The organism is Dryocola clanedunensis subsp. sulfonylureivorans (genome assembly GCF_016756775.1).
Classification (GTDB): Bacteria; Pseudomonadota; Gammaproteobacteria; order Enterobacterales; family Enterobacteriaceae; genus Dryocola; species Dryocola clanedunensis.
This window is the reverse complement of sequence record NZ_JAERMU010000007.1, coordinates 1-229,981: the sequence shown is the minus strand read 5'-3', so window position 1 is coordinate 229,981 and position 229,981 is coordinate 1. Positions and strand designations below refer to the sequence as shown.

Sequence of the window (229,981 nt, the reverse complement as noted above, 5' to 3'; positions counted from 1 at the left end):
CAAAACAAAGTGATTCTGATGCGCCGCCACGAAGAAAAAGCGGCTATACCGTCAGCATCCCAGCCGACTCAGAGCTAAGCAGAAAATTCAGGAGAGAGAAATGAACAGAGATTTTAAACATCAAACCGTGGTTATCACCGGCGCATGTCGGGGAATTGGCGCGGGTATCGCCGAGCGTTTTGCCCGGGATGGCGCAAACGTAGTGATGGTGTCCAACGCCGAGCGCATTCATGAAACGGCAGACGATCTGCGCAAGCGCTATCAGGCCGAGATCCTCTCCCTGCAGGTGGACGTGACGGATGAGGCCCAGGTGCAAAGCCTGTACGAGCAGGCCGCCGCCCGCTTCGGTCGCATTGACGTGTCCATCCAGAACGCGGGGGTTATCACCATTGATTATTTTGACAGCATGCCAAAAATTGACTTCGAAAAGGTGCTGGCCGTGAACACGACGGCCGTCTGGCTGTGCTGCCGTGAAGCCGCCAAATATATGGTCAAACAAAATCAGGGTCGCCTGATCAACACCTCTTCAGGCCAGGGCCGCCAGGGCTTTATTTATACCCCCCACTACGCGGCCAGCAAAATGGGTGTTATCGGTATCACGCAAAGCCTCGCCCACGAACTTGCTCCCTCTAACATCACGGTAAACGCCTTTTGCCCCGGCATTATCGAAAGTGAAATGTGGGAATACAACGACCGGGTATGGGGTGAAATTCTCAGCACTGACGCCAAACGCTACGGCAAAGGTGAGCTGATGGCCGAATGGGTTGAGGGCATCCCACTCAAGCGGGCAGGTAAACCAGAAGATGTTGCAGGACTGGTGGCATTTCTGGCCTCTGACGATGCGCGCTATATCACCGGCCAGACGATTAATGTGGATGGCGGACTGATTATGTCCTGAGGGCAAAGATGCCCCTTCATTTATCAAAGCAGCGGAAAAGGAATACACATGATCGCAAAAGATTTCTCACAGCAGCTTTTCAACCTCCAGGGTCGGGTCGCTTTCGTCACGGGTGCAGGCAGCGGTATTGGACAGATGATTGCCTGCGGCCTGGCGAGTGCCGGCGCAAATATCGTCTGCTTTGATGTCCGCGAAGACCAGGGTCTGAATGAAACGGTGGACGCCGTTCAGGCTATGGGCCAGAAGGCTTGCCTGTTCGTCGGCGACGTACGCAAACTGAGCGATCTGCGTGAAGCCATGGCGCAGGCAAAAAGTCATTTCGGTCGTCTGGACATTGCCGTCAACGCCGCGGGCATTGCTAATGCCAATCCGGCACTGGAAATGGAGGCAGAGCAGTGGCAGCGCGTGATCGACATCAACCTGACGGGCGTATGGAACGCCTGCAAAGCCGAGGCGGAATTGATGCTGGAAAGCGGCGGCGGCTCCATCATTAACATCGCTTCCATGTCGGGAATTATCGTCAATCGAGGTCTGGAACAGGCGCATTACAACAGCTCGAAAGCGGGTGTGATTCACCTCTCCAAAAGCCTGGCGATGGAATGGGTGAGCAAAAATATCCGCGTTAACTCCATCAGTCCGGGTTATACGGCGACACCGATGAATACCAGGCCGGAGATGGTGCACCAGACGAAAGAGTTTGAAAGTCAGACGCCCATTCAGCGCATGGCAAAAGTTGAAGAGATGGCGGGCCCGGCTATCTTCCTGGCCAGCGATGCCGCATCATTTTGTACCGGCGTTGATTTGGTCGTGGATGGCGGGTTTGTTTGCTGGTAAGAAACGACCTGGCAGGATATTCGCGCCTGATGGCAGACATCAGGCGTTGCCCTTGCCATCGTATATTAATGGTGAAGTGGCTGCGGCGATCATCACAAAAATGGGTCATAACAAAACCCTATCACCCGTTTCTCTGCGGATAGTTATACTCAGGAAAAACACTCCCTTACCGAGGCCAGGATGTTCCAGATCGCCGCTGTCCCCCCAACTAATTCTGAGCTAAAACTTCTTGTTTCTGAACTTGATGCTTTTCAGGAGCAGCTCTACCCCACCGAAAGCAATCATTGCGTTGAGCTGACGTCCCTTGCCGAAGATACAGTGCGCTGTTTGCTGGTGCGCGATCAAAAAGGAGAAGCAGTAGGATGTGGCGCGATTATGTTACAGGGCAATGAAGCGGCCGAACTGAAGCGGATTTATATCAAGCCCACCAGCCGCGGCTTTAAACTCGGAGAGCGGATTGTCACGGAACTTGAATCCGTGGCTATGCAGGCCGGATGCTCTACGCTACGTCTGGAAACCGGTATTCATCAGCATCCTGCCATCAAACTCTATCGGAACTGCGGCTATCAGGTTTGCGAGGCGTTCCCCCCTTACTTACCCGATCCGCTAAGCGTCTTTATGGTGAAGCAGCTCTGAGCGATCTTTGACATTTAGCCCCACTGGTTTAGCATCCCTTTAAATTAAGCCGTTTAAGAATCGATGCTAAACCCATGACTATTCCAACCATCTCCCCGGCGGAAGCCAAAGTCCTGCTTGCACAAGGCGCGGCGCTTATCGATATCCGCGAACGGGATGAATACGCGCGGGAGAATATCCCCGAGGCCCATCTGCTTTCTCTTTCGGCTATCGAAAATGGCGATCGCCTTGGCCCTTTTGATCCTTTCGATACGGTGATCTTTTATTGCCAGTCGGGAACGCGTACCGCCCAGAACGCCCAGAAGCTGGCCGCAGCCGTCGAACCGGCAAAAGTATTGCTGCTTGAGGGCGGGCTGAACGGCTGGAAGAAAGAGGGGCAGGAGATTCTGGCAGACAGCACTCAGCCGCTGCCGGTGATGCGCCAGGTGCAGATTGTCGCGGGCTCGCTGATTCTGGCCGGTGTTGTCCTGGGCTACGCCGTGCATCCTGCCTTCTTTTTGCTCTCGGGCTTCGTCGGCGCTGGCCTGCTGTTTGCCGGAATTAGCGGCTTTTGCGGCATGGCTCGCCTGCTGGCGCGGATGCCGTGGAACCGTCGCTAATAACAGACCGCTTTATCGCTTGTGCAAACTGATCTATGGTTAAAGCAGATTCTACCCGAGGAAAAAGAGGCTCTATGTTTAAAGCAGGCGATCTCGTCCAGCCAAAAAAAGGCGGACCAAAAATGGAAGTGATTGATGTTCAAGGTGAAGATGTAACCTGTACGCCAGCGAATATCCTCAGCGGCGAGAAGATCACCCTTAAGGCTTCTGAGCTGGCTTTATATCACGAGGAAGGTGATTTCGGCGTCTGCTGATCTCACCGGCTGGCGGGCAATCCCCCGCCAGCCACAAATAAAATATGCCCTGTCCTTGTCATCGCCAGTTCTCAACAACCGGGCACGGCGGTATATAAGGCGCTGCAATCAATAGCCCTTTTCGTAGCCCGCCAAAAAACACTTAACCGCGACTTCGGTATTCACTTCCCGAAAGAAATCAGCCACTAGCTCTTTATCCAGATTATAACGACGCGTCAGCACGCCCGCTTCCCATGCGGCACGCTGTCTGTTGCCCGTTTGTTCTGAAATGCGGTGCGTAAACCCCAGCACGAAGCCACGCTTATAGTCGGAGCAAAACCGTGTCACCCTCGAGACACTGTCGGCTTCACGGGCTTTTAGCCCCGCCATCAACCCCTTGCCAAAATGGTTATCCACCCGTTTGCTCCTGTTTCGCAAATCGCTATATACGGAATTATACAGCGATAATTTATCGTCAGGAAAGGACAAAAACGGAAAATGTATTAACGCAATGATTTTAATGACCATTTTAAATTACAGAAGAGAAAATCAGGAAAGCGTGAAGGGAAAACGGCTTTTGGCAGATTTTATTGACCAAACAACAATAAATAAAAATTTTACGCTAATTGATGATTTCAACATAGAGATATAATCTACTCACCGGAAATTAATCAATCAATCAAGCTAGTAATCAGCCAGATTGCCGGCATTTACCACCTTTCATGATACGGAATCAGAATAATGTTTTCTCCTGAGTCACGCCTGCGCCATGTAGCAGCAGATACGTTTGCTATGGTGGTTTATTGCTCGGTAGTTAACATGATGATTGAGATCTTCCTCTCAGGCATGAGCTTCGATCAGTCACTCTCTTCCCGCCTTGTCGCCGTGCCGGTTAACATGCTTATTGCCTGGCCTTATGGCCTCTACCGCGATGCCTGGCTGCGAGCAGCCCGGCGTTACAGCACGGCCAGCTGGGTAGGAAATCTGGCCGACGTGCTGGCGTATGTCACCTTCCAGTCCCCTGTTTACATGCTGATCTTATTGAGCGTCGGCGCGGACTGGAGCCAGATTGTCGCCGCGGTAAGTTCGAATATCGTGGTGTCGATGCTGATGGGCGCGGTATACGGCTATTTTCTTGATTATTGTCGCCGCCTGTTCCGCCTGAGCGATGACCAGAATGCTAAAGCTGGCGTCTGAATCACAGACAGCGTGACTGGCAGCAATGCCAGTCTTATGATTAGTGCTCGCCAAATAGTCCTGACAAATAGCGCTCAAGGGCGATGCGGGAGCTAAAGCCGTGCGGAATACCGTAATGCTGGTGAGTGTCGCCGGCAAGGTACAATGGAAATTGCTGGTAGTGAGCGCAGGTTTTGATATCCGTCGCCGGGTCGGCGAGTGACTGGCTGCGCTCTTTCAGCGTCGGGTGGATAATCAGCGCGGTGCGCCCCATGCGGGCTTCGCGATTGACGTAAACATAGTTGTCTCCACGGCGATAGCCGTACGCCTTCGGCGTCACTTCATCCATGGTAAAACCAGCTTTTTCCAGTACGCGGGCCACCTCATCAGGTCTTAAATACATATTTTATCCTCGTCATCTTTTTAGCCAGGCAACCATACATTATCCAGCATTAGCGCGGCTTTCGGATTAGTCCATAAAGACGGTGAAAGTCCGTGACCTGACTCATCACTATAGATTATGGTCTACACTAGATGTCACATCGCAAAAAGGGAGATACCCATGTTTAACCGACCAAACAGAAACGAAGTTGATGAAGGTGTTGATGATATTAACCGCGACGTGAACCAGCTGGCGGATACGCTGGAAGAGGTTCTCAAGTCTTTCGGTAGCGATGTTAAAGAGGAAGGCGAAGCGGCACGTAAAAAGGCTGAATCCCTCCTGAAAGAGACACGAGCTCGCATGCAAGGCCGTGGCCGCGTTAAGCAGGCCGCCTGTGACGCGCTGGGCTGCGCGGATGATTACATTCGTGAAAAACCATGGCAGAGCGTGGGTCTGAGCGCAGCGGTGGGCCTGGTTCTTGGTGCGCTGTTAGCCTCACGCCGCTAAATCACGGAGAGTGAGACGACATGTCTGTTTGACCCCGGCAGCCCAGGCTCCCGGGGTTTTTACGTTATGGCCTGCCGAAGCCTGCGCGCATAGCGCTGAGCCTGCTCCTCAGACACAACGTTGGTAAAACTCATGACAATGCCCCCCGCCCCCTCGGGCGTTATCCGCCAGTCGCTGAGCGCCTGCACGGCAAGCCCTGCAGCCCGAGCTTTTGCTACCCTCTCACGGTCGTCCCCTTGTACCCGCATCACCAGCTGAATTCCTCCCTCCTGCGGCACAACCTCGAACCCTTCTTTTGATAATGCGTTCTCCAGCCAGATTCGTCGTTCGCTGTAGCAGTGGCGCATTTTTTTCAGGTGTCGCCAGAAGTGCCCCTCGCGAAGAAAATCGGCAATCGTCTGCTGGATTAAGACGGGGACCGTACAGGGAAGATGTCTGGTCTGACGCGTAAAGGCGGCTATCTGCTGTTGGGGCACCACCAGCCAGGCGGTGCGCAGCGCCGGAAACATTGATTTGCTGAAAGTGCCGGCGTAAATCACCCGCTCCGGCCCGTCCAGGCTTTTGACCGGCGGCAGCGGTTTGCCGTGGTAGCGGAATTCGCTGTCGTAATCGTCTTCGATAACCCAGCTCTGCCGCGCGGATGCCCACTCCAGCAGCTGATGACGCCGGTTAAGGGAGAGCGCCACGCCCAGCGGGCTTTGGTGCGCGGGCGTTAACAGCGCAAATCGCGCCTGGGGATAATGCTCCAGCCCATAGTCAATCTGCATTCCCTCGCCGTCCACCGGCACCGGATGTAGCGCCATGCCCGCGTCGGCAAATACCGGGCGGACGTAGCGATAGCCGGGATCTTCCAGCCAGATGCCATCACCCGCTTCCGCCAGCGTCCCGACCACCAGCCGCAAGGCGGCCTGAAAGCCCGCGGTAATAAAGATTTGCTCCGGCTGGCAGTCGATGCTGCGCGAAAAGCGCAGGTAGTCCGCAATGGCCTGGCGAAGCGTCGATTCGCCGTTTGCCTCCGGCATCAGCAGATCGTAACGCGTCTGCAGCCGTAACCTTCTGCCCGTTAACCTCGCCCACAGCGCCCTCGGGAAAGCGTCCAGCGCGGGCAGGCCCATCTGAAAAGGCATCGGTGCCCCCTGCGGCTGGCTGGTCGCAATGTTTGCGCCGCTGGCCGTAGGGCTTGCGGAGGGGCTGACAAACGTCCCCGCCTGGCCACGCCTTTCAAGCCAGCCCTGAGCAACCAGCTCTCCATAGGCATTCTCCACCGTCGCCCTGGCCACGCCCAGCTCCAGCGCCATCGTCCGGCTGGACGGCAGGCGGCTTCCGGCGGCCAGCTCACCGTCGCCAATCGCCTGTTTGATTTGGCGGGCTATCTGCTGATAACGGGGAATCGCGTGGTGAGCGTTCACTACCATTGAGACTGGCTTCTTTTTCATGGTCTGCTTTTTTAGTTAGTTTATGGCTCTCTTTTACAGTCCATCATAGTGATAAATTGCCCCCACACCAACATGAGGAGCCACACCATGATCGAATTACGCCAGCCTTACTACGACCTCTCCCCGGCCGTGTTTAAACCTATGCTTCAGGCGCTGAGCGGTCTGGAAGGCAGCTCGCTGGGTTCGACGCTGATTGAGCTGGTTTTCCTGCGCGTGTCGCAGATTAACGGCTGCGCCTACTGCCTGGAGATGCACGCCAAAGCGCTGCGCAAGGACGGCGTAGAGCAGAGCAAGCTGGATGCCCTGGCTGGATGGAAAGTGAGTAATCACTTCAGTGATAAAGAGCGCGCGGCGCTGGCGTGGGCCGAAGCGGTAACGCTGATTACCGAAGGCGGCGCGGACGACGCCGTTTATCGCCCGCTGCTGCAGTTTTTCACCGCTCAGGAGATAAGCGACCTGACCTTCGCTGCCAGCCTGATGAACGCCTTTAACCGTCTGGCAATCAGCATGCGGATGTAGATTTTGTGAATTCCCGGTGGATGACGCTATCGCTTGTCCACCCTACAATTTTCCACCACGCCCTCCTCCGCTCTAAATCCCCTTATCTAAAAATACTATATCTTGTACGGTTGAATATCATTTCAACTACATCTAGTATTCACTCATCAACCAACGAGAGAATACGAATCATGCGCATTACTATTTACACGCGTAACGACTGCGTTCAGTGCCATGCAACCAAACGCGCCATCGAAAGCCGTGGCTTCGCCTTTGAGCTGGTGAATCTCGACCAGCGGCCCGAAGCGGCGGACGATCTGCGGGCCATGGGCTTTCGCCAGCTGCCGGTCGTTGTCACCGACCAGGAGAGCTGGAGCGGTTTTCGTCCGGACATGATCAACCGCCTGCGTATCGTCGCCCACGCATGAGCAGCCTCGTTTACTTTTCAAGCGAGTCGGAAAACACCCGGCGCTTCGTCGAACGCCTTGGGCTACCCGCCCTGCGCATTCCGCTTGAGGTTAAACAGAAGCTGGTCGTGACCGAACCCTATATTTTGATCGTCCCCAGCTACGGCGGCGGCGGGATTGCAGGCGCGGTGCCGGCTCAGGTCATTCGCTTTTTGAACAACCCTGAAAACCGGGCTTTGCTGCGCGGGGTGATCGCCAGCGGCAACCGCAGCTTCGGGGAAGGGTTCTGTCGGGCGGGCGACGTGATAGCCCAAAAATGCCGGGTGCCGTATCTCTACCGTTTTGAGCTGCTGGGCACCGGACAAGACATCGAAAACGTGCGTAAAGGAGTGAGCGAATTTTGGCTACGACAGAATCAATCCGCGTAACCGCGACCGGGAGCGCGGACTATCACGCGCTCAACGCCATGCTGAATCTTTATGATGCCGATGGCCGCATTCAGTTTGCCAAAGACGAGCTGGCGGTCGAAAAGTTTCTTGAGCAGCACGTGCTGCCCCGAACCCGGCAGTTTTCCAGCCAGCATGCCCGGCTCAGCGCGTTGGTTGCCGAAGGCTACTACGATGACGCCGTGCTTAAACGCTACGAGTACGGCTTTGTCGTGGCGCTGTTTGAGAAGGCGCACAACAGCGGCTTCCGCTTCAAAACGTTCCTCGGCGCCTGGAAGTTTTACACCAGCTACACCCTGAAGTCCTACGACGGTAAAGAGTACCTGGAGCATTTCGAGGATCGCGTCTGCATGGTAGCGCTGACGCTGGCACAGGGCAGCGAGAAGCTCGCCTGGCTACTGATGGATGAGATGCTTTCCGGCCGCTTTCAGCCCGCCACGCCAACCTTCCTCAACTGCGGCAAGCAGCAGCGCGGGGAGCTGGTCTCCTGCTTCCTGCTGCGCATCGAAGACAATATGGAGTCGATTGGCCGGGCGGTGAACTCGGCCTTACAGCTTTCAAAGCGCGGCGGCGGCGTGGCATTTCTTCTTTCAAACCTGCGTGAGGCCGGTGCGCCGATTAAGCGCATCGAAAACCAGTCGTCCGGCGTGATCCCCATAATGAAAATGCTCGAAGATGCGTTTTCCTACGCCAACCAGCTCGGCGCACGCCAGGGGGCCGGGGCGGTTTATCTTCATGCCCATCACCCTGATATCCTGCATTTTCTGGATACCAGGCGCGAAAACGCCGACGAAAAAATTCGTATCAAAACGCTTTCCCTCGGCGTGGTCATTCCTGATATCACCTTCCAGTTAGCGAAGGATAATCAGCCGATGGCGCTCTTCTCGCCGTACGACGTGGAACGCCTCTACGGCAAGCCGTTTGGTGATATCGCGGTGAGCGAACGATATGAAGAGATGCTGGCGGACGAGCGCATCCGCAAAACGTTTATCAACGCCCGCGACTTCTTCCAGCGGCTGGCGGAAATCCAGTTTGAGTCCGGCTATCCGTACATCATGTTTGAGGACACGGTTAACCGCGCCAACCCGATTGCCGGGCGCATTAATATGAGCAACCTGTGCTCGGAGATTTTGCAGGTTAACGGCCCGTCCACTTATGACGAAAATCTCGACTACGCGCAGATCGGTAAAGACATCTCCTGCAATCTTGGCTCGCTGAATATCGCTCATACCATGGACTCGCCGAACTTTGGCCGCACGGTAGAGACGGCAATTCGCGGGCTGACGGCGGTCTCGGACATGAGCCATATCCGCTCGGTGCCTTCGATAGATGCCGGGAACGCGGCATCCCACGCGATTGGCCTCGGGCAGATGAACCTCCACGGCTATCTGGCCCGCGAGGGCATTGCCTACGGCTCGCCGGAGGGGCTGGACTTTACCAATATCTATTTCTACACCATCACCTGGCACGCCATCCACGCCTCAAATTTGCTGGCTCGGGAACGTCAACAGCGCTTTGCGGGCTTTGAAAACTCCCGCTACGCCAGCGGCGACTATTTCCGCCAGTATCTGGAAGAGGAGTGGCAGCCGAAAACCCAGAAGGTACGCGAGTTATTTGCCGGGGCGGGGATAGAGATCCCGACGCGGGAACAGTGGCGGCAGCTGCGTGACGACGTGATGAAGCACGGCCTGTACAACCAGAATTTGCAGGCGATTCCGCCAACCGGTTCCATCTCGTATATCAACCATGCGACCTCAAGCATTCACCCGATCGTCTCGCGCATTGAAATTCGCAAAGAGGGCAAAACCGGGCGCGTCTACTACCCCGCCCCGTTTATGTCCAACGATAACCTCGAGTTTTATGAGGATGCCTACGACATCGGCCCGGAGAAGATCATTGATACCTACGCCGAGGCCACGCGCCATGTCGATCAGGGGCTGTCGCTGACGCTGTTTTTCCGGGATACCGCCACCACCCGCGATATCAATAAAGCGCAGATTTACGCCTGGAAGAAGGGCATCAAAACGCTCTATTACATTCGCCTGCGGCAGATGGCGCTGGAAGGCACGGAGGTGCAGGGCTGCGTGTCCTGCGCCCTATAAGGAGAGAATATGACGACGCTTACACAAATCCGCGCCATCAACTGGAACAAGATCGAGGACGAGAAAGACCTCGAGGTATGGAACAGGCTGACCAGCAACTTCTGGCTGCCGGAGAAGGTACCGCTGTCCAACGATATCCCGGCATGGCAGTCGCTGGCCCACGACGAGCAGCAGCTCACTATTCGCGTGTTCACCGGGCTGACGTTGCTGGATACCATTCAGAATAATGTTGGCGCACCGGCGCTGATGGCGGATTCCCTCACCCCGCACGAAGAGGCGGTGCTGTCGAACGTGAGCTTTATGGAGGCGGTTCACGCCCGCTCCTATAGCTCGATTTTCTCGACGCTCTGTCAGACTAAAGACGTGGACGCGGCCTATGCCTGGAGCGAAGAGAACGAACCTTTGCAGCGCAAGGCGCAGATTATCCTCGCCCATTACCACGCGGACGATCCGCTGAAGAAGAAAATCGCCAGCGTGTTTCTGGAGTCTTTCCTCTTCTATTCAGGTTTCTATTTACCGATGTACTGGTCAAGCCGCGGCAAGCTGACCAATACCGCCGATCTTATCCGGCTGATTATCCGCGATGAGGCCGTGCACGGTTATTACATCGGCTACAAATACCAGAGGGCGCTGGCGCAGGAGAGCGCGGAACGGCAGGAGGAGCTACAAAACTTCGCCATTGGCCTGCTGCTGGAGCTGTATGAAAACGAGATGGCCTACAGCGAAGCGCTGTACGGCGGCGTGGGCTGGGTCGAAGAGGTGAGCACGTTCCTGTGCTACAACGCCAACAAGGCGCTGATGAACCTGGGTTATAACGCGCTGTTCCCACCGGAGATGGCGGAGGTTAACCCGGCCATTCTGGCCTCGCTGTCACCCAATGCGGATGAAAACCATGACTTTTTCTCAGGGTCCGGATCGTCATATGTGATGGGAAAGGCGGTTGAGACGGAGGATGAGGACTGGAACTTTTGATATTGCCTGAGGCGTCTTAAGTGTCGGATGGCGCTGGCGTTTATCCGACATACAAAAACTGGTGGGCAACGCTGGCGCTTATCCGACCTAAAAACTGGTGGATAAGCGCAGCGTCATCCGGCTGGTTAACGAACCAGATGCAGGAAGTGCAGGTGTTTCTCGTACTGGTCGAGGATATCGTGAATGATCTGCTCCTGGTTCCAGCCCATCAGGTCGTAATCCTGACCGCCTTCTCTCAGGTGAACTTCACCACGGTAATATTTCTGTTCATCGTCGCGTTCTTCATCGCTTAAGCCTGCCAGAGCAAAGGCGGGCTGAATGTAGGCGCGCAGACGAACCTCGTAGACGAAGTTAAGATCGTCGCCAAAGTCCACTTCGAAACGAATACGATCTTCCGCGGTATCGTCGATAGCGGAGACGGTATTCTGTTTAGCCAGCTCCGCTTCCACCAGCAGCATCGCCGGGTGGACCACCTCACTGACGAAGCGTTTGACCTGCGAACGTTTCGGGAAGTAGGCGATATTGCGTAAACGGCGCTGCCAGGAGATCGGGTTCCGGGCGGCCGTTGGCGCAATGGTCGTCATCTGCTGGCTGTCCTGCTTGTAGGCATCAATGCGTAGCGCCTTCAGCAGACCATAAATAGAGACCAGCAGGATGGCAGAGAATGGCAGCGCACTGGCGATAGTCACCGTTTGCAACGCCCCCAGCCCACCGGCAAGCAGCAGAGCAATGGCGACGGCGCCCATCATGCCAGCCCAGAATATCCGCTGCCAGACTGGCGTCTGGTCGGAACCACCGGATGCCAGGGTATCCACCACCATTGCACCGGAATCCGCAGAAGTGACAAAGAACACCACGACCATTGCCATAGCGATACAGGACAGGACCGTGGAGAACGGGAAGTGCTCGAGGAAGTTGAACAGGGCCAGTGAAACGTCGGTCTGCACGGTAGTTGCCAGATCCTTCGCTCCTTTATTCATGATCAGATTAATAGCCGTATTGCCGAACACCGTCATCCACAGCAGCGTAAAGCCCGCCGGAACAAACAGCACGCCCGTCACAAACTCGCGAATGGTACGACCACGGGAAACGCGGGCAATAAACATGCCGACAAACGGCGACCATGACAACCACCAGCCCCAGTAAAGCAATGTCCAGCCACCCAGCCAGTTGCTGGATTTTGGCTCGTAGGCATAGAGGTTAAAGGTCTTACTGACAATCTCGGACAGGTAGCCGCCGGTATTTTCCACAAAGGATTTCAATATCAGAACGGTTGGCCCGAGGATCATGACCAGCAGCAGCAGCAGCACGGCAAGGCCGAGGTTCAGCTCGGACAGAATTCGGATTCCTTTATCCAGCCCGGAAACCACAGAAAGCGTCGCCAGCCCGGTGATCACGACAATCAGAATCACCTGCATGGTTTCGTTAATAGGCACGCCGAAGAGGTGGTTCAGCCCCGCGTTGACCTGTAAAACCCCATAGCCCAGGGAGGTAGCGACGCCAAAGACCGTGCCGATGACCGCAAAGATGTCCACCGCGTGGCCAATCGGCCCGTAAATCCGGTTACCTATAATAGGATAGAGCGCGGAACGTAACGTCAGCGGCAAACCGTGGCGATAGCTGAAGAAGGCAAGAATCAGCCCGACGATGGCATAAATCGCCCAGGCATGCAGACCCCAATGGAAGAAGGTCAGGCGCATGGCCTGCTTGGCGGCCTCTACGGTTTCTGGCGTCCCTACTGGTGGATTAAGGTAATGCATCACCGGTTCGGAAACGCCGAAGAACATCAGGCCGATACCCATGCCTGCGGAAAACAGCATGGCGAACCAGGAGACATAGCTAAAGTCTGGCTGGGCGTGATCCGGCCCAAGCCTGATGTTGCCGTAACGCGACAGCCCGAGGTAGGTGACGCTCAGAAGTATCAGGGCAACAGCAAGAACATAAAACCAGCTGGCGTTAGTGAAAATCCCCTGCTGCAACGCTTTGAACTTGCGGTCAGCCAGCTCGGGGAAAATAGAAGAAAATGCAACAAGAACAATGATTAACGCGGCAGAGATAAAAAATACCGGGGGATTAATCTTACTGCGGCGACCTACGTTTTCCGTATCGCTTTGACTCATAAAATACCTTTTTGTTAGTCCGTTAAAGAGCGAGATTGACTGTTAAAAACCCTCCAACAAACGAAAAAAATTATCGCCTGAAAAAGCTGAACCGACGAGTTTACCATAAAGAAAATCTTAAAATTCTAAAAAGGATTTTAAGGTAAATTGTGATTAGCATTTTTACTTAACAAGTTCACTGCAACATTTAAAAATTTGCATAAATTTACGTAATAACTACTACATTTAAGCCGCTATTACCCGCAGCATTTGACGAAATTAATATGCATCCTGCTTGACTTATGACCACAAAATTTCGGCTCGCGCACCCTCCAACAGGCAAAAATATCCATTTATTAACAAAAAATATCGTTTGCCATGAATTTGCGCTTAGCCCCTGCTATCACAGACAATTTCACCCACGCATATTTTGTGGGTAATTATCTGCGCAGGCATTGAGGGTTGTCTCAGATTCTGAGTGTGTTAGGGTGTAACCAGGTAAATATTTCCATCAGGAATTGTGTATAGCTAAATTAAATATGGGATTAACTTTATTGCATGGCAATTAAATTAGAAGTAAAAAACTTATATAAAATATTTGGCGAGCATCCACAGCGCGCGTTCAAATATATTGAAAAAGGCCTTTCCAAGGCAGAAATACTGGAAAAGACAGGACTGTCGCTTGGCGTAAAAGACGCCAGTCTGGCAATTGAAGAAGGCGAGATTTTCGTCATCATGGGGTTATCCGGTTCGGGTAAATCGACCATGGTTCGCCTTCTCAATCGCCTGATTGAACCAACCCGCGGGCAGGTACTGATAGACGGCATAGACATTGCTAAAATATCAGACTCTGAACTCCGCGAGGTTCGCAAAAATAAGATATCAATGGTCTTCCAGTCATTCGCTTTAATGCCTCATATGAACGTATTAAATAATACGGCGTTTGGTATGGAATTAGCAGGCATGCCGGTTGCTGAGCGTCATGAAAAAGCGCTCGATGCCTTGCGTCAGGTTGGGCTGGAAAATTATGCCCACGCTTACCCTGATGAACTCTCCGGCGGCATGCGACAGCGCGTGGGATTAGCCCGTGCGCTGGCCATCAATCCAGACATATTATTGATGGATGAAGCATTCTCCGCCCTCGACCCATTAATTCGTACTGAGATGCAGGACGAGTTAGTTAAATTGCAGGCGAAACATCAGCGTACCGTTGTCTTTATTTCCCACGATCTTGATGAAGCCATGCGTATTGGCGACCGTATTGCCATTATGCAGGGCGGTGAAGTGGTACAGGTCGGCACGCCGGATGAAATCCTTAATAATCCGGCCAATGACTATGTGCGCACCTTCTTCCGCGGCGTAGATATCAGCCAGGTCTTTAGCGCAAAAGATATCGCCCGTCGTAGCCCGGCAGGCCTGCTGCGTAAGACTGTAGGTTTTGGTCCTCGCGTCGCGCTGAAGCTGCTTCAGGACGACGATCGTGAATACGGCTATGTCATCGAGCGCGGCCAGAAATTCCTCGGCATTGTCTCCACCGACTCCCTGAAAGCCGCTATGGCCAACGGACTGGGTCTGGATAGCGCATTTCTGGAATCCCCGGCGGCCGTCTCCGCCGAAACGTCACTGAGCGATCTGCTCACCCATGTAGGTCAGGCGCCGTGCGCGGTACCGGTTGTGGGTGAAGACAATCAGTACGTAGGCATCATCTCAAAAGGGGTGCTGCTGCAGGCATTAGACCGTGAGGGGGTGACCAATGAGTAATTCAAATCCGTGGGATACCGGCAGCGCAGCTGCCGACGCAACAACAAATCAGGCCGCAGCCAGTGCAGATGCATGGGGCAGCCAGGCAGCCTCAACGCCTGCCGCCAGCGGCAGCGCTGACTGGTTAAATGCAGCACCGGCCCCGCAGGCAGAACATTTTAATATTCTCGATCCGTTTCATAAGACGCTGATCCCGTTAGACAGCTGGGTCACACACGGCATCGACTGGGTCGTCACCAACTTCCGACCTGTGTTCCAGGGGATCCGTGTGCCGGTGGATTACATCCTCAGCGGCTTCCAGCACTTCCTGCTGGGGATGCCTGCGCCGGTGGCCATTATTATTTTCGCGCTGATTGCCTGGCAGATGTCCAGCCTCGGGATGGGGATTGCAACGCTGGTCTCCCTCGTTGCCATCGGTGCCATCGGAGCCTGGTCTCAGGCGATGATTACTCTGGCGCTGGTCCTGACGGCCCTGCTGTTCTGTATGATCATCGGGCTGCCGCTCGGCATATGGCTTGCGCGTAGCGATCGGGCCGCGAAGTTTATTCGTCCACTGCTGGATGCGATGCAGACAACCCCGGCGTTTGTCTATCTGGTGCCGATCGTCATGCTGTTTGGTATCGGCAACGTGCCGGGCGTAGTGGTGACAATTATCTTCGCCCTGCCGCCTATCGTGCGTCTGACCATCCTTGGTATCAAACAGGTGCCGGAAGATCTGATTGAGGCGGCCCGTTCGTTTGGTGCCAGTCCACACCAGATGCTGTTTAAAGTACAGCTGCCGCTGGCCATGCCGACCATTATGGCGGGCGTAAACCAGACGCTGATGCTTGCCCTGTCGATGGTCGTCATCGCCTCAATGATTGCCGTCGGCGGTCTTGGCCAGATGGTGCTGCGCGGCATTGGCCGCCTCGATATGGGGCTTGCCACCGTCGGCGGTGTGGGGATTGTTATCCTGGCCATTATTCTCGACCGCCTGACGCAGTCTATCGGCCGCGATTCACGAAGCCGTGGTAACCGTCGCTGGTATACCACCGGTCCTCTGGGCCTGCTGATTCGCCCCTTCTGTAAATAAGCCTGGCGGCGGCACTTTTGCCGCCCCCTTGCCCCTCATAACAAATAAGGATTAACGATGCGACACACTGCTATCTTAGCCACAGCCCTTGCCACACTCGTTACCACCAGCACCTTTGCTGCCGACCTGCCGGGTAAAGGCATTACCGTTCAGCCCGTGCAGAGCACCATCTCTGAAGAGACTTTCCAGACGCTGCTGGTCAGCCGCGCGCTGGAGAAAATGGGTTATACCGTTAACAAGCCAAGCGAAGTTGATTACAACGTGGCTTACACCTCGATTGCCGCTGGCGACGCTACTTTTACCGCCACTAACTGGCAACCCCTGCACGATGATATGTTTGCCGCCGCTGGGGGGAAGACCAGGTTTTATCGTGAAGGTAATTATGTCGAAGGTGCCGCCCAGGGTTATCTGATCGATAAAAAAACCGCTGAAAAGTACAAAATCAGCAACATTGCCCAGCTCAAAGACCCTAAGATTGCCAAATTGTTCGATACCAACGGCGACGGTAAAGCAGACCTGACGGGCTGTACGCCTGGCTGGGGATGTGAAGCCGTGATCAACCACCAGATTAAAGCCTTTGGGCTGAGCGACACCGTGGTGCATAACCAGGGTAACTATTCGGCCATGATCGCCGATACCCTGACCCGCTATAAAGAAGGCAAGCCGATTCTGTACTACACCTGGACGCCATACTGGGTAAGCGATGTCGTCGTTCCTGGAAAAGATACCGTCTGGTTGCAGGTGCCGTTCTCATCCATGCCGGGTGAACAGAAAAATATCGATACCAAACTGCCAAACGGCGCGAACTACGGCTTCCCGGTTAACTCCATGCACATTGTGGCAAACAAAGCCTGGGCTGAGAAAAACCCACAGGCGGCAAAACTGTTCAGCCTGATGAAACTGCCGCTGGCCGATATCAATGCTGAAAATGCAATGATGCATGCCGGTCACTCTTCAGAAGCCGACATTAACGGTCACGTTGACGGTTGGATCAAAGCTCACCAGGCACAGTTTGATGGCTGGGTAAAAGAGGCGCTCGCCGCTAAGTAACAATCTTGATACTTCCTGCGTTGGCGGGAAGTATCAGAGTCTTTTAGTCGGTCGGGAAAGCGCCAGCGCCTCCCGACGCCAGCGTAAAGGGTGGATGACGCTACCTGTACGACCGGTCACATAGGTTACAGATCAGACCGGCCACACAGGTAACACATTCCGCCTAATCTATCCGGATGATACTTTGCTTACGTCTGTCGTAGTAAGCAAGGTCCATCCGGTTAAATATAATGACATCCACCCTACAAAATCTTAATATTAACCGCACAATCCGACACCCACCCATCCTGTCTTAACGATCAATTTTCGTTATTATTCGCGGTCTCAATGACAAGCTGAAGATAACAATGAAAAATACTTCTCACGGGCTGACTCCCGCACTGATTGCCCTGATGTCTGTCGCCACCGGCCTTGCCGTGGCAAGCAATTACTACGCGCAGCCGCTGCTGGATACCATCGCTCACGCATTTTCCCTTTCTATCAATCAGGCCGGGTTTATCGTCACCGCAGCCCAGCTGGGCTATGCCGCAGGCTTGCTGCTGCTGGTGCCGCTGGGGGATATGTTTGAACGACGCGGCCTAATTGTCTTTATGACGCTGCTGGCCGCAGGTGGCATGCTGATCACGGCCACCAGCCAGACGCTGCCAATGATGATTCTCGGCACCGCGTTAACCGGTTTATTCTCCGTCGTCGCGCAGATTCTGGTGCCGCTCGCGGCACACCTTGCAGAACCCGCTAAGCGCGGTAAGGTCGTGGGTACCATTATGAGCGGCCTGCTGCTGGGGATCCTGCTGGCGCGTACCGTAGCAGGTTTACTGGCAAGCCTGGGCGGCTGGCGCACGGTTTACTGGGTTGCCAGCGTGCTGATGGTTATTATGGCCATAGCGCTGTGGCGCGGCCTGCCTACGGTGAAGCAGGAAAATCATCTTAACTATCCCCAACTGCTCCGCTCCGTGTTCAGCTTATTTATCAAAGACGGCTTGCTGCGCACCCGTGCCCTGCTCGGCTGCCTGACATTCGCGAACTTCAGCATTCTCTGGACGTCAATGGCGTTCCTGCTCGCCTCACCGCCGTTTAATTTCTCGGAAGGCGTCATCGGCCTGTTCGGCCTGGCGGGTGCAGCTGGCGCATTAGGCGCACGCCCGGCGGGTGGGTTTGCTGATAAGGGCAAAGCGCACCTGACCACGACCGTGGGTCTGGTGCTTCTTCTGCTGTCCTGGATTGCCATCGCACTTGGTCAGTTTTCGGTTATCGCGCTGATTGTTGGCATTCTGGTGCTGGATCTCACCGTGCAGGGCGTGCACATCACCAACCAGACGGTGATTTATCGCATGATGCCTGAGGCCCGCAACCGTCTGACGGCAGGCTATATGACCAGCTATTTTATCGGCGGCGCGGCGGGCTCAATGATTTCAGCGAGCGCCTACCAGCACGCGGGCTGGAATGGCGTTTGTCTGGCGGGTGCCGTGATGGCGCTGCTAAACCTGTTTGTCTGGTGGCGCGGCTACCATCGCCAGCCTGAGTGCCAATAATCCTTTACACCCATGTGGACATTTGGGGGTGTTAAGGCCTGGGGCAGTCTGTTAAGGTTGTCCCTGATTATTAATTCGAGTGACATTCACGCTGGTTATTTATAAAAATTTAATATGGACACTCCCGCGACAGTATCAACCGATAACCATCCTGACGAAGCAACCTGGGTTGAAGGTCTGAAAGATAGCTTACCTATCGTCATCAGCTACCTCCCGGTGGCCTTTGCCTTCGGACTCAACGCCACTAAGCTGGGCTTCACGCCGCTCGAAAGTCTCTTTTTCTCCTGCATTATCTACGCTGGTGCCAGCCAGTTTGTGATAACCGCGCTGCTGGCGGCGGGCAGCTCCCTTTGGGTTGCCGCGCTGACCGTAATGGCGATGGATGTTCGCCACGTGCTATATGGCCCTTCTTTGCGTCAACGTATTACCAGAACGCTCAGCGGACGCAAAACCGCCGTCTGGGCATTCGGTCTGACCGACGAAGTGTTCGCCGCGGCCACCGCGAAGCTGGTGCGAGACAACCGCCGCTGGAGCGAAAAATGGATGATCGGCATCGCCTTCAGCTCATGGTTTTCATGGATCCTGGGAACGGCGCTCGGTGCCTGGTCAGGCAATGGCCTGCTGGATAACTTCCCGGCGGTAGAAGCTGCCCTGGGCTTCATGCTGCCCGCGTTGTTCTTAAGCTTCCTGCTGGCTTCCTTCCAGCGCAAGCAATCCTGGACGGTCACCTCGGCACTGGCGGGCGCGCTGCTGGGCGTAACGCTTGTTTCTATTCCCGTCGCCATTCTGGCTGGCATCGTCTGCGGCTGCCTGGCCGCCGTGATCCAGGCGTTTTATCAGGAGGAGGCCTAATGAGTACGCAAGTCCTGATACTCGGCCTGCTGGTCGGCTTCGCCAATTACTTATTCCGCTATTTGCCCCTGCGTCTGCGGGCAAACGCCACTCGCCCGGCAAAACGTGGCGCAACCGGCGTGCTGCTGGATAGCATCGGCATCGCGTCAATCTGCGCGCTGCTGGTCGTCTCAAGCGCACCGGAAATCATGCAGGACAGCAGGCGTCTGCTGCCGACGCTGGTCGGTTTCGCGGTCCTCGGCATGAGCTTCTATAAGACGCGTAGCATTATCATTCCTACGCTACTCAGTGCTCTGGGTTATGGATTAGCCTGGAAACTTATGATGGTGATATAGACCCGACGGATAAAAATCCCTGAACAATAGATTTACTTTATTTGTCACCATCGTTACTATATCGGCTGCAACTAATGAGGTTATGCCAAAATGGATAGTTCGTTTACGCCCATTGAACAAATGCTAAAATTTCGCGCCAAGCGCCATCAGGATTTCCCGTATCAGGAGATCCTGCTGACCCGTCTGTGTATGCACATGCAGGGTAAGCTGCTGGAAAACCGCAATAAGATGCTGAAAGCTCAGGGGATTAACGAAACGTTGTTTATGGCGTTAATTACGCTTGAGTCCCAGGAAAACCACAGCATTCAGCCATCCGAACTGAGCTGTGCGCTGGGTTCATCCCGTACGAATGCAACGCGCATTGCCGATGAGCTGGAAAAACGCGGCTGGATTGAACGCCGTGAAAGCGATAATGATCGCCGCTGCCTGCACCTGCAGCTGACCGATAAAGGTCATGAATTCCTGCGCCAGGTCCTGCCGCCGCAGCATAGCTGCCTGCACGAGCTGTGGTCGTCTTTGAGCGGCACTGAAAAAGAGCAGCTGGAAGCCATCACCCGCAAATTGCTGACCCGTCTGGACAAAATGGACGTCGATCAGACCATGCTCGAAGCCGTTCGCTGACAGGACGCGTCAGACCCGATTAAGCATCCCGGAAAACAGATAACTATAGAGGCCAGCAACTCCATTGCTGGCCTCTATGCACTAACGGGTCAGCTAAGCTGGCCACAATAATAATAAGTTTGGAGATAAGCATGAGCGCACATGCGGAGACTGAAAACCCGCAGCAACCGGTCAACAATAAGAAGGGCAAACGTAAAACTGCCCTCCTGCTGTTAACCTTGCTCTTCGTCATTATTGCCGTGGCATATGGAATTTACTGGTTCCTGGTATTACGTCATTACGAAAATACGGACGATGCGTACGTCGCCGGTAACCAGGTCCAGATCATGTCCCAGGTTTCAGGCAGCGTCACCAAGGTCTGGGCTGATAATACTGATTTCGTTAAACAAGGCGATGTGCTGGTCACGCTTGACCAGGCCGACGCCCAGCAGGCGTTCGAGAAGGCGCAGACCGTGCTGGCCTCCAGCGTGCGTCAGACGCGCCAGCAGATGATCAACAGCAAGCAGTATCAGGCCAACATTGAGCTGAAAAAGACCGCGCTGGCCCAGGCGCAAAGCGACCTGAACCGTCGTATACCTTTAGGCAGCGCAAACCTGATTGGCCGTGAAGAGCTGCAGCACGCCCGTGACACCGTGGCATCCGCTCAGGCTGCGCTGGACGTTGCCGTTCAGCAGTACAACGCCAACCAGGCAATGATCCTCGGAACGAAACTCGAAGAGCAGCCCAACGTGAAGCAGGCGGCCGCCGAGTTGCGTAACGCATGGATGGCCCTGCAGCGGACCAAAATCGTCAGCCCGATGACCGGCTATGTCTCCCGCCGTGCGGTGCAGGTTGGCGCACAAATCAGCCCAACCACGCCTCTGATGGCCATCGTGCCGGCTAGCGGCCTGTGGGTTGATGCCAACTTTAAAGAAACCCAGCTGGCCCACATGCGTATTGGCCAGTCCGCTACCGTCGTCAGCGATATTTACGGCGACAACGTAGAATACACCGGCAAGGTCGTCGGCCTGGATATGGGGACCGGCAGCGCCTTCTCCTTGCTCCCAGCCCAGAACGCCACCGGTAACTGGATCAAAGTGGTTCAGCGTCTGCCGGTGCGTATCGAGCTGGATGCAAAACAGCTTGAGCAGCATCCGCTGCGTATCGGCCTGTCAACGTTAGTCACCGTGAACACCACGGATCGCGAAGGCAGCATGCTGTCAAGCAAGACCCGTAACTCGCCGGTTTATGAAAGTAACGCCCGAGAGCTGGATCTGGCACCGGTTAACAAGCTGATTAACCAGATTATCCAGGCGAATGCGGGTTAATAAAGCGGAGGTTGTATGGCACAGCTTAAACCGCTAGAAGGAGCCCAGCTGGTCATCATGACCATCGCGCTGTCTCTGGCGACCTTCATGCAGGTGCTGGACTCCACCATCGCCAACGTGGCGATCCCGACCATTGCCGGGAACCTTGGCTCGTCCCTGAGCCAGGGGACATGGGTTATCACCTCCTTCGGGGTGGCAAACGCCATCTCGATCCCGCTCACCGGCTGGCTGGCTAAACGTTTCGGCGAAGTAAAACTGTTCCTGTGGTCGACCATCCTGTTTGTGATCGCCTCGTGGGCGTGCGGCGTCTCGAATAGCCTTGAGATGCTGATCTTCTTCCGCGTGATCCAGGGGATTGTCGCCGGGCCGCTGATCCCTCTGTCGCAAAGTCTTCTGCTGAGCAATTATCCGCCGGCCAAAAGAAGCATTGCGCTGGCGATGTGGTCGATGACGGTTATCGTCGCGCCTATCTTCGGGCCGATCCTCGGCGGCTATATCAGTGATAACTATCACTGGGGCTGGATCTTCTTTATCAACGTGCCTATCGGCGCGGTCGTGGTACTGATGACGCTGCAAACGCTGCGGGGTCGGGAAACGCGCACTGAAAATCGGCGCATTGATGCCATCGGCCTTGCGCTGCTGGTGGTCGGTATTGGCAGCCTGCAGGTGATGCTCGACCGGGGTAAAGAGCTGGACTGGTTTAACTCAACGGAAATCATCGTGCTGACCATCGTCGCGGTGGTGACGATAAGCTTCCTGATTGTCTGGGAGCTGACGGACGATAACCCGATAGTTGACCTGTCGCTGTTTAAGTCGCGAAACTTTACCATCGGCTGCCTGTGTATCAGCCTTGCCTACATGCTCTACTTCGGCGCGATTGTTCTGCTGCCGCAGCTGCTACAGGAGGTATACGGCTACACGGCAACCTGGGCGGGCCTGGCTTCTGCGCCCGTCGGCATTCTGCCGGTACTGCTGTCGCCGATCATCGGGCGCTTTGCGCACAAGCTCGATATGCGGCGGCTGGTGACGTTCAGCTTTATCATGTACGCGGTCTGTTTCTACTGGCGCGCGTATACCTTCGAGCCGGGGATGGACTTTGGCGGATCGGCGTGGCCGCAGTTTATTCAGGGCTTCGCGGTGGCGTGCTTCTTTATGCCGCTGACGACCATTACGCTCTCCGGCCTGCCGCCTGAGCGCCTGGCGGCGGCGTCGAGCCTGTCCAACTTTACCCGTACGCTGGCTGGCTCTATCGGTACGTCGATAACCACCACGCTGTGGACTAACCGCGAGTCTCTGCACCACGCCCAGCTCACGGAGTCGGTGACGCCGTTTAACCAGAATGCCGTGCAGATGTATAACGATCTGCAGAATCTGGGGATGACGACGCAGCAGGCGTCCGGCTATATCGCCCAGCAGATCACAAGCCAGGGGCTGATTATCTCGGCAAACGAGATTTTCTGGTTCTCCGGCGGCGTTTTCATTCTGCTGCTGGGGCTGGTGTGGTTCGCCAAACCGCCATTCGGTGCAGGCGGTGGCGCAGGCGGTGCGCACTAAAAATGTCGGGTGGCGCTCGCTTACTCGAACGACAAAAACAGCCATAGGGTGGTTCGCCTTTGCCCCCTATGGCTGTTTCTCAGCACAGGTTGTCAGTTTTGCGCCAGTAATTTCCCCGGCGAGTTGTCAGGATAAAGCCTGACCCGAGCAAAGGAGACTCCACATGCTGCAAGACCCGTCGCAAAAATACCTTCCGCATCCAACGGTTAATCTGCCGGATCGCCAGTGGCCGAATAAACAGTTAACCCATGCGCCGCGATGGCTTTCCACCGACCTGCGCGACGGCAACCAGGCACTGGCTGAGCCGATGGACAGCGAGCGCAAACTGCGCTTCTGGGAACTGCTGCTCAAATGCGGTTTTAAAGAGATCGAGGTAGCGTTCCCTTCCGCTTCGGAAACGGATTTTCAGTTTGTGCGCCAGCTGATTGAAGAGCGCCGCATCCCCGAAGACGTCACCATCCAGGTGCTGACCCAGGCGCGTAGCGATCTTATCGAGCGCACCTTTGCTGCATTGCAGGATGCCCACCGCGCAACCGTGCATCTTTATAATGCCACCGCCCCGCTCTTCCGCCGCCTGGTGTTCCGCCAGAGCAAAGAGGAGATCGTTCAGCTTGCGGTCAGCGCGACACGCCAGATCCGCGCCCTGTGTGAAGCTCATCCGCAAACGCAGTGGAGTTATGAGTACTCACCGGAAACGTTTTGCTTTACCGAGCCTGACTTCGCCCTGCAAATCTGCGAGGCGGTAGCGGACGTGTGGGAACCCTGCACCGAGCGGCCAATGATTATCAACCTGCCAGCGACGGTAGAGGTCAATACGCCGAACGTCTATGCCGATCAGATTGAATATTTCTGCCGCCACTTCACAAGACGTAACGCTGTGTGCATCAGCGTTCATCCCCATAACGACCGGGGAAGCGGCGTCGCCAGTGCGGAGCTGGCAATCCTGGCGGGAGCCGATCGCGTGGAAGGCTGCTTATTCGGCAACGGCGAGCGTACCGGCAACGTCTGCCTGGTGACGATGGCAATGAACCTCTACAGTCAGGGAATTTCACCGCAGCTGGATTTCAGCGATATCAGGCAGGTCGTCGAAGTGGTCGAACAATGTAATCAGCTGCCCGTCCATCCTCGCCATCCCTACGCCGGAAAGCTGGCCTTTACGGCCTTTTCAGGATCGCACCAGGATGCGATTAAGAAAGGCTTTACTGCACGACAGCATACCTCCTCCCCACGCTGGGAGATGCCCTATTTACCTGTCGATCCTAACGATCTCGGCTGCAGCTACGAAGCGGTGATCCGCGTTAACAGCCAGTCCGGAAAAAGCGGCGCGGCGTGGATGCTGGAGCAGAATCATGGTCTGATGCTGCCGCGCGCTTTGCAGCAGGATTTTAGTCGCCATGTGCAGGCCCGGACCGATCGCGACGGAAACGAGATGACGCTGACCGCCATCTGGCAGCTGTTCCGCGAGCTGTACGGGCCTCACAAGCTCGCCGGACGGCAGCTGCTGGATTACCGCAGCGAAAGTCAGGGAGAGGGCCTGCTGTCGCTACAGGCGCGTATTCAGATGGAAGCTGGCGTCATTACGCTTCAGGGAAAAGGAAATGGTCTGCTGTCCGCCGCCGCCGATGCTCTGAAGAGCCGGTTTAACGTCGCGTTCGCCATTGAGGATTATCATGAACACACGCTTGGCAGACACAGCGAAAGTCGTTCGGCGGCCTACATCCGCTGTACCTTCGCCAAAGGCGAAAGCTGCTGGGGCGTGGGTATCGATAACGACGTGGCGCGGGCTTCGCTTCAGGCGTTGCTTAATGCACTGCCGTCAGACGATCGGTTCTGATGGAAGTATTCGCCGGGGGAAACGCCGAGGGTGCGACGGAACATGGCGCTGAACGCGCTGTGGCTCTCGTAGCCTAAATCCAGCGCTACCCGCAATACGGACTGGCCCTGGGCAAGGCGGCTCAGGGCTTCCATCAGCCTCGCCCGCCGTACCCACTCGCTGAACGCCAGCCCGGTTTGCTGACGGAAATGCCGCAGCAGGGTTCTTTCACTGATATTGAGCAGCCCGGCGGCCAGCGCCGTGCTCCACATTTTGCCGGGTTCATCCTGGATCTGACGACAAAGCGCCAGTAAGGCCGCCGATGCCGGTTCAGGAAGATTAAACGGCAGCACCGTCATCACGCGGATCTCATCGAGGATCAGCTCATAGATCCGCTCTTCCCTGCTCCCGGCCGCGTAACTTTCGGGCAGCGTCAGTGAGCTGATAATAAGCTCACGCAGCAAGTCTGATATTTGCACCACCTGGCAAACCGAAGGCAGGTCCGCCCGCGCAAAGGGGTCGATGAACAACGTTCGGGCGGCGACATGCCCGGTCACCTGAAAACGGTGCTTTGTGCCCGCAGGCAGCCACACGCCCCGGCTTGGCGGCACCACCCAGTATCCCTGCTCCGTTTCAACTCGTACCACGCCGCTGAGCGCGTGCAGAAGCTGCGCGCAATCGTGGCTGTGCCATGGCTCCGTAGCACCGTGAGGATAGTCATGGGCGAACGGCACCAGCGGGCGTGTGGCAAAGTTGAACTGGAGAGTGGTGGACATAATTTTTATTTCTTTGTAAAAAAGGAGCCGTCAGGCTCCTTTTGTCGACAAGCTATGCCGGATGACGCTGCGCTTATCCGACCTACGGCTAAATATGCAGCTCTTTCAGCTTCTCTTTCGGCAGCGCCAGCTCGTCATTGCTGTTGACGCTCACGCCGTGCTCAATGATATGGCGCGCAATGTCCTGAGCTTCCTGCAACGAGTGCATGTGGTAAGTGCCACACTGGTAGACGTTCAGCTCAGGGATCTGGTTCTGCTCTTTGACCTTCAGCACGTCTTCCATTGCCGCTTTCCATGCGTTGGCAACGCGAGATTCCTCAGGCACGCCAATCAGGCTCATGTAAAAGCCGGTGCGGCAGCCCATCGGCGAAATGTCGATGATCTCAACGCCGTTACCGTTCAGGTGATCGCGCATGAAACCTGCAAAAAGGTGCTCAAGCGTATGGATCCCTTTTTCCGGCATCACTTCCTTGTTCGGGACACAAAAGCGCAGGTCGAATACGGTGATGGTATCGCCGCTCGGTGTGTGCATCGTTTTGGCTACACGTACTGCTGGCGCGCCCATGCGGGTGTGGTCGACTGTGAAACTATCCAACAATGGCATCTGGTCACCTCCGATAAGTGATTTTTTTAAAAAATTAATTGAACCATTCTGTTTCAAGGGCGTCTGAGTATATGAAAGACGCGCATTTGTTATCATCATCCCTGTCTTCAGAGATGAATATTTTGGCCACATTGCTTGTGGCCATTTTCTTTTCTACCGCGACTGTTTCTCAAGCCACGACTCAAACGGCTCGCTGTCCCCGGCTTCGATATCACGCTGACGCTGCCATGAAGCATCGTGCTCCTGCTGTAGAACTTCCGTGGTCAAAATCTCCAGCGGTTCACTGATTAACTGCTGACGATACTGCTCCGCAAGCGCAAGCCCCGTACCGCCAATGCCATTCTCAATCATAGACCGCAGAATGCGCGCTGAATATGTCAGTTCCGGATCGTCAAAGCTGGCGACCAGCTCATCACAGACTTTCTGGTATTCATGATTACCCGCAATGCCATCCAGCGTTTGGGCGACACGGCGCAGGTCGGCAAACAGATCTTTACCCACCTGGGACAACGGATGCTGAGCGGTTTCACAACCCATGCCCAACGTCAGTCCGGGCTTGCGTCCTTCCAGGATGACCCGATTCCAGTTTTTACGGGTACACAGCAGTTCGTCACTGCTCATTTCCGGCGCATCAGCCAGCACGCACCAGATCATAAACAGGTCGAGGAAGCGGATCTGCTGCTCGTCCATGCCGATGGCGGAGAACGGGTTGATATCAAGCGAACGCACTTCGATGTATTCAATTCCGCCGCGCAGCAGCGCGTCGGACGGCGATTCGTCTTTCGCGGTGACGCGTTTCGGGCGAATCGGCGCGTAGAGTTCGTTTTCAATCTGCAGCACGTTGGTGTTGATCTGTAGACGCTTACCGTCTTTCTCCAGACCAAGCTGCGCGTACTCTTCCGACGGCGTTTTAATCGCTTGTTTCAGCCCTGCAACATAGGTATTAAGCTCGTTGAAGGTGATACCCAGATTGCTTTGCGATTTGTTGGTGTAGCCCAGATCGCTCAGACGCAACGACGTCGCATACGGCAGGTAGTTCATGCCGCATTCGGTTTTTTCAAACGGCAGCGTGCTCTCCTTCCCTTGCAGGAAAGACGAACAAATCGCCGGCGAGGCGCCGAACAGATACGGAATAACCCAACCAAAACGGTAGTAGTTGCGGATCAGGCGGAAGTAACCGGCGGAGATCTCTTCTTTCCCGCTTTCGGCATCTTTAATACCCAGCCTTGCCTGCCAGAATTCCAGCGGCAGCGAGAAGTTGTAATGTACGCCGGAGATGGTCTGCATCAGCGCGCCGTAGCGATTCTTCAGCCCTTCACGATACAGCGTTTTCAGACGGCCAGTGTTAGACGAGCCATACTGCGCCAGTTCAATGTTCTGTCCATCGTCGATATAGCACGGCATGCTCAGCGGCCACATGCGCTCTTCGCCCAGTTCACGGGCAACATGGCGATGAATATCGCGCATGAAAGTGAGCATATGGTCGATATCGCCATCCACCGGGGTAATAAACTCCAGCAGGGCTTCGGCGAAGTCCGTGGTTATCCATTTGTGTGTCAGCGCTGAGCCGAGGCTTTCCGGGTGACCTGTTGTTGCCAGTTCGCCCGTTGGCGTAACACGCAATGTTTCGCGTTCAAGGCCGCGACAGATGCCCTTTACCGCCTGAGGATGCTTTTCCAGCCAGGCCAACGCCTGTGATACGTCCGGGATCAAATTGACCTCCCGCCTGTCGAATTCATTTTTATTAAGCATAATTGTTTTAGCGGGCGTCGGTTACCCTCACGCCATGCAATTATTGCCACCACGCCATGCCTTGTACCGTTGCAGCCGCGACAACGATGTAGCGTATTGCTTTTCCAAGGCATAAAAAAAAGATTACTGGCCCCCATGCCAGACGTAACCAACCGGCAAGCAGGCACAAAAGGTCGCCAATCAACGGCAACCAACTCAGTAATAAAGCAGCCGGGCCGAATCGGGTCAGCCAGGCGGTCGCTTTTCCCTGCCAGCGAGACTGCGCACGCTGCGGGAAAAAACGCCCCAGAATAACGTTAGTTAGCCCCCCGAGGCTATTACCCATTGTTGCTATTAACACTAGCAACCAGGTAGGGCCAGCCCCCGCGACCAACAACGCAACCAGAACAGCTTCGGAGCTACCCGGCAATAACGTTGCGCTGAGGAAACTGCTGGTAAATAGCGAAGCCAGTGACAGCAGATCGCTCACAGTAAACGAACGTCAACACCCGCCATGCCTGCCGCGCGGGCCGCTTCGAGGCCAAAATCAGCATCTTCAAAGACCACGCACCTGGCGGGTGGCACGCCCATGAGTTCAGCGCACAACAGGAAGGTGTCAGGATGAGGCTTGTGATTTTTGACATGGTCGGCGGCGACGACCGCTGTGAAATATTTGCGCAAGCCAAGATGGTTAAGCAATGCTTCGGCCATATCGCTCTCGCTGCCTGTACCGACCGACATGGGGCGACGACCATGCCAGGCCTTCACCACCTCAATCAGCGGCAAAGGACGCACAGTGTCGAGCAGCATCGCTCTGACGGCCTGAGTTTTTTCTTTTGCTAAATGGTGAGGATCGAGATCGGCCTGATGACTGTCGATGATGGCCTGGGCGATGCGCCAGGTCGGGGAACCGTTTAACGCCACCATTGCCTGCTCGTCAAACTGCATGCCATAGCGGGACAGCGTCTCGTGCCAGGCCTTACGATGTGTAGGTTCGGTATCAAGGATGGTTCCGTCCATATCGAATATCAGCCCGTCGTAACGTTCGTACATATCATCCCTCACATCGCTAAATATCGAGGCATTACTTTAGCGTAAACAAGGATATTTGTCGCTTTTTGTCATGAGGGGAAGATTTGAACGCCGGAACGATGTTGAAAACAATGGGGGAAAGACAAGGAAAGGGTGCATCAGGGAGAATGATTTGCTGAACATCAGGAAGAATATGGTGCATCCGGGAGGATTCGAACCTCCGACCGCTCGGTTCGTAGCCGAGTACTCTATCCAGCTGAGCTACGGATGCATCGGGACTGCTGATTTACTGCGGTGTCTAATCATCAGGGAAGATAATCAGAAATATGGTGCATCCGGGAGGATTACTCGCCGAAGGCTCGCCCTGCGGGCCGTTGCTAAAGCAACGTTATCCTCCCTGGTGCTGGCTGAGAACGTTAAATTCTCTGCCGCTCTCTCATCGCTGAGAATCAGGAGAAATATGGTGCATCCGGGAGGATTCGAACCTCCGACCGCTCGGTTCGTAGCCGAGTACTCTATCCAGCTGAGCTACGGATGCATCGGGACTGCTGATTTACTGCTGACTCAATGTCACTCAACTTGCCGCAACATTGAAGAGATATGGTGCATCCGGGAGGATTACTCACCGAAGGCTCGCCCTACGGGCCGTTGCTTGCTAAAGCAACGTTTTCCTCCCTGGTGCAGGCTGAGAGCACTAAGTTCTCTGGCACACTATCATTGCTGATAGTCAGGAAGAAGATGGTGCATCCGGGAGGATTCGAACCTCCGACCGCTCGGTTCGTAGCCGAGTACTCTATCCAGCTGAGCTACGGATGCAAAATGGCGGTGAGGCGGGGATTCGAACCCCGGATGCAGCTTTTGACCGCATACTCCCTTAGCAGGGGAGCGCCTTCAGCCTCTCGGCCACCTCACCACACGCCTCTTTCGAGTCGTACCGCTGAACTTGTTTCTGCTCATCGGCACTGCGTGGCGCACATATTACTTTCCCGCACTTATAAGTCAAACAATTTTTCCCGACTCGCAATCAATTGCACACTTCCCATGCAATTCGGGCAATTTGAAGGCAAAAAGAGTGTTTTATCAACAGGCAAGATACGGGATAAGGGATAAGAGATGGAGGCGTTTGTTGGAAAAAAAGTGCGGCAAGATACGGTCAGGAAGGTTATCAGGGAGAAAAACGAAGCGCTAAGAAGGAGAAGAGAGGGATAAAAGAGAGCGCCTCGCCGATAGTTAGCGAGACGCAGTAACTTTAGTAACTCGTTTGTTGCGATTTTTCAGCCTGGATACGTTGGTAGATCTCTTCACGGTGTACAGAGACTTCCTTCGGGGCATTAACACCAATACGAACCTGGTTGCCTTTAACCCCTAGTACTGTCACTGTCACCTCATCCCCAATCATGAGGGTCTCACCAACTCGACGAGTCAGAATAAGCATTCTTTGCTCCTTGAAAGATTAAAAGAGTCGGGTCTGTGCGTATCCCGGCATTATCCATCATATAACGCCAAAAAGTAAGCGATGACAAACACATATGTGTAAGCAGTCACGGCATTACATTCTGTTATGACTAAGTTTAGCCGATATACACAACTTCAACCTGACTTTATCATTATTGATAATGTGTAGATGAACGAGCGCCAGCTCACAAAAACCAACAGGCGCCCGCCTCCACTTTTATAGTGACTTAAAGTTTAGCCGTGACCCAGGCTTCTACGCCGGACAGCGCGCCAGGCAAGGCTTGAGCGTCAGTACCACCCGCTTGAGCCATGTCCGGACGACCACCACCTTTGCCTCCGACCTGCTGTGCAACCATCCCCACCAGTTCCCCCGCTTTAACGCGGTCGGTCACATCTTTGGAGACACCAGCAATCAGAGAAACCTTACCTTCTGACACGGTGGCCAGAACGATTACCGCTGAGCCAAGCTGATTTTTCAGGTCATCGACCATCGTACGCAACATCTTAGGTTCGACGTTGCTCAGTTCGCTCACCAGCAGTTTCACGCCCTTCACTTCTGTTGCTTTGCTGGAAAGATTTGCGCTCTCCTGCGAAGCCTGCTGCTCTTTTAACTGCTGCAATTCTTTTTCCAGCTGACGGGTACGCTCCAGCACTGAACGCACTTTCTCGTTCAGGTTCTGGCTGTCACCCTTCAGCAGGTGTGCAATCTCGTGCAGCTGATCGCTCTGCGCATGCAGGCTGTTCAGTGCACCTTCCCCCGTGACCGCTTCAATACGACGAACGCCTGCGGCAGTACCGGATTCTGCAACGATACGGAACAGGCCAATATCACCTGTACGGCTGGCGTGAGTACCGCCACACAGTTCAGTTGAGAAGTCGCCCATGCTCAGCACGCGAACGTGGTCGTCATACTTCTCGCCAAACAGTGCCATCGCACCTTTCGCTTTAGCTGCTTCGAGATCCATAACATTGGTTTCGACAGGCAGGTTACGACGAATCTGGGCGTTTACGATATCTTCGACAGCGCGAACTTCGCTCGGTTTCATCGCTTCAAAATGCGAGAAGTCGAAGCGCAGACCTTTGTCGTTGACCAGAGAACCTTTCTGAGCAACGTGAGTGCCTAACACCTGACGCAGTGCTGCGTGCAGTAAGTGCGTTGCGGAGTGGTTCAGGCGGATACGCGCACGGCGTTCTTCGTCCACTTCAGCCTTGACGCTGTCGCCGACTTTCAGCACGCCGCAGGCGAGCTTGCCGAGGTGACCAGTTGCCTGGCCGTACTTCTGCGTATCATTAACGGTGAAGTCGATGCCGTTGCCTTTGATGGCACCTTTATCGCCCACCTGACCGCCAGATTCGCCGTAGAATGGCGTTTCGTCCAGCACAACCACGGCATCCTGACCCGCCGAAATTTGTTCAACGGCTTTGCCGTCGACAAACAGCGCGGTGACTTTCGCGCTCAGATCGAGGCGATCGTAACCTTTGAACGCAGATGGCGTATCAACACGGATCATGCTGTTGTAGTCCGCACCAAAACCGCTGGATTCGCGCGCACGGCGGCGCTGCTCTTCCATCGCGGCCTCAAAGCCAGCTTCATCTACTTTGAGATTGCGCTCACGGCAAACGTCCGCCGTCAGGTCAACCGGGAAGCCGTAGGTGTCATACAGACGGAAAGCGGTTTCGCCATTCAGCGTATCGCCCTTCAGGTTCGCCAGCTCTTCATCCAGCAGTGCCAGACCACGCTCAAGCGTACGGGCAAACTGCTCTTCTTCGGTTTTCAGCACCTGCTCAACCAGGCCCTGCTGGCGCTTCAGCTCATCGCCCGCAGACCCCATGACGTCAACCAGCGGACCAACCAGCTTGTAGAAGAAGGTCTCTTTCGCGCCCAGCATATTGCCGTGGCGGATAGCGCGACGAATGATGCGACGCAGCACGTAGCCGCGCCCTTCGTTGGATGGCGTCACGCCATCGGCAACCAGGAAGGCACAGGAACGGATGTGGTCGGCAATAACGCGCAGAGATTTGCTGGTCAGGTCAGTCGCGCCAGTGACTTTGGCAACGGACTGGATAAGCTTGCTGAACAGGTCGATTTCATAGTTGGAGTTAACGTGCTGCAGAACAGCGGCAATACGCTCAAGCCCCATACCTGTATCAACCGACGGTTTAGGCAACGGCAGCATGGTGCCATCCTGCTGACGGTTGAACTGCATGAAGACGATATTCCAGATTTCGATATAACGGTCGCCATCTTCTTCAGCGCTGCCCGGAGGGCCGCCCCAGATGTGATCGCCATGATCGAAGAAAATTTCGGTGCACGGGCCGCAGGGACCGGTATCGCCCATCTGCCAGAAGTTGTCAGATGCATAGGCCGCGCCTTTGTTGTCGCCGATGCGGATAATACGCTCGCGAGGCACGCCCACTTCTTTTTCCCAGATCTCAAACGCTTCGTCGTCGGTTTCGTAGACGGTCACCCACAGACGCTCTTTTGGCAGGTTAAACCACTGCTCGCCGGTCAGCAGTTCCCAGGCGAAGTTGATAGCGTCGTGCTTGAAGTAATCACCGAAGCTAAAGTTACCCAGCATTTCGAAGAAAGTATGGTGACGCGCGGTGTAGCCGACGTTTTCCAGATCGTTATGTTTACCACCCGCACGGACGCAACGCTGTGACGTTGTGGCGCGTGAGTAGTTACGCTTATCGACGCCCAGGAATACATCCTTGAACTGGTTCATACCGGCGTTGGTAAACAGCAGAGTCGGGTCGTTATTCGGAACCAGGGAGCTGCTCGCTACAACCTGGTGACCTTTACTATGGAAAAAGTCGAGAAACGCCTGACGGATCTCAGCGGTGCTCTTGCTCATAATTATCCTGAAATCAAGCTAAAGAGGTGTTGCAAACCTGACATCACCCACAGGGATACTGAAGAGACGGCAAGTTTACCTGGAAAAAAGTGGGAATAAGATAAGTTTTCTAACCGGGGAAGTAAAATCCCGTATGACTCTAATCGTTAAAATTTCGGTAGATCGCCTGGATATCTTCCATAAAGAACCCACGATACAACAAGAAACGCTGCACTTTGGCACGCTCTTTCCACTCTGAAGGTAACGGATCGCCAAATTTTTTTTCAGCCATTTCTCGTGCCATCGCCTGCCAGTCAACTTCACAATCCATCATGGCGGCTTCCCCCGTTGCCCTGTCGATCCCTTTTTGCTGCAGCTCCTGTCGAATGCGCTGCGGGCCATAGCCTTTACGGCCGCGGCTGGCGATAAAGCGCGAGGCAAACTGCGCGTCGTCCAGGAAGCGATGGTCATAGCACCAGGCAATGACTTTTTCGATATCTTCAGGAGTAAAGGTTGGTTGCTCTGACGTATTGCTGCCAGGAAAAGTGGGTGCTGCGGTGAGTTTACGCCTCAGTTCATGCTCGCTGTGATCGCGCATAGCAAGAACGCGGGTGGCTTTGTCGAGTAAGCGAGCGTAGCCGCTGCGTTTCGGAGAGGAGGATTCAGACATAGGTTATAAACTGCGGTAATTCAGGGCCAAATGCAACAAGGGCCGCATTAAGCGGCCCCGAGATCGCTGACAAAGAAGGAAAAAGCGTGGTTTTTCCTTCTTTGTGGTTATCAGCCGAAAATCAACGAATTGATTTTCCTTGTTTCTTATCCGGTGGCACATGTGCGCCTTGCGACAGAATGAAGTTTCTCAATTAGTCTGAGGGCCGCATTAAGCGGCCCTGGATAAATCAGAAATCTTCGTTGGTTTCGGCGACATCTTTGTCGTGATCGTCAACGACGAAATCAGGCGTACCGTCCTGGTTATTCAACAGCATTTCACGCAGCTTTTTCTCGATTTCTGCGGACATTGGCTTGTTCTCTTTCAGGAAGTTGCTGGCATTCGCTTTACCCTGGCCGATTTTCTCGCCGTTGTAGCTGTACCATGCGCCCGCTTTTTCAATGAACTTGTGCTTCACGCCCAGGTCAACCAGCTCGCCGTAGAAGTTAATACCTTCGCCGTACATGATCTGGAATTCAGCCTGCTTGAACGGTGCCGCGATTTTGTTCTTCACCACTTTAACGCGGGTTTCACTGCCCACCACGTTGTCGCCATCTTTCACCGCGCCAATACGGCGGATATCCAGACGCACGGAAGCGTAGAATTTCAGGGCGTTACCGCCGGTCGTGGTTTCCGGGTTACCGAACATCACACCAATTTTCATACGAATCTGGTTGATGAAGATAAGCATGGTGTTGGACTGCTTAAGGTTACCGGCCAGCTTACGCATCGCCTGGCTCATCATACGTGCCGCGAGGCCCATGTGAGAGTCGCCGATTTCGCCTTCGATTTCCGCTTTTGGCGTCAGTGCCGCCACGGAGTCAACAACGATAACGTCTACCGCACCAGAACGTGCCAGCGCATCACAGATTTCCAGCGCTTGTTCGCCGGTGTCTGGCTGCGAGCACAGCAGGTTGTCGATATCCACGCCGAGCTTCTTCGCATAGACCGGGTCCAGTGCGTGTTCCGCATCGATAAACGCACAGGTTTTGCCTTCACGTTGTGCGGCGGCGATAACCTGCAGGGTCAGCGTCGTTTTACCAGAAGATTCTGGCCCGTAGATTTCAACGATACGGCCCATTGGCAGGCCACCGGCCCCCAGAGCGATATCCAGTGAAAGTGAACCGGTAGAGATCGTTTCCACGTCCATGGAACGGTCTTCACCCAGGCGCATGATGGAGCCTTTGCCGAATTGTTTTTCAATCTGGCCCAGTGCTGCCGCTAACGCCTTCTGTTTGTTTTCGTCGATAGCCATTTTTACTCCTGTCATGCAGGGTGAGCGCTGGTGCGCTACGCTGCGTTCGAATACATTTTGTTGAAGCAATTATACTGTACAGTCATACAGTATCAAGCTTATTTTTTAGAAATTCTTCCCACAGGGTTTGCAAGGCGTATTCCGTGGACTGACGTCTGACCGCATCCCGGTCGCCGTCGAAAAGCTGATGACGGGCAACGGTGCCATCCTGCTTTGAGGCGAAGCCAAACCACACGGTGCCCACCGGTTTTTCATCGCTACCGCCGTTCGGCCCGGCGATGCCGCTGACGGCAATCGCAAAGTCTGCGCCAGCGGCATAAAGCGCACCCTGCGCCATTTCCCGCACGACGGCGTCACTAACCGCACCATGCGTCTCGAGGGTGCCGCTGTCGACGCCGATCATCTGATGTTTGGCGTCATTACTGTAGGTAACATAGCCGCGTTCAAACCAGGCTGAGCTGCCTGATACATCCGTAATCACTTTGGCTATCCACCCGCCGGTGCAGGATTCTGCGGTCGTTACGGTAGCGCCCAACTGGCCTAAGGCTTCACCGACCTGATGGCTTAACTGACGTAATGTTTTCTCTGACACGTTGGCTCCGATTGTAGTCATGCCCTTGTTACCAGGATAGCACTTTACGGTGTTTTCAGGGGATTACATCTCGAAGCTCGAGGCAAATTCCAGAAATGAAAATGGCCAGCAAAAGCTGGCCGGTGGGATTATTTCATGCTGTCGGCAATCGTTTCAACATTGTGTTTAAAGGCCATCTCGTAGGTGCTCGCCGGGCCATCAGCCGGGGACAGCGCTTCTGGATAAAGCTCCCCGCCGGGCTTCGCATCGCTGGCGGCGGCAATTTGCTTTACCAACCGCGGATCTGTTTGATTCTCAATAAAATAGGTTTTGATGTGCAGGGCTTTAAGCTGCTTAATTAATGCCGCGACGTCGCTGGCGCTGGCCTGCGCCTCCGTAGAGAAACCGACCGGTGAAAGGAACGTCACACCATACGCTTTGCCAAAGTAGCCAAATGCGTCATGGCTGGTCAGCACATGGCGGCGTGCTTTGGGTATTGCTGCGAAACGCGTTTTCGCCCAGCTATCCAGCAGCTTCAGGCGCGTGACATACTCCTCACCCGTCTGACGAATCTCCGGCGCATCCTGAGGATCGGCGGCGATAAATGCTTTCATGATGTTGCTGGCGTAAATCGCCCCGTTTTCAGCGCTGTTCCAGGCGTGCGGATCGGTAATGGCTTTCCCGTCCTCTTCCATGCTACGCGTATCCACCCCCTGAGAGGCAACAATCACTTTGCCTTTATAGCCCGATGCGCTCACCAGCCTGTCCATCCACCCTTCCATCCCCAGCCCACTGACGATCACGACATCGGCATGGCTGAGCGCTACGCTGTCTTTTGGGGAAGGTTCAAAGCTGTGCGGGTCACCATCTGGCCCAACCAGACTCGTCACTTTAACGTGCTCGCCCCCCACCTGCTTCGCCATATCCGCCAGTACGGTAAAACTGGCTACCACATTTAATTCCTTCGCCATTACGGCCTGGCTTGAAACTGCGGCAACTAATGTTAATGCCATCCCAAAACCTTTCATTTACCCCCCCTTGCTGATTGTTAACCCACCCCGGTATAAGCTCCGGATTAGCCCACTACGTGGCCCGAAAAGAAGAGAAAGAACAAATGCACCGCTGGCGGTCAGCACAATGGCTGGCCCCGCGGGAAGTGAGGCGCTGAAGGACCAGGCCAGACCGAGCCACGCACAGCCCAGGCCACAGAGCACGGCGATCATCAGCGAGCCCGCCAGGGTTTTCGCCCAGCAGCGGGCCGCTACGGCAGGAAGCATCATCAGCCCGACGGACATCAACGTGCCGAGTATTTGAAAACCCGCCACCAGGTTCAGTACCAGCAGCGCCAGAAAAATCCCGTGCAGAAAAGGAGGTGCCAGCCGGCTGTTAACCCGCAGAAACGTCCGGTCAAATGTCTCCATGACCAGACCGCGATAAAGCAGCGCCAGCAGGATCAAAGTGACGCTGGCAATAATGCCGACAAAAACTGTCGCCTGGTCGTCAACCGCGAGAATAGAACCAAACAGCAGATGGAGGAGATCGACGCTCGAACCGCGCAGGGATATCAGCGTGACGCCCAAAGCCAGTGACCCGAGGTAGAAACCGGCGAAGCTGGCATCCTCTTTCAGGTTGGTACGAGCACTTACCAGCCCCGAAATCAGCGCGACCACTACGCCCGCGACAAAGCCACCAATACCCATCGCCAGCAGCGACATCCCCGCCAGCAGATAGCCTACGGCCACCCCCGGCAAAATGGCGTGGGAGAGAGCATCCCCCACCAGGCTCATCCGACGTAACAGCAAAAAAATGCCGAGCGGGGCCGTGCTTAATGAGAGCGCCAGTGAGGCCACCAGCGCACGACGCATAAAGCCATAGTCGACAAACGGTTCGATTAAGAAGTGATAAATCATGCGGATGACGCCACATGAAAGGCTGCAGGCTGATAATGAGGCAACACCTGCGCAGTGCGCCCCCAGCATGCGGACTCATGCCCAAGCAGCAGAGTCTCAGGAAAGAAGCGCCCGACGAGTTCGTTATCGTGCAGCACGGTGATGACCGTCTGCCCTGCCTCATGCATCTGCCGGATCAGCAGCATCAGAAAGTTTGTGGTCTGAATATCTACGCCAGTAAAAGGCTCATCGAGCAGCACCAGCGGTGCCTTCTGGATAAGCAGGCGAGCAAAAAGCATGCGCTGGAACTGGCCGCCGGACAGGGTTACGATCGGTTGTCTGCTCATGCCGCTTAGTCCGACTCGCTCAATGGCTTCAGCCACTTGTTGTCTCTTCCGGCGGCCGAGCGCGGAGAATATCCCTGTCGCAGGCCAGCCCCCCATGCTCACGACATCATAAACCGTCGCAGGGAACTGCCGATCCATCTCCGCAAGCTGCGGTAGCCAGGCAACGCGCGGCATGATGCTTCGGGCAAAAATCACGTTTCCCGACACGGGAGGCTGAAGCTTGATCAGCGTTTTCAATAGCGTAGATTTCCCGGTGCCGTTAGCGCCAATCACCGCCGTCATGCTGCCCGCACGGAATTTACCGGTTAATGGCGAGGACACCGCCCTGCCCTGATAGCCCGCGACAACCTCTTGAAGCTCGATCATGGCAGCGCAATAGCCCAAAGAATTGCCAGCCACAGGCAGCCAGCCAGGAGAAGAACGGCGCTGACGCGCAGCAGACCGGAGGCAGAGAAAAGCGTCGTTGGGTGTGACAGGAACATAGGCATCGCTCAAAATGATTTGTTATAACATAACATAATCCATTTTAAAGCGATTGTATATTTTGGACTTAAACTGCGGCTAAACCACGGAAATTAGCGGAGGTCGCGGGAGGCAATGCCGCCCCGGGAAGGGGCGACAACAGAGATTACTGTACGCGCGCCAGGGCTACGGCCTGACCAAGCTGCCAGACAGCCATCGCATAGTGCGTGCTGTGGTTGTAGCGGGTAATGGTGTAGAAATTCGGTAGACCGTACCAGTACTGATAGCGGTCTCCCATATCCAGGCGCAGCAGGCTTGCTTCCTGGTGGTTACCCAGCGAGCCCTGCGGGCTCAGGCCAGACTGCTGCAGCGCAGAAACGGAATATTTCGTTTTAAAACCATCCGCAAGACCAGGCACCTGGCCGTTGGCAGGCACGGCAACCAGATCGCCCTTCACCCAGCCGTGGCCTTTGAAGTAGTTTGCCACGCTGCCAATCGCATCTTCAGGATCCCACAGATTGACGTGACCATCGCCATTGAAATCAACGGCATACTCTTTAAAGGAGGAGGGCATAAACTGGCCATACCCCATGGCGCCTGCGAAGGAACCTTTCAGCGCCAGCGGGTCATCACCTTCGTTCCGCGCCATAATCAGGAATGTTTCCAGTTCGCCAGCAAAGTACTGCGCGCGACGAGGGTAGGCAAACGCCAGCGTCGACAGCGCATCGATGATACGAGTCTTGCCCATCACGCGTCCCCAGCGGGTTTCCACGCCAATAATCCCAACGATAATTTCTGGCGGTACGCCATAGACCTGGAAAGCACGCTTAAGCGCATCGTCATACTGGTTCCAGAACACTACGCCATTTTGTACGTTATCCGGCGTAATGAATTTAGCGCGATAGCGTAACCATGAACCATTAGGCCCCGGAGGCGGCGCGGTCGTTGGTGCTTGTCGATCCATCAGACGCAGCACGTAGTTCAGCTTTTTGGTCTGCGACAGCACTTCCTGCAGCTGCTGACGGTCAAAACCGTGCTCATTCACCATCTTGTCGATAAACTTTTCAGCTTCCGGATTGTAGGCAAAATCCCCGGTTTGCAGGAAAACATCATGCTGCGGCTGGAGCAAGAACCCCCCGGACTTCGCGCCGGATGTCTGCTCGATCTGCGCCTCAGTTTTAGGTTTGCTGCTACAGGCGCTAAGTAAAACAAGTAGGGGAAGAAGTGCTGCTGAATAACGCATGGGCTGAGATATCCGTATGTCTGACCAGTATGGTTCCCCTCATGGTAAAGCAAAAACGCAGCGCGGGTAATAGTGTGTACTCTGTGAAATAACTATTTTCATTTATATCTGGATTGCTCGCGCCAGGGCCTTCGGCTTTCTCTTATCGGGTGAATAAGCCACAGGGCGTGAAACAGTGCTATCAGCGCTGGTAAAAGCGATGAGGCAACGCTGAAATCATTAATGAGGCTCTGAAAAAGCTTCTCTAAGACGGCGCGGTAATGAGGCCTGAAAATAAATATCGCAAACCTTCAAAGAGGGAGCCGCTGAGCGTTTCAGGAGGAGGTATCAGTTCTGGGGGATTCGACTGTTTTCACTAAGCTACGCCATTGTTGTCCCTGCTGCGACAGCCTCAGTTTACTTATTATTCGCTACTTTTACCTGTGACAGCCTATCCATCGCTGGGCTAGTATAGCGGGAAAGAAAGGAATGGATGACTAAGATTAAATCTATGGCTGACAATACAAATTTAGATTCCCATACCCCAATGATGCAGCAGTATCTTCGTCTGAAGGCGCAGCATCCTGATATTCTCCTTTTTTACCGCATGGGAGACTTCTATGAGCTCTTCTATGACGATGCAAAACGCGCCTCTCAGCTGCTGGATATCTCGCTGACCAAACGCGGGGCGTCGGCGGGTGAGCCAATCCCAATGGCGGGTGTGCCGCACCACGCCGTCGAAAACTATCTGGCAAAGCTGGTTACCCTCGGTGAATCCGCCGCTATCTGCGAGCAAATTGGCGATCCGGCCACCAGCAAAGGCCCGGTTGAGCGCAAAGTTGTGCGCATTGTGACGCCCGGCACCATCAGCGACGAAGCGCTGCTCCAGGAGCGCCAGGATAACCTGCTCGCCGCCATCTGGCAGGACAGCAAAGGTTTCGGCTATGCGACACTGGATATCAGCTCCGGCCGCTTCCGCCTGAGCCAGCCGGAAGATGCCGAAACCATGGCCGCCGAGCTACAGCGCACCAATCCTGCTGAACTGCTGTATGCGGAAGATTTTGCGGAGATGCGCCTGATTGAAGGCCGCCGCGGCCTGCGCCGCCGTCCGCTGTGGGAGTTTGAAATTGAAACCGCCCGCCAGCAGCTTAACCTGCAATTCGGTACGCGCGACTTAACCGGTTTTGGTGTCGAAAATGCGCAACATGCCCTGTGCGCCGCGGGCTGCCTGCTGCAATATGTCAAAGATACTCAGCGCACCTCGCTGCCGCATATCCGCTCCGTCACCATGGACAGGCAGCAGGACAGCATCATTATGGATGCCGCTACCCGCCGCAACCTGGAGATCACCCAGAATCTTTCCGGCGGCTTTGAAAATACCCTGGCTTCGGTGCTGGACTGTACCGTCACGCCAATGGGCAGCCGTATGCTCAAGCGCTGGCTTCATATGCCCGTCCGCAACGTGGACGTGCTGAAAAAGCGTCAGAGTACTATTGCCGCATTACAAGACCGCACGGCGGAGATCCAACCGGTGCTGCGCCAGGTTGGCGATCTGGAACGTATTCTTGCTCGTCTGGCTTTGCGCACCGCTCGTCCACGCGACCTGGCCCGCATGCGCTACGCCTTCCAGCAGCTGCCGGAACTGCGTGAAATGCTGGCGGACGTGCCAACGGATTACGTGCAGACTTTGCGCGAAAATATGGGCGAGTTTACTGACCTTCGCGAATTGCTGGAGCGCGCGGTGGTGGAATCCCCGCCAGTGCTGGTTCGGGACGGTGGTGTCATCGCGCCGGGCTATAACGAAGAGCTGGATGAATGGCGTGCGCTGGCAGACGGCGCGACGGATTATCTCGATAAGCTGGAAATTCGCGAGCGTGAAAGGCTGGGCCTGGACACGCTGAAGGTCGGCTATAATGCCGTACACGGCTATTTTATCCAGATCAGCCGCGGGCAAAGCCACCACGCGCCGATCCACTATGTCCGCCGCCAGACGCTGAAAAACGCGGAACGCTACATCATTCCCGAGCTGAAAGAGTACGAGGACAAGGTGCTGACCTCGAAGGGCAAGGCGCTGGCGCTTGAGAAACAGCTCTACGATCGGCTGTTTGATATGCTGCTCCCCCATCTGGAAGCCCTGCAGCAAAGCGCGACTGCGCTGGCGGAACTGGATGTGCTGGCGAATCTGGCCGAACGTGCCTACACCCTTAACTACAGCTGCCCACAGCTGACCGACAAGCCAGGGATCAAAGTGGTTGGCGGTCGTCACCCGGTGGTCGAGAAAGTGCTGAGCGAACCGTTTATCGCGAACCCCCTGAGCCTCTCACCCCACCGCCGCATGCTGATCATTACTGGCCCGAACATGGGCGGTAAAAGTACCTATATGCGCCAGTCGGCGCTGATCGTGCTGCTTGCCTATATCGGCAGCTTTGTGCCGGCCCAGCAGGCGGAGATCGGCCCAATCGACCGTATCTTTACCCGCGTTGGCGCAGCGGACGACCTGGCTTCCGGGCGCTCCACCTTCATGGTAGAGATGACCGAAACGGCAAATATTCTGCATAACGCCACCGAGCATAGCCTGGTGTTAATGGATGAAATTGGCCGCGGTACGTCAACCTACGACGGCCTGTCGCTCGCCTGGGCGTGTGCCGAAAGCCTGGCAAACCGCATCAAGGCGCTGACGCTGTTCGCAACGCACTATTTTGAACTGACCACCCTGCCAGAAAAAATGGAGGGCGTGGCCAACGTCCATCTGGATGCGCTGGAGCACGGCGACACCATCGCCTTCATGCACAGCGTACAGGACGGCGCGGCAAGTAAAAGCTACGGCCTGGCCGTGGCGGCGCTGGCGGGCGTACCGAAAGATGTGATTAAACGCGCGCGTCAGAAACTGCGCGAACTGGAAACGGTGTCCGGCAACACAGCGGCGACCCAGGTAGATGGTACACAGATGTCGTTGCTGTCAGTCGCCCAGGAGACGTCGCCTGCGGTAGAAGCGCTGGAAGCACTCGATCCTGATTCTCTGTCGCCGCGTCAGGCGCTGGAGTGGATTTATCGGCTAAAGAGTCTGGTGTAGGGCAATGCCCGCCAAAGTCATCACTGGCGGGCACTGAAAACAGCTGGCTTAACGCTTGTCAGCCGGCAGTAACGGTGGAATGCTCGGCACCATCGGCGCGTCATCGATATCTTTCTGCGTCATCCTGAACGCTTCCGGATAGTGCTCACGGCTGGTACGGCGTAGCGGTTCCGTATCACGCCAGGTGTACAGGCAGTGCTGGCACTGAAACACCGTCCAGACATCTTTCACCGGTGACGTCGCCATCACTTCAATATCTTCATCGGCACAACGTGGACAAATCATTTGTTTCTCCTTAATGACGAGTGGCCAGCATTGCGGTCAGCTTATCCACCCAGGCTTTCGTTTCAGGCAAATCACAGACCGGCTGGCTGTAGTGGCCCCGGTTATCCGGTGCCACCGGCGTGGTGGCATCAATGATCAACTTGTCCGTGATCCCCGCGGGGCTGGAGCCAGGATCAAGCTCCAGCACAGACATATTCGGTAGCTGCACCAGATCCCCTGCCGGGTTGACTTTCGACGACAGTGCCCACATAACCTGCGGCAGGTTAAACGGATCCACATCCTCATCAACCATGATCACCATCTTCACGTAGCCCAGACCGTGGGGCGTGGTCATCGCCCGCAGACCAACCGCCCGGGCAAAACCACCGTAACGCTTTTTGGTGGAAATGATGGCCAGCAGACCGTGGGTGTACATGGCGTTAACGGCCTGCACCTCGGGGAATTCTGCCTTTAGCTGCTGATAAAGAGGCACGCAGGTTGCCGGCCCCATCAGATAATCAATCTCCGTCCACGGCATCCCGAGATAGAGTGATTCAAAAATGGGCTTCGTACGGTAAGAAACTTTATCAATGCGCACGACCGTCATATTTCGGCCACCGGAATAATGTCCGGTGAATTCACCGAAAGGCCCTTCGATCTCCCGCTTGCGAGCTTCGATCACCCCTTCGATGATCACCTCTGACCCCCACGGCACATCAAAACCTGTCAGCGGCGCGGTGGCAATGGGATAAGGGCTTTCGCGTAATGCACCTGCCATTTCATATTCGGACTGATCGTATTTCAGCGGCGTCGCGCCCATCAGCGTAATGATGGGATCGTTGCCAAGGGTTATCGCAATGGGCAGATCCTGCCCCCGCTCCTCCGCCTTATGCAGATGCAGAGCAATATCGTGCATCGGCACGGGCTGAAGCCCAAGCTTGCGCTTCCCTTTCACCTCCATGCGGTAAATGCCAACGTTTTGCTTACCGAAGTTATCGGGATCGGTAGGGTCGCGTGATACCACGCAGGCTTTATCCAGATAGAAACCGCCATCGCCGTCGTTCAGGCGGAACAGGGGCAAAATATCGAAGAGATTAATGTCATCCCCCTCCACGGTGTTCGCCTGCCATGGCGGACTGGCACGGCGCTCCGGGGCAACAGGGAAACGATCCCAACGACGAATAAATTCATCGATTTGTTTTTTAACGGGGGTGTTGGGCGGCAGACCCAGAGAGATAGCATGGTTCTGCCAGGAACCGATGGTGTTCATGACCACTCGCGCATCGTTGAAACCGCGAATGTTGTCAAACCAGAGGGCGGGCGCGCCCTCTCCAATTCTGCCCGTCGCGTTAGCTGCAGCCCCTAAATCCGGCTCAGCATTCACTTCCTCACTGATTTTCAGCAGTTGTCCCTGCTCGTCCAGCGCCTGCAAAAAGCTACGTAAATCATCAAATGGCATGATTCATACTCCTTGTGAAAAGTTCTGTGCCTGCTGCAACTCGCCAGTCAGGCCAGTCATTAGTTCGCATACGAACGTTATAGGGAATTTATCCCTACCTTTGCTTTCCGACAAGCCCTTTGCATAGCTTGTCGGCACTGAAAGCATAAACCTTGATCATTAATAATTTTGGCCTTAAGCGCTATGATAGACCCAAATGCTTTTTCCGGAGTAAACATGGCATTACGAGACGAGCCATTTCACCTGTTGCGCAAGCTATTTCAACAGCATACCGCACGCTGGCAGTTCGAACTCCCCGAACTGACTAAGCCTCAGTACGCTGTATTGCGGGCGATAGCTGAAAGTCCGGGGGTTGAACAAACCGCATTGACCGACGCGGCCGCCAGCACCAAAGCCACGTTGGCTGAAATGTTGAGCCGCATGGAAAGCCGAAGCCTGGTGAAACGGATGCACGATCCGGCAGATAAACGTCGCCGCCTTGTCTACCTGACCGCTGAAGGCGAAGCATTACTGGACGCGGCACAGCCGTCCGGCAGGAGGGTCGATGATGAATTTTTGGCGCGACTGGATCCTGCGGAGCGTGAGCTGTTTACGCAGTTGGTCAGCAAGATGATGGAGTAGCCAGGGCACAAATAATAAAGGCCAGTCTTACGACTGGCCTTTATTTATGAAAGGTTATTTATTCGCGGAACAGCGCTTCGATATTCAGCCCCTGAGTCTGCAGGATTTCACGCAGACGGCGCAGGCCTTCAACCTGAATCTGGCGAACACGTTCACGAGTCAGGCCGATTTCGCGACCGACATCTTCCAGTGTTGCAGCTTCATAGCCTAACAGACCAAAGCGACGAGCCAGCACTTCACGCTGCTTAGCGTTCAGTTCAAACAGCCACTTAACGATGCTCTGTTTCATATCATCGTCTTGCGTGGTGTCTTCAGGTCCGTTGTCTTTCTCGTCTGCCAGAATGTCTAACAGCGCTTTTTCAGAGTCACCGCCCAGCGGGGTGTCTACTGAGGTAATGCGTTCGTTAAGACGCAGCATACGGCTGACATCATCAACGGGTTTATCCAGCTGCTCGGCAATCTCTTCCGCACTCGGCTCATGGTCGAGCTTGTGGGAGAGTTCGCGAGCGGTACGCAGATAAACGTTCAGCTCTTTCACAATGTGAATGGGCAGGCGAATCGTACGGGTTTGGTTCATGATTGCCCGTTCGATGGTCTGACGAATCCACCAGGTTGCATAGGTTGAGAAACGGAACCCACGTTCAGGGTCGAACTTCTCTACCGCACGAATCAGCCCCAGATTCCCCTCTTCAATCAGATCCAGCAGTGCCAGACCACGATTGCTGTAACGACGGGCAATCTTAACCACCAGTCGCAGGTTACTTTCGATCATGCGACGGCGGGAGGCAACATCACCACGCAGCGCGCGGCGAGCAAAATAAACTTCTTCTTCGGCGGTCAATAATGGGGAATAGCCGATCTCCCCAAGATAAAGCTGAGTCGCATCCAATACACGCTGCGTGGCGCCCTGTGACAACAGCTCTTCTTCGGCAATGTCGTTATCACTGGGCTCCTCTTCTACAAGGGCTTTTTCATCAAAAGCCTCAACTCCGTTCTCATCAAATTCCGCGTCTTCGGTTAACTCATTAACTTTCAGCGTATTCTGACTCATAAGGTGGCTCCTACCCGTGATCCCTGGGCAAAACACTTATGATGGAGTGCTTTGCCGGCTTATCGCTGCGGTAAATAACGCAGCGGATTGACGGATTTCCCCTTGTAACGAATTTCAAAATGCAATCTTGTTGAACTGGTTCCGGTGCTACCCATGGTAGCTATCTTCTGCCCCGCCGTGATTTCTTGTTGTTCCCGGACCAGCATCGTATCGTTATGGGCGTAGGCACTCAGGTAATCATCATTGTGTTTAATGATGATCAGATTACCGTAACCACGCAGCGCGTTACCGGCATAGACAACGCGGCCAGAAGCGGTCGCGATGATTGCCTGTCCTTTACTGCCGGCGATATCGATCCCTTTGTTACCACCTTCAGTGGCAGAAAAGTTCTCGATAACCTTGCCATCAGTCGGCCAACGCCAGGTGGAGATTGGCGCGCTATCGGACGTGCTGCTGGCAGTAGGTGCGGTAGTTGTAGAGCTAACCACAGGTGCCGTAACCGGTGCTGTGACGGTTGTCGCAGGCGGGTTATTATTCGGCAACATTTTGTTAGCACTCTGTTCACCTGAGTCTTCAGAATACGTAATTGTTGGTTTAGAAGCAACCACCGCGCTTGAGTTTTGCGCAGCCGGATTGTTCACACCTTGTGCAGTGGCATCTGCCTGAGTAACAGCATTTCCACCGGTAATTGGCGTGCCCGTTGAGCTACCAACCTGCAGAGTTTGGCCAACCTCCAGACCGTACGGGGCAGCGACGTTATTACGCTGCGCAAGGTCACGGAAATCGTTCCCGGTGATCCACGCGATATAGAAAAGCGTGTCGCCGCGTTTGACCGTATAGGTGCTACCGCCAGCGTAGCTTCCTTTCGGAATATTCCCATACTTGCGGTTATACACAATACGCCCATTTTCCGTCTGAACAGGCGCTGATTGCACAGCCGGTTGGCTCTGCACAGCCTGAGTCTGGACAGGCTGAATCACCGGCTGCTGTACCGGCTGAATTTGAGGGGTCTGAGCCGGTGAAGAGATCTGCGGAGGCTGAGTCACCATTTCGCCGCCAGAAGCGCTGCTTCCTGCGTTACTGCTGCCACCGACCGAGCTGATTGGTGCCTGAGTCGTGTTGTTGCTACACCCGGCCAGCCACAGGCTCACCAGCGATAGCGCCGCAATGCGACGTAGAGTAAAAGTCGGGCTTCCCGCGCTCATATATCCCCCAAAAATGGATCTCTTTCATGCTTATGAAAATACGATAGATTTAAGTCGGCTACGTTACGCCAAAGGCCTGGTAAAAAAACAAGAAATATCCAGGTTATGCCAGTTCGCCCTTCACTAAGGGTACAAAACGAACGGCTTCTACCGTATCAATAATAAATTCGCCACCGTGGCGACGAACGCGTTTTAAAACCTGACGATCTTCACCTACCGGCAGGACAAGAATCCCGCCCTCATCCAGCTGTGATAGCAGAGCTGAAGGGATCTCAGGCGGAGCCGCCGTAACAATGATAGCGTCAAATGGCGCACGCGCGTGCCAGCCTTGCCAGCCGTCGCCGTGGCGAGTGGAAATATTATGCAGATCCAGCTGTTTCAGACGCCGCCGTGCGTGCCATTGCAGCCCTTTGATACGCTCAACGGAACACACGTGATGGACAAGATGGGCAAGGATCGCCGTCTGATATCCTGAGCCAGTTCCGATCTCCAGCACTCTTGAGCCTGCCGTCAGTTCGAGCAGTTCAGTCATGCGCGCAACCATATAAGGCTGCGAAATGGTCTGGCCTGAGCCAATCGGCAGCGCCGTGTTCTCCCAGGCTTTGTGTTCAAACGCTTCGTCGACAAATTTTTCCCGCGGCACCTGCGCAATCGCATCCAGTACTTTCTCGTCCTGAATGCCCTGGGCACGAAGCTGAGTGAGAAGAGCTTGTACGCGTTGGCTCACCATTGCTCGGCAACTCCCGCTTTGGTTAGCCAGCTGCTCACCACGTCATGGGCGCTATGAGCGGTTAAATCGACATGCAAAGGCGTAACCGAGACATAGCCTTCATCAACGGCGGCAAAATCTGTATCCGGGCCTGCGTCAAACTTATCCCCCGGAGGACCAATCCAGTACAGTGTATTACCGCGTGGATCTTCCTGGGGAATCACTTTGTCAGAAGGATGACGGCTGCCGCAGCGCGTCACCCGAATGCCTTTAATCTCGTTGAGCGGCAAATCAGGGACGTTGATATTCAAAATACGGCCGGTACGCAGCGGCTCACGCGATAAGGCACGAAGAATAGAACAGGTGATTGCCGCGGCGGTGTCGTAATGTGTATAGCCATTCAGAGAAACGGCCAGCGCCGGAAAGCCTAAGTGGCGACCTTCCATGGCGGCAGCAACCGTGCCGGAATAGATAACATCGTCGCCCAGGTTCGGCCCGGCGTTGATACCCGCGACCACGACATCAGGACGAGGACGCATTAGCGCGTTCACGCCCAGATAGACGCAGTCTGTCGGCGTGCCCATCTGCACGGAGATATCGCCGTTTGCCAGCGTAAAAGTGCGCAGTGAAGATTCAAGCGTCAGTGAGTTGGATGCGCCACTGCGATTACGGTCCGGGGCCACGACCTGCACCTCGGCAAATTCCCGCAAGGCTTTCGCCAGCGCCTGAATACCCGGCGCATGGATCCCGTCATCGTTACTCAGCAATATTCGCATAGTCACCCGGCGTGTTCATCAGTTCCCTTACAACACTGGTGGCGAAGCTGCCGGCGGGTAGCCAGAAGCTGACCTCAACCGTCACATCATCCCACCAGTTCCAACGTAATTCCTCTGGTTTTACCAGCATGGCACGACGAGCAGCTTCAACTCGCTCGCGAACCAACAGTGACTGTAAATCAGTCTCTTGCTCAACGCACTGCTGCTCAAATGCCAGCGCTGCATTGAGAGAACCCCACGCGCCATCGCCCGGCAGTGGTGCCGTAATCAGCAGTTCGCCACTGTCCACACGTTGTTGTAATACAGGGAGTTCTTCGTCGATCGCCACAAACCAGCTACCGCGTCCTGCCAATTGTAGCGCATCGCCATCAACAACTTGATTAAAGTCTGGTTTTTTCAGTCTAAGGCTAACAATCTGATTAAACAACGCGCTGCGGGCCGCTGACAAATAAAAACTGCGTTTATTGCGATCGCGGATGGGCGCATTGGTTTGCGCCCAGCGGCGGGCCTGATTCAGGTTATTGCCGCCGATGCCAAAACGCTGGCTGCCAAAGTAGTTCGGCACGCCGTCGCGTAAAATGGCGTTCAGACGAGCCTCCAGCTCTTCGCGGTTGCTGACTTCGCGCAGCACGAGGGTGAAACTATTGCCTTTAAGCGCGCCGAGACGCAGCTTGCGGCGGTGGCGTGCGTACTCCAGCACTTCACAGCCTTCCAGCTCAAATGCGCTCATGTCAGGCATCTCTTTGCCCGGCAGACGCACGCAGAACCACTGTTCGGTGACGGCATGCTTATCTTTTTGCCCGGCGAAACTGACTTCGCGGGCATGGACTTTCAGAAACTTTGCCAGCGCGTCGGCGACAAAACGCGTGTTGCAGCCCTTTTTCAGGATGCGCAGCAGCAGGTGTTCGCCATCGCCATCCGGGCCAAAACCCAGATCTTCGATAACCACGAAATCTTCGGGACTGGCTTTGATTAGCCCTGTCCCCTCCGGCTTGCCGTGCAGCCAGGTGAGATTCTGCATATCCATTACGTGCGGGCCTTATGCAGCAGCGCGACCGCTTCACAGGCAATCCCTTCACCACGCCCGGTGAAGCCAAGTTTTTCGGTGGTGGTGGCTTTAACGTTGACATCGTCCATATGGCAGCCAAGATCTTCGGCGATAAATACACGCATCTGCGGGATGTGCGGAGCCATTTTAGGCGCCTGGGCGATGATGGTCACATCGACATTACCGAGTGTGTATCCCTTAGCCTGAATGCGGCGCCAGGCTTCACGCAACAGCTCGCGGCTGTCCGCGCCTTTGTAGGCGGCGTCGGTATCGGGGAACAGCTTGCCGATATCACCCAGCGCTGCTGCGCCAAGCAGCGCATCGGTCAGCGCATGAAGTGCAACATCACCATCGGAATGGGCCAGTAGCCCTTTTTCGAATGGGACGCGCACGCCGCCAATGATAATCGGGCCAACACCTCCAAAAGCGTGTACGTCAAAACCATGTCCGATACGCATTAAATCTTCTCCGTTTGGGTTAACCGCGTGAGGTAAAACTCTGCAAGCGCCAGGTCTTCCGGGCGTGTGACTTTGATATTATCGGCGCGGGCGCTAATTAATTCCGGATGGAAGCCACAATATTCAAGCGCGGAAGCTTCATCGGTGATCGTCGCGCCCTCGTTCAGGGCGCGCAACAGGCAGCTTCGCAACAGTTCAAGGGGAAAAAGTTGCGGCGTCAGCGCGTGCCAGAGGTCTTCGCGCTCGACGGTATGGGCAATCAAAGGTTTGCCAGGCTCACCGCGCTTCATCGTGTCCCGCACCGGTGCGGCAAGAATACCACCAACTTGACTGGTTTCAGTTATGGCCAGCAAACGTGCTAAATCATCCTGATGCAGACAAGGGCGCGCGGCGTCATGCACCAGCACCCACTCAGCCCCATTGGCTGCCTGAAGGCCAGCAAGCACTGAATCGGCGCGCTGCCCTCCTCCGCTCACCACGCTAATACGAGGATCTTTTACCAGCGGCAAAGAGGCGAACCAGGCGTCCGTAGGGCTGATGGCAATGATGACATGGCTGATGCGCGGATGTGCCAGCAGGCTCGCGACAGCATGTTCAAGAATGGTTTTATTACCGATGTGCAGATATTGCTTTGGACATTCCGTTTGCATACGGCTGCCAATTCCGGCGGCCGGCACCACGGCAATTACGTCCCGGGAGGAGTCTGCCATGAGAATCACTTACGCTATTTATCGATTGTTCTGCGCGGCATTGTTGCCGGCGCGCTTAGAGGTGTCCGGCACCAGGCGGTAGAAGGTTTCACCAGGCTTGGTCATACTCAGTTCGTTGCGTGCGCGCTCTTCGATGGCCTCCTGGCCGCCGTTAAGATCGTCAATTTCAGCAAACAGCTGATCGTTACGCGCCTTCAGTTTAGCGTTAGTCGCCTGCTGAGCCGCCACGTCTTCGTTGACTCGCGTATAGTCATGCACGCCGTTTTTTCCGAACCACAGCGAATACTGCAGCCAGACCAGCAAGGCCAGCAGCAGCAGCGTTAGTTTACCCATCCTGCCCCCTGAAAAACGGCACACTCATTCCACAACATCTTATCTGACCACACTTTTCCCCCCAACAGGATCGCGGGTGGAAAGTGAATCGACAAATTTGCGGCAGAATTTATCACAGATCGCGCCGACATGCGCGTTTGCAGGAGGTTTAGCTTAAATCGAGCCATTTTCGTCAGTCAGGCTTAACCCATCAACCACATGAATAAAACACCAAACATCAGCCCCACCGTAACCACCGTAGCAAGGCAGCTATAGAGAAGTTTACCGCGGACCAAAGAGTGCAATGCAATGCCAACCACCACGGCCACCGGCATCAGCGCAAGAAAGAATGGCCAGGTATAAAGGAAGAAAAACAGGGTGTTAGAGCCATAGGCCAGAAATGGTATGCCAAGCGCGAGCAGCCACGACAAAAAGCCGATGAAGGCGCCTGGCAATGACCAGGTCGTTTCATCGGCGGGAGGGCTGGGTTCTGCTTGTGTCATAATCATGTTCGGGCTATTGCGCATAACGAATCCGGTGACCTGGCGGGCCTGGCGCAGTAAGCGGCCTGGCACTGTCTTTAGGATTTGATAATATCGTCCCGACGCAGCAGGTCTAATAATTGCGCAATCAAATTTGTTACCAATTGTTCGCCGTCTAAGTGAATTTCCGGCTGCGTGGGGGATTCATACAATGAATCAATCCCGGTAAAATTGTGCAGTTCCCCGGCCCGGGCTTTCTTGTACAGCCCCTTAGGATCGCGCGCCTCGCAAATCTCCAGCGGGGTATCGACAAACACTTCGATAAACCGTCCCGCGCCGACAAGTTCACGGACCATTTGCCGCTCTGCGCGATGAGGTGAGATGAAGGCGGTCAGCACGACCAGCCCCGCGTCCACCATCAAACTGGCGACCTCTCCTACCCGGCGGATGTTCTCTTTACGGTCAGCGTCGCTGAACCCCAGGTCGCTGCACAACCCGTGGCGCACGTTGTCGCCATCAAGCAAATAGGTGCTGACCCCAAGCTTATGCAGCGCCTCTTCAAGCGCACCGGCTACGGTGGATTTACCGGAGCCGGACAGGCCGGTGAACCACAGCACCGCGCTACGGTGCTGATGAAGCTGCTCACGCTGCTGCCGGGTGACCGGATGGGCATGCCAGACGACGTTATCGTCGTGCTCAGCCATCACTTGCCTCCCAGCAAATCACGCGCGCCCCAGTGCGGGAAGTGGCGACGGACCAGCGCATTCAGTTCCAGTTCGAAAGCGCTGAAAGCGGAAGCGTCCTGATACACATCCTCCTGCGGCTCACGCACCATACCTGCACCAACGGTGACGTTAGTCAGGCGGTCGATAAAGATAAGCCCGCCGGTAACCGGGTTTTCCTGGTACTTATCCAGCACTAAAGGCTCATCGAAAGTTAAGTCAACCAGCCCGATACCGTTAAGCGGCAGGCTGTCCACCACCCGCTGAGTCAGGGAGTTAATTTCAACCTGATAGTGAATATCACCCACGCGGGCGCGGGTCTTTTTGCCGGCGATTTTAATGTCGAAGCTCTGGCCCGGGACCAGCGCCTGTTCTGCCATCCAGACCACATCAACCTTCGCGGTTTGCACGGCGGGCAGTGAGTCGCTGGCGTCAACCAGCAGGTCACCCCGGCTGATGTCGATCTCATCTTTCAGCACCAGAGTGATCGCTTCCCCCGCAGCAGCTTGTTGCAAATCCCCATCAAACGTTACGATTCGCGCAATGGAAGACTCAACGCCTGACGGTAAAACCTTCACGCGCTGTCCCACGGTCACCACGCCGGAAGCGAGAGTACCGGCATAGCCACGGAAATCCAGATTAGGGCGATTCACATACTGAACAGGGAAGCGCATTGGCTGCTGATCCACGACGCGCTTAACCTCTACGGTTTCCAGCAGTTCAAGAAGCGTAGGCCCGGTGTACCACGGCATATTTGCGCTTTGCGTCGCAACGTTGTCGCCTTCCAGCGCGGACAGCGGCACGAAACGGATATCCAGGTCAGACGGCAGCTGTTCGGCAAACGTCAGGTAGTCCTGCTTGATCTGCTCGAACGTCTCTTCGCTAAACTCAACCAGATCCATTTTGTTTACGGCTACGACCAGATGCTTGATCCCCAACAGCGTGGAGATAAAGCTATGGCGGCGAGTTTGATCCAACACGCTTTTGCGCGCGTCGATCAACAGGATCGCCAACTCACAGGTTGAAGCGCCGGTTGCCATATTGCGGGTGTACTGCTCGTGCCCCGGCGTGTCGGCGATGATAAATTTGCGCTTTTCGGTGGAGAAGTAGCGGTAAGCCACATCGATAGTGATGCCCTGCTCGCGCTCCGCCTGCAAACCATCTACCAGCAGCGCCAGATCGAGTTTCTCGCCTTGGGTGCCGTGGCGCTTGCTGTCGGTTTGCAGCGAGGAGAGCTGATCTTCGTAGATCTGACGCGTGTCGTGCAGCAGGCGTCCAATCAGCGTGCTTTTGCCGTCATCCACGCTGCCGCAGGTCAGGAAGCGCAGCAGGCTCTTGTGTTGCTGAGCGTGAAGATAGGCTTCTACGCCGCCCTCTTCGGCAATTTGTTGTGCAATGGTGCTGTTCATCTGGCGGCTCCTTAGAAATAACCCTGGCGTTTCTTCAGCTCCATGGAGCCGGCCTGGTCGCGGTCAATCATGCGGCCCTGGCGTTCACTGGTGGTGGAAACCAGCATCTCTTCGATGATCTCCGGCAGCGTCTGAGCGCTGGACTCAACCGCGCCGGTGAGCGGCCAGCAGCCGAGGGTACGGAAGCGCACCATTTTCTGCTCGATGACTTCACCCGGCTGCAGGTCGATACGGCCATCGTCAATCATCATCAGCATGCCGTCACGCTCCAGTACGGAACGCGGCGCTGCCAGGTAGAGCGGAACAATGTCGATATTTTCCAGGTAGATGTACTGCCAGATATCCAGCTCCGTCCAGTTGGAGAGCGGGAACACGCGAATGCTTTCGCCTTTGTTTATCTGCCCGTTGTAGTTGTGCCACAGTTCCGGACGCTGGTTTTTCGGGTCCCAGCGGTGGAAACGGTCGCGGAACGAGTAGATACGCTCTTTGGCGCGGGATTTCTCTTCGTCGCGACGCGCGCCGCCAAAGGCCGCATCGAAACCGTATTTATTCAGCGCCTGCTTAAGCCCTTCAGTTTTCATGATATCGGTGTGCTTCGCGCTACCGTGTACGAATGGGTTAATCCCCATCGCCACGCCTTCAGGATTTTTATGCACCAGCAGTTCGCAGCCGTAGGCCTTCGCGGTACGGTCACGGAACTCGTACATCTCACGGAATTTCCAGCCGGTATCCACGTGCAGCAGCGGGAAAGGCAGCGTGCCCGGATAAAAGGCCTTACGCGCCAGATGCAACATCACCGACGAATCTTTGCCGATTGAATACATCATTACCGGATTGGAAAATTCGGCGGCGACCTCGCGGATAATATGGATGCTTTCAGCCTCCAGTTGCCGCAGGTGAGTGAGTCGTTTTTGGTCCATAACCTTCCCTTAAAGCTGCGATTAGCACGACGGGTCATAGCCCGACCGTTTGCATGAAATTACAGGGACTATAAGACGCGGGGTTATTTGATATGAAATTACCAATTGGAATGAGTAGTTCCACAAAGGAATAACGCTGTGAAAATCAAAATCACAAAATGTGCTTAACGGGAGATTTAACGGGGCTTTAGGATGATTTCGAATTGTTTAAGATGAGGCGCAGTTTCATACTAACCGGGCAAAAATTTAAGCAGAAAGAAAAGGACGAACTATGTTTGCCGCGCGGCGCTTATGGACTGTTTCTCTTGCGCTGGGGATAGGTATCTCTCTACCAGCCGAAGCCACCACGACACATTCAGGTAAAACAGCTGAGGTGCAGACTCGCCATATCGCCACCGTTTTTCCAGGGCGTATGACCGGCAGCCCTGCCGAAATGCTCGCCGCAGATTATCTGCAGGAACAGTTCATACAATACGGCTACCAGAGCGATATCCGCCGGTTTAACACCCGTTATCGCTATACCACTAAAGATGGCCATCAGAACTGGCATAACGTCAGCGCAAGCCAGGTGATTGCGGCACGAGAGGGAAAAGAGCCGCAGCAGGTCATCATTATCGCGCATCTGGATACCTTCACCCCTTTAAGCGACGCTGACACCAATAATAATCTCGGCGGCCTGACGTTACAGGGCGTGGACGACAACGCCTCCGGGCTGGGCGTGATGCTGGAACTGGCACAAAGCATGGCGAAAGTCCCGACGCGCTACGGCATTCGCTTCATCGCCACCAGCGGAGAAGAAATGGGTGGGCTGGGTGCTGAAAATATTCTCAGCCGCATGAGCGACCAGGAAAAGAAAAACACCCTGCTGGTGATTAACCTCGACAGTCTCGTCACCGGTGACCGGATCTATTTTAATAGCGGGCTAAAAACGCCGGCTGCGGTACGCAAACTAACGCGCGATCGCGCGCTACAGCTGGCGCGACAGCTGGGCATTCAGGCCGCAACAAATCCGGGACAAAACAAACAGTATCCGAAAGGAACCGGCTGCTGTAACGACGCCGCCCCTTTCGACAAAGTTGGTATTCCCGTACTGTCCGTTGAAGCCACCAACTGGTCGCTGGGCAAAAAGGATGGCTATCAGCAGCGGGCGAAAAGCAAAGCATTCCCGGACGGCACAACCTGGCACAATGCGCAGCTTGATAACCAGCAGTATCTGGACAAATGGTTATCAGGACGCATAGCGAAGCGTAGCCACGACGTTGTACGCGTCATGCTGCCGCTGGTGAAGGAGCTGACGAAGGCGGGGAAATAGGACTGCCGGTGCAGGTAAGAAAGGATGCCAGCCGCAAGCAGGATTTTTGAGCAAAAAATCACCTTGCCAGTTTGTCACATATAAGTGACAATTATTTCAAACTCACGGAATGAGGGTAATGTTATGCCTTATACGGCTAAGCGATACCGGGACAATAATGGAAAAGAACCCTATACGGAGTGGATGAAAAAACTCCGTAAGAAAGATGTTCGAGCGGCAGCCAAAATAGACATCCGGGTCGCCAGAGCCGAAACCGGTAATTTTGGAGACCACAAATTTGAAAGAGACGGCGTCTGGGAACTGCGGGTGGATTATGGCCCCGGCTATCGGGTTTACTATTCTGTCGTCCAGGGAGAGATCGTTCTCTTACTAATTGGTGGGGATAAGTCTTCTCAACATAAGGATTTAGAAAAAGCCGCCGCGAACCTGCAGGATTATTATTCGAGACTGAAATCATGAAGCTGAAAACCAATCCGGAACCCGCCGTTGACCACAATATAGCGATGATCGAAGAGTTGCGTGCCGATCCAGCCTACGCTGAAATTTATCTGCAAACCGCACTTGATGAGATCTATGAAGAGGGCGGCGTCGCGGCTTTTCTTATTGCTTTACGTCGCGTAATCGAAGCTCGCGGTGGTGTGGGGGAGATATCCAGAAAGTCAGGTATCGCGCGCCAGCATATTTATAAAGCGCTGTCGGAAAATGGTAACCCAACGCTAATCACATTAACTGAGTTAACCCGCGCGGCAGGCGTTCGCCTTACACCGGCACAGCACCAGCAATAATAAAATAAGGTGGGTCAGCGCCCACCTTACTATCTCTGAATCAGCCTTCGTGCAGCCCGCACTCGCGCTTCAGGCCAAAGAAACGTGTTTCTTCTTCTGCCATGCCCGGCTCCCACTTGCGGGTTGTGTGGGTATCGCCAACTGACAGATAGCCCTGATCCCACAGAGGATGGTATTTCAGGCCGTGCGCGGTGAGGTACTGGTAAACCGTGCGGTTGTCCCAGTCGATAATTGGCAGGATTTTGAAAACGCCGCGCTGTATCGCCAGCACCGGCAGATTTGCCCGGCTGCCGGATTGTTCACGACGCAGGCCAGCAAACCAGGTTTGACCACCCAGCTCCTGCAAGGCGCGGTTCATCGGCTCGACTTTGTTGATCTCATTGTATTTCTCAATGCCCTCAACGCCCTGCTCCCACAGCTTGCCGTAGCGTGCCTCCTGCCATGCCGCACTTTCTTTTGCGCTAAACACCTTCAGGTTCAGCTTCAGCTTGTCCGTCAGCTCGTCGATAAACTGGTAGGTTTCCGGGAACAGATAGCCGGTATCGGTGAGGATCACCGGAATATCCGGGCGCAGCTGGGTAACCAGATGCAGGCTCACCGCCGCCTGAATACCAAAGCTTGAGGACAACACGAACTCGCCGGGCAGGTTTTCCAGCGCCCAGCCGACGCGCTGCTCCGCGGTCAGCTTTTCGAGCTGGGTGTTCACCTCGGCCATCGCCATAACGCGTTCGACTTTTGGCAGTTCGTTGAGTGCTTTTAGATCGAGTGCGGACATACGTGCCTCGCTTATTGGCAAAAATCATTGTGGATGACGCTGCCGCTTATCCACCCTACAAAAATCAGGGCAGCGTCGCCCGCCGATGAATGTTAATCCCACAAATCCCGGGCAGGATCGAGCACCGGACGGATAATCCCGGCGCGGATGGTGAAGTCACCGAAGCCTTCATCCCCTTCACGCTCTTTCGCCCAGCGCCCCACCAGCTCATCAATGGAAGCCAGAATTTCCGTCTCGGTGATGTTCTCGCGGTACATGCGCGGGATGCGCGTGCCGATGCGGTTACCGCCGATGTGCAGGTTGTAGCGGCCAGGCGCTTTACCCACCAGACCGATTTCCGCCAGCATTGCGCGGCCACAGCCGTTCGGGCAGCCCGTCACGCGCAAAACGATGTTCTCTTCGCCGACGTGGTGCTTCTCCATCACATCTTCAACTTTAGTCACAAACTGCGGCAGGAAGCGCTCTGCTTCGGCCATCGCCAGCGGACAGGTTGGGAAAGCAACGCAGGCCATGGAGTTTTCGCGCTGCGGTTTCACCGCGTGCATCAGGCCATGGTCTTTCGCCAGCTTCTCGATTTTCGCCTTTTCGCTTTCCGGCACGCCAGCCACGATCAGGTTCTGGTTAGCCGTCAGGCGGAAATCACCTTTGTGGATCTTCGCGATCTCCAGCAGGCCAGTTTTCAGCGGTCGATCCGGGTAGTCCAGAATACGACCGTTTTCGATAAACAGCGTCAGGTGCCACTTATCGTCGATGCCTTTTACCCAGCCGATGCGGTCGCCGCGGCCGGTGAATTCGTATGGACGAATCGGCTCGAAGGTAATGCCCGCACGGCGTTCAACTTCAGCTGTAAACACGTCAACGCCGACGCGCTCAAGGGTATATTTGGTTTTCGCATTTTTACGGTCTGTGCGGTTTCCCCAGTCGCGCTGGGTAGTCACCACCGCTTCCGCAACGGCAAGCGTGTGCTCCAGCGGGATATAGCCGAATTCACTCGCGGTGCGGGCGTAGGTGGCTTTGTTGCCATGCTCAATGGACAGCCCGCCACCTACCAACAGGTTGAAGCCCACCAGCTTGCCGTCTTTGGCGATGGCGATGAAGTTCATGTCGTTCGCATGCAGATCCACATCGTTCTGCGGCGGCACCACAACCGTGGTTTTAAACTTACGCGGCAGATAGGTCGCGCCCAGAATCGGCTCTTCGTCGGTGGTCGCGACTTTCTCTTTGTCCCACCAGATTTCCGCATAAGCGCGGGTGCGCGGCAGCAGGTGCTCAGAGAGTTTTTTCGCCCACTCGTAGGCTTCCTGATGCAGTTCGGACTCAATCGGGTTCGAGGTGCAAAGCACGTTACGGTTAACGTCGTTGGCGGTCGCCAGCGCGTCCAGCCCGACTTCGTGGAGCATCTCGTGCGCGGGCTTCACGTTCTTTTTCAGAATGCCGTGAAACTGGAACGTCTGGCGGTTAGTCAGACGGATGCTGCCGTAGATAGTTTTATCTTCGGCGAACTTATCAATGGCGCGCCACTGCTGGGTGGTGATAATGCCGCCCGGCAGACGGCAGCGCAGCATCATGGCGTGACGCGGCTCCAGCTTCTGCTCGGCGCGTTCGGCACGGATGTCACGGTCGTCCTGCTGGTACATGCCGTGGAAGCGGATCAGCAGGAAGTTGTCGCCCTTAAAGCCGCCGGTCAGGCCATCCTGCAAATCTTCTTTGATGGTGCCGCGCAGGAAATTGCTTTCCAGCTTCAGGCGCTCGGCGTCAGCCAGTTTTCCTTCGACCACTAACGGTCCCGGGTGTTTATCGCTCATTAGTAGACATCTCGCTGATAACGGCGCTCAACGCGCAGCTCACTTAAAAATTCATCGGCCGTCTCGGTGTCCATGCCACCAAACTCGGCTACCACTTCCAGTAAAACCTGCTCAACGTCTTTCGCCATGCGATTGGCATCGCCGCAGACGTAAATGTGGGCGCCTTCCTGAATCCAGCTCCACAGCTCCGCGCCTTTCTCGCGCACTTTATCTTGTACGTATATTTTGTGTTCCTGGTCGCGGGACCAGGCGAGGTCGATGTTGGTCAGCAGGCCGTCTTTGACGTAGCGCTGCCACTCCACCTGATAGAGGAAGTCATCGGTGAAGTGCGGGTTGCCGAAGAACAGCCAGTTTTTACCGCTCGCCCCGTCGTTTTCACGCTGCTGCATGAAGGCGCGGAACGGCGCAATGCCGGTGCCGGGGCCGATCATGATCACCGGCGTTTCCGGGTTGGCCGGCAGGCGGAAGTTATCGTTATGTTCGATAAACACGCGCACTTCACCGTCTTCTTCCAGACGGTCGGCCAGGAAGCCAGATGCGCCGCCAGTTCGGGCACGACCTTCAATGTCGTAGCGCACCACGCCAACGGTAATGTGAACTTCGCTCTCTGCCTCAGCCTGTGAAGAGGCAATAGAGTACAGGCGCGGCGTCAGCGGACGCAGAAGTTCAACCAGCTGATCTGCGGTCAACTCTGACGGAGCATAACGCACCATATCGACAATCGGCGTGCTCTGGGCAAAATGCTGCAGCTTAGTTTTGTCGCCGACCAGGTCGAGCAACGCGGCGTTGCGGGTAAGCTGCGCGTACTTCTCAACGATGTTCGCGGTGTTAACGGTCAGCTCAAAGTGCCACTCCAGCGCCTCGCTAAGCGGCAGGGTTTTGCCCTCAACGGTGACGGTTTCATCGCCATTCAGCCACAGTAGCTCAACAAGCTCTTTCACCAGGGCCGCATCGTTCTGATACCAGACGCCGAGCGCGTCGCCGGGCTGGTAGCGAAGGTCAGAATCACCAAGATCGATTTCGAGATGGCGCACGTCTTTGCCAGAGTCACGCCCGGTGATTTTCTGGTTCACCGCAAGCGTTGCGGTCAGCGGCGCTTCTTTGGTGTACGGGCTGGTGAAGACTTCGTTGACCACGCCGGTTGCCGTGGCAGCGGCCTGCGCAGGCGTTTCAGCCGGGACGCGGGATTTCAGTATATCGACGATTTTTGCACGCCATTCCTGAGCGGCGGGCTGGAACTCAACGTCGGTGTCCACACGGTCCAGCAGCCGCTGGCCGCCCAGCTCCGCAAGCTTCGAATCAAAGTCTTTCCCGGACTGGCAGAAGAATTCATAGGAGGTGTCGCCCAGGCTGAATACGGCAAAGGCCGTATCGGTCAGCTTCGGCGCTTTTTTGGAGAACAGGTACTTATGCAGCGCCACAGCTTCTTCCGGCGGCTCCCCTTCCCCTTGCGTGGAGGTCACGACAACCAGCAGTTTTTCCTGGGCGATTTGTTTGAATTTATAGTCGCCAGCATTCACCAGGTTGACGTTCAGCTTTGCGGCCAGCAGGTCGTCGCGCAGCTGTTCGCTGACGCGGCGCGCGTTGCCGGTCTGGGAGGCGGAAATCAAAGTGATAACCGGCACTTCCGCAGCAGGTGCCGCCGGAGCCGCAACCGTGCCCGGCTGTTGGTTAATCATCCCCCAGAAATAGCCTGATAACCAGGCCAGCTGCGTCTGCGAGAAGTCTGTTGTTGCCGCCTGGAGGCGAGCCAGTTGCTCCGGGGTGAGCGGCAGCAAAGCGGTCGGTGGGGCCTGAGTTGTCATGCTTGATTGGGTTCCAGTAGCAAAAGGTCCGTTTATAACCATCAACGGTAAATAGCATTCATGAGGGTAAGGGTAACCAGCCGGATAATAACAATTAAAGAAGGGATGGAAATAACAAATAACCAAAATGACTAACCGCTTTTTCGGGTAATCCATAACATTAAAAACGATTAATTAACTCATTGATATTTAATAAATAACTTCTAAGGCAACGCGAGAGAAAGGCGGCAAAAAGAAGATGAGGCTTTTAGTTAATGCGCAAAAATGTCAATTCCGGTACTATGCGGCGGTTTTTCGCTCGACTTCACTGCGCTAACTGAGACTCAATAATGGCAACCACCCTGTTTAAAGATTTTACCTTCGAAGCCGCCCACCGCCTGCCGCACGTACCGGAAGGCCACAAGTGCGGTCGCCTGCACGGCCACTCTTTCATGGTGCGCCTGGAAATCACCGGCGAGGTCGATCCGTATACGGGCTGGATTATGGATTTCTCCGAGCTGAAGGCGGCGTTTAAGCCAACCTACGACAGCCTCGATCATTACTATCTGAACGATATTCCAGGCCTTGAGAACCCAACCAGCGAAGTGCTGGCGAAGTGGATCTGGGACAAAATGAAGCCCATCGTTCCGCTGCTGAGCGCGGTGATGGTGAAAGAGACCTGTACTGCCGGATGCGTCTATAAAGGCTAAGGTTTTGGTGGATGGCGCTGGCGCTTATCCACCCTACAGACCAGAAAGGCACCCTTGGGTGCCTTTCTGCGTTAAGCGATATTCAAATACTTATGCGTCTGCATGGAAAGCCGCCAGTTGCGGGCGATGCAGATTTCGATGCACAGCCGCGTAGCGTCTTCTTTCTGGCTGATGGGCTGCAGGGCAATCACACGGCTTTTCTCGTCGTGCAGCGTTGCCAGCAGTTCGTCCAGCGCTTCAATATCACGCATGCGTCCTACCGGGTGTTTAATCTCGTCTGCTCGTTCCAGCGCCTGCGCGAGAATGTCGTAGCCACCGCGCATATTCACCTTCGGCGAAACTGTTACCCAGGTCCCCGGCGTACAGCGCACTTCATGCGTGCCGCTGGTTTCAATCTGGCAGCTAAAACCATGGTGTTCCAGCAGCGAAGTGAGCGACATCAGGTCGTGAATGCACGGCTCGCCGCCAGTAATCACCACGTGGCGTGCGGTATAGCCCTGACGCTGAATGATATTCAGCAGCTCTTCCGCACTGGCCCCGCCCCACTTATCGCTCTCTTTGGTTTTTGCCAGAATGCTGAACAGAGAGACTTCACGATCCGCGAGCTTATCCCAGGTGTGTTTGGTATCGCACCACGCACAGCCGACCGGGCAGCCTTGCAGGCGAATGAAGATGGCGGGCACACCAGTAAAATAGCCCTCCCCTTGCAGGGTCTGGAACATCTCGTTAATCGGGTACTGCATAATCATCTCTGTTATCTTCGCAAAAAGTAATTATCGCAGAACTAACGGTTGAGATCATGCGCAGCGGTGAAAACAGCCCAATTCGCTACGAACCGGGCTGGCCTGACTGGCGATTAGCCTTCTGAATACATCGCGCTGGCGAAACGGCGGGTAATTTGCTGCGGACGGGTAATCGCCCCGCCCACCACCACCGCATGCGCTCCCAGCTCAAGGCAATGTGCCGCCATCTCCGGCGTTTCAACGTTGCCTTCCGCAATCACCGGGACGTGAACGGCCGCCACAACTTCACGCAGAAACTGGCAGTCGTTAGTGGCTAGTATCTGCCCCTGAGTCTCCGCCGTGTAGCCGTGCAGCGTGGTTCCGACGCAATCAAAACCGATTTCTGCGGCGAAACGCGCTTCTTCAACGGTGGCGATATCTGCCATCAGCAGCAGCTCCGGGTAACGTTCACGCACCGCAGCCACCAGCCCACGCAGATCTAAATCACCGGGGCGTTTATGCCCGGTAGCATCCATTGCAATCATCTGCGGGTTGGCCTGCATCAGCTCATCCACTTCTTTAAGCGTGGGCGTGATGTAGACGTCGCTGCCCGGATAGTCGCGTTTGATGATGGCGATAACCGGGAGATCCACCAGCTCCATGATGGCTTTTACATCGACAAGACTGTTTGCACGAATAGCCGATGCGCCCCCCTGAGCGGCCGCCAGCGCCATGCGCGACATGATAAATGGACTGTGCAGTGGCTCATCGTCCAGCGCCTGGCAGGAGACAATTAGCTTCCCGCGGATCTGCGACAGCATGGAATTTTTCATAGGGCGAGAATCTCCTCAACTTCATTTTTGATAATGGTGACGTGCGGGCCGTAGATAACCTGTACGCCGTTGCCACGGCGGATGACCGCACGTGCCCCCGTCTCTTTCAGCAGCGCTTCGTCCAGCAGCTCACCGTCGCGCAGCGTGACGCGCAGGCGAGTGGCGCAGCAGTCCAGCTCGACAATATTCTCTTTGCCGCCGAGGGCGACGATGACCTGAGCGGGGCGTTCCCCTGCCGTCATCCCCGAGTCCACGACGGACACATCTTCACGACCGGGCGTTTTGAAATTAAAGCGGGTGATAACAAAGCGGAAAGTGAAGTAGTAGAGGAAGAACCACGGGATGCCCACCAGCGGCACGTAGAGCCAGTTGGTTTTCGCCTCGCCCTGCAGAACGCCAAACAGGATGAAATCGATAAACCCGCCGGAAAACGTCTGTCCGATGGTGATGTGCAGCATGTGCGCCAGCATAAAGGCCAGCCCGTCGAACATGGCATGGATGACGTAAAGCACGGGGGCGATGAACAGGAACGAGAACTCAATCGGCTCGGTGATGCCGGTCAGGAAAGAGGTCAGCGCCGCAGAAATCAGCAGGCCCGCTACCCGCTTGCGGTTCTCGGGTTTAGCCGTATGGTACATAGCAAGACAGGCGCCAATCAGGCCGAACATCATGGTAATGAAGCGCCCGGACATAAAGCGCGAGGTGCCGACGTAAAACTGCTGGGTGTTCGGATCGGCAAGCTGCGCGAAGAAGATACGCTGTGTGCCCTCCACGAGCTGGCCATTGATCATTTCGCTGCCGCCCAGGGCCGTGGTCCAGAACGGCAGATAGAAGATATGGTGCAGGCCGAACGGGCCGAGCATGCGCAGCACGAAGCCGTAAATAAAGGTGCCGAAGTAGCCCGTCGCGTCCACCAGCCCGCCCATGCCGAAAATCAGCTTCTGGAAGTGGGGCCACACGAGGGTCATTGCCGCGCCGACCAGAATCGCCGCCATCGAGCTGACGATGGGAATAAAGCGCGACCCGCCAAAGAAGCCGAGGAACTGCGGCAGGGCGATTTTGTTATAGCGGTTATGCAGCATGGCGGTCACCAGGCCAATAACCACCCCGCCAAACACGCCGGTTTCCAGCGTCTGGATGCCCAGCGCCATTCCCTGCCCTGCCGCACCGGGATTTGTTGCCGCCAGCTTGCCGCTCAGGATCAGCAGCGCGTTTATCGTCGCGTTCATGACCAGATACGCCAGCAGCGAGGCGAGTCCGGCGGTGCCCTTATCCCCCTTCGCCAGCCCGACCGCGACCCCGACCGCAAACAGCACGGCCAGGTTGGCAAACACGATAGATCCCGCGCTCGCCATGATGGTGAAGATGCCCTGTAGCCAGGCGACGTCAAGGAAAGGATAGGCCGTAATGGTGTTGGGATTCGACAGCGCGCCGCCGATCCCCAGCAGCAGGCCAGCCGCCGGCAGCACCGCCACCGGCAGCATAAAGGATTTACCGAACCGCTGGGCCTTCTCGAACCAGCCTCCTGAAGAGGCTCCGCTGAACATTGACATAAATTTTCCCCCTGGCCTAAGTTTATGGTGAAAATTTTTATCACAATACATCCTTATGATTGAAAATTTCCACCATCATTACGATCCGCGTCACACTTAATCGAATGTGCTGGCAAAACCAGGGGGCTTTCCGCCACACTGTAGCCGGTTTGAAATGGCATGCTTTTGAAGAGATGGTGAGATGAGTTCGATGACCGACAATGAAAATATTCTGCTGCACCTGCGCCAGAGCCTGCCGGGCTACAGCCCAACGCTGCAAAAATTGGGTGAGTTCATTCTGGCCGAGCCTCAGAAGGTGCTGTATCTGACCATTACCGAACTGGCTCGCGAGAGCGAAACCAGCGAAGCGAGCGTCACCCGCCTGTGCCGTCATTCAGGCTGCAAAGGCTACAGCGAATTCAAAATGGCGCTGGCGATGGATATTCAGCAGAGCCAGCCCCCCGCCGTTGCCAGCGAAGACAGCATTGATGAGCTGGTGGAAGAGTCTGTGCAGGCGCTGCGCGATACGGGCAAGTTGATTAACCGTGAAGTGCTGACCCAGGCGGGAACAGCCCTGCATGAAGCCGCATCCGTGCAGATTTACGGCGTGGCCGCGAGCGCCATCATGGGCGACTATCTGCACTACAAGCTGCTGCGCCTGGGTAAATCTGCCCAGCTTTTCAGTGATATGCACCGCGCCGCCATGAACGCCGCCACTCTAGGGGAGCGCGATCTGGTGGTGGCGATCTCCAGTTCAGGATCGACCAAAGATCTGCTGCACGTGGTTAAGCTTGCTAAAAAAAGAGGGTCGCGGGTTTTGCTGCTGAGCAACACGATGCGCAGCCCGCTTGCGGATCTGGCGGATCTTTTACTGGTTGCCGCGAAGCCGGAAGGCCCGCTAAGTGCAGGTTCACTGAACGCCAAGGTTGGGGCGATGCTGCTGGTGGAGGTGCTGGTTGGGGAGCTGATAACCCACGACGGGCGCTATGCGATGGCGAGCCAGCAAACTGCCAGCGCCACGCTGCCGCTGCTGCTGTAGACCTGCCGGAGATAGAAAAAAGGCCGGGGAATCCCGGCCTGTCGCTGGTTACTTGTGCGTTCTGAAATCAATCACCATGCGGCCTTTGATTTTGCCGCTCTCCATTTCCTCGAAAATGGCGTTGATGTCCTTCAGCGGGCGCAGCGCAACCTTCGGCGTGACTTTGCCTTCCGCAGCAAACTGGAACGCCTCAGCCAGATCCTGACGGGTGCCAACCAGCGAACCGACAACCTCTATGCCATCCAGTACCAGACGCGGGATATTGAGGCTCATAGACTCTGACGGCAGGCCAACGGCCACGACACGTCCGCCAGCACGCACCGCATCCACGGCAGAATTGAACGCAGCTTTCGCAACAGCCGTCACTACCGCCGCATGCGCGCCCCCGGTTTTCTCCTGGATGACCTTTCCGGCATCTTCATTGCGGGAGTTAATCACCATATCGGCGCCGCTCTCTTTGGCAAAATCGAGCTGCGCGTCGTTCACATCCACCGCGATGACTTTGGCGTTAAACACGTTCTTCGCGTATTGCAGCGCAAGGTTGCCGAGGCCGCCCAGGCCGTAAATCGCAATCCACTGCCCAGGCTTGATGTTAGAAACCTTCACTGCTTTGTAAGTGGTCACACCCGCGCAGGTAATACTGCTGGCAGCGGCAGACTCCAGGCCGTCCGGCACTTTCACCGCGTAGTCCGCCACGACAATACACTCTTCTGCCATGCCGCCGTCTGCGGTGTAACCTGCGTTAGTCACGCTGCGACACAGCGTTTCATTGCCGCTGTTGCAGTACTCGCAGTGGCCGCAGCCGCGGAAGAACCACGCGACGCTTGCCCGGTCCCCCACCTTTAAAGAGGTGACGCCTGGCCCGACTGATTTAACAATACCTATTCCTTCATGTCCGAGCGTGGTGCCCGTCACATCACCAAAATCACCATTCTTGACGTGCAAATCGGTGTGGCACACACCGCAGCATTCCATCGTCAGCAAAGCTTCACCGTGCTTAAGTTCACGCACTGGTTTATCAACGATATCAACGGAATGATCTTTCGTAACAACAGCTGCTTTCATGGCGGTCTCCTGACCTGGGGTAAATGATTTAACCAGACTGGCTCAGCATTCGCCGGAGCGCAACCTGCCTGCAGGAATTCCGCACCATAAGTCCATGCCGGCAAATTTCAGGCGAAAAAAAACCCGCCGAAGCGGGTTTTCTCAGAACTTAAAGCGACAGTAAGAGATTACTGACCTTTAACTTCTTTCAGACCGTTGAACGGTGCTGCATCACCCAGCGCTTCTTCGATACGAATCAGCTGGTTGTATTTAGCAACACGGTCAGAACGGCTCATAGAACCAGTTTTGATCTGGCCTGCAGCGGTGCCCACAGCCAGGTCAGCGATGGTAGCGTCTTCAGTTTCGCCTGAACGGTGAGAGATAACGGCAGTGTAGCCAGCGTCTTTCGCCATTTTGATCGCAGCCAGAGTTTCGGTCAGAGAACCGATCTGGTTGAATTTGATCAGGATGGAGTTAGCGATGCCTTTGTCGATACCTTCTTTCAGGATCTTGGTGTTGGTTACGAACAGATCGTCACCAACCAGCTGGATTTTGTCGCCCAGTACTTTAGTCTGGTATGCGAAGCCAGCCCAGTCAGACTCGTCCAGACCGTCTTCGATAGAAACGATTGGGTACTGTTTAGTCAGATCTTCCAGGAAGTGGGTGAACTCTTCGGAGGTGAAAGCTTTGTTGCCTTCGCCAGCCAGAACGTATTTACCGTCTTTGTAGAATTCAGATGCAGCACAGTCCATAGCCAGAGTCACGTCTTTACCCAGCTCGTAACCCGCAGCTTTAACCGCTTCAGCGATAACAGCCAGTGCTTCTGCGTTAGAACCCAGGTTAGGCGCGTAGCCACCTTCGTCACCAACAGCAGTGCTCATGCCTTTAGATTTCAGCACTTTAGCCAGGTTGTGGAACACTTCAGAACCGATACGGATCGCTTCTTTCAGCGTTTTAGCGCCAACTGGCTGAATCATGAACTCTTGAATATCAACGTTGTTGTCAGCGTGCTCGCCACCGTTGATGATGTTCATCATAGGCAGAGGCATAGAGTATTTGCCCGGGGTGCCGTTCAGTTCAGCGATGTGTGCGTACAGCGGCAGGCCTTTGGAGGCAGCAGCAGCTTTAGCAGCAGCAAGAGAAACAGCCAGGATGGCGTTAGCACCGAAGTTAGATTTGTTTTCAGTACCATCAAGATCGATCATGATCTTGTCGATGTTAGCCTGGTCTTTCGCATCTTTACCCATAACCGCCTGAGCGATTGGGCCGTTAACAGCGGCAACGGCTTTAGTTACGCCTTTACCCATGTAACGAGACTTGTCGCCATCGCGCAGTTCCAGCGCTTCACGGGAACCAGTTGAAGCACCTGATGGTGCAGCAGCCATACCTACGAAACCGCCTTCCAGATGAACTTCGGCTTCAACAGTCGGGTTACCACGGGAGTCGATGATTTCACGACCGATGACTTTCACAATTTTGGACATATAGGTTTTCCTCAAGTCACAACGTTAAACTAAAACTCCAGACAAACAACGCGCGAAATGTCGCGCGTTGCCGTTCTAACTCTGCTTACTTCGCCAGACGCTTCTGGTACTCACCGGCAGCTTTCACAAAGCCTGCAAACAGTGGGTGTCCATCACGCGGCGTTGAAGTAAATTCCGGGTGGAACTGGCAGGCAACAAACCAGGGGTGGTTTGGCACCTCGATGATTTCTACCAGTTGATCATCGCCGGAGCGGCCCGCAACTTTCAGGCCCGCTGCTTCAATCTGCTTCAACAACATGTTGTTGACTTCGTAGCGGTGACGATGGCGTTCAACGATTTGCGGCTCGCCGTACATCTGGCGTACCAGCGTACCGTCGGTCAGCTGACACTGTTGGCCACCCAGACGCATAGTGCCACCCAGATCGCTCTTTTCAGTACGCACTTCAACGTTGCCTTCTTCGTCACGCCATTCGGTGATTAATGCCACCACCGGGTATTTACAGTCTGGCACAAATTCCGTGGAGTTGGCGTCAGCCATCCCTGCAACGTTACGCGCGAATTCGATCAGCGCAACCTGCATACCTAAGCAGATGCCCAGGTAAGGAATCTTGTTTTCACGGGCATAGCGGGCGGTAGCAATTTTGCCTTCCACGCCGCGATAGCCGAAACCGCCAGGGATAAGAATAGCATCCAGACCCTTAAGTAGCTCTTCGCCACGTGTTTCAACATCTTGCGAATCAATCAGCTTGATGTTGACGGTCAGACGGTTCTTCAGGCCACCGTGTTTCAGCGCTTCAATCACCGATTTGTAGGCATCCGGCAGTTCAATGTACTTGCCGACCATACCGATGGTGATCTCACCCGTTGGGTTCGCTTCTTCGTAGATTACCTGTTCCCACTCGCCCAGATTAGCTTCTGGTGCGTTAATGCTGAATCGTTTACAAATATAATCGTCCAGCCCCTGTGATTTCAACAGGCCCGGGATCTTATAAATCGAATCGACATCTTTCAGGGAGATAACCGCTTTCTCCGGCACGTTACAGAACAGCGCGATTTTCGCACGTTCGTTCGCCGGAACCACGCGGTCAGAACGGCAGATCAGCACGTCTGGCTGAATACCGATGGAAAGCAGTTCTTTTACGGAGTGCTGCGTTGGTTTGGTTTTCACCTCACCGGCTGCGGCCATGTACGGCACCAGAGTCAGGTGCATATACAGCGTGTGCTCACGGCCCACTTCAACGGCCATCTGGCGAATCGCTTCGAGGAACGGCAGGGATTCGATATCCCCGACGGTACCGCCGATTTCGACCAGCACGACGTCATAGCCTTCGCCACCTTCAAGGATGCGTTCTTTGATAGCGTTGGTGATGTGGGGGATAACCTGTACGGTTGCGCCCAGATAGTCGCCACGGCGTTCTTTACGCAGAACTTCTGAGTAGATACGGCCAGTGGTAAAGTTGTTACGACGCGTCATTTTGTTACGGATGAAGCGCTCGTAGTGACCCAAATCCAGGTCGGTTTCAGCGCCGTCTTCGGTAACGAACACTTCCCCATGTTGAATAGGGCTCATGGTACCCGGATCGACGTTGATATACGGATCGAGTTTCATGATGGATACGTTGAGGCCACGGGCTTCGAGAATGGCTGCGAGGGAGGCTGCGGCAATGCCTTTACCCAGAGAGGAAACGACCCCGCCGGTCACAAAAATATAGTTCGTTGTCATGCTGAACCTGAGAAGTTAGGTTTAAAGACGATGGAATAACCAGGACGGGAAAGCAGTATACCCGAACACTCAGGGTGCCACAAACTTTCATTCTTTAACCCGCCAACCTGACCTCGCGCTTTGTCAGGGTTGAGAAAATAGCGGGTCTGGTATAAATGTTTTTGACGCAAATCAAGCGCTTGTTAAATGGGAGTGCCAGGAAATAGCGCTTGATCGCAAAAACGCGTTAGATTTCAGTTTCCTGGCGTTTAACCTGCTGCCAGGCATTTTCCATTTGATCGAGGGTCGCATCGGTCATCTGCAGGCCCTGCGCGGCGATAATCCGCTCCACTTCCCGGAAACGACGCTCGAACTTTCTGTTAGCTTTTTGTAAAGCGACTTCGGCTTTGGTGCCTAAATGACGAGCCAGATTGACCGTGGCGAACAGCAAGTCCCCAACTTCTTCTTCGAGTTTCGCTTCATCCACAACGACCTGCTGAGCTTCGTGCATCACCTCGTCGATCTCTTCATGCACTTTTTCCAGCACCGGGCCAAGAGAGGTCCAGTCGAAGCCCACGGATGAGCAGCGCTTCTGAATTTTATGCGCGCGCATCAGGGCAGGAAATGCTTCGGGGATATCATCCAGCGCGGAGTGCTGGGCTTTCTCCGCACGCTCGGCGGTTTTGATTTGTTCCCACTTCGCCAGCACTTCGGTACTGGTACCCGCTTCACCGTCGGCAAAGATATGCGGATGGCGGCGCTCCAGCTTGTCGCTAATGGATGAGCAGATATCATCGAAGTTAAACCGCCCTTCTTCCTGCGCCATCTGCGCGTAGAACACCACCTGGAAAAGCAGATCGCCCAGCTCGCCGCGCAGATCGTCAAAATCTTCACGGTTGATGGCGTCCAGCACTTCATAAGTTTCTTCCAGAGTGTAAGGCGCGATGGTCGCGAAGGTCTGCTCGCGGTCCCATGGACAGCCGTTTTCCGGGTCGCGCAGGCGCTTCATGATGCCAAGGAGGCGGTTAATTTCAGTCAAAGTCGATCCTTAAGAAAACGTAGGGCAGATAAGCAAAGCGCCATCTGCCGTGTATCGAACGATTTGGTGGATGACGCTTCGCTTATCCACCCTACCAGGCCAGGAGTGCCGGGTCAGCCGTGCAGCCGCTTCGCATCGATGATATCCGGCACCTGGTTCAGCTTGCCGAGCACGCGCCCCAGCACCTGCAGGTTATAGATTTCAATGTTCATGTCGATGGTCGCCAGCTGCTGTCTGGTGTCGCTGCGGCTCGCCACGCCCAGCACGTTCACCTTCTCGTTTGCCAGAATAGTGGTGATATCTCGCAGCAGGCCGCTGCGGTCATTCGCCGTCACCCGTACCACCAGTGAATAGCCGCTGGAGTAGCTTTCGCCCCAGACGGCATCCACGATGCGTTCCGGCGCGTGGGATTGCAGATCGGTGAGCTGATCGCAGTCCGCACGGTGGATGGAGATACCGCGCCCCTGGGTGATGAAGCCGATAATTTCGTCGCCGGGGATTGGCTGGCAGCAGCGCGCAATGTGATGCATCAGATTGCCTACGCCTTCCACCACCACACGCCCATTGTCCTTACTGCGGGAGTGATGCTGGCTGGACGATTTTTTCTCCAGCTGGCGAAGCGCCTGCTCGTCCTGTTCGGCAGCGGTCGGCTTGTTAAACTGCGCCTGCAGGAAGTTACTCATCTGATTAAGACGAATATCGCCGCCGCCAATCGCCGCCAGCAGCTCTTCAATTTCGTTGAAGTTGTAGCGCGGCAGCAGGTGTTTTTCCGCCTCTTTCAGGCTGATGCCCAGCCGCTCGATCTCATCGTCGAGGATCTGCCGTCCGGCCAGAATGTTCTTGTCGCGATCCTGCTTGCGGAACCAGTTGTGGATCTTGGCGCGCCCACGGCTGGTGGTGACGTAGCCCAGGTTCGGGTTCAGCCAGTCGCGGCTTGGGTTCGGCTGCTTCTGGGTGATAATGTCAACCTGATCGCCCATCTGCAGCTGATAGGTGAACGGTACGATGCGCCCGCCAATTTTCGCGCCGATGCAGCGGTGCCCCACGTCGCTGTGGATGTGGTAGGCAAAGTCGAGCGGCGTAGAACCGGCTGGCAGGTCGACCACATCCCCTTTTGGCGTAAATACGTATACCCGGTCGTCGAAGACCTGACTGCGCACTTCGTCGAGCATTTCGCCGGAGTCTGCCATCTCTTCCTGCCACGCAATCAGCTTACGCAGCCAGGCGATACGGTCCTCGTGCCCGGTGCTGCCGCTGCGTGCGTTGCCCTCTTTGTATTTCCAGTGGGCAGCGACGCCCAGCTCCGACTCTTCATGCATCTGTTTGGTGCGGATCTGGATTTCGATGGTTTTGCCGTTCGGCCCCAGCACCACCGTATGGATGGACTGGTAGCCGTTTGGTTTCGGGTTGGCCACGTAGTCGTCGAACTCGTCCGGCAGATGACGGAAATGCGTGTGCACGATACCCAGCGCGGCGTAACAGTCTTGCAGACGCTCTGCCACGATGCGAACCGCACGCACGTCGAACAGCTCATCGAAGGCCAGCGCCTTCTTCTGCATTTTGCGCCAGATGCTGTAGATGTGTTTCGGGCGGCCATACACTTCGGCTTTCACGCCCTCTTCTTTCATCGATTTACGCAGCGACCCGACAAAATCATCAATGTAGTGCTCACGGTCGATACGACGCTCGTGCAGCAGCTTAGCGATGCGCTTGTATTCCGCCGGATGGAGGTAGCGGAAGCAGTAATCCTCCAGCTCCCATTTCAGCTGGCCGATGCCGAGGCGGTTGGCAAGCGGGGCATAAATATTGGTACATTCTTTCGCCGCCAGCACGCGTTCATCTTCCGGTGCATCTTTCACTTCACGCAGGTGGGCGATACGTTCGGCAAGTTTAATAACGACGCAGCGGAAGTCATCCACCATAGCCAACAGCATGCGGCGAACGTTGTCGACCTGTTCAGCAGAGACAGAATCGGTATGGGCGGCTTTCAGCTGACGAATAGCAGCCATGTCGCGCACGCCGTGGATTAGCGTCACAACCTGGTTATCAATGCTCTCCCTCATCACGTCTTCGGTAACGACGTTGGCATCCGCAAGCGGGAACAGCAGCGACGCTCGCAGCGTGTCGTTATCCATACTGAGCATGGAGAGGATTTCTACCATCTCGACGCCGCGCCACAGCAGCAGCTCCGCGTCGGGATGGCCCTTTGTCTGTTGTTCGCAATAACGCCAGGTTTCGGCTAAGCGCTCACATGACTGCTGGTTAGTGATCCCGAGACTCGCAATCCATTTATCGGGCGCAAATTCGCCAGCTTTGTTGAGATGTGCACTTCTTACCGCAACCATTGTCCTCTCCTGTCGGTTACATGCCTCAGGCCCCCAGGCCCGATCAACCGTTTAAATGCGCTCGAAAAGCGCCATTGACTCCAGGTGCCCCGTGTGGGGAAACATGTCGAGCATTGCCAGCCGCTGAATCTGATAACCCGCCGCCAGCAGTGCTTCGCTGTCTCGGGCTAGCGTGGTGGGGTTACATGACACATACACCACCTTCTCAGGGGCAAGATTAATGACATGCTGCATCACGCCTGGCGCGCCGGCCCGGGCAGGATCAAGTAAGATTTTATCGAATCCTTGTGCCGCCCAGACATGACGTGTCACATCCTCCTCCAGATTTTCATGAAAGAATGTGACATTTTTCAGCGAATTATTTTGTGCATTATATTCGCCTTTCGCCACCAGCGCAGCAACGCCTTCCACCCCCACCACGCTCGCCGCTCGTTTTGCCAGCGGCAGGGTAAAATTGCCCATGCCGCAGAACAGATCCAGCACCCGATCCGTTGGCTGTACGTCCAGCCAGTCGATAGCCCGGGCGACCATCTGCTGATTCACCCCGTCGTTCACCTGGATAAAATCACGCGGGCTGAAACTTAATCGTAGACCGTCTGATTCATACCAGGGTGCTTCGCTCCCGGTCGCCTCAAGCGTTTCACTGTCGGGTGCTAAAAATAGCGCAAGCCCAGCAGAATGCGAGAATTGTTCCAGTTTTTGTCGATCGGCGGGTTCCAGCCCGATGAGATGACGCAAAACCATCAGCGGGCCGCTATCTGCCAGCACCAGTTCAACATGCCCTAATTTACGCATGGCTTTTAGTTCTGACAGACATTTACGCAAAGGTTTGATCAATGCCTCAAGCTGGGGCACCAGCACGGGGCACTGCTGAATATCCACCAGCTCTTTGTCGCTCGCTTTGCGAAATCCCATCTGCAAAGTTTGCGACTTCAGATGGAAATTCAGGCTCAGGCGCGCGCGACGGCGATAGCCCCATGGCTCGCCAGAAATAATCTCATTCACTTCACGCGGGGCATCACGCGTTCCCATCATACGGGCCAGCGCCCGCGATTTTGCCTGCTGCTGAAGTGAAACGCTGGCATGCTGCTGCTGGCAACCACCACAGACGCCAAAATGCGGACAGCGTGGCGCAACGCGCTCCGGGCTGTCACTTAAACGACGCTTGACCACCGCCTGAGAAAAATTGCGTTTATCGTCAGTGAGGGTGACTTCTGCCTGCTCACCCGGCAGCGCACCGGTGATAAACAGCGCTTTTCCGTTGTGACGCGCGACCCCCTGCCCAAAAGGGTCGAGGTCATTAACCGTCACAGTTATGATCTGACGAGTCGTAACACGTCGCTTTGCAGAGTAGAATTGCGCCATAGATAGAGATGAGCTCTTAAATTTAAACTGTTGTCTCAATTGTCCCATATCGGAACCCCATGACCAACTACAGCCTGCGGGCACGCATGATGATCCTGATTCTGGCGCCTACGCTAATGATCGGCTTGCTGCTCAGTACTTTCTTCGTTGTCCATCGTTACAACGACCTACAGCGTCAGCTTGAAGATGCCGGCACCAATATCATTGAGCCGCTTGCCGTATCGAGTGAATACGGTATGAACTTCCACAACCGGGAGTCTATTCATGAGCTGATCAGCGTCCTGCATCGGCGCCACTCGGATATTGTCCGCGGGATTTCAGTTTTTGATGAGAACAACAGGCTGTTTGTCACCTCAAATTTCAAACTTAACTCGTCAGTTCTGCAACTGCCCGCCGGGGAGAAAATCCCCAGAAGTTTAAGCGTGACCCGTGGGGGCGATGTCATCATCCTGCGCACGCCTATCATTTCTGAAAGCTACTCGCCCGATGAGTCCGAAGCTGTCGACGCCAAGCAGAACGGTAATACTCTGGGTTATGTCGCCATGGAACTGGATTTGAAGTCGGTGCGCTTGCAGCAGTACCGGGAAATTTTTGTTTCCACCATGATGATGCTGTTCTGCGTCGGCATCGCAATGCTCTTTGCCTACCGTCTGATGCGAGATGTGACAAGCCCCATCCGCAACATGGTGAACACGGTTGACCGTATCAGAAGAGGCCAGCTGGATAGCCGCGTCGAAGGTTTTATGCTCGGCGAGCTGGATATGCTGAAGAACGGCATTAACTCGATGGCGATGTCCCTGACCGCCTATCACGAGGAGATGCAGCACAATATCGACCAGGCCACTTCCGATCTGCGTGAAACCCTGGAGCAGATGGAAATCCAGAACGTTGAGCTGGATCTTGCGAAGAAGCGCGCCCAGGAAGCGGCCCGCATCAAGTCTGAGTTCCTCGCCAATATGTCCCACGAACTGCGTACGCCGCTTAATGGCGTGATTGGCTTTACCCGCCTGACGCTAAAAACCGATCTCAACGCGACACAGCGAGACCATCTGCACACGATTGAACGCTCGGCAAATAACCTGCTGACCATCATCAATGACGTTCTCGACTTCTCTAAACTTGAGGCCGGCAAGCTCATTCTCGAAAGTATTCCTTTCCCTCTGCGTAATACCCTTGATGAGGTGGTGACGCTGCTTGCGCATGCAGCCCACGATAAAGGGCTGGAGCTGACGCTCAATATCAAAAACGACGTGCCGGATAACGTGATTGGTGACCCGCTGCGTATGCAACAGGTGATTACCAACCTGGTCGGTAACGCGATTAAGTTTACCGAAAGCGGCAATATCGATTTGCTGGTGGAGAAACGATCGCTTGGCAACAACAAAGTTCAGATTGAAATGCAGATCCACGATACCGGCATCGGCATTCCTGAACGTGAGCAGTCGCGGCTGTTCCAGGCCTTCCGCCAGGCGGATGCCAGCATCTCTCGTCGCCATGGCGGCACCGGTCTGGGACTGGTCATCACCCAGAAGCTGGTCAATGAGATGGGGGGGGATATCTCCTTCCACAGCCAGCCGAACAGAGGGTCAACCTTCTGGTTCCATATCAATCTGGATTTAAATCCCAATGCCGCGATCGATGGTTATTCCACCGACCACCTGGCAGGAAAGCGTATTGCTTATGTCGAGCAAAATACCGCGGCGGCGCAGAGTACGATGAACCTTCTCGCCGACACGCCGCTCTCCGTCGTCTACAGCCCGTTATTCAGTACGCTCCCGGAGGAGCATTACGATATTCTGCTCATCGGCGTACCCATTACGTTTAAAGATACTTTGACGATGGACGATCCGAAGTTGCAGCAGGCGACAACCATGACGGATTGTCTGATCCTGGCTCTGCCGTGTCATGCCCAGGTCAGCGCAGAGGAGCTGAAAAGCCGCGGGGTGGCCGCCTGCCTGCTGAAACCGATAACCTCCACTCGCCTGTTGCCAATACTGGCTGACCGCGCATTCAGTAAGCCACCGGCGCTGGCCGATGGGGCTGCCTCAGGCAAGCTGCCTATGACGGTCATGGCCGTGGACGATAATCTGGCGAATCTGAAATTGATTGGCGCACTGCTTGAAGATCAGGTGCAAAACGTTGTGCTGTGTGAAAGCGGCCTGCAGGCCATTGGCCAGGCTAAACAGATGCAGATTGACATCATACTGATGGATATTCAGATGCCAGAAATGGACGGCATCCGCGCCTGCGAGCTGATCCGGCAAATCCCACATCACCAGCAAACGCCAGTGATAGCCGTCACTGCCCATGCTATGGCAGGCCAGAAAGAAAAATTACTCAGTGCCGGAATGAATGACTATCTCGCTAAACCCATTGAGGAATCGAAGTTGCTCAATTTGCTGATGCGCTATCAGCCCGGCAGCATCGTGATATCCCAGCCTGCGCTGCTGCCGGATCTGACGCAGCAAAACAACACGGCTAACCAGACCCTGGACTGGACGCTTGCGATGCGGCAGGCAGCCAACAAACCAGACCTCGCTCGTGAGATGCTGCAAATGCTGCTGGCCTTCCTGCCTGAGGTACGGAACACCGTTGAGGAACAGCTGGTGGGCGAAAATCCTGAGGGGCTGGTCGATATGATTCACAAGCTACACGGGAGTTGCAGCTACAGCGGTGTTCCTAAGCTCAAGAAAATTTGTCTGACGCTGGAACATGAAATGCGCAGCGGCGTGGCCCCGCAAGATCTGGAGCCGGAGCTGCTGGAATTACTGGATGAAATGGATAATGTCTCCAAAGAAGCGCAAAAGATGCTGAGCTAGCCTGCGTAAAGCAGGCTGAACCTTCTTAGTCGCGAGACATGGCCCGCCACATTGCTTCAAAGCCAGCTGCTTTGTAATCAGTGGCTTTTTCAGGCTCCCGGGAGGCGAATTCTGCCGTGGTCTCCGCCAGCGAGAAAAAGATTGCGTCGCCAAAAGCCGACAGCCCGCAGGACAAAAACTCGTTGGTAATGCAATCTTCCGCAAGCTTGCGCAATTCAGGGTGAATGCGCGCAACGCTGTCTTTGGTTTCCTGGGTGATTTTGTCTGACACCGCCAGCTGGCGCATCGCCTTGCTGGCTTTCGGATGAACCAGGCCCCAGTCAATAAAGCCGCTCCAGACCTTACGTGCGCGCTCTTTCACCGAGGCATCAGCCTGAAAATTCTTCATCATCGTCACGCCCAGATCCGTTTTCAGATACAGATAGAGCGCATTCAATAATTCATCCTTGGTAGGAAAATAGCGAAACAGCGTCCCTTCCGCGACGCCGGCATTTTTAGCAATCAGCGACGTTGCCGCCCCTAACCCAAATTCAGCCACCGCTACCTTTGCTGCTTCAAGAAGCGCTAAACGTTTATCTTCACTTTTCGGGCGAGCCACATTTCCTCACAAACCTTGCGAATATATACAAAATTAAACCATGTTCCCTGACGTTTGGGCAACTATGTTAAAACATCACCCGAACGGCAGGGGGTAACATTTCGCTGACAAAAATGTCATTGACGGTGAACAATCGCCTCTTATAATGAGTGTTCACTCACTCAATAACAAGTTCACTTTTTCTGAAAATACCGCTTTCAGCGGCCCTTTTGTTAATAATCGTAATTCTGGTGATCATCATGCCTGCAGGTAGCGTTAGCGGCTTTAGCAAATTCGTTTCTATGGCCGAGTTTGGCAAATTGTCCGGCGGTTCATGTCTGGAAAGAATAACCGCCGATCTGAATGCCAGAGTCATGCTCCCAGGCCATGCCGGACGATTTTGTTTGTCTGACCATACCTGGTATGACCCCTACGAGCGTATTACCGCAGCCAGTCACGACAAGCCTTACCAGCTTGTTACACCGCAAATGGGCAGAGTCGTCGGGTTGAATTCCGGGCAGGCCTCTTTTGCCTGGTGGGAAGCATTAACCGACAGCCAGTCGGCAAATTCATAGAAAGGAGGAGAAATGTCCATGCCCGCTAACTTTATGGAATCCCTGATTGAGTGGATTGAAGAGAATATGGATAAACCGCTAAGAATCGAAGATGTGGCAAAACACTCCGGTTATTCGAAGTGGTACCTACAACGGATGTTTACGAGCACGACAGGGAAGAGCATGGGCACCTGGATCAGGGACCGTAAAATGATGCTTGCCGCCGCCGACCTGCTGAACAGCAACGATCGGATCGTTGATATTTCCGAGCGATACGGCTTTGACTCTCAGCAATCTTTCACGCGGATTTTCGGCAAAAAGTACAACATCTCCCCTTCCGCCTACCGGAAAATGCACGAAAGAAAAGTCGCTTAAGCATTCATCAATTTTGTCCGTTGGATGGCGCTTGCGTCATCCAACGGAACGAATACCACGTTACAAAGCACGTCCCATTGCGAGCGTGGCAGCGATATTTCTCGCGGCGACACGCAGATTATCACCGGCATTTTCCAGCGCCTCTTCCAGCGTACAGATAGAAGAGAGTACGCTAAACACTGCATCCAGGCCGTGCTCATGCACAACACCTGCATCTGCCGTCAGGCTTCCGGCAATGCCAATAACAGGCTTACCATAGCGCTTCGCGACCCTGGCCACGCCGACAGGGACTTTACCGTGGATGCTCTGGCTATCAATACGCCCTTCACCGGTGATCACCAGATCCGCATCGCGAACCAGAGCGTCAAGCCCTAACGCCTCGGTCACGATTTCAATTCCCTGACGAAGCTCCGCAGCGCAAAAAGCATACAGCGCCGCTCCCATGCCACCCGCGGCCCCACCGCCATCCAGCGACAAAACATCTATATCCAGATCGCGGGCAATAATTTTTGCGTAGTGCGCCAGAGCCTCATCCAGCTGCTTCACCATCTCAGGCGTTGCGCCCTTCTGGGGCCCGAAGACCGCTGATGCTCCGTTGTCACCGATTAACGGATTGGTGACATCGCAGGCGACCTCAATGCGGCATGCTTTCAGGCGCTTATCCAGCTCACTGATGTCAATGCTTGCAAGCCTGGTCAGTTCGCCACCGCCGTGCCCCAGCGCTTCACCTTTTTTATCAAGTAGTCTGGCACCGAGCGCCTGCACCATCCCGATGCCGCCGTCATTGGTCGCGCTGCCGCCAATACCAATAATGATATGTTTGACGCCTTCGTCCAGCGCATGGCGAATCAGCTCGCCCGTCCCCCAGGATGTTGTCGCGAGCGGGTTACGCTGCCCTGCCGGAACCTGCTCCAGACCGCTGGCTGCGGCCATCTCGATAAACGCACTCTGCCCGTCGCCGGAAAGTCCATAAAACGAATTAACGGGTTGACCGAGCGGCCCGGTGACGTCAAGTTCAACGATCCTGCCGTCGGTTGCCGCAACCATTGCTTCTACCGTCCCTTCGCCTCCATCCGCAACGGGCAGCTTCACGTAGTCGGCATCCGGGAAAATCTCCCGAAAACCAGCTTCTATCTGTGTCGCCACCTCCAGAGCACTGAGGCTCTCTTTCCAGGAATCTGGAGCGATTACAATTTTCATATGCCGTCCGTCGCGGTGCAGGAGAAGGGGTTCCGGTGCCTGAGCACACCGGAACTTGTTTAACGCACCATGCAAGGGCGTTTGTTATCAAACTTCCATTCAGGGATAAGATACTGCATCGCCATCGCATCATCACGCGCGCCAAGCCCATGTTTCTGATACAGCTCGTGGGCTTTCATCACCTGGTCCATATCCAGCTCGACGCCGAGGCCCGGTTTCGTCGGCACCTGCACCATACCGCCCTTGATCTCAAACGGCTGTTTAGTCAGGCGCTGGTTGCCTTCCTGCCAAATCCAGTGCGTGTCGATCGCGGTGATTTTGCCCGGCGCGGCGGCTGCCACGTGGGTGAACATTGCCAGAGAGATATCGAAATGGTTGTTGGAGTGGGAACCCCAGGTGAGGCCAAAGTCATGACACATCTGCGCCACACGCACTGAGCCTTGCATCGTCCAGAAGTGCGGATCGGCAAGCGGGATGTCAACGGATTGCAGGGAGAGCGTATGTCCCATTTGACGCCAGTCGGTGGCGATCATATTCGTAGCCGTTGGCAGACCGGTTGCGCGACGGAACTCGGCCATCACTTCACGACCGGAATAACCCTGTTCTGCACCGCACGGATCTTCCGCATAGGCCAGCACGCCACGCAGCTGTTTACCCAGGCTGATGGCTTCGTTGAGCGACCAGGCACCGTTTGGATCCAGCGTCACGCGAGCCTGTGGGAAACGTTTTGCCAGCGCGGTAACAGCCTCGGCTTCCTCGCTTCCGGCCAGTACGCCGCCCTTCAGTTTGAAATCGTTGAAACCATATTTCTCATACGCCGCTTCTGCCAGGCGCACGACGGTATCCGGGGTCATGGCCTCTTCGTGGCGAATGCGATACCAGTCGCACTTCTCGTCCGGCTGGCTCTGATACGCCAGAGGCGTGGCTTTGCGGTTGCCGACAAAGAACAGATAGCCCAGCATTTCCACTTCGCTGCGCTGCTGACCGTCGCCTAACAGGCTGGCCACGTTCACGCCCAGGTGTTGGCCTAACAGGTCTAGCATCGCTGCTTCGATGCCGGTAACCACATGAATGGTGGTACGCAGGTCAAATGTCTGTAAGCCACGGCCACCGGCGTCACGGTCGGCAAACTGCTGGCGTACAGTATTAAGAATGTTTTTATATTCGCCGAGCGTTTTACCGATAACCAGCGCAGCGGCATCTTCCAGCGTCTTGCGAATTTTTTCGCCACCCGGAATTTCACCCACGCCGGTATGCCCGGAATTGTCTTTGATAATAACGATGTTACGGGTGAAGAACGGCGCGTGCGCACCGCTAAGGTTCATCAGCATGCTGTCGTGACCGGCAACGGGAATGACCTGCATTGTGGTGACGACGGGAGTAGAAGTTGAAGTACTCATCTTTAATTCCTTTTTGATCAAAAATGTCTTATTCACGGCCAAAAGCGGGACGTTTGCGGTCGAACTGCCAGCCGGGCACTAAGTACTGCATGGCGGTAGCGTCGTTACGCGACCCGCCGGGCAGTGACTTATAAATTTCATGTGCTTTCTGCACCTGATCCCAGTCCAGCTCAACGCCAAGGCCCGGCGAATCCGGCACGGCGATTTTACCGTTGACGATTTGCAGCGGAGACTTCGTCAGGCGCTGGTCGCCTTCCTGCCAGATCCAGTGGGTATCAATGGCGGTCGGCTTGCCCGGTGCCGCAGCACCTACGTGGGTGAACATCGCCAGCGAAATATCAAAGTGATTGTTCGAGTGGCAGCCCCACGTCAGGCCCCAGTCGTCACACAGCTGCGCCACGCGAACCGCGCCGCTTAATGTCCAGAAGTGCGGGTCGGCAAGCGGAATATCCACCGCATTCACCATGACGGCATGGTTCATTTCACGCCAGTTGGTGGCAATCATATTTGTTGCTACCGGCAATCCAGTGGCACGGCGGAACTCGGACATGATCTCGCGCCCGGAATAGCCCTGCTCAGCGCCACACGGATCTTCTGCATACGTCAGGACATCCCCCATCCCTTTGCAAAGATCGATAGCTTCATCCAGCAGCCACGCACCGTTCGGATCGACGGTAATACGCGCATCCGGGAAGCGTTTTTTCAGCTCTCGGGCGGCATCCAGCTCCTGCTCGCCCGGCAAAACCCCACCTTTCAGCTTAAAGTCTTTGAAACCGTAGCGGTCCTGCGCCGCTTCCGCCAGCCGGACGATAGACTGGCTATTCAGCGCCTCCTGATGACGTAGCTCGTACCAGCCGTGGCGGGCATTGCTCCCGTCCAGATACGGCAGATCCGTTTTTTTGCGATCGCCAATATAGAACAGATAGCCCAGAACCGTGACTTCATCGCGCTGCTTGCCCGGCCCCAGAAGTTCGCAGACCGGCACGTTAAGCGCCTTACCGAGCAAATCCAGCAGCGCCGCTTCGAGTGCTGTTACCGCATTGACGCGCAGCTCAAACGTCCACGCGCCTTTACCGAAAGTATCAAAATCGGCCGACTGATTCCCCTTGTGAACGTTCTGCACTACGCGGTTCATACGGGCGACTTCCTGCCCAACGACCTGCGGAACGGCATCCACCAGCGTCTGGTAAATCGTCTCGCCGCCGGGCGCTTCGCCAACGCCGGTGTTCCCGGCATTGTCCGTCAGCACCACAATATTTCGCGTAAAGAAGGCACCGTGTGCGCCGCCGATATTCAACAGCATGCTGTCATGGCCAGCCACCGGAATGACCTTCATATCGGTAACAATCGGGCTTGCCTGAGTATTCATGATGCGCGTCCTGTCAGTACGGGTTTGAGTTCAATACGTTTGATGTCGCCGACGATGATCAGGTAGCTCAGCACCGCGACCACCGCGTGGACGCCAACGTAAATCAGCGCGCCGTTAAACGAGCCGGAAACCCCGACGATGTAGCCGATAGCGATTGGCGTCACGATGCCGGAGACGTTACCGAACATATTGAACAGGCCACCGCTCAGGCCGCTTATCTCTTTTGGTGCCGTATCGGCCATGACTGCCCAGCCCAGCGCGCCAATCCCTTTGCCGAAAAAGGCCATCGCCATAAAGCCTACAACCATCCACTCAGCCTGCACATAGTTACAGAACACCATGCTGACCGAGAGCAGCATCCCCAGCACAATTGGAGTTTTACGGGCAATATTTAGCGAACCGGTGCGGCGCATCAGCCAGTCAGAGATAATCCCCCCCAGCACGCCCCCAATAAATCCGCATACCGCAGGCACCGAGGCAACGAAGCCAGCCTTGAGGATGGACATTCCTTTTTCCTGCACCAGATAAACCGGGAACCAGGTAATAAAGAAGTAGGTTAACGCGTTGATACAGTACTGCCCGATATAAATGCCGATCATCATGCGCGAACCGATCAGCTGTTTGATCTGCCCCCATTTCTGAGAGAACGGAACGTGCTCTTTGGTTTGCTTCTGATCCATATTGATCAGCGCACCACCCTCTTCAATGTACTCCAGCTCTTTCTTATTCACGCCGGGGTGATTGTTCGGTTCGTGGATAACTTTCAGCCAGACGAAGCTGATGATGATGCCCAGCCCGCCCATGAAGAAGAAGACGTGCGACCAGCCCACTTCATGCGTTAACCAGCCCATGATCGGCGCGAAGATCACCGTCGCAAAATACTGGGCTGAGTTGAAAATAGAAACTGCGGTGCCGCGCTCCTGCGCCGGGAACCAGGCCGCCACTATTCGGCTGTTGCCGGGGAAGGAAGGGGCTTCAGCCAGACCTACCAGGAAGCGCAGGGTAAACAGCGCAACGATGATGCCAAAGCCGTTGAAGACATCGACGAAGCCCTGCAGCAGGGTGAACATCGACCAGATAAAGATTGACCAGAAGTAGACACGTTTGGAGCCGAAGCGATCCAGCAGCCAGCCTCCGGGAATCTGGCCGATGACGTATGCCCATGAGAACGCAGAAAATACGTAACCCATGCCAATCGGATCCAATCCGATATCTTTTGCCATTTCCGAACCGGCAATCGACAGCGTGGCGCGGTCGCCGTAGTTAAATGAGGTGACGATAAACAGCATCACCACTATCCAGTAGCGGGCGTTAGTCCTTTTTTCGACCACGCTCGCCGTTTGGCTAATTGTGTTCATGTTGCACTCCTGAATGATAGCTTTCGGCTACATTTCATTCTGAGAAGCTTTTGTAGGGTAATCAGAATGATGCGTCGGTTTATCCGCAGTTTTTATCTTCGCCACACGCAGGGTGAAGCGGGTATCTGCGGTTTATTCTTTGACCGACTAGAAGTATATGAAGGGAGCCTGTGCGCCTCATCGTGCAATGACACAAGTTTGCCGGGTGGGGTTTGAGCACTTTATGGCGTCTGTCCAGGGTGCTGGGGGATGGTTCACGAAAATGGAATTGGGGGAAGTTTTGTTGGGCGGATAAGCGCATGCGCCATCCGCCGGAGAATTACTTAAGCAAAGTTGCCCACTGCTCAACCCAGGGGTTAGCCACAGTTTCAGGTTCAGGGTGGTCATTAGCATCAATGAGCAACACTTCGCCAACGCGGGTCGCCCCCTGCTCCTGCAACAGCGCATCAAATTGCTTGCCGCCACCGCAGAAATGGTCGTAATTGCTGTCGCCCAACGCCATCAGTCCATAGCGCAGCTCAGGCTGATAGCCTACGTCATCTTTCAGCGCCTGGAACAGCGGCACAATGCTGTCGGGTAAATCACCCTGGCCAGTCGTTGATGTGACGATGAGAACATAGTGATCTTTATAACGCTGCCAGTCAGCAAGCTCCGGATCTTCAAATACCTTTGCCTGATGGCCTTTGCCTTTGAGAATTGTTTCTGCTTCTTCTGCCACCAGCAGCGCATTGCCGTACACGGTGCCAACAAAAATGCCCACTTCAGCCATCGGTAAACTCCCTGAATTATGGTTCAAAGATTTCATCCTGACGGTTGGCAGAATTAAACTCAACCTTTTCAATGTCACCGAGCATTCCTTGCCAGCCAAACTGTGACATCATGCTCATCCAGGTATCATCGAGCTTTGCACGCAAAATCAGCGGCTCACCGGTAACCGGATGAATCAGCTCAAGCTGACTCGCATGCAGCATCAGCCGCTGGCAGCCGAAATGTTCAGCCGCACCGCGATTCTGACGCAAATCACCGTGTTTGGAATCGCCGATAATCGGGTGGCGAAGGTGGGTAAGATGGCGGCGGAGCTGGTGTTTACGCCCGGTTTTAGGTTCCAGCTCAACGAGGCTATAGCGTGCCGTGGGATAACGGCTCACGGCTACAGGCATCTCAACTTTCGCGATGCCGCGATAATGCGTCACCGCAGGCTGCGGACCCTTATCCTGCGACGCGTGCTTGTCGGCGATTTTATCCATCTCCTCAACAAGCGGGTAATCCAGCACGGCGTCGTCTTCCAGCAAGCCGCGCACCACCGCATGGTAGCGCTTTTGGATCTGGTGGTTCTCAAACTGCTGGGACAGCAGACGACCCACGTCGCTTGACAGCCCCATCAGCAGCACGCCAGAAGTTGGTCTGTCCAGGCGATGAACGGTGAACACGTGCTTACCAATCTGGTCACGCACGGTCTGCATCACGAACACCGTTTCATGCCTGTCCAGCCAGCTACGATGTACCAGCCAGCCTGACGGTTTATTTACCGCGACCAGCCACTCATCCTGATAAATAATTTCCAGCATCAGTCGGCGCTGCCCGCGAACAGGACATCCAGCTCCTGCAGCGCTGCCAGCAACGGTTCGCGGCCAATATGCGCCGCATCCAGCGCCATTTCATAATAAGGTGCAACGGCAAAAGAAGAAGGCAATGGCTGTGCGCTATCAATCAATGCGTGCATGCGGGGGATCAGAATCCACTGGAGCCACTCATGCGGCTCCAGCGTATCCATACAAAAAGGTTGATCGCTTTCAAAGGCTGTCGCAGCAGGTGCAACACCCTGCCAAAGATGGTGGTCACGAAGGACCTGCTCGATGGCGAGCAAATGCTGGCGTACCAGCGCATGGCGTTCCATGAAAACCTCATACGTCAGGCAAATTAGGCGGGCAAGCATACCACTATTTGCCTTTATGGAAAAAAGGCATAAAAAAAGGGAGCACTGTTTTTACACAGTGCTCCCGGTTCGTTCCGCAGCTAATCCCGCTACTTTTGATGCTCCCTGCTCATCCGTGACAACTTTGTCCAGTGGTCTCCTGACCTACAATCCATCGTACGCGCATCCTGCAACCAACTTCCTGCTGGTGTCCTGCATCATCCTGACGCTGATATCCTTTGGTCTTCCAGACCCGCCGACCATCCTGATTCGGCTCTCATTCTCCATCCTGGAGGTGTCCTTTACTCTTCCTGAGTGTTCCTTGCTTCTTCCTGAAGCCTTCCTTGTCACACCGTCCTGGTGTCATCCGCTTCTTCGCAAAGTGACGTCATCCTGATATCTCCTTTGCTACCCGACTCCCTGTCGATGAACATAGGATCTAATATTTGGCTTCGTCTGACAAGGGACCTTGAGAGATAGTTCCAGAAAACCTTCATTCGAAGGTTGTTGTAAGACACGCTAACTATCTGATTTTTAATAACATGAAGAATAAAGGCGCAGCCATTACCCTTCTTAAAGTTAGCGATCTCTCACAGCATTTGTAAGATATGTCTCACAGACAATACTCACCAGGAGGGGACTAAATAACCTCAGGCGCAAGATTATTAAGGAAAAGCACCAGTGAAGGAGCAAGCGTAGTCCGGCTTTTGGTACCGATTTTCTCCAGCACAACCTCGCCGCTCAGATTGCATAGCGATATCACTTCCATCTCATCCTTAGTGGTAGCCAGGAAAAGTGTTGGCGCAAGTTTAAGGCGCTTTTGGGTAACAAGGTGGCCAATAAGGTTTTCCTGAACGCGCTGAAAATCATCCTCGCTCCAGGTTTGGAGTAACGTTAAACCGACGGTGCCGGCGTGCGCGGTCATATCGCCAGCAAATTGCGTGGTATAGAACTGATGGGCTGCGGGCTGGAGAGAAATATCCATTGCGCGCTCTACCGCACTCAAATCTGCCTCAAGGGTAAAAGGCTGTGGCTGCCAGCGCACATCGCTACCGGTTGTGGTAACAATGCAGGGTGAAGGTACCCCGTACAACTCTTCGCTTGCGGGCCAGCCGCCGGTTTGCTCACGCCATGCCGTGCAAAAACGTTCAGTGAAAGCTTCCAGCGCAAGACGCACGTCGTTATCCATCAATTTCTCACTCACCTAAGGCTGCGGTACAATAAAAGCCAATTGTACCTGCATTCTATCGGTGACACATGTCTTATGAAAAACACCAGGCGCTGAGCGGCCTGACGCTGGGCAAACCTACGGCTTACCAGGATAGCTACGAACCTGCTTTGCTACAGGCGGTGCCGCGCAGTCTTAATCGCGATCCTCTGGGTCTGCATGCGGATGCCCTGCCCTTTAGCGGTGGCGATATCTGGACGCTATACGAACTCTCCTGGCTGAATGATAACGGCCTGCCACAGGTCGCCGTCGGGCATGTTCAGCTTGATGCTGATAGCGTGAACCTGGTGGAATCGAAAAGTTTTAAGCTCTATCTGAACAGTTTTAACCAGACGCGTTTTAGCAACTGGGAAACGGTACAGGAAACATTGAAGCGCGATTTAAGCGCTTGTGCCCAGGGAGAGGTCAGCGTGGTGCTGTTCCGCCTGCATGAGCTGGAAGGCCAGGAAATCGCGGTCTTCGCGGGCGAGTGCATTGATGGACAGGACATCGTCATTGATAGCTACGAATTCAATGCAGACTATCTGGCGAATGCCGGCGGAGACGAAGTTGTCGATGAGACGCTTGTCAGCCACCTGCTGAAATCCAACTGCCTCATTACCCACCAGCCAGACTGGGGTTCCGTACAAATTCGTTACCGTGGCCCGCGTATCGATCGTGAAAAACTGCTGCGTTATCTGGTCTCATTCCGCCATCACAACGAGTTTCATGAACAGTGCGTCGAACGCATCTTTAATGATATTCAGAAATTCTGCCAGCCGGAGTCTCTGAGCGTCTACGCTCGCTACACCCGCCGTGGCGGGCTGGATATCAACCCGTGGCGCACTAACACCGATTTCCACCCGGCGTTTGGGCGTCTGGTTCGTCAATAAATGCGAAATGCTTCGCAGGGCGCGCAGGGAATAATGTTTTCGGGTTGTTAAATTCGTGACGCCAGGGCTATTGTAATCACTGGGAGCAGCACACTCGTCCCGTAAGGAGTTCACTTGATTACACATATTAGCCCGCTAGGCTCAATGGATATGTTGTCGCAGCTGGAAGTCGATATGCTTAAACGCACGGCCAGCAGCGACATTTACCAACTGTTTCGTAACTGTTCACTTGCCGTACTTAACTCAGGAAGCCAGACCGACAGCAGCAAAGAGCTTCTTTCGCGCTACGAAAGTTTTGATATCAATGTGTTGCGTCGAGAACGCGGTGTCAAACTGGAGCTGATTAATCCGCCAGAAGAGGCCTTTGTTGATGGCCGAATCATTCGCGCCCTGCAAGCTAACCTGTTCGCCGTCCTGCGCGATATTCTGTTTGTAAATGGTCAGCTCTCAAGCGCAGGTCGTTTTCAGAATCTCGACCTTGATGAACCAGCAAACATCACCAATATGGTGTTTTCTATTCTGCGCAATGCCCGTGCGCTGCACGTCGGTGAAGCGCCAAACCTCGTCGTCTGCTGGGGTGGTCACTCCATCAACGAAAATGAATATCTGTACGCACGCCGTGTCGGTACACAGCTGGGTCTGCGTGAACTGAATATTTGTACCGGCTGTGGGCCTGGAGCCATGGAAGCGCCAATGAAGGGCGCAGCCGTAGGCCAGGCGCAGCAGCGTTTCAGAGAGGGCCGCTTTATTGGCCTGACCGAACCTTCCATTATTGCCGCCGAACCGCCTAACCCGCTGGTCAATGAACTGATCATCATGCCGGACATTGAAAAACGTCTCGAAGCGTTTGTTCGTATTGCGCACGGCATTATTATCTTCCCGGGCGGCGTGGGGACAGCGGAAGAGCTGCTCTATCTGCTGGGTATTCTGATGAATCCGCACAACCACGATCAGGTTCTGCCGCTGATTCTGACTGGCCCAAAAGAGAGCGCGGACTACTTCCGGGTGCTGGACGAATTTATCGTCAACACCGTGGGCGAACAGGCCCGCCGTCATTACAAAATCATCATTGATGATGCCCCAGAAGTGGCGCGCCTGATGAAAAAAGCCATGCCGCAGGTGAAAGAGTATCGTCGTGAAACGGGCGATGCCTACAGCTTCAACTGGTCGATTCGTATTTCGCCGGACCTGCAAATGCCGTTTGAACCCACCCATGAAAATATGGCGAACCTTAAACTGTACCCGGACCAGCCGGCAGAAGAGCTGGCTGCGTCATTGCGCAGAGCATTCTCGGGGATCGTTGCGGGTAACGTTAAAGAAGGTGGCATCCACGCCATTGAAAAATACGGCCCGTACAAAATCCACGGCGATGCACAGATGATGAAACGCATGGACGATCTGCTACAAGGTTTTGTCGCCCAGCACCGTATGAAGCTGCCGGGGAGTGCCTATATCCCCTGTTACGAAATCTGTACCTGATAACCCCAGGGGCGACAGCATTGTCGCCCTTCTCATCCTGCATTTTATTTATTGAGCCAAACGATTGCGCCGCCCTTCTCGCCGCTGAATGTCACGCCTTTCGAACAACACCCTCCATAAAACACTGCAAAATAAATTTTTTACAGATTAATTTCATGTATCCACTGGCGTTTAATTTATCGCATCTTTGGCTAATGGTAGTCTTTGCACGCTTAAATTTCGCCCGTCAGATCTAAGGCAGTACAAAATACCACCAATAACCATATTAACAGTGGATTCATGCAATTGGGATCGCGATCACTGATAGATTAATGACATCGCTGTATCTTTCCGCCCGCCAATAGTTACGGGTCAAAATTACTATAAAAACGCCCTGGCACAGAATTTAGTTTCATCAGTCATGCGAAAAACGTCGTCATTGACTGAAATTTTGCACAATAAGTTCCTTCTGGAGAAGTTGATGGATACCACACAAACCGGCAGTATTGCTTCTGTCGAGACCAAAAGTTCCTGGCGTAAATCGGATACCATGTGGATGCTCGGCCTGTACGGCACCGCCATTGGTGCAGGCGTACTGTTCTTGCCAATTAACGCCGGCGTTGGCGGTCTGATCCCGCTGCTGATCATGGCAGTCCTTGCCTTCCCGATGACCTACTTCGCACACCGCGGCCTGACCCGCTTCGTGCTGTCTGGTAAAAATCCGGGTGAAGACATCACCGAAGTTGTTGAAGAGCACTTCGGCATTGGCGCAGGTAAAATCATTACCCTGCTCTACTTCTTTGCTATCTACCCAATCCTGCTGGTTTACAGCGTGGCTATCACCAACACCGTCGACAGCTTCATTACTCATCAGTTGGGTATGGTGTCACCGCCGCGTGTGGTTCTGTCATTGATTCTGATTGTCGGCATGATGACCATCGTTCGTTTCGGCGAGCAGATGATCGTGAAAGCGATGAGCATCCTGGTGTTCCCGTTCGTTATCGCGCTGATGCTGCTGGCTCTGTACCTGATTCCAAACTGGACCGGCGCAGTATTCGACACGCTCTCCTTAAGCAGCACACCGGCAACCGGCAGCGGCCTGTGGATGACCCTGTGGCTGGCAATCCCGGTCATGGTCTTCTCCTTCAACCACTCACCGATCATCTCTTCCTTCGCGGTAGCCAAGCGTGAAGAGTACGGCGATGGCGCTGAGAAAAAATGCTCCCGCATTCTGGCTTTCGCACACATCATGATGGTGCTGACTGTCATGTTCTTCGTGTTCAGCTGCGTGCTGAGCCTCTCCCCGGCTAACCTGGCAGAAGCGAAAGCGCAGAACATCTCCATCCTGTCTTACCTGGCTAACCACTTTAACGCACCGGTTATCGCCTGGATGGCACCAATCATTGCAATGGTCGCGATCACCAAATCCTTCCTCGGCCACTACTTAGGTGCCCGTGAAGGTTTCAACGGTTTAGTCATCAAAACGCTGCGTGGTAAAGGTAAGAGCATTGAAATCAACAAGCTAAACCGCATCACGGCGATCTTCATGCTGATCACCACCTGGATTGTGGCGACGCTGAACCCAAGCATCCTGGGGATGATTGAAACCCTGGGCGGCCCGATTATCGCGATGATTCTGTTCCTGATGCCGATGTACGCAATTCAGAAAGTCCCGGCCATGCGCAAATACAGCGGCCACATCAGCAACGTGTTTGTTGTGATAATGGGCCTGATTGCTATCTCTGCAATCTTCTACTCCCTGTTCGGCTAATAGTTCTACACCGCCTGCTCTCTGCGGGCGGTTCAGACTGATGACGAACCTGATACGACTAAAAGTCGGACATGTATCAGCAAAAAATAACCAGGAAAATCAATTCATTGATTTTCGGCTGCTAACCACAAAGACGGAAAAACCACGTTTTTTCCTTCTTTGTCAGCAATATAGACCGCCTGCTCTCTGCGGGCGGTTCTTCCCCCTCTTCAAGTCACTCACGCAATGGACGCATCATGATTAGCGTATTCGACATTTTTAAAATCGGCATCGGGCCTTCCAGTTCGCATACCGTCGGCCCGATGAAAGCCGGCAAACAGTTCGCTGATGACTTAATCGCGCAAGGGATTTTGCACGATGTCACCCGCGTAATTGTTGATGTTTATGGTTCCCTGTCGCTGACCGGCAAGGGCCACCACACCGATATCGCCATTATTCTGGGGCTGGCGGGTAATCTGCCGGACACGGTAGATATCGATTCCATCCCGCATTTTATCCAGGATGTGAATACCCACAGCCGCCTGCTGCTGGCCAACGGCGCGCACGAAGTTGAATTCCCGGTTGATAGCTGCATGAATTTCCACGCCGACAACCTGTCGCTGCACGAGAACGGCATGCGTATCACGGCAGTCGCTGGCGATACGGTTCTGTACAGCCAGACTTACTACTCCATCGGCGGCGGCTTTATCGTAGATGAAGCGCATTTTGGCGTGGAAGATACGCAAAAGGTGTCGGTTCCCTACCCGTATAAAAACGCAGTCGACCTGCGCAGACATTGCGACGAGACGGGGCTTTCCCTGTCCGGGCTGATGATGCAAAACGAACGTGCGATGCACACGCAGGCGGAAATAGACGCGCACTTTGCCAACGTCTGGAGCGTGATGCGCAGCGGAATTGAACGCGGCATAACAACCGAAGGTGTTTTGCCCGGCAAAATGCGCGTGCCGCGTCGTGCGGCAGCCCTGCGCAGGATGCTGGTGAGCAACGATAAGAACAATTCCGATCCCATGGCCGTTGTTGACTGGATCAACATGTTCGCGCTGGCAGTAAACGAAGAGAATGCTGCGGGTGGACGTGTGGTCACAGCCCCAACCAACGGCGCATGCGGTATTGTTCCTGCGGTACTGGCCTACTACGACAAGTTTATCCGTGAAGTGAATGCCAACTCCTGCGCGCGCTACTTCCTGGCCGCGGGCGCGATTGGCTCACTGTATAAGATGAATGCCTCAATTTCCGGCGCGGAAGTAGGCTGTCAGGGTGAAGTTGGCGTGGCCTGCTCAATGGCGGCGGCTGGACTGGCAGAGTTGCTGGGCGGCAGCCCGGCGCAAGTTTGTATTGCAGCGGAAATCGGTATGGAGCATAACCTTGGGCTGACCTGCGATCCGGTTGCGGGACAGGTTCAGGTTCCCTGCATTGAACGCAACGCGATTGCCGCAGTAAAAGCTGTCAACGCAGCCCGCATGGCAATGCGTCGCACCAGCGAACCTCGTGTAAGCCTCGATAAAGTCATTGAAACCATGTACGAAACGGGCAAAGACATGAACGCCAAATACCGCGAGACTTCCCGCGGCGGGCTGGCGATGAAAGTTTCCTGCGATTAATAAGGCCCTCTCCCCAAAGGGATGAGGGAACTGGATAGAGTTACCTCTCCCTTTCTGGGAGAGGGAGTGAGTATAAACTAGCGCAAATCACCTACTTTCACGTGGTCCATATCATCAAATACCTGGTTCTCGCCCACCATTCCCCAGATAAAAGTATACGCACGGGTACCTACGCCAGAGTGAATCGACCAGCTCGGTGAAATCACCGCCTGCTCGTTCTGCACCACGATGTGGCGCGTCTCCTGCGGCTGGCCCATCATATGGAATACGCAGCTGTTCTCTTCCAGACCGAAGTAGAAATAGACTTCCATACGGCGCTCATGGGTGTGGCACGGCATAGTATTCCACAAATTTCCCGGAGCCAGCTCGGTCAGCCCCATGCTCAGCTGGCAGGTTTCCAGCACATCCGGCACAAAGTATTTGTTAATAGTACGGCGGTTGCTGGTAACGTCTTCACCCAGCGAAACTGGCGATACGTCAGCAGGCGTCACGCGCTTAGTCGGGTAAGTCGTATGGGCTGGCGCGCAGTTATAGTAGAAGCGCGCAGGTTTAGCAGCATCCACGCTTTCAAACACCACCTCTTTCGCGCCTTTCCCTACGTATAAAGCATCGCGATGACCTATTTCATAGCAGGTGCCATCAACGGTAATCGTCCCCGGCCCGCCGATGTTAATCACGCCCAGTTCGCGGCGCTCCAGGAAATAGCTCACGCCCAGCTGTTTACCTACTTCCCCCCCGACGCTCACGGTACGCGTCACTGGCATCACGCCGCCCACAATAATACGGTCGATATGGCTGTAGGTCATGGTGTACTGGTCGGCGGTAAAAATAGTATCGACCAGGAACTCTTTGCGCAGGCCCGCCGTATCGAGTGTTTTTGCATGATCGCTGTGAATGCTTTGACGAATATCCATGACTTCTCCTCATTAATTCTGCATGAACCACTCAGGTTAATTACATAAAATTTACATTTAGCTGACTTATTAATTAGTTTAACAGCGCCCCTGACGAAATAATGTGATCCAAATTGAAATATCGTTTCATTTTCATTGAATCATAATTCCAGCCAATAGATAGTAGCCAGCATAACGTTTCTGTCGGAGTACGGTTACCCAGCTTAAGTATACGCAGCAGCACTGCAGGTAAGTTCGAGAAGGACACCGCCCTGACTGGGCCAGACAACTAGCTAACTCAATAAAAAGAAACCTTTTTATTGCGGACCTCTGCATCCTTTTTCAGGCAACGCCGGGGGAACAAAAGAATGGAGAACAATTCATATGAAGATTAAAGCGACGATTGAACGCATCCCTGGCGGGATGATGCTGATCCCACTGCTGCTGGGCGCGGTATTAAATACCTTCGCTCCGGAGACCGGTGCTTACTTTGGTTCATTCACTAAAGGAATGATTAGCGGGACGGTGCCAATCCTTGCCGTCTGGTTCTTCTGCATCGGGGCTTCTATCGATCTGCGTGCTACCGGCACGGTGCTGCGCAAGTCCGGAACGCTGGTAATCACTAAGATTGCCGTTGCGTGGGTGGTGGCGATGATTGCCGCCTCCTTTATTCCAGATGAAGGCATCCAGACAGGGATGTTCGCAGGCCTCTCCGTACTGGCGCTGGTTTCCGCGATGGATATGACGAACGGCGGCCTGTACGCCAGCCTGATGAACCAGTATGGTACCAAAGAAGAGTCTGGCGCGTTTGTACTGATGTCGCTGGAGTCCGGCCCGCTGATGACCATGGTTATCCTCGGTTCTGCTGGCCTGGCCTCTTTCGAGCCGCATCACTTCATCGGCGCCGTACTGCCCTTCCTGGTTGGGTTTACGCTCGGCAACCTGGATCACGATTTCCGCGCTTTCTTCAGTAAAGCAACACCGACGCTGATCCCGTTCTTTGGCTTTGCGTTGGGTAATACCATCAATCTGAACGTGATTCTGGATACCGGTCTGCTGGGTATTATGTTGGGGGTTGCGGTGATTGTGATTACAGGTATCCCACTGATTCTGGCTGATAAATTTATCGGGGGCGGTAACGGTACGGCAGGGATTGCAGCCTCTTCTGCTGCTGGCGCCGCGGTGGCAAACCCGGTCATCATTGCGCAGATTAACCCGGCATTTGAGCCAGTCGCCGCATCGGCTACTGCCCTGGTGGCAGCAAGCGTCATCGTGACGGCGATTCTGGTACCTATCATTACCGCAGTCTACTCACGACGAATGGGCGGCAAGGTGAAAGAAAAAGCCTTAGTCCAGGAAGCACAGCATCACTAAACAAAAGGAGCCGAAAGGCTCCTTTTTAGTTGCGCTGGGGAGAAGGCTGTGTCGGATGACGCAAGCTTATCCGACCTACAAAAAGGTAGGTAGTTTGTAGGGGGGATAAGCGGCAGCGCCATCCACCATTGACGGTTACCGTGCCGGATGACGCTAACGCTTATCCGGCCTACGAAAAAGTTGTCAGTTTGTGGGATCAGAGCGCCGATTTAAGGCGCTGCACCGCTTCAAAAAGCTGCTCGTCCGACGCCGTCGCATAAGAGAAACGCAGCGTTTTCTTATCGGCATTATCGCTAAAGAAGAATTCTCCCGGCACGTAAACCACACCTTTTGCCAGCGTCCGCTCCAGCCACTTCGTGGTGTCAAAGTCGTAGCGGAACTTCGCCCACAGGAACATCCCGCCCTGCGGCTGGTTGAAGCTGATATGGTCGCCAAGCTCGTCCTGCAGGTATTTCGACAGGCTCAGACACTTCTGCTTATAAGCATCACGGATCAGCGCGATCTGTGGGTTCAGACGGTTCAGCGACAGATACGCCGAAACCAGAGACTGGCTAAAGGAGTTGGCGTGCAGATCGGTAGCCTGCTTGATGATGGCCACTTTCTGCTTCATCCATTCCGGCATCAGGATCCAGCCCACACGAAGACCCGGAGCCAGGATTTTGGAGAAGGTCGAGGTATAGACCACGTTTTCATGATTACCCAGCTCAGCCGCAACCTGGAAGAGCGTTTTTTCGCGGTTGTCCGTGAAGCTGATTGCGCCGTACGGGTCATCTTCGATGATGACAAAATCATGCTCAATAGCCAGTTTCACCAGCTTTTCCCGGCGCTCCGCGCTAAGGGTTGTGCCACTTGGGTTGCCGAATGTCGGCACCAGATAAACACCTTTGATACGGGTTGTTTTGAGCAGGGCCTCCAGCTCATCCACGATCATTCCGTGTTCATCGCCGCCAACGGACTGAACGGTGGCTTCGGTAAGGCTGAGAATTTGCAGCGTGGCGAGGTAAGTTGGGCGTTCTACAACAAATACATCGCCGGGATTAGCCAGCGCGCGGATCAGTAAATCCAGCGCCTGCTGAGAGCCGGAGGTGATCAGCATCTGGTCGGGCGTCGTCGTCATACCCCGCTCCTGACACAGCCCCACTAATTGCTGACGCAGCTCAACGTTCCCTTCCGTTAACCCGTACTGGAATGCATCGTTAAAATTCTGATCAACCACGATTTTAGTGGCCTCGGCCAGGCCTTCTTTATCGAATAATTCGCTGGATGGAATGCCGCCGGCAAGGGAAATGACGCCGGGCATTTTGCTGTGTTTTAACAGTTCACGAATAGCGGAAGGCTGAAGGTTCTGGATACGGTCTGCGAGGTGGCTGCTCTTGCTCATATTGTTATCTCTGTTTTTTTATTCCGATAAAATATACATAGCAACCAAATTAATAAGCAATGTCTTTTCCGGTTGGAAACAGAATGATTTTTTTGCGAGCTGCTTTCCTGAAATGATTTCTCAGGTTAGCCCCCTGCCAGGGGACGTGATAAAGTGGCTGCGGTTCATTCATCTGGTAAAAAAATCATGAGCATTCATCTACTTATCGTCGACGCCCTGAATCTTATTCGCCGTATCCACGCGGTGCAGGGTTCGCCGTGTGTAGAGGCCTGCGTCCATGCGCTTTCGCAGCTCATCAATCACAGCCAGCCGACTCACGCCGTGGCGGTATTTGACGATGAAGAGAGGCGCGAAGGCTGGCGTCACCAGGTGTTGCCTGACTATAAAGCAGGCCGGGTGCCCATGCCGGAAGCGCTGGAGCTGGAAATGCCAGCCATCAGGGAGGCCTTCATTCGCCGGGGTGTAGCATGCTGGCATTCTCAGGGTAACGAGGCAGACGATCTCGCCGCGACCCTTGCCGCCAGGCTAGCCGTAAATGGCCACCACGCCACGATTGTCTCCACGGATAAAGGATTCTGCCAGCTGCTGGCCCCGACAATTCAGATTAGGGATTATTTTCAGAAGCGCTGGCTGGATGCGCCATTTATTGCCAAAGAGTATGGCGTGCTGCCGGAGCAGCTGCCGGACTTCTGGGGGCTGGCAGGCATCAGCAGCAGCAAGATCCAGGGCGTAGCGGGCATTGGTCCCAAAAGCGCAACCCAGTTAATTAACCAGTTTTCTACGCTCGAAGCATTATATGAAAAGCTTGATGAAGTGCCGGAGAAGTGGCGCAAGAAGCTGGAGCAGCATAAAGAGAGCGCGTTCACCTGCCGACAGGTGGCACGATTACAGACAGATTTAAATCTTAAAGGGAATTTGCAGCAGTTAAGATTGACGGGAAATTCCCCCTCACCCTAACCCTCTCCCCAAAGGGGCGAGGGGATTGGATCGAGTTTCCTTACCCTCTCCCTTTCAGGGAGAGGGTAAATTCTAACGTTCGTCGCGACGGCCACCAACGGCAGCCCACATGCGGCGCACGTGTACGGTCACTTCTTCACGGTCATGATAGAGCTGGCGGGCCTGGATCTGTGCGCTGATGCCGTTTTCTTCCAGCTTCTCACGGATCTGCGCCAGGTTCTGGGACACCTCTTCGTAGCGCTTTTTCATCGGCAGCTTAAGGTTAAAGATGGTTTCCCGGCACCAACCGTTGACCAGCCAGGTTGCCATCAGGCTGGCGACTTTCGCCGGCTTCTCAACCATATCGCAGACCATCCACGAGATGTTGTTGCGCGTCGGCTTGTATTTAAACCCGTCTTCACGCAGCCAGGTCACCTGTCCGGTATCCATCAGGCTTTGTGCCATTGGGCCGTTATCGACAGAAGAGACCCACATGTTGCGCTGTACCAGTTGATAGGTCCAGCCGCCAGGACAGGCCCCCAGATCCACGGCGTACATGCCGTTTGCCAGACGCTCGTCCCACTCGTCTGCCGGAATGAAAACGTGAAACGCCTCTTCCAGTTTCAGCGTTGAGCGACTTGGCGCATCGGATGGGAACTTCAGACGCGGAATGCCCATATACCAGGGAGAGTTATTGTTGGTATACGAATAGCCCGTGTAACAGCAGCCTGGTGCAATAAAGAACACATGCACAACCGGGCGTTTTGGCGTTTCGTAGTTGGTCAGCACGCCGGCTTCACGCAGGCTGGCACGCAGCGGCACCGTCAGCTTGCGGCAGAACTTCATCAGCTCTTTGCTTTCGTTGGTATCCGCGACTTCAACGCGCAGATCGCCGCCCTTCTCTACCACGCCTTGCAGCATGCCGGTGATTGGGGTGATGCGATCTTCAGGAGGAAGATCTTTTAACAGTTCCCCGGCCACAATCATCTGGCGGGCGAAGATCAGATCGCTGAAGGGCAGCTCACGGGCCAGCTTATCTGCGTCTTCGAGCTGGTAGCATTCAAAGACAACATAGCCACTGTTGTCTTTAACGCGGGCAAAGCCATAGACGCCGCGCTGCCCTGCTTTATCGGTAATCTCTGCCGCGCACTCTTTTTCGAAGCCCTGGCGGCAGTACAAAATCACTTTGTTATTCATGGCTTACGCCCTTACGTTTCAGGCGCATTGCACCAATCAACATCAAAATCCAACCGGCGAGAAAACAGACGCCACCGACCGGTGTAACAAACGCCCACAGGCGTAAATGCGACAGCGCCAGACAATAAAGGCTGCCGCTGAACAGCACGGTACCGAGCGCCATAAACAGGCTACTCCAGTAAAACCAGATGCTGATGCGGCGCTGCATGGCCACCGCGAGGCCAAAAATAGCCAGCGTGTGAAACGCCTGATACTGCAGCCCGGTATGAATCCACCCCATCTCCATGACGCCGAGAGACTTGCTTAACACGTGAGCCCCAAAGGCACCGAGCGCAACAAAGATAAATCCGCTGATAGCGGTAAAAATCAGCATGAAACGGCTGGTCATTTTGTAACCCTAAAGTAGGGCGCGGTGATATACCGCGCGATGAAACCATTATTGATCGTAGCGGAAGCGGAATTTTTCTTGTTCGCTGGCGGCTTTTGCCAGGATCCACTGCCGGAATGCCGCTATTTTACCGAGTTCTGCCTGGCTGTCATGACAAACCAGATAAAAGGCATTTTTACTGACCAGCACATCGTTAAACGGGCAAACCAGACGTCCGGCTTCTATCTCGGTTTGCGCCATCACGTTGTTCGCCAGCGCGATCCCCTGACCATGGATTGCCGCCTGCAGCACCATTGCGCTGTGGCTGAATATCGGCCCCTGCTGCACATTAATATGGCTCACTCCCAGCTGGCGGGTGTAAGTCTGCCAGTCCCGGCGAGAAGCATCGTGCAATAAAGTGTGTTGCGCGAGGTCTTCCGGGGTTTTGATTGGCCTGTCGCCGGTAAGTAACATAGGCGAGCAGACGGGCAGCAGATATTCAGCGTAGAGTTTTTCAACACGCAGGCCCGGCCAGTTCCCGCGCCCGTAAAAAATCGCCACGTCGACATCGTCAGCAAGTTTATCTTCCTGACGGTCTACGGCCTGGATACGGACGTCGATTCCCGGATAAGCTGAGTTAAAGCTTGTCAGGCGAGGCACCAGCCAGTGAATAGCAAAACTGGGCAATAAACTTACCGTCAATGCGCCTTTTGCGCTTCTCGCCTGGAGCTTGCGCGTGGCTTCGGTGAGCTGTGAAAAAATCTCTTTAATATCCAGATAATAACTCTGTCCCTCTTCGGTCAACAGCAAGGAGCGGTTACGGCGACGGAACAGTTTTAGCCCTAAAAAGTCCTCAAGAGACTTAATCTGGTGGCTAACTGCCGCCTGAGTGACAAATAACTCTTCGGCCGCTTTCGTAAAACTCAGGTGACGAGCGGCTGCGTCAAAAACACGTAAAGCATTCAGAGGTGGTAAGCGCTTAGACATAGTAGACAGGCTTAAATGTTAATGGCTGTTAACAAACAGATTATTTAAATTAACCTATTAGTTTTTTTTATCTGAGCCATTATAAATTGTCCGTTGAGGATGCACCAGCAAATACCTATAGTGGCGGCACTTCCTGAGCCGGAACGAAAAGTTATCTGGAATGCGTGTTCTGGAGGGCTTTTGGCTTACGGTTGTGATGTTGTGTTGTTGTGTTTGCAATTGGTCTGGCATTCCAGACCCCGGTAGCTAAGCTACCCCTTTTTCACTTACTGTACATTTACCCTGTCTGTCCATAGTGATTAATGTAGCACCGCCTGAAGCGGTGCTTTTTTTTGCCCATTTTTTACTGGTCGAGCTCAACCATCTCTTTCACGTCAGTACGGTTAATCTGCTGTTTATTGCCGTTAGCATCTTTATACATAATCATCCCGGTTTCATCATCGGTCTGAGGTTTGCCGTCGGCTATGATGGTGCGCCCATCATTGGTGTGCATGACGTAGTTCGGGCTGGAACATGCTGCTAGTGTAAAAGTCATCAGACATGCAGATACGATTACGGCTGCCTTATTCATCGTTCTTCTCCTTGTATGTAGATTTTAATGCTACTTAAATCACTTCTGCTTACTGGCTGAAACCTTAGCCAAACAATAATTAGCATAACTCTCTTTCATGACTTTGCCAGGTTAAGCGGAAAATTCCGAACGTGACACATTTCTTGTTTGTTGGCGGGAAATACGCGACGATCTACAGACTGACACGAGGATAATCATGAAAGCATTTAATCCCGCCGTTTTTCGCAGCCAGTTCCCGGCGCTGGCAGATGCGGGCGTCTATCTCGACAGCGCGGCAACCGCTTTAAAACCCCTGGCAGTGATTGAAGCCAGCCAGCAGTTTTATAGCCTCAGCGCAGGTAACGTCCACCGCAGCCAGTTTCCTACTGCTCAGCGCCTTACCGCCCGCTACGAAGCGGCACGTGACACGGTGGCCGAGCTGCTGAATGCGCCCTCCGGTAAGGATATTATCTGGACACGCGGTACTACCGAAGCCATTAACATGGTTGCCCAATGCTTTGCCCGGCCGCGTCTGCAGGCAGGCGATGAAATCATTGTTAGCGAAGCCGAGCACCATGCCAACTTCGTCCCGTGGCTGATGGTCGCAGAGCAGACCGGTGCGCGTATCGTCAAATTGCCGATTGGCAAAGATTACCTCGCCGATCTCAGCAAACTCCCTTCTCTGCTCAATGCGAGAAGCAAAATTCTCGCACTTGGACAGATGTCGAACGTCACCGGCGGCTGTCCCGATCTGGCAAAAGCTATCGGCCTTGCCCATGAAGCTGGTGCGGTTGTCATGGTGGATGGCGCACAGGGAGTAGTGCACTGCCCGCCGGATGTGCAAAGTCTGGATATCGACTTCTATGCTTTTTCTGCCCACAAGCTATATGGACCGACAGGCATCGGCGCACTCTATGGCAAAACTGAACTGCTGACAGAGATGTCACCGTGGCTTGGCGGTGGCAAAATGATTACCCACGTCTCGTTTGACGGCTTCAAAACCCAGGCGGTGCCCTATCGCTTTGAAGCGGGGACACCAAACGTTGCCGGTGTGATTGGCCTGAGCGCGGCCCTGGAGTGGCTCTCGCAAATTGATATTGCGGAGGCAGAAGCATACAGCCGCGGCCTTGCCACGCTTGCAGAAGCGGAGCTGGCTAAACGACCTGGTTTCCGCAGCTTCCGCTGTCAGGACTCGAGCCTGCTGGCTTTTGATTTTGCAGGCGTTCATCACAGCGATCTGGTTACCCTGCTGGCGGAATCCGGCATTGCCTTACGTGCGGGTCAGCACTGCGCCCAGCCTTTGCTGGCAGCACTGGGCGTCAACGGCACCCTGCGCGCCTCCTTCGCCCCTTACAACACACAAAGCGATGTGGATGCGCTGGTAAAGGCTATCGATCGCGCCCTGGAACTCCTGGTGGATTAAATGACGAGTATATTTCTGGCAGGTCATCCGTTTGGCCATGCCATCACCCCGGACACGCTGCGGGCAACGTTCATCCCGCTCCAGCAGTGGGAAGATAAATACCGCCAGCTGATTCTGCTCGGCAAACAGCTTCCTGCCCTGCCCGCGGATTTAAAGCGCGATGAGATTGAAATTGCCGGCTGCGAAAATCGCGTCTGGCTTGGTCATGAGCTGGAAAGCAACGGCACGCTGCACTTCTATGGCGACAGCGAAGGGCGCATCGTTCGAGGTTTGCTGGCGGTACTGTTGACGGCGATAGAAGGAAGAACGCCGGAAGACCTGCGAAATGCAGATCCTCTGTCGCTGTTTGATGAATTAGGCTTGCGTCACCAGCTTAGCGCGTCGCGCAGCAGCGGGCTTGCCGCGTTAGCCGATGCGGTTAAACAGGCGGCAAACGCGTAATTTCTGGTGGATGGCGCTGGTGCTTATCCACCCTACTTAACGTCGACTCGCCGCGCCTTCGCCAGCATCTTCTTCAATACATGGGAAACTGCCACAAAGCCAAAGCTGGCGGTTACCATGGTCGCCGCGCCAAAACCGGACGCGCAATCCATGCGTTTCGGGCCATCCGCCGTGCTCTTCGCCGCACACACTGAGCCATCCGCCTGCGGATAAACCAGCGCTTCAGTTGAAAACACGCAGTCGATGCCGAGCTTACCTTTACTGTTCTTCACCACGCCGAAATCACTCTTCAGCCTTTCACGCAGCTTCGCCGCTAGCGGATCCTGAATGGTCTTCGCCAGATCGGTAACCTGGATCTGCGTGGGATCAATTTGTCCTCCCGCGCCGCCAGTGGTGACCAGCGGGATCTTGTTACGGCGGCAATACGCGATCAGCGCCGCTTTTGGACGCACGCTGTCGATAGCATCGATAACGTAGCTAAAGCCCTGGCTCATAAGCTGCGCGGCATTGTCGGCGGTAATAAAATCATCCACTACCGTCACACGGCATTCCGGATTGATTTCACGGATGCGTGCCGCCATCACCTCTGTTTTCGCCTGGCCGACGTTATCACGCAGGGCGTGGATCTGCCGGTTAGTGTTGGTTACGCACACGTCGTCCATATCGATTAGCGTCAATGCGCCAATGCCGGTACGAGCCAGCGCCTCTGCAGCCCATGAGCCAACGCCGCCAATACCAATCACGCAAACATGCGCATCGGCAAAGAGTTGCAGCGCATCGCGCCCATAGAGACGGGCAGTGCCGCCAAAGCGTTGCAGCCAGGCATCGGAGAGAACTACAGACATGACGTTTTCCTCGGGTGGATCTTTGCGGGGTACAGGGTTATGCATGAAACAGCGGGCTGATTATACAGCCCGCGTTGATTGCTGACAAAGCAGGGAAACGGCGATTAGCCGTTGAAGACATTGCCCCCGGCGCCGGGAGCGTTCTTCAGCACCCAAACCCGGCCATAGTGGTTATACCATCCGGCCCGGTGACCGGCATCTGGCCCAATCCCCTGATAAATATCGAAATGCTGACCTTTAATCGCTCCGCCGACATCCAGCGCCACCATGACCCGCAGCTCATATTTCCCGTTAAACTTACCGTTATTGTCCAGCAGTGGCACTTCCGCAAGGATTGTCGTGCCCGCAGGGACGATAGAGCGGTCGGAAGCCACAGAGGCGCGGCCAATCAGTGGCACCGCACTTGCGCCTTTAACCGGTGCGTAGCTGGCAGGTTTAAAGAAGACGAAGGAAGGATTCTGCTCCAGCAGCTCCTGTACTTCCGCCTCGCTGTGGGTCTCCCCCCAGTGACGGATAGCCTGCATCGACATATCTTCCTTCTTTACTTCTCCGCGGTCGATAAGCACTTTGCCAATGCTGCGATACGCGTGGCCATTTTTGCCTGCGTAGCCAAAGAAGGTTAACGGACGACCGTCGCCGAAGTCGATATAGCCGCTGCCCTGCACGTCCATAATGAAGTTATCCATCAGAGAATTGCTGTAGGCGATGATATAGCTGTCGCTAAGCGCGCCGCTGTAAATCTCTGCACGGGACGGCAGACGCCCACGTTTTGGCGGCATACGGTAAATAGGGTACTGGAACTCACCCTGACGGGTATAACGCGCCTGCACGACCGGCGTGTAATACCCGGTGAACTGCACGTTACCGTAGTTGTCTGCGCCTTCCATCTGCCAGGCATCCAGGCCGTACTGACTCAGCGTTCTGGTGTCGCCGCCTGCCCGCAGCCATTGCTGCACCGCGCCATAAATGTCGCTCTTACTATTATAGAGTCTTGGGGAGGCGGAGCGGATCTGGTTAACCTGCTCGGCGAAGTCACCACCATTAATAGGTGCGCCGACCGCCTCTGGCTGATTGACCAGCGAGAAAGGTTGGCTGAATTTACCATCTTTATACTGTTGGCCTTTATCGGTCGGTTTTGACGAACAAGCCGCCAGCGCCATGACCATCACGCCTGTTATAAGGTACTTTGTCCAACTTCCTTTCATTACTGCCTCAACCTGGTTTATGCCGCTATACGCCACGGGAAGATAGCAAACGTGACGTAAGAATTAAACGCGTCGCGCTTTAACTTAAACTATGGTGTGTATTAATTAATCAGAAAGCGGCTATTTTCAACAACCTGTGACAATTTAAGCATTTTTTAAAAAAAGGGTTGCATCAAAAGTCCAGCAGAGTATAGTGCGCATCCACGGACGCGGGGTGGAGCAGCCTGGTAGCTCGTCGGGCTCATAACCCGAAGGTCGTCAGTTCAAATCTGGCCCCCGCAACCAATTAAATCGTTGATGACTGACGAGATGACGAATAATCATCATAAGTCTGTGTTAAAAAAGCAGTATCCGGACGCGGGGTGGAGCAGCCTGGTAGCTCGTCGGGCTCATAACCCGAAGGTCGTCAGTTCAAATCTGGCCCCCGCAACCAACTAAGTCGCTGAGTTTTCGCGCAATGGTGAAAACCATTTGGGTAGTAAAGTAGTATTCGGACGCGGGGTGGAGCAGCCCGGTAGCTCGTCGGGCTCATAACCCGAAGGTCGTCAGTTCAAATCTGGCCCCCGCAACCAACATTAAACACCTTAACGGGTGTTTTTTTGTATCTGAAATTCGTCAGACTCCCTGAATAAAACTCCACGGCGCGCTATCCGCGCCGTGCCAGCGTCGCCCCATCAGCAAAATACGCCTTAATCCCGGCGAGAATCGACTCCGCCACTTCCTGCTGGAAGGTTGCCGTACGCAGCTTGCGCTCCTCTTCTCTGTTACTGAGAAACGCCGTTTCTACGAGGATCGACGGAATATCAGGTGCTTTCAGTACCGCAAACCCCGCCTGATCGACGCTGTTTTTATGCAGTTTGTTGACCTTACCCAGCCTGTGCAGCACTTCTTTGCCGAACTTCAGGCTGTCATTGATCGTCAACGATTGCACCATATCGAACATGGTGTGATCGAGATATTTGTCCCCACTCTTACTGACCCCACCGATTAAATCCGCGGCATTCTGGGTTTGGGCAAGGAACTTCGCAGCCGTACTGGTGGCGCCTTTTGTGGAAAGAGCGAAAACTGATGAACCGCGTGCGGCACCAGAGGTAAAGGCATCTGCATGGATAGAAACAAAGAGGTCAGCGCGCTGTTTTTGGGCTTTCGCGACACGCACTTTTAATGGAATAAAGACATCCTCGTTGCGGGTCATGTAGGCCTTCATATTGCCTTCTTTATCGATCAGCGCCTTCAGGCGCCGCGCAATTTTCAGCACAATATCTTTTTCACGCGTTTTGTTCGGCCCGATAGCACCCGGATCTTCCCCGCCGTGCCCGGGATCGAGCATGATGACAATCGGCCTGTCGCGGCCTGCTTTACCAGGCTTAGGCCCCTGCTCGGCAGGCATCTTCTTGTCCAGCTCGCCGTTGTTGTAATCTTCCAGCAGCGCCAGCAGCGGATCCTGCTCGCTATTCATATTTGCCGGATAAAGATCCATCACCAGACGCTCTTTAAACTCGGCAACCGGCGCAAGGGCAAACAGGTGTGGCGTAACATTTTGTTTCAGTTCAAAAACCATACGCACGGTATTGGGATCGAATTGCCCCACGCGCGCGGACTTGATAAAAGGATCGTCCACGCGGATCTGGTTGCCCACACCCTTCAGCACGGAGTTAAGATTAACCCCTTCGATGTCTACCACGACCCGCTCAGGATTGCTTAAAGCGAACTGCTTATACTTAAGCATTTTGTTCGATTCCACCGTCACACGAGTATAAGACGAGGCCGGCCAGACGCGTACAGCAACCACCTGGCTTGAAGCAGCGTGACCTACCTGGCTTACGCTCAACAACCACATGGCACCCGCGCCCTGCAGTAAACGGCGGCGGCTAATAAGGGGACTGGAATCTGACATGTATCTCCTGAGCGACTACTTTTAACAATCACAAACCATGGATTCTAATTTTTAGGCGAAAACTTTAGCGAATCACGTCCTGACTGTCATCCTAAAATCCGTAAACATTGCGAAACGTATGGGAATGTCACGTAAAGAAGAAATATTCACTTTGCCAAAATTGCTGCTTGCACGCCGGGCAATAAAAGAATAAAAATACAGAAATAACGAATAATCATGCAATGAGGGTTTGCCGTGGTGAAGGAGCGCAGAACCGAACTGGTACAGGGATTCCGCCATTCTGTTCCCTATATAAATGCCCATCGGGGAAAAACGTTTGTCATCATGCTGGGCGGCGAAGCCATCGAGCATGAGAACTTCTCCAGTATCGTCAATGATATTGGCCTGCTGCACAGTCTGGGTATCCGCCTGGTGGTCGTCTATGGCGCGCGCCCGCAAATCGATGCCAATCTGGCAACCCACCATCATGAGCCGATTTACCATAAATACACCCGCGTCACGGATGCCAAAACCCTGGAGCTGGTTAAACAGGCGGCAGGTCTGCTGCAACTGGATATTACCGCGCGGCTCTCGATGAGCCTCGGAAATACGCCTTTGCAGGGGGCACACATCAACGTGGTCAGCGGCAATTTTATCATTGCCCAGCCGCTGGGCGTGGACGACGGTATAGACTACTGCCACAGCGGGCGTATTCGCCGCATCGACGAAGAGGCCATTCACCGGCAGCTGGATAACGGCGCCATCGTGCTGCTGGGACCGGTGGCGGTTTCAGTCACCGGTGAGAGCTTTAACCTGACTTCAGAAGAGGTGGCCACCCAGCTTGCGGTGAAGCTGAAAGCCGAGAAGATGATTGGCTTTTGCTCTTCGCAGGGGGTGATCGACGATTCGGGACACATCATCTCCGAGCTGTTCCCGAACGACGCCCAAAAGCGTATTGAAGAGCTGGAGAGCGCAGGAGATTACCATTCTGGCACCGTACGCTTCCTGCGTGGCGCGGTAAAAGCCTGCCGCAGCGGCGTGCGTCGTAGCCACCTGATTAGCTATCAGGAAGATGGCGCCCTGCTTCAGGAACTGTTCTCCCGCGACGGGATAGGCACGCAAATTGTGATGGAAAGCGCAGAGCAAATCCGCCGCGCCACCATCAACGACATTGGCGGTATTCTGGAATTAATTCGACCGCTGGAACAGCAGGGCATTCTGGTGCGCCGCTCCCGCGAGCAGCTGGAGATGGAAATTGATAAGTTCACCATCATCCAGCGGGATAACCTGACCATCGCCTGCGCGGCCCTCTATCCGTTCCAGGAAGAAGGCATTGGTGAAATGGCCTGTGTGGCGGTGCATCCTGACTACCGCAGTTCGTCACGCGGAGAAGTGTTGCTGCAACGTATTGCAACCCAGGCGCGGCAGATGGGGCTAAGCAAGCTGTTCGTGCTCACCACCCGCAGCATCCACTGGTTCCAGGAGCGTGGCTTCACGCCAGTAGATGTAGATTTGCTGCCGGAGAGCAAGAAAGAGATGTACAACTACCAGCGTCGTTCAAAGATTTTGATGGCGGATCTGGCCTAAAACCTTTCGGATGACGCCCGCTTAGTCTCGTAACGGGTGGATGAGCGTCAGCGTCATCCACCAGGTTACTCAAAGATCTCGATCAATCCGCTGCGCCTTTCCGTCCGCGTTACAATTGCCTTTTCAAAGATCTTATCATCCGTATACAGGGACAGGCGCTTACGCGCACGGGTAATGGCGGTATAAACCAGTTCCCGCGTGACAACCGGCGTGAACTGGTTCGGCAATACCAGCGCCGTATGATCAAACTCCGATCCCTGAGATTTATGCACCGTCATGGCAAATGCCGTATCATGTCCCGGCAGACGGCTGGGCTGCACTGACTTAACGCTGCCATCGGGCATGGCAAACCAGACGCGCAGCCCCCCTTCTCTTTCCAGCGCAATACCAATGTCGCCATTAAACAAGCCGAGCGCACTGTCATTACGGGAGATCATGATCGGGCGTCCGTTGTACCAGCGCGATATGGCAGGCGCAGGACGCGTAATAAGGCGTTTTTGAATCAATGCCTGTTCGATACGCTCGTTCAGACCGCTCACGCCAAATGGCCCTTCCCGCAGCGCACACAGCAGCTGATACTCGCCAAAGGCTTGCAGAATTTGTTCCGGCGCCGCGTGCTGCCTGATGAGATCGAGATAATTGCGATAGCCTTCCACCGCGTCAGCCATCATCAGCGCATAGTCCTCGCTTTCACGCAGCGGACGTTTGGCGATATCGCTAAAGCCGAGAGTAAACGTCGACTGCGCCCTGCGGGCATCGCTGGCGTTCACCGCAAACGCCAGCTGACCAATGCCGGACTGGCTGTCGAAACGGTAGCTCTTTTGCAGTATGCACAAACCGTCGCGCAAAGTGCTGGCATGCTCGCTCTCACCTGGCGGAAGCGAATACCCGGTAATCCGACTTAGCTCCTGCGCCCGGCCCGATGAATAGCCCAAATTAACGTAATGGCAGATATCGCCAAGCACCGCCCCGGCTTCGACTGATGCCAGTTGATCACGATCCCCCAGGAAGATGACGCGGGCATGGGCGGGCAGAGCATCAATGATCTTCGCCATCATCGGCAGATCGACCATTGAGGCTTCATCCACCACCAGCACGTCAAGATGAAGCGGATTTCCTGAATGATAACGTAAACGCTGGCTGTTCGGCTGCGCGCCCAGCAGACGGTGCAGCGTGCAGGCATCATCCGGCAACGCCGCTTTTTGTTTGTCGGTAAGCGGCAGGCGGCGCAGTGCCGAACCCAGCGACTCCGTTAAACGTGCGGCCGCTTTGCCGGTGGGTGCCGCCAGCTGAATACGTAATGGAGTTTCGGCTGAAAGCTGAACCAGAGCGGCAAGCAGTTTTGCAACCGTGGTCGTCTTCCCCGTCCCCGGCCCGCCGGAAATCACCGAAATCCTTCTGGTCAGCGCAACCGCCGCCGCAACTTTTTGCCAGTCTGTATCTGCCGCAGCGTCAAAGAGCTGGTTGAGCACGTCCGCCAGCCGCTGTTCATCAATGGGCATTGCACAATTCTGCGCGCCAAAGAACCGTGCGACCGACTGCTCGTTGCCCCACATGCGGTTAAGATAGAGTCTGTCACCAATGAGTTTCAGCGGTGTGGGCTCGTCATTATCACTGACAGCGGGTGAAGCCAGCAGCGTCGACACCCAGTCTGCCGTACCCGCGACAGCAAACAGCTGCTCCGCCAGCTCCGGCTGCCGCCCTGCGAAACAATATTTCGGTCTCAGGCGGCTGAGGGGCAGACAGACATGCCCTTCACCTGCATCGTGGCTGACCAGCGCTGCGGCCAGCATGACACCCGGCTGCTCGTCGCTGGCAAGCATCATCGCAAACTGAGCATCCAGCGCACGGAATAGCTTCTGGCCTACGGCCTGTTGCAGCAGCGCTGACATTTTCATGGTGTTACCTCTTCCTTGCTACCAGCAAACAAAGCATCCATTTTGGACATTAGCTCCGCGTCAGGGCGGGTTGAGAAGATGCCCTGGGAGGAACCGTTGCCCTCTACGCCACGCAGGAACAGATAAATCACCCCGCCGAAATGCTGCTCATAGTCATAGCCACGAATGCGGTGCCGCAGATAACGGTGTAGCGCCAGCGTATAAAGTTGATATTGCAGGTCATAACGATGGGACTGCATCGCTCCGGCCATTGCCTCCTGCGTGTAGGCCCGGCTGTCTTCCCCCAGCCAGTTAGATTTGTAATCCAGCAGGTAATAGCGACCCTGCCAGCGGAACACCAAATCGATAAAGCCTTTAAGCATGCCGCGAACCTGACGGAAATTGAGCGAAGGACAGCCTGCCGAGAGAGGATCATAATGGCGAATCAGTTTATCCAACTGCTCCGCCTGGAGATCCGTTTCAATGGGCAGATAAAACTCAAGCTCAACCTGCTTTTCATTGGCCGCAAGCTTATTAAGCGACACGCCGGTATCATTAAGCGGTGCTTCTAATACCTGCGCTAACCATTCACTGAGAACCGGCTGCCATTGCTCGCCGAACCCCTGCAACGTTAGCTGCTGAGCTATCCACTCATCATCCAGCGGTTGGGTAAAATCGATGCCCTCAAACAGGCTGTGCAGAAATGTACCGGGGGCCGCACCCCGCGGGAATGCGTGCGGGGTAAGTGATGGCTCACTTTCTTCTTGTTCAACACCCGCACCATCGACATCAAGACGGGGGACGAGATCCAGCGCCTGGCTCTGTCCGTGCTGCTGCAATCCTGAATAGCTGGTTACCCGCCATGAATCAGAAACTCGCCTGTGCATGGTGCGCGCGCTCAGTTCTGGTTGTTCGGGCGTCGCTGGCTGCCAGGGCTGTGCATCTACCGGCAATAACGAATTCACACTAATGGCCTCGCAGGCAAGCTTTTCCAGAGATGCCTGCAATCCCGCGGCATCCTGCGCTTCCCCTTTTTGCAGCAGGTAGCCCAGCGCCCCCATGTGCAGATCGCTCGCGCCTTTTTTCGCACGTGTTCCCCGAAACAGCGGCGCAACGCCAAGGCTACAGTGCCAGACGGAGCGCGTCAGCGCCACGTACAGCAGGCGCAAATCCTCGGCCAGGCGCTCTTCCTCGGCCAGGCTGAGGCTCTCTTCGTCATTGCTTAAATCGAGCAGCGAGGTAAAGGTCGTGCGGTCATGATACAGGCCGTTGCTCTGGGGGCGGAAGTTGGCGATAAACGGCAGCCAGACCAGGGGGTATTCCAGCCCTTTTGATTTGTGAATGGTCACAACCTGCACGAGGTGCTTGTCGCTTTCCAGCCGCAGCTGTTGGCTCGCCGCATTGTTGTCCGGTTCAGCAACCTGCTGAGCAAGCCAGCGAACTAAAGCATGTTCGCTGTCGGTTTTGGCTGCCGCTTCCTGCAACAGCTCACTGATATGCAAGATATCGGTCAATCGTCTCTCGCCGCCCGGCGTAGCCAGCAGGTTCTCTGCTATTTGTCGCGCCGACATCAAAGCGCGCAGCATCGGCATCACTCCCCGACGCAGCCAGGTTTGCCGATACCCCGAAAACTCCTCTACCAGGCTGTCCCAGGCTACTTCGTCGCCATTTAGCGCTTCAATACGCCTTGCATCCAGCCCCAGCACGCTTGTCGCTACCGCGCTGCGCAAAGCTGACTCTATTTCAGGAGCCAGCACCGCCTGTAGTATCCACAACAGCTCGCGCGCCTCTGGCGTGGCAAAAACAGAATCACGATTGGAGAGATAAACGGAAGGAATATTCAGACCACCCAAAGCGTCACGCACTACCGAAGCTTCACCGCGGCTACGCACCAGAATAGTGATGTCAGATGCCTGCACCGGCCGGGATACCTCCCCTTGCCAGAGCAAAGCATCGCCCCGCTGTCCTGCGGCGAGCCAGTCGCGAATTTGCTGAGCGCACTGCATCGCCATGGTTTGTTGGTGGTCACTTACCCCACAACCTTCACCCGCCTGGAGCCAGAGCGACATTGCCGCCTGGGTCTGCCCTTTAACCGTAAAACGCAGGCCGTTATTTTTAGGGGCTGATTTCACCGACAGGAAAGGTATCTGACGAAACAGGAAGGGATTATCAAGCTGTTCAAACAGCCTGTTAACGGCGGTAATCATTGCCGGAGACGAGCGCCAGTTGGTATCCAGCGTATAGTGGTCGCTCACTTCATGCCGCGCTTTCATATAGGTAAAGATGTCCGCCCCGCGAAAGGCATAGATAGCCTGCTTGGGGTCGCCGATCAATAACAGCGCGGTCCCGGGCTGGTTGATGTACAGGCGGCGGAAGATCCGGTACTGCTGCGGGTCGGTATCCTGAAATTCATCGATCATCGCCGCCGGGAAGCGCGTGCGAATAGCCTCAGCAAGGGCATCGCCGCCGGGCTGGTGCAACGCCTCATCGAGACGGCTGAGCATATCGTCAAAGCCTAATTCACCACGTCGGCGCTTTTCCTGCTGCACAATGAAGCGGATTTCAGCCATCGCACGGGCTATAACCAGGTCGCGCAGCGTCAAAGGTTCTGCCAGCAGAGCGGCGATTTCGCTGAATACAGGATGGCGCGGCACTTCACCTTTTTTGGTTTTCTCTTCCAGAACACCCTGTGAAAAGCGCCCTAGCGCATCCGGCAGCTGGTATCCGGTCGTGGGCGTTTGCGCCCACGCGGCAACAAGATTTAGCCAGTTGGGCAGGTTTTTACTGCTGTAGCTGCGGCGGTCTACTCCCGATTGCTCAATGACTGCCGCGATGTCTTCTGCCGCCGCCTGCCAGTTCGTTTTCACACTATCAATCGCGGCCACGATCTTCTCGTGGCGGGCAATCAGCGTTTCATCCGCTGGCGGTGCCTGCTTCAAGGAGGGCTGCTCGCCCTGCAACCAGCTGTTGATGTCCCGCAGCAGCTCTTCCGGCCCAGCCCATTGCTCGCTCATCGCCTGTGCTACTGGCTTCGGGAGCGGATAGCAATGGCGACGCCAGAAATCCGCACAGGCATGGCGGCGAAGCAAGGATTCATCTTCGATGAGCCGCTGTTCAAACAGCATGCCGGATTCAAAAGCGTTCAGGCTAAGCATCCGCTGGCAGAAGCCGTGGATGGTAAAGATAGCGGCTTCGTCCATCTGCTGTTCAGCAAGACGCAGGAGCTGCGCGGCTTGCTGAAGGTCAGGAATTTGTTCTAACAGACGTTTGAACAGGGGATTATCGGTTCGGTTGCGTACGCAGGCGATACACAGCTCATGAATATTGGCGCGAATACGGCCACGTAACTCTTCCGTGGCCGCTTCGGTAAAGGTCACCACCAGCAGCTCTTCAACCCCGAGTGGGCGGGGGAAAGCAGCCTCCCCTCCGAGTCCGAGCAGCAGCCGCAGATAGAGTGCGGCAATGGTGAATGTTTTTCCGGTTCCGGCAGAAGCTTCAATCAGTCGCTCGCCCGTCAGAGGCAAGCTAAGAGGATCAAGGGACTGTGCGGTTCCGGTCATTATTTCTCACTTTATTTATCGTCAACTAGCGGCAGAGTTTGCTGAAGATTGCTGACGCCCTCCCAGGTCTTCCATCCTTTTGGTGCCGCATAGCCAGCCTTACCACTCTGGCTACCAGAAACCTGCGAAAGCAGCGCTGCACCCTGAGGATCGATGACTGCCTGATGGAAGAAATCGGCCAGCTTCTGAGGCGTCAACTTCTTGATTTCGGCGACTACTTTAGCACGCGAATCAAACGCCAGGTTTCCTCTGTCGAAATCTTTGCTCAGCTGCGAGGCTTCCTGCGACAGCGTTTGTGGCGCCTGCATGATTTCGCCAATCACACCCTGCTGGATCTGGGCGAAGTCTTCCGCACTCATCGTGCGCAGCTTTTGTTCCGCGGTTGGGTAAAATGCTTTGAACCGATCGTAAAGTTGGGCCGGTTGTTTATCGCTGCTTTGCAGCAGGAAGCCGATACCCCACTGGCGGCCAACGGACATCGGGAAGGCAAAGACGGCATAGCCAAGCTGTTCTTGCGTGCGCAGCTGGTTATAGAACCATGGCTGCACGATTTGCCCAAGCATGGTGCTGTACGCTGTGCTGACTAATTCGTCATAGCCTTTCGGCACATAGACCGCAGCCAGAGCAGAATCGGTGCTGCTGCCTGCTTTTTCGAACATCGCCAGCGTCTGTTTGTCCACCAGCACGTCTTTATTGCGGCACCATTCATTGCCTTTGGTGCCGAGCTGGCTCTGCACCTGATGTGCCAAATCTTTCGCCTGCTGCGGGGCCATATTGCCCAGCACCATAAACTCAGGTTTGGCATTGGTTTTCAATGTGTCACGGTAATTGATCACATCCTGCAGCGTCAGCGAAGGCAGCAGGGCCCGGCGCTCGTCTCGCTGGAAATAAGGTACCTGAGAGACCATCTGAATCGGCATGATAGCCTGGTCATATGCTTTGCCTTTCTCCGCCGAATCCATCATCTGCGCGTACCAGGATTTCGCCTGATCGAGCTGCTCCTGAGTAGGCGTATAGGAGAAATAGCCTTTAAGCAGCGCTTCGAACAGCTGCGGCAGACGCTGGGTATAGCCGTTAGCGTTCACCATCAAGCCATTGTTAGCGTTAGTTGAGAAACTGATACCGCCTATCGCCGCCTGGTTGCTTAGCTCATCCAGAGCAATACCAGCCAGATAGTCGTTAATGGCAAAGAGCACCTGGTTCTTCGCGCTGTCCATCGCCTGCGGGTTGCGCAGCACCATAGTCACGTCTGCTTTAGGTTCGTTAGCGAAGTACTTGCTTGGCATGTAGAGTACGCGCAGACCGGCCTCTTTGACCAACAGTTCAGGATGCGCGTAGCTTTTATCCTGTTTGATCAACGTAAAGTCATCAGGAATGTACGGATTCAGTTCCGGCAGCGTCAAATGAATGGCGTCCGCTTTCTGCTGCCAGCCAGCGAAGGTCTGCTTGCTGATTTTGTCGACCTGATAAGGGGCTTCAACAAAATAGGCCGTCTTGTTATGCGGCTCTTTCGGGCTGATATACCAGACCCGGGCATTTTGCGGCGTCATCATATCCAGGCGGGCTTTAATGGCCGCCGGATCGTACCGATCGGCAATGTTGACCGCATCCAGGGTGTGCTCGACAGGCACGCGCAGCATGGTATCAGCCAGCCACTCTACGTAGTCCATATCACGGGTGATGGACGGGTAGCGGAAGTCCAGATCCAGCACGTGGGCAAGCTCATCAAAGTAACGCTTATTAACGCCATTTTGACGCAGGGTGTTCAGATAGCTAAAGACGGCAGCAACCACTTCATCGCGATGGGCGAGGCCTTTATCGGTCAGGGAAACGGATATGGCGAAAACACCGCTGTTACCGTTAACCAGCGGATCGGAATCGGCACGAATGCTGTCTGCCAGCCCCTGTTTCTGAAGCCAGTCGGATAACGTGTTGTCGCTACGATTGCCAATCAGGTAACCAATCAACTCATCGGTTTTACTGCGGAATTTATCGCTGTTGTTATCGATACGGAATTCAACGCGCAGGACTTTACGAGGCAGCGCCGGAACGTAATGAATGATGATGCCCTTTTGCGCATCAGTCACGACAGGCGTAGTAATCACCGGCTTTTCAATATTTTTGTTCGGCACGCGTCCGTATGTCTCCACAGCAATCTTCGCAAGCTCAGGTATTGGCTTGTTGCTATAGATAACGGCTTTCATCAGGTTGGCCGAATAGTACCTGTCACGGAAGGCGATCAGCGAGTCCAGCAGCTTGCTGCCTGGTTTATCGCGCAGCGTTTCCAGGTTCCCACCGGAAAAACGAGAACCCGGGTGCGCCGGATTCAACGTTTCTGCACTGACCTGGGCCATGCGCATACCGTCGCGGGAGCGCGCCAGCGTCAGCTCTGCGTTGACCGCCTTTCGTTCGCGGTCCGCATATTCCGGGGCAAGATTAGGTTCGGCGATAGCATCGGCAAGCCGATCAACGGCGCCCATAAGAGCATCGTTTTCGACTTCCATATAATAGGCGGTGCGGTAAGTCGCGGTGCTGGCGTTATGGCTGCCACCGTGCTTTTTAAGGAATTCAGACAGGCTGTCAGGTTGCGGGTATTTCTTAGACCCCATCAGCGACATGTGCTCGAGATAGTGAGCCAGCCCAAGATGGGCATCGGGATCTTCGAGCGATCCGACCGGGACGACCAGCGCAGACAAGGACTTCACCGCCTGCGGGTCTGAGACCAGCAGAACGGTCATATCGTTATCAAGACGGATAGCCTGATACTGGCGATTATCTTTATCGCTTTTGCGAATGGTTTCCTGAATAGGGTGCCACCCCGTGTCTGCCTGACTTAATGGTGCCCAAAGAGCAACGAACAAGAAAAGCGGTGTAAACCAGGTGCTGCATTTAGGCATTCACGAACCTCTTAATCACGAAACTTCCTAACTCACTCATCATTAACAACTTTTAAGTACGTCGCTATCATAGTTGTTGCTTATTTCGCCAATCCTGAGCAAGCTGCGCATCATAGATGAACTTGCTGGGCTGTGCAATTTTTATACAATTATTTATGGCTTATTAAAGCGGAACAGCGGCAGAAGATAACGTTCAGCTTCGCGAATAATCGCATCGTAGTAGTCGTTATCCAGCGTGCGGTACAAACGCTGAAGCCAGACATCGGCACCTTCACCTTCAACCATCTGGTTGCCTTCCCAGGCCACCAGCAGCTTAGTTCTGGCTTTCTGCTGCGTTTGCTCATCCCATAAAATGGCATCATTTGACGGGTCATAACAGGCTTTTATCCATGCCCCCCCACTATTTGGGAGTAACAGAAGCGGTTGGCTTAAACCTTCCAGATAACCTTCAATAAGTTGCAGTAAATAGCCCCGGGCCTGCTCTTGCTCCAGCGCCGGGAAAACCCACTCCGACGATTTCCGGCCATAAAGCCTGCTGCTTCCCTGCCCACCCATAGCGGACCAGACGACGTGTTCCACCCAGAGCTGCATACCATGCGCCACATTCAGCACAGAAGGACGCCAACGCAACAGCCCATCGGACTGTACATCCGACAACCACCCTACCAGTCTTGTTCCCGCAAGCGGTAAATCAACCTCAATACTTGAACTATTTTGTCGCTCAGCGCTCACTTTTAGGGCCAACTCCTCCATTTCCGTTAACTGAGTCTCCCAGACAATTTCACCAAATGCGCCATAGGGAAGCGCGCCTGCGGCACGATAGCGACGGAAAAGGAGCTGCGGATCCTGCTTCTCAACTAAGGTATTGAGCAGCTGTTGATTCATCTGGAAACGTTCAAGACTGTCGAGCGTGAAAGGTTCGGCATCCGGCAGTTCGCTCTCTTCAAGCCAGAAATTAATCCCCAGACGCATCTGAAAGAAGGCTCTGGCCGGATGGCGCCAGAAGCGCTGAAGCTGTTCCAGCGTTATCTCTTCCTCCGCTTTTTTCGGCAGGGCCTGGATAAAAGGCGCATGGGCTTCGCCCAGCTCTCCCGCGGCTGGCAACCATTCGCTGGCATAGCTTTGCTCAAGGCTCGTCGGCAGAAAATTGTTAGCGTCAAAAGGCGTACGGCTGTGTTGATAAATCAGATGGGCTTTCACCGCATCCCCGCTTTCATCGCAGGTACGTTCGCGATCGTCCGGGAGGCAGTGGCTTTGGGCTACGTAGTCAAGAAGCTCTTCGACCAGCACGGACGGATATCGTCGGCTGTTGTCCTGGATAGAGCGTCCGATGTAGCTGATATACAGGCACTGCTGAGCCGAGTTCAACGCCTCCAGGAACAGATAACGGTCATCGTCACGGCGGCTGCGGTCACCACGCTGCGGCTTCTGGCTCACGAGATCAAAGCCGAGCGGAGCGAGCGTTCTGGGGTAAACCCCGTCGTTCATGCCCAGCAGACAGACCACTTTAAAAGGAATTGAGCGCATTGGCATCAGGGTACAAAAGTTAACCGGCCCTGCAAGGAAGCGCTGGCTGATACGTTCCTGGTCAAGCCGCTGGGCCAGCTCATTGTGTAATAGCGTCAGCGGTACTGCCTGCTGGTAATGGGCATCGAGGCCATGTTTGATAATTTCCTGCCACTGCTTTTCAATCAGCGCCAGCGCCGCTTCGGTGTCCCTATCCGGCAGGAAGAAGCAGTCGAGCATTTCACGACAGACGGGAACCCACTCCCCCAGCGTTCTTGGGGATGAAAGAGCCTGACGCCAGCGATTCAGCTGCATCAACAATTCAGCCAGCTGCCCAACAAGCTCGGCTATCAGGCCGCTGGATTCGTCGTAAGGAAGAACCGACTGCCACTCCCCCGCCTTGCTGTCCATGGCGTAGCCCAGCAGCATTCTGGTTAAACCAAAGCGCCAGGTATGCTGCCCGGTGGCAGGAAGATCAAATTCACGAACATTGTCATCATCAATGCCCCAGCGCACGCCGGATTCATTCACCCACTGCCGCAGATAGCGAAGCCCTTCTTCGTTAATAGCAAAGCGCGCAGCCAGAGCGGGCACTTCAAGCAAAGCCAGAACGTCCTCAGCCGTAAAGCGACTGTCGGGCAAAGAAAGCAGGTCAACAAAGGCCTGTAGTGCCGGATGGGCCTGACTTGCACGCCGGTCAGAAATCGCAAAAGGCAACCAGCGGTCCAGGGCTGCGTTACCGAAAACGGCCTGAATAAACGGGCTGTAGCTGTCGATGTCCGCTACCATCACGATGATATCGCGAGGCGTCAGGTCAGGATCGGCATCCAGCATCGCCAGCAGCCGATCGTGCAACACCTCAACCTCACGCTGTGGACTGTGGCACTCGTGGAAGGTCATAGAACGATCGTCGGGATCCAACGTTCGCTTGCTGTGACTTTGCAGGTAGTCCTCTTCTGTCAGTCCCGTTACGGCGTTGTTTTGCAGCTCCAGAAGATCGTATTGCAGGCTGTGCAGCAGATTATCCGGTTCGATATCGACGAAAACGTCGATCTCTTCAAACTGTTCCAGCTCTGCCAGCAGGAAGGTGTAATCCCGTCCCAGCTTGCCCCAGGAGGCCAGCATTGGGTTTCCAACATCCTGTTCCCCCTCGTCATTGAAGAGCGAGGAAGCAGACTGGTTATCTTTGAACAAGGGGAGAGAATCACCAGCCTGATAGTGGCTACGGCGACGGCGACCGATCAACCGTGCAAGATACGACGGATCTTTAATATCGCCCCAATAGTAGCGGCAGGGATTGGTAAACAGGAGATGAACCTCAATGTGCTTACCTAAAGCCTGGAGCGCCTGAAGATAGATAGGAGGCAACGCTGAAATGCCGCAGATAAAGACGCGTGGCGGCAAACCTGGCGGACATTCATCACTGCTTTCAAGCTGACTGATAAACCGTTGGTAGAGATTCGCACGGTGCCACTCTGGCTGCTCCAGTTCACGGGTATGCGCGACTAACGCCGCCCACAGCGGTGCCTGCCACAGTTGAGCTTCTCCGGCGTTATCTACCAGCTCACCCCGCTCCCATTTGCTAAGCCAGCCCGGGCGATAAACCAGATACTGGTCGTAGAGATCGGCAATGCGCGATGCCAGCTGAAATAGCTTCCTTCCGTTCTCGTCTTCGTCCAGGTAGTGCTGTAGCAGGGCAAATTCTGGTCGGCCAAGCATGTCGGGTATGAGCTTCATCAGCTTCCAGCTCATACTCTGTTTGTTGAACGCGCTTTCTTCAGGAATAGCGGGCAGCACGCGCACAAACATGTCCCAGATGAAGCTCGCCGGCAGGGGAAACGCTATGTTGGCGGCAATACCAAACTTTTGCGCCAGCGTCATTTGTAGCCATTGCGCCATGCCAGTGCTTTGTACCAGAACCACTTCAGGCTGAAACGGATCGGGTAAGGGTTGCCCCTCCACGATGTATTCCATAAGCGTTTCCAGCACATCAAGGCGGTTGGAATGGTAAACACGCAACATAAAATCGCTACTCCTGGCTTTTTACTAGGGGCAATGTAGCTGGGACAGCTGCCCGCTACGGCCCGACGGGCTGGTGATGTTAACAGCGATGCTGACACATCCCGCTGCCGTTGTCTGCTGTCGGATAACTTTCCACTCTGCTGGCGGCTCAGGAGCACCAGGCTCACTAAGCTCCACGGCCAGCCGCCAAAGCTGATGCATTTGCCATTGAGACTGAAAACCCTGCAACAGCACTCGGTTATAGCTCAGCAAGACGGTCATTATCACCGCAAAAAGAGCCAGTGCGCAGAGTACTTCCGGCAGGCTGAACCCATTTTCATAGCGCCTTACTCGGGTAGCTGACATTGGCTGGCCTCCGTCAGGGGACAAAAATCTGCCCATCCATGAGAGGATGATATCCATTGGGTATTGGCTACCTTTCCCCAACGCCATAGCGTAACCGGAGCTGACTTTTGCTGTGAAACGCCTTGTGCAGCCATAACCACCTTGTCCTTTGTCGTCATCAGCACACAGGCACGCCACTGTGCAGCCTCCCTTTTACACTGCCACTGATTTGCTTTCTGCCAGTGTTGTTTGCTGCCCCAGGCAAGCGCTGACACGGCGGCGGCATACTCTTTGAGAAAACCGATTTCCCTCGCCACAGCAAATCGCTGTCGATCCAGTTGCTGTTGCAGCCCACTGAGCATCAGCATGCCCAATGAAAAAATCAGCAGCACAAATGCCAGCGAACTGCTGCCCTGCTCCCTCTGCATTTTCACAGGTTATACCCCACCACGCTGTGCCTGAGGGTGATCATTTGGCTACCTCTTTTCGGCAGTGCGCTGATTTCAATTTCCAGCAATGGCGGCAGACCCTGGCGTGCTAAACGGCGAACCACAAAGTACTTTATCGCCATAGAGTTCGGATCGGAGATCCGCTGCCAGTTACCACCGTCACAATGAACAGCCCCTTTTAATGTCTCAAGGCTACCTTCCCTGAGCCTGAACCCTGTCATTTCTGCCTCTGCGTGTCCCGCGGGCTCCCAAACGCCATTGCTGTTGAAATCCCAACGAATGATGACGCACTTCCCCTCGTTGCCAAGCGTTAATCCGTTCCCTGCGCACTGGCCATTACAGTATCCCGCGCGGCGCAGATTCTTCCCGAGGCTGAAAGCGAGCTGCCAGAGTGACTCCTGCAACATTTCCTTTTGATACTGCATCAGAACACCACGCTGTAATGCAGGAAACAATTTTCCCGCGCCAAGCAATACGGCGCTGCTTAACGCCAGAGCAATCAACGTTTCAAGCAGCGTGAATCCCTTTTGCTTCAGAGACATCTCGTGGCCCCTTCTGTTTTACACGCACGGATACGCCCCCATGCTGAGACGATGACCTGCCACTCCCCGGCCGGGCTTCGCAGCGTGAGATGTCCAGGCCAGGCCGTATTCCGCAGCCCGTAGAAGCCCAGCCCGGCCGTCATTTCCACGATGTCGATATCCGCAAAGGGCTGCGCAAGCTGCCATTGCCCAGGGTTTTCGCAGCCCGTTTGCAGCCCCGACAAGCCTGACAAACACCAGCCGGTAGCCGTTGTGCTTAAAGAAAGCAGACGATCCTGGTTGTGCCAGTTGGCATCACTGCGCAGCCGTTCGAGCAGGCTTCGGACCTGCTGCACGGTTATCCATAGCCGCTGCTGCTGCTGCCATTGCTGCCAGCCATACAGCCCACTGGCGCTCAGTGCGACAACAATAACCATGACGAGCAGCACCTCAATCAGGCTAAAACCACCTTGTTTTCTGTTCATGCCCGCAGTCTGCTCGGCTCCCCAACAGGTCGCCAGCGTCAGGAGAGATTTCATCGAGACGTGCCGAAGGAAATATGCGTTTTTGCAAAGGATTGCAGAAGTTCTGGAAGGAGCCTCGAAAGGCTGATTTGAGAGCAAAAAAAACCGGCGCACGATGGCGCCGGTTATGTCAGTCTGTTTTCTGTCAGATTGCGACAGGGGCTTTAATCGCCGGGTGCGGATCGTAGCCTTCGATGTCGAAGTCTTCAAAACGGTAGTCAAACAGGGACTCAGGCTTACGTTTGATCACCAGCTTCGGCAGCGCACGCGGCTCGCGCGTCAGCTGCAACCTGGTCTGTTCAAGGTGGTTGCTGTACAGGTGGGTATCTCCCCCCGTCCAGACGAAATCACCCACTTCCAGATCGCACTGCTGCGCCATTATATGCACCAGAAGCGCGTAGCTGGCAATGTTAAACGGCAGGCCCAGGAAGATGTCGCAGGAGCGCTGGTAAAGCTGGCAGGAGAGCTTGCCGTCTGCCACATAGAACTGGAAGAAGGCATGGCAGGGTGCAAGCGCCATTTTATCCAGTTCACCAACGTTCCAGGCTGAGACGATGATGCGACGTGAGTCAGGATCGTTTTTCAGCTGGTTCATTACCGTAGTGAGCTGGTCAACGTGGCGGCCATCAGGCGTTGCCCAGGCGCGCCACTGCTTGCCATATACCGGCCCCAGATCGCCGTTCTCATCTGCCCATTCGTCCCAGATGGAGACGTTATTTTCATGCAGGTAAGCAACGTTAGTATCGCCTTTTAAGAACCACAGCAACTCATGGATGATGGAGCGTAAATGACAACGTTTGGTGGTGACCAGCGGGAAACCTTCCTGCAAGTTAAAACGCATCTGATGCCCGAAAATAGACAGCGTGCCGGTGCCGGTACGGTCATTTTTTGGCGTGCCTTCTTCAAGCACTTTTTTCATCAAATCAAGATACTGTTGCATTTTTCCTCACGAAAGCTGTTGCTGTGGGCGACGGCGGTAGGCCCAGACCATCATGATGAGACCGGCCACGATCATCGGAATCGAGAGGATCTGCCCCATGCTGATGTACTGTACCCACTCCCCGGTAAACTGGGCATCCGGCTGGCGGAAGAACTCAACGATGATACGGAACGCGCCGTAGCCGATGAGGAACAGACCAGAAACCGCGCCCATTGGCCGTGGCTTACGGATGTACAGATTCAGGATGATAAACAGAACGATACCTTCCAGCGCCAGTTCATACAGCTGGGAAGGATGGCGCGGCAGGACACCGTAGGTATTGAACAGCGACTGCCATTCCGGGTGCGTAGCCAGCAGGCCGATATCTTCGCTGCGAGAACCAGGGAAAAGCATTGCCCAGCGGAAGTTCGGATCGACACGGCCCCACAGTTCGCCGTTGATAAAGTTGCCGAGGCGCCCTGCGCCCAGACCAAATGGAATCAGTGGCGCAATAAAATCAGAGACCTGGAAGAAGCTGCGCTTGGTGCGGCGCGCAAACCAGATCATCACGCAAATCACCCCAACCAGACCGCCGTGGAACGACATGCCGCCATCCCAGACTTTAAACAGATAAAGCGGGTCGGCCATAAAGAGTGGCAGGTTGTAGAAGAAGACATAGCCCAGACGGCCACCGAGGAACACGCCCAGGAAGCCCGCGTAGAGCAGGTTTTCAACTTCGTTTTTGGTCCAGCCGCTGCCTGGTTTATTGGCGCGGCGTCCGGCAAGCCACATGGCAAACACGAACCCAACCAGGTACATCATCCCGTACCAGTGCAGGGAAACCGGCCCGACGGAGAAAATCACCGGGTCAAATTCAGGGAAATGCAGATAGCCACTATTCATCTGTCACCACAAGCCTTTGTTACCCCACCGAAAAACACGGCAGGTTGCAAATACGCACCCGGGCGGGCGCGCTCCGAAAGCCGCGAATCATAGCACAAAGGGAGGTCTGATTAAGTTCGCGAAGTTGTAAAAGATATGTAATGCCGCAGGGAAAACGGTGCTGCAGGCGCTCTAGCGCCCGCCGCGAATTAAACCGCCCATGCCGCGCCGCTCCATAAACGAGGCGACCTGGTGGCGAACTTCCGTTGCCAGCTGCGCTTCAAGGCTGCGCTCCGCCAGCATTTGCGCTTCTTCAAGACTGATATGGCGAAGAAGGTATTTAACACGCGCAACCGAGCGTCCGTTCATGGAGAGATGCCGATACCCCATGCCCACCAGCAGCACCACGCACATAGGATCACCGGCCATTTCCCCGCACAGGCACAGATCGATACCGTATCTTTCTGCTTCGCTGGCGATCATCCGCAGCGCTCTTAACATAGCTGGGTGCAGACTGTCGTACAGGCTGGCGACACGGGTGTTGTTGCGGTCGACGGCGAGGAGATACTGCGTCAGGTCATTGGTGCCGACGGAGATAAAATCGACCCGGCTGGCAAGCTGGCCGAGCATAAAGACCATGGACGGGACTTCGACCATCACGCCGATACGAGGTTTTGGCAGCGGATAGCCCAGCACCTCTTCCACCTCGCGCCCGGCACGGTCGATCAGGCGTCTTGCTTCATCGACCTCATCGAGGCTTGTGATCATCGGCAGCAGAATGCTTAAGTTACCGGTCGCGGCGTTAGCGCGCAGCATGGCGCGAACCTGCACCAGGAAGATCTCCGGCTGGTCGAGCGTAATGCGAATACCGCGCCAGCCCAGACACGGGTTCTCTTCGCTGATTGGCATGTACGGCAGCTGTTTGTCCGCCCCCACGTCCAGCGTACGCAGCGTGACGGGCTTTTCGTTGAACATCTGCAGCATGCCCTGATACTGAGCGACCTGCTCCTCTTCCGAAGGGAAGCCGCTTTGCAGCATGAAAGGGATTTCAGTGCGATAGAGCCCGATACCGTCAATGCGGCTGCCGAGCTTCTCTTCGTGTTCAGGGCTAAGACCAGCGTTGAGCATGACCTGCACCCGCTCGCCGCTTTTCAGCGCAGCAGGGAGATCGACATCATCTTCTGCAATGCGGCTCAGCTCATTTTCTTCGCTGATAAGCCGCTGGTACTCCTGAAGCAGGATCGGTTCAGGATCGACCAGTATTTCGCCGCGATAGCCATCCACCACCAGCGTGCGGCGATGCAGCACCGAGGGCTGGATATCCGCCCCCATGACGGTGGGAATACCCAGTGCGCGTACCATAATGGCAGCGTGGGAGTTTGCAGCGCCATCGCGCACCACAACGCCAACCAGGCGGTTTTGTGGCAGCTCAGCAAGCGTAGTGGCAGAGAGTTCATCTGCCACCAGAACAAAACGTTCCGGCCAGGTGTTTGGCCCCTGAATCGTATCGTCGAGGTGGAACAACAAGCGCTGACCCAAAGTGCGCAAGTCGCCAGCACGCTCTTTGAGGTAGCTGTCGCTCAGGCTCGCAAACTGCTCGGCGAACTTCTCGACGACTTTTTTTACTGCCCACTCTGCAACGAAGCCTTTATCGACCTCGCCATATAGCTCACGGCGCAGTCTCGCATCCGTCAAAAGGTGGGAGTAAAGGTCAAAAATTGCGGCGGTTTCTTTCTGCGCGCCAGCGGCAAAACGCTTGCTGTAGCGGCGGAATTCGTTCGACGCCTCTTCAAGCGCGGCGGTCAAACGCTCGCGCTCCAGCACGGTGTCGAGGGTAGATGCTTCGGATACCTGCTCCATTAACGGCAGCGTGGAATCCATCCAGCCTTCGGCGATTGCTACGCCAGGCGACGCAGGTAACGCACGAATTCGCGTCTGGCGGTATTGACCAAAGAGTGCGGCAAGCTGTGACTGGGAGAGAATCGCGGCCATCTGTGTGGCTAACGTAACGAGGAAGGACTCCTCGCTTTCATCATACTGACGGTGTTCACGCTGCTGTACCACAAGCACGCCGAGCAGCTGACGGCGTTGAATAATCGGCACACCCAGGAAGGCTCGAAAGCGCTCTTCTTTCACCGCGGGCACATATTTGAAGCTCGGGTGTTTCTGGGCATCCGCAAGGTTGATAGGTTCAGCAAGGCGCCCAACCAGACCGACGATGCCTTCATCAAATGCGAGGGTGACAGTGCGCCCCCGAGGCTTTTTCAATCCCTTCGTTGCCATCAGATAGAAGCAGCGGCGGTCATGATCGGCGAGATAAACCGAGCACACCTCGGTATCCATCGCAAGGCAGATATCGGTAACCAGAATGTCCAGCGCCTCATTGAGGCGCGGGGCGCTGGCAACCTTTTCGACTATTTCTCGCAAACGGGTGAGCATTTTCTGCGTGACTTAACCTCTTTTACGTCGCCATGCAGGCGCGTTATTGCGTGGTGGCGTAACTTCCTGCAGCGGCATAACGACACTGGCAAACTCTTTCATCACCCGACGATAAACATCGCGCTTAAAGGAGACAACCTGACGCACGGGATACCAATAACTCACCCAACGCCAGCCGTCGAACTCCGGGGTGCTGCTGGTTTGCATATTGATGTCGTTATCGGAGCTTATCAACTGCAAAAGAAACCATTTTTGTTTCTGGCCGATACAAACCGGCTTTGTGTCCCAACGCACCAAACGTTTCGGTAACTTGTAACGTAACCAGTTGCGGGTCGAGGCGAGAATGCGCACATCTTTGCGCTGCAGCCCCACTTCCTCAAAGAGCTCGCGATACATCGCTTGCTCAGGAGATTCGCCAGGATTGATGCCACCCTGCGGAAACTGCCAGGAGTGCTGGCCGAAACGCCTGGCCCACATCACCTGCCCTTGCCGATTACAAATTACAATACCAACATTCGGGCGGTAGCCATCATCATCGATCACCGGACTACCTCAAATAAAACCTGGATTGCAGCGATTGTTTCATACAAGCCTCAGGCGGTAAACCACTCTTAACAGTGAACCTTGACGAATAACATTTGAATAACTCACAAATTTAACCCGAGTTATAAACAGATGAGACAAATCGCCATCGGTTTTATTCACTTTTTCTGTGGATATCACTGTGAAAAACTGTCGGATACTCTCGGGACAACTTTAGATAACTCAAAATAAGAGCAATCTCACAATTTATAAAAACAATTGTAATTCATGTAGATGCATCAGTAAAAGTTGTTCATAACTTTCATAGCGTGATCAACATCACAGAGAAGGATCGTTCATTGCCCAAAGATCGACCAACGTCGTTTTTATCCACAGATTGTGCAAAGAAGTTAGTCACAAATCGCTGAAAAAATGTGTTTAGCCCCCCCGTCAAGGCTGTAAATAGAACCAGTAGTGGCCCTTTTTGCCAGTTATCCCATTTTTCTGTGGATAACCCGGTGTAAGATCCTGTTCATTGTCAGTGACCAGAATTGGAAAAGTTTTTCCCGCCGCGATCAATATGCGAGTAAATGACAAAAAAGTCATTATAAATCATGAAATTGATATTCTATCCCACGACACGCTAAACTATTTCCACACTGTGGGTAAACCACGCCTGTTTTTTAACCAACTGGCAGTCCTTTGTTATGTATGCATTACAACCCTTGTTACAGCCTCCGGAAAATGAACAGATCTTGCTGGTTCAGGCGCAGAATCTCGCGGGTTATTCTCTTGGCGAGCTGGCTGCTATTGCGGGTTTATCAGTTCCGCCCGATCTCAAACGCGATAAAGGCTGGATCGGCATTTTGCTTGAGCTGTGGCTTGGGGCGAGCGCGGGCAGTAAGCCTGAACAGGATTTCGCGGCGCTTGGCATTGAGCTAAAAACGATCCCAGTCGATCGTCTGGGTCGTCCGCTGGAGACGACCTTTGTTTGTGTTGCCCCGCTGACGGGGAATACAGGTGTCGTGTGGGAAACCAGTCACGTGCGCCATAAGCTTAAGCGTGTACTGTGGATCCCCGTTGAAGGCGAGCGGCAAATTCCCCTGGCGGATCGCCGGGTCGGCTCACCGCTGCTGTGGGAGCCGTCGCCAGAAGAGGAGCAGCAGCTAAGGCTCGACTGGGAAGAGCTGATGGATTTGATCGTGCTGGGTCAGGTTGAGCGAATCACCGCTCGCCACGGCGAAGTACTGCAGCTGCGTCCGAAAGCGGCCAACAGTAAGGCGTTAACAGAAGCCGTTGGCGCGGAAGGTGCACGTATTCTTACGTTACCGCGCGGGTTTTACTTAAAAAAGAACTTCACTGCTGCGCTCCTCGCACGCCATTTCCAGATCTAGCACCATTTAACTTGCATAGCCGTTCCGGCACACGTTTATAATCAGGTTTTCTTTTTGGCAGGACTTTTCAAATGTTTGCATGGATCTCTGACCCTAACGCGTGGATGGCATTAGGCACGCTAACGATTCTTGAAATCGTGCTGGGTATCGACAATATTATTTTTCTTTCACTGGTCGTGGCAAAGCTTCCTAAAGAGCAACAGCAGAAAGCCCGCCGCCTTGGCCTGGGTGCCGCCATGATTATGCGTCTGGCGCTGCTGGCCTCGATTGCCTGGGTAATTCGCTTAACCACACCGCTGTTCACCGTGATGGGCAACGAAATCTCTGCAAGGGATCTGATCCTGTTGCTAGGGGGCTTGTTCCTTATCTGGAAGGCCAGCAAAGAGATTCACGAATCGATCGAGGGGGAAGAAGAGGGTCTGAAAACCAACGTTCACTCCTTCTTTGGCGCTATCGTGCAGATTATGCTGCTGGATATTATTTTCAGCCTCGATTCAGTGATCACCGCCGTCGGCCTTTCCGATCATCTGTTTATTATGATGGCCGCGGTCATTATTGCCGTAGGGGTGATGATGTTTGCTGCCCGCGCCATTGGTGATTTCGTCGACCGACACCCTTCGGTGAAAATGCTGGCGCTGGCTTTCTTGCTGCTGGTGGGCTTCACGCTGATCCTCGAAAGCTTTGATGTTCATGTTCCGAAGGGCTACATCTACTTCGCTATGTTCTTCTCCATTGCGGTAGAAAGCCTGAACCTTATCCGCAACAAAAAGAATCCTCTCTGACCCGCTCAGGGGAAGGCTTACACGCTTTCCCCTGATTTATTTTAAGAATTTCCTGCTTATCCTCTCGCCTTTATCAGAGTATTACTAAACTATGTATGTCAATCCATTCCTGACGAGGCGAATAACGATGAAAAAATGGGCAGTTGTAATTTCCGCTGTGGGTCTGGCTTTTGCCGTTTCCGGCTGTAGCAGCGACTATGTGATGGCGACCAAAGATGGCCGCATGATCCTGACAGACGGCAAACCAAAGGTCGATGATGAAACCGGGCTGGTGAGCTACCGTGATAACGAAGGCAACGAGATGCAAATCAACCGCGACGACGTTTCACAGATCATTGAACGCTAATCTCCCAGGTCAGCCCCCCTGCTGACCTGAGTACTTTTATTACCTTCCCCCCTTTCGCTTTTGCTTCCCCTCTGCCATGTTAATAGTCCGTTTTTTATCGGGCACCTGCCTGATGTGGTCTTTCATAAGAATAAGGAAGCCGGCAATGCACTATCATCGTATCCCCCATAGCTCGCTCGAGATCAGTACGCTCGGGCTGGGAACCATGACATTTGGTGAACAAAACAGTGAAGCCGATGCCCACGCCCAACTCGATTACGCCGTAAGCCAGGGCGTTAACCTGATTGACGTCGCAGAGATGTATCCCGTCCCGCCACGTCCGGAAACGCAGGGCTTAACAGAAACTTATGTGGGTAACTGGCTCAAGCAAAGTGGCAACCGGGACAAACTGATCGTTGCCTCTAAAGTCAGCGGCCCGACTCGTAATAACGATGCCGGCATCCGCCCGAATCAAAGCCTCGACCGCAAAAATATTCGTGATGCGCTGGATGCCAGCCTGAAGCGTCTGCAAACCGATTACCTCGATCTGTATCAGGTTCACTGGCCGCAGCGTGCCACCAACTGTTTCGGCAAACTTGGCTACACATGGACCGATAACGCCGTTCCAGTGACCCTGCTGGAAACGCTGGAGGCGCTGGCAGAACATCAGCGCGCCGGGAAAATCCGCTATATCGGCGTGTCGAACGAAACGCCATGGGGCGTGATGCGTTATCTCCAGCTGGCAGAAAAGCATGATCTGCCGCGCATCGTGACTATCCAGAATCCTTACAGCCTGGTGAACCGTAGCTTCGAAGTGGGGCTGGCAGAGGTCACCCAGCGTGAAGGCGTTGAGCTGCTCGCTTACTCCTGCCTGGCTTTCGGGACATTAACGGGTAAATACCTGCACGGTGCCAAACCAGCCGGTGCCCGTAATACCCTGTTCAGCCGCTTTACGCGCTACAGCGGAGAACAAACTAATCTCGCCGTTGCCGCTTATGTAGATATCGCTAAACGTCACAATCTGGATCCTGCACAGATGGCGCTGGCCTTTGTTCGCCGCCAGCCATTCGTTGCCAGTACCCTTTTGGGGGCGACAACGATGGAACAGCTGAAAACCAACCTTGAAAGCCTGCATCTGGAGTTGAGTGAGGATGTGCTTGAAGAGATTGAAGCGGTGAACCGGGTTTATACCTACCCGGCACCTTAATATTCAGATGAGGTAAAAGCAGATGACGCTGCGCTGCTACGCGGCCAGCGGCGTCATCCGCCGGTGCGTTAAGACTAACGCACTGCCGCCCTGCCCCGAATCTGCCAGATCCACAGCGCGCTAATCGCCAGCGCAAACACCACGCCAAAACCGATGCCGATGCCGATAATCGACGCGCCGGTTTTTACCGCCAGCGAATACAGCCCGAGCATCAGCAGCATCGCGGTGTTCTCGCCCAGGTTCTGTACCGCAATCGCGTTGCCCGCCCCTACGCTACGCTTACCGCGATCCTGTAGCAGCGCATTGAGAGGCACCACAAAGAAACCACCGAGCACGCCAATCAGCAAAAGCAGTCCATAAGCTGGCAGCAGCGCATGCTGCATGGCAAAGAACAGGACGCCTACACCGATAAGGATCCCGGCAGGCATACAGCGCGCGACGGTATCCAGCGTGACCAGCTTCGCCGCCGCCCCGGCCCCCACGACAATGCCTACGGCTACCATCGCATTCAGATAGGTTGGCGTCGCATTGTCCCTGATACCCAAAGCAACCGGCACCCACAGAACCAGCAGGAAGCGCAGCGTCACCCCAGCTCCCCAGAATAAACTGGTGCCAACCAGCGAGAAACGCGTCTCACCGTTGTGCCACAAGCTTCGGCAGGCCGAGAAAAAACTACGTGTCATCGGCGTGAAACGCCATGACTGGCCTGGGCGTGCCGGAGCGAGCTTCGGAATGTAGAAGTTGGCCACCACCGCTCCCGCGTACACCAGCACGCAGACAGTAAGTGCGGCAATGATATGCCAGTCGGCAAGTACGCCACCCGCCATCGATCCCAGCAGGATCGCCGCAATGGTGGAAGACTCCATGATGCCGTTAGCCTTCACCAGTCGATCACCGGTTGTCAGCTCACCGAGAATGCCGTATTTGGCGGGGGAGTAGGCTGCCGCCCCCACGCCCACCAGCGTATAGCCCACAAAAGGATTCAGGCCGAAACAGATGACTGCCGCTCCCACCAGCTTCAGGCCGTTGGCAAACATCATCACGCGCCCTTTGGCAAAGCTGTCCGCAATTTGCCCCACGAACGGAGCAAAAAGAATATACGCGCCGACGAACACCATCTGCAGCACCGGCTGGCTCCAGTCAGGGTAAAACTGCGCCTTGAGCACGGCCAGGGTGGCGAACAGCAACGCATTGTCGCCGAAGGCGGACAGAAACTGCGCCGCGGTCACCGCTTTCATCCCCTTCGACCACAGGGAGGTATCGTTTAACGCGCTATCATGCATTCTCGCTCTCCAGCTGAGCCTTAAGAGTCACAAAGTCAGGTTTACCGCTGCCCAGCACAGGCAGCTGTTTCATAAAGCGGATATCACGCGGAACGGCCAGCTCCGGTACGCCGTGTTCACGGGCATAGCGCAGCAGCTTCTCGCGGTTTAGCTCGCTGTCGGTGGTATACATCACCAGCGCTTCGCCTTTTGCGGCGTCGCTCTTAATCACTGTGGCGTGCATTTTGTCCGGTGACACGCCCAGCGCAAGCTGCTCAACCATCTCCAGCGACACCATCTCGCCCGCAATTTTGGCAAAGCGTTTTGCCCGGCCCTGGATAATGCAGTAGCCCTGCTCGTCAAACCTGACGATGTCGCCCGTGTCGTACCAGCCTTTTTCCATTTCGCCCTGGGCGTTTTCTGCGGTCGGCACTTCCAGCACGCCAGGATTTTCAACGCGCAGATAGCCGTTCATGATGTTTGGCCCTTTCAGCTGCAAACGCCCGCCCTCCTCGATGCCCGGCACCGCCATCAGGCGCGCGTCCATCGCCGGGAGAATACGGCCAACGGTGCCTGGCTTCGCCGCCATCGGCACGTTAATCGACACTACCGGCGCGCACTCGGTGACTCCGTAGCCCTCAAGGATGCGCAGGCCGAACTTGTCCTGCCAGATTTGCTTCGTGCTTTCCTGGAGCTTTTCTGCCCCGGCCACGACGTAACGCAGGCGGAAGAAGTCATAAGGGTTAGCAAAACGGGCATAGTTGCCGAGGAAAGTAGAAGTGCCAAACAGCACCGTACAGTTACGGTCATAGACCAGTTCCGGCACTACGCGGTAATGCAGCGGGCTTGGGTAGAGGAACACTTCCGCACCGGTCAGCAGCGGCGTAAACAGGCCAACCGTCAGGCCAAAGGAGTGGAACAGCGGCAGCGCCGACATAAAGCGGTCGTTAGCGGTGAAGTCAGCAATTGAGCGGATCTGCTCGACGTTCGCCAGCAGGCTTTTATGGCTGTGCACCACGCCTTTTGGATTCCCTTCTGAACCGGAAGTGAACAGCACCATCGCTGCATCTTCTGGTTTCTGCCTTATCTGCGCAAGGTGAGGCACCAGCAGATGGGCGAAGATCCAAAGCTTATCCGCGATCGTCACATCACCTTTCAGATCCTCGAGGAACACCCAACGTACCTGGGTGAGCTGCTCGGGCAGGTGCCAGAGCTTGCCCTTATCGAGGAACTGGCGGGAAGTGAAAATCGTTTTGATTTGCGCAGCTGTAATGGCGCTGGTCAACCCTTTCACGCCCGCCGTGTAGTTCATCATCGCCGGGATGCGTGCGCGAGATGATGCGCCGAAGATCACCGCCGCGCTGATGCCCGCATTCGGCAGCATCAGGCCGATGGTTTCCCCGACTGTACTGTACTTCTCAAGAATACGGCCAACGAACAGCGTTTTGGTCAGCAAAGTGCGATAAGTGTCAGGCTTGAAGTTAATGTCTTCGATACAGTTTTTGCGGTCGCCGTAGCGGTACTGTGCGGACAGCAGCGCCTCAAACAGAGTTTCACGCGGGCGCACAGCCATGCGGGCTTCCATCATAATCTGATGGAGCATCTCGCCGGTGATTTTACGACGATCGCGAGCGCGTGGCGCATCCGGCATCGCAATAGACGTTGGCGGAAGGAGGTGCAAACTGATCCGCGGGAAAAGACGTTGTTTAACCAGCCCCTTGAGGCGGCTAAAGAAAGTCAGCTCTGCGCCTTCAATGCGTACGGGTACGACAGTCGCGTTCGCTTTAGCCGCCACAAACGCCGCCCCTTCGTAGATTTTCATCAACGATCCGGAAACGGATATGCGTCCTTCCGGGAAAATCACCACCGGACGCCCCTGCTCGACCAGCCGCACCAGATATTTTATCGACATAGGTTTTGTCGGGTCGAGGGGGACAAAATCAATAATGGGTTTCAGCCAGCGCATATACCAGCGCTGGCTAATAGACGAGTAGACGGCGAAAACCGGGCGAATGGGTAAAAATAACGCCAGCAGGATGCCATCGATAAAAGAGACGTGATTGGGAACAATTAGCACACGGGGCAAGTTGAGCGCGTTAGTGTCGCCATACAGGCGCACGCGAAACAGCACGCGAAACAACCAACGAAAGAAACCTAAAACCATATCAACTCCCTTTGTCGATAATCAGCTCAGACACTTAAGTGTAGTGGCTGCAGATTACACGAGTCACTTTCAAGGAGCGAGAGGGCGGAGGCAGGACTGGGACGATCCTGAAAAAAAGGCAAAAAAAACCTGCGCATCTGCGCAGGTCGGTGCAAGAAGATTTGTACGCAAGCGTACGAAGAATTCTCACCAATCAATACCTCTGGGATATGAATTGTGGCGCAGGAGGGCTGGGGTAACCAGTGGGAAAACGCAAAGGAATGAGCCGAAGTGCAACCAGGTGTTTAAAATCTCGCTTATTGTTACAACCGGCTGAATCAGGCGAAAAAAAACCTGCGCATCCGCGCAGGTTGGTGTAATTCTTGTGGTCAGCATCATGCGCCGACATCACCTATCAATACCTCTGGGACTTAAAATGTAGCAGTCACCAGGCTCCATTCGCCATGTCGAAATCGCAACAGCGCACTGCAAACTGTAAGCAAAGATTTGCGCTGAAATTTTTAAAAATCCGCAACATGCCATCTCCTGCCGCTGCGTCTTATTATCCACTGACCCTTTGTGCTACTTCAGGCTGCACAGGCGACATATTTTCCCTCACTTTGCGAGACGGGCTCCAGTTGCGCCCTTGAAGTGACAAGGTTTTTCCGCAACACTTAAGCCTGTGTAAACGTTTACCCTCACAGGAATGCGATCTATGGCGACAATTAAGGATGTAGCACGACTGGCAGGAGTCTCTGTCGCCACGGTATCCCGTGTGATTAACAGCTCCCCAAAAGCCAGTGACGCCTCGCGACTGGCGGTCAATAGCGCGATGGAGGAGCTGAATTACCACCCGAACGCCAATGCACGCGCCCTCGCCCAGCAAACGACCGAAACAATTGGTCTGGTTGTCGGGGATGTTTCCGATCCTTTTTTTGGCGCGATGGCAAAAGCCGTTGAACAGGTTGCCTATCACACCGGCAATTTTCTATTGATCGGCAACGGCTACCACAACGAGCAGAAAGAGCGTCAGGCCATTGAGCAGCTCATCCGCCACCGCTGTGCGGCATTGGTCGTACACGCTAAAAAGATCCCGGATGCAGATTTAATTTCCCTGATGAAGCAGATGCCGGGCATGGTACTTATCAACCGCACGCTGCCGGGCTTTGAGCAGCGCTGCGTAGCACTGGACGACCGCTACGGTGCGTGGCTTGCCACCCGCCACCTCATTCAGCAGGGCCACACTAAAATCGGCTATCTGTGCTCCAACCACGCGATTTCCGATGCGGAAGATCGCCTGCAAGGGTATTACGACGCGCTAAAGGAACATGGCCTGCCGGTAAACGATCGTCTGGTGACCTTCGGTGAACCCGATGAAAGCGGCGGGGAACAGGCAATGACCGAGCTGCTGGGCCGGGGGAAAAACTTTACCGCCGTCGCCTGCTACAACGACTCGATGGCAGCGGGCGCAATGGGCGTGCTTAACGATAACGGCATTGATGTCCCGAAAGAGATTTCGCTGATTGGCTTTGATGACGTGCTGATTTCACGCTACGTCCGCCCGCGTTTGACGACCGTTCGCTACCCTATTGTCACTATGGCAACTCAGGCCGCTGAGCTGGCTATGGCACTGGCAGATAACCAGCCCATACCGGAAACCACCCATATGTTCAGCCCTACGCTTGTGCGCCGCCATTCGGTCATCGCTCCAGCCGGAGAGTAGCACACCAGTCATTGTTTAAAAGCGTGATCCTGGTAGGACATTTTCAGCACGTGTTGTGCCCTGCCGGATCTGTACCGTCTGGCTCATGTGGTAGACTGCCCCCAGAACTGCGGCATCGCGACGGAAGTGTTAATCAGGAATGAACAGATGGTAACAATGCTGGATGTCTCGCTACGCGCAGGCGTTTCAAAAGCAACGGTATCTCGCGTGTTGAACGGCACCGGACAGGTGAAAGAGAGCACCCGCAAGCTGGTGTTTCAGGCAATGGAAGAGCTGGGTTATCGCCCCAATTTCCTGGCTCGCTCGCTGGCTAACCGCAGCAGCAACAGCGTCGGTCTGGTGGTATCTACCTTCGACGGCTTCTATTTTGGCCGGCTGCTGCAGCAGGCTTCTCGCCAAACGGAACTGCACGGTAAACAGCTTATCGTTACCGACGGGCACGACACCCCACAAAAAGAACTGGATGCGGTGCAGATGCTGGTTGACAGGCACTGCGACGCCATCGTGCTCTATACCCGCTTTATGTCCGAACGCGCATTAATGTCGCTGATGAGCTCAGTTCGCGTCCCGCTGGTGGTCATTAACCGCGATGTCACTCAGGCTCGTGAGCGCTGTGTTTTCTTTGAACAGCAGGACGCAGCGTTTCAGGCGACGGAATATTTAATTCAGCAGGGCCACCGCGATATCGCCTGTATCACCGTGCCAATCTCCACCCCGACCGGCCAGGCCCGACTGATGGGCTACCGCAAGGCGCTGCAAAAGCATGGTATCCGCTTCAGTGAAGAACGGGTAAAAAACGGCGACTCTACGATGACGGTGGGCCATCAGCTTTGTCAGGCGCTGCTGGAAAGCGGCGTCACCTTTACGGCGCTGTTTGCCTGTAACGATGACATGGCGCTGGGGGCATCGAAAGCGCTGCACCAGGCGGGCATTCGCATTCCTGAAGAGATGTCGCTGTTTGGCTTTGACGATGCGCCAAGCGCGCAGTGGCTGCAGCCCGCGCTCTCCACCGTTTATCTGCCTATCGACAATATGATTACCACCGCTATCGACCAGGCGATAAAACTGGCAAACGGCGAAGATCTTGAGCCGATCCCGCCGTTTGTGGGTACGCTGGTGCTGCGTGAATCCGTGGCGCCCGGCCCCTTCTTTCAGCGCGGGCGCAAAACCTCAAAGTAGTTCCAGATCGATAAGCTCCTGCACGGTCTGGCGGCGGCGAATCAGGCGCGCGTTCCCTTTATCGAACAGCACTTCCGGCAGCAGCGGGCGGCTATTGTAGTTTGAAGACATAGAAGCCCCGTACGCGCCGGTATCGTGCAGCACCAGATAATCCCCCACTTTCACCGGCGGCAGACTGCGGGTTTCTACTTTGCCACCTTCCTGCTGGGTAAAGACGTCCCCGGATTCACATAGCGGCCCGGCGACCACGGTTTCAACCGCAGGCTGCGCCGTTAAATCACGCCCGTCCCCCGCAATGGCCGAGATATGGTGGTAGCTGCCGTACATGGAAGGCCGCATCAGATCGTTAAAGCCCGCGTCGATCAGCACGAAGTGGCGGGATCCCATATCTTTTACGGAACGCACCTGCGCCACCAGCACGCCGGATTCCGCGACCAGGAAGCGCCCCGGTTCGATTTCCAGCTTCACCGGGTGGCCCAGACGCTGGGCTATTTTGTCGCGAGCCGCGCTCCACAGGCCGAAATAATGGCTGGTATCGATCTTTTCTTCGCCTTCGCGGTAAGGGATAGACAGCCCGCCGCCCGCGGAAATCGCTTCAAGATCCTGACCGAAGTCGACGACCTGCTGCACCATCGCTCCACAAACCCGCTCCAGATGGGCGTAGTCCACACCGGAGCCAATGTGCATATGAATGCCGACCAGATGCAGGTTATAGCGCTTAACTATTTCCAGCGCCTGCGGCATATCGGCGTGCCAGATGCCGTGCTTGCTGTTCTCCCCGCCGGTATTGGTTTTCTGGCTGTGGCCATGACCGAAACCAGGATTCACGCGCAGCCAGACGCGATGGCCTGGAGACACTTCCCCAAGCTGCTGGAGCATATCCACCGAACCTGCGTTCACCGGGATTTTGTGCTCCGCAACCAGCGCAAGCGTCGCTTCGTCGATCATATCGGCGGTAAAAACGATATCGTCTGGATTTTCGGACGGGTTAAAGCCCGCCGCCAGCGCACGAAGGATCTCACCCTGTGACACCGAATCTACCTTCACGCCCTGCTCGCGCATCAGGCGCAGTATATGGATGTTGGAACATGCTTTCTGTGCAAAGCGAATAACATCGAACTGGCGTAGTTGCGCGATCTGCTGGCGGATAATTTCCGCATCATAAACCCATACGGGGCAGCCAAATTCGGCTGGCAGGGCCTGCAAGTTCTGCGCATTCAGCGCGGTGTCTGTGTTGTTGAGTGGGCGTGGCATGGTCAGCTCCGGTCATCATTCATTTTGTTCATTACGCCACAGGACGAAGTGAAGAAAAAATATCGATTTCGCACGAGTCTATTCATATATGATATGGTTTTTCTTTCGGTGGATAACGCTACGCTTACCCACCCTACGCCCGGGCCGAATGAACAGATGCCAGCAGTCACGCTTCGCCATATCGAAATCTTTCACGCGGTAATGACCGCCGGAAACCTCACGGAGGCGGCGGGGTTGTTGCATACCTCGCAGCCTACGGTCAGCCGCGAGCTGGCGCGCTTCGAGAAGCTGACGGGGCTCCAGCTGTTCGAGCGCAGCCGCGGCCGCCTGCATCCCACCGTTCAGGGGCTGCGTCTGTTTGAAGAGGTTCAGCGCTCCTGGTACGGGCTGGATCGCATCGTCAGCGCGGCGGAAAGTCTGCGCGAGTTCCGTCAGGGCGAACTGTCCATTGCCTGCCTGCCGGTTTTCTCCCAGTCTTTTCTGCCGCAGCTGGTGCAGCCTTTCCTCGCTCGCTACCCGGAACTGAGCCTGAATATTGTTCCGCAGGAGTCGCCGCTGCTGGAGGAGTGGCTGTCGGCCCAGCGTCACGATCTGGGACTCACGGAGAATAGTTCCACACCTGCCGGCACGGAGCGCCAGACGCTGCTGACCTTAAACGAAGTGTGCGTGCTGCCCGCCGGGCATCGGCTGGCGCGCAAAGCGGAACTCACGCCGCAGGATTTTGCCGGGGAAAACTACATCAGCCTGTCGCGAACGGACAGCTATCGCCAACTGCTGGACTCTCTGTTTCAGGAGCACGAAGTCAAACGCAGAATGGTGGTGGAGACGCACAGTGCGGCATCGGTGTGTGCGATGGTGCGGGCGGGCACGGGAATTTCCGTCGTTAACCCGCTTACCGCTCTGGACTACGCTTCAAGCGGCGTGGTCGCAAGACGGTTCAGCGTAGCGGTGCCTTTTACCGTCAGCCTGATCCGCCCGCTGCACCGCCCTGCCTCCGCGCTGGTCAGCGCCTTTAGCGAGCATATGCATGATTTCATGCATATCTTCAGCGACCCGCTAAACGCGCTGCTCGACGCCTGACTTATTGCTCGGTCGCCGGATGATGATGGCCGGTGCCGCTGCTGAAGTTTATCAGGCAGATAATCAGCCCGATTACCGCCAGCCCCGCTGCGGCAACCGGTACGGCGGTGAGTCCATAACCGCGATCGATAACCGTACCGCCAACCCATGCCCCCAGCGCATTGCCAACGTTAAACGCGGCGATATTCAGCGTAGAGACCAGGTTCGGCGCATCTTTGCCATGCAGCACCACGTTGATTTGCAAAGCGGGAACGGTGGCAAACGCCGCCATCGCCCACAGGAACAGCGTGATTTCAGCAAGCCACGCGCCGTGGCTCGTCCAGCGGAACAGCAGCGAGAAGATAGCGATAAACGTAAAGCTCAGGATCAGGCTTACGGAGACGCGCCAGTCCGCCAGACGCCCGCCCAGAATATTGCCCACCGTCAGGCCCGCACCTATCAGGAACAGCGTCCAGCTCACGCCTTTATGGGTGATGCCGGTGACCTGGAGCAGCATCGGGGCGATATAGCTGAACAGCGCGAACATCGCCGCCGCAAAGAAAATTGTCATCGACAGCGAGAGCCACAGCTTGCCGTTAGCCAGCGCGCTGACCTCACGCTTTAAGTCTGCGGGCGCCTCATCCTTCTGCGAAGGCAGGCTGACGATAAGCGCGATAAACGCCACGACGCCAATCACCGCTACACCCCAGAACGTTGACCGCCAGCCGTACATCTGCCCGAACCAGGTGCCAATCGGCACGCCCAGCACGTTGGCAAGCGTCAGGCCGGTAAACATCAGCGCCACGGCGGAGGCCTTGCGGTTTGGCGCGACCAGGCCCGCGGCCACCACGGCACCAATGCCGAAGAAGGCTCCGTGACACAGCGCGGTGATAATACGGGCGAGCATCAGGAAGTTATAAGAGATCGCCACGGCACACAGCAGGTTGCCAATAATAAAAATCACCATCAGCAGGACGAGAGAAAGTTTACGCGGCAGACGAGCCGTCAGCAGGGCCATAATCGGCGCGCCAATCGCCACGCCCAGGGCATAGCCGCTGATCAGCCAGCCCGCAGTGGGAATCGAAATATGAAGATCCCCGGCCACGTCGGGCAGCAGGCCCATAATGACAAACTCCGTCGTGCCGATGGCAAACGCACTCATCGCCAGCGCGAGTAGGGAAACAGGCATGGAATAACTCCCGGTTGCAGAAATGACAAAAGGCGGGCGAGTAAAAACTCTGACCGCCTGGTAGCGAGGATGTAGAGGTGCAGCTTATTGAAATTTTGTGCGCTGCTTAACAAATTAATAACACAAAAAACGCCGGGGATGACCCGACGTGGCGTGAGGATAAGGTATTTTACCGCTTAACTGGCTGAAAATTTGAAGAAAAAAATTATTGCTCGCCAAGCATAAAATTCACCGCGTCTGCCGCATGAATCGCTGCGGTATCAAACACCGGCAGCGGGCAGTCCTCCTGTTGCAGCAGCAGGCCAATCTCCGTGCAGCCGAAAATAACGCCCTGTGCGCCCTGCTTCTGCAGCTCGGCGATAACCTGCTGATAATAGCGTTTAGATTCGGCGGTAATTTTACCAAGGCACAGCTCGTCAAAAATAATCTGGTTGATGCGCAGGCGCTGTGGCTCATCGGGGATCAGCGAAGTAATGCCAAATTCAGCTTCCAGGCGGCCACGATAAAAGTCCTGTTCCATGGTGTACCGCGTACCGAGGAGCGCGACCTGAGTTGCACCCTGCGCGGCAATTGCCCGCCCGGTGGCATCGGCAATATGCAGGAACGGCAGATCGCAGCGCGATTCGATATGCCCGGCAACTTTATGCATAGTGTTAGTACACAGCACGATACCTTCCGCCCCGGCCTTCTGCAGGCCAACCGCCGCATCCGCCAGCATCTCACCGGCTTTATCCCACTCGCCGCTCGACTGGCAGGCCTCAATTTCGTGGAAATCGACGCTGTGCAGAACGATCTTCGCCGAATGCAGTCCGCCAAGACGGGACTTTATCCCTTCGTTAATCAGGCGGTAATAGGGAATGGTGGACTCCCAGCTCATGCCGCCTAACAGGCCTATCGTTTTCATTGCTTGTCCCCTTCTCATAGTGATGCCTCTGGTTATATCACGAAGCTCCCGCCGGGAAAGCGTGATGTTCATGCCAGTTTCAGGCAATCGGCTATCTCAAAGTCCGATCTCATGTCATGATTATAAAAATGAAATGCCATTTCACATTATTCAGGAGCGACGATGTTTACCTTCATTAATGACACAAAGCTGGAAGATTTGGGGGCTGGCGTCACCCGCCGCGTACTCGCGAACGGCGGAAAAATGATGGCGGTGCAGGTGAATTTCGAAACCGGAGCCGTGGGGCCAATGCATAACCACCCTCACGAACAGCTGACATACGTGCTTTCCGGCGAGTTCGAATTCACCATTGGCGAAGAGGTGCATAAGGTTAAAGCCGGGGATACGCTTTATAAAGAGCCGCACGTGATGCACGGCTGCGTGTGTCTGGCCGCCGGGACGTTGCTGGATACCTTTACGCCGATCCGGGAAGATTTTCTTTAGCTGAATAAACGGGAAAGGCTGATAACCAACTTTTCTCGTAGATCGGCGTCATCCGACACAAAAACCTCAGTGGTGGATGGCGCTTAAGCCTATCCACCCTACCAAACTGACTAGATAATTTTATCCAGTTCCACACGGCGGCTGTTAAAAGCATCGCGGGTCAGTACCAGACCTGCCGCTATTATCAGACCAATCATAGCGGCCAGCGCTACAACCAAAGATTTACCAGGCCCCTCTTTTTTCACCGGCAGCGAAGCCTGCATCTGGTATTTGAAAGGTGAAAAAACTACTTCACCGATATTGATGGCTTCCAGCTGGCTGAGTAAATGCTCACGATTCTGAACCGTCACGTTAAGCTGCGAGACATCTTTTATGGATTGTTCAATTTTCAGCTTTTCTGCCAGCCCATCCGCACCCAGTGCGACTGAATAATCCGGGTCATCTTTCACCGCCTGGCCATTGCTGTAAACCGGTTTTTTAATCCCGGCAGCACTGGCAACCTGGAGCGAATATCCCAGGCGCTGCAAATTAACGTTGTGCTGATTTTCCAGCAGCGAACGGTCCAGTTTAAGCTTGTCTTTTTCGTAGCCGATTTTAAGCTCAACGGCATCCTTAAGGTTCAGCAAAATGCTTTTGTTCACCTCTTCCGCTATGAAATCAATATAGCCGTTCAGCACCTGCTGAGCATTTTCTGCATTGGGAGCAATAAAGCTTAATGTCCATGAAGAGTAGGGTGCGCCCGTCACCTGCTTCGGATCGGCATTATTTTGAGCTTTAAATTTCTCAGAGACATTAATAATGGCTCGATGCAGCTCGGAAGTATCCACCTCTTTATTACTCAACAGGGCCTGCACATAGGGCGAAGTCGCAAGAAAGCGTTCTCGTAGTGCCTGAGAATCGAACTTTTTCAGGAACATATTAAACAGCGTATTGCTGTCCGCTTTCGCGCCGACATCCAGCACGTTGAGGTTGATCATCGCCCGGCGCAGTTCGACCAACTGCTCCATTTCCGGCGGGGTAATGACGGCCCGGCTAGTCCACTTCTGGGGAAGAAAGAAACTAGCGATGACGCCACAAAGGGCAAAAATCAGGGTGATGGCGACAATCTGATTTCGGGAAGCAAACAGCGTAGACAATAAATTCAGGAGATCTATTTCGTCGCGCTGTACGGAATTTATCGGATATACCGGGGCACTCTCTAATTGATGCGATTTCACTTCTATAGATGACATAGCAAGCCGCTTAATATTTGATGAGAATTGACCTGTTTTTCACGACGTGAAAAATCCTTCCGCGCTCGGGAGGCAGTACAGGCAATGAAATAGCTGTTTTTATGACGAGGAGTTGCCGCATGTCTGTTCCTTGTGATGTCCACTTTGACTGCTAACGTATGCGAAAAACACTTTCTCAACGCCACCCGAACGGCCTGTCTGGTGAAGAAGGTTTATTGATACTAAAAGTGTTTTTAAGAGGCAGGGCATTATTCCTAAGATGATTCCTAAAAACAACTACCAGATCTCACAGTTTGAACTTTTAAGAATGTGAAGGGTTACTTTTAGTCATTTTCGTGAATGAAAAAAAGAATGCGCGGGACGATGACCAGGAATGCTGAGGAATGAAAAAAGGGGGATAGGTGAAAAAAACCTCCCGATGAAGGAAGGTTTTTTCACAGGTAAGCTTATCGAGCCAGCCAGCCACCGTCTACTGCGATGGTATAGCCATTCACGTAGTCTGATGCACCTGAGGCCAGGAAGACGATTGGCCCCATGAGATCGTCAGGGAGGCCCCAACGACCCGCCGGGATACGCTCCAGAATTTCACTGCTGCGCTTTTCATCAGCACGCAGCTGCTGGGTATTATTGGTCGCCATGTAGCCCGGTGCGATGGCATTAACATTGATGCCATGCTTCGCCCATTCATTTGCCAGGAGGCGGGTCACGCCCATCACCGCGCTTTTGGAAGCCGTGTAAGAAGGCACGCGAATCCCCCCCTGGAACGAAAGCATGGAGGCTATGTTGATGATCTTGCCACCCTTACCCTGGGCGATAAAATGCTTCGCCGCAGCCTGAGCCATAAAGAAGACGCTTTTAATGTTCAGGTTCATCACGTCGTCCCAGTTTTGCTCGCTGAAGTCGATCGCGTCTTCACGACGGATAAGACCAGCGTTATTCACCAGAATATCAATGTGGCCGAATTCCGCTACCGCACGATCCAGCAGCCCGGGGATGCCGTCGATCTTGCGCAGATCGGCAGTCAGGCTTAAAAAACGTCGACCCAGCGCCGTCACCTGCTCAATGGTTTCTGTCGGTTCAACAATGTTGATACCCACAATATCGCAGCCCGCCTGCGCAAGGCCTAGCGCCATGCCCTGGCCCAGACCAGTATCGCACCCTGTCACAACCGCAACTTTACCCTGTAGAGAGAATGTATCCAGAATCATGTCGATTTCCTTTTATTCGTGCCTGATCCAGGCAGGCGTTGACGTTCAGTGCCGCCATACTAATCCTCCTGAAACGCCATTTCAATTATAAATAAAACATCGTTTCATTTTTATTGGATATTGTGACTAAATTTGATAGCGGGATCACGCCTGGCCATCTCAGGGACAAAAAAAAGCCCGCCTTTGAACCAAAGGCGGGCTGCACATTATTTGTTTTTACTTAATCGCGCTCTATGGCAAGGGCAACCCCCTGCCCTCCACCGATACATAGCGTTGCCAGACCTTTTTTAGCATCCCGTTTCACCATTTCATGCACTAGTGAGACAAGGATCCGGCAGCCAGACGCGCCGATGGGATGACCTAAAGCAATGGCTCCGCCATTCACATTCACCTTGCGCTCGTCCCATTCCAGCATCTTGCCAACGGAGAGCGCCTGCGCGGCGAAAGCCTCATTGGCTTCGATTAAATCCAGCTCCTCGAGCGTCCAGCCTGCCCGCTCGAGGCAGCGGCGCGTTGCGGTAACGGGCGCTATCCCCATTAACGCAGGATCGACGCCCACGCTCGCAAACGCGCGAATACGGGCCAGCACCGGCAGCCCCAGCTCCTCTGCCTTCGCGGCGCTCATCATGAGCACCGCCGCCGCGCCATCATTAATAGAAGAGGCATTTCCGGCCGTCACGCTGCCGCTACTGTCGAAAGCGGGACTTAGCCGCGCCAGAGCTTCCGCGCTGGCATCCGTTCGGGGCTGCTCATCGGTGTCTACGAGTATTGTGGCACCGGAACGCTGCTCAACGGGAACCGGAACGATTTCATCTTTGAAGCGGCCCGCGTCGATTGCGGTACGTGCTTTTTGCTGTGACGCCAGCGCGAATGCATCCTGACGTTCACGGCTTATGTCATATTCACGCGCAAGGTTTTCTGCGGTTACCCCCATGTGATAGTCATTGAAGGCATCCCACAGACCGTCGTGCACCAGGCTGTCAATAAGCTGGCTGTTACCTAACCCTGCCCCTGTACGGCTGTTTGCTAATACATGCGGGGCGCGGCTCATATTTTCCTGACCGCCGGCAATCACCACATCCGCTTCCCCGCACTGGATTGCCTGGGTGGCAAGATGTAAAGCCTTCAGACCAGAGCCGCAGACGTCGTTGATCGTGATAGCGGAGACGGACCAGGGCAGGCCGCTGTTGAGGGCAGTCTGGCGAGCTGGATTCTGCCCGGCTCCTGCGGTCAGCACCTGGCCCAGAATCACTTCATCAACCTCCTGCTCGCTGACACCGCTGCGCTCAAGAAGCGCTTTTACCACCGCGCTTCCCAGTTCCGCTGCGCTGCGCAGTGAAAGAACGCCCTGAAAGCAACCAATTGGGGTACGCGCCGCCCCAACAATCACCACATCTTTCATCTTCCGCTCCGTCACGCACTGATTCTATTTTTAGTGCAGCTATCATCGGTCAATATTAATTAATTGTTAATGCCGTTTTTTGGAAAACGTCATATCAAAAACGTACGATATAATTGAAATAATCTTCAATTTCAATTGATTAATATTTAATACCCTGCTTTGACTTGCTGATATTTCTTCGCAACCAGTGAACAACATCACATATCCATAACAAGGAAAACCCTATGAACAGGTACCAAAAAGAAGTCATTGATGCCCATATCGCTATCGAAAACTGGCTGGGTGCGGGTGAAGGTGATGGACAGACGCTGGTCGCCCGCTTCGCCACCACGTTTTCTATGGTGACAACCGGCGGCGCAAAGCTGGACTATACAGCGCTGTGTGCCTTCTTTAATGGACAGCAAGGCGCAAAGCCGGGGCTGAAGATAGAGCTTGAAGAAATAGAGATTATTGCTGAATGGCCCACCGGCGCGGTGGTAAGCTATAGCGAAAAACAGAGCCTGCCGGGAAGTACGGTTACGATGCGTCATTCCACCGTGGTGCTGAACTCGGATTTACTCTGGTTGCGCCTGCATGAGACGGCCGCTTAACATGACAGTGAACCCACTACTGAGCGAGGGTTCTGTCTACTTGCGTCGGTTTTTCTTATCCTGATACATAGCCTCATCGGCGGCACGCAGCGCTGTATCAGGAGTCATGTCTGCCGGGTTGATGGCAATCACACCAATACTTGGGCCGGCGTATTTAATCATTGTCGCATGCAGCTGGTAATCGCCTGTCAGCATGGATGAAAGACGTGTTTTGAGCGTTTTCGCGGCGTGCTGTGCTTTGGCAAAGTCTGTCGGCCCGGCTCCCGCGATAATGAATTCGTCACCGCCTACTCGCCCCAGGATCTCATCGTAGCGCACACCTTCTTTGAGCCTTTCGCCGATCGCGCAGAGAAATTCATCCCCGGTATCGTGCCCGTAGACATCATTGATCTGCTTGAAATCATCCAGGTCAGCAAAAGCAACCAGCACGTAACGAGCATCCCGTTCAGCGCGGCTAAAGAGCTGAGGAAGCTTGTCGAAGACAGCACGACGATTCGGCAATCCTGTCAGATCGTCGGTATAGCTGGAGGTCATCAGCGCGGCATTGGCCAGCTGCAACTGTTTCAACAGCTGCTCATTTTGTATTTGCTGGGCAATCAGCTGTGCAAAGAGCTGCAGCACCTGTTCACTGCGCTCTGATAGCTCACATTTCTCTGAACTCGCGGCACAAAGCGTACCGTACAGCGAACCATCCGCAAGCATAACGGGGGTGCTGACATAGGTAGTTATACCCAGCGCTTTTGCCGCTTTTGAGTCACCCCAGATACCCGGCACGTCACTGGTGTAGCGGCGGCCCTCGTCCATCGCCCGCTTACAAAGCGTATCACCCCAGGGCACCGTTAACCCTTCCGGGATCTGCATTAACCGACTGTTGCGGGAGAAGAGAATATGCTGCTGGCTACCATCCTGCTCCAGCCGCGTCAGATACGTAGACTCCATGTTAGTCACCAGCTCAAGCATCTCCAGCAGCTGGCGGACAAGCCCTTCAAGCGTGTATTCAGCTTCTAACGCGGTCGAAATGCGCTCAATAAGATTGTCAGACATAAAATACAAACACCTTTATCCGAGGGCAACGCAGCCAGGCAACAGGCCTGAGAGGTTAATTTTTAACATATATTATGTCTAAATTCTGCCCCCAACTATGGCGATTGTCTGGAAGATCGGGCAATGGACTGTTTATATTTGCATGAAATTTTGTTTAGGGAGGATTGTTGTAGGCATATTGGGGTGGGTGAAGAGCATCGAGGTAACAAAACCTAACACACTGACAGATAACGAAATTGTTCTGACTTAAGTATCGCCATGATCTGGCTGTCGCTAAAACGTGCACTTTTTAATCGAGATCTCCCCGATTCAGATTACGAAAAATTCTACTTATAAACACACCGTTTTCTCGGGGGGTGACCCAAACACACTATGTCCGTTGAGGATTAACCTATTACTTGATGTAGGAATCCAGCACTTTTAACACTACTTCAAGATCTTCCTCACGTCTCACCTCGTCCGCTTCATGAACAATGTGTTCTGTTAGATGACCTTTAATCACTTCACGCATTAAACCGTTAACAGCACCGCGTATAGCCGCAATTTGCTGCAACACAGCGGCGCATTCGTGCGGCTCGTCGAGCATTTTTTTCAGTGCTACTACCTGGCCCTGAATCTTATTAGTACGTGCTTTAAGTTTTTGTTTATCCCGGATGGTGTGCGACATACCGCAGCCTCAATGAGTGAAGGTTTCAGGTGAGTGTATCACTGCCATTCTACTGGGGGGTAGTATTGTGTACTGGGGGGGAGTAGAATCGCATCGATCATAAATGACTAAGAAACATTCTCATGAACGAATTTTCAACTCTCATTCAGCAAGGCAACGCCTGGTTTTTCATTCCGAGCGCTATTTTATTAGGCGCTTTGCATGGTCTTGAACCGGGTCATTCAAAAACAATGATGGCTGCTTTTATCATTGCCATTAAAGGCAGTATCAAACAGGCGATGATGCTGGGAGTGGCTGCGACGATTTCACACACCGCTATCGTTTGGTTAATCGCGTTTGGTGGTATGTATCTCAGCAAACAATTTACCGCCGAATCTGTCGAGCCGTGGTTACAGCTAATCTCCGCTTTCATTATCCTGGGTACTGCAATCTGGATGTTCTGGCGCACCTGGAAAGGTGAACAACTCTGGAAGCTGGAACAAGGGATAGAACACCACGCACATGATGAAACCAGAGTTATCAATACTGGTCACGGTAGTGTTGAACTCTCGATTTTTGAGGAAAACCAGCCTCCACGTTGGCGATTACGCACTCTCTCTGGCAATAGATGGAAAGCTAACGAGGTTTCATTAGTGACCAACCGAGGGACAGGGACGTTTTCACAGGTGTTTGATTTCGTTGATAAAGGCGATCACTTAGAATCGGTGTTAACCATTCCTGAACCTCACAGCTTTGATGTGCGCCTTACGTTAGGTCATCGCGGTCATGTGCATGATTATGATGTTGAGTTTCACGAGCATATACACGACCACGACCATTCAGCCCTCGAAGGTTTAGACATCAACTCAAAAGAATACCAGGACGCCCACGAGCTGGCCCACGCGAACGATATTAAACGCCGTTTCACTGGTCAGGAAGTGACAAACTGGCAGATCCTACTATTCGGACTTACTGGCGGCTTAATACCCTGCCCTGCTGCCATCACCGTGCTCCTTATCTGTATCCAGTTAAAAGCGTTTACGCTGGGTGCTGCAGTGGTTGTGTGTTTCAGTATTGGCCTTGCAATAACACTGGTAACGGTTGGTGTCGCTGCTGCTGTGAGCGTTCAGCAAGTTTCAAAACGCTGGAGCGGCTTTAGTACCATAGCGAGAAGAGCGCCGTATTTCTCAAGTGCATTGATAGCAATGGTTGGCTTCTACATGGGTGTACACGGTTACATCGGCATCACAAACTAATCCCACATCAAATAGCCTCAGAAATGGGGCTATCCTCGCCTTTCCTCCTGATTTCAGGCAATAGTAGCCATAAAGCGCCGTGATGTGTACATCAACGAAGCACCGTAGGTGGATCACAAGGTTTCAGCAGTGGCAACGGTAATCAGGTGGTCGTTGTTTTCCGGTGATCGAAGCCGTGGAAGAGCCTGATTCTTTACCGATCTTGACCTGCTCCCCGTTGATTAACACACCGCGATGTTAGTAATGTCTTCATAAGCCACATGAGGACATCCCCATGAAGAAGCGTTTTTCCGACGAACAGCTCATCAGTATTCTCCGCGAGGCCGAAGCCGGAGTTTCTGCCCGTGAGCTCTGCCGTAAGCACGCCATTTCAGATGCCACGTTTTACACATGGCGTAAGAAGTATGGCGGTATGGAGGTGCCTGAAGTCGCTTGAGGAAGAGAACGCCAGACTCAAGAAGCTGCTTGCTGAAGCCATGCTGGATAAGGAGGCGCTTCAGGTGGCTCCTGGGCGAAAGTACTGACGACAGACCAGAAGCGGGAAGCCGTGGAAGTTATGTGCGAGGCTACGGGTCTGTCGCAACGTCGTGTCTGCAGGCTGGCAGGTCTGTCCCTGTCAACCTGCCGTTATTCGGTTCAGCGTCCGGCTGCTGACGCGCAGCTGTCTCTACGCATCACAGAGCTGGCACTTGAACGCCGCCGTTTTGGTTATCGGCGTATCTGGCAACTTCTGCGGCGTGAAGGTCTTTGTGTTAACCACAAGCGGGTTTACCGTATCTATCAACTTAATGGCCTGAGGGTAAAACGCAGACGACGTCGTAAAGGGCTGGCAACAGAACGTCTGCCGCTGCTCCGCCCGATGGCGCCCAATCTGACCTGGTCGATGGATTTCGTCATGGACGCACTGGCCACCGGTCGCAGGATCAAGTGCCTTATCTGCGTGGATGACTTCACGAAGGAATGCCTGACAGTCACTGTTGCCTTCGGGATTTCAGGCGTGCAGGTCACGCGTATTCTGGACAGCATTGCGCTGTTTCGCGGCTATCCGGCTACGATAAGAACTGACCAGGGTCCGGAGTTTACCTGCAGAGCACTTGACCAGTGGGCTTATGAGCATGGCGTGGAGCTGCGCTTAATCCAGCCGGGCAAGCCAACGCAGAACGGATTTATTGAGAGTTTTAACGGACGCTTTCGCGATGAATGCCTGAATGAGCACTGCTTCAGCGATATTGCTCACGCTAGGAAAATCATTAATGACTGGCGGCAGGATTATAACGAGTGCCGTCCACATTCGTCGCTGAATTACCAGACACCATCTGAGTTTGCAGCAGGCTGGAGAAACAGAAAATTAGAAGGTAATCAAACCGACATTACTAACTGATCGTTGTATCTAAGACTGGGGGCAGGTCACTTGGCTTAGTTACATCTGCTCATTTACTCGTCATTGTCGATTAAGTACACTTGCGAAGAGATAAACCAGATAATTGATAAGGAAATCACGAATGAAAAAACTGCTAACTTTCCTGATTTGGACAGGAATAATAGTCTCTGCGCTTTTCGCGATAACGTCAGTAATCTCTAACGTGGCCTTGATGGTAAGTGCGTTCCCCGAATCTATTGGGGACAAGCACGCTTACATGTTCATTTTAGGGCGCTGGACGTTCACTATAGTTATGGGCCTAATTTCCTGGCTACTGTATCGGCAGATAAAAAAATAAAGGCTCACAAGCCCTTGAAGAAATACTCCACCGCCTGATTAAAGAGAGCGGGATTTTCCCTTGACAGTTTGGTTGCTTTCTCGAAGGGCTTAACTCTGTCCTGGATGGCGAAATAAAGAAGATCTAAGTCTCCAAGGTCTCTCAGTTTGCGATATACGCCGTAGTTAGTCGTTTTTAGATACCTTGATGAATGTATAGCTCTTGACACACCACCACCGATCATTAGTAGCGTACTGACAGACATGCTAAAGGCTATCGAAACAGTGATCCGTGATGAGATCAACTTTCCTATTTTCACCCCCGTCAACTCACCAAAGGTATAGCTCCCCAATGTTGACGCTATCGTGTCTTCTGCTACCCTCTTTGCAATGTCGGCCATGTTGACGTGCTTCATGAAATCATCAATGAACACATTCACCGCCCTTGCAACTAAGTTAATGTGCTTCTTTGATGTTGCTCGTTCAACTAGTTCAGCCATCCGTATGTTGTCATCCATGTTTTGCCGTCTGTCATCGGTATGGATGAAATCATAAGCAAGGGAGTAAAGGTTAACGGGGAAATGAACAAAGCCTTTAACATATGCAGCCAACATCCCCTCATCTTCCAAATCCAATGCCGAAAGCATATCCTTTGCCAATTCCTTTGCGCTTTGCATCCCCAAAAGTCCTTATGATTGTTGTTTGAAATGAAATCATAACGGCTGCTAAAAGCACAGTCTACGATTTAACCGCATGATTTTAGACAACAGAAGTCTAATGCCCGTTGGTGGTAAGACAACGTGCGGAGCGTGGCGACTTCATCGGGGTTATGTCAGTCAGTGACGTTTATCAGGATAACCGTGTACCCCTAAGGGAGCGTGGCTGAGACGCTGGCAGAGCCTGCATACCGTATGCAGGGACGAAGACCACCATAAACCTGTTTATTCCCTGCAACGTCATCACGACGTGTGGCATGTGGGAGCATCGGCAAAAAATGCGCTTCACTGAAAGTTTTGGGAGTTAATGCCTGGTATCGGCTTTTTGTTCGTTGTTGTGCTGTCGCGGTAAGAACCTGGAACCACCGCCAGCGTGATGATATGCCCCCATAAACCACAGACCAATCACGCGACAGGTACGGGTGTAGTTCAATGGGTAGTTTAAGTTGTACCTTGAGTATCGGGGCAACGTAGCTAACTGAATATTCTAACTTGTTGATTATTCAGGAGAATTGGAGCGGGTGAAGGGAATCGAACCCTCGTATGCAGCTTGGGAAGCTGCCGTTCTACCATTGAACTACACCCGCTTTTTGGGAAGCCCCGGCATTATAACCCTCCGGGGCCTGGTAGCAAGGGGCCAGCCTGCTAAGTGGTGGTATTTTATACGGTTGCCGTGGCCTTAGCAGGACGGTTTGCTGCCCTGTGGCGGCAAATAACGCTGCGGATCGATGGCCGTGGCGCGATAGCGGATCTGGAAGTGCAGGTTCACGGTATTCGAACCGGTGCTGCCCATGGTGGCAATTTTTTGCCCTGCACTCACCTTCTGCCCATTATTCACAAGCGTAGTGTCGTTATGCGCATACGCCGTGATGTAATCTTCACTGTGTTTGATCATCACAAGGTTGCCGTAGCCCCGCAGCTGATCGCCCACGTAAACCACTGTTCCCGCCGCTGACGCGTAAATTGGCTGCCCGCGAGAGCCTGCTATATCAATCCCTTTGTTCCCGCCTTCACTGTTGGAGAACGGTTCGATAATTTTGCCCGTGGTTGGCCAGCGCCAGCACTTTGATCCCACTGGAGGCGGGGCAACTTTCGCAATACTTGAGCGCGACGATGAATGTGACTTAGTGCTTTTCGCTACGGCAGTCTTTTTCGATTTCGAGGAGCCTGAGCTGCTCTTCACACGGATTTTCTGGCCGATCTCCAGCGTATAGGGCGCTGAAATACTATTCAGACGCGCGAGCGTACCGACGCTTGAGCCGGTCATACGCGAGATGCGATAGAGGGTGTCACCACGTTTAACGGTGTAGACCGAGCCGCTGTAGCTGCCTACGGAGGCCTTAGAACCGCCTGCTTTGTTGGAGGAGCAAGCGATAAGAGACAGGCTGAGAAGCGCGACGATGGCATTCAGTACCCATATGCGGATGATGCTTTCCTTGCGCAAACTAACCCTCTGAAAATTATCTAAGAAAAAGAAAACTGATGACAAACCTAAACCGTTTAATAAACGAGCAGATTTTATCTAATAATCAGGAAAATCAATTCGTTGATTTTCGGCTGCTAAGCACAAAGAAGGAAAAACCACGTTTTTTCCTTCTTTGTCAGCAATCTAATTCCTCCCCGCAGGGAGGAATACTGCTGCTTACTTAACCGGACGCAGCGCCGGGAACAGGATCACGTCACGGATGGTATGGCTGTTGGTGAACAGCATAACCATACGGTCGATACCAATGCCCAGACCCGCCGTTGGCGGCAGGCCGTGCTCGAGCGCGGTCACGTAATCTTCGTCAAAGAACATCGCTTCGTCGTCGCCAGCATCTTTCGCGGCAACCTGATCTGCAAAGCGCTGAGCCTGGTCTTCTGCATCGTTAAGCTCGGAGAAGCCGTTACCGATTTCACGGCCGCCGATGAAGAATTCAAAGCGGTCGGTGATTTCCGGGTTCTCGTCGTTACGACGGGCCAGCGGAGAAACTTCTGCCGGGTATTCGGTGATGAAGGTCGGCTGAATCAGATGGCTTTCCGCCACTTCTTCAAAGATCTCAGTCACAACGCGGCCCAGACCCCAGCTCTTCTCAACTTTGATACCGATAGCGGCCGCGATTTCCAGCGCCTTAGCCATATCATCCAGATCCGCAATATTGGTTTCCGGACGGTATTTTTTGATCGCTTCGCGCATGGTCAGTTTGGCAAACGGCTGATCGAAGTCGAACATCTGCTCGCCGTAAGCAACCTGTGCGGTGCCCAGCACTTCGTGCGCAAGCGTACGGAACAGGGACTCGGTCAGTTCAATCAGGTCTTTGTAATCCGCGTACGCCATGTAGAGTTCCATCATGGTGAACTCTGGGTTGTGACGCGGAGAGATGCCTTCGTTACGGAAGTTACGGTTAATTTCGAAAACGCGCTCAAAACCACCCACTACCAGGCGCTTCAGATAAAGCTCCGGTGCGATACGCAGGTACATATCGATGTCCAGCGCATTATGGTGAGTGATAAACGGACGAGCAGACGCACCCCCAGGGATAACCTGCATCATTGGCGTTTCAACTTCCATGAAGCCGCGGCCAACCATGAAGTTACGGATACCAGACATGATCTGGGAGCGCACTTTAAAGGTATTGCGGGATTCATCGTTAGAGATCAGATCCAGATAACGCTGACGGTAACGCGCTTCCTGATCCTGCAGGCCGTGGAATTTATCCGGCAGCGGACGCAATGCTTTGGTCAGCAGACGCAGCTCGGTACAGTGGATGGACAGCTCGCCAGTCTTGGTTTTAAACAGTTTGCCACGCGCGCCGAGGATATCGCCCAGGTCCCACTTTTTGAACTGTTCGTTGTAGATGCCTTCTGCCAGATCGTCGCGGGCAACGTACAGCTGAATACGACCACCAACGTCCTGTAAGGTGACAAAGGACGCTTTACCCATAATACGACGGGTCATCATGCGACCTGCAACGGTCACTTCGATGTTCAGGTCTTCGAGCTCTTCGTTTTCTTTACCGTCAAAGTCTGCATGCAGCTGGTCTGAGGTATGTTCACGGCGGAAGTCGTTCGGGAAGGGAATGCCCTGCTCGCGCAGACCAGCCAGCTTCTCGCGGCGAGCTTTCAGTTCATTATTTAAATCGACCGCTTCGGTGCCCTGTGCTTGTTGTTCAGACATGTTGGTTCCTCATAACCCTGCTTTCAAACTTGCTTCGATAAATTTGTCCAGATCGCCATCCAGTACCGCCTGCGTGTTACGGGTTTCAACCCCTGTGCGCAAATCTTTGATACGAGAGTCGTCCAGTACGTAAGAGCGAATCTGGCTGCCCCAGCCAATATCCGATTTGTTATCTTCCAGCGCCTGCTTCTCAGCATTTTTCTTCTGCATTTCCAGCTCGTACAGCTTCGCCTTCATCTGCTTCATGGCCTGTTCTTTGTTCTTATGCTGCGAACGGTCGTTCTGGCACTGGGTCACGGTATTGGTCGGAATATGGGTAATACGCACCGCAGATTCCGTACGGTTAACGTGCTGCCCCCCTGCGCCTGACGCACGGTATACGTCGATGCGCAGATCCGCCGGGTTGATATCGATATCAATGTCGTCATCCACTTCCGGGTAGACGAACGCCGAGCTGAAGGAGGTGTGACGACGACCGCCGGAGTCAAACGGACTCTTACGAACCAGGCGGTGGACGCCCGTTTCAGTACGCAGCCAGCCGAAGGCGTATTCACCCTGAATACGGATGGTCACGGACTTGATACCCGCGACCTCGCCTTCAGACTCTTCAATAATTTCAGTCTTGAACCCGCGGGCTTCCGCCCAACGCAGGTACATACGCATCAGCATGCTTGCCCAGTCTTGCGCTTCGGTGCCGCCGGAGCCAGCCTGGATATCGATATAGCAGTCAGCGCTGTCGTAATCGCCGGAGAACATGCGGCGGAACTCAAGCTGCTCGAGCTTGGTTTCCAGCACGTTCAGTTCGGCTACGGCTTCGTTGAAGGTCTCTTCGTCGTCAGCTTCTACGGCCAGCTCCAGCAGACCGGAAACATCTTCCAGGCCCTGGGTCATTTGGTCGAGGGTGTCGACAATCGCTTCCAGCGTGGAACGTTCTTTACCCAGCGCCTGAGCACGTTCAGGTTCGTTCCAGACGTCAGGCTGTTCCAGCTCTGCGTTTACTTCTTCCAGGCGCTCTTTCTTGGCATCGTAGTCAAAGATACCCCCTAAGAACGTCGCTGCGCTCTGTGAGGTCCTGGATGCGGTTTTTTACCGGGTTAATTTCAAACATGCTTAATTTCTTATGTTGATGTCAGAAGACGAAAATGCGGTCGTAAACCGGAAAGTTTACCGGAATTACGCCGCATTTTATAGCGTTGGTTATGGCTTTTAAGCCTGACTCAGGCGCTATAAAGGCCAGATATGGTCGATTAAAAGCTGTACGCTGCGGTTGCCACGAAATTCGTTAACGTCGAGCTTGAAGGCCAACTCCACTTCCCGCACGCCGTTATCTGGCCAGCAGGTGGTATCAACGTTAAACGCAATACCATCAATAAGCGGCCCTCCGCCCAGCGGTTCAACCATCACCTTAAGATGACGCTCGCCTACCAGCCTCTGCTGTAGAAGACGGAACTTACCGTCAAACAGCGGCTCCGGGAACATTTGCCCCCACGGCCCCGCATCGCGCAGCATTTCGGCGACTTCCAGCGTCAGCTCTTGCGTGGACAGCTCGCCATCAGACCAGATTTCCCCCTGCAGCAGGGCCGGATCGAGCCATTCGCCGACCAGATCGCCAAAGCGCTGACGGAACTCTTCAAAACGAGGCTCTTCCAGCGACAAGCCTGCCGCCATGGCGTGCCCGCCGAATTTCAGCATCAGGCCCGGGTGCAGGGTATCGAGTCTTTCCAGGGCATCCCGCATATGCAGACCCTGAATCGAACGGCCGGAACCTTTGAGGGTGCCGTCCCCCGCGGGGGCAAACGCAATCACCGGACGGTTAAAACGCTCTTTGATGCGCGAAGCCAGAATACCCACGACGCCCTGATGCCATTCCGGGTGATACATTGCCAACCCGTACGGCAGCGTTTCGTTGCTGCGCTCCAGCGCATCGCACAGCGACAGAGCTTCCACCTGCATGCCCTGCTCAATCTCTTTGCGCGTCTGATTCAGCGCATCGAGTTCATTAGCCAGCATACGGGCTTCGCCAATGTTTTCGCTCAGCAAAAGCGCCACGCCGACGGACATATCGTCCAGACGGCCTGCGGCATTCAGGCGCGGCCCCAGGGCAAAACCTAAATCGCTCGCCGCAAGCTTATGCGGTTCTCGATTAGCAACCTCAAGCAGAGCGAGAATCCCCGGACGGCACTTGCGCGCACGGATGCGGCTTAAGCCCTGCCAGGTAAGAATACGGTTATTCGTGTCCAGCGGGACGACGTCCGCCACCGTGCCTAAAGCCACCAGATCCAGCAGTTCCGCCAGATTAGGGACTGCCAGCCCCTGCTGCTCGAACCAGCCGACATCCCGTAAGTGAGCGCGCAAGGCCAGCATCAGATAGAAGGCCACACCCACGCCAGCCAGCGATTTGGACGGGAAGTCACAGTCCACCAGGTTTGGGTTGATGATGGCTTTTGCGGCAGGGAGTTCCGGCCCGGGCAGGTGGTGATCGGTGACCACCACAGGAATACCCAGTTCGTGGGCGCGTTGGACGCCGCTGTGGGACGAAATGCCGTTATCCACGGTGAGGATCAGCTGCGCGCCACGCGCGTGGGCCTGATCCACCACCTCCGGACTTAAACCATAGCCATCTTCAAAGCGATTCGGTACCAGGTAGCCAATGTTGGAGCCGCCCAGGCCACGAAGCGCAAGCACGCTCAAAGCAGTGCTTGTTGCGCCATCCGCATCAAAATCGCCGACCACAATAATGCGCAGTCCTGCGCGAAAGGCGTTGTGCAGAATGTCCACGGCCTCTTTCATGCCGTTGAGCTGCTGCCATGGCAGCATCCCTTTCACACTGCGTTCAAGATCCTGTTCACCGCGCACCCCACGGCTGGCGTAGAGGCGCTTTAACAGCGGGGATAACCCCGCCGGGAGCACCACCGAATCATCCACGATCCGACGGCGAAGTTGCGTTTGCTGTTTCACCGGCTAACTATCCGCCAACTTTGCTGAGCTGCTGATGCGCGTCCAGCATTGCTTTCATCTCTTTCGGTCCCTGGTAGCCTGGAATCACCGTCCCATTGCTTAGCACGATAGCCGGCGTACCCTGCACGCCAAACTGCACGCCCAGGTTGTAATGGTTAGCGATGTTGGTATCACAGGTAGCAGACGGCACGGCATCGCCCTTCATGGCGGCATCAAAGGCTTTGTTGCGATCTTTCGCACACCAGATAGATTTCATGTCGCTTTCGGTCTGGCTTTGCAGCCCCTGACGAGGGAAGGCCAGATAACGCACAGTGATCCCCAGCGCGTTATAGTCTTTCATCTCTTCGTGCAGCTTGTGGCAATAGCCGCAGGTAATGTCGGTAAACACGGTAATCACGTGTTTTTCCTGCGGCGCTTTGTAGACGATCATCTCTTTCTCAAGCGCGTTGAGTTTCCCCACCAGCAGCTTGTTGGTGACGTTCACCGGCTGCGCGCCGCTAACATCATAGAGTGGCCCTTGCATGATGTGCTTGCCGTCTTCGGTGACGTACAGCACGCCGCTGTCGGTCAGTACGGTTTTCATACCGGCCACTGGCGCAGACTGAATATCTGCATTCTGCACGCCCAGCTTCGCCAGGGATTGTTTAATGGCTGCGTCGTCAGCGTGAGCAAACCCTGTTACAGACGCCGCTAATAACGAGAGCAGCACAATACCTTTTTTCATCATGATTCCTTTGTCTTCTGGCACTCACGCCCGTGGGTGGTGCTGTTGATGCAGCTGACGCAAACGTTCGGTCGCTACATGGGTATAAATTTGGGTGGTGGACAAATCGCTGTGTCCAAGCAGCATCTGTACGACACGTAAATCTGCTCCGTGGTTCAGCAGGTGCGTGGCAAATGCATGGCGTAATACGTGGGGAGACAGTTTTTCGCTATCTATCCCCGCAATCACCGCGTAGTGCTTGATGCGATGCCAGAACGTTTGTCTCGTCATCTGCTGAGCTCGCTGGCTCGGAAAAACGACGTCCAGCGACTGCCCGTTAAGCAGCCACGGACGGCCATGCTCGAGATAATTCTCCAGCCAGTAAACCGCCTCTTCTCCCAGCGGCACCAGCCGTTCTTTATTACCTTTACCGATAACGCGCACCACGCCCTGGCGCAGGCTGATATCGCTCATCGCCAGGCCAACCAGCTCTGAGACGCGTAGCCCCGTAGCATACAACAATTCGAGCATCGCTTTGTCACGTAACTCAATTGGCTGATCGAGACAGGGGGCTTGCAATAGCCGCTCAACCTGAGCTTCGCTAAGGTCTTTTGGCAATCGCTGCGGCAGTTTGGGGGACGAGAGCAGCGCGCTCGGGTCATCTTCACGCAGTTTCTCGCGGTACAGATACTGAAAAAGACGGCGAATAGCACTTAACATACGCGCCGAACTGGTGGCTTTATAGCCCCCTTCCAGCCGCTCCGCAAATAGCGCCTGCAAATCGGTGGCCTGCGCGGTAAGCAGCGTTAAACCAAGGCGGTCTAACCATTCCACCACGGTTTTAAGATCGCGCCGATAGGAGGTCAGCGTGTTTTCTGCCAGATTTTTCTCCAGCCAAAGCGCATCCAGAAATTGTTCTATTCGGGCCAGATCCTGTTCCACCGGAGCCTCACTTAAACTTGAATTACCGTCATTATGCATGATGCAGAATGGGATCTGATACACTTGCCAGTCTGCACGTTTTTAAATGAGTTGTTATCGCTATGAACATTGGCCTTTTTTATGGCTCCAGCACCTGCTACACCGAAATGGCGGCCGAAAAGATTCGTGACATCATCGGCCCGGAGCTGGTCACGCTTCATAATCTGAAGGATGATGCCCCCGTCCTTATGGAGCAGTACGATGTCCTGATCCTCGGTATCCCCACCTGGGACTTCGGTGAACTGCAGGAAGACTGGGAAGCCGTCTGGGAGCAGCTGGATACCCTGAATCTGGATGGCAAACTGGTGGCGCTTTACGGCATGGGCGATCAGCTCGGCTACGGCGAATGGTTCCTCGACGCGCTGGGCATGCTGCACGATAAGCTGGCGCCACGCGGCGCGCAATTTATCGGCTACTGGCCAACCGAAGGCTACGAGTTTACCAGCCCGAAACCTGTTATCGCTGACGGCGAGCTGTTTGTTGGCCTGGCGCTGGATGAAACGAACCAGTACGACCTGAGCGATGAACGCATTCAGAACTGGTGTGAGCAAATACTGGGTGAAATGGCCGAAAAGTTTGCCTGAGGCGTGTTTAAACCTCGCCGCTTCCGCTCGCCTGCTGTTGCAACATCAGGCGACGCAAATCACGCCACTCTCCGCTATCCATGCTGTCGGACAACAACCACAGGTGCTGGCTACGCGTTTTATGAGACTGCCGAATACGCAGCATCATGCCGTTGCGTAACATCCACGGTGAGCCTGCAATCTCCCACTCCTTGCCCTGCCATTTTAACCGGTAATCCGTTAGCAGTTTGATCTCTCCCTGTGTCGCATGGATACGACGCTGACTGCGCACGCTGTCGAAAACCACCAGCGAGAGTAAAAACATCCAGATGAGCGTGTAGCTCATCGGCCACGGCAAAAGCAGAACGAAAATCGCCAGCAGGCCATGTGCTAAAAGGGAAAGCCACTGCGCTCGCCATGAGACGCGTAAATCAGATTGCCACAGGACCACGTTCTCTATTCCGTGTTTGGATCAGCTTTACCATACGCAGCAATGACTTATCTTCCGGTTCACCGTGGTTCATCAACCAGTTGAAGAGATCCGGGTCGTCACATTCCAGAAGACGGATAAACAACTGCTTATCTTCGTCGCTTAGCGTGTCATATTCATATTCAAAGAACGGCATAATCGAAATATCGAGCTCGCGCATTCCGCGGCGGCATGCCCAGTGAATTCGGGCTTTGTTATTGATATCCATGTGCTCTTTCCTGGTGTGGGGGGACATGTCAGATACGCAGCTAGTGTAACGTGTTTTCGCCGCTGGTATTAACTGAATGTTGCCATCCGCGTGCTTTCTCTGAAGAAATCTCTGCAACATGACATTGCTGCATGGAAATTGCGAGGCAGCTCGAAACGGCACGATTCGCGATATCAAACTGCTTGCATTGCCGAGAGGCTCTTTTACCATTAACGTCATTCATCCGTAGGATTATCCAGGACACTAAATATGGCATTCACACCGTTTCCACCTCGCCTGCCGACCTCCTCCGCTCGTCTGCCTCTTACGCTGATGACGCTCAACGACTGGGCGCTGGTGAATGTGACGGGCGCAGACGCGCAGAATTACCTCCAGGGTCAGGTCACCGCTGACGTCGCACAAATGGCAAGCAATCAGCATCTGCTTTGTGCTCATTGTGATGCCAAAGGGAAAATGTGGAGCAACCTGCGTCTGTTTCATCGTGGCGAGGGTTTTGCTTTTATTGAACGTAGCAACCTGGCGGAAGCCCAGCTGAGCGAGCTGAAAAAGTATGCCGTCTTCTCCAAAGTAACTTTCACACCCGATGACGAAACGGTGCTGTTGGGTCTGGCTGGTTTTCAGGCTCGAGCCGCTCTGGCAAACGCTTTTACCACGCTGCCGGACGCCGGGAATCCAGTCGTTCAGGAAGGTGAAACCACGCTGCTCTGGTTTGGCTTACCCGCTGAACGCTTTATGGTGGTTACAGATGCCGACGGCGCGCAGAATCTTGCGGATAAGCTGCAGGGTGAAGCCCAGCGCAACGACAGCCAGCAGTGGCTGGCGCTGGATATCGAAGGGGGGCTGGCGGTGATTGATAGCGCCAACAGCGCACAGTTTATCCCTCAGGCCACGAACCTCCAGGCACTGGGTGGCATCAGCTTCAAAAAAGGGTGTTACACCGGCCAGGAGATGGTCGCTCGCGCTAAGTTCCGCGGGGCCAACAAACGCGCTCTGTGGTATCTGGCAGGAAATGCCAGCCGCCAGCCGGAAGCGGGTGAAGACCTGGAAATGAAAATGGGTGATAACTGGCGTCGTACCGGTACCGTCCTCGCGGCCAGCCTGCTGGAGGATGGCCGACTGCTGGTGCAGGCCGTCATGAATAACGATCTTGAAGCGGACAGCGTTTTCCGCGTCAGGGAAGATAACGGCAGCGAGCTGAAAATTGAGCCGCTGCCTTATTCACTTGAAGAAATCTGACCTGCTGCGGGTGCCCCGGTAACACGGGGCATACCGGATTAGCGGATGTAGAGATAAATCGCGAGGAAGTGGCAAACGCTGCCGCCGAGCACAAAGCCGTGCCAGATTGCATGGTTGTAAGGAATGCGTTTACTGACGTAGAAAATCACGCCGAGCGAGTAAATAATTCCCCCAACCGCAAGCAGCGTCACGCTTCCGGGTGCCAGCTTCACCGCCATCTGGTAGATAACCACCAGCGACAGCCAGCCCATCATCAGGTACGTGACCAGCGACAACACTTTGAAACGATGCGCAATGGTGAGCTTAAAGAGGATCCCCACCAGCGCGAGGCCCCAGATAACAATCATCAACCCGCGTGAGAGCGGTGAATCCAGCCCAACCAACAAAAAAGGCGTGTAGGTACCGGCAATCAGCAGGTAGATAGCACAGTGGTCGAATTTTTTTAGCCAGCGTTTTGCACGTGCGTGGGGAATCGCGTGATACAGCGTGGAGGCAAGGAACAGCAAAATCATGCTGCTGCCGTACAGGCTGTAGCTGGTAATGGCGGTAACGCTGGCATTGGTATCCACTGCCTGAACCAGCAGCAGAACCAGTCCGACAATCCCGAACACCAGCCCGATGCCATGGCTGATGCTGTTGGCTATCTCTTCCGCCAGCGAATACCCCAGCGCTTTCATTGGTTTGTCAGCCATACGGCTACTCCCGGTAAGACTTAAGATGAAAAATGCAGCACGACTAGCATAACTGAGAATAATTCCAGCGAACACATGTACGCTAAAATAAATCTGTCAGCGCCGGGATGCGCAATTGTACAATCGGCAGATCTGCCTGAAATCTGAGGAGAACCATCATGTCACCCGATGCTTTTGGCGCGATGAGCAGCGTCGTCGCCTTTTTGATGGAGATAGACAAGCTAAAGCTGGTTGAGCGCCGCACGAAGATTATCGGCCATGCGCGCCAGGAGAACTCCGCTGAGCATAGCTGGCATTTTGCCGTTGCGGCGATGAGCCTCGCGCCTTTCGCACCGGCGGATGTAGAAATATCGCGAATCGTCCAGATGGCATTGTTGCATGACATCGTTGAAATCGATGTCGGTGATGTCCTGGTTTACGATCTGGCAGCGCGAGAAGCCATTGCTGAAAAAGAAGCCGTCGCGGCAGCGCGCCTGTTTGGCCTGCTGCCAGAACCCCAGCGCGGGGAGTTTCTCAACCTGTGGCTGGAATACGAAGCAGGAATCACCGTAGAGGCCCGTTTTGCGGGTGCTCTGGATCGTATTCTGCCCATTCTCCAGAACCTGCATAATGAAGGACAAAGCTGGCGCGAGAATAATATCTCACTCGAGCAGGTGCTGACCCGTAATGCACTGGTGGGCGAAAGCTGGCCGGAATTATGGCAACATGTGCAAAGCCATTTATATGCCGCGCAGGAAAAAGGCTGGCTGCGTTAAATACCTCCGGATTGTTCACGGTCATAATCTCAGGAAGATGTACGATGTTTACTCATGCAGCAATTGCCGCACTTAACGGTCTGGAAATGATGGTCTACAACTATGTCATTAAAAACCGTGACAAAGTGATGTACATGACCATCCGCGAGCTGGCCGACGGCGCGGGGGTGTCCACCACCACCGTGCTGCGCTTTTGCCGCAAGCTCAACTGCGAAGGTTATTCCGAGTTTCGTGTACGCTTTAAATTGTATCTTGAGCAAAATGATGAGCAGCTGGTTAATTTCGGCCCCAGCGAAATTATCAGCTTTTTTAAAAGCACCAACAATGAAGAGTTTGATAATTTAATCAACAGCGCGGTAGATATTATTTGCGCTTCTGAGCGTATTATTTTTGTTGGCGCAGGAACATCCGGTGCTTTAGCTAAATATGGCGCAAGATTCTTTTCGAACGTAGGTAAGTTTAGTAACCATATTGATGACCCTTATTTCCCGGTCACGAATGATATGGCAAAAAACGCCCTGGCTATCGTTCTGTCCGTGTCAGGTGAAACCGAAGAGATCCTCCGCTTTGCCAGCCAGTTCAGCCTGCATCATTGTAAAGTGCTCTCACTCACCAGCCATGATAACTCATCGCTGGCTAAGCTTGCCGATTTTAATATTTCCTGGCACATCCCTCTGACCCGCGTGGGCGGCGTTTATGACATTACGACACAAATTCCCGTCATTTATATTCTGGAGACCATTGGCCGCAAACTGGCGAAAAAAATGGCGTAAAAAAACAACCTGTTTTATTGCTGTAACAAATCACAAAACCCGTGATTTGTTATATCGTGACAATGAAATCTCGTTTGTTAGACTCCAGACCAGAGTTTATTAACGCCCTGCCGTTGTGTTATCTATCGCATAATATCTCCGGCACCGACAGCGAGATTAAAAAACATGAAAAAACTAACCTTACCTGAAGACTTTTTATGGGGTGGCGCGGTTGCGGCCCACCAGGTTGAAGGCGGCTGGAACAAAGGCGGCAAAGGCCCAAGCATCTGTGACGTGCTCACCGGCGGCGCACATGGCGTTCCGCGTGAAATCACCCAGGAAGTGGTGCCGGGCAAGTATTATCCAAATCACGAGGCTATCGATTTCCACGGCCGCTATAAAGAAGATATCGCTCTGTTTGCCGAGATGGGTTTCAAATGTTTCCGTACCTCCATTGCCTGGACACGCATCTTCCCCAAAGGTGACGAACAGCAGCCAAACGAAGAAGGGCTGAAGTTCTACGACGATATGTTCGACGAGCTGCTGAAGTACAACATCGAGCCGGTGATCACCCTCTCCCACTTCGAGATGCCTCACCATCTGGTGACAGAATACGGCGGCTGGACTAACCGTAAAGTGGTGGATTTCTTCGTTCGCTTTGCCGAAGTGGTGTTTGAACGCTACAAGAGCAAAGTGAAGTACTGGATGACCTTTAACGAGATCAACAACCAGCGCAACTGGCGCGCACCGCTGTTCGGCTACTGCTGCTCCGGGGTGGTTTATACCGAGCACGACAACCCGGAAGAGGTGATGTACCAGGTGCTGCACCACCAGTTTGTGGCAAGCGCCATGGCGGTGAAAATCGGTCACCGTATCAACCCGGAAATGCAAATCGGCTGCATGCTGGCGATGGTGCCGCTCTATCCGTTCTCCTGTAAGCCAGAAGATCAGATGTTTGCCCAGGAGTCCATGCGCGAGCGTTATGTCTTTACCGACGTGCAGCTACGCGGCTACTACCCGTCCTACGTGCTGAACGAGTGGGAGCGCCGCGAGTTCACTATCAGGATGGAACCGGGCGACGAAGAGATCCTGCGTGAAGGCGTCTGTGATTACCTCGGCTTCAGCTACTACATGACCAATGCCGTTAAGGCGGAAGGCGGTACGGGTGATGCGCTCTCCGGCTTCCAGGGTAGCGTGCCAAACCCACACGTCAAAGCATCTGACTGGGGCTGGCAGATTGACCCGGTTGGCCTGCGCTACGCGCTGTGCGAGCTGTACGAACGTTACCAGAAGCCACTGTTTATCGTTGAAAACGGTTTTGGCGCTTACGACAAGGTAGAAGCCGATGGCTCCATCAATGACGATTACCGCATTGATTATCTGAAGGCGCACGTAGCCGAGCTGATGAAGGCAGTGACCTACGATGGCGTTGAACTGATGGGCTACACCCCGTGGGGCTGCATCGACTGCGTCTCCTTCACCACCGGCCAGTACAGCAAGCGTTACGGCTTTATCTATGTGAATAAGCACGACGACGGTACCGGGGATATGTCCCGCTCCCGTAAGAAGAGCTTTAACTGGTACAAAGAAGTTATCGCCAGCAACGGCGAAAACCTCTGATTTAAAGGGCGCTTCGGCGCCCTTCGTTTTTTTGCATCGGCGAAACCTATCTGAACGATAGGCTCTCTGGTGCTTTCTCTTTGATACGACGCAACATTTTCTTCCTCGTCATTACCGATGATAAGACCACAAAAATGCTGTGGCTTACGGATCGCCCTGATTCGTTTTATATCTCTGGAAAGGATGACGAAATGAGAACGACAACGAAGTTGTTCGCCGCTGCCGCCTGTGTCGGTATCGTCGGCTATTTTGGTCTGGTCGGGTATGTGCATTACCACGATACGGAGCGCAACACCCTGCCCACAACGGCGAAAAATCTCTCGCCTCTCAATGCCAGCGTACTTGGCATCCTCAACGAAAAAGGCTGCGACTACTGCCACACTCCCTCGGCAAAGCTGCCCTTCTACGCCAGCTTTCCCGTGGCTAAACAACTCATGGAGTACGATATCCAGCATGGCTATAAATCCTTCAATCTGACGGACGTTCGCAAAAGCCTGCTCGATAACAACGCCGCACCGCAAAGCGATCTCAACAAAATTGAGTGGGTCATGCAGCACCAGACCATGCCGCCAACCCGCTACACCGCGCTGCACTGGGCGGGTCATATGAGCGAGCAGGAGCGTGGCGCGGTGCTGGAGTGGATTAAAACGCAGCGCCTTGCGCATTATGCCTCTGCGGATATGGCTGAAAGTCGTCGTAACGAGCCTGTTCAACCCATTCCGCAGTCATTACCGGTTGATGGGGAAAAGGTCGCGTTAGGTATGAGGCTTTACCACGATCCGCGCCTTTCCGGAGATAACTCAATCTCCTGCGCCCACTGTCATCAGCTCGGTGCTGGCGGCGTGGATGGTCGCAAAACCTCACGGGGCGTAGGGGGAGCGATTGGCCCAATCAATGCCCCAACCGTCTATAACGCAACCTTTAATATCGAACAGTTCTGGGACGGGCGTGCCGCCGATCTCCAGGCCCAGGCAGGTGGCCCGCCGCTCAACCCGATAGAGATGGCCTCGACCTCCTGGGATGAAATCACGGATAAACTGAAGCAGGATCCGATTCTGACCCGCGACTTCACCGCCGTTTATCCGCAGGGTTTCTCAGGCGCTTCCATTACCGATGCTATTGCCGAGTTTGAAAAAACGCTTATCACGCCGAACTCGCCATTTGATAACTATTTGCGCGGCGACGATAGCGCGCTGTCTGCGCAACAAAAGCACGGATATCAGCTGTTCAAGGAGAATAAATGCGCCACCTGCCACGGCGGCAAGATTCTGGGAGGCCGCTCGTTCGAGCCGTTAGGATTGAAAAAAGACTTTGGGTTTGGGGAGATAACCGCTGCTGACATCGGCCGCATGAACGTCACCAAAGAGGTACGGGACCGTCTGCGTCAGAAGGTGCCCACGCTGCGCAACGTGGCGCTGACGGGTCCCTGGTTCCATCGTGGAGACGTTAAAACGCTGGATGAGGCGGTAAAAGAGATGCTGAAATATCAGGTTGGCACATCGCTGCCGCAGCAGGATGTGGATGATATCGTGGCGTTTTTAAATAGCCTGAACGGGGTGTACACGCCCTACTCGCCAAACTAATTTTGCCGTGATGTAGAGACTGTAGGGCGGGGAGCGCTTGCCCGCCCTACAGTAAAAACGGCAGCGTCAAACCGTCAAAGCAAAGCGGAAGCAGGCGCCGGTTTCTGTTTTCTCAATCAGCGTGATATCCGTGCCGTGAAGTTGCAGCATTTGCCGAACGATCATTAACCCTAACCCGCCGACGCGCAGCCGTGACTGGCTGGCAATCGAAGGCCGGACGAATAACCCTTCTTTCAGCTCCTGCGGCACGCCGGGCCCGTTATCACTCACCTGTACCATCACTTTATCCCTCTCTTTCCATAGCCGCACAGAGACGGTTCCCCGCTCTGGCGCATGACGGATGGCATTATCAAGCAGGTTAGTAAGAACTCGCTCTATCATTCCCAGATCGGCGTCTATCAGCGGCAATCCCGGCTGGATATCGGCTAAGAGCTGCTGCTGGCGAGTTTGCGCAGCCAGTTCAAATTTCTGAAACACATCCTGCAAAAGCTCGCACAGCGAGAATCGCTCTTTTTGCGGTTTCACCACGCCATATTCCAGACGCGCCAGCTCAAACAGCGACTGGGCAAGCGTCCCTACTTTCTGACTCTGAGCAAGGGCGATTTCCAGATAGCGCTTTTTATCCTTCTCAGAAAGGGTCGCGGACATAACCGAGAGGCTTTCCAGGTAGCCATGCAGCGAAGTCAGCGGCGTACGCAGATCGTGGGAGATATTGGCGATAAACTCCCGGCGGAGCTGATCCTGCTGAGACAGCCGGTGCCACTGTTCTGCTATGCGGCGGGCCATACTGATCACGCCCTGACGCAGCAGATCGATCTCGTCACGTTCCTTCCCTTCTCGCAGCGGGAGGGCCGCCATCGCCTGCATCTCCTTCATGCCGCCCATTTCCAGCGCGTGCACCTGCCGGGAAAGATCGCGTAGCGGACGAGTGATCCACCGGAAGGCCAGGCCACCCACAATCAGCCCCAGCAGAGCAACCAGGCTGATAGAAATCAGCACAATTTTTAGCAAGGTATTGATGCGGGCATTACTGATAAGCGCGCTGTAATTCTCACCGAGCAGAATCACATACAGATAGCCTTTCAGCTGCCCGTCCTGCAACATCGGGGCTACGCTAAAAACTTTCCGTGTTTCAAGGCTGCGCGGATCGTCGCCATATATTGGGAACTTGTGTTGGGCGAGCGAGGCTTCTATGGGGGCTAAATCAACATGCTGGCGTTTGAGATGCCCTTCTGGCGCAGCATCTCCAATGATATTGCCACTTTTATCAAGCAGATAAACCTCAACGCTTGGGTTGACCGACATCAGATGGTCAAACAGCGTGCGCACCGAGTCTTTATTCAGCCCATCCTTCGTCACCAGCGGATAGCTCTGGTTAATGTGCTGCGCAAGATTGCTGGACAGTTGTTGGATAACGGCCTGGCTATACTGCGTACTGGTTCGCACCTGCATCCACCCCAACAGCACGCAGGATCCAAGAAGCAGCAGGGCAAAAACAAGCGTCAGGCGCTGGGAAAGAGAAAGTATTCGCATGGTCTACTCGCGTGGCTGAGCGGTGAATTTGTAACCTTTACCCCAGATAGTTCGGATAAAATTCGGTTCCGCCGGATTCTCTTCAATTTTAATACGCAGGCGGTTGATGTGCGTGTTAACGGTGTGTTCATACCCTTCGTGTTCGTAACCCCACACCTGGTTGAGCAAGTTCAGGCGAGAGAAAACCTGATCCGGATGCCTGGCAAAGAAGTAGAGCAAATCAAACTCCCTCGGCGTCAGCTCGAGAGATTGATGATTAAGCTGTACATCGCGGGCCAGCGGATCGATGGTCAGGGTGCCAAAAGTGAGCGTGCCGGCGTCCAGCCGCAGGTTCTGGCTCATGGCTTCCTGACGGCGAAACAGAGCCTTAACCCGAGCCACCAGCTCAAGCATGGAAAACGGTTTAGCAAGATAGTCATCGGCTCCAAGCTCCAGCCCCAGCACGCGATGCGTTTCACTGGAGCGGGCGCTGATCATAATGATTGGCGTATAGCGGGTCATTGTTCTGGCAAAGCGGCAAATCTCCAGGCCGTCTACCCCAGGCAGCATCAGATCAAGAATCAGGGCATCCCACCCACCCTGTCTGAGTTTTTCCATGCCGATGTTCCCGTCCGCAGCGTGGGTAATCTCAAAGCCCTCTTCACGCAGATGCAACTGTAAAAGCTCAGCTATGTTTTCATCGTCTTCCACAATGAGCAGCTTTTTATCCTGATTCACTTTCTGACCCCCGCTCGCGCTACATAGTAAAAGTTTACACAACTTGCCGCCTGTAAGTTGTCACATTTTATTTAAGTTTACGTGAGGCATTGGGGAATAAATTTGGCCAATACTGATTTCATCGAATTCTCAGGGAGCAGCGCGATGGACAGGAAAATATTTAACAACAGTCCAACAGCCGTCCATCCCATATGGTTGCGACTGTGCCATTGGCTAAATGCGCTGGCTATGTTGATTATGGTCACCAGTGGATGGCGAATTTATAATGCATCACCACTTTTTAACTTCAGTTTTATGAATGAGTTAACGTTAGGTGGCTGGCTAGGCGGCGCGTTGCAATGGCACTTTGCCGGCATGTGGTTGTTTGGTATTAACGGCGTCATTTATCTACTGATTAATTTAGTCAGCGGGCGTTTTAAACGAAAATACTGGCCGCTGTCGCCAAAAGAATTCTTTAAAGATTTGCTCGCGGCCCTGCGTGGAAAATTAGCCCATGCGGATCTCAGCCATTACAACATGGTGCAGAAAGCAGCTTATCTATTTGTGATGATTGATAGCGTCATCTTAGTTTGCTCGGGCCTGGTTATCTGGAAATCCGTTCAGTTTCCGATACTACGAGAATTGCTGGGTGGCTATGACACCGCTCGCTTTATCCATTTCTATGCGATGAGTGCGATGGTCGGCTTTGTTGTCATTCATATCGTGATGGTTGCGTTAGTCCCGCGCACCTTACTTGCCATGATTCGCGGACGTTAAGGAAACGATCATGAGTGATGAAAAAGAGATTCTGAAAGAGGCGCAGCAGCAGATTACCAAACAGCTCTCCGCGGAAGGTCGACGACGTTTTTTAAAACAAGGCCTGACGCTAGGTGGGTTAGTCATGCTCACCGGCTGCGATATCAGCGACAACCAGCAGGTCGAAACAACATTGGGTTCGATATCCCGTTTTAACGACCGCGTGCAGGCATGGCTGTTTAACAGCAACGACCTGGCGCCGGTTTATCCGGAATCGATGATGACCAGACCCTTCCCGTTTAACGCCTTTTACAGCGAAGACGAAGCGCCGGATATCAATGGTGATGACTATCGACTTGAGATCGCGGGACTGGTGGCGGATAAGCGCCCCTGGACACTGCCGCAGCTGTATCAGATGGCTCAGGTCAGCCAGGTGACACGGCATATCTGCGTGGAAGGCTGGAGCGCAATTGGCAAATGGGGCGGCGTACCGTTTTCTCTTTTCCTCAAGGGGATCGGTGCAGATCTGAATGCGAAATATGTCAGTTTCAAATGCGCGGATGAATATTACACCAGCATTGATATGGCAACGGCGCTACACCCACAAACGATTATCGCTTTAACTTACGACGGGAAAATTTTACCGCGTAAATACGGCTACCCGATGAAATTAAGGATGCCAACAAAATTAGGCTACAAGAACCCGAAGCATATTCAGGTTATTGAAGTCACTAATCGCTACCCCGGCGGTTACTGGGAAGACCAGGGTTATAACTGGTTTGGCGGTAGTTAATATATTCACTCGACCCTCACGCAAGAAATAAGGAAGAAAAAATGAAAAAATTATATGCAATGATGATGTGCTCCGCTCTGGCTTTAGGTATGGCTGGCGCCAATGCGGCAGATAATATGAGCAAAGATAATATGTCGAAAGACAAGATGGAAATGACTAAAGACGGCATGCACAAAGACAACATGGGTAAAGACTCCATGGCGAAAGACGGCATGCACAAAGACAGCATGGGTAAAGACTCCATGGCGAAAGACAGCATGGGCAAAGATTCAATGGCTAAAGACGGCATGAGCAAAGATGCGATGTCTAAAGATAATATGTCTAAAGATGAGATGAAAAAGAACTAACGCTTTCGCAGCCTGGATAATGCCCCCGTGGTCTCCTACCCTTATTATCCAGGCTGCTTTTTTATTTCCCGCCCGCCACATCAATAAAACTGCCGGTCACATAGGACGCCTTGCTGCTTAACAGCCAGACGATGGCCTCCGCAACTTCTTCCGGCTGCCCGCCACGCTTCATAGGTAAACTCTCTTTTAACCGATCTACGCGCCCCGCCTCACCGCCAGAAGCATGTATTTCGGTATAAATAAGCCCCGGACGAACGCAGTTAACGCGGATCCCCTGCGCCGCAACCTCTACCGAAAGCCCCGTTGTCATCGTATCTACCGCGCCTTTAGAAGCAGCGTAATCAACATATTCACCTGGTGCGCCCAGGCGAGAAGCGGCTGACGAAACGTTAACTATGGCTCCGCCTTCTCCGCCGTGGCGATAAGCCATACGTTTCACCGCCTCGCGGCAGCAAAGGAAATAGCCCGTGACGTTAGTGGCTAATACGCGATTAATGCGCTCTGCGGTCAGGTTTTCGATAGTGGACTGCTGGAAGAGAATGCCCGCGTTATTGACCAGTGCGGTGACGGGCCCAAAGGCATTGTCGATTTCGGCAAACATCGCCAGCACCTGTAGCTCGTCGCCAATGTCCGCTTTGATAGCCAGCGCAATGCCACCCGCCTCGCGAATGGTATTCACCACCTCGTCTGCGGCCTGCTTATTGCGCTGGTAATTAACGACAACCTTATAGCCTGTTTCTGCCAGCAGGATGGCGGTGACTCTGCCAATCCCCCGGCTGCCGCCGGTGACTAATGCTACTGCCATATCCCCTCCCCGCTAAACAATTTTGTTGGATGACGCTCTGCTTATCCAACCTACAAAACCTCGCGTCATCCCTTAAGGCTACTGATATTCGCTCATCGGCACGCAGGAGCAGAACAGGTTACGGTCACCGTATACGTCATCGAGACGCTTCACGGTCGGCCAGTACTTGTTGCTGTGGCCTGCCGGGAAGACGGCCAGCTCGCGGGTGTACGGATGCGCCCAGTCAGCAACGATTTCGTCCTGCGTGTGCGGGGCGTTAACCAGCGGGTTATCTTCCAGCGGCCATTCCCCACGCGCTACGCGGTCGATTTCGGTGCGGATTGTCAGCATCGCGTCGATGAAGCGGTCCAGCTCCAGCTTGCTCTCTGATTCCGTTGGTTCAACCATCAGCGTACCCGCGACCGGGAAGGACATGGTCGGCGCGTGGAACCCAAAGTCGATTAAACGCTTGGCGATATCCAGCTCGCTGATGCCGGTCTCTTCTTTCAGCGGACGAATATCCAGAATACATTCGTGCGCCACGCGGCCATTCGCTCCGGTATAAAGCACCGGGAAGGCAGATTGCAGGCGGCTGGCAATGTAGTTGGCGTTCAGGATCGCGACCTGACTTGCCTTCTTCAGCCCTTCCGCGCCCATCATACGGATGTACATCCAGCTGATTGGCAGAATCGAGGCGCTGCCGAACGGTGCCGCAGAAACCGCGCCCTGCTGGGTCAGCATCTCTTCGATCTGCACCACGCTGTGGCCCGGCACAAACGGTGCCAGGTGCGCTTTCACGCCGATTGGTCCCATACCTGGGCCGCCACCGCCGTGTGGGATACAGAAGGTTTTGTGCAGGTTGAGGTGCGAAACGTCCGCGCCGATGAAGCCCGGCGAGGTGATGCCCACCTGCGCATTCATGTTCGCGCCGTCCAGATAAACCTGGCCGCCGTACTGATGAACGATCTGGCAGACTTCGCGGATCGTCTCTTCATATACGCCGTGGGTGGACGGGTAGGTCACCATGATACAGGAGAGCGCATCGCCCGCCTGCTCGGCCTTAGCACGTAGATCCTGTAAATCGATATTGCCCTGCTTGTCGCAGGCCACGACGACCACATCCATGCCAGCCATTTGCGCTGACGCCGGGTTGGTACCGTGCGCGGAGCTTGGGATCAGGCAAAGGTTACGGCCCGCTTCGTTGCGGCTTTCGTGATAACGACGGATAGCCAACAGGCCCGCGTATTCGCCCTGTGCGCCAGAGTTTGGCTGCATGCAGAGCGCATCATAGCCGGTCAGCTTCACCAGCCAGTCGGACAGCTGGGCGATCATCTGATGGTAGCCTTCAGCCTGGTTTGCCGGACAGAACGGATGCAGTTCGGCGAATTCAGGCCAGGTGATAGGGATCATTTCCGCCGCGGCGTTAAGCTTCATGGTGCAGGAGCCGAGGGGGATCATCGCCTGGTTCAGCGCCAGATCTTTGCGCTCCAGGGAGTGCATATAGCGCATCATCTCGGTTTCGCTGTGGTAGCGGTTAAATACCGGATGGGTCAGGATTTCGTCTTCGCGCAGCATCGCTGCCGGGATAGAGAGGCTGTCGCCCGCAACGTCCTGGTCCAGCTTGTCGATATCCAGACCATGGTTATCGCCCAGCAGCACGGTGAACAGCGCCTGCACGTCTTCGCGAGTGGTGGCTTCATCCAGCGTGATGCCAACCGCGTTAAGGATATCGCTACGCAGGTTAATTTCCTGCGCTTCCGCGCGTGCCAGCACGGCAGCTTTATCGGCGACTTCAACACACAGCGTGTCGAACCAGTGCTTGTGGCGCAGCGTCAGGCCGCCTTTTTGCAGGCCAGCAGCCAGAATGTCGGTCAGGCGGTGGATACGTCCCGCAATGCGCTTCAGGCCCGCCGGGCCGTGGAAGACGGCATACAGGCTGGCAATGTTTGCCAGCAGAACCTGAGAGGTACAGATGTTGGAGTTCGCTTTCTCACGGCGGATGTGCTGCTCGCGAGTCTGCATCGCCATGCGCAACGCGGTGCGCCCGGCAGCATCGCGGGATACGCCGATGATACGGCCCGGCATGGAACGTTTGAATTCATCGCGGGCGGCGAAGAAGGCAGCGTGTGGGCCACCGTAGCCCATCGGCACGCCGAAGCGCTGTGCGGAGCCAAACACGATGTCCGCGCCCTGCTTGCCCGGTGCGGTTAACACTACCAGCGACATAAAGTCTGCGGCGACGCTAACCACAATCTTGCGCTGTTTCAGTTCCTGAATCAGCGCGCTGTAGTCATGCACTTCACCCGTGGTGCCAACCTGCTGCAGCAGCACGCCGAATACGTCCTGATGATCCAGCACTTTTGCCGCATCATCGACAATGACTTCAAAGCCGAACGTTTCCGCGCGGGTGCGAACCACGTCCAGCGTCTGCGGATGGATATCGGCCGCAACAAAGAAACGGTTGGCATTCTTTAGCTTGCTGACGCGCTTTGCCATGGCCATGGCTTCAGCCGCGGCGGTTGCTTCATCCAGCAGGGAAGCAGAGGCGATATCCAGACCGGTCAGATCCAGCGTGACCTGCTGATAGTTGAGCAACGCTTCCAGACGGCCCTGAGAGACTTCCGGCTGGTAAGGCGTATAAGCGGTATACCAGCCTGGGTTTTCAAGCATGTTACGCAGGATCACCGGCGGCGTTTGCACCGCGGTGTAACCCATCCCGATATACGTTTTGAAGCGCTTATTGCGGCTGGCAATCGCTTTCAGTTCCGCCAGCGCGGCATATTCGGTGGCAGACTCGCCTACCTGTGGCGGCTGCGCGAGCTGAATATCTGCCGGGACAATGGTGGAGATGAGTTCGTTTAACGAGCTTGCGCCCACGGCTTCCAGCATCTCATGCTGTTGCTGCGCGGAGGGGCCAATGTGGCGGTCGATAAACGCTTCGTGATTCTCTAGGCTACGTAAGGACTGGGTCATGAGCGGTGATTCCTGAAACATGCGGAACTTTAGCGGTGGATGGTGCTGCGCTTATCCACCCTACAAAACCAGATTGGGTGATAAATCGTAGGGCGGGTAAGCTTTGCGTCACCCGCCGAATTTTTTACTCGTCTAACAGCGCTTCATAAGCTGCTGCGTCCAGCAAGCCGTCGATTTCGGACTCGTCGCTGGCTTTGATTTTGAAGATCCAGCCGCCGGTGTACGGCTCGCTGTTCACCAGCTCCGGGTTACCTTCCAGCTCGTTGTTAACGGCAATAATTTCACCGCTGACTGGCGCATAGATATCGGATGCAGCTTTTACGGATTCTGCAACGGCGCAGTCGTCGCCGGTGCTCACGGTGGAGCCTACTTCTGGCAGATCCACAAAGACCATGTCGCCAAGCAGTTCCTGCGCGTGTTCGGTAATGCCGACGGTGTAAGAGCCATCGGCTTCTTTACGCAGCCATTCGTGTTCTTTGCTGTATTTCAGTTCGTTAGGCACATTGCTCATTATTTTTACCCTCAATCAAGATTTACTGCGCGACGGGTTTTCCGGCGCGAACAAAAACAGGTTTAGTGACTTTTACCGGCATTTCACGGTTGCGGATCTGCACGATGGCCGTATCGCCAATGCCCGCCGGAACGCGCGCCAGCGCAATGCTGTAGCCAAGCGTCGGCGAGAATGTCCCGCTGGTGATGATCCCTTCGCAAACGTTGCCGGACTCGTCGGTAAAATGAACCGGCAGCTCATTACGTAGCACGCCCTTTTCGGTCATGATCAGGCCAACCAGCTTGTCGGTGCCTTTTTCGCGCTGTGCTTCAAGGGCTTCACGGCCAATGAAATCACGGTCGGCAGGCTCCCAGGCGATGGTCCAGCCCATGTTTGCTTCAAGCGGGGAGATCCCCTCGTCCATCTCCTGGCCGTACAGGTTCATACCCGCTTCCAGACGCAGCGTATCGCGCGCGCCCAGGCCGCATGGCTTGACGCCCGCTTCCACCAGATGCGCCCAGAACTCTGCGGCCTTCTCGTTTGGCATCGCAATTTCATAGCCCGCTTCACCGGTATAGCCGGTGGTGGCGATAAATAAATCGCCCGCCTGCACGCCAAAGAACGGCTTCATTCCCTCCACCGCTTGGCGCTGCTCTTCGCTGAAGAGTTTTGCCGCTTTAGCCTGGGCGTTTGGCCCCTGCACGGCAATCAGGGAAAGGTCGTCTCGCACGGTGACTTCAACGGCGTACGGCTCGGCATGCTGGGTGATCCACTCAAGGTCCTTTTCGCGGGTCGCGGAGTTAACCACCAGGCGGAAATAGTCTTCGGTGAGAAAATAGATAATCAGATCGTCGATAACGCCACCGGAGGCGGTCAGCATCCCGGTGTAGAGGGCTTTACCCGGCTGGGTCAGTTTGGCGACGTCGTTGGCGACTAAATAACGCAGGAATTCACGGGTGCGGCTGCCGTGTAAATCAACGATGGTCATGTGGGAAACATCGAACATCCCCGCATCGGTGCGCACCGCATGGTGTTCGTCAATCTGCGAGCCGTAGTGCAGCGGCATCATCCAGCCATGAAAATCCACCATGCGCGCGCCGCAGAGATTGTGCTGTTCAAACAAAGGGGTCTGTTGAGCCATCTTTTCCTCTTTAACCATCTGGTTGCACGACGTTTTCACGCCCTGCTGTCCGTCAGACGTAACCCGGTGCCGCTCCCGCTACAGGCGCGACGCAAACGTTACCTTATCATCTGAACTTACCACTGATATGCCCCGTAAACCATAAGGGGGAAACGGTCATTCCATTAGCTTATGACCAAAACAAGCGAAGCAGCATGCAGAGTATTCAACTGGAAAAATGCGAAGCGGTACGCATAAACAGGAAGTGTTTAAGAGGGTTTTTAGAACTAGCTAACATTTACGACCATTTCAGAAACAAATTCACTACATCAATAAAAACATGACATTAAAAAAAGTAATCCGAAATTTATTCTGGGATTAGAATTTTTCAAACAAGAAGCGGGGTTCCCTTCCCGGTGTCGGGAAGGAAAATGTGACGGGGTTAACGCTATTGCTCAACGAAGCCAGGCTGGCAGATCCTGCAAGCCCATAGCCTGACGAACTAACTGAGGCTTCACGCCCGGGAGCGTATCCGCGAGTTTAAGGCCGATGTCACGCAGCAGCTTTTTAGCTGGATTACTGCCTGCAAACAGATCGCGGAAGCCCTGCATGCTCGCCAGCATCATAGCGGCACTGTGCTTACGGCTACGTTCATAGCGGCGCAGATACAGATACTGTCCGATATCTTTGCCTTCACGATGCAGGCGACGAACTTCATCAATAAGCTCGGCGGCATCCATAAAACCAAGGTTCACGCCCTGCCCGGCCAGCGGGTGGATGGTGTGGGCGGCGTCACCCACCAGCGCCAGACGATGAGCAGCAAAGTTACGCGCATAGCGACCCGTCAGCGGGAAGACCTGGCGTTCGCTCTCAACGCTGCACAAACCAAGATGCATATCGAAGGCAACGCTCAGCGCCTGGTTAAATTCTTCATTCGTTGCCTGCTGCATACGCTCCGCTTCCTGCGGCGGCAGCGACCAGACAATAGAGCAAAGATGCGGATCGGACAGCGGCAGGAAGGCCAGAATGCCCTCGCCGTGGAAGACCTGACGCGCCACGGCCTGGTGCGGCTCAGCGGTGCGTATGGTCGCGACCAGCGCATGGTGCCGGTAATCCCAGAACGTCAGAGGAATATCCGCCTGCTTGCGCAGCCATGAGTTGGCGCCATCGGCCCCGATAACCAGGCGTGCGGTCAGCATCGCCCCATCTTTCAGGGTGATGAACGCTTCGTTTTCACCCCAGGCAACCTGCTGTAGCTCAGCGGGAGCCATCAGCGTGACGTCCGCGCACTGTTCGGCGCGCTGCCAGAGCGCATGATGAATGACCGCGTTTTCAATGATGTGGCCCAGATGGCTGAAGCCATAGGTTTTATCGTCGAAATCGATTTTCCCGAAGCTGTCCTGATCCCATACGGCCATACCGTGATAGGGTGCGGCGCGCTGGGCTATCTGCGGCCATGCGCCAAGGTGAGCCAGCAGCTTTTCGCTGGCAGCGTTTATGGCCGACACTCGCAGGGCGGGAGGCGCATCCTGTGCAAGAGGCTGCGGGAGATGATTCTCCAGCACGGCCACGCGCAGGCCGCTGCCCTGCAAACCACAGGCAACCGCCAGGCCAACCATACCGCCACCAACAATCGCCACATCAACGCTTTGCAAATTGACTCTCCTTTAACGCGCGACCCAACCAAGGGTCCGCTGTGCCAGCACGTCTCGTGCCGGAGTAAAATGTTCCATCGCCATCAGGCCCAGATTGCGGCCAACGACCAGCGGCGCCCAGCGGTTCGCAAACAGCTGCACCAGGCCATCGGTGACGCCGATGGTTGCCGCTTTATCTGCGCTTCGGCGCTGCTGATAATCAGCCAGCACGGGATAGCTGCCGGGGTCAAGATGCGCAAGATAAGCGGTACGCAAGGACTCCGCCAGCGACATGACATCGCGCAGGCCCAGATTAAAGCCCTGCCCGGCAATGGGATGCAGGGTTTGCGCCGCGTTGCCAACCAAAGCCACGCGATGCGAAATAGATTGTGAGGCGGTAGTCAGGGCCAGCGGATAAATATTTCGCGAGCCTGCATGGGTTATCCGGCCAAGACGCCAGCCGAACGCCCTTTGCAACTCGTCGCAGAAACGCTCGTCGCTCCAGCTTTTTACTTCTTCCAGCGCATCCTGAGGATGGCACCAGACCAGCGAGCAACGCCCGTCGGACATTGGCAACATCGCCAGCGGGCCATGCTCGGTAAAGCGTTCAAACGCCCGGTTATTATGAGGTAAAGCGGTTGTGACGTTGGCGATAGCCGCGATTTGCTGATAATCCTGCTGCTGCCAGACGATACCGCACTGCGCCGCAAGAGCGGAACGGGAGCCATCCGCTGCGACGAGCAGTTTGCCATCAAGCACGGTGCCGTCATCCAGCGTAACGCTTACGCTGCTTTCATCACGAGTGAATGAGGCGACCCGCTGCGGGCAATGCAATGTTACGCCCGGCGCTTTACGCAGCAGGGCAAAAAGACGCTGGCCGACATCGTGCAGCTCAACCACCTGGCCTAAAGCGCCAATCTGATAATCTTCCGCTTCGAGCGTCACAAACCCTGCGTGCCCGCGATCGCTCACGTGCACGGTGGTAATAGCCGTGGCGCAGTCCGAGATGGCGGGCCAGACGCCGATGCGGGTCAACTGCTGACAGGTACCCTGAGCGAGAGCAATTGCGCGGGCGTCAAAACCCGGATGGGCTACAGAGTCTGGTTCAGTGGCCTCAACAAGATGCACCGGGAGTTTGCCCCCGGTCATATTTGAAATAGCCAGCGCGAGCGTCGCGCCGGTCATGCCCCCGCCAACAATAATCACGCTCATGGCTGACGTGCCGCCGCCATCAGCGCTTCAATATCATCCGCAGATTTCACCACGCTCGCCGTCAGGTTTTCGTTGCCGTCTTCGGTGATGAGAATGTCATCTTCAATACGAATGCCGATACCGCGATACTCCGCTGGCACATCCGCATCGGGTGCGATATACAGCCCCGGCTCAACGGTGATAACCATGCCGGGTTCCAGCTCGCGGGAACGATCTGCGCCGTAGAAACCTACGTCATGGACATCCAGCCCCAGCCAGTGGCTGAGACCGTGCATGAAGAACTGGCGGTGAGCGTTATCAGCAATCAGCTGTTCGACTTCACCTTTCAGAATGCCCAGCTTCACCACTCCCTGGACCATAATGCGGATAACCTCGCCGGTCACTTCCTGCATGGAAGTCCCCGGGCGGTAGAGCTTAAGCGCCGTCTCAAGGGATTCAAGAACGATGTCATATATAGCGCGCTGTGGCGCACTGAACTTGCCGTTCACCGGGAAGGTGCGGGTGATATCCCCCGCGTACCCTTTGTATTCACACCCGGCGTCAATCAGCACTAAATCGCCGTCTCGCATCTCACTTTCGTTTTCGGTGTAGTGCAGAATACAACCGTTCTCACCGCTGCCAACGATAGTGTTATAGGACGGGAAGCGCGCGCCGTGGCGGCTGAATTCATGAAGGATCTCACCTTCCAGCTGATACTCGAACATGCCCGGACGGCATTTTTCCATCGCACGGGTATGGGCCAGCGCGGTGATCTCACCGGCCCGGCGCATCACGGCAATTTCTTCATCGGATTTAAACAGGCGCTGTTCGTGTACCCACGGCCGCCAGTCAGTCAGCGTGGCAGGCGCGCTCAGATTCTGGCGAGAGCCGCGACGCAGCTTGTCCAGCCCCGCAAAGACGATGGAGTCTGCGTAACCGTACTCGCCCTGGGCGTGATAAACCACGTCCAGGCCGTTCAGTAACTGAGGCAGCTGCTCGTCAATTTCTGAAAATGCCAGCGCGCGATCCACCGCCAGTTTCTCTGGCGCGGCTTCCTGGCCCAGGCGACGACCAAACCAGATTTCCGCGGTCTTATCGCGCAGTCGGTTGAACAGCACGCTGTGGTTGTGGGTCTCATCGCTTTTGATAAGCACCAGTACCGCTTCGGGTTCGTTAAACCCGGTGAAGTACCAGAAATCGCTGTTCTGGCGGTACGGATATTCACTGTCCGCACTGCGCGTCGCCTCGGGAGCCGCAAAAATTAGCGCGGCGCTGGCCGGGGCCATTTTCGCCAGTAGCGCCTGGCGGCGACGGAGAAATTCCTGCTGATTCATCACACCTCCTGAGACAAAATTTTAGTGGAGCGTCGGCTTGCGCACTTCTGGTGCCGTTGGCATCGGACGGGTAAAGGTGTCGTGGCACAGCAGTGCGGCAACCCGCACGTACTCGACGATCTCTTCGAGGGACATTTCCAGCTCTTCCTGATCTTCGTCTTCGTCATAGCCGAGCTGGGCAATGTTGCGCAGATCGTCGATGGCTTCACCTGTTTCGCCGGTCACCTTATCAAGTTTAGGCTGGGTGACGCCCAGGCCAAGCAGGAAATGGTTAACCCAGCCGGCCAGCGCGTCAGCACGGTCAAAAACCGTGGTTTCGTCGCCGTCCGGCAGGTAAAGCTGAAACATAAAACCGTCGTCTTCCAGCGCATCGCCCGTCGCGCCGTGCATCTGACGCAGGCTGTCGGCGAGGTTCTGGCTGAAAGCCAGACCTTCGTTGGTCAGGTCATGCAGCAGCGGTTGCCAGCTGGTGTCTTTGTTGCCGCCACACAGCATTCCGCTGATCAGACCGTGCATTTCAGCAGGCGTCAGGCCTACGCCCTGTTGGTTCAAAAGTTGGCTTACGGCGTCGTAGCCAGGCATTGCGTTCTGTATAGACATGCGCATTCGTCATCGTTGGCAGAGAGAGTTCATGTTATGCTACCACCAGGGACCTCGAGGCACCAGAAAAGGGCTTGTATCTTCATAACGGGGTAGCTATAGTGACGCCCCTTTCGTGGCCTGGCACAGGTTGGCGGAAGGCAGGCGAGTTAACAGCAGGAAGGTGGCATGTCTGCACAACCAGTCGATATCCAAATTTTCGGTCGTTCATTGCGCGTGAATTGTCCGCCTGAACAACAGGATGCGTTGAATCAGGCCGCAGATGAGCTGAATCAGCGGTTGCAAGATTTAAAAGTTCGCACTAGAGTCACAAATACTGAGCAGTTAGTTTTCATCGCGGCACTGAACATTTGCTACGAGCTGACTCAGGAAAAATCGAAAACCCGTGACTACGCTGCGAACATGGAGCAGCGTATCAAAATGTTACAGCAGACCATTGAACAAGCCTTGCTTGAACAGGGTCGCATAACAGACAGACAGGGTCCAAATTTTGAATAACGCTTCACAGTTGTCTATGGTAGAGTAACTGGGAAGAACAAATTTCTCTGAGATGTTTGCAAGCGGGCCAGTCCCCTGAGCCGATATTTCATACCACAAGAATGTGGTGCTCCACCGTCGGTGAGCATGCTCGGTCCGTCCGAGAAGCCTGATGACAGTGACGCTGCATTCACCTTGAACCAAGGGTTCAAGGGTTACAGCCTGCGGCGGCATCTCGGAGATTCCCTCTTTCTACCTGGTCATGTCATATGACACAACATTCGTTAAGCTCCACACCCCATTTTGCCTCACAGCTTCGCGCTGAAATTCGCCAGACCATACGGCAACGACGCCGCGCCCTTACCGATTCCGAACAGCATATTTTCGCCCAACAGGCCGCTTCACGCATGCTGGCTTACCCACCGGTAATAAAAGCAAAAAGCGTTGCGCTATTTTTGTCGTTCGACGGCGAGTTGGATACAGATCCCTTGATTCGTGCTCTCTGGCAAGCAGATAAAGACGTTTACCTGCCGGTTCTGCATCCTTTCAGTGAGGGAAACCTGCTGTTTTTACGGTATGACAAAGACAGCCATCTGGTCATGAACCGGCTGAAAATCCTTGAGCCAAAGCTCGACGTGCGAAACGTGCTGCCGCTGGACAATCTGGACGTGCTGATAACGCCGCTGGTCGCCTTTGACGAACAGGGGCAACGGTTGGGCATGGGCGGAGGATTTTACGACAGGACGCTACAAAGCTGGCAGCGGTATGGCCTGTGGCCGGTTGGTCTGGCGCATGATTGCCAGCAGGTTCCGGGTTTACCAGCGGAAGAGTGGGATATCCCGCTACCGGCGGTTGTCACGCCCTCCCGGCTGTGGGAATGGTAAAAAAGAGGGTGGTGCATTCGCTTATCCGCCCGACGAACAGAATCGAACGCAGGGCGGAAAAGCGCCAGCGTCATCCGCTGGCAGAGTTAAATCAGTAAAGCAGACGGGCGCGGATAGTCCCTGGAATCGCCTTCATTGATTTCAATGCGGCTTCGGCAACATCTTCAGCGGCATCAATATCGATGACCACGTAACCCATATGCGGCGTGGTTTGCAGGAACTGGGCGGCAATGTTGATGCCCTGCTCGGCAAAGATCTGGTTGAGCGCGGTCAGAATCCCCGGGCGGTTCTCGTGGATGTGCAGCAGGCGGCTTGTTGTCCCGCTATGCAGCGGCAGGGAAACCTCCGGGAAATTCACCGCAGACAGCGTTGAGCCGTTGTCAGAATACTTCGCAAGTTTACCCGCCACTTCCAGACCGATATTCTCCTGCGCTTCCTGAGTTGAGCCACCAATGTGCGGCGTCAGGATCACGTTATCGAACTCGCACAGCGGCGACACAAACGGATCGCTGTTGGTTGCCGGTTCGGTCGGGAAGACATCGATTGCCGCACCAGCCAGATGCTTACGCGCCAGCGCATCGCAAAGCGCCGGGATATCAACCACGGTACCGCGAGCACAGTTGATCAGCAGCGAACCCGGCTTCATCAGCGCCAGTTCGTTGGCACCAATCATATTCTTAGTAGAGGCATTTTCCGGTACGTGCAGGCTGACCACGTCGCTCATGTTGAGCAGGTCGGACAGATGCTGTACCTGCGTGGCGTTACCCAGCGGCAGCTTGTTTTCAATATCGTAGAAGAAGACGTTCATCCCCAGCGATTCAGCCAGAATACCGAGCTGAGTACCGATATGACCGTAGCCGATAATACCGAGTTTTTTGCCGCGAGCTTCGTAAGAGCCAACCGCAAGTTTGTTCCAGACGCCGCGGTGCGCTTTCGCGTTGGCTTCAGGTACCCCGCGCAGTAACAGTAGCAGTTGGCCAAGCACCAGCTCAGCAACGGAACGCGTGTTGGAGAATGGCGCATTAAAGACCGGCACGCCGCGCTTAGCCGCTGCATCCAGATCTACCTGGTTGGTTCCGATGCAGAAGCAGCCGACCGCCACCAGCTTTTCAGCCGCCGAAAGAATGTCTTCAGTCAGGTTAGTACGGGAACGTAAGCCGATGAAATGGGCATCACGGATAGCTTCTTTCAGCGCATCGCTGTCGAGCGCGCCTTTGTGATACTCGATGTTGGTGTACCCTGCCGCACGAAGGTTATCGACGGCCTTCTGGTGTACGCCTTCCACCAGCAGGAATTTAATTCTGTCTTTTTCGAGTGATACTTTTGCCATTTCCCGACCCTATTTAGCTAGCTGTGTTGTACTGCCTGTAAGTTACCCTTCTGCCAAAATATCAAAATCTACGCTATCGGCAATATGAACGATTGCGTCGACGCACTGGCTGGAGAGAAATAAGCGGCAGGAGTTAGCACAAAATGCTGGCGGCGAGTGAGAACCAGGAATGAATCACAGGTGCTTTACAGGAATGTGACATATGTCACCAAATTTGCCGTTAAAATAATTTGTCAGAATTTAAACGGATTTTTGGGGCGCAGGCCGCGCCCCGGGCCGATCATTTCAAGATGGTTTTCACGCCATCGGCCGTACCGATCAGCGCAACGTCGGCGCCTCGGTTAGCAAATAACCCTACGGTTACCACGCCAGGCAAGCCGTTGATCGCGTTTTCCAGCGCAATCGGATCGATGATATTCAGGCCATAAACATCAAGAATGTAGTTCCCGTTATCGGTGACGACACCCTGACGATACTCCGGGCGGCCGCCCAGCTTGACCAGCTCGCGAGCGACGCAGCTGCGGGCCATGGGAATCACTTCTACAGGCAGCGGGAAGTTGCCGAGGACATCAACCTGCTTGGAGGCGTCGGCGATACAGATAAACTTCTCCGCAACGGAGGCGATGATCTTTTCACGGGTCAGCGCTGCACCACCGCCTTTAATCATCTGCATCTGGCCGTTAATTTCGTCCGCGCCGTCCACATAGATGCCCAGAGAATCAACTTCGTTAAGGTCGAAGACGGTAATGCCCAGGCTCTTCAGCTTAGCGGTGGAGGCATCGGAGCTGGATACCGCACCATCAATCTGGTGTTTGATGGTGCCCAGAGCGTCAATAAAGTGTGCGGCGGTAGAGCCGGTGCCTACGCCAACAATCGTGCCCGGCTGCACGTACTGGAGCGCTGCCCAACCCACTGCTTTTTTCAGTTCATCCTGCGTCATGGTTATTTGCCTGTGCTGTGAAAACTGACCCGCATTATAAAGCAAGCGCTGCGGGATTGTCCCAGGCATTGGGAGAACTCATCCGATCTTTGTGGATTTGGTCTGGATCGACTGCAAATTTATGTCATAGTGCTGGCACAAGAAAAATAGAGGTCAGCAAACAACAATGAAACGCCCGGACTACAGAACGCTACAGGCGCTGGATGCAGTTATTCGTGAACGAGGGTTTGAGCGCGCGGCGCAAAAGTTGTGCATCACGCAATCCGCGGTCTCACAGCGCATCAAGCAACTGGAAAATATGTTCGGCCAGCCGTTGTTAGTTCGCACCGTTCCGCCACGGCCGACCGAACAGGGTCAAAAGCTGCTGGCCCTGCTGCGCCAGGTTGAGCTGCTGGAAGAGGAGTGGCTGGGCGATGAACAAACGGGTTCAACGCCGCTGCTGCTGTCGCTGGCGGTCAACGCCGACAGTCTGGCGACCTGGCTGCTGCCCGCGCTGGCGCCGGTGCTGGCCGAGTCCCCTATCCGCCTGAATTTGCAGGTTGAAGATGAAACCCGTACCCAGGAACGCCTGCGTCGCGGCGAAGTGGTCGGGGCCGTATCCATTCAACCCCAGCCGCTACCGAGCTGCCTGGTTGATAAATTAGGCGCGCTTGATTATCTGTTCGTTGGCTCGAAAGATTTTGCCGCTCGCTACTTCCCGAACGGCGTTACGCGTTCCGCCCTGCTCAAAGCGCCAGCCGTCGCCTTTGACCATCTTGACGATATGCACCAGGCCTTTTTACAGCAGAACTTCGATCTGTCGCCGGGCAGCGTGCCTTGCCACATCGTGAATTCGTCGGAAGCCTTTGTGCAGCTGGCTCGCCAGGGCACCACCTGCTGCATGATCCCGCATCTGCAAATCGAAAGGGAGCTAAACAGCGGCGAGCTGATTGACCTGACGCCGGGCCTGATGCAGCGGCGTATGCTGTACTGGCACCGGTTTGCGCCGGAAAGCAGAATGATGCGCAACGTCACGGACGCGCTGCTGGAGTATGGACACCGGGTACTGCGCCAGGACGCTGAATAGAAAAAGGCCGCTAACATTAGCGGCCTCGGCCTTTTTTGTTGGATGGCGCTTACGCTTATCCAACCGACTCTTAATAAGATTACTTCGCGGCTTCGCCCTGAGCGCGATCCAGCTCAAACACCACATCTACCTGGTCGTCAAACTGAATGGTCTGCTGATCGTAGGTGTCCTGCGCGGTAGCCGGTGCTGCTGCATCGGCCTTCATCATGCGGACCATTGGCGCTGGCTGGTAGTTAGAGACATGGTAACGCACGCTGTAAACCTGACCCAGCTTGCTGTTAAAGCCTTCGGCTAACAGTTTTGCCTGACGGGTCGCGTCGTTAATGGCCTCTTTACGAGCCTTGTCTTTGTACTGTTCCGGATTGGCAACCCCCAGAGAGACGGAGCGAATCTCGTTCAGGCCCGACTTCAGCGCCCCATCCAGCAGCTCGTTCATTTTGTCGAGTTTGCGCAGGGTCACTTCCACCTGACGTACGGCACGGTAGCCTTTCAGCTGCGTTTTGCCATCTTTCAGGTACTCATATTCCGGCTGGGTGCGGAGATTCGCAGCATTGATGTCTTTCTTCTCGACACCGCTCTGTTGCAGGAAGGTCAGGTACTGTGCCACTCGATCGTCAGCCTGTTTCTTCGCTGACGCCGCATCTTTGGCGGTGACGTTAACTTCGATAGAGAGCGTGGCGATATCCGGAACGGCATCCACGCTGGCAGTGCCGGACGTGACGATATGCGGGCCGTTTGGCAGCTCATCTGCCAGCGCCGGTAACGAGCTAAATCCTACTAATGCGGCTAATGCCAGGGTTTTAAACTTCACTGTAATATCTCCATGCTATGTTCCACTGTCATTGCGCCCGCTAAAATACGCGGACATATGGCAGCAAGCTTAGCCTTAAATGGTAACTTGTCTATCAGATAAAGGCCAATTAACCCATCAGCGCTTTGATGTGATGAATGCCATCCCATGCCAGCTGCGAGGCAATAAACCACATCACCAGTCCGACTACGCCGTTAATCACTCTCTGAGCTTTTGCTGTCCGCAGGCGCGGTGCAAGCCACGCAGCCAGAATAGCTAACCCATAAAACCAAAGTATCGACGCGCTGACGGTTCCCAACGCAAACCAACGTTTCGGCTCATCGGCAAGCTGCCCGCCGAGGCTGCCCAGCACCACGAAAGTATCCAGATAAACATGCGGATTAAGCCAGGTGACAGCGAGCATAGTGGCGATAATTTTCCAGCGCCCCTGCTTCATGACTTCCGCCGTAGCCAGCTCCACGCTGCTGCTCATCGCGGTACGCAGCGCCCCCCAGCCATACCACAGCAGGAAAGCTACACCGCCCCAGGTTACCAGCGCCAGCAGCCATGGCGACTTCATGAGAATTGCGCTGCCGCCAAAGATCCCCCCGCAAATCAACACCAGATCGCTTAACGCACAAAGTGAAGCAATCATCAGATGATACTGACGGCGAATCCCCTGGTTCATCACAAAAGCATTCTGTGGACCCAGAGGCAGGATCATGGCAGCGCCCAAAGCAAGGCCTTGAAAATAATAGGATATCATGGGGGTTACTCTTCATTATTCAGCAATTGAGGAAGAGTGTACGGCGGAAAAATTATTAGAGGAAATGGATAATATTAATGCTCAATCAGTAGCGCTAATAATGATGAGGCCAGCCGTAGCTGGCCTTTGTCGCTTACTCTTTCGGCGCTTCTTTTACGCGTTTGAAATTCACATCCATTTGCGGGTACGGAATGCCAATACCGTTGGCGTCCAGCGCTTTCTTTATCTGCTCCAGCACATCCCAGTAGACATTTATCAGGTCACCGCTGTTGCTCCAGCAGCGCACCACAAAATTCATCGATGAAGGAGCAAGCTCGTTAAGGCGCACGGTCAGTTCGCGGTCTTTCAGAATGCGATCGTCGCTGCTGATGATGTCAGTCAGGATCTGCTTCACCAGGTCGATATCCGCGTCATACGCCACACCAATGATAAATTCATTGCGGCGTACCGGTTCGCGAGAGAAGTTGATAATGTTGCCGGCGATGATCTTACCGTTTGGTACGACGACGATTTTCCCGTCCACGGTACGCAGCGTAGTAGAGAATATTTGTACGTTAAGCACGGTGCCTGCGATACCCCCAAGGTCTACATACTCCCCCGCACGGAATGGACGGAAGGTGACCAGCAGGACACCTGCTGCGAGGTTGGAAAGCGACCCTTGCAGGGCTAAACCAATGGCCAGACCCGCGGCACCCAGTACGGCAATGACCGAAGCTGTCTGGACACCCACGCGACCCAGGGCTGCAATCAACGTGAAAGCAATGATCCCGTAACGGACCAGCGCTGAGAGAAAATCCGCTACCGTGGCATCAATCTGCCTTGCGCGCATCACCTTGTTGATACCACCTGAAACCATGCGGGCGATGATCATCCCGACGATGATAATGGCAATAGCCGCCACGATGTTGACCGCATAGCTCAGCAGTAACGCCTGGTTGCGCACCAGCCAGCCTCCGGCATTATTAATACTGTTTACTACGTTAAGATCTTCCATTCCTGGTTCCTTGTTTTGTCGCGAATGTGGTTACCAGAACCACAGGTCAGACCCTAAAGAGTAAACAAAAACAAGTGAATATGCCAAGTTGGTCACAAATTTTGGCTGTTCGGGGGTGAAAAAAAACAAAAAAAAGCCCGCGCGAGGCGGGCTTGATCAGCATTTAACGCTTCAACTTACAGAACGTCTTTCGCGTTCAGTTCGGTGAAAGCCTGCTCCAGACGAGTGATCATTGAAGTCTGTGCAGCACGCAGCCATACGCGTGGATCGTAGTATTTCTTGTTCGGCTGGTCGTCGCCTTTCGGGTTGCCCAGCTGACCCTGCAGGTAAGCTTCGTTTTCTTTGTAATAGTTCAGGATACCTTCCCATGTTGCCCACTGGGTATCGGTATCGATGTTCATTTTGATTACGCCGTAGCTTACGGAGTCTTTGATTTCCTGAGCAGAAGAACCGGAACCGCCGTGGAAGACGAAGTTCAGGGAGTTGTGCGGCAGGTTGTGTTTCTTAGAAACGTATTCCTGAGAGTCACGCAGGATAGTTGGCGTCAGAACCACGTTGCCTGGCTTGTACACACCGTGCACGTTACCGAAGGAAGCAGCGATGGTGAAACGTGGGCTGATAGCGTTCAGTTTGGTGTACGCGTAGTCAACGTCTTCTGGCTGAGTGTACAGTGCAGATGCGTCCATATGGCTGTTATCTACGCCATCTTCTTCACCGCCGGTGCAGCCCAGTTCGATTTCCAGAGTCATGTCCATCTTGGCCATACGAGCCAGATATTTTGAACAGATCTCGATGTTCTCTTCCAGAGACTCTTCAGACAGGTCGATCATGTGAGAAGAGAACAGTGGCTTACCGGTTGCTGCGAAGTGTTTTTCACCCGCATCCAGCAGGCCGTCGATCCATGGCAGCAGTTTCTTAGCGCAGTGGTCAGTGTGCAGGATGACCGGCACGCCGTAATGTTCTGCCATCTGGTGGACGTGGTGTGCGCCAGAGATAGCACCCAGGATTGCAGCACCCTGAGGAACGTCTGTTTTCACGCCTTTACCAGCGATGAATGCAGCACCGCCGTTAGAGAACTGAACGATAACCGGAGCTTTAGCTTTAGCAGCAGTTTCCAGAACGGCGTTGATAGAGTCGGTGCCCACGCAGTTAACGGCTGGCAGAGCGAAGTTATTCTCTTTCGCTACCTGGAAAACTTTCTGTACGTCATCACCAGTGATTACGCCTGGTTTTACGAAATCAAAAATCTTAGACATGGTTGTTTGTCCTGTATCGTCGTAACGTTTGTGCCGCCTAAGGTCGTCTACGGGCGGCAAGAAATCAACGGGCAGGATAACCTGCCCGTAATTATTACTTCTTAGCGCGCTCTTCGAGCATCGCTACTGCTGGCAGTACTTTGCCTTCCACGAATTCGAGGAATGCGCCACCGCCAGTTGAGATGTAGGAGATTTTGTCGGAAATACCGAACAGGTCGATAGCCGCCAGGGTATCGCCGCCGCCCGCGATAGAGAACGCGTCGCTGTCTGCGATGGCATTAGCAACGATCTCGGTTCCTTTACGGAAGTTAGGGAACTCGAACACGCCAACCGGGCCATTCCACAGGATGGTTTTCGCGTTTTTCAGGATCTCAGCCAGTTTCTGTGCAGAAACGTCGCCCAGGTCCAGGATCTGCTCTTCATCTTTGATGTCGTTTACAGATTTCAGGGTAGCGGTAGCCGTTTCAGAGAACTCAGTGGCTACGCGAACATCAGTTGGAACAGGGATATCGCAGGTCGTCAGCAGGCGTTTAGCTTCTTCTACCAGGTCTGCTTCGTACAGGGATTTACCGACGTTGTGGCCTTGAGCAGCAACGAAGGTGTTCGCGATACCACCGCCAACAATCAGCTGGTCAGCGATTTTGGACAGAGAATCCAGAACGGTCAGTTTGGTAGAAACTTTAGAACCACCAACGATAGCCACCATTGGACGAGCAGGTTCTTTCAGTGCTTTACCCAGCGCGCTCAGCTCTTCAGCCAGCAGTGGGCCTGCGCAAGCGATGTCAGCAAATTTGCCAACGCCGTGAGTAGAAGCCTGCGCGCGGTGCGCGGTGCCGAAAGCATCCATAACGAATACGTCGCACAGGGCAGCGTATTTCTTAGACAGGGTTTCGTCGTCTTTCTTTTCGCCTTTGTTGAAGCGAACGTTTTCCAGAACAACCAGCTCACCGGCAGCAACTTCAACGCCGTCCAGGTAATCTTTCGCCAGGCGAACCGGGGAAGACAGTTTGTCTTTCAGGTAGTTAACAACCGGCAGCAGAGAGAATTCTTCGTTGTACTCGCCTTCGGTCGGGCGACCCAGGTGAGAGGTAACCATCACTTTCGCGCCTTGCTTCAGGGCCAGTTCGATAGTTGGCAGAGATGCACGGATACGTGCGTCAGATGTCACTTTCCCTTCTTTGACTGGTACGTTCAAATCTGCACGGATCAGAACGCGCTTTCCAGCCAGATCCAGATCGGTCATCTTAATTACAGACATGGTGAATCCTCTCGTTGATTCTTAAAGTTTTGCGGGCGCATTCCACGCCCTACCTGAAACCACTTGCAGCCATGACTAACGTCGTGTCGAGCATTCGGTTAGCAAAGCCCCATTCGTTATCGCACCAGACCAGTGTTTTAATCAGATGCTGCCCACTGACCCGCGTTTGCGTGCCGTCAACAATGGCACTGTGCGGATCGTGGTTAAAATCAGTCGAGACCAACGGTAATTCCGTATAGTCAACTATACCATGAAATGAATTCTGCGCCGCTTTTTGCAGCAACTGATTGATTTCATTAGCATTCACCGCATCCCTCACCGTAACGCTTAAATCGATTGCGGTGACGTTTATCGTCGGGACGCGAACCGCAATGGCCTCAAAACGATCGTTAAATTTTGGGAAAATACGGGCGATGCCAGCGGCAAGACGCGTATCTACCGGGATGATCGATTGACTGGCGGCACGGGTACGTCGCAGGTCTGGATGATATGCATCTATTACCTGCTGATCGTGCATCGCAGAGTGGATGGTTGTGACGGTTCCCCACTCAATGCCAAAGGCATCATCAAGCAATTTGATAATCGGGATTATACAATTCGTGGTACAGGAGGCATTTGAGACAATTCGATGGCTGGCTTGCACTTCGTGGTGGTTGACACCGTAAACCACGGTTGCATCCAGATCGTTGCCACCAGGATGGGAGAAGAGAACTTTTTTTGCCCCCGCTTCCAGATGAGCTTCACCATCTGCGCGCGAACCAAAGACACCGGTACAGTCCAACACGAGATCCACACCAAGCTCACGCCATGGCAGTGCTGCGATAGTCGGTTCATGCAGTAAACGGATGGCATCATCGCCAACCCAAAGCTGCTCGCGCTCCTGACGGACATCCCAGGCAAAGCGTCCATGACTGGTGTCGTACTTCAACAGATGCGCCATACCCGCAGCATCAGCCAGCTCATTGATTGCTACCACGGTGATTTCCGCACGGCGACCTGATTCGTACAATGCACGTACCACGTTGCGCCCAATGCGACCGAAGCCATTAATTGCGATGCGTACGGTCATATCTCTCCTGCCAGAATCCCTGAATCGAAGTGGCTGACAGAGTAATCCAGCCGCCCGCTCAGGGGAATCCTCGCACTCACGAAACTGCAATTGATTGCTTAATTGTCGAACACATTATCGACTGAAACGCTTCAGCTATGGTAGGTGAAAGCTGGAATAAAAGGAATGCAAGCCCTGCCAGGAAGCACATTTATCTGATCTGTATCACACTTTACCGGCCAGTCATGGGTGGAGATGGAATAATCCTGGCCCCAAAAATATTAACGGCAAGTTTAATTATAAACAACATAATAACCATAATTATAATACTCATGCGTTACTATAACCACCTCAACAATAAAGCTTACAGGTGGTGTAATGACCTATCTTCCTGCTGGTTACTTGATAACCGACATCTCACGACTGGCGCGGCAAATCTTCTTCCAGCGCCGTACCGACAAGCAATTGAGTCAATCTCAGGGCCGCGCCATTGGCCTGCTGGCCATCCGTGAAGGCATTCGCCAGGTTGAACTCGCTGAACTGATGGAGCTTACGCCGATGAGCGTCATGAGGGTTGTCGATCAGCTTGTCGAACTTGATTTGATAGAGCGCCGTCAGGACACCAGCGATCGCCGGGCATTCCTTTTGTATTTACGCCCTGCCGCTCATCAGCAACTTGCCAAAATTGAACAGGAAAGCGAAACGCTGTGGCACGAAGTGCTCAAGACTTTTGGACCGGAAAAACTCGAAGACTTTATCCAGGCACTTGAAGAGGTACGTAACAACCTGTCCGCCATCAAGCATCGCCAGAATTAACACTGTCGCGCCCTTTAGCTGGCGCGCACAACCAAGAGTATCCCCCATGAACAGAAAAAAACTTCGTTTGATTCTATTGCTGGCCATTCCTGCCGTTTTTGCCGTCGCCGGTGCCGCTGTCTGGCTGCATGGTGGTCGTTATATCGAAACGGATAATGCCTACGTGAAGGCGGATAAAACCAGCATCAGCGCTGAAGTAGACGGCCGCGTGGTTAGCGTACCTGTCGTTGAAAACCAGCACGTGAAGAAAGGCGATCTGCTGTTTAGCGTCGATCCCAGGCCTTTCAAACTGGCCGTAGAACAGGCGCAGTCCGATCTGAATAATACCGTGATCGATCTGAAAACGATCAAGTCTCAATACCAGAGCAAGCTCGCGAACATCAAGGTGTCACAAAGTCAGTATGCCTTTGCTGCCCGTCAGGAAGGCCGCGAACGCAGCCTAAGCGGTAAAGGCTATGTCTCAGCGACCGAACTTGACGCCGCCCACCAGAAAACGCTGCTGATGGCGCTGGAAGTTAATATGCTGAAAAAACAGCTCGATGAAGTGGTCGACAGTTTTGGCGGAGATATTGCGGGGCCCGTTGAACAGCACCCGCGCTATAAGAAAGCGCTGGCTACGCTTAAGACCGCGCAGAACAATCTTGCGCACGTCAATGAATACGCACCGACTTCAGGCACGATCACAAAAGTCATTCATCGCGGCGAATACGTTCAGGACGGCACCACGGCCATGCTGCTGGTTTCTGACCATAACCTGTATGTCGAAGCGAATTTTACCGAGAAAGATCTGACCAATATCCGCGTGAATCAGACCGCTGACATTGAAGTGGATTACGCCCCTGGCGTGACCTGGCACGGCAAAGTGGTCAGCATCAGTCCCGCAACGGGTGCAGAGTACTCGGTTATTCCGGCAGAGAATGCCACCGGCAACTGGGTAAAAGTAACCCAGCGAGTACCAGTCCGCATTAGCGTAGAAACCGCCAGCAATATGCCACAGCTGCGCGCCGGGCTAAGCGCCGATATCAGTGTTGATACCCACCACACCCGCCATCTCGCACTCTAAAGGAGGCTGATTATGTCAGATACCATGACATTGCCTGCTGACAGCACAACGCAGAACCGCCGGATACTGATCACGTTATCGGTAATGCTGGCGACCATCATGCAGGCGCTGGATACCACCATTGCGAACGTTGCCTTGCCCCACATGCAGGGCGCAATGGGAGCGACGCAGGACCAGACCTCCTGGGTGCTGACCTCTTACATCGTAGCGGCAGCCATCGCCATGCCGCTCACGGGCTTCGTCGCGGCAAAAATTGGCCGTAAACGTCTCTTCAGCTATTCGGTGGTGGGCTTTACCGTCGCCTCAATGCTGTGCGGCGCCGCGCAATCACTCGATCAAATTGTCGCTTTTCGTTTGTTGCAGGGTATTTTTGGTGCAAGCCTGGTCCCGCTCTCACAATCTGTCCTGCTGGATACCTGGCCACCGGCCAAACATGGTTCGGCAATGGCAATGTGGGGGCTGGGCGTCATGGTGGGGCCCATTCTGGGGCCTTCTCTCGGCGGCTGGCTGACGGAATACTACAGCTGGCGCTGGGTGTTCTATATCAATATCCCCTTTGGCATCCTGGCCTGGCTGGGCATCGTCACCTTCGTGGTTGAAACGAAGCTAGACGCAAAGCGAAAATTTGATTTAGCGGGCTTCTTCCTGCTTAGTATTGCCATTGGCAGCCTGCAGCTGTTCCTCGACCGCGGGCAGTCGAAAGAGTGGTTTGCCAGCGGTGAAATCATTATTGAAGCGATCCTGGCGGGCACAGCGTTTTATCTGTTTATCGCCCATATCATGACGGGCAAACGACCCTTTATCGACCCACAGATATTTAGAGATAAGAACTTTATCGTTGGCCTGCTGTTCAGCTTCATGATGGGGACAGTCCTGATGGCAACGATGGCCCTGCTCCCTCCGTTGCTTCAGGGGCTGATGAACTATCCGGTTATTGATGTCGGGTTGCTGATGACGCCGCGCGGCTTCGGGACTATGTTCAGCATGATGCTGGTCGGACGCGTTGCCGGTAAAGTCGATATGCGCTACCTCATTGCGGCCGGGGTGCTCATCATGGCGCTTTCATTGTGGCAAATGACCCACTTCGATATGTCGATAAGCAAATGGGACATTATCAGTACCGGGATCGTGCAGGGGGTGGGGATGGGCTTAACCTTTGTACCGCTTTCGACGCTGACGTTCTCGACCCTGCCGCAAAAGTACCGCACCGAGGGAACGTCTCTCTATAGCCTGATCCGCAACATCGGCAGCAGTATTGGCATTTCGGTGATGACAACCTATCTGGCCCAGCAGAGCCAGCGCAACCACGCGGTGTTTTCGAGCTTTATTAATCCGTTTAACAAAGCGCTACAGAACGATATGCAGCACGGCATGTGGAACATTCATAGCCTCGGCGGGCTGCTGGCGGTCAATGGCGAAGTCACCCGTCAGGCCACCACCATGGCCTATTATCAGGACTTCCGCCTGATGATGTTCCTGTGCTTTATTTTGCTGCCGCTGATCCTGCTCTTTTCTAAGCCACAGCCGAAAACGGCGTAAAAAAAACGGGCCGCGAATGCGGCCCGTCAAGTTGATGGCAAACCCTGAACGTTTGAGTAACTCAGATCTCGCACCAACTAAATAACAAGGAAAATCAATTTGTTGATTTTCGGCAACTTATCACAAAGAAGGAAAAACCACGCTTTTTCCTTCTTTGCCCGCAACAAAACGGGCCGCGAATGCGGCCCGTCAGATAAGTCCAGCTCAGAAATTACAGAACTGCTTTAGCCTGCTTCACCACGTTCTCCACGGTGAAACCAAACTCTTCGAACAGCTGCTCGGCTGGCGCAGACTCACCGAAGGTGGTCATACCCACTACCGCGCCGTTCAGGCCAACATACTTGTACCAGTAGTCTGCGATGCTTGCTTCTACAGCAACACGAGCGGCAACCGCTTTCGGCAGAATTGCTTCACGGTACGCTGCATCCTGCTTGTCGAACGCATCGGTAGACGGCATGGATACCACGCGTGCCTTGATGCCTTCCGCTGACAGCTGGTCCCAGGCCGCAACGGCCAGTTCAACTTCGGAACCGGTAGCGATCAGAATCAGTTCAGGCTGGCCTGCACAATCTTTCAGGATGTACGCGCCGCGGGCGATATCCGCCAGCTGCTGCTCGGTACGATCCTGCTGCGCCAGATTCTGGCGGGAGAAGATCAGCGCGGTCGGGCCGTCATGACGTTCTACAGCGTATTTCCACGCCACCGCAGATTCCACCTGGTCACACGGACGCCATGTGCTCATGTTTGGCGTCACGCGCAGGGCAGCAAGCTGCTCTACAGGCTGGTGAGTCGGGCCATCTTCGCCCAGACCGATGGAGTCGTGGGTGTAGACCATGACATGACGCTGCTTCATCAGAGCGGCCATACGCACCGCGTTACGCGCATATTCCACGAACATCAGGAAGGTAGAGGTGTACGGCAGGAAACCACCGTGCAACGCGATACCGTTGGCAATCGCCGTCATACCGAATTCACGAACACCGTAATGGATGTAGTTACCGGCTTTGTCTTCGTTAATCGCTTTAGAGCCAGACCAGATGGTCAGGTTAGAAGGAGCGAGGTCCGCGGAACCGCCGAGGAATTCTGGCAGCAGATGGCCGAAAGCTTCGATGGTGTTCTGGGACGCTTTACGGCTGGCAATTTTAGCCGGGTTAGCCTGCAGGTTCTTGATGAACTCCTGCGCTTTGGCGGCGAAATCAGCCGGCATGTCGCCTTTCATACGACGGGTAAACTCAGCGGCTTCCTGCGGGAAGGCTTTCGCGTAGGCGGCAAACTTCTCGTTCCACGCGGCTTCTTTCGCCTGGCCTGCTTCTTTTGCATCCCACTGAGCGTAAATCTCAGACGGGATTTCAAACGGAGCGTGTTTCCAGCCAAGCTGTTCACGGGTCAGCGCGATTTCAGCGTCACCTAAAGGTGCGCCGTGGGAATCGTGCGTGCCCGCTTTGTTTGGTGAACCGAAACCGATGATGGTTTTGCACATCAGCAGGGAAGGTTTATCTGTAACCGCTTTCGCTTCTTCAACAGCACGCTTGATAGCGTCTGCGTCGTGACCGTCTACACCGCGCACCACGTGCCAGCCGTAGGCTTCAAAGCGTTTAGCGGTATCATCGGTGAACCAACCTTCAACATGGCCGTCGATGGAGATACCGTTGTCATCGTAGAACGCAACCAGTTTACCCAGGCCCAGAGTACCCGCCAGCGAACAGACTTCGTGGGAGATACCTTCCATCATGCAGCCGTCACCCAGGAACGTATAGGTGAAGTGGTCCACAATGTCGTGTCCAGGACGGTTGAACTGTGCCGCCATAGTACGTTCAGCAATCGCCATACCTACTGCATTCGCCACACCCTGACCCAGCGGACCCGTCGTGGTTTCAACACCTGCGGTGTAGCCCACTTCCGGGTGGCCCGGAGTTTTAGAGTGTAGCTGACGGAAGTTTTTCAGCTCTTCAATCGGCAGGTCATAACCGGTGAGGTGCAGCAGACTGTAAATCAGCATGGAGCCGTGGCCGTTGGACAGCACGAAGCGGTCGCGGTCAGCCCAGGCCGGATTCTGCGGGTTATGGTTCAGGAAATCACGCCACAGGACTTCGGCAATATCAGCCATACCCATAGGGGCACCCGGGTGACCGGATTTGGCTTTCTGTACTGCGTCCATGCTGAGTGCACGAATAGCATTGGCAAGCTCTTTACGAGAGGACATTTTCACTCCAGATCGGATGGTTGAAGGTCACGCCTTGTTTTACGACTTGACTACTAAGCGTTATGGGCTACGCCCGAAAAAGTCCCAACAATGTACCGTATGCGGTGAGTCATGTACATGGAGCATCCTTTTGTCCAGGTAAGAAATCTCTGGATCCCGCTCGCATGTTACGCAAGTTGCTGCCCACGTCCGGTAATCTTCTTTATAATGGCTTAAGCGTCGCCAATTCTGGCACGCATTCGCCTTAAGGCTGTTGAAACTAATAAAGGAAGATTGGCCATGAAGATGCGCCCTATTATGTTAAGCCTGACGCTCGCCACGCTGCTGAGCGGCTGTCAGGGTATGGACTCCAACGGTCTGCTGGCCTCTGGCGCGGAGGTCTTCCAGGCCTACACGCTGAGCGACGCACAGGTAAAAGAACTGAGCGATAAATCCTGCGCCGAGCTGGACAGTAAAGCGTCCATCGCCCCGTCCAGCAGTGATTACGCTAAGCGCCTGACGAAAATCTCCAGTGCGCTGGGCGACAACATCAACGGCATGCCGGTGAACTACAAGGTGTACGTCACCAAAGACGTCAACGCCTTCGCTATGGCTAACGGCTGTATCCGCGTTTACAGCGGTCTGATGGACATGATGAACGATAACGAAGTCGAAGCCGTTATCGGCCACGAAATGGGCCACGTTGCGCTGGGCCACGTGAAAAAAGGGATGCAGGTTGCGCTGAGCACCAACGCAGCACGCGTTGCAGCTGCATCAGCGGGTGGCGTGGTCGGCAGCCTGTCACAATCGCAGTTGGGTGACCTGGGCGAGAAACTGGTGAACGCTCAGTTCTCCCAGCGTCAGGAATCGGAAGCGGATGACTACTCTTACGACCTGCTGAGAAAACGCGGTATTAACCCAATCGGTCTGGCGACCAGCTTCGAGAAACTGGCAAAACAGGAAGAAGGCCGTCAAAGCTCAATGCTGGATGACCACCCTGCTTCCGCAGAGCGTGCACAGCATATTCGCGACCGCATGACTGCGGATGGTTTGAAGTAAACTAAAAGGGTGGATAACGTTTACACGTATCCACCCTATATAAGCTTTGCGTAGGTCGGATAAGCGTATGCGCCATCCGACACTACTCTTTATTACTCGCCTTTCTTAGCGGCCTGAATATACAGCATTTCCAGCGCCAGCGTCGCGCCTGCCAGAGCGGTGATTTCGGACTGGTCATAGGCCGGAGCCACTTCCACAACGTCCATCCCGACAATGTTCAGGTCTTTCAGGCCACGCACCAGCTTCAGCGCACGGTCAGACGTCAGGCCACCGATAACCGGCGTGCCGGTGCCAGGCGCAAATGCCGGATCCAGACAATCGATATCGAAGGTCAGATAGACCGGCATATCGCCAACAATCTGCTTAACCTGCGCCAGGATATCATCCACGCTGCGGTCATTAACCTGGCCCGCGTCCAGCACGGTGAAACCATTATCTTTGTCGAACTCGGTGCGGATACCGATCTGCACCGAGTGGTTCGGGTCGATCAGACCTTCGTTCGGCGCAGTATAAAACATGGTGCCGTGGTCGAACTCGCAGCCGTTCGCATAGGTGTCTGTGTGGGCATCGAAATGCACCAGCGCCATTTTACCGAAGTGCTTAGCGTGCGCGCGCAGCAGCGGCAGGGTCACGAAGTGGTCCCCACCGAAAGAGAGCATGCGCTTACCGGCTGCCAGCAGCTTTTCAGCGTGGGCTTGCAGACGCTCGCTCATGTCACGCGCGTCGCCGAAGGCGTACACCAGATCGCCGCAGTCCACGACGTTCAGACGTTCGCGCATATCGAAGTTCCACGGGAAGCGGTTGCCTTCCCAGGCCAGGTTAGTGGACACCTGACGAATAGCCGCCGGGCCGTGACGCCCGCCCGCACGGCCAGAAGTGGCCGCATCAAATGGAACGCCGGTGATAACCCAGTCTGCATCGCTGTCGTACGGCTGGAAGTTCAGTGGAAAACGTAAAAAACCAAAGGCGTTGGAGACCAGGGAGTTATCGTACTGATGGCCTAAGGTGCTCATTGTCTGTCCTCACGGTGATGGTGTCATTTGCAAAAAAAAATCCCTTTCGCGTCGTTAAACCCGACGAGAAAGGGACTGGATTAGTACCGAGACTGCTTATTGCTGCGGATTATCCCCGCAATTTCATTCTGATTCAATAGTGCGCAATTTATACATTGTCGAGCGGATAGCCTGTGCCCTCCGCCGTTAAGACTAAAAGACGCGGTGGATAACGCTTCGCTTATCCACCCTATAAAACAGAACCTGTTAATCCCTACTCATCTTCCAGATAAGTATAGCCATACAAACCAGCCTCGAACTCTTCGAGGAACTGCTGCTGGAGCGCGGCATCCAGATCGGTGTGCTTCACCTGATCGCGGAAATGTGTCAGCAACGTGTCCGGGTCGAGCTGCACGTAGCGAAGCATATCCGCTACGGTATCGCCTTCGTCGGACAGCTCAACCTCAACGCTGCCGTCAGGGAAGACGAACACGTCTACCGCTTCGGTATCGCCGAACAGGTTGTGCATATTGCCGAGGATTTCCTGATACGCCCCAACCATAAAGAAGCCCAGCAGCGGCGGGTTGTCCGCATCGTACTCCGGCATTGGCATTGTCGTCGCGATACCATCACCGTCGATGTAATGATCGATAGCACCATCGGAGTCGCAGGTGATATCCAGCAGCACAGCGCGGCGCTCAGGCACCTGGTCCAGACCTTCCAGCGGCAGCACAGGGAACAGCTGGTCGATGCCCCAGGCATCCGGCATGGACTGGAACAGCGAGAAGTTGACGTAAATCTTATCCGCCATACGTTCCTGCAATTCGTCGATGATCGGACGGTGCGCACGGTTGCTTGGGTCAAGTAGACGCTGAATTTCGTTACACATGCTCAGGTAAAGCTGCTCCGCCCAGGCACGCTCTTGCAGAGAATAACCGCCTGATGCGTAGCCGGTGTGGATATCGTGCAGGTCGATCTGGCTGTCGTGCAGCCATTCGCGCAGCGAGCGACGGTTGTTCGGCTCGTGCATTTCGCCCCAGGTTTCCCACATGCTCTGTAGCGCACGCGGAGCATTTTCGGCTGGCGCTTCCGGAACCGTGTATTCGTTGCGCTCAACGCCGATGATATTGGACACCAGTACAGTGTGGTGAGCGGTCACCGCACGACCGGACTCGGTGATCACCGTCGGGTGCGGCAGGCCATGTTCTTCACACGCGTCGCCAATCGCCCAGATGATGTTGTTCGCATATTCGTTCAGGCCATAGTTGACTGAACAATCGGATTGAGAGCGTGTCCCTTCATAGTCCACGCCCAGGCCGCCGCCCACGTCGAAGCATTCAATGTTGACGCCCATCTTGTGCAGCTCAACGTAGAATCGAGCGGATTCACGCACGCCGGTAGCGATGTCGCGAATGTTCGCCATCTGCGAACCAAGGTGGAAGTGCAGCAGTTGAAGGCTGTCGATACGCCCCGCTTCGCGCAGCATTTCTACCAGCTGCAGAACCTGCGTCGCCGCCAGGCCAAATTTAGATTTCTCTCCGCCGGAAGACTGCCATTTACCGGAGCCCTGCGAAGCCAGGCGCGCACGCACGCCCAGTCGCGGCACCACGTTCAGGCGCTCAGCTTCTTCCAGCACGATGCGGATCTCGGACATTTTCTCAATGACCAGATAAACCTTGTGGCCCATCTTCTCACCGATCAGCGCCAGGCGGATGTACTCGCGATCTTTATAGCCGTTACAAACAATCACCGAACGGGTCATGCCCGCATGGGCCAGAACGGCCATCAGTTCTGCTTTAGAGCCAGCTTCCAGGCCCAACGGCTCGCCGGAATGAATCAGGGATTCAATCACGCGGCGGTGCTGGTTCACCTTAATAGGATAAACGAGGAAGTAGTCGCCTTTATAACCGTAGGATTCACGAGCACGTTTAAACGCGGCGTTAATAGAACGCAGGCGGTGCTGGAGGATCTGCGGGAAGCAGAACAGCGCCGGCAAACGTTGCCCCTGGGCTTCTCGGGCCTTCACCAGTTCGGCAAGGTCAACACGCGCATCGGGAACATCAGGATCCGGGCAGACAGTAATGTGGCCCAGCTCGTTGACGTCGTAGTAGTTATTACCCCACCAGGCAATATTGTAAGTACGCAGCATTTTGCTGGCTTCCTGGGAGCTCATAGCAACCTCCTGCATGGAGCGGTGTCCATCCTGCTCGCCCACTGACGAACCCGAAACAGAAGAGATTTTGTCAGACATGGCGAACCTCAAATTTAAACGAATGTGCAAAATAGTTGACTACTATCGCAGGGGTATCCCGCAATAACAACCCATTAACAGCGCGTAGCGGCAGCATAAGACGCTGACAGACTGGCTGTGCGACCGGTTTCTTTTTCATATCATTGTAAAACACGTTACCGAGCTCCGCAGGACGGATCGGCGAAACCACGAGAAAACTCTCATCAACGACAAGAGCGCCCTTGTTCAGAAACTGCAGGCGTGACTAACCGGCCCGAGAATCCGTCGATGCGCCGAGATGGGTATAACATCGGCTGGGGTATAGCAAAGAGATGCATGTAGCGAGGGGCATGGTCACACCAGACAGGCGCGCCAGATTTTGCGAATTACAGCAGTTTTTCAATCGTATCACCTCCACGCATACGGTTTGGGTATGCGACAAGCCAAAGCTAAGATAAGTGCTCAACCCGGCTGGAAGTGGGCAACACAAAAATGTGTGCTTATTGAATGAGCCGCGCGCGCCGCTTTATACCCACAACAAGCGTAAAAAGCAAAGGATAAATGTGCGTTATGCGGGCCCGTCAGGAAAAATTGCCACTTCGTTTTAACCATTAATGTGATCATTTCGAAAAATCACTGGCAATCTGTTTAAGGGTTAACCTAAAATAGACGTCCAGATGTTAATCCATCTATACCGATTAACTGTTAGACTGCTTGTCACTCAACCTACGGCGAAACTCCATATTATCAGCACATCGTGCTGGTAAAGGCGCCATTCGGCAGCGGTCCGTACTAACCGAATTCTCTTTAGGGTGAACAAAACATGGCTAAACACCTTTTTACGTCCGAGTCTGTATCAGAAGGGCATCCTGATAAAATCGCTGACCAAATCTCCGATGCGGTGCTTGACGCAATCCTCGAACAGGATCCAAAAGCTCGCGTAGCGTGTGAAACCTACGTGAAAACCGGCATGGTTCTGGTTGGCGGCGAAATCACCACCAGTGCCTGGGTTGATATCGAAGAGATCACCCGTAAAACGGTGCGTGAAATCGGCTACGTGCATTCTGATATGGGCTTTGACGCCAACTCCTGCGCCGTGTTAAGCGCGATTGGTAAACAATCCCCGGACATCAATCAGGGCGTTGACCGTACCGATCCGCTGGAGCAAGGCGCGGGCGACCAGGGTCTGATGTTTGGCTATGCTACCAACGAAACCGACGTACTGATGCCAGCGCCAATCACTTACGCTCACCGTCTGGTTCAGCGTCAGGCCGAAGTGCGTAAGAATGGTTCACTGCCGTGGCTACGTCCGGATGCGAAAAGCCAGATCACCTTCCAGTATGACGACGGCAAAATCGTGGGTATTGACGCGGTAGTCCTGTCCACCCAGCACTCCGAAGACGTAGAGCTGAAAACGCTGCAGGAAGCGGTGATGGAAGAGATCATCAAGCCGGTTCTGCCAGAAGAGTGGCTGAACGCTTCCACTAAATACCACATCAACCCGACCGGTCGTTTTGTTATTGGTGGCCCAATGGGTGACTGCGGCCTGACCGGACGTAAAATCATCGTGGACACCTACGGCGGCATGGCCCGTCACGGTGGCGGTGCGTTTTCTGGTAAAGATCCCTCAAAAGTAGACCGTTCTGCGGCGTACGCGGCGCGTTATGTTGCGAAAAACATCGTTGCGGCAGGCCTTGCCGACCGTTGCGAAATTCAGGTCTCTTATGCTATCGGCGTTGCGGAACCTACCTCCATCATGGTTGAAACCTTCGGTACCGAAAAAATCTCTACCGAACAGCTGACCCTGCTGGTGCGCGAGTTCTTCGACCTGCGTCCGTACGGCCTGATCCAGATGCTGGATCTGCTGCACCCAATCTACAAAGAAACCGCGGCCTACGGTCACTTTGGTCGCGAACACTTCCCATGGGAAAAAACCGACAAAGCTGCCCTGCTGCGTGAAGCTGCTGGCCTGAAATAATCCGCTACGGTTTCCTCCTTTAAAGGCCAGCTCAGCTGGCCTTTTCTCTTTCTACCGCCTGAAACTACCTGAATCCCTCCTCTCGGCTATACTTTCCAGTCAGGGTTAAACAAAAACGTGATGAAAGCGATTACATGCCATTGCGAATGAATAACGCTCGCCCTTTCTCTCCATCATCCTCGATATTGCTTTGCTCGTTACAAATCATTTCGGAATCGCCTGAAAAGCAAACAATCAACTTGCCGCTACTCTCCTTAATGCTATGTTTTACCTGAGCTAAAGCTAATGACATAACTTGACATTAGTGTAACCGATTACACCAATGTGATGACTATCACACAAATTTACGTACCGCTAACCTAACCTTAACAGCGAAAAATCTGATAACCCAACCGGAGGGCGTTATGCCTGACACTAATAAGAAACACCGGACATCAAACAAAAGCATGACCTTTTTTGTTTGCTTCCTCGCAGCGCTCGCAGGTTTACTGTTTGGCCTGGACATTGGCGTTATCGCCGGCGCCCTGCCGTTCATTGCGAAAGATTTTCAGATTACCGCACACCAGCAGGAGTGGGTGGTTAGCTCAATGATGTTCGGTGCCGCCGTTGGCGCCGTCGGCAGCGGCTGGCTCTCTTTCCGTCTCGGGCGCAAATACAGCCTGATGATTGGCGCCGTGCTGTTTGTCGCAGGCTCCCTGTGCTCCGCCTTCTCGCCTAACCCGGAAGTGCTGATTATCTCCCGCGTTCTGCTGGGTCTGGCCGTGGGCGTCGCTTCGTACACCGCTCCGCTTTACCTTTCCGAGATTGCCCCGGAGAAAATTCGCGGCAGTATGATCTCTATGTATCAGCTGATGATCACCATCGGTATTCTCGGTGCTTATCTCTCTGATACCGCCTTCAGCTACAGCGGCTCCTGGCGCTGGATGCTGGGCGTAATCACTATTCCGGCTCTGATTCTGCTGGTTGGCGTATTCTTCCTGCCGGACAGCCCGCGCTGGTTCGCTGCTAAACGCCGCTTCCACGATGCCGAGCGCGTCCTGCTGCGCCTGCGCGACAGCAGCGCCGAAGCGAAGCGTGAGCTGGAAGAGATCCGCGAAAGCCTGCAGGTTAAGCAGAGCGGCTGGTCATTGTTCCGCAGTAACAACAACTTCCGCCGTGCCGTTTTTCTTGGGGTGCTTTTACAGGTCATGCAGCAGTTCACCGGCATGAACGTCATCATGTATTACGCGCCAAAAATCTTTGAGATTGCAGGCTTCACCAACACCACGCAGCAGATGTGGGGGACGGTTATCGTCGGCCTGATCAACGTGCTGGCAACCTTCATTGCCATTGGTCTGGTTGACCGCTGGGGCCGTAAGCCAACGCTGGTGCTGGGCTTCCTGGTCATGGCGGCCGGTATGGGTGTGCTGGGTACTATGCTGCACGTTGGTATTCACTCCCAGGGCGCGCAGTACTTCGCCGTGGCGATGCTGCTGATGTTTATCGTTGGTTTTGCGATGAGCGCCGGTCCGCTGATTTGGGTACTGTGCTCTGAAATCCAGCCGCTGAAAGGCCGCGATTTTGGGATCACCTGTTCAACCACCACTAACTGGATTGCCAACATGATTGTCGGCGCAACGTTCCTGACCATGCTTAACACGCTGGGTAACGCGAATACCTTCTGGGTCTACGCAGGTCTGAACGTCTTCTTTATCCTGCTGACTCTCTGGCTGGTTCCGGAAACCAAACACGTTTCCCTGGAACACATTGAACGTAACCTGATGAAAGGCCGTCCATTACGTGAGATCGGCGCTCACGACTAAGCCACCAAAGGCCCCTTTCCGCTCGGAGAGGGGCTTGCACCCGGCCTTCGCACATTCTATCCTCTGCCGTTATGAAATCCCCTCGACTCCCCATAGCCATTCAGCAGGCCGTTATGCGCAGCCTGCGCGACAAACTGCATCAGGCAAACCTGCATTTAGGCCGCAGCTACCCGGAACCGAAACTTGTTTATCAACAGCGAGGAACGGCAGCGGGCACGGCATGGATGGAAAGTTACGAAATCCGCCTCAATCCCGTGCTGCTGATGGAAAACCAACAGGCTTTTATTGAAGAGGTTGTTCCCCACGAGCTGGCTCATCTGCTGGTCTGGAAACACTTTGGCCGCGTTGCGCCCCACGGCAAAGAATGGAAATGGATGATGGAAAGCGTCATGGGCGTCCCCGCGCGTCGAACCCATCAGTTTGGAGTGCAGTCGGTGCGCCACAATACCTTCCCCTACCGCTGCCGTTGCCAGCAGCATCAGCTTACCGTGCGCCGTCACAACCGAGTGCTGCGCGGTGAATCAGAGTACCGCTGCGTACAATGTGGGGATCTCTTAAAACCGGAAGAGACAACTTCCTGTAATCAAAAAAAATAATTTAAAAACTTCCTAAAATTTCTTATTGAAGCTGGATAAATCCTCAGGTAGGGTGCGGGCTTGTTTTAGTAAGGATTCAGGAAATGTCCCGCAAATACCTTCTGGCTGTTGCCCTTGTTGCAGCCTTCTCCTCTTTTTTCGCATCCGCTACCGGTATCAACAGCTTCTCTCAGGCCAAAAAGGCAGGAGCCAGACTGAACGCTGATGCGCCTGGCTCCTTCTATTGCGGCTGCAAAATTAACTGGCAGGGTAAAAAGGGCATCCCGGATCTCGAATCCTGCGGTTATAAAGTTCGTAAAAATGAAAACCGTGCCTCGCGTATCGAATGGGAACACGTTGTTCCGGCCTGGCAGTTTGGTCACCAGCGCCAGTGCTGGCAGGACGGCGGCAGAAAGAACTGCACCAGGGACCCGGTCTACCGCAGGATGGAAAGCGATATGCACAACCTTCAGCCCGCGATCGGTGAAGTGAACGGCGACCGCAATAACTTTATGTACAGCCAGTGGAACGGTGGTGAAGGCCAGTATGGTCAGTGCGCAATGAAAGTCGACTTTAAGGGAAAAGCCGCCGAGCCGCCCGCCCGCGCCAGGGGTGCTATCGCCCGCACTTATTTCTATATGCGTGACCAGTATCAGCTGAAACTTTCCCGCCAGCAGACCCAGCTTTTTGAAGCATGGAATAAAACTTACCCCGTCAGCGCGTGGGAGTGCGAACGCGACGAGCGCATTGCGAAAATCCAGGGCAATCATAACCCTTATGTGCTGCGGGCTTGCCAGGCACAAAACAGCTAACCTACACTAGCGGCAATTGCTCACTTAGCTGTAATGATCGAAGCAAGCATTTGTAGGTCGGGTAAGGCGTAAGCCGCCACCCGACAATTCGGTGGATGGCGCATTCGCTTATCCACCCTACGACTGCGTTCAGGTATACAGCATAACCATCGGATAATTTACGCATGCGTATCCCCCGCATTCACCACCCGGAGTTACTCACCGCAGGCCACGAAGTGGCACTCAGTGAAGATGCCGCCAACCATGTGGGCCGCGTGCTGCGCATGGGTGCAGGCCAGGCCATTCAGCTATTTGACGGCAGCAACCAGGTCTTTGATGCCGAAATCGTGCAGGCCGATAAGAAAAGCGTGCGCGTTAAGGTGCTGGCAGCAAACGTTGATGACCGTGAATCACCGCTGCATCTCCATCTGGGCCAGGTTATGTCCCGCGGCGAAAAGATGGAGTTCACCATTCAGAAAGCCGTTGAGCTTGGTGTGAACGTGATTACCCCTTTGTTTTCCGAACGCTGCGGCGTAAAACTGGATGCCGACCGCCTGAACAAGAAGCTCCAGCAATGGCGCAAAATTGCCGTAGCTGCCTGCGAGCAATGTGGGCGCAACGTGGTGCCGGAAATCCGCCCGGCAATGGACCTTGAAGCGTGGTGCGCCGAAGAAGACAACAGCCTGAAGCTCAATCTTCATCCCCGCGCCAGCGCCAGCATCAACACCCTGCCCCAACCGGTGGAGCGGGTGCGCCTACTGATTGGCCCGGAGGGCGGTTTAACGGCAGAAGAAATTGCCATGACCGCAGAACATCAATTTACTGATATTCTGTTGGGACCTCGCGTTCTGCGTACTGAGACTACCGCGCTCACCGCCATTACCGCACTGCAGGTGCGCTTTGGCGATCTGGGCTAAAGGAGAAGAAGAATGATCAAGCTCGGCATCGTGATGGACCCCATCGCAAACATCAACATCAAAAAAGACTCAAGCTTCGCCATGCTGCTGGAAGCGCAGCGTCGGGGCTATGAGCTGCACTACATGGAAATGGCCGATCTGTATCTGATCAACGGCGAAGCGCGCGCGCGGACCCGTCTGGTCTCCGTCGAGCAGAACTATGACAAATGGTATGACTTTGGCAGCGAGCAGGATATTGCCCTGGCCGACCTGAACGTCGTGCTGATGCGTAAAGATCCGCCGTTCGACACCGAATTTATCTACGCCACCTACATTCTTGAGCGCGCCGAAGAACAGGGCACGCTGATCGTCAACAAACCGCAGAGCCTGCGCGACTGTAACGAAAAGCTCTTCACCGCCTGGTTTGCGGACCTGACCCCGGAAACGCTGGTCACCCGCAATAAGGCGCAGCTGAAAGCCTTCTGGCAGAAGCACGGCGATATCATTATGAAGCCGCTGGACGGCATGGGCGGCACGTCCATCTTCCGCGTGAAGGACGGCGATCCGAACCTGGGCGTAATTGCCGAAACGCTCACCGAGCTGGGCAACCGCTACTGCATGGCGCAGAACTACCTGCCGGCTATTGTTGACGGCGACAAGCGCGTGCTGGTTGTTGACGGCGAACCCGTGCCGTACTGCCTGGCCCGTATCCCGCAGGGCGGTGAAACGCGTGGCAACCTGGCAGCCGGTGGCCGTGGTGAACCTCGTCCGTTAACCGACAGCGACTGGGAAATTGCCCGCCGCGTTGGGCCGACGCTGAAAGCCAAAGGGCTGATTTTTGTTGGCCTTGACATCATTGGCGACCGCCTGACCGAGATTAACGTCACCAGCCCAACCTGCATTCGTGAAATCGAAGCGGCGTTCCCGGTATCCATCACCGGTATGCTGTTCGACGCAATTGAAGCACGCCTCGCAAAATAGTCCTCCGGGCGGGCCTGGCCCGCTCAATAATGGTAAACTGACCGTTCTTTGCGCGCCCCTTGCCGCTTTTCAACCGGGAACAGACTCTCTGATAATGAATTTACAGCATCACTTTCTCATTGCCATGCCGGCTCTCCAGGACCCGCTTTTTAAGCGTGCCGTCGTCTATATCTGTGAATACAACGAAGATGGTGCGATGGGGATCATTATCAATAAGCCCCTTGAGAACCTTCAGGTCGAAGGCGTGCTGCAGAAACTAAAGATCGAACCCGATCCGCGTGACCCGGCCATTCGTCTGGATAAGCCCGTGTTTGTCGGCGGCCCGCTGGCGGAAGACCGTGGATTTATTCTGCACTCCCCGCCGGATGCTTTCGCTTCCAGCATTCGTATCTCCGACGATACGGTGATCACCACCTCCCGCGACGTGCTGGAAACCATCGGTACGCCGAATCAGCCTCAGGACGTCATCGTGGCGCTGGGCTATTCCTCCTGGGAGAAAGGCCAGCTCGAACAGGAAATCCTTGATAACGCCTGGCTCACGGCACCAGCAGATGCCGCAATCTTATTCCATACCCCCATTGCTGAACGCTGGCGAGAAGCCGCGAAGCTTATCGGCGTGGATATTCTGACAATGCCAGGCGATGCGGGGCACGCGTAATGAGCAGTGGAACACTGTTAGGTTTTGACTTCGGCACCAAAAGTATCGGCGTTGCCATTGGCCAGCGCATTACGGGCACCGCCCGTCCGCTTACCGCGCTGAAGGCGCAGGACGGCACGCCGGACTGGAACGCGATAGAAAAAATCCTGAAAGAGTGGCAGCCGGACGAAGTGATAGTCGGCCTGCCCCTGAACATGGACGGTACCGAGCAGCCGCTTACCGCCCGCGCCCGGAAATTCGCCAACCGCCTGCATGGCCGTTTCGGCGTGAAGGTGTCGCTACAGGACGAACGCCTGAGCACGGTGGAAGCCCGCGCGGGCCTGTTTGAACAGGGCGGCTTCCGCGCGCTTAACAAAGGCAGCATCGACTCCGCTTCTGCGGTCATCATTCTTGAAAGCTGGTTCGACTATCATCCCTGATTTGTCGCGCTGCCGGACGTGCCGTTAATCTTTGCTGGTTAGCTCATGCCTGGCGGCAACGGCCAGAAAATGGCTGCGATCGCGGTAGCCAGAGGCAGGCTGTTTCACGTGGTTATCAATGCGTTCAATAAGCGCGTCCGGCAAAGAGATGTTGATGCGCTGCGGCTTTCCTTCAAGGGAGGATAAATCCACATCCACCATGATCCAGCGCTCACAATATTCGTATTCTGGATTGGCGGCATAAAATAAAGGCCCGGCGTCTTTAAGACGGGTGATATCGACACCGCGCTGCACCATCTCATCAACGATTAACAAAATCGCTTCACGCACCATTTCCGCAATTTCTTCCTGCGAATCCGCCGCTGAGACGCAGCCGAAATCGTCGTTGCATAACGCGGGTACAATCATACCGTACGCTTCGTTCTCGTTTGCGGGCATTTCGACGCCAACTGAGAAAAACATGGGTCACCTCCGTGAGCAGGGATTTATATCCCGGCCTGTTTACGAATGGATCTGACAGTGCCGATGGAGAGATCTTTCTTTGGATGCGGAACGGGAAAGTTTCTTCCCGTATTAGGTGACCACCATATAAAGTGGCTCCCTTTGCCCTGTCTGGCGGGTTCGCATCCTGCGGCCTTCAGCTCCTTAATCAAGTCAGAAGATTTCATCGCAACCTCCTGACCAGAACAAATGATACACACGCAAACACACCAAAGCAATATTTTTACTCATCCTGAATTCTCCCTTCCGCCCGCAGCAATGCTTTATGCTGCGCAAAGCTCTGCATTCCATGCTGTTGCCCGGTCTGAATCAGGCCCGGCAGCTGATGGGTCTTACCTTCACGGATAAGGTTCGCCACCGCCGGGGTATTCACCATTAGCTCAAACAGCGCCACGCGCCCCCCATCAGAAGACGGTACAAGCTTCTGGGCGAGTACGGCTTTAAGGCTGCCTGCCAGCTGGCTGCGGATATGATTTTTCTCTTCTGCCGGGAAGACATCCACCAGCCTTTCGACGGCCTGCGACGCCCCCCGCGTGTGCAGCGTTGCCAACACCAGATGGCCCGTTTCGGCCGCCGTTAAGGCAAGGCGGATGGTTTCGCTGTCCCTCAGCTCACCCAGCAGAATCACATCGGGATCTTCGCGCAGCGCCCCCCGCAAACCTGCAGCAAACGAGCAGCAATGTTCCCCCACCTCCCGCTGCTGAATCAGGCATTTTGCCGGGCGGTGGACAAACTCGATGGGGTCTTCCAGGGTCAGGATATGCCCGTCAAGATGCTGGTTGAGATACCCCACCATAGCCGCAAGCGTTGTGGACTTGCCGCTGCCGGTCGCGCCGGTAACCAGGATAAGGCCGTCCGGCGTCTGTAGCAGTGAAGGGACGAGCGGCGGAACGCCTGAAGCAGCCAGTTCAGGACATTGCGTAGCGAGCAGACGCAAGGCGAGTGAACAGCCGTGAAGCTGACGAAAAGCATTCGCACGCAGGCGGAGCCCACTGACAGACGTGACGGCGAAATCAAGCTGCCCACACTCTTCCAGCTCCTTTTGCTGCGGCGGCGTCAGCCACTGTGCCAGCAGCGCTTCTGGCTGTGGGGCGGTTTCGGGACAGGGTTCAAGCCGCCCCTGCCTTCGCCAGCGTGCAGATTGCCCCGTACACAGGTGTAGATCGGAGACGTTATGCTTTACACTAAGGGCCAAAATTTCTTCGATATCCATATCATTCCCAGCCTATGAACGAGATAGCGAACAACCTGGCACAGGTTAAAGACAAAATCTCGGCGGCAGCCGCGCGCTGCGGCCGTTCTCCAGAAGAAGTTACTTTGCTTGCAGTGAGCAAAACAAAACCTGCGGGCGCCCTCGCAGAAGCGATGGAAGCCGGGCAGCGTGCTTTTGGCGAAAACTACGTGCAGGAAGGCGTGGATAAAATCCGTCACTTTGCAGAACAGGGCAAAGAACCGCTGACGTGGCACTTTATCGGCCCGCTGCAGTCGAACAAAAGCCGTCTGGTGGCAGAGCATTTTGACTGGTGCCACACGGTGGACAGGCTGAAAATCGCCGTGCGCCTGAACGAACAGCGCCCGGCGGGAATGCCGCCGCTTAACGTCCTGATTCAGATTAATATCAGTGACGAGAACAGTAAATCCGGCATCGCCCTGAGCGAGCTTGATGCGCTGGCGGAAGCGATAGCCGCGCTGCCGAATCTGGCATTACGCGGTTTAATGGCGATCCCGGCCCCTGAACCTGATTACGATCGTCAGTTCGCCGTCTGTAAGCAGATGGCGGCGGCGTTCGAATCGTTAAAAAGCCGTTTCGCAACGGTGGACACTTTATCTCTTGGCATGACCGATGACATGGACGCCGCGATCGCCGCTGGTAGCACCATGGTGCGCATTGGAACCGCTATTTTCGGCGCGCGGGATTATCCTGCTCGTTAATCATTATACTTATTGAGGAACGCCATGCTGACGTTGACTTTCCTGGTCAAAACGCTGATTGAACTGTACGTGATGGTGCTGCTGATCCGCATCTGGATGCAGTGGTCGCGCTGTGACTTTTACAACCCGTTCGCCCAGTTTATCGTTAAAATTACCCAGCCGATTGTCGGCCCGCTGCGCCGTGTCATTCCGTCCATCGGGCCGATAGATACCTCTTCGCTGCTGGTCGCGTTTATTCTCACCACGCTGAAATACCCGATTCTGCTGCTGATTCAGGTTGGCGCGCTGTCTCTTGACCCGATGAACCTGCTGGTCGGCCTGCTGTCGCTGCTGAAATCCGCCGGTACGCTGGTATTCTGGGTGATCATCATCCGATCGCTGATGAGCTGGATAAGCCAGGGCCGCAGCCCGATTGAATACGTGCTGATGCAGCTGACCGAGCCAATGATGGCGCCGATCCGCCGCGTGCTTCCCGCTATGGGCGGCATTGATTTCTCCGCGATGGTCGTCATTCTGATCCTTTATGCCCTGAACTATCTCGGCATGGATCTGTTCCCGGGGCTCTGGTTCCTGCTGTGAGTGCAGTAAGCCAGACCGCCGACGGGCTGGTTTTGCGGCTGTATATTCAGCCCAAGGCCAGCCGGGACAGCATTGTCGGGCTGCATGGCGACGAGCTAAAAGTCGCCATCACCGCCCCGCCGGTAGACGGCAAGGCCAACGCCCACCTGGTGAAGTATCTGGCGAAGCTGTTTCGCGTTGCCAAAGGCCAGGTGCTGGTAGAAAAAGGCGAGCTTGGCCGCCATAAGCAAATCAAGATTATCGACCCGCAACAAATCCCGACGGAAGTCGCGGCATTGCTCGAATAACAGGATCCCACTATGCAAAAAGTTGTCCTCGCTACCGGTAACGCCGGTAAAGTGCGTGAACTCGCCGATCTGCTTCAGGATTTCGGTCTGGACGTCGTCGCACAAACTGAACTGGGCGTAGAATCCGCCGAAGAGACGGGCCTGACGTTCATCGAGAACGCCATTCTGAAAGCACGCCATGCCGCACAGATCACCGGTCTGCCGGCCCTTGCCGATGACTCAGGTCTGGCCGTGGACGTGCTGGGCGGCGCGCCGGGCATCTATTCCGCTCGCTATGCGGGTGAGGATGCAACCGACCAGCAGAACCTTGAGAAGCTGCTTGCTACACTAAAAGATGTCCCGGAAGAGCAGCGTAAGGCGCAGTTCCACTGCGTGCTGGTCTATATGCGCCACGCGGAAGACCCAACGCCGCTGGTGTTCCACGGCAGCTGGGCGGGCATCATCACCCGCGAGGCCGCAGGCGCAGGCGGCTTTGGTTACGATCCGATTTTCTTTGTCCCCAGCGAGGGCAAAACCGCCGCGGAGTTAACCCGCGACGAGAAACGCGCAATATCCCACCGTGGGCAGGCGCTGAAACTGTTACTGGAAGCAATGAAAAATGGCTAATTTGCCGCCGCTGAGCCTCTATATTCACATCCCGTGGTGCGTGCAGAAGTGCCCCTACTGTGACTTCAACTCCCACGCGCTAAAGGGCGACGTACCGCACGATGAGTACGTCAGCCACCTGCTGCGCGACCTTGCAGTCGACGCGCCTATGGCACAGGGTCGTGAAATAAAGACCATTTTTATCGGCGGCGGTACGCCGAGCCTGCTCTCCAGCGAGGCGATGCAAAACCTGCTCGACGGCGTTCGTGCCTGCCTGCCGCTGGCCGCAGACGCGGAAATCACCATGGAAGCGAACCCCGGCACCGTCGAAGCAGACCGCTTCGTGGGCTACCAGCGCGCGGGTGTGAACCGTATTTCAATCGGCGTGCAGAGCTTTAGCGAGCCGAAACTTAAGCGTCTGGGCCGTATCCATGACTCAGGCGAGGCGAAGCGCGCGGCGAATCTGGCGAGCGGCCTTGGCCTGCGCAGTTTTAACCTGGATCTGATGCACGGCCTGCCGGACCAGACGCTGGAAGAGGCGCTGGACGATCTTCGCCAGGCTATTGAGCTCAACCCGCCGCATCTTTCCTGGTATCAGCTGACCATTGAGCCAAACACGCTGTTCAGCTCGCGACCGCCAAAGCTGCCGGACGACGACGCGCTGTGGGATATCTTCGAGCAGGGCGACAGGCTGCTGACCGCTGCGGGCTATCAGCAGTATGAAACCTCTGCCTATGCGAAGCCGGGCTACCAGTGCCAGCACAACCTGAACTACTGGCGCTTCGGGGACTACCTGGGCATCGGCTGCGGCGCGCACGGTAAAGTGACTTTCCCGGACGGACGCATTCTGCGCACCGCAAAAACGCGGCATCCGCGTGGCTACATGGAAGGGAAGTACATGGACCGCCAGCACGACGTGGAACAGGCCGACAAGCCGTTCGAGTTCTTTATGAACCGCTTCCGCCTGCTGGAAGCCGCGCCGCGCAAAGAGTTTACGCTTTATACAGGTCTGGATGAGTCAGTGATTTGCCCGCAGCTCGACGAGGCGATTGCGAAGGATTATCTGGTGGAGACGGCGGAAACCTGGCAGATAACCGAGCATGGAAAGCTGTTTCTCAATTCCCTGCTGGAGATCTTCCTGGCGGAGTAAAAACCAGCGGCGGATGACGCTGGCGCTTATCCGCCCTACGAATTTTTGTGAATATCACAACCGGCGGATGACGCTGCGCTACGAATTCTCATCCTTCCGTAGGTCGGATAAGCGCAGCGTCATCCGACATATCTTTAGCTTCGCTGCATCTCGCGCCCAATCTGCTCCAGAGATTTGCTCTTCGTTTCTGGAATAAAGAACAGCGTCAGTAAAAACCACAGCAGGCAGAAGAAGCCGTAGATCAGGAACGGGAAACCGCCGTTAAAAACCTCCCGCAGCCACGGGCTGTCGTTCATCATCGGGAAGGTCTGCGCCACGACGAAGTTTGACGCCCAGATGAGAAACACCGACAGCGCCATCAGCTTGTCGCGTATGGCGTTCGGCGAAAGCTCCGGCAGAATTATCCACAGCACCGGGCCCACCGTCCCGCCGAACAGCAGAATGTAGACGATAATCAGCGCCAGCATCCACAGGCTGGTGATTTGCATCCACACCAGAATCCCCAGCAGCACGATGCTGATTAAACATCCCAGATTGCCCACCAGCAGCAGTTTGCGGCGGCCTATTTTTTCCACCACTTTTACCGCCCACGCCGCCGCCAGGAAGAAGGCGATGCCGATAATAATCTGCTGCCAGAAAGCCGCTTTCGCACTGGCAATGCCTATGCTCTCAACCAGCACGTTGCCGTAGTAAAGCACCGCATTGATACCGCACAGATTAGCGAGCGTCGCCATACTCAGCACAGCAAACACAACCCTGCGGTTATGCGGCGCGAGCAGAGATTCGCGTAGCGCCTCACCCGCTGAGTTCTGGAACGTCGCTTTGATCTCCTCAATCATGCTGCCCGTCGGGCAATCCGCGCCGTTGATGCTCATCAGCACCTTCGCCGCCCTCGCCTCCTGCTGCTTCTTCACCAGCCAGCGGGGGGATTCAGGCACAAAACTCAGCAGCGCCACAAACAGGATGGCGGGGATTGCCTCGGAGGCAAACATCCAGCGCCAGGACTGATTCACAGACCAGACAACGTCCGGGCTAAGCTCGGAAATCAGCGTATTGACGATATAGACCAGCAGCATGCCGCCTGCGATCATCAGCTGATACAGGCCGGACATCTTCCCACGGATCTCCTTGGCGGAAATTTCGCTGATATAGACCGGCGCCGCAAGGGAGGCCAGGCCAACGCCCAGTCCGCCAACGATCCTGAAAAGAACAAAAGTTGCGAAGTCCTGCGGCAGCGCCGTCCCTACGGCTGAAATTAAGATCAGCCAGGCGGTAACCAGCAGCGTTTTTTTACGCCCGAGGTAGTCCGTTAAGTATTGACCGCCCAGCCCGCCGACCATGCAGCCAATTAAGGCGGAGGCAACGGCCCAGCCCGTCTCCATGCTGTTAAGCGCAAAATAGGCGCTTAGATTCTGGATCGCACCGGCAATCACTGCCGTATCGTAGCCAAATAATAAGCCACCCAGCGACACAATTATCGCCAGCTTCAGGTTAACCTTATTCATAATATGATCTCTTTAGCCGAAGTGAATATTTATAGTTATGGCGATAAAAGAGTGGCAGCCGGACATATCATCCTAACTGCGGAATAACATTTTCTTTTATTCTCCGGCTGCGCTCCTGATATTCAGGCAGCGGCGTCATACCCTCTTTAAACCAGGCGGCGGGATCGGTGCTGGCTACCATGGCAAAATTAGCCCACGGGTTTAGCGACCCCGAGCGGATCACAACTTTGGCTCGCGGCGCAACTGAAGCGATAAGCTCCTGGTGGGCGATGGCCTCAAAGTCCGCCCCGGATCCGGTAAATATCCCCTGCACATCGCGATAAAGCTGCGGGTTAAATGCCGGAACGTCGCTGGCCATGGTAATTTTGTCGAAGAACAGCTCCTGGCGCAGCACGCGTAATATTTCCAGCACGTCTACGGTGCCGGGATAAAAACCAAGGTCGATTCGGTTAGCGTCGGCAGGAATGGGAAAACCGGCGTCGGTCACCAGTAAAATATCTGAATGACCTAACGTTGCTAAGGCGTGCGCTAACTGCGGATGTAATATCCTTCCAAGTCTCATAATATTATCCTCTGGTTGGCATTTATTATTATGGAGCCTGCAGCTCGTTTAATTTATGGATTTCTCTTTCTATTTCCTCAAGGGTTTTGCCTTTGGTTTCTGGCACCAGCGTTAAAACAAATATCAGCGCCAGCACGGATATCCCGGCAAAAATAAAGAATGTTTTCGAGGCGCTGATATTTTCGACCAGCACCGGAAAATATCGCGAGACGAAGAAGTTGCCGCCCCACAGGGCAAAGGTGGCGATAGAGGCCGCCACGCCGCGAACGTGCGTCGGGAAAATTTCAGAGATCAGCACGTAGGTGACCGTGCCAAAAGAGACGGCAAAAATGGCGACATAGGCCAGGATAAGCATCAGCAGCAGGCTGGTGTTCGAGGCGTCAACGCGGAACAGCACGCCAATCCCCGCCAGCATCAACGCCATGCCGCTGGCCCCAAAAATCAGCAGCGAACGCCGCCCGACCCTATCGATAATCCACAGGGAGACGAGCGTCGAAAGCACCAGCGTGATACCAATCAGCACCGTAAAGGACATCGCCCCGTTGATATCCTCCCCGGCGGTTTTGAAGATCTCCGGCGCATAATAGAAGATGGCGTTAATGCCGGTGATCTGCTGGAACAGCGCCACCCCAAAGCCGATGACCAGCGCCTTGCGCAGGCCGGGCGTTAACAGGTCGCGAAGCCCTGCCTTACTCTCTTCCCGTAACGATTGTTTGATGGCGGCCAGCTCCCTGCGGCTGGTTTCTTCATCCGGGTTTATACGGCGCAGTACCGCAAGCCCCTGCTCGTCGCGATTTTTACGAATCAGCCAGCGCGGGCTTTCCGGCACCACAACCAGCAGCAGCAGGAACAGCAGCGCGGGCGGGATTCCGGTGGCAAAAATCACCCGCCAGCCGTTTTCAACGTTCCAGGCCTCCGAGCCGTAGCGGGCGATCGTCGCCGCCACGCTGAAAACCACCAGGTTGCCGATGGTGTTAAAGAGCTGATTAAAAGAAACCAGCCGCCCGCGGATGTGCGCAGGCGACACCTCGGCGATATAGAGCGGCGCGATAGTGGTTTCAATGCCGATGCCCACGCCGACAAGAATGCGGAACGCCACCAGCAGATCCGCAGTATGGGCCAGCGCCTCGCCCATCACGCCAAACACAAAAATCAGCGCCGTCAGCAGCAGGACTTTTTTACGGCCAATGGCGTCCGACAGCGGCCCGGCGACGGCAACGCCGACGATACAGCCCGCGATAATAGACGACGTGACCCAGCCGATGCCGTTGGCGTCCAGGCTGAATTTTTCCTGCAAAAAGCCCACCGAGCCGGAAATGCTGCCGTTATCAAAGCCAAACAGAAAGCCCCCTACCGCCGTCACGAAGGCAATCAGCAGCACGCTGCGCATATAGGAATGATTTTTCATTGCACTCTCTCCTGATGGGGTCATAGCCGCTCTCCGAACTGCATCCGGGATAGGGGACGAACGGTGGACTGCTGCGCTAATGCGTGCAGGGAAAGATGCGGCGCAAGGCCCGCCGTAATGCTTGCGGCATTGGCGGCACCGCAGGCGGCGGCAAAGGCCAGATGCCTTGCCCAGCCAGCCTGCGGCACCGTTAACAGGCTGGCAATCAGCCCCGCGCAATGCGCATCGCCTGAGCCGACGCTGCTTAAGGTTTTCACATCGGGCGACAGCACCTCAAAGCAGCCATCCGGCGTTTGCGCCAGAGTCGGGCGCACGCCGTCGGTGATAATTACTGCGCTAACGCCCCTCTCCTGCCACTCGCTAATCAGCCCCGCTGAGCGCCCCTCGCTCACCTGATACAGCTCATCCTTATTGATTTTGATGATGTCCGGCGTGGCCTGCGCGGCCGCAAGCAAGGCGGCTCCGTGGCTATCAAGCAGCGAGAGGACGTGGTGCTGACGGGCAAGCGCTATCCACTCGGCGTACTCACTCTCGCTGACCCCGGCGGGAAGCGAACCCGTGCAGATCAGCGCGGCGGCAGTGGGAAGCTGGGCGATAAGCCTGGCGTGCAGGTCGTGCAGCTCAGCGGAAGAAATTTCCGGCCCGCGGGCGTTATAGACGCTGGCTTTCAGGGGATCGTTTTGTTCAACGATCACCTCGCAGATACGCGTTTCACCGCTGATGCTGGCCCAGCTTCCGGCCAGCCCCTCTTGTTCCAGTAAGGCTTCACACAGCCGCCCCGTCGCTCCGCCTAAAAATCCTACGAGCAGAGGAGAGGGCCACTCCGCATTCAGCTTTCGCAGTACGCGAGCGACGTTCACTCCTTTCCCGCCCGCCAGGGTTTTATCGTCCAGCAGGCGATGCACTGTTCCCGGCAACTGTTTTTCGACGATTAACAGCCGCTCTACGGCGGTGTTCAACGACGCAATAAGAACGTTCATGCTGATACCCCGCGATCAAGCCAGGCTTCTCTTGCGATCGTTGCCGCACCGGTGGCGACCGGCTCAGCCAGCTCGCTGACAAACAGCGGCATGCCCCAGCAGCGGCTGCGGTGGGCCAGCATCTCCTCGCGCTGGAACAGCGAGCCCATCAGCACCGCGTCCTGAACGTTTATCGCCCCCAGCTCGCACATATGCGCCAGCACGTGCCGCATATGGAAGGCGATGTGGTCCAGCACGCTGCAAACCATGCTTCCCGGCGTCGCTCCGGCCTCCACATCGTGCAGCGTGAATAGCCCCTGCCCGCCGCTCTCCTGCGCCAGCGAAACGCGCACCTCCTCCCCGCCCTGCTGCATGGCAAGAGCCTGAAACAGGCGATCGAAGTCACCGGCAAAAAACAGCTCGCTGAGCGTCTGGATGATTTTCCCGGAAGGGTTGGCGTAGCCCATCATGAACTCGCCGGCCCGCCAGCTCCGCTCGTAGTCGATGCCCAGCTGCCAGGCGATGGCTTCGGGCTGGTATAAGCGGGAGATGGTCATCAGGTATTCAGAGGTGCCGATAGAATCAAACACGTCCGTCGGCCGCGTGCTCTGGACTGCATACGCGCCCATGATCTGATCGTGCCCCCCCACATAAACCGCTGCTCCCGGCGCCAGGGCCACGCCCGGCAAAGCGGAATTGCTGATTTCACCGCAATGCTCGCCGGTTTCGGCAATCCGGGGGAAAAGAGATGGCTCGAGCGCAAGTCGTTCGAACGTTGCGCCGTGGGGCTTCAGGCTGCGCACGTCAAAGCACTGGGAATGATTAATCTGCGAGGCGCTGACGCACCAGTTTCCGGTGAGTCGCCACATTACATAGCTACCGAAATCCACCCACTTATCCGTTTTGCGCCAGCGATCGGGATGGTGCTTACGCAGATGGCTAAGCCGCTCCGGCGTCTGATTAGATCGCAGGCGCAGCCCGGAAATGGCGTAATGCTCCGGCGTGTCCAGCCAGGCGCTGTCGTCCGCGCTCAGCGAGGGCGCGGCGTAATTCTGCCACCAGGCAAGCGAAGGCCAGGTCTGGTTGCCCTGCGCGTCTACCGCCAGCGACTCTTCCTGTCCAAAGGTGCCGACGGAGATCCCCGCCAGCAGCCCACCCGCAGCGCTGGCATGGCGGGCATAGTCGCCGATAAGGCCCACCAGCGCCTGCCAGATAGCCTCTCCCTCATGGAAGGTCAGGCCGTCCCGCTCGCTGAACGGCGTGCGGCAGCGCTGCGCCGCCAGCACTTCACCATTTTCCAGTACGCCCACCACTTTCAGGTGGGTCGTACCGATATCTATTCCGAGAAACCACATCGCATATTCCTTTTTCTCGCCGGCCGTGCGGGAGATTAAAGACCCAGCTTGCCGGGGTTGAGGATGCCGTTGGGATCGAGAGCGGCCTTCACCCTGCGCAGCAGCAGATGGGCCGAACCAAGCGAAACGCGCGCATAGGGCGAACGCACCAGGCCGCCGCCGTGGTGGTGGGAAAGCTCCGCGCCGTGCTCAAGGCAGACCCGCATAGTTTCACGCCAAATCGTGCGCAGCCGCTCCACCGCCAGCTCGTCCGTCTCCTCTTTGCCGAGCAGGATCATGTACATCGATGTTCCCTGGGTATAGACGTGGGAGAAGTGCGACAGCACTTCGGCGGCATGGGGCTGGAGCATCTGATTCAGCGCATGGTAGAGCTTGCCGATGCCGTCCCACGTATGGGCAACCTCAATGGTTTCCGCAAAGCCGCCGGTGGTAGCGAGCAGATTTTCCACGGTGGAAAAGTCAAAGCGCCGCTCCATCCAGGCCAGCGCCGCCTGCGGCCCTTTACGGGTAGCGCCGTGCTTCGCCGCAATGTCGAGCAGCGTCTGCATTTCAGCCTTCGCTATGGCGTGTACGCCCTGGCAGCCGATAAACATGACAGGTTTGTTTTGCTGCGGGTCCTGCATGGCGTGACGCGCTTCCGCCGTGTCGTAGAGACGTAGCAGGAATGGACGTAACCCGGCCATACCCTGTTCGCGCATTATGCTAAGCCCGGCCTCCACGTCCGGCAGCTCCAGCGTGTCATATAAACGCGCCTCAGGCAGCGGGAAAATCTTCAGCTGTACCGAAGTGACGATGCCGAGCGTGCCTTCCGCGCCGATAAACAGCTGGCGTAAATCTGGCCCCATCGCCGCGCGTGGTGAGGCTTTAAGGCGGATTTTCTCGCCGGTTGCCAGAATCACGGTGTAGGCCGTAATCAGATCTTCAATCCCGCCGTAGTAAGAGGAGAACTGCCCGGTAGCGAGCGTGGAGAGCCAGCCGCCAACGGTGGACTGATAAAGCGACTGCGGCGAGTGGCCGAGCGTCCAGCCCTGCGCGTGCAGCTCGTCCTCGAGTTTGCCGCCGTTATAGCCGGTCGAAACTTCCACCGTCAGGTTAGTAAAGTTGATTTCGCAGCCGTGCGTCATCTTGCTCAAATCAAGCACGATGCCGCCCCGCGTAGGCAGCGGCTGGCCGGTAACGGAAGAAGCTAACGCCCTCGGCGTCACCGGCGTATCCATTGCCGTGGCGATGGCCAGCACCCGCTGGATTTGCTGCTCGTCAGCGACTTCGACCACAACATCAGCCTGATAATCGTGGCACCCTAAACGCTTAAGCTTGGTGGAAAGCGGCCAGGTATCGTGGCTGGACGCCTGCAAACTTTCTGCGTCGCTGCGAACCTGCGATGCGGGTAGCGCCTGCGCTAACGCTGCAATCAAAAGACCCTTATCGGACATGCGGACTCCTTAACATCATAATTAATTCAAAAGGATAACGAATATTCCGGTTCTCCATCAGCGCGATTATTAATCACATTGACAGCCCTTGATGATGAATATACGATCAATATTCAAAAAGCTGCAAATTGATTTTTGCGTAAATTGTGAACTTTGTGAAGGAGAGCACCATGGATCCACGTACGGGTAAGGCAATTCGACTGGGGCGTTTACTGCGTCCGGAAACGGGCAGCGCGGTAGTTGTCGCGGCTTCGCACGGCGTCATGGCCGGGCCGCCTGCCGGGCTAAAAACAAGGCAGGAAATTGAGGACGTTTTTTCCCATCTGCGTCAGGCGGACGGCGTGATGGTTTCACCCGGCATGATCCCGCTGATTGAAAAAACATGGATTGGCCGCGACCGCCCGGCTTCCGTGCTGCATCTTGACTGGAAAAATCATGCCCGCTCGGTCTACACGCCGGGCAAAGACGGGCGCGGGGAAGGCGTGCTGGCGCAGCTGGCGGAAATCAGCGACGTTGCGGCCTGCGGGATTGATGCGGTGATGACCTACATGTACCTGGGCCAGAAAGACACGGCGCTGGAACAGGAAGAAATTGTCAGGAACGCAAAAATTGCCCGTGACTGTGAGCGCTACGGCATCGCCTTAATCATCGAGCCGCGCTCGGCGCTGGAGGGGATCGACCCGGACGCGCTGAGCGCAAAAGTGATGAGCATGTACTGCCGCATCGCCGCCGATATTGGCGCGGACCTGGTTAAGGCCCTGTGGCCCGGCTCCATCGAGGCTTTCGCCGAGGTTACGCGCACATGTTATACTCCGGTGCTTCTGGCGGGCGGCGCGGGCGGCGAAGATCCTCGCTCCACGCTACAGCTTGCGGATGACGCCATGCACGCAGGTGCCCGCGGCGTCATGTTCGGCCGCCGTATTTTCCGCGCCGATAAACCGGCAAATATGCTCAGCGCGCTCTCTGCTATCGTTCATGAAAAGCAGAGCGTCGAGCAGGCCATGCGCTTAGTGGATTAATTAAGGGAAGCTTTCATGTCGGCAAAGGGCGAAAAGTCAGAGAACATTTCCCCCGAGGCGTTTATTGCCCGGGATATCCTCAGTCCTGGATTTTCCGGGCGGCTCGCGACCACCTCGCAGTACCAGGAGCGCCTGGGCATCGGCTCCGGCACGGTGCAAAAAGCCCTGCATGAGCTGCGGCAAAACGGCGCGGTAGAGCTGGTTTCACGCGGCCATCAGGGCACCTGGATCACCCGTCGGGATTTTGACCGGCTATGGGATATGGCCCGTCTGCCTCCCGTCCATATTCTGCTCCCCTCGCGCGGCTCTCAGGAAGCGACCGTCGTTGCCGGCGGGTTGTCTTTGCAGTTTCAGGAATGGGGCGTTGGCACCACCATTGGCTATATGCGCGGCGCGCGCTCTCGTCTTGAAGCGCTTGACCAGGGCCAGACGGATGTCGTGCTGCTCTCTTCCGGCTCGGCCAGTTTATTGCTCCCCGACGATCCTGACCGCTACGTAAAAATTAGCCTGGGCGTGGGCAGCTATTATTGTCCCGGCAGCCTTGTCGTCGTTGAAAAGATCGCGCCAGCCACCGGCCGACGCAGGAAGATCGGCATCGATTTTCACTCGAACGACCACCAGCGATTAACCCGCGCGCAGTTTCCCGCCGAGCTTCACGACTATGTGGAGACAGACTTCACGCTGCTGCCGCGAGCGGTGTTCCTCAACGAGATAGATTCCGGCGTCTGGCATCAGGAAGAGTCGCTCATTCCGCTGGATAAAGTGGGGCTAAGCCTGCGCCCGCTGGATGAACCAGAGGCGGTAGAAATGGCCGAACAGATCTCAGCCGCCGTGCTGGTCGCCGCCCAGGACTCCCCGGTCGTCACCCTGCTGCGCGAGCTCGATCGCCAGCATCTGCAAAAATTGTGCGCTACGGTGGACGAGAAAACGGGCGGCAAGCTCAGCGGCACTCTGGCGATTAGATTTGATTAATGAAAAGAAGAGGGAGAAAGAGCTCGATCCAGTCCCCTCGCCCCTTAGGGGAGAGGGTTAGGGTGAGGGGAAATTACTTCAGCGTCTCAACCAGCCCTTTGCGCTGGCCTTCAAGCGTTACCACTCTGCTGCACACGTCGCGGCCAAACTGCTCGAAATCTTTTTGCTGATTATTCCATTCGTTCTGGACTGCGGTTTGCAGACCACCCAGGCTACCCAGCACGCCCTGTAACGGGTTGCCGCCACCTTTGAGAACGGCTTTTGCCCCCATCTCGTTGATGCTGTCTTGCAAAATACCACCCATCGCCTGATTCACCAGTTGCTGGCCATCGGCACGCACCTGATCAATCGCTTTATAGTGGAAGGTTAAACCGTCCTGGCGCTGCTCGATAATGCGGTTCATCTGCTCTTTGAGCTGGGCATCCAGCTTGGTCAGACGGCCTCGCATATTGCTGCTCTCGCCCACTTCTTTGGTGATGATTTTATCCAGCGCCACGCGCCCTTTCTCTACGCGAGTCAGCGCGCCGTTGTTAATCCACGGCAGATCGGTACGCAGCGCCTGCTGATACTTAACGGCCAGCTGGCGCTGGGTCGCATTCAGGGTTTGTTGCTTACCGTTAAACTGCAGGCTGCCGTCCGGCGCAATCACCATGTTGCCGTTCTCGCCCACGACCTGCACGGTCTGCGGATTAATCACCACATCGTCCTTCGGCGTGACGCTGCATTTATAGTCGGCCTGCGCCTGCATCGCGGTCAGCAGCAGCACGCCCATCAGAGCCTTACGAATCATAGTTACTCCTGAAAAAAAGGGCCGGTTTACACCAGCCCCTGTACTCTGAATCAATCCCACCAGACGTCGAACAGGTCGCTGGTGCGAACATCTTCCAGCTTCTGCTCTTCAAGCCACTTGCGCACCAGCGCCTGGTGCTCTTCGGTGCATTTACCGATTTCCTGCATGCAGATGAGCCCATCCCACGCCAGGTGACCGCCGCCGTCAAAGGCCAGGCCATTTTTATCGATCACATCATTAATAAACGCATCGACGGTTTTATCGATTTGTTCTTCTGAGGTCCCTTCCGGGAAGCGCCATGCAACGGAGAACCCCAGCTCCTGGAATTCGTCGATATGCATTTTCTTACGCAGACGACGGCTACGATTTTTTGCCATTATTTTACCCTCTCGAACATTAAGTCCCATACGCCGTGGCCAAGACGATGGCCACGTTGTTCAAATTTGGTCACCGGCCGTGAATCCGGGCGCGGTACGTAGTCGTTACTCTCCGACAGGTTTTGATAACCGTCGAGAGAGGACATCACTTCGAGCATGTGTTCAGCATAAGGTTCCCAGTCGGTCGCCATATGGAACACGCCGCCCAGTTTCAGCTTACGTTTCACCAGTTCGGCAAAAGGCACCTGAACGATACGGCGCTTATTATGACGTGCTTTGTGCCACGGATCAGGGAAAAAGAGCTGAACCATGGTTAAAGAATTGTCAGGAATCATATTTTCCAGCACTTCTACCGCATCGTGGCACATAACGCGCAGGTTCTCGACACCTTCTTCATGCGCCGTGCTCAGGCAGGCACCCACGCCCGGCGAGTGAACCTCAATGCCGAAAAAATTCTGATCCGGCTTAGCCTGGGCCATAGCCACAAGCGATGTGCCCATCCCGAAACCGATTTCCAGCGTGACCGGCGCTTCACGGCCAAACAGCGCGGCAAAATCAGCAGGTGCAGATTCATATTCAACGCCCATCACCGGCCAGTAATTTTCCAGCGCGTACTCCTGGCCCTTGGTCAGACGACCCTGGCGGCGCACAAAGCTGCGGATCCGGCGCAGCGCGCGGCCTTCTTCATTAAACTCCGGAGAGATGACGTCGTTTTTCATGATGCTCTGACTTTAGTTAGTGTTCGGGAAACGGGCATTATCCAAAGTTAATGCCCAGAAGCAAGCAGATGTACGGGAAAGTTCCGGTTTACAGCCCTCCGCTCTCTGTGCTGGAATCGGCACCCTGATTTCATCCATTGCCGGAAGATCCGCGTTGACGATACAAGCGCCGCAGTTTGCCCACCAGGTTCTGGACTGGTATCACCAGTTCGGGCGCAAGACCCTGCCGTGGCAGCAGGAGAAAACGCCTTATAAAGTATGGCTCTCAGAGGTGATGTTGCAACAAACTCAGGTTGCGACAGTCATTCCTTACTTTGAGCGTTTTATGGCGAAGTTTCCGACCGTGACCGATCTGGCCAACGCCCCGCTGGATGAGGTTCTGCATCTGTGGACTGGCCTGGGCTACTACGCCCGCGCCCGCAACCTGCATAAGGCAGCGCAAAGAGTGGCAAACGAGCACGGCGGCGTTTTCCCGGAAACCTTTGAAGAGGTAGCCGATTTACCTGGCGTCGGCCGTTCAACTGCGGGAGCGATCCTCTCCCTTTCCCTTGGCAAGCACTTCCCGATTCTTGACGGCAACGTTAAGCGCGTGCTGGCGCGCTGCTATGCGGTAGCAGGCTGGCCGGGTAAGAAGGACGTCGAGAAACGGCTGTGGGAAATAAGCGAAAACGTCACTCCGGCGGAAGGCGTGAGCCAGTTTAACCAAGCCATGATGGACCTGGGTGCCATGGTCTGCACCCGTTCAAAACCAAAATGCGAACTTTGCCCGCTCAGCAACGGCTGCGTGGCCTATGCCAACAACACCTGGGCAAGCTATCCCGGTAAAAAACCTAAAGTGACCCTGCCTGAACGCACCGGCTATATGCTGATGATGCAGCACGAGCAGAACGTCCTGCTGGCCCAGCGCCCGGCCGTTGGTTTATGGGGTGGACTGTACTGCTTCCCACAGTTCGCCACCGAACAAGAGCTCCGCGACTGGCTGGCGCAAAAAGGGATGGCCGCAGATAATCTCACGCAGTTAACCTCTTTCCGCCATACTTTCAGCCATTTCCACCTGGATATTGTGCCAATGTGGCTGCCCGTGTCCTCATTCACCGGGTGCATGGATGAAGGCATCGCTCTCTGGTATAACTTAGCGCAGCCACCCTCCGTGGGCCTTGCCGCCCCCGTGGAAAGACTGTTACAGCAATTACACGCCGAGCCGGTGGTATTAAAAACCGCCCGCGCGTTTGAAGAGGAAGAATAATGAGCCGCACAATTTTTTGTACCTACCTGCAACGCGAGGCCGAAGGCCAGGATTTCCAGCTTTATCCGGGCGAGCTGGGCAAGCGCATCTATAACGAAATCTCCAAAGAAGCCTGGGCGCTGTGGCAGACCAAGCAAACCATGCTTATCAACGAGCGCAAGATGAGCATGATGAACCCGGAGCACCGCAAAGAGCTGGAAGCCGAAATGGTCAACTTCCTGTTCGAGGGCAAAGAAGTCCATATTGAAGGCTTCACGCCGCCGGAAAAATAATATCAAAGGGCCGAATGCGGCCCTTTTGCAATCCACGACACGCAAAACGCATACACGGAACGATGAAAAAAATTCTAGCGCTAGCCCTTATTGCCCCACTGCTCGTCTCGTGTTCGAGCAAAAAAGAAGATACCTACAACGAAGCCTTTGTGAAGGACACGAACGGCTTTGATATTTTGATGGGCCAGTTTGCCAACAACATCGAAAACATCTGGGGGATAAAAGAGGTTCTGATTGCCGGTCCGAAGGACTACGTCAAATATACCGACCAGTATCTGACCCGTAGCCACATCAACTTCGATGACGGTACGATCACCATCGAGACCATCGCCGGTACCGACCCCGCGGGCCACCTGCGTCAGGCCATCATCAACACCCTGCTGATGGGCGACGATCCGGCCTCGGTCGACCTCTATTCCGACGCCAACGACGTGCAGATTTCGAAAATGCCGTTCCTGTATGGCCAGGTTGTTGACCAGACCGGCCAGGCGATCCGCTGGGAAGGTCGTGCATCGAAGTTTGCCGATTACCTGCTGCAAAACCGCCTGAAGAGCCGCAGCACCGGGCTTAAAATCGTCTACAGCGTCACGATCAACCTGGTGCCGAACCACCTGGATAAACGTGCTCATAAATACATGGGGATGGTGCGTAAGGCGTCGAAGAAATATGGCGTGGATGAGTCGCTGATCCTGGCAATTATGCAAACCGAATCGAGCTTTAACCCGTATGCGGTAAGCCACGCGGATGCTCTGGGCCTGATGCAGGTTGTGCAGCACAGCGCGGGTGTGGACGTGTTTAAGTCGCAGGGGAAATGGGGCAAACCAAGCCGCAGCTTCCTGTTCGATCCGGAAAGCAACATCGATACCGGTACGGCCTACCTGGCCATATTGCAGGATACCTACCTGGGCGGCATTGATAACCCGACATCACGTCGCTATGCGGTCATCACCGCGTACAACGGCGGTGCGGGCAGCGTGCTGCGCGTGTTTAACAGCGATAAGCAGCGGGCGTTCAGCATCATCAACAGCATGGCTGCGGACGATGTCTACCAGACGCTGACTACTCGCCACCCTTCCGCAGAGTCCCGCCGTTATCTTTATAAGGTGAATACCGCCCAGAAGAGTTACCGCAGGCGGTAATTTTATTGCCGGGTGACGCTGCGCTTATCCGCCCTTGTATCTTGAACCGGTAGCTGGTTAGCTACCGGTTACACGAAACGGAGGAAGCTTGTATCCGCCCTGAAGACGCCGATCTTTCTTCGTAGCTTAAGCCCTCCGTTTCACCTTTCACGTCACTCAAAATCCGAACGGTAACCAGAAGCTCTGACTTCGTATGTACAAGGCTGGAATGACGTGTTGGCTCAGGTGAAAGGAGACAAAATATGTTCACTCT

214 protein-coding genes, 8 tRNA genes, 1 other RNA gene and 3 pseudogenes (1 of these 226 cut by a window edge) are annotated in these 229,981 nt (G+C 54.7%); 92 read left to right on the top strand and 134 right to left on the bottom strand.

What is annotated here, in order from left to right; all coding sequences use genetic code 11:
- The 6 genes from HYQ67_RS09500 to HYQ67_RS09475 all read left to right on the top strand — a co-directional run.
- Positions 1-78 carry the 3' portion of an ABC transporter permease gene (locus HYQ67_RS09500; protein WP_202303444.1) on the top strand. It extends 990 nt beyond the left edge of the window, so only the last 78 of its 1,068 coding nucleotides appear in the window; its start codon lies off the left edge, out of view; it ends in the stop codon at positions 76-78.
- 22 nt (positions 79-100) lie between these two features.
- Positions 101-898, top strand: coding sequence for an SDR family oxidoreductase (locus HYQ67_RS09495; RefSeq protein ID WP_202303443.1), 798 nt, complete (start codon positions 101-103; stop codon positions 896-898).
- Positions 899-946: 48 nt separating this feature from the next.
- Positions 947-1,732: an SDR family oxidoreductase gene (locus HYQ67_RS09490; RefSeq protein ID WP_202303442.1), complete on the top strand. Its 786-nt coding sequence runs from the start codon at positions 947-949 to the stop codon at positions 1,730-1,732.
- 180 nt (positions 1,733-1,912) lie between these two features.
- Positions 1,913-2,368, top strand: coding sequence for a GNAT family N-acetyltransferase (locus tag HYQ67_RS09485; protein WP_202303441.1), 456 nt, complete (start codon positions 1,913-1,915; stop codon positions 2,366-2,368).
- Between the two features lie 74 nt (positions 2,369-2,442).
- Complete coding sequence (locus tag HYQ67_RS09480) at positions 2,443-2,967, top strand: rhodanese family protein (RefSeq protein WP_202303440.1); 525 nt, start codon at positions 2,443-2,445, stop codon at positions 2,965-2,967.
- A gap of 74 nt (positions 2,968-3,041) precedes the next feature.
- Positions 3,042-3,221 (top strand): hypothetical protein, encoded by a 180-nt coding sequence (locus tag HYQ67_RS09475; RefSeq protein ID WP_202303439.1) that lies wholly within the window; start codon positions 3,042-3,044, stop codon positions 3,219-3,221.
- Positions 3,222-3,329: 108 nt separating this feature from the next.
- Here HYQ67_RS09475 and HYQ67_RS09470 read toward each other — a convergent pair whose 3' ends face one another.
- A complete protein-coding gene (locus HYQ67_RS09470) occupies positions 3,330-3,617 on the bottom strand; it encodes a DUF2623 family protein (protein WP_202303438.1) in 288 nt (95 codons plus the stop codon).
- Between the two features lie 324 nt (positions 3,618-3,941).
- Between HYQ67_RS09470 and alaE the strand changes: the two genes are divergently transcribed.
- On the top strand, positions 3,942-4,397 hold the full coding sequence (gene alaE, locus HYQ67_RS09465; RefSeq protein ID WP_202303437.1) for an L-alanine exporter AlaE: 456 nt from the start codon (positions 3,942-3,944) through the stop codon (positions 4,395-4,397).
- A 40-nt stretch (positions 4,398-4,437) separates the two neighbouring features.
- Here the strand turns inward: alaE and HYQ67_RS09460 are convergent, their stop codons facing one another.
- A complete protein-coding gene (locus HYQ67_RS09460; RefSeq protein WP_202303436.1) occupies positions 4,438-4,779 on the bottom strand; it encodes a DUF2002 family protein in 342 nt (113 codons plus the stop codon).
- Positions 4,780-4,938: 159 nt separating this feature from the next.
- On the opposite strand from HYQ67_RS09460, the gene HYQ67_RS09455 reads away from it, so the two are divergent.
- On the top strand, positions 4,939-5,265 hold the full coding sequence (locus HYQ67_RS09455; protein WP_202303435.1) for a DUF883 family protein: 327 nt from the start codon (positions 4,939-4,941) through the stop codon (positions 5,263-5,265).
- Positions 5,266-5,324: 59 nt separating this feature from the next.
- Here the strand turns inward: HYQ67_RS09455 and pdxR are convergent, their stop codons facing one another.
- Positions 5,325-6,656 carry a MocR-like pyridoxine biosynthesis transcription factor PdxR gene (gene pdxR, locus HYQ67_RS09450; RefSeq protein WP_202303477.1) on the bottom strand — a complete coding sequence of 444 codons (1,332 nt, stop codon included), beginning with the start codon at positions 6,654-6,656 and terminating at the stop codon, positions 5,325-5,327.
- Between the two features lie 132 nt (positions 6,657-6,788).
- Between pdxR and HYQ67_RS09445 the strand changes: the two genes are divergently transcribed.
- The 5 genes from HYQ67_RS09445 (at position 6,789) to nrdF (ending at position 11,126) form a co-directional block, all read left to right on the top strand.
- Positions 6,789-7,220, top strand: a complete 432-nt coding sequence (locus HYQ67_RS09445) for a carboxymuconolactone decarboxylase family protein (RefSeq protein WP_202303434.1) — start codon at positions 6,789-6,791, stop codon at positions 7,218-7,220.
- A 170-nt stretch (positions 7,221-7,390) separates the two neighbouring features.
- On the top strand, positions 7,391-7,627 hold the full coding sequence (gene nrdH / locus HYQ67_RS09440) for a glutaredoxin-like protein NrdH (RefSeq protein ID WP_202303433.1): 237 nt from the start codon (positions 7,391-7,393) through the stop codon (positions 7,625-7,627).
- Positions 7,624-8,034, top strand: coding sequence for a class Ib ribonucleoside-diphosphate reductase assembly flavoprotein NrdI (gene nrdI / locus HYQ67_RS09435; RefSeq protein ID WP_202303432.1), 411 nt, complete (start codon positions 7,624-7,626; stop codon positions 8,032-8,034). Before nrdH ends, nrdI begins: the two co-directional genes overlap by 4 nt.
- A complete protein-coding gene (gene nrdE, locus HYQ67_RS09430; protein WP_202303431.1) occupies positions 8,007-10,154 on the top strand; it encodes a class 1b ribonucleoside-diphosphate reductase subunit alpha in 2,148 nt (715 codons plus the stop codon). The genes nrdI and nrdE overlap by 28 nt, the downstream gene beginning before the upstream one ends.
- 9 nt (positions 10,155-10,163) lie before the next feature.
- Complete coding sequence (gene nrdF / locus HYQ67_RS09425; protein WP_202303430.1) at positions 10,164-11,126, top strand: class 1b ribonucleoside-diphosphate reductase subunit beta; 963 nt, start codon at positions 10,164-10,166, stop codon at positions 11,124-11,126.
- A gap of 125 nt (positions 11,127-11,251) precedes the next feature.
- Here nrdF and HYQ67_RS09420 read toward each other — a convergent pair whose 3' ends face one another.
- The gene (locus tag HYQ67_RS09420; protein ID WP_202303429.1) at positions 11,252-13,246 is read right to left on the bottom strand and encodes a BCCT family transporter; all 1,995 of its coding nucleotides are present in this window, start codon (positions 13,244-13,246) and stop codon (positions 11,252-11,254) included.
- A 537-nt stretch (positions 13,247-13,783) separates the two neighbouring features.
- Between HYQ67_RS09420 and proV the strand changes: the two genes are divergently transcribed.
- The 10 genes from proV to leuA all read left to right on the top strand — a co-directional run bounded on the left by proV (position 13,784) and on the right by leuA (position 25,143).
- Complete coding sequence (gene proV / locus HYQ67_RS09415; RefSeq protein ID WP_202303428.1) at positions 13,784-14,986, top strand: glycine betaine/L-proline ABC transporter ATP-binding protein ProV; 1,203 nt, start codon at positions 13,784-13,786, stop codon at positions 14,984-14,986.
- On the top strand, positions 14,979-16,058 hold the full coding sequence (proW, locus tag HYQ67_RS09410) for a glycine betaine/L-proline ABC transporter permease ProW (protein ID WP_202303427.1): 1,080 nt from the start codon (positions 14,979-14,981) through the stop codon (positions 16,056-16,058). Before proV ends, proW begins: the two co-directional genes overlap by 8 nt.
- 57 nt (positions 16,059-16,115) lie before the next feature.
- Positions 16,116-17,108 carry a glycine betaine/L-proline ABC transporter substrate-binding protein ProX gene (gene proX / locus HYQ67_RS09405; protein WP_202303426.1) on the top strand — a complete coding sequence of 331 codons (993 nt, stop codon included), beginning with the start codon at positions 16,116-16,118 and terminating at the stop codon, positions 17,106-17,108.
- A 347-nt stretch (positions 17,109-17,455) separates the two neighbouring features.
- A complete protein-coding gene (locus HYQ67_RS09400; protein ID WP_202303425.1) occupies positions 17,456-18,640 on the top strand; it encodes an MFS transporter in 1,185 nt (394 codons plus the stop codon).
- A gap of 114 nt (positions 18,641-18,754) precedes the next feature.
- Entirely contained in the window at positions 18,755-19,492 is a 738-nt protein-coding gene (locus HYQ67_RS09395) for an AzlC family ABC transporter permease (RefSeq protein ID WP_202303424.1), read from the top strand.
- Positions 19,492-19,827 (top strand): L-valine transporter subunit YgaH, encoded by a 336-nt coding sequence (gene ygaH / locus HYQ67_RS09390; RefSeq protein WP_202303423.1) that lies wholly within the window; start codon positions 19,492-19,494, stop codon positions 19,825-19,827. Before HYQ67_RS09395 ends, ygaH begins: the two co-directional genes overlap by 1 nt.
- 90 nt (positions 19,828-19,917) lie before the next feature.
- Positions 19,918-20,448: a transcriptional repressor MprA gene (mprA, locus tag HYQ67_RS09385; RefSeq protein WP_202303422.1), complete on the top strand. Its 531-nt coding sequence runs from the start codon at positions 19,918-19,920 to the stop codon at positions 20,446-20,448.
- A gap of 131 nt (positions 20,449-20,579) precedes the next feature.
- Positions 20,580-21,755, top strand: coding sequence for a multidrug efflux MFS transporter periplasmic adaptor subunit EmrA (emrA, locus tag HYQ67_RS09380; RefSeq protein ID WP_202303421.1), 1,176 nt, complete (start codon positions 20,580-20,582; stop codon positions 21,753-21,755).
- Between the two features lie 15 nt (positions 21,756-21,770).
- Positions 21,771-23,309, top strand: coding sequence for a multidrug efflux MFS transporter permease subunit EmrB (emrB, locus tag HYQ67_RS09375; protein WP_202303420.1), 1,539 nt, complete (start codon positions 21,771-21,773; stop codon positions 23,307-23,309).
- A 163-nt stretch (positions 23,310-23,472) separates the two neighbouring features.
- Entirely contained in the window at positions 23,473-25,143 is a 1,671-nt protein-coding gene (gene leuA, locus HYQ67_RS09370) for a 2-isopropylmalate synthase (protein WP_202303419.1), read from the top strand.
- Here the strand turns inward: leuA and HYQ67_RS09365 are convergent.
- The 18 genes from HYQ67_RS09365 to mltB form a co-directional block, all read right to left on the bottom strand.
- Positions 25,101-25,898: an AraC family transcriptional regulator gene (locus tag HYQ67_RS09365; protein ID WP_202303418.1), complete on the bottom strand. Its 798-nt coding sequence runs from the start codon at positions 25,896-25,898 to the stop codon at positions 25,101-25,103. The two genes, leuA and HYQ67_RS09365, sit on opposite strands and share 43 nt — an antisense overlap.
- A gap of 88 nt (positions 25,899-25,986) precedes the next feature.
- Entirely contained in the window at positions 25,987-26,502 is a 516-nt protein-coding gene (luxS, locus tag HYQ67_RS09360) for an S-ribosylhomocysteine lyase (protein WP_202303417.1), read from the bottom strand.
- A gap of 153 nt (positions 26,503-26,655) precedes the next feature.
- Positions 26,656-28,215, bottom strand: coding sequence for a glutamate--cysteine ligase (gshA, locus tag HYQ67_RS09355; RefSeq protein WP_202303476.1), 1,560 nt, complete (start codon positions 28,213-28,215; stop codon positions 26,656-26,658).
- A 79-nt stretch (positions 28,216-28,294) separates the two neighbouring features.
- A complete protein-coding gene (locus HYQ67_RS09350; RefSeq protein WP_202303416.1) occupies positions 28,295-28,723 on the bottom strand; it encodes a YqaA family protein in 429 nt (142 codons plus the stop codon).
- A complete protein-coding gene (gene yqaB, locus HYQ67_RS09345; RefSeq protein WP_202303415.1) occupies positions 28,720-29,286 on the bottom strand; it encodes a fructose-1-phosphate/6-phosphogluconate phosphatase in 567 nt (188 codons plus the stop codon). Before yqaB ends, HYQ67_RS09350 begins: the two co-directional genes overlap by 4 nt.
- Positions 29,287-29,459: 173 nt before the next feature.
- Positions 29,460-29,536 (bottom strand) — tRNA-Arg (locus HYQ67_RS09340).
- Between the two features lie 190 nt (positions 29,537-29,726).
- Positions 29,727-29,803 (bottom strand) — tRNA-Arg (locus HYQ67_RS09335).
- Positions 29,804-30,004: 201 nt separating this feature from the next.
- Positions 30,005-30,081 (bottom strand) — tRNA-Arg (locus HYQ67_RS09330).
- 4 nt (positions 30,082-30,085) lie between these two features.
- Positions 30,086-30,178: transfer RNA gene (locus HYQ67_RS09325), tRNA-Ser, on the bottom strand.
- 336 nt (positions 30,179-30,514) lie between these two features.
- Positions 30,515-30,700, bottom strand: coding sequence for a carbon storage regulator CsrA (gene csrA, locus HYQ67_RS09320; protein WP_013574027.1), 186 nt, complete (start codon positions 30,698-30,700; stop codon positions 30,515-30,517).
- A gap of 247 nt (positions 30,701-30,947) precedes the next feature.
- On the bottom strand, positions 30,948-33,575 hold the full coding sequence (gene alaS, locus HYQ67_RS09315) for an alanine--tRNA ligase (protein WP_202303414.1): 2,628 nt from the start codon (positions 33,573-33,575) through the stop codon (positions 30,948-30,950).
- Positions 33,576-33,714: 139 nt separating this feature from the next.
- Positions 33,715-34,224 (bottom strand): regulatory protein RecX, encoded by a 510-nt coding sequence (locus tag HYQ67_RS09310; protein WP_202303413.1) that lies wholly within the window; start codon positions 34,222-34,224, stop codon positions 33,715-33,717.
- A gap of 229 nt (positions 34,225-34,453) precedes the next feature.
- Positions 34,454-35,518: a recombinase RecA gene (gene recA, locus HYQ67_RS09305; RefSeq protein WP_202303412.1), complete on the bottom strand. Its 1,065-nt coding sequence runs from the start codon at positions 35,516-35,518 to the stop codon at positions 34,454-34,456.
- Positions 35,519-35,600: 82 nt separating this feature from the next.
- Complete coding sequence (gene pncC, locus HYQ67_RS09300) at positions 35,601-36,131, bottom strand: nicotinamide-nucleotide amidase (RefSeq protein WP_237391165.1); 531 nt, start codon at positions 36,129-36,131, stop codon at positions 35,601-35,603.
- A 107-nt stretch (positions 36,132-36,238) separates the two neighbouring features.
- Complete coding sequence (locus HYQ67_RS09295; RefSeq protein ID WP_202303411.1) at positions 36,239-37,117, bottom strand: metal ABC transporter substrate-binding protein; 879 nt, start codon at positions 37,115-37,117, stop codon at positions 36,239-36,241.
- Positions 37,118-37,999, bottom strand: coding sequence for a metal ABC transporter permease (locus HYQ67_RS09290; RefSeq protein ID WP_202303410.1), 882 nt, complete (start codon positions 37,997-37,999; stop codon positions 37,118-37,120).
- Positions 37,996-38,691 carry a metal ABC transporter ATP-binding protein gene (locus HYQ67_RS09285; protein ID WP_202303409.1) on the bottom strand — a complete coding sequence of 232 codons (696 nt, stop codon included), beginning with the start codon at positions 38,689-38,691 and terminating at the stop codon, positions 37,996-37,998. The genes HYQ67_RS09290 and HYQ67_RS09285 overlap by 4 nt, the downstream gene beginning before the upstream one ends.
- A gap of 262 nt (positions 38,692-38,953) precedes the next feature.
- A complete protein-coding gene (gene mltB, locus HYQ67_RS09280; protein WP_202303408.1) occupies positions 38,954-40,030 on the bottom strand; it encodes a lytic murein transglycosylase B in 1,077 nt (358 codons plus the stop codon).
- Between the two features lie 490 nt (positions 40,031-40,520).
- On the opposite strand from mltB, the gene mutS reads away from it, so the two are divergent.
- A complete protein-coding gene (gene mutS / locus HYQ67_RS09275; RefSeq protein ID WP_202303474.1) occupies positions 40,521-43,082 on the top strand; it encodes a DNA mismatch repair protein MutS in 2,562 nt (853 codons plus the stop codon).
- A 48-nt stretch (positions 43,083-43,130) separates the two neighbouring features.
- On the opposite strand, the gene HYQ67_RS09270 is transcribed toward mutS, so the two are convergent.
- Together HYQ67_RS09270 and HYQ67_RS09265 are read right to left on the bottom strand one after the other, a co-directional pair.
- Positions 43,131-43,367 (bottom strand): non-oxidative hydroxyarylic acid decarboxylases subunit D, encoded by a 237-nt coding sequence (locus HYQ67_RS09270; RefSeq protein ID WP_202303407.1) that lies wholly within the window; start codon positions 43,365-43,367, stop codon positions 43,131-43,133.
- Positions 43,368-43,377: 10 nt separating this feature from the next.
- Entirely contained in the window at positions 43,378-44,805 is a 1,428-nt protein-coding gene (locus HYQ67_RS09265) for a non-oxidative hydroxyarylic acid decarboxylases subunit C (RefSeq protein WP_202303406.1), read from the bottom strand.
- A gap of 216 nt (positions 44,806-45,021) precedes the next feature.
- On the opposite strand from HYQ67_RS09265, the gene HYQ67_RS09260 reads away from it, so the two are divergent.
- Positions 45,022-45,426, top strand: a complete 405-nt coding sequence (locus HYQ67_RS09260) for a MarR family winged helix-turn-helix transcriptional regulator (protein WP_202303405.1) — start codon at positions 45,022-45,024, stop codon at positions 45,424-45,426.
- Positions 45,427-45,484: 58 nt separating this feature from the next.
- Here HYQ67_RS09260 and rpoS read toward each other — a convergent pair whose 3' ends face one another.
- The 12 genes from rpoS to cysD form a co-directional block, all read right to left on the bottom strand.
- Positions 45,485-46,477, bottom strand: a complete 993-nt coding sequence (gene rpoS, locus HYQ67_RS09255) for an RNA polymerase sigma factor RpoS (protein ID WP_121264162.1) — start codon at positions 46,475-46,477, stop codon at positions 45,485-45,487.
- A 59-nt stretch (positions 46,478-46,536) separates the two neighbouring features.
- Positions 46,537-47,682: a murein hydrolase activator NlpD gene (gene nlpD / locus HYQ67_RS09250; protein ID WP_202303404.1), complete on the bottom strand. Its 1,146-nt coding sequence runs from the start codon at positions 47,680-47,682 to the stop codon at positions 46,537-46,539.
- A gap of 103 nt (positions 47,683-47,785) precedes the next feature.
- A complete protein-coding gene (locus HYQ67_RS09245; RefSeq protein ID WP_202303403.1) occupies positions 47,786-48,412 on the bottom strand; it encodes a protein-L-isoaspartate(D-aspartate) O-methyltransferase in 627 nt (208 codons plus the stop codon).
- The gene (surE, locus tag HYQ67_RS09240) at positions 48,406-49,167 is read right to left on the bottom strand and encodes a 5'/3'-nucleotidase SurE (protein WP_202303402.1); all 762 of its coding nucleotides are present in this window, start codon (positions 49,165-49,167) and stop codon (positions 48,406-48,408) included. The genes HYQ67_RS09245 and surE overlap by 7 nt, the downstream gene beginning before the upstream one ends.
- The gene (gene truD / locus HYQ67_RS09235) at positions 49,148-50,194 is read right to left on the bottom strand and encodes a tRNA pseudouridine(13) synthase TruD (protein ID WP_202303401.1); all 1,047 of its coding nucleotides are present in this window, start codon (positions 50,192-50,194) and stop codon (positions 49,148-49,150) included. The genes surE and truD overlap by 20 nt, the downstream gene beginning before the upstream one ends.
- Positions 50,194-50,673: a 2-C-methyl-D-erythritol 2,4-cyclodiphosphate synthase gene (gene ispF, locus HYQ67_RS09230; RefSeq protein ID WP_202303400.1), complete on the bottom strand. Its 480-nt coding sequence runs from the start codon at positions 50,671-50,673 to the stop codon at positions 50,194-50,196. Before ispF ends, truD begins: the two co-directional genes overlap by 1 nt.
- Positions 50,673-51,383 carry a 2-C-methyl-D-erythritol 4-phosphate cytidylyltransferase gene (gene ispD / locus HYQ67_RS09225; RefSeq protein WP_202303399.1) on the bottom strand — a complete coding sequence of 237 codons (711 nt, stop codon included), beginning with the start codon at positions 51,381-51,383 and terminating at the stop codon, positions 50,673-50,675. Before ispD ends, ispF begins: the two co-directional genes overlap by 1 nt.
- A gap of 18 nt (positions 51,384-51,401) precedes the next feature.
- Positions 51,402-51,716: a cell division protein FtsB gene (ftsB, locus tag HYQ67_RS09220; RefSeq protein WP_167612559.1), complete on the bottom strand. Its 315-nt coding sequence runs from the start codon at positions 51,714-51,716 to the stop codon at positions 51,402-51,404.
- A 182-nt stretch (positions 51,717-51,898) separates the two neighbouring features.
- A complete protein-coding gene (locus HYQ67_RS09215; protein ID WP_202303398.1) occupies positions 51,899-52,222 on the bottom strand; it encodes a DUF3561 family protein in 324 nt (107 codons plus the stop codon).
- Positions 52,223-52,275: 53 nt separating this feature from the next.
- On the bottom strand, positions 52,276-52,881 hold the full coding sequence (gene cysC, locus HYQ67_RS09210) for an adenylyl-sulfate kinase (protein ID WP_202303397.1): 606 nt from the start codon (positions 52,879-52,881) through the stop codon (positions 52,276-52,278).
- Positions 52,881-54,308, bottom strand: coding sequence for a sulfate adenylyltransferase subunit CysN (gene cysN / locus HYQ67_RS09205; RefSeq protein ID WP_202303396.1), 1,428 nt, complete (start codon positions 54,306-54,308; stop codon positions 52,881-52,883). Before cysN ends, cysC begins: the two co-directional genes overlap by 1 nt.
- Before the next feature lie 11 nt (positions 54,309-54,319).
- The gene (gene cysD, locus HYQ67_RS09200; protein ID WP_202303395.1) at positions 54,320-55,228 is read right to left on the bottom strand and encodes a sulfate adenylyltransferase subunit CysD; all 909 of its coding nucleotides are present in this window, start codon (positions 55,226-55,228) and stop codon (positions 54,320-54,322) included.
- Between the two features lie 271 nt (positions 55,229-55,499).
- Here cysD and HYQ67_RS09195 point away from each other — a divergent pair, with 271 nt between their 5' ends.
- The 3 genes from HYQ67_RS09195 (at position 55,500) to HYQ67_RS09185 (ending at position 57,325) form a co-directional block, all read left to right on the top strand.
- Positions 55,500-56,540, top strand: a complete 1,041-nt coding sequence (locus HYQ67_RS09195) for an aminopeptidase (RefSeq protein WP_202303394.1) — start codon at positions 55,500-55,502, stop codon at positions 56,538-56,540.
- 123 nt (positions 56,541-56,663) lie between these two features.
- The gene (locus tag HYQ67_RS09190) at positions 56,664-56,999 is read left to right on the top strand and encodes a type II toxin-antitoxin system RelE/ParE family toxin (protein ID WP_202303393.1); all 336 of its coding nucleotides are present in this window, start codon (positions 56,664-56,666) and stop codon (positions 56,997-56,999) included.
- Complete coding sequence (locus HYQ67_RS09185; RefSeq protein ID WP_202303392.1) at positions 56,996-57,325, top strand: helix-turn-helix domain-containing transcriptional regulator; 330 nt, start codon at positions 56,996-56,998, stop codon at positions 57,323-57,325. Before HYQ67_RS09190 ends, HYQ67_RS09185 begins: the two co-directional genes overlap by 4 nt.
- A gap of 40 nt (positions 57,326-57,365) precedes the next feature.
- Here the strand turns inward: HYQ67_RS09185 and cysH are convergent, their stop codons facing one another.
- The 3 genes from cysH to cysJ form a co-directional block, all read right to left on the bottom strand.
- The gene (gene cysH, locus HYQ67_RS09180) at positions 57,366-58,100 is read right to left on the bottom strand and encodes a phosphoadenosine phosphosulfate reductase (RefSeq protein ID WP_202303391.1); all 735 of its coding nucleotides are present in this window, start codon (positions 58,098-58,100) and stop codon (positions 57,366-57,368) included.
- Between the two features lie 92 nt (positions 58,101-58,192).
- Complete coding sequence (cysI, locus tag HYQ67_RS09175; RefSeq protein ID WP_202303390.1) at positions 58,193-59,905, bottom strand: assimilatory sulfite reductase (NADPH) hemoprotein subunit; 1,713 nt, start codon at positions 59,903-59,905, stop codon at positions 58,193-58,195.
- Positions 59,905-61,710 (bottom strand): NADPH-dependent assimilatory sulfite reductase flavoprotein subunit, encoded by a 1,806-nt coding sequence (gene cysJ / locus HYQ67_RS09170; protein ID WP_202303389.1) that lies wholly within the window; start codon positions 61,708-61,710, stop codon positions 59,905-59,907. Before cysJ ends, cysI begins: the two co-directional genes overlap by 1 nt.
- A 326-nt stretch (positions 61,711-62,036) precedes the next feature.
- Between cysJ and queD the strand changes: the two genes are divergently transcribed.
- Positions 62,037-62,399 carry a 6-carboxytetrahydropterin synthase QueD gene (gene queD, locus HYQ67_RS09165; protein WP_202303473.1) on the top strand — a complete coding sequence of 121 codons (363 nt, stop codon included), beginning with the start codon at positions 62,037-62,039 and terminating at the stop codon, positions 62,397-62,399.
- Between the two features lie 71 nt (positions 62,400-62,470).
- On the opposite strand, the gene queE is transcribed toward queD, so the two are convergent.
- From queE to HYQ67_RS09150, 3 genes are all read right to left on the bottom strand, one after another.
- A complete protein-coding gene (gene queE, locus HYQ67_RS09160) occupies positions 62,471-63,142 on the bottom strand; it encodes a 7-carboxy-7-deazaguanine synthase QueE (protein ID WP_202303472.1) in 672 nt (223 codons plus the stop codon).
- Between the two features lie 113 nt (positions 63,143-63,255).
- Positions 63,256-63,954, bottom strand: coding sequence for an N-acetylmannosamine-6-phosphate 2-epimerase (locus HYQ67_RS09155; RefSeq protein ID WP_202303388.1), 699 nt, complete (start codon positions 63,952-63,954; stop codon positions 63,256-63,258).
- On the bottom strand, positions 63,951-65,507 hold the full coding sequence (locus HYQ67_RS09150; protein ID WP_202303387.1) for a PTS transporter subunit EIIC: 1,557 nt from the start codon (positions 65,505-65,507) through the stop codon (positions 63,951-63,953). The genes HYQ67_RS09155 and HYQ67_RS09150 overlap by 4 nt, the downstream gene beginning before the upstream one ends.
- A gap of 190 nt (positions 65,508-65,697) precedes the next feature.
- On the opposite strand from HYQ67_RS09150, the gene HYQ67_RS09145 reads away from it, so the two are divergent.
- On the top strand, positions 65,698-66,525 hold the full coding sequence (locus tag HYQ67_RS09145; protein WP_202303386.1) for a MurR/RpiR family transcriptional regulator: 828 nt from the start codon (positions 65,698-65,700) through the stop codon (positions 66,523-66,525).
- A 48-nt stretch (positions 66,526-66,573) separates the two neighbouring features.
- Here the strand turns inward: HYQ67_RS09145 and adhP are convergent, their stop codons facing one another.
- From adhP to rlmD, 6 genes are all read right to left on the bottom strand, one after another.
- On the bottom strand, positions 66,574-67,590 hold the full coding sequence (gene adhP / locus HYQ67_RS09140; protein WP_202303385.1) for an alcohol dehydrogenase AdhP: 1,017 nt from the start codon (positions 67,588-67,590) through the stop codon (positions 66,574-66,576).
- A 167-nt stretch (positions 67,591-67,757) separates the two neighbouring features.
- On the bottom strand, positions 67,758-69,053 hold the full coding sequence (gene eno / locus HYQ67_RS09135; RefSeq protein ID WP_202303384.1) for a phosphopyruvate hydratase: 1,296 nt from the start codon (positions 69,051-69,053) through the stop codon (positions 67,758-67,760).
- 85 nt (positions 69,054-69,138) lie between these two features.
- Positions 69,139-70,776 carry a glutamine hydrolyzing CTP synthase gene (gene pyrG / locus HYQ67_RS09130; protein WP_202303383.1) on the bottom strand — a complete coding sequence of 546 codons (1,638 nt, stop codon included), beginning with the start codon at positions 70,774-70,776 and terminating at the stop codon, positions 69,139-69,141.
- Between the two features lie 226 nt (positions 70,777-71,002).
- Positions 71,003-71,794, bottom strand: a complete 792-nt coding sequence (gene mazG, locus HYQ67_RS09125) for a nucleoside triphosphate pyrophosphohydrolase (RefSeq protein WP_202303382.1) — start codon at positions 71,792-71,794, stop codon at positions 71,003-71,005.
- A gap of 113 nt (positions 71,795-71,907) precedes the next feature.
- A complete protein-coding gene (relA, locus tag HYQ67_RS09120; protein ID WP_202303381.1) occupies positions 71,908-74,139 on the bottom strand; it encodes a GTP diphosphokinase in 2,232 nt (743 codons plus the stop codon).
- 51 nt (positions 74,140-74,190) lie between these two features.
- The gene (gene rlmD / locus HYQ67_RS09115) at positions 74,191-75,504 is read right to left on the bottom strand and encodes a 23S rRNA (uracil(1939)-C(5))-methyltransferase RlmD (protein WP_202303380.1); all 1,314 of its coding nucleotides are present in this window, start codon (positions 75,502-75,504) and stop codon (positions 74,191-74,193) included.
- A gap of 59 nt (positions 75,505-75,563) precedes the next feature.
- Between rlmD and barA the strand changes: the two genes are divergently transcribed.
- A complete protein-coding gene (barA, locus tag HYQ67_RS09110; RefSeq protein WP_202303379.1) occupies positions 75,564-78,323 on the top strand; it encodes a two-component sensor histidine kinase BarA in 2,760 nt (919 codons plus the stop codon).
- Positions 78,324-78,348: 25 nt separating this feature from the next.
- Here the strand turns inward: barA and HYQ67_RS09105 are convergent, their stop codons facing one another.
- The gene (locus tag HYQ67_RS09105; protein ID WP_202303378.1) at positions 78,349-78,921 is read right to left on the bottom strand and encodes a TetR/AcrR family transcriptional regulator; all 573 of its coding nucleotides are present in this window, start codon (positions 78,919-78,921) and stop codon (positions 78,349-78,351) included.
- A gap of 239 nt (positions 78,922-79,160) precedes the next feature.
- Between HYQ67_RS09105 and HYQ67_RS09100 the strand changes: the two genes are divergently transcribed.
- The gene (locus HYQ67_RS09100; protein ID WP_202303377.1) at positions 79,161-79,475 is read left to right on the top strand and encodes a hypothetical protein; all 315 of its coding nucleotides are present in this window, start codon (positions 79,161-79,163) and stop codon (positions 79,473-79,475) included.
- Between the two features lie 12 nt (positions 79,476-79,487).
- Entirely contained in the window at positions 79,488-79,829 is a 342-nt protein-coding gene (locus tag HYQ67_RS09095) for a helix-turn-helix domain-containing protein (RefSeq protein WP_202303376.1), read from the top strand.
- A gap of 60 nt (positions 79,830-79,889) precedes the next feature.
- Here HYQ67_RS09095 and HYQ67_RS09090 read toward each other — a convergent pair whose 3' ends face one another.
- The 8 genes from HYQ67_RS09090 to syd all read right to left on the bottom strand — a co-directional run bounded on the left by HYQ67_RS09090 (position 79,890) and on the right by syd (position 88,260).
- A complete protein-coding gene (locus HYQ67_RS09090) occupies positions 79,890-81,029 on the bottom strand; it encodes a glycerate kinase (RefSeq protein WP_202303375.1) in 1,140 nt (379 codons plus the stop codon).
- Between the two features lie 59 nt (positions 81,030-81,088).
- Positions 81,089-82,429 (bottom strand): glucarate dehydratase, encoded by a 1,341-nt coding sequence (gudD, locus tag HYQ67_RS09085; protein ID WP_202303374.1) that lies wholly within the window; start codon positions 82,427-82,429, stop codon positions 81,089-81,091.
- A 28-nt stretch (positions 82,430-82,457) separates the two neighbouring features.
- Positions 82,458-83,798 (bottom strand): enolase C-terminal domain-like protein, encoded by a 1,341-nt coding sequence (locus tag HYQ67_RS09080; RefSeq protein ID WP_202303373.1) that lies wholly within the window; start codon positions 83,796-83,798, stop codon positions 82,458-82,460.
- Positions 83,795-85,156 carry an MFS transporter gene (locus HYQ67_RS09075; protein WP_202303372.1) on the bottom strand — a complete coding sequence of 454 codons (1,362 nt, stop codon included), beginning with the start codon at positions 85,154-85,156 and terminating at the stop codon, positions 83,795-83,797. Before HYQ67_RS09075 ends, HYQ67_RS09080 begins: the two co-directional genes overlap by 4 nt.
- Positions 85,157-85,475: 319 nt before the next feature.
- Positions 85,476-85,925: a flavodoxin gene (locus HYQ67_RS09070; RefSeq protein WP_202303371.1), complete on the bottom strand. Its 450-nt coding sequence runs from the start codon at positions 85,923-85,925 to the stop codon at positions 85,476-85,478.
- A 16-nt stretch (positions 85,926-85,941) separates the two neighbouring features.
- Entirely contained in the window at positions 85,942-86,724 is a 783-nt protein-coding gene (truC, locus tag HYQ67_RS09065) for a tRNA pseudouridine(65) synthase TruC (RefSeq protein WP_202303370.1), read from the bottom strand.
- Positions 86,724-87,053, bottom strand: coding sequence for a YqcC family protein (locus tag HYQ67_RS09060; RefSeq protein WP_202303369.1), 330 nt, complete (start codon positions 87,051-87,053; stop codon positions 86,724-86,726). Before HYQ67_RS09060 ends, truC begins: the two co-directional genes overlap by 1 nt.
- A gap of 658 nt (positions 87,054-87,711) precedes the next feature.
- Complete coding sequence (syd, locus tag HYQ67_RS09055) at positions 87,712-88,260, bottom strand: SecY-interacting protein (protein WP_202303471.1); 549 nt, start codon at positions 88,258-88,260, stop codon at positions 87,712-87,714.
- Between the two features lie 68 nt (positions 88,261-88,328).
- On the opposite strand from syd, the gene queF reads away from it, so the two are divergent.
- The 4 genes from queF to HYQ67_RS09035 all read left to right on the top strand — a co-directional run bounded on the left by queF (position 88,329) and on the right by HYQ67_RS09035 (position 94,001).
- Positions 88,329-89,171 carry an NADPH-dependent 7-cyano-7-deazaguanine reductase QueF gene (queF, locus tag HYQ67_RS09050; RefSeq protein WP_202303368.1) on the top strand — a complete coding sequence of 281 codons (843 nt, stop codon included), beginning with the start codon at positions 88,329-88,331 and terminating at the stop codon, positions 89,169-89,171.
- Between the two features lie 114 nt (positions 89,172-89,285).
- Positions 89,286-90,650 carry a nucleotide 5'-monophosphate nucleosidase PpnN gene (gene ppnN, locus HYQ67_RS09045; RefSeq protein ID WP_202303367.1) on the top strand — a complete coding sequence of 455 codons (1,365 nt, stop codon included), beginning with the start codon at positions 89,286-89,288 and terminating at the stop codon, positions 90,648-90,650.
- Positions 90,651-91,110: 460 nt separating this feature from the next.
- A complete protein-coding gene (locus HYQ67_RS09040; RefSeq protein WP_202303366.1) occupies positions 91,111-92,400 on the top strand; it encodes an HAAAP family serine/threonine permease in 1,290 nt (429 codons plus the stop codon).
- A 236-nt stretch (positions 92,401-92,636) separates the two neighbouring features.
- Positions 92,637-94,001, top strand: coding sequence for an L-serine ammonia-lyase (locus tag HYQ67_RS09035; RefSeq protein WP_202303365.1), 1,365 nt, complete (start codon positions 92,637-92,639; stop codon positions 93,999-94,001).
- Positions 94,002-94,078: 77 nt separating this feature from the next.
- On the opposite strand, the gene kduI is transcribed toward HYQ67_RS09035, so the two are convergent.
- Complete coding sequence (gene kduI, locus HYQ67_RS09030) at positions 94,079-94,915, bottom strand: 5-dehydro-4-deoxy-D-glucuronate isomerase (protein ID WP_202303364.1); 837 nt, start codon at positions 94,913-94,915, stop codon at positions 94,079-94,081.
- 363 nt (positions 94,916-95,278) lie between these two features.
- On the opposite strand from kduI, the gene kdgT reads away from it, so the two are divergent.
- Positions 95,279-96,268: a 2-keto-3-deoxygluconate transporter gene (gene kdgT / locus HYQ67_RS09025; protein ID WP_202303363.1), complete on the top strand. Its 990-nt coding sequence runs from the start codon at positions 95,279-95,281 to the stop codon at positions 96,266-96,268.
- Between the two features lie 196 nt (positions 96,269-96,464).
- Here kdgT and HYQ67_RS09020 read toward each other — a convergent pair whose 3' ends face one another.
- Complete coding sequence (locus tag HYQ67_RS09020) at positions 96,465-97,649, bottom strand: aminotransferase-like domain-containing protein (RefSeq protein ID WP_202303362.1); 1,185 nt, start codon at positions 97,647-97,649, stop codon at positions 96,465-96,467.
- A 186-nt stretch (positions 97,650-97,835) separates the two neighbouring features.
- On the opposite strand from HYQ67_RS09020, the gene xni reads away from it, so the two are divergent.
- Entirely contained in the window at positions 97,836-98,606 is a 771-nt protein-coding gene (gene xni / locus HYQ67_RS09015) for a flap endonuclease Xni (protein ID WP_202303361.1), read from the top strand.
- Positions 98,607-98,678: 72 nt separating this feature from the next.
- Here the strand turns inward: xni and rlmM are convergent, their stop codons facing one another.
- The 4 genes from rlmM to HYQ67_RS08995 all read right to left on the bottom strand — a co-directional run bounded on the left by rlmM (position 98,679) and on the right by HYQ67_RS08995 (position 101,707).
- Positions 98,679-99,782: a 23S rRNA (cytidine(2498)-2'-O)-methyltransferase RlmM gene (gene rlmM / locus HYQ67_RS09010; RefSeq protein ID WP_202303360.1), complete on the bottom strand. Its 1,104-nt coding sequence runs from the start codon at positions 99,780-99,782 to the stop codon at positions 98,679-98,681.
- Entirely contained in the window at positions 99,775-100,170 is a 396-nt protein-coding gene (locus HYQ67_RS09005) for a DUF423 domain-containing protein (protein ID WP_202303359.1), read from the bottom strand. The genes rlmM and HYQ67_RS09005 overlap by 8 nt, the downstream gene beginning before the upstream one ends.
- A gap of 48 nt (positions 100,171-100,218) precedes the next feature.
- Positions 100,219-101,136, bottom strand: a complete 918-nt coding sequence (gene gcvA / locus HYQ67_RS09000) for a glycine cleavage system transcriptional regulator GcvA (protein WP_202303358.1) — start codon at positions 101,134-101,136, stop codon at positions 100,219-100,221.
- A gap of 343 nt (positions 101,137-101,479) precedes the next feature.
- A complete protein-coding gene (locus tag HYQ67_RS08995; protein ID WP_202303357.1) occupies positions 101,480-101,707 on the bottom strand; it encodes a YgdI/YgdR family lipoprotein in 228 nt (75 codons plus the stop codon).
- A gap of 196 nt (positions 101,708-101,903) precedes the next feature.
- Here HYQ67_RS08995 and csdA point away from each other — a divergent pair, with 196 nt between their 5' ends.
- Together csdA and csdE are read left to right on the top strand one after the other, a co-directional pair.
- Positions 101,904-103,109, top strand: a complete 1,206-nt coding sequence (csdA, locus tag HYQ67_RS08990) for a cysteine desulfurase CsdA (protein ID WP_202303356.1) — start codon at positions 101,904-101,906, stop codon at positions 103,107-103,109.
- A complete protein-coding gene (csdE, locus tag HYQ67_RS08985; RefSeq protein ID WP_202303355.1) occupies positions 103,110-103,550 on the top strand; it encodes a cysteine desulfurase sulfur acceptor subunit CsdE in 441 nt (146 codons plus the stop codon).
- 32 nt (positions 103,551-103,582) lie between these two features.
- Here csdE and tcdA read toward each other — a convergent pair whose 3' ends face one another.
- The gene (gene tcdA / locus HYQ67_RS08980; RefSeq protein ID WP_202303354.1) at positions 103,583-104,395 is read right to left on the bottom strand and encodes a tRNA cyclic N6-threonylcarbamoyladenosine(37) synthase TcdA; all 813 of its coding nucleotides are present in this window, start codon (positions 104,393-104,395) and stop codon (positions 103,583-103,585) included.
- Positions 104,396-104,499: 104 nt separating this feature from the next.
- Entirely contained in the window at positions 104,500-105,600 is a 1,101-nt protein-coding gene (mltA, locus tag HYQ67_RS08975) for a murein transglycosylase A (protein ID WP_202303353.1), read from the bottom strand.
- 208 nt (positions 105,601-105,808) lie between these two features.
- Between mltA and HYQ67_RS08970 the strand changes: the two genes are divergently transcribed.
- The 3 genes from HYQ67_RS08970 (at position 105,809) to HYQ67_RS08960 (ending at position 106,172) form a co-directional block, all read left to right on the top strand.
- A tRNA-Met gene (locus HYQ67_RS08970) sits at positions 105,809-105,885 on the top strand.
- Between the two features lie 71 nt (positions 105,886-105,956).
- A tRNA-Met gene (locus HYQ67_RS08965) sits at positions 105,957-106,033 on the top strand.
- A gap of 62 nt (positions 106,034-106,095) precedes the next feature.
- Positions 106,096-106,172 (top strand) — tRNA-Met (locus HYQ67_RS08960).
- A 74-nt stretch (positions 106,173-106,246) separates the two neighbouring features.
- On the opposite strand, the gene amiC is transcribed toward HYQ67_RS08960, so the two are convergent.
- Positions 106,247-107,497: an N-acetylmuramoyl-L-alanine amidase AmiC gene (amiC, locus tag HYQ67_RS08955; protein WP_202303352.1), complete on the bottom strand. Its 1,251-nt coding sequence runs from the start codon at positions 107,495-107,497 to the stop codon at positions 106,247-106,249.
- 234 nt (positions 107,498-107,731) lie between these two features.
- Here amiC and argA point away from each other — a divergent pair, with 234 nt between their 5' ends.
- Positions 107,732-109,063, top strand: coding sequence for an amino-acid N-acetyltransferase (gene argA, locus HYQ67_RS08950; RefSeq protein ID WP_202303351.1), 1,332 nt, complete (start codon positions 107,732-107,734; stop codon positions 109,061-109,063).
- A gap of 65 nt (positions 109,064-109,128) precedes the next feature.
- On the opposite strand, the gene recD is transcribed toward argA, so the two are convergent.
- The 12 genes from recD to rppH all read right to left on the bottom strand — a co-directional run bounded on the left by recD (position 109,129) and on the right by rppH (position 127,526).
- Positions 109,129-110,961: an exodeoxyribonuclease V subunit alpha gene (gene recD, locus HYQ67_RS08945; protein WP_202303350.1), complete on the bottom strand. Its 1,833-nt coding sequence runs from the start codon at positions 110,959-110,961 to the stop codon at positions 109,129-109,131.
- On the bottom strand, positions 110,958-114,500 hold the full coding sequence (gene recB, locus HYQ67_RS08940; protein ID WP_202303349.1) for an exodeoxyribonuclease V subunit beta: 3,543 nt from the start codon (positions 114,498-114,500) through the stop codon (positions 110,958-110,960). Before recB ends, recD begins: the two co-directional genes overlap by 4 nt.
- Before the next feature lie 11 nt (positions 114,501-114,511).
- Entirely contained in the window at positions 114,512-117,397 is a 2,886-nt protein-coding gene (gene ptrA, locus HYQ67_RS08935; RefSeq protein ID WP_202303348.1) for a pitrilysin, read from the bottom strand.
- A gap of 153 nt (positions 117,398-117,550) precedes the next feature.
- Positions 117,551-120,925, bottom strand: coding sequence for an exodeoxyribonuclease V subunit gamma (gene recC, locus HYQ67_RS08930; protein WP_202303347.1), 3,375 nt, complete (start codon positions 120,923-120,925; stop codon positions 117,551-117,553).
- Positions 120,926-120,949: 24 nt separating this feature from the next.
- On the bottom strand, positions 120,950-121,270 hold the full coding sequence (locus HYQ67_RS08925; protein WP_202303346.1) for a prepilin-type N-terminal cleavage/methylation domain-containing protein: 321 nt from the start codon (positions 121,268-121,270) through the stop codon (positions 120,950-120,952).
- Complete coding sequence (locus HYQ67_RS08920; protein ID WP_237391172.1) at positions 121,252-121,677, bottom strand: DUF2509 family protein; 426 nt, start codon at positions 121,675-121,677, stop codon at positions 121,252-121,254. The genes HYQ67_RS08925 and HYQ67_RS08920 overlap by 19 nt, the downstream gene beginning before the upstream one ends.
- A gap of 2 nt (positions 121,678-121,679) precedes the next feature.
- The gene (locus tag HYQ67_RS08915; protein ID WP_202303344.1) at positions 121,680-122,240 is read right to left on the bottom strand and encodes a prepilin peptidase-dependent protein; all 561 of its coding nucleotides are present in this window, start codon (positions 122,238-122,240) and stop codon (positions 121,680-121,682) included.
- Positions 122,231-122,704: a prepilin peptidase-dependent protein gene (locus HYQ67_RS08910; protein WP_202303470.1), complete on the bottom strand. Its 474-nt coding sequence runs from the start codon at positions 122,702-122,704 to the stop codon at positions 122,231-122,233. Before HYQ67_RS08910 ends, HYQ67_RS08915 begins: the two co-directional genes overlap by 10 nt.
- A 184-nt stretch (positions 122,705-122,888) precedes the next feature.
- Entirely contained in the window at positions 122,889-123,683 is a 795-nt protein-coding gene (thyA, locus tag HYQ67_RS08905; protein ID WP_202303343.1) for a thymidylate synthase, read from the bottom strand.
- A 6-nt stretch (positions 123,684-123,689) separates the two neighbouring features.
- On the bottom strand, positions 123,690-124,565 hold the full coding sequence (lgt, locus tag HYQ67_RS08900; protein WP_202303342.1) for a prolipoprotein diacylglyceryl transferase: 876 nt from the start codon (positions 124,563-124,565) through the stop codon (positions 123,690-123,692).
- Positions 124,566-124,736: 171 nt separating this feature from the next.
- Positions 124,737-126,983, bottom strand: a complete 2,247-nt coding sequence (gene ptsP / locus HYQ67_RS08895; RefSeq protein ID WP_202303341.1) for a phosphoenolpyruvate--protein phosphotransferase — start codon at positions 126,981-126,983, stop codon at positions 124,737-124,739.
- A 12-nt stretch (positions 126,984-126,995) separates the two neighbouring features.
- The gene (gene rppH / locus HYQ67_RS08890; protein ID WP_034498067.1) at positions 126,996-127,526 is read right to left on the bottom strand and encodes an RNA pyrophosphohydrolase; all 531 of its coding nucleotides are present in this window, start codon (positions 127,524-127,526) and stop codon (positions 126,996-126,998) included.
- 453 nt (positions 127,527-127,979) lie between these two features.
- Between rppH and HYQ67_RS23980 the strand changes: the two are divergent.
- From HYQ67_RS23980 to HYQ67_RS08870, 5 genes and pseudogenes are all read left to right on the top strand, one after another.
- Positions 127,980-128,066 (top strand): annotated as a pseudogene (locus tag HYQ67_RS23980) (hypothetical protein); the annotation flags it as partial.
- 146 nt (positions 128,067-128,212) lie between these two features.
- Complete coding sequence (gene mutH, locus HYQ67_RS08885) at positions 128,213-128,899, top strand: DNA mismatch repair endonuclease MutH (RefSeq protein WP_202303340.1); 687 nt, start codon at positions 128,213-128,215, stop codon at positions 128,897-128,899.
- 71 nt (positions 128,900-128,970) lie between these two features.
- On the top strand, positions 128,971-129,681 hold the full coding sequence (locus HYQ67_RS08880) for a TerC family protein (protein ID WP_202303339.1): 711 nt from the start codon (positions 128,971-128,973) through the stop codon (positions 129,679-129,681).
- A gap of 127 nt (positions 129,682-129,808) precedes the next feature.
- Positions 129,809-130,027, top strand: a complete 219-nt coding sequence (locus HYQ67_RS08875; protein WP_202303338.1) for a YgdI/YgdR family lipoprotein — start codon at positions 129,809-129,811, stop codon at positions 130,025-130,027.
- Between the two features lie 145 nt (positions 130,028-130,172).
- Positions 130,173-131,213, top strand: a complete 1,041-nt coding sequence (locus tag HYQ67_RS08870; RefSeq protein ID WP_202303337.1) for an NADP(H)-dependent aldo-keto reductase — start codon at positions 130,173-130,175, stop codon at positions 131,211-131,213.
- 74 nt (positions 131,214-131,287) lie between these two features.
- Here the strand turns inward: HYQ67_RS08870 and lplT are convergent, their stop codons facing one another.
- Together lplT and aas are read right to left on the bottom strand one after the other, a co-directional pair.
- Positions 131,288-132,496 (bottom strand): lysophospholipid transporter LplT, encoded by a 1,209-nt coding sequence (gene lplT, locus HYQ67_RS08865; protein WP_202303336.1) that lies wholly within the window; start codon positions 132,494-132,496, stop codon positions 131,288-131,290.
- Entirely contained in the window at positions 132,489-134,639 is a 2,151-nt protein-coding gene (gene aas / locus HYQ67_RS08860) for a bifunctional acyl-ACP--phospholipid O-acyltransferase/long-chain-fatty-acid--ACP ligase (protein ID WP_202303335.1), read from the bottom strand. The genes lplT and aas overlap by 8 nt, the downstream gene beginning before the upstream one ends.
- Before the next feature lie 694 nt (positions 134,640-135,333).
- Between aas and galR the strand changes: the two genes are divergently transcribed.
- Together galR and HYQ67_RS08850 are read left to right on the top strand one after the other, a co-directional pair.
- Positions 135,334-136,341, top strand: a complete 1,008-nt coding sequence (gene galR / locus HYQ67_RS08855; RefSeq protein WP_202303334.1) for an HTH-type transcriptional regulator GalR — start codon at positions 135,334-135,336, stop codon at positions 136,339-136,341.
- Positions 136,342-136,497: 156 nt separating this feature from the next.
- Complete coding sequence (locus HYQ67_RS08850; protein WP_202303469.1) at positions 136,498-137,520, top strand: LacI family DNA-binding transcriptional regulator; 1,023 nt, start codon at positions 136,498-136,500, stop codon at positions 137,518-137,520.
- Here the strand turns inward: HYQ67_RS08850 and lysA are convergent.
- A complete protein-coding gene (gene lysA, locus HYQ67_RS08845) occupies positions 137,512-138,774 on the bottom strand; it encodes a diaminopimelate decarboxylase (RefSeq protein WP_202303333.1) in 1,263 nt (420 codons plus the stop codon). The two genes, HYQ67_RS08850 and lysA, sit on opposite strands and share 9 nt — an antisense overlap.
- A 156-nt stretch (positions 138,775-138,930) precedes the next feature.
- Between lysA and HYQ67_RS08840 the strand changes: the two genes are divergently transcribed.
- Positions 138,931-139,854, top strand: coding sequence for a LysR family transcriptional regulator (locus tag HYQ67_RS08840; protein WP_202303332.1), 924 nt, complete (start codon positions 138,931-138,933; stop codon positions 139,852-139,854).
- A 1-nt stretch (position 139,855) separates the two neighbouring features.
- Here the strand turns inward: HYQ67_RS08840 and HYQ67_RS08835 are convergent, their stop codons facing one another.
- A complete protein-coding gene (locus HYQ67_RS08835; protein WP_202303331.1) occupies positions 139,856-141,022 on the bottom strand; it encodes an MFS transporter in 1,167 nt (388 codons plus the stop codon).
- 205 nt (positions 141,023-141,227) lie between these two features.
- The gene (locus tag HYQ67_RS08830) at positions 141,228-141,926 is read right to left on the bottom strand and encodes an aspartate/glutamate racemase (RefSeq protein WP_202303330.1); all 699 of its coding nucleotides are present in this window, start codon (positions 141,924-141,926) and stop codon (positions 141,228-141,230) included.
- A 162-nt stretch (positions 141,927-142,088) separates the two neighbouring features.
- Between HYQ67_RS08830 and HYQ67_RS08825 the strand changes: the two genes are divergently transcribed.
- Complete coding sequence (locus HYQ67_RS08825) at positions 142,089-142,409, top strand: cupin domain-containing protein (protein ID WP_202303329.1); 321 nt, start codon at positions 142,089-142,091, stop codon at positions 142,407-142,409.
- Positions 142,410-142,519: 110 nt separating this feature from the next.
- On the opposite strand, the gene wzz(fepE) is transcribed toward HYQ67_RS08825, so the two are convergent.
- The 3 genes from wzz(fepE) to HYQ67_RS08810 form a co-directional block, all read right to left on the bottom strand.
- Positions 142,520-143,641, bottom strand: a complete 1,122-nt coding sequence (gene wzz(fepE) / locus HYQ67_RS08820; RefSeq protein ID WP_202303328.1) for an LPS O-antigen length regulator Wzz(fepE) — start codon at positions 143,639-143,641, stop codon at positions 142,520-142,522.
- Between the two features lie 446 nt (positions 143,642-144,087).
- Positions 144,088-144,849, bottom strand: a complete 762-nt coding sequence (gene kduD, locus HYQ67_RS08815; protein WP_202303327.1) for a 2-dehydro-3-deoxy-D-gluconate 5-dehydrogenase KduD — start codon at positions 144,847-144,849, stop codon at positions 144,088-144,090.
- Between the two features lie 220 nt (positions 144,850-145,069).
- Entirely contained in the window at positions 145,070-146,251 is a 1,182-nt protein-coding gene (locus HYQ67_RS08810) for an acetyl-CoA C-acetyltransferase (RefSeq protein WP_202303326.1), read from the bottom strand.
- A gap of 224 nt (positions 146,252-146,475) precedes the next feature.
- Between HYQ67_RS08810 and HYQ67_RS08805 the strand changes: the two genes are divergently transcribed.
- Positions 146,476-146,841, top strand: coding sequence for a DUF4440 domain-containing protein (locus HYQ67_RS08805; protein ID WP_202303325.1), 366 nt, complete (start codon positions 146,476-146,478; stop codon positions 146,839-146,841).
- A 36-nt stretch (positions 146,842-146,877) separates the two neighbouring features.
- On the opposite strand, the gene HYQ67_RS08800 is transcribed toward HYQ67_RS08805, so the two are convergent.
- Together HYQ67_RS08800 and rcnR are read right to left on the bottom strand one after the other, a co-directional pair.
- Entirely contained in the window at positions 146,878-147,885 is a 1,008-nt protein-coding gene (locus tag HYQ67_RS08800; protein ID WP_202303324.1) for a sensor domain-containing diguanylate cyclase, read from the bottom strand.
- A gap of 394 nt (positions 147,886-148,279) precedes the next feature.
- Complete coding sequence (gene rcnR, locus HYQ67_RS08795; RefSeq protein ID WP_202303323.1) at positions 148,280-148,552, bottom strand: Ni(II)/Co(II)-binding transcriptional repressor RcnR; 273 nt, start codon at positions 148,550-148,552, stop codon at positions 148,280-148,282.
- Positions 148,553-148,674: 122 nt separating this feature from the next.
- Between rcnR and HYQ67_RS08790 the strand changes: the two genes are divergently transcribed.
- The gene (locus HYQ67_RS08790) at positions 148,675-149,787 is read left to right on the top strand and encodes a nickel/cobalt efflux protein RcnA (RefSeq protein WP_202303322.1); all 1,113 of its coding nucleotides are present in this window, start codon (positions 148,675-148,677) and stop codon (positions 149,785-149,787) included.
- Between the two features lie 274 nt (positions 149,788-150,061).
- Positions 150,062-151,168: pseudogene (locus HYQ67_RS08785) on the top strand (IS3 family transposase).
- A 341-nt stretch (positions 151,169-151,509) separates the two neighbouring features.
- On the opposite strand, the gene HYQ67_RS08780 reads toward HYQ67_RS08785, so the two are convergent.
- From HYQ67_RS08780 to xerD, 8 genes are all read right to left on the bottom strand, one after another.
- Positions 151,510-152,160: a hypothetical protein gene (locus HYQ67_RS08780; protein WP_202303321.1), complete on the bottom strand. Its 651-nt coding sequence runs from the start codon at positions 152,158-152,160 to the stop codon at positions 151,510-151,512.
- Positions 152,161-152,712: 552 nt separating this feature from the next.
- Positions 152,713-152,786: transfer RNA gene (locus HYQ67_RS08775), tRNA-Gly, on the bottom strand.
- A 92-nt stretch (positions 152,787-152,878) separates the two neighbouring features.
- The gene (gene actS, locus HYQ67_RS08770) at positions 152,879-153,643 is read right to left on the bottom strand and encodes an amidase activator ActS (protein ID WP_202303320.1); all 765 of its coding nucleotides are present in this window, start codon (positions 153,641-153,643) and stop codon (positions 152,879-152,881) included.
- Positions 153,644-153,841: 198 nt separating this feature from the next.
- Entirely contained in the window at positions 153,842-155,356 is a 1,515-nt protein-coding gene (gene lysS / locus HYQ67_RS08765; protein ID WP_202303319.1) for a lysine--tRNA ligase, read from the bottom strand.
- Between the two features lie 9 nt (positions 155,357-155,365).
- Positions 155,366-156,464, bottom strand: a protein-coding gene (prfB, locus tag HYQ67_RS08760; RefSeq protein WP_202303318.1) for a peptide chain release factor 2 whose coding sequence is annotated in 2 segments (ribosomal slippage) — positions 155,366-156,388 and positions 156,390-156,464 — 1,098 coding nt in all. Because the reading frame shifts where the segments join, the coding sequence is not laid out codon by codon here.
- Positions 156,465-156,580: 116 nt separating this feature from the next.
- Complete coding sequence (gene recJ, locus HYQ67_RS08755) at positions 156,581-158,314, bottom strand: single-stranded-DNA-specific exonuclease RecJ (protein ID WP_202303317.1); 1,734 nt, start codon at positions 158,312-158,314, stop codon at positions 156,581-156,583.
- A gap of 7 nt (positions 158,315-158,321) precedes the next feature.
- On the bottom strand, positions 158,322-159,038 hold the full coding sequence (gene dsbC / locus HYQ67_RS08750) for a bifunctional protein-disulfide isomerase/oxidoreductase DsbC (RefSeq protein ID WP_202303316.1): 717 nt from the start codon (positions 159,036-159,038) through the stop codon (positions 158,322-158,324).
- A 24-nt stretch (positions 159,039-159,062) separates the two neighbouring features.
- Positions 159,063-159,959, bottom strand: a complete 897-nt coding sequence (gene xerD / locus HYQ67_RS08745) for a site-specific tyrosine recombinase XerD (RefSeq protein WP_202303315.1) — start codon at positions 159,957-159,959, stop codon at positions 159,063-159,065.
- 101 nt (positions 159,960-160,060) lie between these two features.
- Between xerD and fldB the strand changes: the two genes are divergently transcribed.
- On the top strand, positions 160,061-160,582 hold the full coding sequence (fldB, locus tag HYQ67_RS08740; RefSeq protein ID WP_202303314.1) for a flavodoxin FldB: 522 nt from the start codon (positions 160,061-160,063) through the stop codon (positions 160,580-160,582).
- A gap of 7 nt (positions 160,583-160,589) precedes the next feature.
- Here fldB and HYQ67_RS08735 read toward each other — a convergent pair whose 3' ends face one another.
- A complete protein-coding gene (locus HYQ67_RS08735; RefSeq protein ID WP_202303313.1) occupies positions 160,590-161,012 on the bottom strand; it encodes a protein YgfX in 423 nt (140 codons plus the stop codon).
- The gene (gene sdhE / locus HYQ67_RS08730; protein WP_202303312.1) at positions 160,993-161,259 is read right to left on the bottom strand and encodes an FAD assembly factor SdhE; all 267 of its coding nucleotides are present in this window, start codon (positions 161,257-161,259) and stop codon (positions 160,993-160,995) included. The genes HYQ67_RS08735 and sdhE overlap by 20 nt, the downstream gene beginning before the upstream one ends.
- 249 nt (positions 161,260-161,508) lie before the next feature.
- On the opposite strand from sdhE, the gene ygfZ reads away from it, so the two are divergent.
- Positions 161,509-162,495 carry a tRNA-modifying protein YgfZ gene (ygfZ, locus tag HYQ67_RS08725; protein ID WP_202303311.1) on the top strand — a complete coding sequence of 329 codons (987 nt, stop codon included), beginning with the start codon at positions 161,509-161,511 and terminating at the stop codon, positions 162,493-162,495.
- A gap of 38 nt (positions 162,496-162,533) precedes the next feature.
- Here ygfZ and trhA read toward each other — a convergent pair whose 3' ends face one another.
- Positions 162,534-163,187, bottom strand: a complete 654-nt coding sequence (trhA, locus tag HYQ67_RS08720; protein WP_202303310.1) for a PAQR family membrane homeostasis protein TrhA — start codon at positions 163,185-163,187, stop codon at positions 162,534-162,536.
- Positions 163,188-163,345: 158 nt separating this feature from the next.
- Between trhA and HYQ67_RS08715 the strand changes: the two genes are divergently transcribed.
- The 4 genes from HYQ67_RS08715 to HYQ67_RS08700 all read left to right on the top strand — a co-directional run bounded on the left by HYQ67_RS08715 (position 163,346) and on the right by HYQ67_RS08700 (position 167,897).
- On the top strand, positions 163,346-163,942 hold the full coding sequence (locus HYQ67_RS08715; RefSeq protein ID WP_202303309.1) for an HD domain-containing protein: 597 nt from the start codon (positions 163,346-163,348) through the stop codon (positions 163,940-163,942).
- 44 nt (positions 163,943-163,986) lie between these two features.
- The gene (locus HYQ67_RS08710) at positions 163,987-164,715 is read left to right on the top strand and encodes a MurR/RpiR family transcriptional regulator (RefSeq protein ID WP_202303308.1); all 729 of its coding nucleotides are present in this window, start codon (positions 163,987-163,989) and stop codon (positions 164,713-164,715) included.
- Positions 164,716-164,880: 165 nt separating this feature from the next.
- Positions 164,881-166,314, top strand: a complete 1,434-nt coding sequence (locus tag HYQ67_RS08705) for a 6-phospho-beta-glucosidase (protein WP_202303307.1) — start codon at positions 164,881-164,883, stop codon at positions 166,312-166,314.
- Positions 166,315-166,505: 191 nt separating this feature from the next.
- Positions 166,506-167,897 (top strand): cytochrome-c peroxidase, encoded by a 1,392-nt coding sequence (locus tag HYQ67_RS08700; RefSeq protein WP_202303306.1) that lies wholly within the window; start codon positions 166,506-166,508, stop codon positions 167,895-167,897.
- A gap of 66 nt (positions 167,898-167,963) precedes the next feature.
- Here HYQ67_RS08700 and HYQ67_RS08695 read toward each other — a convergent pair whose 3' ends face one another.
- Entirely contained in the window at positions 167,964-169,430 is a 1,467-nt protein-coding gene (locus HYQ67_RS08695) for a sensor histidine kinase (RefSeq protein WP_202303305.1), read from the bottom strand.
- A gap of 3 nt (positions 169,431-169,433) precedes the next feature.
- A complete protein-coding gene (locus HYQ67_RS08690; protein ID WP_202303304.1) occupies positions 169,434-170,147 on the bottom strand; it encodes a response regulator transcription factor in 714 nt (237 codons plus the stop codon).
- A 144-nt stretch (positions 170,148-170,291) separates the two neighbouring features.
- Here HYQ67_RS08690 and HYQ67_RS08685 point away from each other — a divergent pair, with 144 nt between their 5' ends.
- The 3 genes from HYQ67_RS08685 to HYQ67_RS08675 are packed head-to-tail and all read left to right on the top strand — an operon-like array spanning position 170,292 to position 172,022.
- The gene (locus HYQ67_RS08685; protein ID WP_202303468.1) at positions 170,292-170,903 is read left to right on the top strand and encodes a cytochrome b/b6 domain-containing protein; all 612 of its coding nucleotides are present in this window, start codon (positions 170,292-170,294) and stop codon (positions 170,901-170,903) included.
- Positions 170,904-170,913: 10 nt separating this feature from the next.
- Complete coding sequence (locus tag HYQ67_RS08680; RefSeq protein ID WP_202303303.1) at positions 170,914-171,675, top strand: molybdopterin-dependent oxidoreductase; 762 nt, start codon at positions 170,914-170,916, stop codon at positions 171,673-171,675.
- A gap of 41 nt (positions 171,676-171,716) precedes the next feature.
- Positions 171,717-172,022, top strand: a complete 306-nt coding sequence (locus HYQ67_RS08675) for a pentapeptide MXKDX repeat protein (RefSeq protein ID WP_202303302.1) — start codon at positions 171,717-171,719, stop codon at positions 172,020-172,022.
- A 61-nt stretch (positions 172,023-172,083) separates the two neighbouring features.
- Here HYQ67_RS08675 and HYQ67_RS08670 read toward each other — a convergent pair whose 3' ends face one another.
- The 8 genes from HYQ67_RS08670 to HYQ67_RS08635 form a co-directional block, all read right to left on the bottom strand.
- Positions 172,084-172,827 (bottom strand): SDR family oxidoreductase, encoded by a 744-nt coding sequence (locus HYQ67_RS08670; RefSeq protein WP_202303301.1) that lies wholly within the window; start codon positions 172,825-172,827, stop codon positions 172,084-172,086.
- A gap of 78 nt (positions 172,828-172,905) precedes the next feature.
- Entirely contained in the window at positions 172,906-175,779 is a 2,874-nt protein-coding gene (gene gcvP, locus HYQ67_RS08665; protein WP_202303300.1) for an aminomethyl-transferring glycine dehydrogenase, read from the bottom strand.
- Positions 175,780-175,903: 124 nt separating this feature from the next.
- Positions 175,904-176,290, bottom strand: coding sequence for a glycine cleavage system protein GcvH (gcvH, locus tag HYQ67_RS08660; RefSeq protein ID WP_202303299.1), 387 nt, complete (start codon positions 176,288-176,290; stop codon positions 175,904-175,906).
- Positions 176,291-176,312: 22 nt separating this feature from the next.
- Positions 176,313-177,410, bottom strand: a complete 1,098-nt coding sequence (gcvT, locus tag HYQ67_RS08655; protein WP_202303298.1) for a glycine cleavage system aminomethyltransferase GcvT — start codon at positions 177,408-177,410, stop codon at positions 176,313-176,315.
- A 434-nt stretch (positions 177,411-177,844) separates the two neighbouring features.
- Positions 177,845-179,044, bottom strand: coding sequence for an FAD-dependent 2-octaprenylphenol hydroxylase (gene ubiI / locus HYQ67_RS08650; protein ID WP_202303297.1), 1,200 nt, complete (start codon positions 179,042-179,044; stop codon positions 177,845-177,847).
- A 12-nt stretch (positions 179,045-179,056) separates the two neighbouring features.
- On the bottom strand, positions 179,057-180,235 hold the full coding sequence (gene ubiH, locus HYQ67_RS08645; RefSeq protein ID WP_202303296.1) for a 2-octaprenyl-6-methoxyphenyl hydroxylase: 1,179 nt from the start codon (positions 180,233-180,235) through the stop codon (positions 179,057-179,059).
- The gene (gene pepP / locus HYQ67_RS08640) at positions 180,232-181,548 is read right to left on the bottom strand and encodes a Xaa-Pro aminopeptidase (protein WP_202303295.1); all 1,317 of its coding nucleotides are present in this window, start codon (positions 181,546-181,548) and stop codon (positions 180,232-180,234) included. Before pepP ends, ubiH begins: the two co-directional genes overlap by 4 nt.
- 21 nt (positions 181,549-181,569) lie before the next feature.
- Positions 181,570-182,148 carry a YecA/YgfB family protein gene (locus HYQ67_RS08635; protein WP_202303294.1) on the bottom strand — a complete coding sequence of 193 codons (579 nt, stop codon included), beginning with the start codon at positions 182,146-182,148 and terminating at the stop codon, positions 181,570-181,572.
- A gap of 168 nt (positions 182,149-182,316) precedes the next feature.
- Between HYQ67_RS08635 and zapA the strand changes: the two genes are divergently transcribed.
- The 3 genes from zapA to HYQ67_RS08620 all read left to right on the top strand — a co-directional run bounded on the left by zapA (position 182,317) and on the right by HYQ67_RS08620 (position 183,509).
- The gene (gene zapA, locus HYQ67_RS08630) at positions 182,317-182,646 is read left to right on the top strand and encodes a cell division protein ZapA (RefSeq protein WP_202303293.1); all 330 of its coding nucleotides are present in this window, start codon (positions 182,317-182,319) and stop codon (positions 182,644-182,646) included.
- Between the two features lie 41 nt (positions 182,647-182,687).
- A non-coding RNA gene (gene ssrS / locus HYQ67_RS08625) (6S RNA) lies at positions 182,688-182,871 on the top strand.
- A 23-nt stretch (positions 182,872-182,894) separates the two neighbouring features.
- Complete coding sequence (locus HYQ67_RS08620; RefSeq protein ID WP_202303292.1) at positions 182,895-183,509, top strand: 5-formyltetrahydrofolate cyclo-ligase; 615 nt, start codon at positions 182,895-182,897, stop codon at positions 183,507-183,509.
- 91 nt (positions 183,510-183,600) lie between these two features.
- Here the strand turns inward: HYQ67_RS08620 and serA are convergent, their stop codons facing one another.
- Together serA and rpiA are read right to left on the bottom strand one after the other, a co-directional pair.
- Complete coding sequence (gene serA / locus HYQ67_RS08615; protein WP_202303291.1) at positions 183,601-184,839, bottom strand: phosphoglycerate dehydrogenase; 1,239 nt, start codon at positions 184,837-184,839, stop codon at positions 183,601-183,603.
- Positions 184,840-185,119: 280 nt separating this feature from the next.
- On the bottom strand, positions 185,120-185,779 hold the full coding sequence (gene rpiA / locus HYQ67_RS08610) for a ribose-5-phosphate isomerase RpiA (protein WP_202303290.1): 660 nt from the start codon (positions 185,777-185,779) through the stop codon (positions 185,120-185,122).
- A 166-nt stretch (positions 185,780-185,945) separates the two neighbouring features.
- Between rpiA and argP the strand changes: the two genes are divergently transcribed.
- Positions 185,946-186,845 carry a DNA-binding transcriptional regulator ArgP gene (gene argP, locus HYQ67_RS08605; RefSeq protein ID WP_202303289.1) on the top strand — a complete coding sequence of 300 codons (900 nt, stop codon included), beginning with the start codon at positions 185,946-185,948 and terminating at the stop codon, positions 186,843-186,845.
- Positions 186,846-186,924: 79 nt separating this feature from the next.
- Here argP and HYQ67_RS08600 read toward each other — a convergent pair whose 3' ends face one another.
- From HYQ67_RS08600 to epd, 6 genes are all read right to left on the bottom strand, one after another.
- Positions 186,925-187,656: an oxidative stress defense protein gene (locus HYQ67_RS08600; protein WP_202303288.1), complete on the bottom strand. Its 732-nt coding sequence runs from the start codon at positions 187,654-187,656 to the stop codon at positions 186,925-186,927.
- Between the two features lie 109 nt (positions 187,657-187,765).
- Positions 187,766-188,401: an arginine exporter ArgO gene (gene argO / locus HYQ67_RS08595; RefSeq protein ID WP_202303287.1), complete on the bottom strand. Its 636-nt coding sequence runs from the start codon at positions 188,399-188,401 to the stop codon at positions 187,766-187,768.
- A gap of 133 nt (positions 188,402-188,534) precedes the next feature.
- Positions 188,535-189,395: a small-conductance mechanosensitive channel MscS gene (gene mscS / locus HYQ67_RS08590; protein ID WP_202303286.1), complete on the bottom strand. Its 861-nt coding sequence runs from the start codon at positions 189,393-189,395 to the stop codon at positions 188,535-188,537.
- A gap of 176 nt (positions 189,396-189,571) precedes the next feature.
- Positions 189,572-190,651, bottom strand: a complete 1,080-nt coding sequence (gene fbaA / locus HYQ67_RS08585) for a class II fructose-bisphosphate aldolase (protein WP_202303285.1) — start codon at positions 190,649-190,651, stop codon at positions 189,572-189,574.
- 94 nt (positions 190,652-190,745) lie between these two features.
- Positions 190,746-191,909: a phosphoglycerate kinase gene (gene pgk, locus HYQ67_RS08580; RefSeq protein WP_202303284.1), complete on the bottom strand. Its 1,164-nt coding sequence runs from the start codon at positions 191,907-191,909 to the stop codon at positions 190,746-190,748.
- A gap of 49 nt (positions 191,910-191,958) precedes the next feature.
- On the bottom strand, positions 191,959-192,978 hold the full coding sequence (gene epd / locus HYQ67_RS08575; RefSeq protein ID WP_202303283.1) for an erythrose-4-phosphate dehydrogenase: 1,020 nt from the start codon (positions 192,976-192,978) through the stop codon (positions 191,959-191,961).
- Positions 192,979-193,335: 357 nt separating this feature from the next.
- On the opposite strand from epd, the gene HYQ67_RS08570 reads away from it, so the two are divergent.
- The 3 genes from HYQ67_RS08570 to HYQ67_RS08560 are packed head-to-tail and all read left to right on the top strand — an operon-like array spanning position 193,336 to position 196,375.
- Complete coding sequence (locus HYQ67_RS08570; protein WP_202303282.1) at positions 193,336-193,773, top strand: MarR family winged helix-turn-helix transcriptional regulator; 438 nt, start codon at positions 193,336-193,338, stop codon at positions 193,771-193,773.
- A gap of 46 nt (positions 193,774-193,819) precedes the next feature.
- On the top strand, positions 193,820-194,836 hold the full coding sequence (locus HYQ67_RS08565; RefSeq protein WP_202303281.1) for an HlyD family secretion protein: 1,017 nt from the start codon (positions 193,820-193,822) through the stop codon (positions 194,834-194,836).
- Positions 194,837-194,848: 12 nt separating this feature from the next.
- Positions 194,849-196,375, top strand: a complete 1,527-nt coding sequence (locus HYQ67_RS08560; protein ID WP_202303280.1) for a DHA2 family efflux MFS transporter permease subunit — start codon at positions 194,849-194,851, stop codon at positions 196,373-196,375.
- A gap of 211 nt (positions 196,376-196,586) precedes the next feature.
- Here HYQ67_RS08560 and tkt read toward each other — a convergent pair whose 3' ends face one another.
- Complete coding sequence (gene tkt / locus HYQ67_RS08555) at positions 196,587-198,578, bottom strand: transketolase (protein WP_202303279.1); 1,992 nt, start codon at positions 198,576-198,578, stop codon at positions 196,587-196,589.
- A gap of 279 nt (positions 198,579-198,857) precedes the next feature.
- On the opposite strand from tkt, the gene loiP reads away from it, so the two are divergent.
- Positions 198,858-199,616 carry a metalloprotease LoiP gene (gene loiP / locus HYQ67_RS08550; protein WP_202303278.1) on the top strand — a complete coding sequence of 253 codons (759 nt, stop codon included), beginning with the start codon at positions 198,858-198,860 and terminating at the stop codon, positions 199,614-199,616.
- A gap of 92 nt (positions 199,617-199,708) precedes the next feature.
- Here loiP and speB read toward each other — a convergent pair whose 3' ends face one another.
- From speB to HYQ67_RS24480, 4 genes are all read right to left on the bottom strand, one after another.
- Positions 199,709-200,629, bottom strand: coding sequence for an agmatinase (gene speB, locus HYQ67_RS08545; protein WP_202303277.1), 921 nt, complete (start codon positions 200,627-200,629; stop codon positions 199,709-199,711).
- 253 nt (positions 200,630-200,882) lie between these two features.
- On the bottom strand, positions 200,883-202,859 hold the full coding sequence (speA, locus tag HYQ67_RS08540; protein WP_202303276.1) for a biosynthetic arginine decarboxylase: 1,977 nt from the start codon (positions 202,857-202,859) through the stop codon (positions 200,883-200,885).
- A complete protein-coding gene (gene yqgB, locus HYQ67_RS08535; RefSeq protein ID WP_202303467.1) occupies positions 202,852-202,998 on the bottom strand; it encodes an acid stress response protein YqgB in 147 nt (48 codons plus the stop codon). Before yqgB ends, speA begins: the two co-directional genes overlap by 8 nt.
- Positions 202,999-203,103: 105 nt before the next feature.
- Positions 203,104-203,190, bottom strand: coding sequence for a hypothetical protein (locus tag HYQ67_RS24480; protein WP_489146061.1), 87 nt, complete (start codon positions 203,188-203,190; stop codon positions 203,104-203,106).
- Positions 203,191-203,661: 471 nt separating this feature from the next.
- Between HYQ67_RS24480 and metK the strand changes: the two genes are divergently transcribed.
- From metK to ruvX, 8 genes and pseudogenes are all read left to right on the top strand, one after another.
- On the top strand, positions 203,662-204,816 hold the full coding sequence (metK, locus tag HYQ67_RS08530; protein WP_202303275.1) for a methionine adenosyltransferase: 1,155 nt from the start codon (positions 203,662-203,664) through the stop codon (positions 204,814-204,816).
- 347 nt (positions 204,817-205,163) lie between these two features.
- A pseudogene (locus HYQ67_RS08525) lies at positions 205,164-206,618 on the top strand (sugar porter family MFS transporter); the annotation flags it as partial.
- 71 nt (positions 206,619-206,689) lie between these two features.
- Entirely contained in the window at positions 206,690-207,214 is a 525-nt protein-coding gene (locus tag HYQ67_RS08520; RefSeq protein WP_202303274.1) for a SprT family zinc-dependent metalloprotease, read from the top strand.
- Positions 207,215-207,297: 83 nt separating this feature from the next.
- Entirely contained in the window at positions 207,298-208,005 is a 708-nt protein-coding gene (endA, locus tag HYQ67_RS08515; RefSeq protein ID WP_202303273.1) for a deoxyribonuclease I, read from the top strand.
- A gap of 164 nt (positions 208,006-208,169) precedes the next feature.
- Positions 208,170-208,901 (top strand): 16S rRNA (uracil(1498)-N(3))-methyltransferase, encoded by a 732-nt coding sequence (gene rsmE / locus HYQ67_RS08510; protein ID WP_202303272.1) that lies wholly within the window; start codon positions 208,170-208,172, stop codon positions 208,899-208,901.
- Positions 208,902-208,913: 12 nt separating this feature from the next.
- Positions 208,914-209,861, top strand: coding sequence for a glutathione synthase (gene gshB, locus HYQ67_RS08505; protein ID WP_202303271.1), 948 nt, complete (start codon positions 208,914-208,916; stop codon positions 209,859-209,861).
- Between the two features lie 94 nt (positions 209,862-209,955).
- Positions 209,956-210,519, top strand: a complete 564-nt coding sequence (locus HYQ67_RS08500) for a YqgE/AlgH family protein (RefSeq protein ID WP_202303270.1) — start codon at positions 209,956-209,958, stop codon at positions 210,517-210,519.
- Complete coding sequence (ruvX, locus tag HYQ67_RS08495; protein ID WP_202303269.1) at positions 210,519-210,938, top strand: Holliday junction resolvase RuvX; 420 nt, start codon at positions 210,519-210,521, stop codon at positions 210,936-210,938. Before HYQ67_RS08500 ends, ruvX begins: the two co-directional genes overlap by 1 nt.
- A 24-nt stretch (positions 210,939-210,962) precedes the next feature.
- Here the strand turns inward: ruvX and HYQ67_RS08490 are convergent, their stop codons facing one another.
- The 3 genes from HYQ67_RS08490 to HYQ67_RS08480 are packed head-to-tail and all read right to left on the bottom strand — an operon-like array spanning position 210,963 to position 212,652.
- The gene (locus tag HYQ67_RS08490) at positions 210,963-211,400 is read right to left on the bottom strand and encodes a type II toxin-antitoxin system HicB family antitoxin (RefSeq protein ID WP_202303268.1); all 438 of its coding nucleotides are present in this window, start codon (positions 211,398-211,400) and stop codon (positions 210,963-210,965) included.
- A 23-nt stretch (positions 211,401-211,423) separates the two neighbouring features.
- A complete protein-coding gene (locus HYQ67_RS08485) occupies positions 211,424-211,606 on the bottom strand; it encodes a type II toxin-antitoxin system HicA family toxin (protein ID WP_202303267.1) in 183 nt (60 codons plus the stop codon).
- Between the two features lie 56 nt (positions 211,607-211,662).
- A complete protein-coding gene (locus tag HYQ67_RS08480) occupies positions 211,663-212,652 on the bottom strand; it encodes a type IV pilus twitching motility protein PilT (RefSeq protein WP_202303266.1) in 990 nt (329 codons plus the stop codon).
- A gap of 14 nt (positions 212,653-212,666) precedes the next feature.
- Here HYQ67_RS08480 and HYQ67_RS08475 point away from each other — a divergent pair, with 14 nt between their 5' ends.
- Genes HYQ67_RS08475 through hemW form a run of 5 tightly spaced genes read left to right on the top strand, consistent with a single transcriptional unit; the run spans position 212,667 to position 215,972 of the window.
- Complete coding sequence (locus tag HYQ67_RS08475) at positions 212,667-213,371, top strand: YggS family pyridoxal phosphate-dependent enzyme (RefSeq protein WP_202303265.1); 705 nt, start codon at positions 212,667-212,669, stop codon at positions 213,369-213,371.
- A gap of 24 nt (positions 213,372-213,395) precedes the next feature.
- Positions 213,396-213,950, top strand: a complete 555-nt coding sequence (locus tag HYQ67_RS08470) for a YggT family protein (RefSeq protein ID WP_202303264.1) — start codon at positions 213,396-213,398, stop codon at positions 213,948-213,950.
- Positions 213,947-214,237 (top strand): DUF167 family protein YggU, encoded by a 291-nt coding sequence (gene yggU / locus HYQ67_RS08465; protein ID WP_202303263.1) that lies wholly within the window; start codon positions 213,947-213,949, stop codon positions 214,235-214,237. Before HYQ67_RS08470 ends, yggU begins: the two co-directional genes overlap by 4 nt.
- A 12-nt stretch (positions 214,238-214,249) precedes the next feature.
- Positions 214,250-214,843 carry an XTP/dITP diphosphatase gene (locus tag HYQ67_RS08460; RefSeq protein ID WP_202303262.1) on the top strand — a complete coding sequence of 198 codons (594 nt, stop codon included), beginning with the start codon at positions 214,250-214,252 and terminating at the stop codon, positions 214,841-214,843.
- On the top strand, positions 214,836-215,972 hold the full coding sequence (gene hemW, locus HYQ67_RS08455) for a radical SAM family heme chaperone HemW (protein WP_202303261.1): 1,137 nt from the start codon (positions 214,836-214,838) through the stop codon (positions 215,970-215,972). The genes HYQ67_RS08460 and hemW overlap by 8 nt, the downstream gene beginning before the upstream one ends.
- Positions 215,973-216,106: 134 nt before the next feature.
- On the opposite strand, the gene HYQ67_RS08450 is transcribed toward hemW, so the two are convergent.
- The 6 genes from HYQ67_RS08450 to HYQ67_RS08425 form a co-directional block, all read right to left on the bottom strand.
- On the bottom strand, positions 216,107-217,477 hold the full coding sequence (locus HYQ67_RS08450; protein ID WP_202303260.1) for a sugar porter family MFS transporter: 1,371 nt from the start codon (positions 217,475-217,477) through the stop codon (positions 216,107-216,109).
- 67 nt (positions 217,478-217,544) lie between these two features.
- The gene (locus HYQ67_RS08445; RefSeq protein WP_202303259.1) at positions 217,545-218,039 is read right to left on the bottom strand and encodes an RbsD/FucU domain-containing protein; all 495 of its coding nucleotides are present in this window, start codon (positions 218,037-218,039) and stop codon (positions 217,545-217,547) included.
- A 28-nt stretch (positions 218,040-218,067) separates the two neighbouring features.
- Complete coding sequence (locus HYQ67_RS08440; protein WP_202303258.1) at positions 218,068-219,447, bottom strand: sugar porter family MFS transporter; 1,380 nt, start codon at positions 219,445-219,447, stop codon at positions 218,068-218,070.
- Positions 219,448-219,467: 20 nt separating this feature from the next.
- A complete protein-coding gene (locus HYQ67_RS08435) occupies positions 219,468-220,427 on the bottom strand; it encodes a 1-phosphofructokinase family hexose kinase (protein ID WP_202303257.1) in 960 nt (319 codons plus the stop codon).
- Positions 220,424-221,761, bottom strand: a complete 1,338-nt coding sequence (locus HYQ67_RS08430; protein ID WP_202303256.1) for an FGGY-family carbohydrate kinase — start codon at positions 221,759-221,761, stop codon at positions 220,424-220,426. The genes HYQ67_RS08435 and HYQ67_RS08430 overlap by 4 nt, the downstream gene beginning before the upstream one ends.
- Positions 221,762-221,796: 35 nt before the next feature.
- Complete coding sequence (locus tag HYQ67_RS08425) at positions 221,797-223,194, bottom strand: FAD-binding oxidoreductase (protein ID WP_202303255.1); 1,398 nt, start codon at positions 223,192-223,194, stop codon at positions 221,797-221,799.
- Positions 223,195-223,364: 170 nt separating this feature from the next.
- Between HYQ67_RS08425 and HYQ67_RS08420 the strand changes: the two genes are divergently transcribed.
- On the top strand, positions 223,365-224,213 hold the full coding sequence (locus HYQ67_RS08420; protein WP_202303254.1) for a class I fructose-bisphosphate aldolase: 849 nt from the start codon (positions 223,365-223,367) through the stop codon (positions 224,211-224,213).
- Positions 224,214-224,228: 15 nt separating this feature from the next.
- The gene (locus HYQ67_RS08415; RefSeq protein WP_202303253.1) at positions 224,229-225,185 is read left to right on the top strand and encodes a YhfZ family protein; all 957 of its coding nucleotides are present in this window, start codon (positions 224,229-224,231) and stop codon (positions 225,183-225,185) included.
- 73 nt (positions 225,186-225,258) lie between these two features.
- On the opposite strand, the gene HYQ67_RS08410 is transcribed toward HYQ67_RS08415, so the two are convergent.
- The 3 genes from HYQ67_RS08410 to trmB are packed head-to-tail and all read right to left on the bottom strand — an operon-like array spanning position 225,259 to position 227,071.
- Positions 225,259-225,975 (bottom strand): YggN family protein, encoded by a 717-nt coding sequence (locus HYQ67_RS08410; RefSeq protein WP_202303252.1) that lies wholly within the window; start codon positions 225,973-225,975, stop codon positions 225,259-225,261.
- A 50-nt stretch (positions 225,976-226,025) separates the two neighbouring features.
- Positions 226,026-226,352, bottom strand: coding sequence for a YggL family protein (locus HYQ67_RS08405; RefSeq protein ID WP_202303251.1), 327 nt, complete (start codon positions 226,350-226,352; stop codon positions 226,026-226,028).
- A complete protein-coding gene (gene trmB / locus HYQ67_RS08400; RefSeq protein ID WP_202303250.1) occupies positions 226,352-227,071 on the bottom strand; it encodes a tRNA (guanosine(46)-N7)-methyltransferase TrmB in 720 nt (239 codons plus the stop codon). Before trmB ends, HYQ67_RS08405 begins: the two co-directional genes overlap by 1 nt.
- A gap of 160 nt (positions 227,072-227,231) precedes the next feature.
- On the opposite strand from trmB, the gene mutY reads away from it, so the two are divergent.
- The 3 genes from mutY (at position 227,232) to mltC (ending at position 229,728) form a co-directional block, all read left to right on the top strand.
- Positions 227,232-228,317, top strand: coding sequence for an A/G-specific adenine glycosylase (mutY, locus tag HYQ67_RS08395; RefSeq protein ID WP_202303465.1), 1,086 nt, complete (start codon positions 227,232-227,234; stop codon positions 228,315-228,317).
- Positions 228,317-228,589: an oxidative damage protection protein gene (locus HYQ67_RS08390; protein ID WP_202303249.1), complete on the top strand. Its 273-nt coding sequence runs from the start codon at positions 228,317-228,319 to the stop codon at positions 228,587-228,589. Before mutY ends, HYQ67_RS08390 begins: the two co-directional genes overlap by 1 nt.
- A gap of 62 nt (positions 228,590-228,651) precedes the next feature.
- Positions 228,652-229,728, top strand: a complete 1,077-nt coding sequence (gene mltC / locus HYQ67_RS08385) for a membrane-bound lytic murein transglycosylase MltC (protein WP_202303248.1) — start codon at positions 228,652-228,654, stop codon at positions 229,726-229,728.
- The last annotated feature ends 253 nt before the right edge of the window (positions 229,729-229,981 follow it).

Bases quoted from the DNA above. Each gene is read 5' to 3' on its own strand.
- kduI (WP_202303364.1), bottom strand. From the start codon at position 94,915: ATGGATATTCGTCAAAGCATTCACAGCGATCATGCAAAAACACTCGAT.
- cysD (WP_202303395.1), bottom strand. From the start codon at position 55,228: ATGGACCAAAAACGACTCACTCACCTGCGGCAACTGGAGGCTGAAAGC.
- HYQ67_RS08850 (WP_202303469.1), top strand. From the start codon at position 136,498: ATGCTGGATGTCTCGCTACGCGCAGGCGTTTCAAAAGCAACGGTATCT.
- HYQ67_RS08705 (WP_202303307.1), top strand. From the start codon at position 164,881: ATGAAAAAACTAACCTTACCTGAAGACTTTTTATGGGGTGGCGCGGTT.
- HYQ67_RS09005 (WP_202303359.1), bottom strand. From the start codon at position 100,170: ATGACCAGCCGTTTCATGCTGATTTTTACCGCTATCAGCGGATTTATC.
- rcnR (WP_202303323.1), bottom strand. From the start codon at position 148,552: ATGTCGCACACCATCCGGGATAAACAAAAACTTAAAGCACGTACTAAT.
- galR (WP_202303334.1), top strand. From the start codon at position 135,334: ATGGCGACAATTAAGGATGTAGCACGACTGGCAGGAGTCTCTGTCGCC.
- cysI (WP_202303390.1), bottom strand. From the start codon at position 59,905: ATGAGCGATAAACACCCGGGACCGTTAGTGGTCGAAGGAAAACTGGCT.
- speB (WP_202303277.1), bottom strand. From the start codon at position 200,629: ATGAGCACCTTAGGCCATCAGTACGATAACTCCCTGGTCTCCAACGCC.
- nrdI (WP_202303432.1), top strand. From the start codon at position 7,624: ATGAGCAGCCTCGTTTACTTTTCAAGCGAGTCGGAAAACACCCGGCGC.
- argP (WP_202303289.1), top strand. From the start codon at position 185,946: ATGAAACGCCCGGACTACAGAACGCTACAGGCGCTGGATGCAGTTATT.
- ftsB (WP_167612559.1), bottom strand. From the start codon at position 51,716: ATGGGTAAACTAACGCTGCTGCTGCTGGCCTTGCTGGTCTGGCTGCAG.
- amiC (WP_202303352.1), bottom strand. From the start codon at position 107,497: ATGTCAGATTCCAGTCCCCTTATTAGCCGCCGCCGTTTACTGCAGGGC.
- mutS (WP_202303474.1), top strand. From the start codon at position 40,521: ATGGCTGACAATACAAATTTAGATTCCCATACCCCAATGATGCAGCAG.
- pepP (WP_202303295.1), bottom strand. From the start codon at position 181,548: ATGAATCAGCAGGAATTTCTCCGTCGCCGCCAGGCGCTACTGGCGAAA.
- loiP (WP_202303278.1), top strand. From the start codon at position 198,858: ATGAAGATGCGCCCTATTATGTTAAGCCTGACGCTCGCCACGCTGCTG.
- adhP (WP_202303385.1), bottom strand. From the start codon at position 67,590: ATGAAAGCAGCTGTTGTTACGAAAGATCATTCCGTTGATATCGTTGAT.
- HYQ67_RS08410 (WP_202303252.1), bottom strand. From the start codon at position 225,975: ATGATTCGTAAGGCTCTGATGGGCGTGCTGCTGCTGACCGCGATGCAG.
- lysS (WP_202303319.1), bottom strand. From the start codon at position 155,356: ATGTCTGAACAACAAGCACAGGGCACCGAAGCGGTCGATTTAAATAAT.
- HYQ67_RS08670 (WP_202303301.1), bottom strand. From the start codon at position 172,827: ATGGCAGTAGCATTAGTCACCGGCGGCAGCCGGGGGATTGGCAGAGTC.
- HYQ67_RS09400 (WP_202303425.1), top strand. From the start codon at position 17,456: ATGAAAAATACTTCTCACGGGCTGACTCCCGCACTGATTGCCCTGATG.
- kduD (WP_202303327.1), bottom strand. From the start codon at position 144,849: ATGATTCTGGATACATTCTCTCTACAGGGTAAAGTTGCGGTTGTGACA.
- HYQ67_RS08415 (WP_202303253.1), top strand. From the start codon at position 224,229: ATGTCGGCAAAGGGCGAAAAGTCAGAGAACATTTCCCCCGAGGCGTTT.
- lysA (WP_202303333.1), bottom strand. From the start codon at position 138,774: ATGCCACGCCCACTCAACAACACAGACACCGCGCTGAATGCGCAGAAC.
- HYQ67_RS08470 (WP_202303264.1), top strand. From the start codon at position 213,396: ATGCTGACGTTGACTTTCCTGGTCAAAACGCTGATTGAACTGTACGTG.
- hemW (WP_202303261.1), top strand. From the start codon at position 214,836: ATGGCTAATTTGCCGCCGCTGAGCCTCTATATTCACATCCCGTGGTGC.
- leuA (WP_202303419.1), top strand. From the start codon at position 23,473: ATGCTGCAAGACCCGTCGCAAAAATACCTTCCGCATCCAACGGTTAAT.
- HYQ67_RS09245 (WP_202303403.1), bottom strand. From the start codon at position 48,412: ATGGTGAGCCAACGCGTACAAGCTCTTCTCACTCAGCTTCGTGCCCAG.
- HYQ67_RS09090 (WP_202303375.1), bottom strand. From the start codon at position 81,029: ATGAAAATTGTAATCGCTCCAGATTCCTGGAAAGAGAGCCTCAGTGCT.
- HYQ67_RS09095 (WP_202303376.1), top strand. From the start codon at position 79,488: ATGTCCATGCCCGCTAACTTTATGGAATCCCTGATTGAGTGGATTGAA.
- endA (WP_202303273.1), top strand. From the start codon at position 207,298: ATGTCCCGCAAATACCTTCTGGCTGTTGCCCTTGTTGCAGCCTTCTCC.
- HYQ67_RS09270 (WP_202303407.1), bottom strand. From the start codon at position 43,367: ATGATTTGTCCACGTTGTGCCGATGAAGATATTGAAGTGATGGCGACG.
- proX (WP_202303426.1), top strand. From the start codon at position 16,116: ATGCGACACACTGCTATCTTAGCCACAGCCCTTGCCACACTCGTTACC.
- gudD (WP_202303374.1), bottom strand. From the start codon at position 82,429: ATGAGTACTTCAACTTCTACTCCCGTCGTCACCACAATGCAGGTCATT.
- HYQ67_RS09480 (WP_202303440.1), top strand. From the start codon at position 2,443: ATGACTATTCCAACCATCTCCCCGGCGGAAGCCAAAGTCCTGCTTGCA.
- epd (WP_202303283.1), bottom strand. From the start codon at position 192,978: ATGACCGTACGCATCGCAATTAATGGCTTCGGTCGCATTGGGCGCAAC.
- fbaA (WP_202303285.1), bottom strand. From the start codon at position 190,651: ATGTCTAAGATTTTTGATTTCGTAAAACCAGGCGTAATCACTGGTGAT.
- HYQ67_RS09460 (WP_202303436.1), bottom strand. From the start codon at position 4,779: ATGTATTTAAGACCTGATGAGGTGGCCCGCGTACTGGAAAAAGCTGGT.
- eno (WP_202303384.1), bottom strand. From the start codon at position 69,053: ATGTCCAAAATTGTGAAAGTCATCGGTCGTGAAATCATCGACTCCCGT.
- HYQ67_RS08710 (WP_202303308.1), top strand. From the start codon at position 163,987: ATGTTTACTCATGCAGCAATTGCCGCACTTAACGGTCTGGAAATGATG.
- HYQ67_RS09490 (WP_202303442.1), top strand. From the start codon at position 947: ATGATCGCAAAAGATTTCTCACAGCAGCTTTTCAACCTCCAGGGTCGG.
- tcdA (WP_202303354.1), bottom strand. From the start codon at position 104,395: ATGTCTGTAGTTCTCTCCGATGCCTGGCTGCAACGCTTTGGCGGCACT.
- HYQ67_RS08480 (WP_202303266.1), bottom strand. From the start codon at position 212,652: ATGGATATCGAAGAAATTTTGGCCCTTAGTGTAAAGCATAACGTCTCC.
- HYQ67_RS09290 (WP_202303410.1), bottom strand. From the start codon at position 37,999: ATGATTTATCACTTCTTAATCGAACCGTTTGTCGACTATGGCTTTATG.
- HYQ67_RS08805 (WP_202303325.1), top strand. From the start codon at position 146,476: ATGAACAGGTACCAAAAAGAAGTCATTGATGCCCATATCGCTATCGAA.
- rlmD (WP_202303380.1), bottom strand. From the start codon at position 75,504: ATGGCGCAATTCTACTCTGCAAAGCGACGTGTTACGACTCGTCAGATC.
- fldB (WP_202303314.1), top strand. From the start codon at position 160,061: ATGAACATTGGCCTTTTTTATGGCTCCAGCACCTGCTACACCGAAATG.
- argO (WP_202303287.1), bottom strand. From the start codon at position 188,401: ATGATATCCTATTATTTTCAAGGCCTTGCTTTGGGCGCTGCCATGATC.
- proW (WP_202303427.1), top strand. From the start codon at position 14,979: ATGAGTAATTCAAATCCGTGGGATACCGGCAGCGCAGCTGCCGACGCA.
- HYQ67_RS08420 (WP_202303254.1), top strand. From the start codon at position 223,365: ATGGATCCACGTACGGGTAAGGCAATTCGACTGGGGCGTTTACTGCGT.
- HYQ67_RS09365 (WP_202303418.1), bottom strand. From the start codon at position 25,898: ATGTCCACCACTCTCCAGTTCAACTTTGCCACACGCCCGCTGGTGCCG.
- HYQ67_RS09395 (WP_202303424.1), top strand. From the start codon at position 18,755: ATGGACACTCCCGCGACAGTATCAACCGATAACCATCCTGACGAAGCA.
- HYQ67_RS09040 (WP_202303366.1), top strand. From the start codon at position 91,111: ATGGATACCACACAAACCGGCAGTATTGCTTCTGTCGAGACCAAAAGT.
- HYQ67_RS09020 (WP_202303362.1), bottom strand. From the start codon at position 97,649: ATGAGCAAGAGCAGCCACCTCGCAGACCGTATCCAGAACCTTCAGCCT.
- surE (WP_202303402.1), bottom strand. From the start codon at position 49,167: ATGCGAATATTGCTGAGTAACGATGACGGGATCCATGCGCCGGGTATT.
- HYQ67_RS08915 (WP_202303344.1), bottom strand. From the start codon at position 122,240: ATGTCTCTGAAGCAAAAGGGATTCACGCTGCTTGAAACGTTGATTGCT.
- pgk (WP_202303284.1), bottom strand. From the start codon at position 191,909: ATGTCTGTAATTAAGATGACCGATCTGGATCTGGCTGGAAAGCGCGTT.
- barA (WP_202303379.1), top strand. From the start codon at position 75,564: ATGACCAACTACAGCCTGCGGGCACGCATGATGATCCTGATTCTGGCG.
- HYQ67_RS09100 (WP_202303377.1), top strand. From the start codon at position 79,161: ATGCCTGCAGGTAGCGTTAGCGGCTTTAGCAAATTCGTTTCTATGGCC.
- ispD (WP_202303399.1), bottom strand. From the start codon at position 51,383: ATGGCAGACTCCTCCCGGGACGTAATTGCCGTGGTGCCGGCCGCCGGA.
- HYQ67_RS09195 (WP_202303394.1), top strand. From the start codon at position 55,500: ATGTTTGCCGCGCGGCGCTTATGGACTGTTTCTCTTGCGCTGGGGATA.
- HYQ67_RS08875 (WP_202303338.1), top strand. From the start codon at position 129,809: ATGAAAAAATGGGCAGTTGTAATTTCCGCTGTGGGTCTGGCTTTTGCC.
- HYQ67_RS08825 (WP_202303329.1), top strand. From the start codon at position 142,089: ATGTTTACCTTCATTAATGACACAAAGCTGGAAGATTTGGGGGCTGGC.
- HYQ67_RS09185 (WP_202303392.1), top strand. From the start codon at position 56,996: ATGAAGCTGAAAACCAATCCGGAACCCGCCGTTGACCACAATATAGCG.
- ruvX (WP_202303269.1), top strand. From the start codon at position 210,519: ATGAGCAGTGGAACACTGTTAGGTTTTGACTTCGGCACCAAAAGTATC.
- truC (WP_202303370.1), bottom strand. From the start codon at position 86,724: ATGCTGGAAATTATTTATCAGGATGAGTGGCTGGTCGCGGTAAATAAA.
- HYQ67_RS09075 (WP_202303372.1), bottom strand. From the start codon at position 85,156: ATGAACACAATTAGCCAAACGGCGAGCGTGGTCGAAAAAAGGACTAAC.
- HYQ67_RS08570 (WP_202303282.1), top strand. From the start codon at position 193,336: ATGACCTATCTTCCTGCTGGTTACTTGATAACCGACATCTCACGACTG.
- HYQ67_RS08490 (WP_202303268.1), bottom strand. From the start codon at position 211,400: ATGTTTTTCTCAGTTGGCGTCGAAATGCCCGCAAACGAGAACGAAGCG.
- HYQ67_RS08460 (WP_202303262.1), top strand. From the start codon at position 214,250: ATGCAAAAAGTTGTCCTCGCTACCGGTAACGCCGGTAAAGTGCGTGAA.
- HYQ67_RS09285 (WP_202303409.1), bottom strand. From the start codon at position 38,691: ATGATCGAGCTTCAAGAGGTTGTCGCGGGCTATCAGGGCAGGGCGGTG.
- dsbC (WP_202303316.1), bottom strand. From the start codon at position 159,038: ATGAAAAAAGGTATTGTGCTGCTCTCGTTATTAGCGGCGTCTGTAACA.
- nrdH (WP_202303433.1), top strand. From the start codon at position 7,391: ATGCGCATTACTATTTACACGCGTAACGACTGCGTTCAGTGCCATGCA.
- yqaB (WP_202303415.1), bottom strand. From the start codon at position 29,286: ATGTACGAACGTTACGACGGGCTGATATTCGATATGGACGGAACCATC.
- relA (WP_202303381.1), bottom strand. From the start codon at position 74,139: ATGGTTGCGGTAAGAAGTGCACATCTCAACAAAGCTGGCGAATTTGCG.
- HYQ67_RS08685 (WP_202303468.1), top strand. From the start codon at position 170,292: ATGGACAGGAAAATATTTAACAACAGTCCAACAGCCGTCCATCCCATA.
- HYQ67_RS08405 (WP_202303251.1), bottom strand. From the start codon at position 226,352: ATGGCAAAAAATCGTAGCCGTCGTCTGCGTAAGAAAATGCATATCGAC.
- thyA (WP_202303343.1), bottom strand. From the start codon at position 123,683: ATGCAACAGTATCTTGATTTGATGAAAAAAGTGCTTGAAGAAGGCACG.
- alaS (WP_202303414.1), bottom strand. From the start codon at position 33,575: ATGAGCAAGAGCACCGCTGAGATCCGTCAGGCGTTTCTCGACTTTTTC.
- HYQ67_RS09190 (WP_202303393.1), top strand. From the start codon at position 56,664: ATGCCTTATACGGCTAAGCGATACCGGGACAATAATGGAAAAGAACCC.
- HYQ67_RS08635 (WP_202303294.1), bottom strand. From the start codon at position 182,148: ATGTCTATACAGAACGCAATGCCTGGCTACGACGCCGTAAGCCAACTT.
- gcvT (WP_202303298.1), bottom strand. From the start codon at position 177,410: ATGGCTCAACAGACCCCTTTGTTTGAACAGCACAATCTCTGCGGCGCG.
- rsmE (WP_202303272.1), top strand. From the start codon at position 208,170: ATGCGTATCCCCCGCATTCACCACCCGGAGTTACTCACCGCAGGCCAC.
- aas (WP_202303335.1), bottom strand. From the start codon at position 134,639: ATGGTTTTAGGTTTCTTTCGTTGGTTGTTTCGCGTGCTGTTTCGCGTG.
- csdE (WP_202303355.1), top strand. From the start codon at position 103,110: ATGACGAGTATATTTCTGGCAGGTCATCCGTTTGGCCATGCCATCACC.
- pyrG (WP_202303383.1), bottom strand. From the start codon at position 70,776: ATGACAACGAACTATATTTTTGTGACCGGCGGGGTCGTTTCCTCTCTG.
- HYQ67_RS08475 (WP_202303265.1), top strand. From the start codon at position 212,667: ATGAACGAGATAGCGAACAACCTGGCACAGGTTAAAGACAAAATCTCG.
- HYQ67_RS08870 (WP_202303337.1), top strand. From the start codon at position 130,173: ATGCACTATCATCGTATCCCCCATAGCTCGCTCGAGATCAGTACGCTC.
- HYQ67_RS08910 (WP_202303470.1), bottom strand. From the start codon at position 122,704: ATGAACAGAAAACAAGGTGGTTTTAGCCTGATTGAGGTGCTGCTCGTC.
- mscS (WP_202303286.1), bottom strand. From the start codon at position 189,395: ATGGAAGATCTTAACGTAGTAAACAGTATTAATAATGCCGGAGGCTGG.
- HYQ67_RS08565 (WP_202303281.1), top strand. From the start codon at position 193,820: ATGAACAGAAAAAAACTTCGTTTGATTCTATTGCTGGCCATTCCTGCC.
- ygfZ (WP_202303311.1), top strand. From the start codon at position 161,509: ATGGCATTCACACCGTTTCCACCTCGCCTGCCGACCTCCTCCGCTCGT.
- rpoS (WP_121264162.1), bottom strand. From the start codon at position 46,477: ATGAGTCAGAATACGCTGAAAGTTAATGAGTTAACCGAAGACGCGGAA.
- mutH (WP_202303340.1), top strand. From the start codon at position 128,213: ATGTATGCATTACAACCCTTGTTACAGCCTCCGGAAAATGAACAGATC.
- HYQ67_RS08780 (WP_202303321.1), bottom strand. From the start codon at position 152,160: ATGCAAAGCGCAAAGGAATTGGCAAAGGATATGCTTTCGGCATTGGAT.
- truD (WP_202303401.1), bottom strand. From the start codon at position 50,194: ATGGATATGCAGAATCTCACCTGGCTGCACGGCAAGCCGGAGGGGACA.
- ubiH (WP_202303296.1), bottom strand. From the start codon at position 180,235: ATGAGCGTGATTATTGTTGGCGGGGGCATGACCGGCGCGACGCTCGCG.
- gshB (WP_202303271.1), top strand. From the start codon at position 208,914: ATGATCAAGCTCGGCATCGTGATGGACCCCATCGCAAACATCAACATC.
- HYQ67_RS09060 (WP_202303369.1), bottom strand. From the start codon at position 87,053: ATGGAACGCCATGCGCTGGTACGCCAGCATTTGCTCGCCATCGAGCAG.
- HYQ67_RS09035 (WP_202303365.1), top strand. From the start codon at position 92,637: ATGATTAGCGTATTCGACATTTTTAAAATCGGCATCGGGCCTTCCAGT.
- mprA (WP_202303422.1), top strand. From the start codon at position 19,918: ATGGATAGTTCGTTTACGCCCATTGAACAAATGCTAAAATTTCGCGCC.
- lgt (WP_202303342.1), bottom strand. From the start codon at position 124,565: ATGAATAGTGGCTATCTGCATTTCCCTGAATTTGACCCGGTGATTTTC.
- HYQ67_RS08835 (WP_202303331.1), bottom strand. From the start codon at position 141,022: ATGCCTGTTTCCCTACTCGCGCTGGCGATGAGTGCGTTTGCCATCGGC.
- recC (WP_202303347.1), bottom strand. From the start codon at position 120,925: ATGTTGCGTGTTTACCATTCCAACCGCCTTGATGTGCTGGAAACGCTT.
- HYQ67_RS08680 (WP_202303303.1), top strand. From the start codon at position 170,914: ATGAGTGATGAAAAAGAGATTCTGAAAGAGGCGCAGCAGCAGATTACC.
- recA (WP_202303412.1), bottom strand. From the start codon at position 35,518: ATGGCTATCGACGAAAACAAACAGAAGGCGTTAGCGGCAGCACTGGGC.
- HYQ67_RS08695 (WP_202303305.1), bottom strand. From the start codon at position 169,430: ATGCGAATACTTTCTCTTTCCCAGCGCCTGACGCTTGTTTTTGCCCTG.
- HYQ67_RS08790 (WP_202303322.1), top strand. From the start codon at position 148,675: ATGAACGAATTTTCAACTCTCATTCAGCAAGGCAACGCCTGGTTTTTC.
- HYQ67_RS09145 (WP_202303386.1), top strand. From the start codon at position 65,698: ATGACCGACAATGAAAATATTCTGCTGCACCTGCGCCAGAGCCTGCCG.
- ispF (WP_202303400.1), bottom strand. From the start codon at position 50,673: ATGCGTATCGGACATGGTTTTGACGTACACGCTTTTGGAGGTGTTGGC.
- proV (WP_202303428.1), top strand. From the start codon at position 13,784: ATGGCAATTAAATTAGAAGTAAAAAACTTATATAAAATATTTGGCGAG.
- yqgB (WP_202303467.1), bottom strand. From the start codon at position 202,998: ATGAAAAAGAAACCGGTCGCACAGCCAGTCTGTCAGCGTCTTATGCTG.
- sdhE (WP_202303312.1), bottom strand. From the start codon at position 161,259: ATGGATATCAATAACAAAGCCCGAATTCACTGGGCATGCCGCCGCGGA.
- HYQ67_RS08435 (WP_202303257.1), bottom strand. From the start codon at position 220,427: ATGAACGTTCTTATTGCGTCGTTGAACACCGCCGTAGAGCGGCTGTTA.
- alaE (WP_202303437.1), top strand. From the start codon at position 3,942: ATGTTTTCTCCTGAGTCACGCCTGCGCCATGTAGCAGCAGATACGTTT.
- emrA (WP_202303421.1), top strand. From the start codon at position 20,580: ATGAGCGCACATGCGGAGACTGAAAACCCGCAGCAACCGGTCAACAAT.
- metK (WP_202303275.1), top strand. From the start codon at position 203,662: ATGGCTAAACACCTTTTTACGTCCGAGTCTGTATCAGAAGGGCATCCT.
- rlmM (WP_202303360.1), bottom strand. From the start codon at position 99,782: ATGAATAACAAAGTGATTTTGTACTGCCGCCAGGGCTTCGAAAAAGAG.
- HYQ67_RS09475 (WP_202303439.1), top strand. From the start codon at position 3,042: ATGTTTAAAGCAGGCGATCTCGTCCAGCCAAAAAAAGGCGGACCAAAA.
- HYQ67_RS08620 (WP_202303292.1), top strand. From the start codon at position 182,895: ATGACACAACATTCGTTAAGCTCCACACCCCATTTTGCCTCACAGCTT.
- HYQ67_RS08920 (WP_237391172.1), bottom strand. From the start codon at position 121,677: ATGCAGAGGGAGCAGGGCAGCAGTTCGCTGGCATTTGTGCTGCTGATT.
- HYQ67_RS08675 (WP_202303302.1), top strand. From the start codon at position 171,717: ATGAAAAAATTATATGCAATGATGATGTGCTCCGCTCTGGCTTTAGGT.
- syd (WP_202303471.1), bottom strand. From the start codon at position 88,260: ATGGATAACGACGTGCGTCTTGCGCTGGAAGCTTTCACTGAACGTTTT.
- HYQ67_RS08430 (WP_202303256.1), bottom strand. From the start codon at position 221,761: ATGTGGTTTCTCGGAATAGATATCGGTACGACCCACCTGAAAGTGGTG.
- HYQ67_RS09420 (WP_202303429.1), bottom strand. From the start codon at position 13,246: ATGAGTCAAAGCGATACGGAAAACGTAGGTCGCCGCAGTAAGATTAAT.
- HYQ67_RS09295 (WP_202303411.1), bottom strand. From the start codon at position 37,117: ATGAAAGGTTTTGGGATGGCATTAACATTAGTTGCCGCAGTTTCAAGC.
- HYQ67_RS09070 (WP_202303371.1), bottom strand. From the start codon at position 85,925: ATGGCTGAAGTGGGCATTTTTGTTGGCACCGTGTACGGCAATGCGCTG.
- kdgT (WP_202303363.1), top strand. From the start codon at position 95,279: ATGAAGATTAAAGCGACGATTGAACGCATCCCTGGCGGGATGATGCTG.
- HYQ67_RS08425 (WP_202303255.1), bottom strand. From the start codon at position 223,194: ATGTCCGATAAGGGTCTTTTGATTGCAGCGTTAGCGCAGGCGCTACCC.
- HYQ67_RS09155 (WP_202303388.1), bottom strand. From the start codon at position 63,954: ATGAAAAATTCCATGCTGTCGCAGATCCGCGGGAAGCTAATTGTCTCC.
- tkt (WP_202303279.1), bottom strand. From the start codon at position 198,578: ATGTCCTCTCGTAAAGAGCTTGCCAATGCTATTCGTGCACTCAGCATG.
- HYQ67_RS08700 (WP_202303306.1), top strand. From the start codon at position 166,506: ATGAGAACGACAACGAAGTTGTTCGCCGCTGCCGCCTGTGTCGGTATC.
- trhA (WP_202303310.1), bottom strand. From the start codon at position 163,187: ATGGCTGACAAACCAATGAAAGCGCTGGGGTATTCGCTGGCGGAAGAG.
- cysC (WP_202303397.1), bottom strand. From the start codon at position 52,881: ATGGCTGAGCACGACGATAACGTCGTCTGGCATGCCCATCCGGTCACC.
- HYQ67_RS09495 (WP_202303443.1), top strand. From the start codon at position 101: ATGAACAGAGATTTTAAACATCAAACCGTGGTTATCACCGGCGCATGT.
- cysH (WP_202303391.1), bottom strand. From the start codon at position 58,100: ATGTCCGCACTCGATCTAAAAGCACTCAACGAACTGCCAAAAGTCGAA.
- queF (WP_202303368.1), top strand. From the start codon at position 88,329: ATGTCTTATGAAAAACACCAGGCGCTGAGCGGCCTGACGCTGGGCAAA.
- HYQ67_RS09445 (WP_202303434.1), top strand. From the start codon at position 6,789: ATGATCGAATTACGCCAGCCTTACTACGACCTCTCCCCGGCCGTGTTT.
- nlpD (WP_202303404.1), bottom strand. From the start codon at position 47,682: ATGAGCGCGGGAAGCCCGACTTTTACTCTACGTCGCATTGCGGCGCTA.
- HYQ67_RS08925 (WP_202303346.1), bottom strand. From the start codon at position 121,270: ATGTCAGCTACCCGAGTAAGGCGCTATGAAAATGGGTTCAGCCTGCCG.
- csdA (WP_202303356.1), top strand. From the start codon at position 101,904: ATGAAAGCATTTAATCCCGCCGTTTTTCGCAGCCAGTTCCCGGCGCTG.
- ptsP (WP_202303341.1), bottom strand. From the start codon at position 126,983: ATGCTCACCCGTTTGCGAGAAATAGTCGAAAAGGTTGCCAGCGCCCCG.
- mltA (WP_202303353.1), bottom strand. From the start codon at position 105,600: ATGAAAGGAAGTTGGACAAAGTACCTTATAACAGGCGTGATGGTCATG.
- nrdF (WP_202303430.1), top strand. From the start codon at position 10,164: ATGACGACGCTTACACAAATCCGCGCCATCAACTGGAACAAGATCGAG.
- HYQ67_RS08450 (WP_202303260.1), bottom strand. From the start codon at position 217,477: ATGAATAAGGTTAACCTGAAGCTGGCGATAATTGTGTCGCTGGGTGGC.
- cysN (WP_202303396.1), bottom strand. From the start codon at position 54,308: ATGAACAGCACCATTGCACAACAAATTGCCGAAGAGGGCGGCGTAGAA.
- trmB (WP_202303250.1), bottom strand. From the start codon at position 227,071: ATGAAAAACGACGTCATCTCTCCGGAGTTTAATGAAGAAGGCCGCGCG.
- HYQ67_RS08390 (WP_202303249.1), top strand. From the start codon at position 228,317: ATGAGCCGCACAATTTTTTGTACCTACCTGCAACGCGAGGCCGAAGGC.
- gcvA (WP_202303358.1), bottom strand. From the start codon at position 101,136: ATGTCTAAGCGCTTACCACCTCTGAATGCTTTACGTGTTTTTGACGCA.
- HYQ67_RS08520 (WP_202303274.1), top strand. From the start codon at position 206,690: ATGAAATCCCCTCGACTCCCCATAGCCATTCAGCAGGCCGTTATGCGC.
- HYQ67_RS09485 (WP_202303441.1), top strand. From the start codon at position 1,913: ATGTTCCAGATCGCCGCTGTCCCCCCAACTAATTCTGAGCTAAAACTT.
- zapA (WP_202303293.1), top strand. From the start codon at position 182,317: ATGTCTGCACAACCAGTCGATATCCAAATTTTCGGTCGTTCATTGCGC.
- HYQ67_RS08810 (WP_202303326.1), bottom strand. From the start codon at position 146,251: ATGAAAGATGTGGTGATTGTTGGGGCGGCGCGTACCCCAATTGGTTGC.
- HYQ67_RS08830 (WP_202303330.1), bottom strand. From the start codon at position 141,926: ATGAAAACGATAGGCCTGTTAGGCGGCATGAGCTGGGAGTCCACCATT.
- cysJ (WP_202303389.1), bottom strand. From the start codon at position 61,710: ATGACAACTCAGGCCCCACCGACCGCTTTGCTGCCGCTCACCCCGGAG.
- gcvP (WP_202303300.1), bottom strand. From the start codon at position 175,779: ATGACCCAGTCCTTACGTAGCCTAGAGAATCACGAAGCGTTTATCGAC.
- HYQ67_RS24480 (WP_489146061.1), bottom strand. From the start codon at position 203,190: ATGCCCCTCGCTACATGCATCTCTTTGCTATACCCCAGCCGATGTTAT.
- HYQ67_RS09265 (WP_202303406.1), bottom strand. From the start codon at position 44,805: ATGCCATTTGATGATTTACGTAGCTTTTTGCAGGCGCTGGACGAGCAG.
- queE (WP_202303472.1), bottom strand. From the start codon at position 63,142: ATGCAGTACCCGATTAACGAGATGTTCCAGACCCTGCAAGGGGAGGGC.
- mltB (WP_202303408.1), bottom strand. From the start codon at position 40,030: ATGCGTTATTCAGCAGCACTTCTTCCCCTACTTGTTTTACTTAGCGCC.
- HYQ67_RS08485 (WP_202303267.1), bottom strand. From the start codon at position 211,606: ATGAAATCTTCTGACTTGATTAAGGAGCTGAAGGCCGCAGGATGCGAA.
- xni (WP_202303361.1), top strand. From the start codon at position 97,836: ATGAGCATTCATCTACTTATCGTCGACGCCCTGAATCTTATTCGCCGT.
- HYQ67_RS08560 (WP_202303280.1), top strand. From the start codon at position 194,849: ATGTCAGATACCATGACATTGCCTGCTGACAGCACAACGCAGAACCGC.
- HYQ67_RS08440 (WP_202303258.1), bottom strand. From the start codon at position 219,447: ATGAAAAATCATTCCTATATGCGCAGCGTGCTGCTGATTGCCTTCGTG.
- HYQ67_RS08995 (WP_202303357.1), bottom strand. From the start codon at position 101,707: ATGAATAAGGCAGCCGTAATCGTATCTGCATGTCTGATGACTTTTACA.
- ygaH (WP_202303423.1), top strand. From the start codon at position 19,492: ATGAGTACGCAAGTCCTGATACTCGGCCTGCTGGTCGGCTTCGCCAAT.
- ptrA (WP_202303348.1), bottom strand. From the start codon at position 117,397: ATGCCTAAATGCAGCACCTGGTTTACACCGCTTTTCTTGTTCGTTGCT.
- HYQ67_RS08445 (WP_202303259.1), bottom strand. From the start codon at position 218,039: ATGAGACTTGGAAGGATATTACATCCGCAGTTAGCGCACGCCTTAGCA.
- HYQ67_RS09215 (WP_202303398.1), bottom strand. From the start codon at position 52,222: ATGCGCAATAGCCCGAACATGATTATGACACAAGCAGAACCCAGCCCT.
- HYQ67_RS09310 (WP_202303413.1), bottom strand. From the start codon at position 34,224: ATGTCTGAATCCTCCTCTCCGAAACGCAGCGGCTACGCTCGCTTACTC.
- speA (WP_202303276.1), bottom strand. From the start codon at position 202,859: ATGTCTGACAAAATCTCTTCTGTTTCGGGTTCGTCAGTGGGCGAGCAG.
- HYQ67_RS09260 (WP_202303405.1), top strand. From the start codon at position 45,022: ATGGCATTACGAGACGAGCCATTTCACCTGTTGCGCAAGCTATTTCAA.
- HYQ67_RS08840 (WP_202303332.1), top strand. From the start codon at position 138,931: ATGCCAGCAGTCACGCTTCGCCATATCGAAATCTTTCACGCGGTAATG.
- HYQ67_RS09080 (WP_202303373.1), bottom strand. From the start codon at position 83,798: ATGAATACTCAGGCAAGCCCGATTGTTACCGATATGAAGGTCATTCCG.
- HYQ67_RS08715 (WP_202303309.1), top strand. From the start codon at position 163,346: ATGTCACCCGATGCTTTTGGCGCGATGAGCAGCGTCGTCGCCTTTTTG.
- HYQ67_RS09150 (WP_202303387.1), bottom strand. From the start codon at position 65,507: ATGTCAATGTTCAGCGGAGCCTCTTCAGGAGGCTGGTTCGAGAAGGCC.
- gcvH (WP_202303299.1), bottom strand. From the start codon at position 176,290: ATGAGCAATGTGCCTAACGAACTGAAATACAGCAAAGAACACGAATGG.
- recD (WP_202303350.1), bottom strand. From the start codon at position 110,961: ATGAAAATGTCAGCGCTGCTGCAACAGGCCGTAGGCCAGAAGCTATTC.
- csrA (WP_013574027.1), bottom strand. From the start codon at position 30,700: ATGCTTATTCTGACTCGTCGAGTTGGTGAGACCCTCATGATTGGGGAT.
- HYQ67_RS08500 (WP_202303270.1), top strand. From the start codon at position 209,956: ATGAATTTACAGCATCACTTTCTCATTGCCATGCCGGCTCTCCAGGAC.
- lplT (WP_202303336.1), bottom strand. From the start codon at position 132,496: ATGCATGATAGCGCGTTAAACGATACCTCCCTGTGGTCGAAGGGGATG.
- luxS (WP_202303417.1), bottom strand. From the start codon at position 26,502: ATGCCATTGTTGGATAGTTTCACAGTCGACCACACCCGCATGGGCGCG.
- HYQ67_RS08880 (WP_202303339.1), top strand. From the start codon at position 128,971: ATGTTTGCATGGATCTCTGACCCTAACGCGTGGATGGCATTAGGCACG.
- recB (WP_202303349.1), bottom strand. From the start codon at position 114,500: ATGACCGGAACCGCACAGTCCCTTGATCCTCTTAGCTTGCCTCTGACG.
- HYQ67_RS09455 (WP_202303435.1), top strand. From the start codon at position 4,939: ATGTTTAACCGACCAAACAGAAACGAAGTTGATGAAGGTGTTGATGAT.
- mltC (WP_202303248.1), top strand. From the start codon at position 228,652: ATGAAAAAAATTCTAGCGCTAGCCCTTATTGCCCCACTGCTCGTCTCG.
- rpiA (WP_202303290.1), bottom strand. From the start codon at position 185,779: ATGACGCAGGATGAACTGAAAAAAGCAGTGGGTTGGGCAGCGCTCCAG.
- serA (WP_202303291.1), bottom strand. From the start codon at position 184,839: ATGGCAAAAGTATCACTCGAAAAAGACAGAATTAAATTCCTGCTGGTG.
- pncC (WP_237391165.1), bottom strand. From the start codon at position 36,131: ATGACTACAATCGGAGCCAACGTGTCAGAGAAAACATTACGTCAGTTA.
- HYQ67_RS08800 (WP_202303324.1), bottom strand. From the start codon at position 147,885: ATGTCTGACAATCTTATTGAGCGCATTTCGACCGCGTTAGAAGCTGAA.
- emrB (WP_202303420.1), top strand. From the start codon at position 21,771: ATGGCACAGCTTAAACCGCTAGAAGGAGCCCAGCTGGTCATCATGACC.